The organism is Methylobacillus sp. MM3 (assembly GCF_001645185.1).
Taxonomy (GTDB): domain Bacteria; phylum Pseudomonadota; class Gammaproteobacteria; order Burkholderiales; family Methylophilaceae; genus MM2.
Window position 1 is genome coordinate 113290 of the sequence record NZ_LXTQ01000001.1, and the last position, 230153, is coordinate 343442.

General features: G+C 57.7%; 221 protein-coding genes, 4 tRNA genes and 2 pseudogenes (2 of these 227 only partly in view). 126 read left to right on the forward strand and 101 right to left on the reverse strand.

Going from position 1 to position 230153, the window contains the following annotated elements:
* From A7976_RS00560 to A7976_RS00595, 8 genes are all read left to right on the forward strand, one after another.
* Positions 1 to 890 carry the 3' portion of a DUF808 domain-containing protein gene (locus A7976_RS00560; protein WP_067105729.1) on the forward strand. It extends 46 nt beyond the left edge of the window, so 890 of the gene's 936 nt are visible here — the last part of the coding sequence; the start codon falls outside the window, past its left edge; it ends in the stop codon at positions 888 to 890.
* Positions 890 to 2014, forward strand: coding sequence for a class I SAM-dependent methyltransferase (locus tag A7976_RS00565; RefSeq protein ID WP_067105731.1), 1125 nt, complete (start codon positions 890 to 892; stop codon positions 2012 to 2014). The genes A7976_RS00560 and A7976_RS00565 overlap by 1 nt, the downstream gene beginning before the upstream one ends.
* 117 nt (positions 2015 to 2131) lie before the next feature.
* Positions 2132 to 2473: a helix-turn-helix domain-containing protein gene (locus A7976_RS00570; RefSeq protein ID WP_067105733.1), complete on the forward strand. Its 342-nt coding sequence runs from the start codon at positions 2132 to 2134 to the stop codon at positions 2471 to 2473.
* A gap of 1 nt (position 2474) precedes the next feature.
* Positions 2475 to 3818: a type II toxin-antitoxin system HipA family toxin gene (locus tag A7976_RS00575; RefSeq protein ID WP_067105735.1), complete on the forward strand. Its 1344-nt coding sequence runs from the start codon at positions 2475 to 2477 to the stop codon at positions 3816 to 3818.
* Between the two features lie 166 nt (positions 3819 to 3984).
* Entirely contained in the window at positions 3985 to 5100 is a 1116-nt protein-coding gene (ald, locus tag A7976_RS00580) for an alanine dehydrogenase (RefSeq protein WP_067105737.1), read from the forward strand.
* Between the two features lie 17 nt (positions 5101 to 5117).
* Positions 5118 to 5348 carry a hypothetical protein gene (locus A7976_RS00585; protein ID WP_067105739.1) on the forward strand — a complete coding sequence of 77 codons (231 nt, stop codon included), beginning with the start codon at positions 5118 to 5120 and terminating at the stop codon, positions 5346 to 5348.
* A gap of 730 nt (positions 5349 to 6078) precedes the next feature.
* The gene (locus A7976_RS00590) at positions 6079 to 7488 is read left to right on the forward strand and encodes a nodulation protein NfeD (RefSeq protein ID WP_067105741.1); all 1410 of its coding nucleotides are present in this window, start codon (positions 6079 to 6081) and stop codon (positions 7486 to 7488) included.
* Between the two features lie 2 nt (positions 7489 to 7490).
* Positions 7491 to 8255 (forward strand): slipin family protein, encoded by a 765-nt coding sequence (locus A7976_RS00595; protein ID WP_067105743.1) that lies wholly within the window; start codon positions 7491 to 7493, stop codon positions 8253 to 8255.
* Between the two features lie 23 nt (positions 8256 to 8278).
* On the opposite strand, the gene A7976_RS00600 is transcribed toward A7976_RS00595, so the two are convergent.
* The 7 genes from A7976_RS00600 to A7976_RS00630 all read right to left on the reverse strand — a co-directional run bounded on the left by A7976_RS00600 (position 8279) and on the right by A7976_RS00630 (position 18196).
* Positions 8279 to 10051 (reverse strand): ABC transporter ATP-binding protein, encoded by a 1773-nt coding sequence (locus tag A7976_RS00600; protein WP_082877903.1) that lies wholly within the window; start codon positions 10049 to 10051, stop codon positions 8279 to 8281.
* Positions 10048 to 11229, reverse strand: coding sequence for a beta-galactosidase (locus tag A7976_RS00605; protein WP_067105745.1), 1182 nt, complete (start codon positions 11227 to 11229; stop codon positions 10048 to 10050). The genes A7976_RS00600 and A7976_RS00605 overlap by 4 nt, the downstream gene beginning before the upstream one ends.
* 49 nt (positions 11230 to 11278) lie before the next feature.
* The gene (gene glf, locus A7976_RS15245; protein WP_067105747.1) at positions 11279 to 12436 is read right to left on the reverse strand and encodes a UDP-galactopyranose mutase; all 1158 of its coding nucleotides are present in this window, start codon (positions 12434 to 12436) and stop codon (positions 11279 to 11281) included.
* Positions 12437 to 12439: 3 nt separating this feature from the next.
* Entirely contained in the window at positions 12440 to 13708 is a 1269-nt protein-coding gene (locus A7976_RS15250; RefSeq protein WP_067105749.1) for a glycosyltransferase family 1 protein, read from the reverse strand.
* Between the two features lie 310 nt (positions 13709 to 14018).
* Positions 14019 to 14384 carry a DUF779 domain-containing protein gene (locus A7976_RS00620; protein ID WP_067105751.1) on the reverse strand — a complete coding sequence of 122 codons (366 nt, stop codon included), beginning with the start codon at positions 14382 to 14384 and terminating at the stop codon, positions 14019 to 14021.
* Positions 14385 to 14435: 51 nt separating this feature from the next.
* On the reverse strand, positions 14436 to 15956 hold the full coding sequence (gene adh, locus A7976_RS00625; RefSeq protein ID WP_067105753.1) for an aldehyde dehydrogenase: 1521 nt from the start codon (positions 15954 to 15956) through the stop codon (positions 14436 to 14438).
* Positions 15957 to 16177: 221 nt separating this feature from the next.
* A complete protein-coding gene (locus A7976_RS00630) occupies positions 16178 to 18196 on the reverse strand; it encodes a methyl-accepting chemotaxis protein (protein ID WP_067107190.1) in 2019 nt (672 codons plus the stop codon).
* Between the two features lie 183 nt (positions 18197 to 18379).
* Here A7976_RS00630 and A7976_RS00635 point away from each other — a divergent pair, with 183 nt between their 5' ends.
* Positions 18380 to 20314: a sigma-54-dependent Fis family transcriptional regulator gene (locus A7976_RS00635; protein WP_067105755.1), complete on the forward strand. Its 1935-nt coding sequence runs from the start codon at positions 18380 to 18382 to the stop codon at positions 20312 to 20314.
* A gap of 97 nt (positions 20315 to 20411) precedes the next feature.
* On the forward strand, positions 20412 to 21833 hold the full coding sequence (gene cls / locus A7976_RS00640; protein ID WP_082877904.1) for a cardiolipin synthase: 1422 nt from the start codon (positions 20412 to 20414) through the stop codon (positions 21831 to 21833).
* Between the two features lie 9 nt (positions 21834 to 21842).
* Here the strand turns inward: cls and A7976_RS00645 are convergent, their stop codons facing one another.
* Positions 21843 to 22772 (reverse strand): hypothetical protein, encoded by a 930-nt coding sequence (locus tag A7976_RS00645; protein WP_067105757.1) that lies wholly within the window; start codon positions 22770 to 22772, stop codon positions 21843 to 21845.
* Positions 22765 to 23919, reverse strand: a complete 1155-nt coding sequence (locus A7976_RS00650) for a fatty acid desaturase (protein WP_067105759.1) — start codon at positions 23917 to 23919, stop codon at positions 22765 to 22767. The genes A7976_RS00645 and A7976_RS00650 overlap by 8 nt, the downstream gene beginning before the upstream one ends.
* A 204-nt stretch (positions 23920 to 24123) precedes the next feature.
* On the opposite strand from A7976_RS00650, the gene A7976_RS00655 reads away from it, so the two are divergent.
* The 5 genes from A7976_RS00655 (at position 24124) to hxlA (ending at position 29523) form a co-directional block, all read left to right on the forward strand.
* Entirely contained in the window at positions 24124 to 25599 is a 1476-nt protein-coding gene (locus tag A7976_RS00655; RefSeq protein ID WP_067105761.1) for a TolC family protein, read from the forward strand.
* On the forward strand, positions 25596 to 26774 hold the full coding sequence (locus tag A7976_RS00660; RefSeq protein ID WP_067105763.1) for an efflux RND transporter periplasmic adaptor subunit: 1179 nt from the start codon (positions 25596 to 25598) through the stop codon (positions 26772 to 26774). Before A7976_RS00655 ends, A7976_RS00660 begins: the two co-directional genes overlap by 4 nt.
* Positions 26774 to 27481, forward strand: coding sequence for an ABC transporter ATP-binding protein (locus tag A7976_RS00665; RefSeq protein WP_067105765.1), 708 nt, complete (start codon positions 26774 to 26776; stop codon positions 27479 to 27481). Before A7976_RS00660 ends, A7976_RS00665 begins: the two co-directional genes overlap by 1 nt.
* A complete protein-coding gene (locus A7976_RS00670; RefSeq protein ID WP_067107196.1) occupies positions 27481 to 28701 on the forward strand; it encodes an ABC transporter permease in 1221 nt (406 codons plus the stop codon). Before A7976_RS00665 ends, A7976_RS00670 begins: the two co-directional genes overlap by 1 nt.
* Before the next feature lie 126 nt (positions 28702 to 28827).
* Positions 28828 to 29523: a 3-hexulose-6-phosphate synthase gene (hxlA, locus tag A7976_RS00675; protein ID WP_067105767.1), complete on the forward strand. Its 696-nt coding sequence runs from the start codon at positions 28828 to 28830 to the stop codon at positions 29521 to 29523.
* A 172-nt stretch (positions 29524 to 29695) separates the two neighbouring features.
* On the opposite strand, the gene gcvA is transcribed toward hxlA, so the two are convergent.
* Positions 29696 to 30610: a transcriptional regulator GcvA gene (gene gcvA / locus A7976_RS00680; RefSeq protein ID WP_067105769.1), complete on the reverse strand. Its 915-nt coding sequence runs from the start codon at positions 30608 to 30610 to the stop codon at positions 29696 to 29698.
* 354 nt (positions 30611 to 30964) lie between these two features.
* Between gcvA and A7976_RS15450 the strand changes: the two are divergent.
* The 8 genes and pseudogenes from A7976_RS15450 to A7976_RS00710 all read left to right on the forward strand — a co-directional run.
* Positions 30965 to 31285, forward strand: a pseudogene (locus A7976_RS15450) (cupin domain-containing protein); the annotation flags it as partial.
* Positions 31286 to 31381: 96 nt separating this feature from the next.
* Positions 31382 to 31633, forward strand: a complete 252-nt coding sequence (locus A7976_RS15290) for a hypothetical protein (RefSeq protein ID WP_240483753.1) — start codon at positions 31382 to 31384, stop codon at positions 31631 to 31633.
* Between the two features lie 4 nt (positions 31634 to 31637).
* Positions 31638 to 31898 (forward strand): annotated as a pseudogene (locus A7976_RS15455) (NAD(P)-binding protein); the annotation flags it as partial.
* Positions 31899 to 31970: 72 nt separating this feature from the next.
* Complete coding sequence (locus tag A7976_RS00690) at positions 31971 to 32768, forward strand: FAD-dependent oxidoreductase (RefSeq protein ID WP_240483781.1); 798 nt, start codon at positions 31971 to 31973, stop codon at positions 32766 to 32768.
* A gap of 49 nt (positions 32769 to 32817) precedes the next feature.
* Positions 32818 to 33897, forward strand: coding sequence for an alcohol dehydrogenase (locus A7976_RS00695; RefSeq protein ID WP_067105774.1), 1080 nt, complete (start codon positions 32818 to 32820; stop codon positions 33895 to 33897).
* Positions 33898 to 34120: 223 nt separating this feature from the next.
* On the forward strand, positions 34121 to 34486 hold the full coding sequence (locus A7976_RS00700; RefSeq protein WP_256365511.1) for a DUF2938 family protein: 366 nt from the start codon (positions 34121 to 34123) through the stop codon (positions 34484 to 34486).
* A gap of 180 nt (positions 34487 to 34666) precedes the next feature.
* Positions 34667 to 36490 carry a DNA mismatch repair endonuclease MutL gene (gene mutL / locus A7976_RS00705; RefSeq protein ID WP_067105776.1) on the forward strand — a complete coding sequence of 608 codons (1824 nt, stop codon included), beginning with the start codon at positions 34667 to 34669 and terminating at the stop codon, positions 36488 to 36490.
* An 8-nt stretch (positions 36491 to 36498) separates the two neighbouring features.
* A complete protein-coding gene (locus A7976_RS00710) occupies positions 36499 to 37767 on the forward strand; it encodes an MFS transporter (RefSeq protein ID WP_067105778.1) in 1269 nt (422 codons plus the stop codon).
* Positions 37768 to 37819: 52 nt separating this feature from the next.
* Here the strand turns inward: A7976_RS00710 and A7976_RS00715 are convergent, their stop codons facing one another.
* The 4 genes from A7976_RS00715 to A7976_RS00730 form a co-directional block, all read right to left on the reverse strand.
* Positions 37820 to 38533, reverse strand: a complete 714-nt coding sequence (locus tag A7976_RS00715) for an SAM-dependent methyltransferase (RefSeq protein WP_067105781.1) — start codon at positions 38531 to 38533, stop codon at positions 37820 to 37822.
* Positions 38530 to 39966, reverse strand: a complete 1437-nt coding sequence (locus tag A7976_RS00720; protein ID WP_067105783.1) for a DUF4139 domain-containing protein — start codon at positions 39964 to 39966, stop codon at positions 38530 to 38532. Before A7976_RS00720 ends, A7976_RS00715 begins: the two co-directional genes overlap by 4 nt.
* A gap of 104 nt (positions 39967 to 40070) precedes the next feature.
* Positions 40071 to 41414, reverse strand: a complete 1344-nt coding sequence (gene creD, locus A7976_RS00725; protein ID WP_067105785.1) for a cell envelope integrity protein CreD — start codon at positions 41412 to 41414, stop codon at positions 40071 to 40073.
* Positions 41415 to 41447: 33 nt separating this feature from the next.
* The gene (locus A7976_RS00730; protein WP_067105788.1) at positions 41448 to 41954 is read right to left on the reverse strand and encodes a hypothetical protein; all 507 of its coding nucleotides are present in this window, start codon (positions 41952 to 41954) and stop codon (positions 41448 to 41450) included.
* A 177-nt stretch (positions 41955 to 42131) separates the two neighbouring features.
* Here A7976_RS00730 and A7976_RS00735 point away from each other — a divergent pair, with 177 nt between their 5' ends.
* Genes A7976_RS00735 through A7976_RS00750 form a run of 4 tightly spaced genes read left to right on the forward strand, consistent with a single transcriptional unit; the run spans position 42132 to position 45728 of the window.
* Complete coding sequence (locus A7976_RS00735; RefSeq protein ID WP_131800975.1) at positions 42132 to 42647, forward strand: hypothetical protein; 516 nt, start codon at positions 42132 to 42134, stop codon at positions 42645 to 42647.
* Entirely contained in the window at positions 42640 to 43308 is a 669-nt protein-coding gene (locus tag A7976_RS00740; RefSeq protein ID WP_067105792.1) for a PspA/IM30 family protein, read from the forward strand. The genes A7976_RS00735 and A7976_RS00740 overlap by 8 nt, the downstream gene beginning before the upstream one ends.
* Positions 43309 to 43351: 43 nt before the next feature.
* Positions 43352 to 43978, forward strand: coding sequence for a YqiJ family protein (locus tag A7976_RS00745; protein ID WP_067105794.1), 627 nt, complete (start codon positions 43352 to 43354; stop codon positions 43976 to 43978).
* 22 nt (positions 43979 to 44000) lie between these two features.
* Entirely contained in the window at positions 44001 to 45728 is a 1728-nt protein-coding gene (locus A7976_RS00750; RefSeq protein ID WP_067105796.1) for a flotillin family protein, read from the forward strand.
* A 42-nt stretch (positions 45729 to 45770) separates the two neighbouring features.
* On the opposite strand, the gene creC is transcribed toward A7976_RS00750, so the two are convergent.
* From creC to A7976_RS00775, 5 genes are all read right to left on the reverse strand, one after another.
* Positions 45771 to 47198 (reverse strand): two-component system sensor histidine kinase CreC, encoded by a 1428-nt coding sequence (creC, locus tag A7976_RS00755; RefSeq protein ID WP_067105798.1) that lies wholly within the window; start codon positions 47196 to 47198, stop codon positions 45771 to 45773.
* Positions 47199 to 47277: 79 nt separating this feature from the next.
* Positions 47278 to 47952 (reverse strand): two-component system response regulator CreB, encoded by a 675-nt coding sequence (gene creB, locus A7976_RS00760; protein WP_067105800.1) that lies wholly within the window; start codon positions 47950 to 47952, stop codon positions 47278 to 47280.
* Between the two features lie 21 nt (positions 47953 to 47973).
* The gene (locus A7976_RS00765; protein WP_067105802.1) at positions 47974 to 48558 is read right to left on the reverse strand and encodes a Maf-like protein; all 585 of its coding nucleotides are present in this window, start codon (positions 48556 to 48558) and stop codon (positions 47974 to 47976) included.
* A gap of 37 nt (positions 48559 to 48595) precedes the next feature.
* Positions 48596 to 50440 (reverse strand): sodium-extruding oxaloacetate decarboxylase subunit alpha, encoded by a 1845-nt coding sequence (oadA, locus tag A7976_RS00770; RefSeq protein WP_067105804.1) that lies wholly within the window; start codon positions 50438 to 50440, stop codon positions 48596 to 48598.
* Positions 50441 to 50468: 28 nt separating this feature from the next.
* Positions 50469 to 51887: an acetyl-CoA carboxylase biotin carboxylase subunit gene (locus A7976_RS00775; RefSeq protein ID WP_067105806.1), complete on the reverse strand. Its 1419-nt coding sequence runs from the start codon at positions 51885 to 51887 to the stop codon at positions 50469 to 50471.
* 34 nt (positions 51888 to 51921) lie between these two features.
* Between A7976_RS00775 and A7976_RS00780 the strand changes: the two genes are divergently transcribed.
* From A7976_RS00780 to A7976_RS00885, 22 genes are all read left to right on the forward strand, one after another.
* Positions 51922 to 52440, forward strand: coding sequence for a DUF177 domain-containing protein (locus A7976_RS00780; RefSeq protein WP_131800977.1), 519 nt, complete (start codon positions 51922 to 51924; stop codon positions 52438 to 52440).
* 23 nt (positions 52441 to 52463) lie between these two features.
* The gene (gene rpmF / locus A7976_RS00785) at positions 52464 to 52643 is read left to right on the forward strand and encodes a 50S ribosomal protein L32 (protein ID WP_067105810.1); all 180 of its coding nucleotides are present in this window, start codon (positions 52464 to 52466) and stop codon (positions 52641 to 52643) included.
* 53 nt (positions 52644 to 52696) lie between these two features.
* Complete coding sequence (plsX, locus tag A7976_RS00790) at positions 52697 to 53734, forward strand: phosphate acyltransferase PlsX (protein WP_067105812.1); 1038 nt, start codon at positions 52697 to 52699, stop codon at positions 53732 to 53734.
* Positions 53731 to 54684 carry a beta-ketoacyl-ACP synthase III gene (locus tag A7976_RS00795; RefSeq protein WP_067105814.1) on the forward strand — a complete coding sequence of 318 codons (954 nt, stop codon included), beginning with the start codon at positions 53731 to 53733 and terminating at the stop codon, positions 54682 to 54684. The genes plsX and A7976_RS00795 overlap by 4 nt, the downstream gene beginning before the upstream one ends.
* A gap of 12 nt (positions 54685 to 54696) precedes the next feature.
* Entirely contained in the window at positions 54697 to 55626 is a 930-nt protein-coding gene (fabD, locus tag A7976_RS00800; RefSeq protein ID WP_067105817.1) for an ACP S-malonyltransferase, read from the forward strand.
* A gap of 7 nt (positions 55627 to 55633) precedes the next feature.
* A complete protein-coding gene (gene fabG / locus A7976_RS00805; protein ID WP_067107201.1) occupies positions 55634 to 56374 on the forward strand; it encodes a 3-oxoacyl-ACP reductase FabG in 741 nt (246 codons plus the stop codon).
* Positions 56375 to 56458: 84 nt separating this feature from the next.
* Positions 56459 to 56695 (forward strand): acyl carrier protein, encoded by a 237-nt coding sequence (acpP, locus tag A7976_RS00810; protein ID WP_067105819.1) that lies wholly within the window; start codon positions 56459 to 56461, stop codon positions 56693 to 56695.
* 36 nt (positions 56696 to 56731) lie between these two features.
* Positions 56732 to 57970 carry a beta-ketoacyl-ACP synthase II gene (gene fabF, locus A7976_RS00815; RefSeq protein ID WP_067105821.1) on the forward strand — a complete coding sequence of 413 codons (1239 nt, stop codon included), beginning with the start codon at positions 56732 to 56734 and terminating at the stop codon, positions 57968 to 57970.
* Between the two features lie 280 nt (positions 57971 to 58250).
* On the forward strand, positions 58251 to 59063 hold the full coding sequence (gene pabC / locus A7976_RS00820) for an aminodeoxychorismate lyase (protein ID WP_067105823.1): 813 nt from the start codon (positions 58251 to 58253) through the stop codon (positions 59061 to 59063).
* A gap of 3 nt (positions 59064 to 59066) precedes the next feature.
* Complete coding sequence (gene mltG / locus A7976_RS00825; protein WP_067105825.1) at positions 59067 to 60062, forward strand: endolytic transglycosylase MltG; 996 nt, start codon at positions 59067 to 59069, stop codon at positions 60060 to 60062.
* 2 nt (positions 60063 to 60064) lie between these two features.
* The gene (gene tmk / locus A7976_RS00830; RefSeq protein WP_067105827.1) at positions 60065 to 60673 is read left to right on the forward strand and encodes a dTMP kinase; all 609 of its coding nucleotides are present in this window, start codon (positions 60065 to 60067) and stop codon (positions 60671 to 60673) included.
* Between the two features lie 4 nt (positions 60674 to 60677).
* Entirely contained in the window at positions 60678 to 61694 is a 1017-nt protein-coding gene (gene holB, locus A7976_RS00835; RefSeq protein ID WP_067105829.1) for a DNA polymerase III subunit delta', read from the forward strand.
* Positions 61691 to 62068 (forward strand): PilZ domain-containing protein, encoded by a 378-nt coding sequence (locus A7976_RS00840; protein ID WP_067105831.1) that lies wholly within the window; start codon positions 61691 to 61693, stop codon positions 62066 to 62068. The genes holB and A7976_RS00840 overlap by 4 nt, the downstream gene beginning before the upstream one ends.
* A gap of 35 nt (positions 62069 to 62103) precedes the next feature.
* Positions 62104 to 62880 (forward strand): TatD family hydrolase, encoded by a 777-nt coding sequence (locus A7976_RS00845; RefSeq protein WP_067105833.1) that lies wholly within the window; start codon positions 62104 to 62106, stop codon positions 62878 to 62880.
* Positions 62871 to 63656 (forward strand): MBL fold metallo-hydrolase, encoded by a 786-nt coding sequence (locus A7976_RS00850; RefSeq protein WP_067105835.1) that lies wholly within the window; start codon positions 62871 to 62873, stop codon positions 63654 to 63656. Before A7976_RS00845 ends, A7976_RS00850 begins: the two co-directional genes overlap by 10 nt.
* Before the next feature lie 39 nt (positions 63657 to 63695).
* Positions 63696 to 64067: a hypothetical protein gene (locus A7976_RS00855; protein ID WP_067105837.1), complete on the forward strand. Its 372-nt coding sequence runs from the start codon at positions 63696 to 63698 to the stop codon at positions 64065 to 64067.
* Positions 64068 to 64235: 168 nt separating this feature from the next.
* The gene (gene treS, locus A7976_RS00860) at positions 64236 to 67523 is read left to right on the forward strand and encodes a maltose alpha-D-glucosyltransferase (RefSeq protein WP_067105839.1); all 3288 of its coding nucleotides are present in this window, start codon (positions 64236 to 64238) and stop codon (positions 67521 to 67523) included.
* Positions 67520 to 68209 carry a hypothetical protein gene (locus tag A7976_RS00865; RefSeq protein WP_067105841.1) on the forward strand — a complete coding sequence of 230 codons (690 nt, stop codon included), beginning with the start codon at positions 67520 to 67522 and terminating at the stop codon, positions 68207 to 68209. Before treS ends, A7976_RS00865 begins: the two co-directional genes overlap by 4 nt.
* 9 nt (positions 68210 to 68218) lie before the next feature.
* Entirely contained in the window at positions 68219 to 70048 is a 1830-nt protein-coding gene (gene treZ / locus A7976_RS00870; protein ID WP_240483755.1) for a malto-oligosyltrehalose trehalohydrolase, read from the forward strand.
* Positions 70041 to 75200 carry a malto-oligosyltrehalose synthase gene (locus tag A7976_RS00875; RefSeq protein WP_165601705.1) on the forward strand — a complete coding sequence of 1720 codons (5160 nt, stop codon included), beginning with the start codon at positions 70041 to 70043 and terminating at the stop codon, positions 75198 to 75200. Before treZ ends, A7976_RS00875 begins: the two co-directional genes overlap by 8 nt.
* 34 nt (positions 75201 to 75234) lie before the next feature.
* Complete coding sequence (locus A7976_RS00880; protein WP_067105845.1) at positions 75235 to 76653, forward strand: homospermidine synthase; 1419 nt, start codon at positions 75235 to 75237, stop codon at positions 76651 to 76653.
* A gap of 35 nt (positions 76654 to 76688) precedes the next feature.
* Complete coding sequence (locus tag A7976_RS00885; RefSeq protein WP_067105847.1) at positions 76689 to 77993, forward strand: FAD-binding oxidoreductase; 1305 nt, start codon at positions 76689 to 76691, stop codon at positions 77991 to 77993.
* A 30-nt stretch (positions 77994 to 78023) separates the two neighbouring features.
* Here A7976_RS00885 and A7976_RS00890 read toward each other — a convergent pair whose 3' ends face one another.
* Positions 78024 to 78659 carry a helix-turn-helix domain-containing protein gene (locus A7976_RS00890; protein WP_067105849.1) on the reverse strand — a complete coding sequence of 212 codons (636 nt, stop codon included), beginning with the start codon at positions 78657 to 78659 and terminating at the stop codon, positions 78024 to 78026.
* Positions 78660 to 78883: 224 nt separating this feature from the next.
* Between A7976_RS00890 and A7976_RS00895 the strand changes: the two genes are divergently transcribed.
* From A7976_RS00895 to sugE, 22 genes are all read left to right on the forward strand, one after another.
* Positions 78884 to 80125, forward strand: a complete 1242-nt coding sequence (locus A7976_RS00895) for an FAD-dependent oxidoreductase (RefSeq protein WP_067105851.1) — start codon at positions 78884 to 78886, stop codon at positions 80123 to 80125.
* 15 nt (positions 80126 to 80140) lie between these two features.
* Positions 80141 to 80404, forward strand: coding sequence for a sarcosine oxidase subunit delta (locus A7976_RS00900; RefSeq protein WP_067105853.1), 264 nt, complete (start codon positions 80141 to 80143; stop codon positions 80402 to 80404).
* Positions 80401 to 83307, forward strand: coding sequence for a 2Fe-2S iron-sulfur cluster-binding protein (locus A7976_RS00905; protein WP_067105855.1), 2907 nt, complete (start codon positions 80401 to 80403; stop codon positions 83305 to 83307). Before A7976_RS00900 ends, A7976_RS00905 begins: the two co-directional genes overlap by 4 nt.
* Positions 83304 to 83975, forward strand: coding sequence for a hypothetical protein (locus tag A7976_RS00910; protein ID WP_067105857.1), 672 nt, complete (start codon positions 83304 to 83306; stop codon positions 83973 to 83975). The genes A7976_RS00905 and A7976_RS00910 overlap by 4 nt, the downstream gene beginning before the upstream one ends.
* Before the next feature lie 30 nt (positions 83976 to 84005).
* A complete protein-coding gene (gene glnT, locus A7976_RS00915) occupies positions 84006 to 85340 on the forward strand; it encodes a type III glutamate--ammonia ligase (RefSeq protein WP_067105859.1) in 1335 nt (444 codons plus the stop codon).
* A gap of 35 nt (positions 85341 to 85375) precedes the next feature.
* Positions 85376 to 86272, forward strand: a complete 897-nt coding sequence (locus A7976_RS00920; protein WP_067105861.1) for a glutamine amidotransferase family protein — start codon at positions 85376 to 85378, stop codon at positions 86270 to 86272.
* Positions 86260 to 86946, forward strand: a complete 687-nt coding sequence (locus A7976_RS00925; protein WP_067105862.1) for a protein glxC — start codon at positions 86260 to 86262, stop codon at positions 86944 to 86946. The genes A7976_RS00920 and A7976_RS00925 overlap by 13 nt, the downstream gene beginning before the upstream one ends.
* Positions 86947 to 86962: 16 nt before the next feature.
* A complete protein-coding gene (locus tag A7976_RS00930; RefSeq protein WP_067105865.1) occupies positions 86963 to 88309 on the forward strand; it encodes an FMN-binding glutamate synthase family protein in 1347 nt (448 codons plus the stop codon).
* Between the two features lie 317 nt (positions 88310 to 88626).
* Complete coding sequence (locus A7976_RS00935) at positions 88627 to 88950, forward strand: hypothetical protein (protein WP_067105869.1); 324 nt, start codon at positions 88627 to 88629, stop codon at positions 88948 to 88950.
* A gap of 1 nt (position 88951) precedes the next feature.
* Positions 88952 to 89335, forward strand: a complete 384-nt coding sequence (locus A7976_RS00940) for a hypothetical protein (RefSeq protein ID WP_067105871.1) — start codon at positions 88952 to 88954, stop codon at positions 89333 to 89335.
* 34 nt (positions 89336 to 89369) lie between these two features.
* Positions 89370 to 89525 carry a hypothetical protein gene (locus tag A7976_RS15115; RefSeq protein ID WP_165601706.1) on the forward strand — a complete coding sequence of 52 codons (156 nt, stop codon included), beginning with the start codon at positions 89370 to 89372 and terminating at the stop codon, positions 89523 to 89525.
* Positions 89526 to 89549: 24 nt separating this feature from the next.
* Positions 89550 to 90944 carry an APC family permease gene (locus tag A7976_RS00945; protein WP_067105873.1) on the forward strand — a complete coding sequence of 465 codons (1395 nt, stop codon included), beginning with the start codon at positions 89550 to 89552 and terminating at the stop codon, positions 90942 to 90944.
* 21 nt (positions 90945 to 90965) lie between these two features.
* Positions 90966 to 91397 (forward strand): universal stress protein, encoded by a 432-nt coding sequence (locus A7976_RS00950; protein ID WP_067105875.1) that lies wholly within the window; start codon positions 90966 to 90968, stop codon positions 91395 to 91397.
* A gap of 64 nt (positions 91398 to 91461) precedes the next feature.
* On the forward strand, positions 91462 to 92124 hold the full coding sequence (locus tag A7976_RS00955) for a hypothetical protein (RefSeq protein ID WP_067105877.1): 663 nt from the start codon (positions 91462 to 91464) through the stop codon (positions 92122 to 92124).
* Positions 92121 to 92414, forward strand: coding sequence for a hypothetical protein (locus A7976_RS00960; protein WP_240483757.1), 294 nt, complete (start codon positions 92121 to 92123; stop codon positions 92412 to 92414). The genes A7976_RS00955 and A7976_RS00960 overlap by 4 nt, the downstream gene beginning before the upstream one ends.
* Complete coding sequence (locus tag A7976_RS00965) at positions 92411 to 93121, forward strand: type 1 glutamine amidotransferase (RefSeq protein ID WP_067105879.1); 711 nt, start codon at positions 92411 to 92413, stop codon at positions 93119 to 93121. The genes A7976_RS00960 and A7976_RS00965 overlap by 4 nt, the downstream gene beginning before the upstream one ends.
* A 7-nt stretch (positions 93122 to 93128) precedes the next feature.
* Complete coding sequence (locus A7976_RS00970; protein WP_067105882.1) at positions 93129 to 95138, forward strand: methyl-accepting chemotaxis protein; 2010 nt, start codon at positions 93129 to 93131, stop codon at positions 95136 to 95138.
* Positions 95139 to 95494: 356 nt separating this feature from the next.
* Positions 95495 to 96304: a GTP cyclohydrolase FolE2 gene (gene folE2 / locus A7976_RS00975; RefSeq protein WP_067105884.1), complete on the forward strand. Its 810-nt coding sequence runs from the start codon at positions 95495 to 95497 to the stop codon at positions 96302 to 96304.
* Positions 96301 to 97434, forward strand: a complete 1134-nt coding sequence (gene ribBA, locus A7976_RS00980) for a bifunctional 3,4-dihydroxy-2-butanone-4-phosphate synthase/GTP cyclohydrolase II (protein WP_067105885.1) — start codon at positions 96301 to 96303, stop codon at positions 97432 to 97434. Before folE2 ends, ribBA begins: the two co-directional genes overlap by 4 nt.
* A 35-nt stretch (positions 97435 to 97469) precedes the next feature.
* Positions 97470 to 98537 (forward strand): DMT family transporter, encoded by a 1068-nt coding sequence (locus A7976_RS00985; RefSeq protein ID WP_067105887.1) that lies wholly within the window; start codon positions 97470 to 97472, stop codon positions 98535 to 98537.
* Positions 98534 to 98827, forward strand: a complete 294-nt coding sequence (locus A7976_RS00990) for a hypothetical protein (RefSeq protein ID WP_067105889.1) — start codon at positions 98534 to 98536, stop codon at positions 98825 to 98827. The genes A7976_RS00985 and A7976_RS00990 overlap by 4 nt, the downstream gene beginning before the upstream one ends.
* 230 nt (positions 98828 to 99057) lie before the next feature.
* Positions 99058 to 99375 carry a quaternary ammonium compound efflux SMR transporter SugE gene (sugE, locus tag A7976_RS00995; RefSeq protein ID WP_067105891.1) on the forward strand — a complete coding sequence of 106 codons (318 nt, stop codon included), beginning with the start codon at positions 99058 to 99060 and terminating at the stop codon, positions 99373 to 99375.
* A 34-nt stretch (positions 99376 to 99409) separates the two neighbouring features.
* Here sugE and A7976_RS01000 read toward each other — a convergent pair whose 3' ends face one another.
* From A7976_RS01000 to A7976_RS01050, 12 genes are all read right to left on the reverse strand, one after another.
* On the reverse strand, positions 99410 to 99814 hold the full coding sequence (locus A7976_RS01000; protein ID WP_067105893.1) for a type II toxin-antitoxin system VapC family toxin: 405 nt from the start codon (positions 99812 to 99814) through the stop codon (positions 99410 to 99412).
* Entirely contained in the window at positions 99814 to 100053 is a 240-nt protein-coding gene (locus A7976_RS01005) for a type II toxin-antitoxin system Phd/YefM family antitoxin (RefSeq protein ID WP_067107217.1), read from the reverse strand. Before A7976_RS01005 ends, A7976_RS01000 begins: the two co-directional genes overlap by 1 nt.
* Before the next feature lie 106 nt (positions 100054 to 100159).
* Positions 100160 to 100711, reverse strand: a complete 552-nt coding sequence (locus A7976_RS01010) for a DUF4256 domain-containing protein (RefSeq protein WP_067105895.1) — start codon at positions 100709 to 100711, stop codon at positions 100160 to 100162.
* The gene (locus tag A7976_RS01015; protein ID WP_067105897.1) at positions 100701 to 101132 is read right to left on the reverse strand and encodes a GNAT family N-acetyltransferase; all 432 of its coding nucleotides are present in this window, start codon (positions 101130 to 101132) and stop codon (positions 100701 to 100703) included. The genes A7976_RS01010 and A7976_RS01015 overlap by 11 nt, the downstream gene beginning before the upstream one ends.
* A 60-nt stretch (positions 101133 to 101192) precedes the next feature.
* Positions 101193 to 101531 (reverse strand): hypothetical protein, encoded by a 339-nt coding sequence (locus A7976_RS01020; RefSeq protein WP_067105899.1) that lies wholly within the window; start codon positions 101529 to 101531, stop codon positions 101193 to 101195.
* Positions 101532 to 101671: 140 nt separating this feature from the next.
* Entirely contained in the window at positions 101672 to 102301 is a 630-nt protein-coding gene (locus A7976_RS01025) for a hypothetical protein (RefSeq protein ID WP_067105901.1), read from the reverse strand.
* A gap of 127 nt (positions 102302 to 102428) precedes the next feature.
* On the reverse strand, positions 102429 to 103106 hold the full coding sequence (locus A7976_RS01030; RefSeq protein WP_131800979.1) for a zinc ribbon domain-containing protein: 678 nt from the start codon (positions 103104 to 103106) through the stop codon (positions 102429 to 102431).
* 91 nt (positions 103107 to 103197) lie between these two features.
* Positions 103198 to 103491 carry a hypothetical protein gene (locus tag A7976_RS15035; RefSeq protein WP_131800980.1) on the reverse strand — a complete coding sequence of 98 codons (294 nt, stop codon included), beginning with the start codon at positions 103489 to 103491 and terminating at the stop codon, positions 103198 to 103200.
* Positions 103492 to 103722: 231 nt separating this feature from the next.
* The gene (locus A7976_RS01035; RefSeq protein WP_067105904.1) at positions 103723 to 104022 is read right to left on the reverse strand and encodes a HigA family addiction module antitoxin; all 300 of its coding nucleotides are present in this window, start codon (positions 104020 to 104022) and stop codon (positions 103723 to 103725) included.
* A 245-nt stretch (positions 104023 to 104267) separates the two neighbouring features.
* The gene (bluB, locus tag A7976_RS01040) at positions 104268 to 105008 is read right to left on the reverse strand and encodes a 5,6-dimethylbenzimidazole synthase (protein ID WP_067105906.1); all 741 of its coding nucleotides are present in this window, start codon (positions 105006 to 105008) and stop codon (positions 104268 to 104270) included.
* Positions 105009 to 105264: 256 nt separating this feature from the next.
* Positions 105265 to 107475, reverse strand: coding sequence for an FAD-dependent oxidoreductase (locus tag A7976_RS01045; RefSeq protein ID WP_067105908.1), 2211 nt, complete (start codon positions 107473 to 107475; stop codon positions 105265 to 105267).
* A gap of 163 nt (positions 107476 to 107638) precedes the next feature.
* Positions 107639 to 108637 (reverse strand): GlxA family transcriptional regulator, encoded by a 999-nt coding sequence (locus tag A7976_RS01050; RefSeq protein ID WP_067105911.1) that lies wholly within the window; start codon positions 108635 to 108637, stop codon positions 107639 to 107641.
* Positions 108638 to 108746: 109 nt separating this feature from the next.
* On the opposite strand from A7976_RS01050, the gene A7976_RS01055 reads away from it, so the two are divergent.
* The 18 genes from A7976_RS01055 to A7976_RS01150 all read left to right on the forward strand — a co-directional run bounded on the left by A7976_RS01055 (position 108747) and on the right by A7976_RS01150 (position 129677).
* Entirely contained in the window at positions 108747 to 109295 is a 549-nt protein-coding gene (locus tag A7976_RS01055; RefSeq protein ID WP_067105914.1) for a cysteine hydrolase family protein, read from the forward strand.
* A 257-nt stretch (positions 109296 to 109552) separates the two neighbouring features.
* A complete protein-coding gene (locus A7976_RS01060) occupies positions 109553 to 110302 on the forward strand; it encodes an FAD-binding oxidoreductase (RefSeq protein ID WP_067105916.1) in 750 nt (249 codons plus the stop codon).
* A 269-nt stretch (positions 110303 to 110571) separates the two neighbouring features.
* Complete coding sequence (locus A7976_RS01065; protein ID WP_067105918.1) at positions 110572 to 112266, forward strand: APC family permease; 1695 nt, start codon at positions 110572 to 110574, stop codon at positions 112264 to 112266.
* A 310-nt stretch (positions 112267 to 112576) separates the two neighbouring features.
* Positions 112577 to 114262, forward strand: a complete 1686-nt coding sequence (locus tag A7976_RS01075) for an APC family permease (RefSeq protein WP_067107218.1) — start codon at positions 112577 to 112579, stop codon at positions 114260 to 114262.
* A 210-nt stretch (positions 114263 to 114472) separates the two neighbouring features.
* Positions 114473 to 116665: an FAD-dependent oxidoreductase gene (locus A7976_RS01080; RefSeq protein WP_067105922.1), complete on the forward strand. Its 2193-nt coding sequence runs from the start codon at positions 114473 to 114475 to the stop codon at positions 116663 to 116665.
* Positions 116666 to 116727: 62 nt separating this feature from the next.
* A complete protein-coding gene (locus A7976_RS01085; RefSeq protein ID WP_067105924.1) occupies positions 116728 to 117156 on the forward strand; it encodes a globin domain-containing protein in 429 nt (142 codons plus the stop codon).
* Between the two features lie 325 nt (positions 117157 to 117481).
* Positions 117482 to 119611, forward strand: coding sequence for a heterodisulfide reductase-related iron-sulfur binding cluster (locus A7976_RS01095; RefSeq protein ID WP_067105928.1), 2130 nt, complete (start codon positions 117482 to 117484; stop codon positions 119609 to 119611).
* Positions 119612 to 119630: 19 nt separating this feature from the next.
* A complete protein-coding gene (locus A7976_RS01100; protein ID WP_240483758.1) occupies positions 119631 to 120977 on the forward strand; it encodes a DUF2336 domain-containing protein in 1347 nt (448 codons plus the stop codon).
* A gap of 29 nt (positions 120978 to 121006) precedes the next feature.
* Positions 121007 to 121801, forward strand: coding sequence for an electron transfer flavoprotein subunit beta/FixA family protein (locus tag A7976_RS01105; RefSeq protein WP_067105933.1), 795 nt, complete (start codon positions 121007 to 121009; stop codon positions 121799 to 121801).
* Between the two features lie 2 nt (positions 121802 to 121803).
* Entirely contained in the window at positions 121804 to 122766 is a 963-nt protein-coding gene (locus A7976_RS01110) for an electron transfer flavoprotein subunit alpha/FixB family protein (RefSeq protein ID WP_067107220.1), read from the forward strand.
* 104 nt (positions 122767 to 122870) lie between these two features.
* A complete protein-coding gene (gene ribH / locus A7976_RS01115) occupies positions 122871 to 123329 on the forward strand; it encodes a 6,7-dimethyl-8-ribityllumazine synthase (RefSeq protein ID WP_067105935.1) in 459 nt (152 codons plus the stop codon).
* A gap of 15 nt (positions 123330 to 123344) precedes the next feature.
* Positions 123345 to 124346 (forward strand): methyl-accepting chemotaxis protein, encoded by a 1002-nt coding sequence (locus tag A7976_RS15460; protein WP_082877909.1) that lies wholly within the window; start codon positions 123345 to 123347, stop codon positions 124344 to 124346.
* A 131-nt stretch (positions 124347 to 124477) separates the two neighbouring features.
* Positions 124478 to 125596, forward strand: a complete 1119-nt coding sequence (locus A7976_RS01125) for an aminomethyltransferase family protein (RefSeq protein WP_067105939.1) — start codon at positions 124478 to 124480, stop codon at positions 125594 to 125596.
* Between the two features lie 43 nt (positions 125597 to 125639).
* The gene (locus tag A7976_RS01130; RefSeq protein WP_067105941.1) at positions 125640 to 126242 is read left to right on the forward strand and encodes a dimethylamine monooxygenase subunit DmmA family protein; all 603 of its coding nucleotides are present in this window, start codon (positions 125640 to 125642) and stop codon (positions 126240 to 126242) included.
* On the forward strand, positions 126239 to 127192 hold the full coding sequence (locus A7976_RS01135; protein WP_067105943.1) for a PDR/VanB family oxidoreductase: 954 nt from the start codon (positions 126239 to 126241) through the stop codon (positions 127190 to 127192). The genes A7976_RS01130 and A7976_RS01135 overlap by 4 nt, the downstream gene beginning before the upstream one ends.
* Positions 127193 to 127202: 10 nt before the next feature.
* Entirely contained in the window at positions 127203 to 128246 is a 1044-nt protein-coding gene (locus A7976_RS01140) for a DUF3445 domain-containing protein (RefSeq protein ID WP_067105945.1), read from the forward strand.
* A gap of 41 nt (positions 128247 to 128287) precedes the next feature.
* Positions 128288 to 128704, forward strand: coding sequence for a group II truncated hemoglobin (locus tag A7976_RS01145; protein WP_067105947.1), 417 nt, complete (start codon positions 128288 to 128290; stop codon positions 128702 to 128704).
* A 142-nt stretch (positions 128705 to 128846) separates the two neighbouring features.
* A complete protein-coding gene (locus tag A7976_RS01150; protein WP_067105948.1) occupies positions 128847 to 129677 on the forward strand; it encodes a TorF family putative porin in 831 nt (276 codons plus the stop codon).
* A 47-nt stretch (positions 129678 to 129724) separates the two neighbouring features.
* On the opposite strand, the gene A7976_RS01155 is transcribed toward A7976_RS01150, so the two are convergent.
* Positions 129725 to 131239, reverse strand: coding sequence for a PAS domain-containing protein (locus A7976_RS01155; RefSeq protein WP_205633423.1), 1515 nt, complete (start codon positions 131237 to 131239; stop codon positions 129725 to 129727).
* Here A7976_RS01155 and A7976_RS01160 point away from each other — a divergent pair.
* Positions 131210 to 133024, forward strand: coding sequence for a histidine kinase (locus tag A7976_RS01160; RefSeq protein ID WP_082877910.1), 1815 nt, complete (start codon positions 131210 to 131212; stop codon positions 133022 to 133024). The two genes, A7976_RS01155 and A7976_RS01160, sit on opposite strands and share 30 nt — an antisense overlap.
* 8 nt (positions 133025 to 133032) lie before the next feature.
* On the forward strand, positions 133033 to 133686 hold the full coding sequence (gene narL / locus A7976_RS01165; protein ID WP_371440591.1) for a two-component system response regulator NarL: 654 nt from the start codon (positions 133033 to 133035) through the stop codon (positions 133684 to 133686).
* 74 nt (positions 133687 to 133760) lie between these two features.
* Here the strand turns inward: narL and A7976_RS01170 are convergent, their stop codons facing one another.
* On the reverse strand, positions 133761 to 134144 hold the full coding sequence (locus tag A7976_RS01170; RefSeq protein WP_067105950.1) for a cupin domain-containing protein: 384 nt from the start codon (positions 134142 to 134144) through the stop codon (positions 133761 to 133763).
* A gap of 109 nt (positions 134145 to 134253) precedes the next feature.
* Positions 134254 to 134610 (reverse strand): cupin domain-containing protein, encoded by a 357-nt coding sequence (locus A7976_RS01175; protein ID WP_067105952.1) that lies wholly within the window; start codon positions 134608 to 134610, stop codon positions 134254 to 134256.
* A gap of 224 nt (positions 134611 to 134834) precedes the next feature.
* On the opposite strand from A7976_RS01175, the gene fae reads away from it, so the two are divergent.
* The 4 genes from fae to A7976_RS01195 all read left to right on the forward strand — a co-directional run bounded on the left by fae (position 134835) and on the right by A7976_RS01195 (position 138121).
* Positions 134835 to 135383 (forward strand): formaldehyde-activating enzyme, encoded by a 549-nt coding sequence (gene fae / locus A7976_RS01180; protein WP_067105955.1) that lies wholly within the window; start codon positions 134835 to 134837, stop codon positions 135381 to 135383.
* Positions 135384 to 135401: 18 nt separating this feature from the next.
* Positions 135402 to 136217 (forward strand): N-formylglutamate deformylase, encoded by an 816-nt coding sequence (gene hutG, locus A7976_RS01185; protein ID WP_067105957.1) that lies wholly within the window; start codon positions 135402 to 135404, stop codon positions 136215 to 136217.
* A 17-nt stretch (positions 136218 to 136234) separates the two neighbouring features.
* Positions 136235 to 137416, forward strand: a complete 1182-nt coding sequence (locus A7976_RS01190; RefSeq protein WP_067105959.1) for a PLP-dependent aspartate aminotransferase family protein — start codon at positions 136235 to 136237, stop codon at positions 137414 to 137416.
* 138 nt (positions 137417 to 137554) lie between these two features.
* Positions 137555 to 138121, forward strand: a complete 567-nt coding sequence (locus tag A7976_RS01195; RefSeq protein WP_131800981.1) for a hypothetical protein — start codon at positions 137555 to 137557, stop codon at positions 138119 to 138121.
* 123 nt (positions 138122 to 138244) lie between these two features.
* Here A7976_RS01195 and A7976_RS01200 read toward each other — a convergent pair whose 3' ends face one another.
* Positions 138245 to 138853 carry a TetR/AcrR family transcriptional regulator gene (locus A7976_RS01200; RefSeq protein ID WP_067105963.1) on the reverse strand — a complete coding sequence of 203 codons (609 nt, stop codon included), beginning with the start codon at positions 138851 to 138853 and terminating at the stop codon, positions 138245 to 138247.
* 88 nt (positions 138854 to 138941) lie between these two features.
* Between A7976_RS01200 and A7976_RS01205 the strand changes: the two genes are divergently transcribed.
* A complete protein-coding gene (locus tag A7976_RS01205; protein ID WP_082877911.1) occupies positions 138942 to 139739 on the forward strand; it encodes a quinoprotein dehydrogenase-associated SoxYZ-like carrier in 798 nt (265 codons plus the stop codon).
* A gap of 80 nt (positions 139740 to 139819) precedes the next feature.
* Positions 139820 to 140158: a carboxymuconolactone decarboxylase family protein gene (locus tag A7976_RS01210; RefSeq protein WP_067105967.1), complete on the forward strand. Its 339-nt coding sequence runs from the start codon at positions 139820 to 139822 to the stop codon at positions 140156 to 140158.
* A gap of 163 nt (positions 140159 to 140321) precedes the next feature.
* On the opposite strand, the gene A7976_RS15120 is transcribed toward A7976_RS01210, so the two are convergent.
* The 11 genes from A7976_RS15120 to smc form a co-directional block, all read right to left on the reverse strand.
* The gene (locus A7976_RS15120; RefSeq protein WP_165601707.1) at positions 140322 to 140498 is read right to left on the reverse strand and encodes a hypothetical protein; all 177 of its coding nucleotides are present in this window, start codon (positions 140496 to 140498) and stop codon (positions 140322 to 140324) included.
* A 17-nt stretch (positions 140499 to 140515) separates the two neighbouring features.
* Entirely contained in the window at positions 140516 to 140965 is a 450-nt protein-coding gene (locus tag A7976_RS01215) for an SRPBCC family protein (RefSeq protein WP_067105969.1), read from the reverse strand.
* 96 nt (positions 140966 to 141061) lie between these two features.
* Complete coding sequence (locus A7976_RS01220) at positions 141062 to 142327, reverse strand: diguanylate cyclase domain-containing protein (protein ID WP_067105971.1); 1266 nt, start codon at positions 142325 to 142327, stop codon at positions 141062 to 141064.
* A 342-nt stretch (positions 142328 to 142669) separates the two neighbouring features.
* Complete coding sequence (locus tag A7976_RS01225) at positions 142670 to 143302, reverse strand: sulfite oxidase heme-binding subunit YedZ (RefSeq protein WP_067105973.1); 633 nt, start codon at positions 143300 to 143302, stop codon at positions 142670 to 142672.
* Between the two features lies 1 nt (position 143303).
* Complete coding sequence (msrP, locus tag A7976_RS01230) at positions 143304 to 144266, reverse strand: protein-methionine-sulfoxide reductase catalytic subunit MsrP (protein WP_067105975.1); 963 nt, start codon at positions 144264 to 144266, stop codon at positions 143304 to 143306.
* 72 nt (positions 144267 to 144338) lie between these two features.
* Positions 144339 to 145235 (reverse strand): hypothetical protein, encoded by an 897-nt coding sequence (locus A7976_RS01235; protein WP_131800982.1) that lies wholly within the window; start codon positions 145233 to 145235, stop codon positions 144339 to 144341.
* 17 nt (positions 145236 to 145252) lie between these two features.
* Positions 145253 to 146047: a 3'(2'),5'-bisphosphate nucleotidase CysQ gene (gene cysQ, locus A7976_RS01240; protein ID WP_067105979.1), complete on the reverse strand. Its 795-nt coding sequence runs from the start codon at positions 146045 to 146047 to the stop codon at positions 145253 to 145255.
* Positions 146044 to 147981, reverse strand: coding sequence for a diguanylate cyclase (locus tag A7976_RS01245; protein WP_067105981.1), 1938 nt, complete (start codon positions 147979 to 147981; stop codon positions 146044 to 146046). Before A7976_RS01245 ends, cysQ begins: the two co-directional genes overlap by 4 nt.
* 82 nt (positions 147982 to 148063) lie before the next feature.
* Positions 148064 to 150115 (reverse strand): NAD-dependent DNA ligase LigA, encoded by a 2052-nt coding sequence (gene ligA, locus A7976_RS01250; protein ID WP_067105983.1) that lies wholly within the window; start codon positions 150113 to 150115, stop codon positions 148064 to 148066.
* Between the two features lie 3 nt (positions 150116 to 150118).
* A complete protein-coding gene (locus tag A7976_RS01255) occupies positions 150119 to 151486 on the reverse strand; it encodes a cell division protein ZipA C-terminal FtsZ-binding domain-containing protein (RefSeq protein WP_067105985.1) in 1368 nt (455 codons plus the stop codon).
* 226 nt (positions 151487 to 151712) lie between these two features.
* Entirely contained in the window at positions 151713 to 155219 is a 3507-nt protein-coding gene (smc, locus tag A7976_RS01260) for a chromosome segregation protein SMC (RefSeq protein ID WP_067105988.1), read from the reverse strand.
* Between the two features lie 103 nt (positions 155220 to 155322).
* Here smc and queF point away from each other — a divergent pair, with 103 nt between their 5' ends.
* The 6 genes from queF (at position 155323) to A7976_RS01290 (ending at position 157894) form a co-directional block, all read left to right on the forward strand.
* A complete protein-coding gene (gene queF, locus A7976_RS01265) occupies positions 155323 to 155742 on the forward strand; it encodes a preQ(1) synthase (protein ID WP_067105990.1) in 420 nt (139 codons plus the stop codon).
* Positions 155714 to 157000 carry an FGGY-family carbohydrate kinase gene (locus A7976_RS01270; RefSeq protein ID WP_067105992.1) on the forward strand — a complete coding sequence of 429 codons (1287 nt, stop codon included), beginning with the start codon at positions 155714 to 155716 and terminating at the stop codon, positions 156998 to 157000. Before queF ends, A7976_RS01270 begins: the two co-directional genes overlap by 29 nt.
* A complete protein-coding gene (locus A7976_RS01275; protein ID WP_067105994.1) occupies positions 156987 to 157532 on the forward strand; it encodes a PilZ domain-containing protein in 546 nt (181 codons plus the stop codon). The genes A7976_RS01270 and A7976_RS01275 overlap by 14 nt, the downstream gene beginning before the upstream one ends.
* 83 nt (positions 157533 to 157615) lie before the next feature.
* A tRNA-Ala gene (locus tag A7976_RS01280) sits at positions 157616 to 157691 on the forward strand.
* Positions 157692 to 157705: 14 nt separating this feature from the next.
* Positions 157706 to 157781, forward strand: a tRNA-Glu gene (locus tag A7976_RS01285).
* A gap of 37 nt (positions 157782 to 157818) precedes the next feature.
* Positions 157819 to 157894: transfer RNA gene (locus A7976_RS01290), tRNA-Glu, on the forward strand.
* Positions 157895 to 157947: 53 nt separating this feature from the next.
* On the opposite strand, the gene A7976_RS01295 is transcribed toward A7976_RS01290, so the two are convergent.
* Genes A7976_RS01295 through A7976_RS01310 form a run of 4 tightly spaced genes read right to left on the reverse strand, consistent with a single transcriptional unit; the run spans position 157948 to position 161140 of the window.
* Positions 157948 to 158331, reverse strand: a complete 384-nt coding sequence (locus tag A7976_RS01295; RefSeq protein ID WP_067105996.1) for a Rap1a/Tai family immunity protein — start codon at positions 158329 to 158331, stop codon at positions 157948 to 157950.
* Entirely contained in the window at positions 158328 to 160118 is a 1791-nt protein-coding gene (locus A7976_RS01300) for a PQQ-binding-like beta-propeller repeat protein (protein WP_082877915.1), read from the reverse strand. Before A7976_RS01300 ends, A7976_RS01295 begins: the two co-directional genes overlap by 4 nt.
* A complete protein-coding gene (locus A7976_RS01305; RefSeq protein ID WP_067105998.1) occupies positions 160115 to 160582 on the reverse strand; it encodes a low affinity iron permease family protein in 468 nt (155 codons plus the stop codon). The genes A7976_RS01300 and A7976_RS01305 overlap by 4 nt, the downstream gene beginning before the upstream one ends.
* Positions 160583 to 160600: 18 nt before the next feature.
* On the reverse strand, positions 160601 to 161140 hold the full coding sequence (locus tag A7976_RS01310) for a bifunctional 2-polyprenyl-6-hydroxyphenol methylase/3-demethylubiquinol 3-O-methyltransferase UbiG (protein WP_067107248.1): 540 nt from the start codon (positions 161138 to 161140) through the stop codon (positions 160601 to 160603).
* Between the two features lie 38 nt (positions 161141 to 161178).
* Between A7976_RS01310 and mnmC the strand changes: the two genes are divergently transcribed.
* From mnmC to A7976_RS01325, 3 genes are all read left to right on the forward strand, one after another.
* Positions 161179 to 163140, forward strand: a complete 1962-nt coding sequence (gene mnmC, locus A7976_RS01315) for a bifunctional tRNA (5-methylaminomethyl-2-thiouridine)(34)-methyltransferase MnmD/FAD-dependent 5-carboxymethylaminomethyl-2-thiouridine(34) oxidoreductase MnmC (RefSeq protein WP_067106000.1) — start codon at positions 161179 to 161181, stop codon at positions 163138 to 163140.
* Positions 163141 to 163163: 23 nt separating this feature from the next.
* Positions 163164 to 165005 carry a tetratricopeptide repeat protein gene (locus A7976_RS01320; protein ID WP_067106002.1) on the forward strand — a complete coding sequence of 614 codons (1842 nt, stop codon included), beginning with the start codon at positions 163164 to 163166 and terminating at the stop codon, positions 165003 to 165005.
* An 88-nt stretch (positions 165006 to 165093) separates the two neighbouring features.
* Positions 165094 to 166185, forward strand: coding sequence for a PilT/PilU family type 4a pilus ATPase (locus A7976_RS01325; protein WP_067106004.1), 1092 nt, complete (start codon positions 165094 to 165096; stop codon positions 166183 to 166185).
* Positions 166186 to 166199: 14 nt separating this feature from the next.
* On the opposite strand, the gene A7976_RS01330 is transcribed toward A7976_RS01325, so the two are convergent.
* Positions 166200 to 167114, reverse strand: a complete 915-nt coding sequence (locus A7976_RS01330; protein ID WP_067106006.1) for a DMT family transporter — start codon at positions 167112 to 167114, stop codon at positions 166200 to 166202.
* On the opposite strand from A7976_RS01330, the gene dapC reads away from it, so the two are divergent.
* Positions 167113 to 168288: a succinyldiaminopimelate transaminase gene (gene dapC / locus A7976_RS01335; protein WP_067106008.1), complete on the forward strand. Its 1176-nt coding sequence runs from the start codon at positions 167113 to 167115 to the stop codon at positions 168286 to 168288. The two genes, A7976_RS01330 and dapC, sit on opposite strands and share 2 nt — an antisense overlap.
* Before the next feature lie 13 nt (positions 168289 to 168301).
* On the opposite strand, the gene A7976_RS01340 is transcribed toward dapC, so the two are convergent.
* The 7 genes from A7976_RS01340 to A7976_RS01370 form a co-directional block, all read right to left on the reverse strand.
* Positions 168302 to 170056 (reverse strand): diguanylate cyclase domain-containing protein, encoded by a 1755-nt coding sequence (locus A7976_RS01340; protein WP_067106009.1) that lies wholly within the window; start codon positions 170054 to 170056, stop codon positions 168302 to 168304.
* Between the two features lie 5 nt (positions 170057 to 170061).
* Entirely contained in the window at positions 170062 to 171102 is a 1041-nt protein-coding gene (locus A7976_RS01345; protein WP_067106011.1) for an extracellular solute-binding protein, read from the reverse strand.
* Between the two features lie 123 nt (positions 171103 to 171225).
* Complete coding sequence (locus A7976_RS01350) at positions 171226 to 172749, reverse strand: adenylate/guanylate cyclase domain-containing protein (protein ID WP_082877916.1); 1524 nt, start codon at positions 172747 to 172749, stop codon at positions 171226 to 171228.
* An 83-nt stretch (positions 172750 to 172832) separates the two neighbouring features.
* Complete coding sequence (miaA, locus tag A7976_RS01355) at positions 172833 to 173807, reverse strand: tRNA (adenosine(37)-N6)-dimethylallyltransferase MiaA (RefSeq protein ID WP_082877917.1); 975 nt, start codon at positions 173805 to 173807, stop codon at positions 172833 to 172835.
* 32 nt (positions 173808 to 173839) lie between these two features.
* On the reverse strand, positions 173840 to 175021 hold the full coding sequence (locus A7976_RS01360; protein ID WP_067106017.1) for a phospholipase A: 1182 nt from the start codon (positions 175019 to 175021) through the stop codon (positions 173840 to 173842).
* A 37-nt stretch (positions 175022 to 175058) separates the two neighbouring features.
* Positions 175059 to 177437, reverse strand: a complete 2379-nt coding sequence (ppsA, locus tag A7976_RS01365) for a phosphoenolpyruvate synthase (RefSeq protein ID WP_067106019.1) — start codon at positions 177435 to 177437, stop codon at positions 175059 to 175061.
* 28 nt (positions 177438 to 177465) lie between these two features.
* Complete coding sequence (locus A7976_RS01370; protein ID WP_067106021.1) at positions 177466 to 178278, reverse strand: pentapeptide repeat-containing protein; 813 nt, start codon at positions 178276 to 178278, stop codon at positions 177466 to 177468.
* A 207-nt stretch (positions 178279 to 178485) separates the two neighbouring features.
* Here A7976_RS01370 and motA point away from each other — a divergent pair, with 207 nt between their 5' ends.
* Together motA and motB are read left to right on the forward strand one after the other, a co-directional pair.
* The gene (motA, locus tag A7976_RS01375; protein WP_067106023.1) at positions 178486 to 179340 is read left to right on the forward strand and encodes a flagellar motor stator protein MotA; all 855 of its coding nucleotides are present in this window, start codon (positions 178486 to 178488) and stop codon (positions 179338 to 179340) included.
* 38 nt (positions 179341 to 179378) lie between these two features.
* Positions 179379 to 180455 (forward strand): flagellar motor protein MotB, encoded by a 1077-nt coding sequence (gene motB / locus A7976_RS01380; RefSeq protein WP_067106025.1) that lies wholly within the window; start codon positions 179379 to 179381, stop codon positions 180453 to 180455.
* On the opposite strand, the gene rnhB is transcribed toward motB, so the two are convergent.
* The 15 genes from rnhB to rpsB form a co-directional block, all read right to left on the reverse strand.
* Positions 180452 to 181030: a ribonuclease HII gene (gene rnhB / locus A7976_RS01385; RefSeq protein WP_067106027.1), complete on the reverse strand. Its 579-nt coding sequence runs from the start codon at positions 181028 to 181030 to the stop codon at positions 180452 to 180454. The genes motB and rnhB overlap by 4 nt on opposite strands.
* A complete protein-coding gene (gene lpxB, locus A7976_RS01390) occupies positions 181027 to 182166 on the reverse strand; it encodes a lipid-A-disaccharide synthase (RefSeq protein ID WP_067106029.1) in 1140 nt (379 codons plus the stop codon). Before lpxB ends, rnhB begins: the two co-directional genes overlap by 4 nt.
* A 6-nt stretch (positions 182167 to 182172) precedes the next feature.
* Positions 182173 to 182943 carry an acyl-ACP--UDP-N-acetylglucosamine O-acyltransferase gene (gene lpxA, locus A7976_RS01395; RefSeq protein WP_067106031.1) on the reverse strand — a complete coding sequence of 257 codons (771 nt, stop codon included), beginning with the start codon at positions 182941 to 182943 and terminating at the stop codon, positions 182173 to 182175.
* Entirely contained in the window at positions 182940 to 183386 is a 447-nt protein-coding gene (fabZ, locus tag A7976_RS01400; protein ID WP_067106033.1) for a 3-hydroxyacyl-ACP dehydratase FabZ, read from the reverse strand. The genes lpxA and fabZ overlap by 4 nt, the downstream gene beginning before the upstream one ends.
* Entirely contained in the window at positions 183383 to 184423 is a 1041-nt protein-coding gene (gene lpxD, locus A7976_RS01405) for a UDP-3-O-(3-hydroxymyristoyl)glucosamine N-acyltransferase (RefSeq protein WP_067106034.1), read from the reverse strand. The genes fabZ and lpxD overlap by 4 nt, the downstream gene beginning before the upstream one ends.
* 11 nt (positions 184424 to 184434) lie before the next feature.
* Positions 184435 to 184929, reverse strand: coding sequence for an OmpH family outer membrane protein (locus tag A7976_RS01410; protein WP_240483784.1), 495 nt, complete (start codon positions 184927 to 184929; stop codon positions 184435 to 184437).
* A gap of 39 nt (positions 184930 to 184968) precedes the next feature.
* Positions 184969 to 187293: an outer membrane protein assembly factor BamA gene (gene bamA / locus A7976_RS01415; protein ID WP_067106038.1), complete on the reverse strand. Its 2325-nt coding sequence runs from the start codon at positions 187291 to 187293 to the stop codon at positions 184969 to 184971.
* Between the two features lie 9 nt (positions 187294 to 187302).
* A complete protein-coding gene (rseP, locus tag A7976_RS01420) occupies positions 187303 to 188658 on the reverse strand; it encodes an RIP metalloprotease RseP (protein WP_067106040.1) in 1356 nt (451 codons plus the stop codon).
* Positions 188658 to 189845 carry a 1-deoxy-D-xylulose-5-phosphate reductoisomerase gene (gene ispC / locus A7976_RS01425; RefSeq protein ID WP_067106042.1) on the reverse strand — a complete coding sequence of 396 codons (1188 nt, stop codon included), beginning with the start codon at positions 189843 to 189845 and terminating at the stop codon, positions 188658 to 188660. Before ispC ends, rseP begins: the two co-directional genes overlap by 1 nt.
* Complete coding sequence (locus A7976_RS01430; RefSeq protein WP_067106045.1) at positions 189842 to 190660, reverse strand: phosphatidate cytidylyltransferase; 819 nt, start codon at positions 190658 to 190660, stop codon at positions 189842 to 189844. The genes ispC and A7976_RS01430 overlap by 4 nt, the downstream gene beginning before the upstream one ends.
* Complete coding sequence (locus A7976_RS01435) at positions 190653 to 191408, reverse strand: isoprenyl transferase (protein WP_067106047.1); 756 nt, start codon at positions 191406 to 191408, stop codon at positions 190653 to 190655. The genes A7976_RS01430 and A7976_RS01435 overlap by 8 nt, the downstream gene beginning before the upstream one ends.
* A 73-nt stretch (positions 191409 to 191481) precedes the next feature.
* On the reverse strand, positions 191482 to 192039 hold the full coding sequence (gene frr, locus A7976_RS01440) for a ribosome recycling factor (protein WP_067106049.1): 558 nt from the start codon (positions 192037 to 192039) through the stop codon (positions 191482 to 191484).
* Positions 192040 to 192056: 17 nt separating this feature from the next.
* Positions 192057 to 192773 carry a UMP kinase gene (gene pyrH, locus A7976_RS01445; RefSeq protein ID WP_067106051.1) on the reverse strand — a complete coding sequence of 239 codons (717 nt, stop codon included), beginning with the start codon at positions 192771 to 192773 and terminating at the stop codon, positions 192057 to 192059.
* Between the two features lie 7 nt (positions 192774 to 192780).
* The gene (gene tsf, locus A7976_RS01450) at positions 192781 to 193662 is read right to left on the reverse strand and encodes a translation elongation factor Ts (RefSeq protein WP_067106053.1); all 882 of its coding nucleotides are present in this window, start codon (positions 193660 to 193662) and stop codon (positions 192781 to 192783) included.
* A 104-nt stretch (positions 193663 to 193766) separates the two neighbouring features.
* On the reverse strand, positions 193767 to 194510 hold the full coding sequence (gene rpsB / locus A7976_RS01455) for a 30S ribosomal protein S2 (protein ID WP_067106055.1): 744 nt from the start codon (positions 194508 to 194510) through the stop codon (positions 193767 to 193769).
* 174 nt (positions 194511 to 194684) lie between these two features.
* Between rpsB and map the strand changes: the two genes are divergently transcribed.
* Together map and A7976_RS01465 are read left to right on the forward strand one after the other, a co-directional pair.
* Positions 194685 to 195488 (forward strand): type I methionyl aminopeptidase, encoded by an 804-nt coding sequence (gene map / locus A7976_RS01460; protein ID WP_067106057.1) that lies wholly within the window; start codon positions 194685 to 194687, stop codon positions 195486 to 195488.
* A gap of 4 nt (positions 195489 to 195492) precedes the next feature.
* The gene (locus A7976_RS01465) at positions 195493 to 198048 is read left to right on the forward strand and encodes a [protein-PII] uridylyltransferase (RefSeq protein ID WP_240483761.1); all 2556 of its coding nucleotides are present in this window, start codon (positions 195493 to 195495) and stop codon (positions 198046 to 198048) included.
* On the opposite strand, the gene A7976_RS01470 is transcribed toward A7976_RS01465, so the two are convergent.
* The 7 genes from A7976_RS01470 to A7976_RS01500 form a co-directional block, all read right to left on the reverse strand.
* Positions 198031 to 198339, reverse strand: a complete 309-nt coding sequence (locus tag A7976_RS01470) for an EscU/YscU/HrcU family type III secretion system export apparatus switch protein (RefSeq protein ID WP_067106061.1) — start codon at positions 198337 to 198339, stop codon at positions 198031 to 198033. The two genes, A7976_RS01465 and A7976_RS01470, sit on opposite strands and share 18 nt — an antisense overlap.
* Positions 198332 to 199393, reverse strand: a complete 1062-nt coding sequence (locus tag A7976_RS01475) for a flagellar hook-length control protein FliK (protein ID WP_067106063.1) — start codon at positions 199391 to 199393, stop codon at positions 198332 to 198334. Before A7976_RS01475 ends, A7976_RS01470 begins: the two co-directional genes overlap by 8 nt.
* Complete coding sequence (locus A7976_RS01480; RefSeq protein ID WP_067106065.1) at positions 199390 to 199776, reverse strand: DUF2802 domain-containing protein; 387 nt, start codon at positions 199774 to 199776, stop codon at positions 199390 to 199392. The genes A7976_RS01475 and A7976_RS01480 overlap by 4 nt, the downstream gene beginning before the upstream one ends.
* A gap of 88 nt (positions 199777 to 199864) precedes the next feature.
* The gene (locus tag A7976_RS01485) at positions 199865 to 200125 is read right to left on the reverse strand and encodes a hypothetical protein (RefSeq protein ID WP_131800983.1); all 261 of its coding nucleotides are present in this window, start codon (positions 200123 to 200125) and stop codon (positions 199865 to 199867) included.
* 106 nt (positions 200126 to 200231) lie between these two features.
* Positions 200232 to 200321, reverse strand: a tRNA-Ser gene (locus A7976_RS01490).
* A gap of 60 nt (positions 200322 to 200381) precedes the next feature.
* A complete protein-coding gene (def, locus tag A7976_RS01495; RefSeq protein WP_067106068.1) occupies positions 200382 to 200915 on the reverse strand; it encodes a peptide deformylase in 534 nt (177 codons plus the stop codon).
* A 33-nt stretch (positions 200916 to 200948) separates the two neighbouring features.
* On the reverse strand, positions 200949 to 201695 hold the full coding sequence (locus A7976_RS01500; protein WP_067106070.1) for an S-methyl-5'-thioinosine phosphorylase: 747 nt from the start codon (positions 201693 to 201695) through the stop codon (positions 200949 to 200951).
* A gap of 57 nt (positions 201696 to 201752) precedes the next feature.
* On the opposite strand from A7976_RS01500, the gene hpnC reads away from it, so the two are divergent.
* The 6 genes from hpnC to A7976_RS01530 are packed head-to-tail and all read left to right on the forward strand — an operon-like array spanning position 201753 to position 206331.
* A complete protein-coding gene (hpnC, locus tag A7976_RS01505; protein ID WP_088178359.1) occupies positions 201753 to 202622 on the forward strand; it encodes a squalene synthase HpnC in 870 nt (289 codons plus the stop codon).
* On the forward strand, positions 202622 to 203458 hold the full coding sequence (gene hpnD, locus A7976_RS01510; protein WP_067106072.1) for a presqualene diphosphate synthase HpnD: 837 nt from the start codon (positions 202622 to 202624) through the stop codon (positions 203456 to 203458). The genes hpnC and hpnD overlap by 1 nt, the downstream gene beginning before the upstream one ends.
* Before the next feature lie 22 nt (positions 203459 to 203480).
* Complete coding sequence (gene hpnE, locus A7976_RS01515; RefSeq protein ID WP_067106074.1) at positions 203481 to 204767, forward strand: hydroxysqualene dehydroxylase HpnE; 1287 nt, start codon at positions 203481 to 203483, stop codon at positions 204765 to 204767.
* A gap of 25 nt (positions 204768 to 204792) precedes the next feature.
* Positions 204793 to 205188, forward strand: a complete 396-nt coding sequence (locus A7976_RS01520) for a phage holin family protein (RefSeq protein ID WP_067106076.1) — start codon at positions 204793 to 204795, stop codon at positions 205186 to 205188.
* Positions 205189 to 205234: 46 nt separating this feature from the next.
* Positions 205235 to 205984, forward strand: a complete 750-nt coding sequence (locus A7976_RS01525; protein WP_067106078.1) for a YciK family oxidoreductase — start codon at positions 205235 to 205237, stop codon at positions 205982 to 205984.
* Positions 205981 to 206331 carry a DUF3147 family protein gene (locus A7976_RS01530; RefSeq protein ID WP_067106080.1) on the forward strand — a complete coding sequence of 117 codons (351 nt, stop codon included), beginning with the start codon at positions 205981 to 205983 and terminating at the stop codon, positions 206329 to 206331. Before A7976_RS01525 ends, A7976_RS01530 begins: the two co-directional genes overlap by 4 nt.
* On the opposite strand, the gene radA is transcribed toward A7976_RS01530, so the two are convergent.
* The 7 genes from radA to rpsF all read right to left on the reverse strand — a co-directional run bounded on the left by radA (position 206328) and on the right by rpsF (position 211688).
* The gene (gene radA / locus A7976_RS01535; protein ID WP_067106082.1) at positions 206328 to 207686 is read right to left on the reverse strand and encodes a DNA repair protein RadA; all 1359 of its coding nucleotides are present in this window, start codon (positions 207684 to 207686) and stop codon (positions 206328 to 206330) included. The two genes, A7976_RS01530 and radA, sit on opposite strands and share 4 nt — an antisense overlap.
* Positions 207687 to 208757 carry an alanine racemase gene (gene alr / locus A7976_RS01540; protein WP_067106084.1) on the reverse strand — a complete coding sequence of 357 codons (1071 nt, stop codon included), beginning with the start codon at positions 208755 to 208757 and terminating at the stop codon, positions 207687 to 207689.
* A gap of 18 nt (positions 208758 to 208775) precedes the next feature.
* Positions 208776 to 210155 carry a replicative DNA helicase gene (gene dnaB, locus A7976_RS01545; protein WP_067106086.1) on the reverse strand — a complete coding sequence of 460 codons (1380 nt, stop codon included), beginning with the start codon at positions 210153 to 210155 and terminating at the stop codon, positions 208776 to 208778.
* A gap of 153 nt (positions 210156 to 210308) precedes the next feature.
* Positions 210309 to 210758 carry a 50S ribosomal protein L9 gene (gene rplI, locus A7976_RS01550; protein WP_067106088.1) on the reverse strand — a complete coding sequence of 150 codons (450 nt, stop codon included), beginning with the start codon at positions 210756 to 210758 and terminating at the stop codon, positions 210309 to 210311.
* Between the two features lie 12 nt (positions 210759 to 210770).
* A complete protein-coding gene (gene rpsR, locus A7976_RS01555; RefSeq protein WP_067106090.1) occupies positions 210771 to 210998 on the reverse strand; it encodes a 30S ribosomal protein S18 in 228 nt (75 codons plus the stop codon).
* A 3-nt stretch (positions 210999 to 211001) separates the two neighbouring features.
* On the reverse strand, positions 211002 to 211307 hold the full coding sequence (gene priB, locus A7976_RS01560; RefSeq protein WP_067106092.1) for a primosomal replication protein N: 306 nt from the start codon (positions 211305 to 211307) through the stop codon (positions 211002 to 211004).
* The gene (rpsF, locus tag A7976_RS01565; RefSeq protein ID WP_067106094.1) at positions 211308 to 211688 is read right to left on the reverse strand and encodes a 30S ribosomal protein S6; all 381 of its coding nucleotides are present in this window, start codon (positions 211686 to 211688) and stop codon (positions 211308 to 211310) included.
* 171 nt (positions 211689 to 211859) lie between these two features.
* Here rpsF and A7976_RS15310 point away from each other — a divergent pair, with 171 nt between their 5' ends.
* Entirely contained in the window at positions 211860 to 212582 is a 723-nt protein-coding gene (locus A7976_RS15310) for an SPOR domain-containing protein (RefSeq protein ID WP_067106096.1), read from the forward strand.
* A gap of 2 nt (positions 212583 to 212584) precedes the next feature.
* On the opposite strand, the gene A7976_RS01575 is transcribed toward A7976_RS15310, so the two are convergent.
* Genes A7976_RS01575 through gnd form a run of 4 tightly spaced genes read right to left on the reverse strand, consistent with a single transcriptional unit; the run spans position 212585 to position 215863 of the window.
* Entirely contained in the window at positions 212585 to 212905 is a 321-nt protein-coding gene (locus tag A7976_RS01575) for a DUF190 domain-containing protein (RefSeq protein WP_067106098.1), read from the reverse strand.
* Position 212906: 1 nt separating this feature from the next.
* Positions 212907 to 213290 carry a fluoride efflux transporter CrcB gene (gene crcB, locus A7976_RS01580; protein ID WP_067106100.1) on the reverse strand — a complete coding sequence of 128 codons (384 nt, stop codon included), beginning with the start codon at positions 213288 to 213290 and terminating at the stop codon, positions 212907 to 212909.
* Positions 213291 to 213296: 6 nt separating this feature from the next.
* Positions 213297 to 214784 (reverse strand): glucose-6-phosphate dehydrogenase, encoded by a 1488-nt coding sequence (gene zwf / locus A7976_RS01585; protein WP_067106102.1) that lies wholly within the window; start codon positions 214782 to 214784, stop codon positions 213297 to 213299.
* Positions 214785 to 214798: 14 nt separating this feature from the next.
* Positions 214799 to 215863 carry a phosphogluconate dehydrogenase (NAD(+)-dependent, decarboxylating) gene (gnd, locus tag A7976_RS01590; protein ID WP_371440594.1) on the reverse strand — a complete coding sequence of 355 codons (1065 nt, stop codon included), beginning with the start codon at positions 215861 to 215863 and terminating at the stop codon, positions 214799 to 214801.
* Between gnd and glgA the strand changes: the two genes are divergently transcribed.
* The gene (gene glgA, locus A7976_RS01595) at positions 215856 to 217304 is read left to right on the forward strand and encodes a glycogen synthase GlgA (protein ID WP_067106106.1); all 1449 of its coding nucleotides are present in this window, start codon (positions 215856 to 215858) and stop codon (positions 217302 to 217304) included. The two genes, gnd and glgA, sit on opposite strands and share 8 nt — an antisense overlap.
* Positions 217305 to 217441: 137 nt before the next feature.
* On the opposite strand, the gene orn is transcribed toward glgA, so the two are convergent.
* Positions 217442 to 217990 (reverse strand): oligoribonuclease, encoded by a 549-nt coding sequence (gene orn / locus A7976_RS01600; RefSeq protein ID WP_067106107.1) that lies wholly within the window; start codon positions 217988 to 217990, stop codon positions 217442 to 217444.
* Positions 217991 to 218053: 63 nt separating this feature from the next.
* Between orn and A7976_RS01605 the strand changes: the two genes are divergently transcribed.
* Positions 218054 to 219292, forward strand: a complete 1239-nt coding sequence (locus tag A7976_RS01605; RefSeq protein ID WP_067106110.1) for a M48 family metallopeptidase — start codon at positions 218054 to 218056, stop codon at positions 219290 to 219292.
* Positions 219293 to 219303: 11 nt separating this feature from the next.
* On the forward strand, positions 219304 to 219621 hold the full coding sequence (locus A7976_RS01610; protein ID WP_067106111.1) for a cytochrome c: 318 nt from the start codon (positions 219304 to 219306) through the stop codon (positions 219619 to 219621).
* Between the two features lie 28 nt (positions 219622 to 219649).
* Here the strand turns inward: A7976_RS01610 and A7976_RS01615 are convergent, their stop codons facing one another.
* Positions 219650 to 220015: an EF-hand domain-containing protein gene (locus A7976_RS01615; protein WP_067106113.1), complete on the reverse strand. Its 366-nt coding sequence runs from the start codon at positions 220013 to 220015 to the stop codon at positions 219650 to 219652.
* 195 nt (positions 220016 to 220210) lie between these two features.
* On the opposite strand from A7976_RS01615, the gene rsgA reads away from it, so the two are divergent.
* A complete protein-coding gene (gene rsgA, locus A7976_RS01620; RefSeq protein WP_067107253.1) occupies positions 220211 to 221101 on the forward strand; it encodes a ribosome small subunit-dependent GTPase A in 891 nt (296 codons plus the stop codon).
* A complete protein-coding gene (locus A7976_RS01625; protein WP_067106115.1) occupies positions 221098 to 222024 on the forward strand; it encodes a histone deacetylase family protein in 927 nt (308 codons plus the stop codon). Before rsgA ends, A7976_RS01625 begins: the two co-directional genes overlap by 4 nt.
* Here the strand turns inward: A7976_RS01625 and A7976_RS01630 are convergent.
* Genes A7976_RS01630 through A7976_RS01645 form a run of 4 tightly spaced genes read right to left on the reverse strand, consistent with a single transcriptional unit; the run spans position 222019 to position 226223 of the window.
* On the reverse strand, positions 222019 to 223122 hold the full coding sequence (locus A7976_RS01630) for an ABC transporter ATP-binding protein (RefSeq protein WP_067106117.1): 1104 nt from the start codon (positions 223120 to 223122) through the stop codon (positions 222019 to 222021). The genes A7976_RS01625 and A7976_RS01630 overlap by 6 nt on opposite strands.
* Positions 223115 to 223795 (reverse strand): molybdate ABC transporter permease subunit, encoded by a 681-nt coding sequence (modB, locus tag A7976_RS01635; protein WP_067106119.1) that lies wholly within the window; start codon positions 223793 to 223795, stop codon positions 223115 to 223117. Before modB ends, A7976_RS01630 begins: the two co-directional genes overlap by 8 nt.
* A complete protein-coding gene (modA, locus tag A7976_RS01640; protein ID WP_067106121.1) occupies positions 223795 to 224565 on the reverse strand; it encodes a molybdate ABC transporter substrate-binding protein in 771 nt (256 codons plus the stop codon). The genes modB and modA overlap by 1 nt, the downstream gene beginning before the upstream one ends.
* Before the next feature lie 20 nt (positions 224566 to 224585).
* Entirely contained in the window at positions 224586 to 226223 is a 1638-nt protein-coding gene (locus A7976_RS01645; protein ID WP_067106123.1) for a SulP family inorganic anion transporter, read from the reverse strand.
* A 115-nt stretch (positions 226224 to 226338) separates the two neighbouring features.
* On the opposite strand from A7976_RS01645, the gene queD reads away from it, so the two are divergent.
* Positions 226339 to 226782, forward strand: a complete 444-nt coding sequence (gene queD, locus A7976_RS01650) for a 6-carboxytetrahydropterin synthase QueD (protein WP_067107257.1) — start codon at positions 226339 to 226341, stop codon at positions 226780 to 226782.
* Between the two features lies 1 nt (position 226783).
* Here the strand turns inward: queD and dnaQ are convergent, their stop codons facing one another.
* The 3 genes from dnaQ to A7976_RS01665 are packed head-to-tail and all read right to left on the reverse strand — an operon-like array spanning position 226784 to position 228682.
* Positions 226784 to 227497 carry a DNA polymerase III subunit epsilon gene (gene dnaQ / locus A7976_RS01655; protein ID WP_067106125.1) on the reverse strand — a complete coding sequence of 238 codons (714 nt, stop codon included), beginning with the start codon at positions 227495 to 227497 and terminating at the stop codon, positions 226784 to 226786.
* Positions 227497 to 227949 carry a ribonuclease HI gene (rnhA, locus tag A7976_RS01660; protein ID WP_067106127.1) on the reverse strand — a complete coding sequence of 151 codons (453 nt, stop codon included), beginning with the start codon at positions 227947 to 227949 and terminating at the stop codon, positions 227497 to 227499. The genes dnaQ and rnhA overlap by 1 nt, the downstream gene beginning before the upstream one ends.
* On the reverse strand, positions 227939 to 228682 hold the full coding sequence (locus tag A7976_RS01665) for a class I SAM-dependent methyltransferase (protein WP_067106129.1): 744 nt from the start codon (positions 228680 to 228682) through the stop codon (positions 227939 to 227941). The genes rnhA and A7976_RS01665 overlap by 11 nt, the downstream gene beginning before the upstream one ends.
* Here A7976_RS01665 and gloB point away from each other — a divergent pair.
* Both gloB and A7976_RS01675 read left to right on the forward strand, forming a co-directional pair.
* On the forward strand, positions 228657 to 229448 hold the full coding sequence (gene gloB / locus A7976_RS01670; RefSeq protein ID WP_240483763.1) for a hydroxyacylglutathione hydrolase: 792 nt from the start codon (positions 228657 to 228659) through the stop codon (positions 229446 to 229448). The two genes, A7976_RS01665 and gloB, sit on opposite strands and share 26 nt — an antisense overlap.
* A gap of 101 nt (positions 229449 to 229549) precedes the next feature.
* Positions 229550 to 230153, forward strand: the start of a protein-coding gene (locus A7976_RS01675; RefSeq protein ID WP_082877920.1) for a LysM peptidoglycan-binding domain-containing protein. Its footprint extends 1007 nt past the window's final position; the window shows 604 of its 1611 coding nt (coding positions 1-604); it begins with the start codon at positions 229550 to 229552; its stop codon lies off the right edge, out of view.

A 230153-nucleotide genomic window follows, 5' to 3' on the forward strand; every position in this document is an offset into this window, starting at 1 on the left:
TCCTCGACGACGTCGCGGCGATGAGCAAGGTCGCCGCCAAGAAAACCTCGGGCGTGCTGGGCGATGATCTCGCCCTCAATGCGCAGCAGGTCTCCGGTATCAAGGCCGAACGCGAGTTGCCAGTGGTATGGGCGGTCGCAAAGGGCTCCTTCATCAACAAGCTCATCCTGGTGCCGACGGCACTGGCAATCAGTGCCTTCATCCCGTGGGCGGTGATTCCACTCCTGATGCTGGGCGGGGCTTTCCTGTGTTTCGAGGGCTTCGAGAAACTGGCGCACCGTTTCCTGCACAGCAAAGCGGAAGACGCCGCGCACCATGCCGAAGAGATCAAGGCCGTGGCCGACCCGGCGGTCGATCTGGTGGCGTTCGAGAAGGAGAAAATCAAAGGCGCGGTACGTACTGACTTCATTCTCTCCGCCGAAATCATCGTCATCACGCTGGGCACTGTCGCTGCCGCGCCTTTCATGTCGCAGGTGAGCGTGCTGGCGGTGATCGCCGTGGTGATGACCATCGGCGTATACGGCCTCGTCGCCGGCATCGTCAAGCTGGACGACGGCGGCCTGTACCTCAGCAAGAAGGGCGGAGTGCTGGCCGCAATAGGCGGCGTTATCCTGCGCGCGGCACCCATATTGATGAAGACGCTCTCCGTTGCCGGCACCGTCGCGATGTTCATGGTCGGCGGCAGCATCCTGATGCACGGCATTCCCGGCTGGCACCATGTGACGGAAAGCCTGCAGCATAGCGTATCGGGCATTCCCGTGATGGGCGGGTTCCTGACGGTCATCGGGCCGATGTTGCTGGACGCCGTTGCCGGTGTGATCGCGGGCGCTCTGATCCTGCTGGTCGTGACGCTGGGCGCGCGCGCCTACAAGGCCGTCCGGGCGGCTTGATGACAGACGCACCCACCATCACCTGGGCCGAAGGCGGCGCGGAGCATACCGCCCGCTGGCGTTCCGAAGTGGGCATGCCGCCGCCAAAGCGCGTGCAGGTCGCCGACGACACGCTCAAGGCCGATGTTGCCTACCGGCTGGCCTGCGAAGGCACGGCGCTGCTATGGCGCGGCGATTACCAGAACGCCAGGCAATTGCTGCAAGCGATGGCGCGCCGTATCGACCGCAAGCCGCGCAAGCAGGGCGCTACACCCGCCGAAGCTTTTCACCTGCATCGTCAGGCGCAATCGCAACGCGCCCGCACGCTGGGGATGCTGCTGATTCCGCTCGATGCCGGCTACCACATCCCGCTGCGCCGCGCACCCGAGGTCCAAACGGCCTGCGAAGAAGCCTACGGCCCTGCCGCCGAGGCATCGATTGTCTCGCTGCGCGAACTGCTGGGCCTCGTCGGTGCGCATGAGTGGCGCAAGAAAGGCGTGGCTATCGCCGCGCTCGGCGAGCGCATCCATCCGCACTACGGCGTGTTCTCGCCAGTGCGCGGCGAATACGTTGCGCTGGTCGATCAGGCCCCCTTGCCGTCGCAGGTGCTGGCTTTCGATATCGGTACCGGTACCGGTGTGCTCGCCGCTGTGCTTGCGCGACGTGGCATCGAGCATGTGATTGGCACGGATCAGGATCCGCGCGCCCTGCAATGCGCCCGTGAGAATATTGCCCGGCTGGGGCTGGAAAATCAGGTCGAAATCAAGCAGGTCGATCTCTTCCCCGCGGGTCGCGCGCCGCTCGTCGTCTGCAATCCGCCCTGGATACCGGCTCGCCCCAGTTCGCCCATCGAGGGCGCGATCTACGACCCCGAAAGCCGCATGCTGCTCGGCTTTCTTGACGGATTGAAAGATCATCTGGAACCGGGCGGGGAAGGTTGGCTGATCCTCTCCGATATCGCCGAACACCTCGGCCTGAGAACGCGCGAAACGCTGCTGTCCGCCATCGAAAACGCAGGCCTCACGGTAATCGAGCGCCTCGATACGCGCCCGCATCATCCCAAGGCCGCTGACCCGGACGATCCGCTACATGCGGCGCGGGCGCAGGAAATTACCTCACTCTGGCGATTGGGGATTGAAAGGTAACAAACGTTTCTTTTAAATTTATAAAGAAAACAATTGTTAGCATTATTGACGATCTAAAAAGCTAGGGTTATGATAACAATGGTTTCTTTTATAAAGTTAAGGGAAATTATTGTTACTATGAAATGCAATGAATCAACTATCCTGACGCATGACCAACTGCAAGAGCTGAAGCTTTTCGGCGAGCGCATTTCCCGCCTGCGCAAGGCACGCGGTGTTTTGCAGGCGGATGCCGCGGTACGCGCCGGAATATCCAGACCAACTGCGACCCGTATCGAAGCGGGCGATCCCGGACGCAGCCTCGGGCAAGTACTTCGTTATGTGGATGCGATTGCGCCGGGCACCAGCCTGCTCGATCTCCTGCTGGAAAATGATCCGGCCCTGAAGGCGCTGCGTGAAAAAGAAACTGTGCGCCGCGTCAGACTGCCTTCCGAGGCACAGATGAAAAAGCTGGATTTCTGACATGGCGTTGCGCGAGCTCTATGTTTTTGCCCGCATGGAGGAGGGATTCGTCCCGGCCGGCCTGCTGGCACTGACCGAAACCGCGCAGCGCGTGGAAGCCTCTCGCTTTGCTTATGGCACACGCTACCTGGAGCGCAAGAAGAGGTTCGAAATTGATCCGGTGAGTTTGTCTTTGGCAGGGGATATCAAGGGTATACAGCTCGTTCCCGCCAACCGGCTGGCTCAATTCGGCGGTATCCGGGATGCCGCGCCGGATGCCTGGGGGCGCCGTCTTATCGAGGCTCGACATCGTGTGCCGGCGAATAGCCTCCCTGAATCCGTCTATTTGCTGGAGGCCGGCAGTAATCGCGTGGGCGCCCTCGATGTCCGCGCAGCGCTCGACACGCCGGAGAGCGTTGGGGGCGGCACGATACATTCCTTGGGGTATTTGCTCGAAGCTGCCGAGCGGGTTGAGCGCGGCGAAAATATTCCCGCACAACTGACCGCGTTACTGAGCGATACCGCCGGCGCGGGCGGCGCGCGCCCCAAAGCTACCGTCCGTGACGATCAAGGACTGCTGTGGCTCGCAAAATTTCCCAGTATCAGCGACACCTTCGACGTGCCGACGGCGGAGTACGCGACCTTGCAACTCGCGGCGCTCTGCGGCATTTCCGTGCCCGCCGTCCGGCTCGAAAATCTTGGCGGCAGGGCCGTATTGCTGGTGCGCAGATTCGACCGCTATTGGGGCAACGCGGAAGACTTGCCGCCCGCCACCGTTTTACACGAAACATTACCGGGCGAGATGCTGGCCGAGAACCGGCTGCCTTTCGTCAGCGGCCTTACCATGCTGGGCTGCGACGAATATGACTCGCCTGCGAAAAGCTACGCCGATCTTGCCCATGCCGTGCGCCGTTATGCGCATACCTCCGTTATCCGCCAGAATACCCGCGAACTCTTTGCACGCATGGTCTTCAATATCTTTGTCAGCAACGACGACGATCATCTGCGCAATCACGGATTTGTACGCGACCCGCGACTTTCCGGCTGGCGGCTGAGCCCGCTGTACGACGTCGTTCCCAGGCCCGGTGTTGCCTACGAGCGCTTTCTGCATCTCGATATCGGAACGCAAGGCAAACTTGCCACGCTGGACAATGCGCTCTCCCGTTACGCTGTCTTTACGCTGGATCGGCCGGATGCCATTGGCGTGATCCGCGAGGTTTGGAGCATCATCCGGCAATGGCGCATGCATTTTGAAGGTTGGCACATTACAGGGCGAGTAATCGACCAGGTCGCTCCCGCGATCCGCGAACTCGAAGACATCGCGAGCCCGGCCTTGATGCGTGAAATCCGAAAGGCGGAGGAATAGCGCTTGCGCCCGGCGCGCGTCTTGCGGACTAATAAGGTGAGATTTGTAGGCCTGTAAGGGCGGTCTTTATAACTTATCCAAAGTCCGATCCAGTCATTACCGCGCTGCGTCTTGCATCGGTGTCGCAATGCCCCAACAATAATGCTGTCCAACCGGCGGAGGGAATATGCGTATCGGCGTACCCAGGGAAATCAAGATCCACGAATACCGCGTCGGCATCGTGCCGGCCAATGTACGCGAGCTGACCGAGCGCAGGCATGAGGTCATCGTCGAGACCGGGGCCGGAGCGGGCATAGGCGCGTCGGATGACGATTATCTGGGCGCGGGTGCGACCATCGTTGCCACGGCGCGCGCAGTGTTCGATGCCGCCGAACTGATCGTCAAGGTCAAGGAGCCGCAGGCCATTGAGCGTGCCTGGCTGCGCCCGGGGCAAATCCTATTTACCTACCTCCATCTCGCGCCCGACCCTCAACAGGCACGCGAGCTCATTGCCTCCGGTGCCACCTGCATCGCCTACGAAACCGTCACGGCCGACGATGGCAGCCTGCCGCTGCTGGCGCCGATGTCTGAGGTGGCAGGGCGCTTGTCGGTGCAGGCCGGCGCGTATTTTCTGGAAAAAGCCCACGGCGGGCGCGGCATATTGCTCGGCGGCGTACCGGGCGTAGCGCCGGCCAAGGTGGTCGTGATCGGTGGCGGGGTGGTCGGCACGCACGCCATCGAAGTCGCGGTCGGCATGGGCGCCGAGGTATGGGTGCTGGATCGCAACCTGGAAACCCTGCGCCGCCTATGGGCGCGCTTCGGCCGCAGCCTCAATACGGTTTTCTCCACGCACGATGCGATTGCCCATCACTGTGCCGAGGCCGACCTCGTCATCGGCGCGGTACTGCTCGCCGGCGCCGCCGCACCCAAGCTCATCACCCGCGACATGGTGCGCAACATGAAGCCCGGCGCGGTGATCGTGGACGTTGCCATCGACCAGGGCGGCTGCTGCGAAACCTCGCGGCCGACCACACATGACGATCCGGTCTACGTGGAGGAGGGCGTCATCCACTACTGTGTCGCCAACATGCCCGGCGCGGTGCCCAACACTTCCGCCTATGCGCTCAACAACGCCACGCTGCCGTACATCATCGCGCTGGCGGATCAAGGCCTCGACGCCTTGCAACAGCATCGTCATCTGCTTAACGGCCTCAACGTGCATCGCGGCATGGTCACGCATGCGCCGGTCGCTGAAGCGTTGGGGTATGATTTCGTGACGCCTGAAGAGGCGCTGGGTTTCTAAGAGAAAGGTTCTTGAGGATGCAAACGTATTACCCCTTGTTGATTATCTATTTTGTTTCGCTGGGCATCTGCTCGCTCTCCACCATCTATAAAACCTCCTGTTTCAAGAACATGCTGTGCAAGCAGATTCTAGGAAATATTTTCTGGAGTCTGATTCCGGTGGTGAATACCTTCAAGGCTGGGTTGTGGATTGTCTCGATGATAGTTGAGGCGGTGCAGAAACGGAAAATGCCTGACGGATCAAATTAGGGAGGTCGGGTCTCGCCCCGACAGGCGGGATACTTTTCTTTTGAGAAGCTAGCAAATACCCGCCTCACATAACAGCTTTGAATTATCATTCTTTGGCACTACAGAGATTTAAGCACGCAGAAAAAAGTTCGGAAGTCTCACTGAAGCGACCTAACTCTTCCTCCTGTGGCTCGTGTCAAACATTGGGCTGCTAATTGATCCACTCCGATTCGGCATGCCGACTAATTATTAATACTCAGAAATCCTTGGTACTTCTATGACATCTAGCAAAAAGCAGTACTGGTTCCCTGCGAAAACGGGACTTGGTTGGGGATGGGGCTTGCCGACCGCATGGCAAGGTTGGGTTGTTTTGGCTATCTTTCTTTGCCTCGCTCTGGCTGGAGCCGTCACAATACTTCCTGGATACGGCCAGAATGTCTTCATGGTTTACACCGGGGCGCTTTGCGTTTTGTTCGCCGCAATCTGCTGGACTAAGGGCGAGCGCCCGAGGTGGCGTTGGGGTAAAGAGTAACAAGGGACGCCGAATAAACTCGTCGACGGGAAACCCAAATGCTGCGCTTCGGTACACCTGTTACGTCCAACGTTATGCCGGTACGGAATCGTCGCCACCGCAGCTCGCTCTAACCCCTTCCCCAAAACAGGCGTAGCATAACAACTGGAACTCATCCCAAAAGGATCGGTTCCACGCGAGGCATCGAATCAAGGTCAACCTGACACGGGGATTACCGCGATGCATGCAGATTCAACCCTGCGTAAGCTATCCCACTTCCATGTCGCAATAACGCGGCGACTGGCGCTAGCCCTGCTGTTGCTCATTTCTGGCTGGGTGCTGGCCGCAGCGCAGCCCGTCATAGTCATGAAAATCGAAGGGGCCATCGGCCCGGCAACAGCGGATTATGTCGTGCGCGGCCTGACGCATGCGGCTGAGAAGCAGGCGCAGCTTGCCGTGCTGCAAATGGATACGCCAGGCGGGCTCGATGTTTCGATGCGGCAGATCATCAAGGCGATGCTGGCCTCCAAGGTGCCGGTGGCGGTTTATGTTGCGCCGAGTGGGGCGCGTGCTGCCAGTGCCGGAACCTACATCCTCTATGCCAGCCATATCGCCGCGATGGCGCCGGGCACCAACCTGGGCGCGGCCACGCCGGTGCAGATCGGCGGGCTGCCCGATCCGGCCAAGCCTGGATCCAAACCTGAGAAATCCGACGATGCAAAGGAGAAGGAAGACATTCCGGGGCAGGCCATGACCAAAAAACAGGTCAGCGATGCCGCCGCTTATATCCGCAGCCTGGCGCAGATGCGCGGGCGCAATGTCGATTGGGCGGAGAAGGCGGTGCGTGAGGCGGTGAGCCTGCCGGCCGATGATGCATTGAAACTCAAGGTGATCGATTACGTCGCTGCTGACCTGCCGCGTTTGTTGCAGCAACTCGATGGCGTGGCGGTCACCGTAGCGGGGCAGAGCATTCGCCTGGCAACTGCAGCGTCGCCGGTGATCCATTACGAGCCTGATTGGCGCACCCGGCTGCTGCTGGTCATCACCGATCCCAGCATTGCCCTGATCCTGTTGCTGATCGGTGTTTACGGGCTGTTTTTCGAGTTCATGTCGCCCGGTTTTGCCGTGCCCGGCGTACTGGGCGGCATCTGCCTGCTGCTGGCGCTGTATGGCTTGCATATGCTGCCGGTGAATTACGCGGGGCTGGCGCTGATATTGCTGGGGATCGCTTTCATGGTGGCCGAGGTGTTCGTGGGCAGCTTCGGGGTGCTCGGCATGGGCGGTGTGGTTTCCTTTGTCATCGGCGCGGTGATCCTGATTGACACCGAGTCGCCGGGTTTCGGCATACCGCTGGGGCTGATCGTCCTTGTCGCTACGACGAGCGCCATCATGCTGGCGCTGATTGGGGGCATGGCGCTCAAGGCGCGTCGGCGGCAAGTGGTGAGCGGCGACGGCGCGCTGATCGGCAGCACCGGCCGGATGCTGGGCGACGCGGAAACCGAAGGTTGGGCGCTGGTGGGCGGCGAGAGCTGGCGCGTGCATGCCAACGGCCCGGTGCGAAGCGGGCAGAAGGTGCGTGTGCTGGCCCGCGACGGCCTGCTGCTGCGAGTCGAAGCTACGGAGTCGGAAGCAGATACGAAAGGAGAATAGTCATGTTCCAATTCGGATTCATTGGCGTTGTATTCCTGGTACTCGCATTGATCGCCTCGTCGTTTCGCATCCTGCGCGAATACGAGCGCGGCGTCGTGTTTTTGCTTGGCCGGTTCTGGAAGGTCAAAGGGCCGGGGCTGGTGCTGGTGATTCCCGGCATCCAGCAATTGGTGCGCGTCGATCTGCGCACCCGGGTGCTCGACGTGCCGACGCAGGACGTGATCTCGCGCGACAATGTTTCGGTCAAAGTGAATGCGGTGGTGTATTTCCGTGTGGTCGATCCGCAACGGGCGATCATTCAGGTCGAGCAATACCTGAATGCGACCAGCCAGCTTGCGCAGACCACGCTGCGGGCGGTGCTGGGCAAGCATGAGCTGGACGAGATGCTGGCCGAGCGCGAACGCCTCAACGTGGATATCCAGCAGGTGCTGGACGCGCAAACCGATGCGTGGGGAATCAAGGTGGCCAATGTCGAAATCAAGCATGTCGATATCGACGAATCGATGGTGCGCGCCATCGCCAAGCAGGCCGAAGCCGAGCGGGAACGCCGCGCCAAGGTGATCCATGCCGAAGGTGAGTTGCAGGCTTCGGAGAAACTACTGCAAGCCGCGCAGATGCTGGCGCGTCAGCCGGAGGCGATTCAGTTGCGCTATTTGCAGACGCTGGCTGCTATCACCGGGGACAAATCCTCGACCATCGTTTTTCCGGTGCCGATGGACCTGCTTTCAGCCCTGAAAGCCGTGGCGGGGAAAAATACCGAACGCTAGCGCTACAACTTGCATTCGCTGTCTTAATCGAAGCCCTCGACCTGCAAGCGCCACAAATCCTTGAACAGCCCGCCTTCCTTCCTGAGCAAGGCGGGCGGTCCATCCTCGTAAACCCGTCCATCCACCAGCACCAGCACCCTGTCGAACGACGCCACGGTCGATAGCCGGTGCGCGATCGCAACCACCGTGCGCCCGCGCATCAGATCGGCCAGCGCCATCTGGATATCGCGCTCCGACTGCATGTCCAGCGCGGATGTCGCTTCGTCCAGGATCAGGATGGGCGCATCCTTCAGAAACGCCCGCGCGATGCCCAACCGCTGCCGCTGGCCACCGGAAAGCCGGACGCCGCGCTCGCCGACGATGGTGTCGTAGCCTTGCGGCAGTTCGCGGATGAACTCGTCGCAATAGGCGTTGCGGGCGGCACCGTAGACTTCTTCGTCCGTTGCGTCGGGGCGGCCGTAGCGGATGTTTTCCAGCACCGAGCGATGGAATAGCGCGATGTCCTGCGGCACGACCGCGATGCGCGCGCGCAGGCTGTCCTGCGTGACTTCGGTGATCGGCTGGCCGTCGATGAGGATGCGGCCGCCCTGCACATCGTCCAGGCGCTGGATGAGGCTGATAAGGGTGGATTTGCCCGCGCCGGACGGGCCGACCAGGCCGACGCGCTGACCGGCGGGAATGTCGAGATCAAAGCCTTCGAATACCTCGCGGCCATCGGGGTAGGTATAGCTCACGTTTTCGAAACGGATGGCGCCGAGCACGGCGCGCAGTTTTGCGGCGTGGCCGGGGTCGCGCACTTCGTGCGGTTGGGCGATGACTTGCAGGGTTTCGTTGATGACGCCGAATTGCTGCGCGGTGCCGACCAGCGCCAGCGCAAGATCGCGCGAGCCATGCAGGATACGGAAGGTGAGCGCGCTGACGATGACGACGTCGCCGGTGGTGATGCTGCCGCCGCGCCACAGCGTAATCGCCCAGGCCAGCATGCCGCCTGCCATCAGCACCAGACAGACATCATGGATCAGGCGCGCTTTTTCGATGTACATCCAGCTTTTGCGCTGGGCGCGGGCTTCGACGCCGAGCTCGCCGGATAGCCGCTGCCGTTCGCGCGCACGGGCCGAGAAGGCTTTGACCGTCCACACGTTGCTGACCACGTCGACCAACTCGCCGCTCGCCTTGGAGGCGAGTTCGGCATAGGTGCGATGCACCTGGCGGCCGCGGATGCCGAAGACGATCAGCAGCCAGCCGACCAGCAGCACGCTGGCAATCAGCGCGAGCGCCATCGGCCAGCGGATCGTGCTGAGCACGATGACGGCGCCGAGGAAATCGGTAATCGGCGGCACGATATTCCAGATCAGCGTGCTGAACAGGCCACCGGTCGCGGCTGCGGCAGTGGTGACGCGGTTGCCCAGCGCTCCCGAGAAATGCTGGTTGAAGTAGCGCATCGGGTGGCCGGTAAGATGCTCGAAGAGATCGAGCCGCAGATCGACGCCGGTGGCAATGACAGCCTTGGAACCGATCACCCCGCCCAGCCGCCACAGCACGTTTTCCATCGCGATCAGTCCGATGAACAGCGCGAGCGGCGCCCAGACCAGCGCGGCCTGCCGGTTTTCGGCATCCATCGCGTCGATGAGCAGTTTCATCGCATATTGCACGCCCACCGCGCATGCGGCCGCGCCGACGATGACGGTGAACACCGTGCCGAACAGCCACGGCCGCATGCGCACGTAGCGCAACAAAAAGGGCAGGGCGCGCTCCGGAATCGGGCCGGGCGTGCCCGAGCCTGCGGGGCGAGTCATCGCGACAGGGCCGATGCGGAGTCCGTCGGGTCGTCAGCCGCAATGCGCATGCTGCTGACGCGGGTGTGCGGCTGCCAGCGGCGCAGCACGGAAGCCATCGGGGCATAGACCGGACGATGGCCGTTGATATCGGGCAAGCCGAGCAGGCCGGTGGGGCAATGGCGGTCGTTGTCCCAGCCGGGGTAATCCAGCACCGGATAGAGGCATACGCCCTCGATGGGGATATGTGCCGCCAGCGCCATGTCCACTTCATCGCAAACGGCTTCCAGCCACGGGCCGCGCTTGTCGCCTTCGGCCCCGGTTTCCGAAATCAGCATCGGTCGGCCGTAGCGCAGGTAAACCTCGCCCAGCAGATCGTGCAAGGGCCGGTAATGCGGCGAATCGGGATGGATGACTTCGGGGCCTTCACCGCCCAGATACCATTGGTTCTTCTCGTAGTAATTCAGGCCGACGATGTCGAGATATTCCGCACGGCCGCCCAGCCCCGGCCAGAGTTCGCCGGTGAGCATGTCGCAGGTCTGGAATTGCGCCCGGCGGTAGGCCTCGGCTTCATCCTTGTCGTGCGGGCGGTCCGGGTGCGCGACTACGTTGATCAAGGGCTCGGCAGTGATGAAGCGGCTGCGCGGCTCGATGTTGCGGATCAGCTCGATGGCGGCGATGGTGGCGCGTATCAGTTGGTGCTTGAGTTCCCAGCCCCGGCCGTAGGTCAGCGGGTGAATGTGTCCCTTGTCGCCGCCGGCCCAGGACCAGAAAGATACCTCATTGATCGGGCAGTAGATCGGGACTTCACCGGTTTCGTCGCGTATCAATCGTGCGACTTCGACGGCGTAGCGCGCAAAGCGATCCACGAATTCAGGCCGCCAGATGTCGATGTCGTCCGGCCAGCCATAGTGGCACAGATCCCAGATCACCTGTACTCCGGCATCGCGTGCGGCGTGCAGCATGGGCAGAAAGCTCGACCAGTCGTAACTGCCGGGGGTCGGCTCGACCAGATGCCAGCGGATGCCGTCGCGCATCGTGCGTATGCCGTGCGCGCGCAGTTGGGCATAGTCGCTCGCGGCCCAGCGGTCGTGCTGGGTGCCGGCGATCAGGTCGAGGCGGCGGCCATCTGCGCGCCGATGGGAGGAGCATTCGAAACCGCCCAGTACAAAACTCTGGAAGGCGTCCGATTTATTCATGATTAATCCTTTAAAACATTATCTTGGTAAATAAATTTAATGCTATTTGTTAATAACTGGATCCGGCTCTTGCCAGCTCGATAGGGGGCGCTACCCCGGTTTCGGCTTCGGCCAGCTTGTTGAAAATAGCCAATGCCTGGCCGACAACCTGATCCATGTTGTAGTAGCGATAGGTGGCTAGTCTTCCAACAAAGGTGACGTTTTGCCTCGCTTCGGCGAGCGCCTGGTATTTGCGATACAGCTCGGCGTTCTCCGCGCGAGGCACCGGGTAGTAGGGGTCGCCTTCCGCACTTGGAAACTCATAGGTCAGCGCTGTGCGAGCGTGGGTTTGTCCAGTCAGATGCTTGTACTCGGTGATGCGCGTGTACGCAATCGCCTCATCCGGATAGTTGACCACGCCGACGGGCTGAAATTGCGGCACATCCACGGTTTCATGCCGGAAAGCGAGCGAGCGGTAAGGCAGCTTGCCATAGCGGTAATCGAAAAACTCATCGATGGGTCCACTGTAGATCAAGTGGCGATAACTGATTTCCTTGCGTATCTCGGCGAAATCCGCGTTCAGCATGATCTTGATATTCGGATGGTCGAGCATGTTTTCGAACATCCGCGTATAACCATGCAGCGGCATTCGCTGGAATTCATCCTGGAAGTAGCGGTCGTCGGCATTCGTCCGCGTCGGCACGCGCGAGGTGACGGACTTATCGAGCTGCGACGGGTCCAGACCCCATTGCTTGCGCGTATAGCCGCGGAAGAATTTCTCGTACAGTTCGCGCCCGACCTGGTTGATGACGACATCCTCCGAGGTCCGGATATCCGCCACCGGCTCGGCACGCGCAGCAAGAAACTCTGCTGCCCCGGCCTCATCCAGGCCCAAGCCGTACAGCCGGTTGATCGTCGTGAGATTGATCGGAATCGGCACCAGGTTGTCGTCCACATGCGCCAGCACGCGATGCTCGTAAGGCCGCCACTGGGTAAAGCGCGACAGGTAATCCACGATGCGCTGCGCGTTGGTATGAAAGATATGCGGCCCGTAGCGATGAATGAGGATGCCTTCGTCGTTGTAATGATCGTAGGCGTTGCCGCCGATATGCGGCCGCCGGTCGATGATCAGCACGCGCTTGTTCAGCCCGGCGGCAAGCCGTTCCGCCAGTACGCTCCCGGCAAAGCCGGCGCCGACGATCAGATAGTCGAAACCTGCGTCTGCCATGACTCAGGCCCGTACGCGGCGAGCGGTTCGCCGCCCTGCGCCGAGTGCGGCCTGATAAGCCAGCGTTTCGGTGGTTGCTATGGCCTCGTCCATCAGCGCGTTCATGTTCTCCCAGGTGTTGTCCCAAGACATGTTGCGCAATTCGTGATCCGCGACTGCTGCGACCGCGGCGGGCGTTTGCATGTCATCCAGCGCATCCTCGATGGCGGAGACAAAGCCATTCACATCGCGGGCAATGCGCACGATAGCGCTTGTGCCATAGGCGCGCACCACGTCGCGGATGGGCGTTGAAACCACCGTGCGGCCGCCGGCCATGTACTCTGGCGTCTTGGTGGGGCTGATGAAACGGGTGGATTCGTTGATCGCAAATGGCATGATCGCCACGTCCCAGCCGCCCAGGTACTGCGGCAGTTCGTCGTACACCTTGGGGCCGAGATAATGGATGTTGGGGCGGCGCGGAAGCGTGGCCGGGTCGATCTTGACCACCGGGCCGACCAGCACGATATGCCAGTCCGGGCGGGCGGCGGCAACGGCGTCCACCAGTTCGATATCCAGCCGCTCGTCGATGACGCCATAGAAGCCCAGCCGGGGATGCGGGATGCGTGCTTGATCAACCGGCTCCTGCGCGATATTGCGGGCAGTGCGGAAATGATCCAGATCGACGCTGCTGGGGAAAGGGTGGGTGTTGGCGTGGTGGCGCTTCTTGGCTTCGTACAGGCTGACGCCGCCGGTGAATACGAGATCGGCGCGCTTCATCAGCCGCTGCTCGCGCTCGATCAGTTCCGGCGGGGCGCCGCGAAAGGCGGAAAGCTCATCCATGCAGTCGTAAACAATCAAGGTCGCGTCCAGATGGTCGGTAAACGCCAGGCTCATTGGCGTGTAGTACCACAACACGGGTTCGGCGCCTGAAATGGTGAGGTAGCGGTTCAGCAGCCTGCGCTGGTCGGCCTCGCCTTCGCGCGTGCCGATGTGCGAGGCCGGAATGCGCGGCACCAGCACGCGCACGCCGGGTTCCGGCATGCTGATATCCAGCCAGGGAGTGATCGCATCGGTCGCGATGGGCTCCTCAAAAAAAAGCACCTGGTAGGTGCGAGCAAAACGGCTCATCAAGTGCTGAGGTCGCTGGTAAACGAAGTTCCAGCGCAGGTGGGAAAGGCATAGCAACGTCGGCCGATTCGAATCGGGCAATGCGGCGAAGCCGCTCCCCGCCGATAACTTGCCTGTACTGCGTGTCTTGCCGATTTCAAACTGGAAAGGACCGGCCCAACTCATATTTTGCTCCTTGAAAGTAACGTACAAGAAATCCGCCGGACTCTGTATGCGAGGCCGTTTTTCTTGACCGACAGATGCAGGGGATACCTTCAGGTAGAGAAAAGCAAAAAGGTCGAGTTCCAGTGATTACACAGCTTCGGAATATTCCTACACAAGATTGGATGTAATTCCTACAAGAAACGGCGCTGCGTTTCAGGCCCGGTTTTGGGGTCCGCAGGCGTAATCGGATGTCCGGGAAACAGGCAAAAAAATGGCAAGTCCGCGCAATGCGCCGGCCTTGCCGAGGCCAACCTGCAACAGAGTCGGATGGTTAGGGGACTTCGGATGCGATCGAGACGAGTTCTTCGTCCGTGAAAAGTCGGGATCGGCCGATGAAGGTCGTACCATCCGGACCATCCAGCGCAAAGGTGCCGCCGCGCCCTTGCACTGCATCCACGATCAGATGCGTGTTCCGATAAAACTCGAATTCGCGGCCGCTCATGTAATACGGCGCGCCGCCGACCATGCCTAGGTAAACATCGTTGGGGCTGGTCTTGAATTCGCCCGCCGGATAACACAAAGGCACGCTGTTTTCGCAGCATCCGCCGGACTGGAAGAACATCACCGGGCCGTGCAGCCGGGTCAGGGTGGCGATCAGTTCCAGTGCTGCGGGCGTAGCCGAGACGCGTTCAACCATACAATCTTTCCGAAAGCCCCGCCCGGAGGCGGGGAAACGAAGGCCGGGAAATTAGAAGAAGCCCAGCTTCTTCGGGCTGTAGCTCACCAGCAGGTTCTTGGTTTGCTGGTAGTGGTCGAGCATCATCTTGTGGGTTTCGCGGCCGATGCCGGACTCCTTGTACCCGCCGAATGCAGCATGGGCCGGGTAGGCATGGTAGCAATTGGTCCAGACGCGTCCGGCCTTGATGCCGCGGCCCATGCGGTAGGCACGGTTGCCGTCGCGGCTCCACACACCGGCGCCGAGGCCGTAGGGCGTGTCGTTGGCAATCGCCAGCGCTTCGGCTTCGTCCTTGAATGTCGTCACGGCCAGCACCGGGCCGAAGATTTCTTCCTGGAAAATGCGCATCTTGTTGTGGCCCTTGAACAGGGTCGGGTTGATGTAGTAACCGCTGGAGAGATCGCCCCCCAGTTCGGCCTTGGTGCCGCCGGTCAGCACGGAAGCGCCTTCCTCCACACCCAGTTGCAGGTAGGACTGGATCTTTTCCATCTGCAGGTCGGAAGCCTGTGCGCCTAGCATGGTTTCGGTGTCGAGCGGGTTGCCCTGCTTGATCGCCTTGACACGCGGGATGACGCGCTCGATGAATTTGTCGTAGATAGATTCCTGGATCAGCGCGCGGGACGGGCAGGTACACACCTCGCCCTGATTGAAGGCGAACAGCACGAGACCTTCAATCGACTTGTCGAGGAAATCGTCGTCGGCCGCCATGATGTCTTCGAAGAAGATGTTCGGCGATTTGCCGCCCAGCTCCAACGTCGCGGGGATCAGCGAATTGGCTGCGGCCTGCGCGATGACACGTCCGGTCGCGGTCGAGCCGGTGAAGGCGATCTTGGCGATGCGCTTGCTGGTAGCCAGCGGCATGCCAACTTCGCGACCAAAACCGTTGACGATGTTGAGCACACCGGGTGGCAGCAGGTCGGCGATCAGTTCCGCCATGATCAGGATGCTGATCGGGGTGGATTCTGCGGGTTTCAGGATGACGCAATTGCCGGCGCCGATGGCGGGAGCGAGCTTCCATGCGGCCATCAGCAGCGGGAAGTTCCAGGGAATGATCTGGCCGACCACGCCCAGCGGCTCATGGTAGTGATAGGCCACGGTGTTTTCGTCGATTTCGCTGAGCGAACCTTCCTGCGAACGCAGGCAGCCGGCGAAATAACGGAAATGGTCAATGCTCAAGGGAACGTCGGCATTCAGGGTTTCGCGGATCGGCTTGCCGTTGTCCACTGTTTCCGCGTAGGCCAGCAGCTCCAGGTTGGCCTCGAGACGGTCTGCGATCTTGAGCAGGATGTTGGAGCGTTCGCCGGGCGCGGTCTTGCCCCATTTGTCGGCGATGGCGTGCGCGGCATCGAGTGCCAGCTCGACGTCTGCGGCGCCCGAACGCGCAGCTTGCGTGTAAGGCTTGCCGGTTACCGGAGTGATGACGTCGAAGTATTGTCCTTCGACAGGGGGAACCCATTTGCCGCCGATGAAATTATCGTATTTGGCTTTGTACTGGATTTTGGCCCCAGCTTGACCGGGAAATGCGTAAATCATGACTTCTCCTCAGAAAATTGTGCATGCAATTGCAGTTTGCCCTGTGCCGGCTAACTTGCATGACCATGAGCAGTTTCTGTGCCGGATATTGCATTCGATTCAAGCTATTGAATACAAATATTTTTATGGTTATTTTATTTTCATGGATACGGCATTCTGTCTCAAGTTGAGACGAAACTCCTGTCTCATTGCGAGACGGGAGTTTGCGTGAAGAACCAAACTCAGCTTTCGGCCGTCAGGCTTTGCAGCGTATCGGCCACGTCGCGCGTATGCCCAGCGGTAACGGCGGTCTGCGTACTGTAGCTTTCGATGGCGTCCAGCATGCCGGTCATGCCGGAAACCTCTTGCGATTGGCGTTCTATCATTTCCGCCACAAGAACGATCTCTCGCGCCAGCGCCGAGATGTCGCTGCCGATCTCATCGGCGCTGCCGCGCGATTTTTCCGCCAGGCGGCGCACTTCGTCGGCTACCACCGCGAAGCCGCGCCCCTGTTCGCCGGCACGCGCGGCTTCAATGGCGGCATTCAGCGCCAGCAGGTTGGTCTGATCAGAAATCTGCTGGATCACTTCCACGACGCCCTGGATGCGCTGGCTGGCCTCGGCCAGGTTGTGTGCGCTGCCGGCGACGTCACGGGCTTGGCCGGCCAGGGTTTCGATGGTTTTGCCGGCCTGGTGGATGGCGTCCTGCTGTTCCGAGAGCTTATGGGTCAGGGTATTGACCGAGCCGTAAAGATCGCTCGAGCAGGATTTCAGGTGTTCGGCGGTCGTTTCGCGCTGGGTCTGGGCATCCATCATGATCTCGCCAAGGCCGTTCAGGTCGCGCACCACCGAGATCAGGTTGGCGTCGATGTTGTCCGGATTGACGCGGCTGCCGAAGTTACCGACCTTGTAGTCGGAAATCTGCTGCATCATCACCCGCGACACGCCGGCCAGCTTGGCATGGCTGCGGCGCAGGAAGAAGGCCTTGAACTCGCCGTAATGTCCGACGAAATTGTCGACATAATCGTCGCGGAAGTTATCGCCCGGCCCCACACGGAAAAAGAACACGGCAGTCAATGTCTGGTTGAGGTTCAATCCGAGGATTTCGCCGAAGGTCGAGAATCCGGCTAATTGGCTATTGTTGAATACCTTGTCCAGCCCGGCCAGTTCGCGGCCGTTATACAGCCGCCGCAGGATGCAGTCGTTGAGCATGCCGGCAAGCGGCGCGCCCGGCTTGCCAGTCATGAAAGCGCGGAAATCCCGTTCGGTGGTGGCGACAAAAGGCGTGCGCTTGACCAGCACCAACTCCTCGCCGGCGCCGATATCGCAGTAGAAGTTCACCCGATCGTGCTCGAAGTCGAGCCTGGCTACCGAGCGCACGAACAGCTCGTCCTTGACCTTGATCGCGAAGGAGTAGCTGTCGAGCTTGCCCTGGAGCTGATTCCGGTTGCACGCCAGGGTTTCGCACAAGGCGTCGATCAGGGATACCACGCGTCCGCTGGCATTGATCACCTGCCGTACGTGGCGGCCTTCGACCGAGGCGCTGAATACCTGGTAGCTCGCACCGGCGGGCTCGAAGTTCTGGCTCTTGAACACGCCGAAGCGGATGCCGGGCGCCATTTTCAGGAAAGCGATCACCGCATGGTTGATCAGCTTGCGCTTGCCGTCGTGTATCCATGTCCCGCTGAAATCGAGCTTGCCGCCCGCGGAGGCGCCGACGAACAGGCAAGGGAAGCGGCCAGTGTCATACAGCGATTCCATGAAGAACGATTCGGAATTCGATAGCCCGTCGAACAGAATGTAGGCAAAGGTATCGTGGTAGTCGATATCCATGCCCACGCGCGCCTCCCGGATGTTCTGCCGGATGAGCGCCAGGCGCTGGTCGTAGTCCATGCTGGGTTGTCCCGCGCGCAGATCTTCGCTGGCGAGCGGCACCGCGACGATTTCGGCCTGGCCGATCAGCGAACGCTCGAACAATTGCAGTACTACCCGGTCGCGGTTGTCTCCGGCCTCGCAGTACAAATGCCCGTCGCCGTTGCCGCAGAGCTCGCCTGCCGTACTGGTCAACAGCATGGCAGCGCCGGGAAAGCGGCGGGCAATGGCGGCAGCGACTTCATCCAGATTGACTCCGGGCGCGGCATAACCGCTGATGAAGGCAGGTGAGCAATGCAGTTCCGCAATCTGGCCAGGCAGATCGCGGGAGTTGGTTTGCAGCGTATGCACGCCTTGGATAGCCGATTTTGAAAAGCCGGGGAAGCGCATGATGTGATCTTTCTTTCCGAAACGTATGCTCAATCGGCTTTCGCATCATTCGTGCCATGTGAGAATTTTTTGGATGTCATTGATTTATAAAAACATTACAAATGGTCAACGGCGTGGCGTATCATGCAAATCTCATATTGAGACGAACGATTGTCCTTAAACGAGACGCTGCGATCTGAACTCATGACACGCTCGACCTATCACGCGCGCATCCGCGATGCCCGCAATCAATTGCTGGATGGCGGCAGCGTCCCGCACGGCGTCCTGCCCGAACCGATCGAGCGCTCCTGGTCGCGCTGCGCCAACACCGGCCTTTCGGTCGAGCTCAATCCCAGTATCGAGCCGATGGTGAATCGGGCGCTCGAGGAAATCCGCGAGAAGAATTCCCGTCTGCTGCACCAGGCGCGGCCGGAGATGGAAAACCTGCACGCGCAGATTTTCGGTACGCAGAGCATGGTGATACTCACCGATGCCAGCGGCACTATCCTGCATGTGCTGGGCAATCCGGAATTCATCGGCAAGGCGCAGCGCGTGGCCTTGCAGCCGGGGGTGACATGGAGCGAGGGCAATACCGGCACCAATGCCATTGGCACTGCGCTGGTCGAGGAGGCGCCGGTATTCGTGATGGGCGCCGAGCACTACTTCAGCCAGAACGCCTTTCTCAACTGTTCCGCCGCGCCCATCATCGATCCATACGGCAAGGCCATAGGCGTGCTGGACGTCTCGGGTGACTACCGCCAGCCGCAGGCGCACACCATGGCCCTGGTGCGCATGTCGGCGCAGATGATCGAGAATCGGCTGTTCGGCGTCGAGTTCGCGCGCGATGTCACGCTGCATTTTCATTCCCGCCCGGAATTCATCGGCACCCTGTGGGAAGGCATCGCGGTTTTTTCGCCTTCGGGCCGTCTGCAGGCGATCAATCGCAGCGGCATGATGCAGCTTGGCGTGAACGGCGCCGATCATGCCGGACTGGAGTTCCGGAACCTGTTCGAGGGGACGCTGGAAGCTTTGCTCGACGCCGCGCGAACCGCGTTGCCGCACAGCACACCGCTGGCCATGCGCAGCGGACATCGCCTGCACACGAAGGTGGAACCGGGCGTCATGGCGATGGCAGCCGTCAGCAGCCCCGCCCGTGCGGCAAAAGTGGCCGCGAAGGGAGATCTGCCCAATCCGGGAATGCTGGAGGCGCTGGACACTGGCGATGCGCAAATGCACAAGGTTATCTCCAGCGTGAAAAAAGTCCTGGGACGAGAAATTCCCATCCTGATCGAGGGCGAGACCGGCACCGGCAAGGAGTTGCTGGCCAAGGCCATCCACGCCGCCGGCAAGCGCGGCAAAGGGCCGTTCGTGGCGATCAATTGCGCTTCGATTCCGGAAGGCCTGATTGAAGCCGAGCTGTTCGGGTACGAGGAGGGCGCTTTTACCGGCGCCAAGCGCAGCGGCGTGCCGGGCAAGATCATGCAAGCCAGTGGCGGCACGCTGTTTCTGGATGAGATCGGCGAAATGCCGATGCAACTCCAGGCGCGTCTGTTGCGCGTGCTGCAGGAACGTGAAATCGTGCCTCTGGGCGGCGCCAAGGGCATGCCGGTCGATATTGCCGTGGTCTCGGCTACTAATCGCAAGCTGCGAGAGCACGTCGAACAAGGCAATTTTCGCGAAGATCTCTATTACCGCCTCAACGGCCTGCGCGTGCCCTTGCCGCCGTTGCGGCAACGCAGCGACCTGCATGCATTGGTCGAGCGCATCCTGAGCGAAGAAAACGAAGAGCACGTCATACTCCATCCCGACACGCAGAGCATGTTCGCCCGCCACCCCTGGCGCGGCAATGTACGCCAGCTGCGCAACGTGCTGCGCGCGGCGCTGGCCTTCCTTGAAGGCGACCACGTTATCGCGCGTCATCATTTGCCCGAGGATTTCATTGAGGAACTCGAACACGTCAATCCGACTCCTACACGCAGGACGTCGCGCGCGGGTATCTTGAATATCGAAGCGGCCGAAATTGATTTGATCCGTCAGGCGCTGGCTGACGAGAATGGAAATGTTACTACCGCTGCCAGCAGACTGGGCATCAGCCGAGCTACTCTCTACCGCAAGGTGAAACGCCTTAACCTGGCCTGATTCCGGATCCAAAAGTAATTCTGACGTCCCTGATAATCGAAGCCGGACTTTAGTTCTGGCCACTTCGCCTGAAAAAGCGAATTCGAGGAGACGCCGGATGTTTCTGGGCAGCATCAATCATGCGTCATTCAACTTGCGCTCCTGGCTTGCCCGAAGCGCCACCTTGCTGTTTTTTTATTCCAGTCTTGTCGGGTGTGCGACCGTACCCGATGCCGATGCGGTCATCAATGGTACAAATTCGGATGCCAATCCGCGCGTGATGGGCGCAAAAGGGCCGTTGACGGCGAAGCAGAGCAAGGCGTTGTTTGAGCGCCTGGGTCTGAACGCCCAGAATAGCGATCTTTTCAAGCGCCATCTGGCCGTCGAGCAGGAGATCGCGGAAAGTCCGCTCGTCACCGGGAACTCCACGCGTTTACTGCGCGATGGCGAGCAGACCTTCGATGCGATTTTTGATGCGATTCGCTCCGCCAAACACCATGTGAACATGGAGTATTACATTCTGGAGAATGTCGAGCACAAGGGCACCAAGCTTGCCGATCTTCTGGTCGCCAAGCGGCAGGAGGGCGTACAAATCAATATCCTTTACGATAGTTTCGGCTCGATCTCCACGCCGCCCGAGTTCTTCGACCGCTTGCGCAAGGCGGGCGTAAAAGTGCTGGAATTCAATCCGATGAATCCGCTGGAACGCCGTCGCATCATCAAGTCGCCCAATGACCGCGATCATCGCAAGATCCTGGTCGTCGACGGGCATACGGCTATCGTCGGGGGCATCAATCTCAGCGTTAACTACCAAAGCAGGCCTTTCGACGCCACGGGCGATAAAAAGATGGAGCATTGGCGCGATACCGACTTGGAGGTGCGAGGGCCTGTCGTGGCAGAGCTGCAGAAGCTGTTCTTCGACCAATGGTATAAGCATCTGGGCGAGAAAATCGATGACAAAGGCTATTTTCCTCCTCTGAAACCGAATGGTATCGAGGTTGTACGCGTGATCGGCAGTGGGCCGGATCACGAGATTTCCAGGTTTTACGTCACTTTGCTGTCGGCGATCCGCAACGCTGAAAAAACCATCTGGATCACCAACAGCTATTTCTTGCCGACCAAGGGCATGAAGCAGGACTTGATGGATGCCGCCCGGCGCGGCGTCGATGTGCGGCTGCTGGTCCAGGGAAAAAGCGATGTACAGGCTACGCTTGCTGCGCAACGATCGCATTACAGTGATTTGCTCGAAGCCGGTGTGAAGGTCTACGAAAGCGACCATGCCATCCTGCATGCCAAGACGGTGGTGATTGACGGGGTGTGGTCGGTAGTCGGCTCTTCCAACCTGGATCACCGTAGCGTGCTATATAACGACGAAGTCGATGTGATCGTGCTCGGAGAAGTCACCGGTAAGGAAGTGGAGAGTATGTTCAAGGATGATATCGCCAAGGCGAAGTCGATCCAGTTGGCAGAATGGAAGCGTCGGCCGATGCTGCAAAGACTGAATGAGTTCTTCTCAAGATTCTTTCAGAATATTATGTAAGTTATTTATTTATAATGAATTGTTCATGCGCCTGTGTTCATTCCGTTTCATTTCAAGATAGGTTGTCCGATCCACTTCATGCAATTGCACCGCGTATTGCTCGAGGGTGTCGATGCATGCTTTCAGTCGTGTCTCGAACTGGTCCTTGGCAGGGGCGTTCAGGAACGAATCGATCGCCACGTAATAGCGCATCGCATTGCGTTCCACTACACCGCGTACGCCGCTGATATATTCAGGCTTGCCGTCCGCCCGCGTGCCGACCGGCGTAAAGCCCACCTTGCCGCGTCCCAGTGAGGCGAGGTATCCCTTCATGGCTATCTTTCCGGACATCCCGAATCCGTAGGCATAGGTCAAGTGGATGAATGTCAGGTGATTATCGGCGGGCATCGCTTCCAGGATGATGCGGTAATCGTGCGTGCTCAACGGGCCTCGGGGCGCACTCAGGCTGGTCGCGAAATAGGTTTTTCCGGAATCCAGTACGCTGTAGCGGAACTCCACCGGGTGGGTATCCTTGAGCGGCTGTTCCATCTTCCGCCCAAGGTGGACCGTAAGCGTACTACCCCTGGCATCCTGCCCGACACGGCAATATTTGACGTTGAGATGCAGTATCAGGACTTCGCACCAATTCACCGGCTTGCCGGAGGGATCGTTCAGCGCGCCATTCACAACGGGAAATGGCTGGGAGACCAGTGCATAAATGTCGCCCTTGAGCTCATTCGACGACTCATGGGATTCGATATAAAGCGAGCGGTTATAGGCGTTATTGTGCAGTTTTGGCGTGAGACGCTCATAGCTGGCACGTAAGGTAGTAGCGGAAGGTTTCATGTCGAGCCCCGCGTAGGCCTGATGGCCGTTAAACAGAAACAGGGCGACAGCCAGCAGCAGGAACGATAGCGTAATGCCATGTCCGCGCCCAGACTGACGGCGCACCTCAGGCATAGCTGCGCAATTGTCGCGAAAAATCGCTTAATGCCGCAATACCGCTTTCTTCCGCACGCCGGCACCAGTCTTCGAGCTGTTGCAGCAGCTGTTCCCGCGATGCATTGGTCCGGGCAATGAGCGCCGCCAGCTCCTGTCGCATCGAGTACACCGTCTGCAATACCGTGCTGGACATCAGTGCCTGGCGCAATACCGCATGATCCTTTTCAGGTAGGGATTCCGCATCCCGCTGCAGCCAGCGTCGCATCGTGGCCGGCAGGCGAGCCACTTTCAGGGCCGCCACTTCGTGTTTTACCGTACTTCTGAGCGACCGGGTAAATCCGGCCAGGACCGCATAGCGATGGGTCAGGATGGCCTGCAAGGTGTCCAGGTCGCACTTTGCCTTGGAAGTATCGAAACGTAACCGGGCCGCGACCCTGTTCACGTGTGCAAGCTTGAGCATGGCCAGCAGCCGGATGTACATCCAGCCGATGTCGAATTCCCACCAGCGGCTGGAGAGCCGCGCCGAGTTGCTGTAGGCGTGATGATTGTTATGCAGTTCCTCGCCGCCGATCAGCAAACCCCACGGCACGATATTCCTGGAAGCATCGCGCGTGACGAAACTGCGATAGCCGAGGTAATGTCCCACGCCGTTGATCACCCCGGCCGCGAAGACCGGAATCCATAGCATTTGCACCGCCCAGACGGTAAGGCCGATGACGCCGAATAGCACAATATCTATGATCAGCATCAGCGCGATGCCGAGTACGGTGTGAGGCGTATAAAGGTGACGTTCGATCCAGTCGTCGGGCGTGCCGCGACCGTAGATCGCAAGCGTTTCCCGATTGGCGGCTTCCTCACCATACAGTTCCGTGCCCTCCAGCAACACCTTGGCAATGCCGTAAATCTGCGGACTGTGCGGGTCATCGACGGTCTCGCACTTAGCGTGATGCTTGCGATGGATGGCGACCCATTCGCGCGTTACCATGCCGGTAGTGAGCCACAGCCAGAAGCGGAAGAAATGGCTGGCGACGGGATGCAGATCGAGTGCGCGGTGGGCCTGATGGCGATGGAGGAAAATGGTGACTGAAGCGATGGTGACATGAGTGAGTATCAAGGTCACCAGAACCAGGCCCCACCAGGGAAGTGCGAACAGACCGAAACCCATTGTGAACTCCTGCAAGCATGAAAAAGCGCGCCGTCGAGGATTTTGTAAGCCTTTGTAAGCGCGTGCGTAAATGTAGGTTAAAGTTATTGGTCAGGAATTGATCAGGCGAGTTCCCTTTGCTACATTCAATGGCCCTGAAATAATTTTTGTTGCGTGCGGTTTGCCGCTGCAGACCCCTCAACAGTGCCGGAACCTAGCTGCCACATGAAGCAATTTGCACTCATCTTTTGCCTGTTATCGAGCAGCCTGTCCTGTCAGGCGGTGGACTGGGAGGATCCCTTCGAAGCCGGCAAGCTGCCGAAGCCGGTCGTGAGCGGATCGATCGCCACCAGTGGCAACGATGTCTGCGGTGCCGAGCTGGCGCTGCCTGCGGCACTCTCGCTGGCCGATGTAGTCGACCGTGTGCTGTGCCGCAATCCAAAAAGCCATGAAGCCTGGGCCAATGCGCGCGTGCAGGCTGCAGAAGTCGGTGTGGCGCGGGCGGCTTTCCTGCCGAATGTCGACGCCACTGCCGGCGTCGAACATAACTGGAGCAACGGCGGAAGCCGCGGCGGCCTGGGTGGAACGAGCGGCACCACCGGAAGTACTTTCGGCAGTTCTTCCTCTGGCAACACCGATTACAACCAGCTTTCCGCTGGCGTCAGCCTGTCTTATCTTCTCTACGATTTCGGTGGCCGCGATGCCGCCCTCGAAAATGCCCGCCAATTGTTCGAGGCTGCCAGCGCGACGCAGGATAACGTCGTGCAGGGGCTTTTCTTCTCCGCAATCCAGGGCTATTACCAGCTGAATGCCGCGCAGGCGGCGCTGGAATCCGCGTTGGAGGCCGAGCGCAGCAGCAAGGCCAGCCTGGATGCAGCGACAGCGCGTTATCAGGTGGGTGTCGGCACGCCCGCCGACAGATTGCAGGCGCAAACAGCCTATTCGCAGGCGGTGCTGGATCGTATCCGCGCCGAGGGCGCGCTGCGCAATGCGCACGGCACGCTGGCCAATCTGATGGGCATGGATGCCAACCAGAACTACACCTTGCAGCCCGTCGCCGACGCACCGGCCACCGGGCAATTCCAGGCCAATGTCGGCGAGCTGATCGCGGAGGCGCGCAGGCGTCGCCCCGATCTTGCCGCGGCCGAGGCACAAATCGCTGCTGCCGAGGCCGGAATCGCCAGCGCGCGCGCCGCAGGCAAACCCAGCATTTCCGTCAGCACCGATCTGGCCTATCTCAATCGTGAATCCAGCGACTCCAGCCGTAGCGGCGGAATAGGGCTCAATGTCACGATTCCGCTATTTACCGGCTTTGCCAACACTTATCGCATCCGTTCCGCGACGGAGCAGGCGGAGGCCAGAAAGGCCGCGCGCGATCAGATTTCCTTGCAGATTGCGCTCGACGTCTGGCAGGCCTATCAGAATCTCCAGACTGAAACGCAATCGGTGCAGAGCAGCGCCGATCTCGTCGCCAGCGCCATCCAGAACGCCGATGTCGCGCTTGGCCGCTACAAGGCCGGCGTAGGCAATATCATCGACGTGATCACTGCGCAGTCCGCGCTTGCCAGTGCCCGGGCGCAGCGTATACAGGCCCGTTTCAACTGGGATATTGCACGGGCCAGCCTGGCGTACTCGATGGGTCGGCTGGACGACGTGGCGGCCGATACTCAACATCCTCTTTCCTCAGAAAGTCAGCAATGAAGTTTCTTTCCAGGCTATTCAGCGGCTGGGCGCTACTGCTGCTTGCGCTCGTTGCAGCAGGCGGCTATTACTATTACCGGAGCCAGCACCAGCCCGACGCGAGCGCGATCTATCGCACGGAAGAAGTAGACATCGGCGATATGGTGCAGACCGTATCCGCCAACGGCACGCTGAATCCCGTGACGTTGGTCAGCGTCGGTACCCAGGTTTCGGGCACGGTGCGCAAGCTCTACGCCGACTTCAACCAGAAAGTGGAAAAAGGACAAATCCTGCTTGAGCTGGACGACGCGATCTATTCCGCGCAAGTGCGGCAGAGCGAGGCCAGTATCCGCAACGTACAGGCCACCCTCGACCTGGCGCGCGCCAATGAAGCACGCATGCAGAATCTGTTCGGCCTGGAATACGTATCGCGGCTGGAGCTGGATCAGGCCATACAGGCGCGACGCTCCGCCGAGGCGCAGATTGCGCAGGCGCAGGCGCAGCTGGCGCGCGACCGGGCCAATCTCAATTACACCGTGATCCGCTCGCCGGTTTCCGGAGTGGTCGTGGCGCGGCAGGTGGATATCGGCCAGACCGTGGCCGCCAGCTTCCAGACGCCGGAGCTGTTCAAGATCGCGCAGGATCTTTCCAAGATGCAGATCCATTCGAATTTCGCCGAAGCCGACGTCGGGCAGATACGCGTCGGCCAGCAGGCGATCTTCAGTGTGGATGCCTACCAGGATCGTAAATTCAGTGCCGTGGTGCAGCAGGTACGGCTCAATCCGACCATACAGTCGAATGTCGTGACCTACGACGTGGTGCTGGGCGTGGATAACCCGGAACTGATCCTGCTGCCGGGCATGACTTCTTATGTCAGCATCACCGTTGCCGAACAACCGGCAACGTTACGGGTGCCGAATGCCGCGCTGCGTTACCGACCAGCACAAAACGAGTCCTCCAGGGATGGATCCAAAGCCAAATCCTCCCGCCGCCAGGATGGCCCGGCGCGCAAGGTTTACGTGCTGCGCCAGGGCAAGCCTGTTGCAGTTCCGGTAACGCTGGGCATTACCGATAACAAGTACACGGCCGTGCTTTCGGGCAATCTCAAGGCGGGAGATCAAGTCATCGTCGGCGATAATTCGCCGGAAGAAGACAAGCGCTCCGGCGGGCCGGGTATGCGCATGAGGCTATTCTGATGCAAGCGGCCCCGCTGATCCGCATCAGCCATCTCAAGAAACAATACGAAACCGATGCCGGTCCGGTGCCGGTACTGCACGACGTGTCGCTGGATATCCAGGAGGGCGAGTTCGTCGCCATCATGGGCCCTTCCGGCTCGGGCAAATCCACTTTCATGAACATTCTCGGATGTCTGGATATCCCCACCGGCGGCCGCTACGAGTTACAGGGCCACGACGTCGGCCAGATGGATAGCGACGAGCTGGCGCGGCTGCGCAATCACGTGATCGGCTTCGTCTTTCAGGGCTTCAACCTGCTGCCGCGCGCCAACCTCGAAACCAATGTCGCGCTGCCGCTGCTCTATGCCCGCATAGGCAAATCCGAAAGGCTGGAACGCGCACGCAATCTCCTGACCCAGACAGGGCTGGGCAAATATGCGGAATCGTTGCCCAACCAGATATCCGGCGGCCAGCAGCAGCGCGTCGCCATTGCCCGCGCACTGGCCGGCAAGCCGCGGCTGATTCTCGCCGATGAGCCGACCGGCAATCTCGACTCGCATACCAGCCAGGAAATCATGGATATCTTCACGCGCTTGAATGCCGAGGACGGCATTACCATTGTGCTGGTGACGCACGAGCCGGACATCGCGCAATACGCGAAACGGCTGGTACGCTTCGTAGACGGCCATATCGTGCACGATGGCGGCGTTCACGAGGCTGCCGCATGATGATAGGGGTGATGCTCGGCGAGGCCTGGCATGCGATGGGTGCCAACCGCATGCGTACCTTCCTCACCATGCTGGGGATGGTGATCGGCGTGGGCGCAGTCATCCTGATGATGGCGATCGGGCAGGGCGTGCAGTATTCCGTGAATCAATCGATTGCCTCGATGGGCAGCAATCTTTTCCTCGTGGTATCCGGTTCGACCACTTCCGGCGGCGTGCGCATGGGTGGCGGCGCTGCGCCGACATTGACATTGAGCGACGCAGAAGCGATTGCCGAGCTGCCCAATATCGCCGCGGCCGCTCCGGTCGCCTCCGGCACAGCGCAGGTCATCAACGGCCCCAACAACTGGAGTACCGGCATTTCCGGTGTGACGCCGGATTATCTCGAGGTCGCGAATTGGGAGCTCGCCGACGGTTACTGGATGGCCGATTCAGACGTGCGCTCGGCGACGCGTGTTGCCGTTCTGGGCAATACCGTGGCGCAGAATCTGTTCGGCGACGAAAACCCGGTCGGCAAGACCATACGCATCAAGCAGAGCCCCTTCATCGTCATCGGCGTTCTGGCGCCCAAGGGGCAGGCGCTGGACGGCCGCGATCAGGACGACACTGTCCTGGTGCCGGTGCGCACCGCGCAGCGCCAGCTGCTCGGCCAGCAGTTCCAGAATGCCGTTCGGCACATCATGGTGCAGGCCGTGTCGGCGGAAGCGATGCCGCAGGCCGAGCGCGACATGAATGATCTGCTGCGCCAGCGGCACCGTATCCGAGCCGGCGCGGATGATGACTTCACTGTGCGCAACATGACCGCGATGGCGAATACCGCCGCCGAAACCGCCAAACTGATGTCCCTGCTGCTGGGCGCGATTGCGTCGATCTCGCTGGTTGTCGGCGGGGTCGGCATCATGAACATCATGCTGGTGTCGGTGACCGAGCGCACGCGCGAGATCGGCATCCGCATGGCGATAGGGGCCAGAAAGCGCGATATCCTGACGCAATTCCTGCTGGAAGCGATCAGTATTTCGATTGCCGGCTGCACCATCGGCGTGGCCCTGGGAGTAGGCGGGGCGTTGCTTGTGAACCATTTGACGCAAACGCCGATAGTTATCACTTTTGCGTCAATTGCGCTTGGTTTTGCGGTTGCGACTGCAGTAGGCGTTTTTTTCGGGTATTATCCGGCCCACCAAGCAGCCAGACTAAGGCCAATCGAAGCCTTGAGATATCAATAAGCTACTGGTTCTTCAGGCAAAAAAACTCTTGCCTGAAAGGCCGGAAAAAATTGTATCATTGAGCCCGCGACGAAATCATAAATACGCAACAAATCATAACCCTGCAACCCATTCGGAGGATATATCGTGGCCAAGCCATTAATTCAAGTAGCACTGGATTCTTTAGATTACGAACAAACCCTGGCGCTGGCTCGTCAAGCCGCTCCCTACGTCGACATCATTGAAATCGGCACGCCCTGCTTGAAGGTGAATGGTATCGCGATTGTCAAGGCAATCCGCGCACAACATCCGGACAAGCTGATTTTTGCCGACCTGAAGACCATGGACGCCGGTTACTACGAAGCCGAGCCGTTCTTCAAGGCTGGCGCCGACATCACCACCGTTCTGGGTACTGCCGATATCGGCACCATCAAGGGCGTGGTCGATGTGGCCAACGCCTACGGCAAGCAAGCCCAGGTCGATCTGATCAACGTGACCGACAAGGCCGCACGTGCAGCCGAAGCCGCCAAGGTGGGTGCCCATATCATCGGCATCCACACCGGCATCGACCAGCAACTGGCCGGCCAAACCCCGTTTGCCGACCTGGCAGCCCTGGTTGGCCTGGGTCTCAACGTCAAGATCTCCGTTGCCGGCGGCATCAAGCAGGCTACGGTACAACAAGTCGTCAAGGCTGGCCCGAGCATCGTCGTTGTTGGCGGCGCGATCACCGGCTCCAAGGCTCCTGACGTTGCTGCTCGCGAAATCCGCGAACTGGCCGATGCAGCCAGCGGCGAAAGCGCCGGCGGCGGCCTCTTCGGCTGGGTAAAGAAGCTGTTCGCTTAATTGCTCATTGCTCCGTCCAACATGGATGGAGTGCGCAATAAAGCAGAATGCCGTCATTCGCAAGGATGACGGCATTTTTCATTTCAGGCATGCTTCAGCGGAAGCTTGCATATTTGAGCAATCGCCTTTGTCTCGTGCCATTAGAGAACCAAAGGAGTACTTCTGCTGATGTCTATCCTGCCGCCGCTTCGCTGATGAGCCAGTCGCGAAAAGCCGCCAACTTTGGCAGGCTGGCGCATTCCGCCCGGTATACTACGTAGTAGGCAAGCGCAGACGTGAACTCGATTTGCGGAAATAGCCTAACCAATCGGCCAGCTGCGAGATCGTCGCGCGCCATGACGCTGCGGGCCAATGCCACACCATGTCCATCGATCGCTGCTTGCAGCACCGCGGCGGAATTGTTGATCCGCAGTCCTCGTTTGGTCGTGATCGCCTTCACCTCCGCCTTTTCGAGCCATGCATCCCAGGACGCAAAGCCCTCATGGCTATCCATCGACAGATCGTGGATCAGCGTCTCCTTGCCAAGGTCGACTGGTTCGCGCAATCGCCGCTCCTGACGCAGCAACCCGGGAGAACAGACAGGGTAGACTTCCTCGTCCATGAGTTTTTCCGTCACCAGTCCAGGCCAGTCGCCTGCACCATAGCGTACGCCAATGTCGATTCCTTGAGCGACGAAGTCCAGCAGCTTGAGGCTGGTATCGAGCCGCACGTCGGTATCGGGCCACGTTGCCTGGAACCGATCAATGCGCGGCAATAGCCATTTGGCAGCAAAGGCGGGGCTGACCGTCACCGTCAGCACGCCGTTTGTCGATATCTCCTTGAGTCGTTCCAGACCGAGGCTCAATCGATCGAATCCCGCCCGTATGTCCGGCAGTGCTCGCTGCGCAGCTTCCGTAGCCACGAGCCGCGCACGTCCGCTGCTGCTTCGATGAAAGAGCGGTGCACCAAGCCATGTCTCCAAGCTTCGCACCAACTGTCCTACAGCCGCAGGTGTCACATGGAGCTCAGCTGCTGCTGCGGAAAAGCTTTGATGCCGGGCGCTGGATTCGAACGCGCGTAGCGCATTCAGGTGGATAGGAGTCTTCATAATGAGATAGTTTTTCTTTCAGTTGGAAAAAGAATAACTCATTTGCGGCAAGGCGTGCTCACGTGAACAATGGCGCCATAAATACATTGTGAGCTGACAACATGCTACCTCAATACTCTTCAATCGATATCTCAATAAGCACTGGTGAATATTTTTTCTTCTAGGGCCGTACTGTTGCGGGAGCTGGTTTCAGCGTTGGTGAAGACAATCCAGAACTGACGGATAAGGCTGGAGCCGAAAGGAGATAGATGATAGCCACTAGAGCCCCGAAAAAACTACCGAAACCCTGAATGGGCGAAACTCGCCATGAGATGGCTCAAGCGACAGAACATCGCTACGGTTGAAGAAACGGTCATGCCTATCAATACGGACTATTCACAATGCACGGTAGTCGCCCCCGATCAGTATCAATGGGTACCTTCGCCACAGCCTGGAGTGGAGCGAGTGATGCTCTACCGGCAAGGAGGAGAAAAGGGGCGTGCCACCAGCATCGTGCGGTATGCGCCAGGCTCGCACTTTCCACCACATCAGCATCCAGGCGGAGAAGAGATACTGGTGCTCTCTGGCACGTTCTCGGAGGATGACCAGCACTACCCCGCTGGCTGGTATCTACGCAACCCGCCTGGATCCTCTCACTGGCCATTCAGTGCCGAGGGGGCAGTGATCTTCGTCAAACTTTGGCAGATGCCGCCAGAGGAAGACTGCCGCGATCGCATCGATACACAAGATCCATCCCGGTGGATCCGCCGGCCTGGACGGGATGTTTGTCCATTGTATTCAGGTGCTACCGAACAGGTGACCCTTGAGCGCCTCGATCCGGACGAGCCTCTTTTCACCAGCCCTGTAGATAGCGCCGAGATGCTGGTACTAGCCGGCGAACTGCAGGCCGATGGGCAGCAATACACGCGTGGTTGCTGGATACGCCTGCCTGCTGGCGAGTATCCCGGAATCGTCGCCAGCAAGAGCGGCACTACCCTTTATCTCAAGACGGGTCACCCGACCGGCAAAACCACCAAGGTTTAGATCAATGCAGACTTATCGTATCGCCATCGTCGGAGGGGGCCTCAGTGGGCTGTATGCCGCGTACTTACTCGAGCAGCAAGGCATTACGAATTACGTGCTCCTTGAGGCACGCGACTCTCTCGGAGGACGCATCGCGTCTGCCTCCGCGTCGGGGCACCCGGCTCCCGGGATGGCGCCCGCAGTGGATGATATCGATCGCTTCGATCTGGGACCAACGTGGTTCTGGCCTGGCTTCCAGCCCCAGCTGGACCGGCTTGTTCACGATCTGGGCCTGGAGTGCTTCGGGCAGTATGAACAGGGCGACATGGTGGTGGAGCACTCGTCCAGTGTTCCACCCATGCGGAGACGTGGATTCAAGAACCTTCCAAGCTCGATGCGCCTGGTGGGCGGCATGGGCGCACTCATCGACGTCCTGCTTAGCCGTCTGGATTCGACGCGAATAATCACCGGTCAGCCAGTCCGGCGCTTGCGTTGCACCGACCATCATGTCGAACTGGACAGCGAGGACGCCTTCGGCCACATCACGACCTGGTGCGCCGAGCATGTATTGCTGGCGCTGCCTCCGCGTCTGGCCGAGGACAGCATCGAGTTCACGCCGGCCTTGCCGCAAGCCCTGGCACTGCAATGGCGCGCGACGGCCACCTGGATGGCGCCACATGCCAAGTACATCGCCATCTACGACAGCCCATTCTGGCGTGAGCAAGGACTGTCCGGCGAAGCCCGAAGCATGCTGGGCCCCTTGGGCGAGATCCACGATGCGTCCATGCCCGGTGGCAGCGCGGCCTTGTTCGGCTTCTTCGGGATGCCGGCCCGCTTCCGGAAGAATGTGCCCGAAGACGAATTACTGCCCCTCTGTCGCACGCAGTTCATGCGGATGTTTGGGCCACAGGCAGCGACACCCAAGGCCGAAATCATCAAGGATTGGGCGCTGGACCCCTACACGGCCACCGTTGCCGATCTGGACGGCGCCGGCCACTACGCCGAAGTCCCTGCCGCCACGGTCACCTCCGGCCCTTGGAGTAGCCGCCTGACCGGCATCGCCAGCGAGTGGTCGCGACAGTTTCCGGGCTACGTTGCCGGCGCCATCGAAGCTGCGAGTCTGGGCGTGCAAGCATTGCCAAAACCCAGCTCGTGAGAGTGCGACCTCACGACAAGTCGCATGTATGACTACTAAAGGACCGGACATGAAGACCACTTACCGTGCCATGCAAATTACCCAGCCCGGCATCCTCGAACTGGTGGAGCGCAAAACGCCCACGCCGAGCCCCGGGGAAGTGCTGATCGAGGTCGAGGCATGCGGTATCTGCGGCGCCGATGCCGCCGACATTGAAGGAGTCGATCCGACATTGCAGCCTCCGCGCGTGCCCGGCCATGAAGTCGTCGGCCGCATCGTCGCGCTCGGCACCAACACGCCTTCGATCTGGAAGCTCGGCCAGCGCGTGGGTGTGGGCCGTCTTGGTGGCCACTGCAACGAATGCGTGCAATGCCGTCGAGGCCAATTCCAGCTCTGCCAGAACCAGCCCTTCGTCGGCTCCACGTGCGACGGCGGCTACGCGGAAATGATGCTGGCTCGCAGCACTGGGCTGGTTTCGATTCCGGACGAACTGAGCTCCGAAGAAGCCGCACCCATCCTGTGCGCTGGCATCGCCACCTTCAACGCCCTCAAGAAGTCGGGGGCCGAGGCCGGCGACCTGGTGGCTGTACTCGGCATCGGTGGCCTGGGTCATATGGCACTGCAATATGCGCGCAAGATGGGCTTCAAGGTGGTCGCGATTGGACGTGGTATTGATATCGCCGAGGACGCAAAGACGCTGGGAGCACACGTCTATATCGACACCAATCAAGAGGATGCCACGGCCAAGCTGCAAAGCATGGGCGGCGCGCAAGCCATCGTCACCACCATCACCCATCCAGCCGCCGTATCCGCGCTGATGCCCGGCCTGACGCCACAGGGGCGCCTGGTCGTGCTGGGCGTCGGCAGGGACCCGCTTCCCGTATCCGTTGGTCATCTGGTCGTAGGCGAGCGTAGCGTGCAGGGGTCGATCACCGGCTCACCTTACGAGAACGAGAAGGTGCTGGATTTCAGCGTCCTCGCCGGTGTCCGCCCACGAATCGAGACCATGCCTTTGGAGCAAGCATACGACGCCTATCAGAGGATGAAATCCGGCAACGCCAGGTTCCGCATGGTGTTGACCATAGGCTACCAGCCAGCCCCTGGCGTGACTCAGCCCATGGAGCTTTCAATGCCGAGTAAATCCAAATGACACACAACAATACCGCCCTGATGGACGATTTTCTTCCGTGTTTCCGGAACGCGACCAGCGAGGGAACATATGGCGACTTACCATTGCACAAGCGTTGGCTGCGCCAATTCGGTGGTCATTTACGCCACGGGCGCGATCGTCGGCACCGACGGAACTCTTGTACTCGACCTCTACGCATGGATCCTGCAGCGCCTGTTCGGAATACCTGCAACCAATTGGGCAAATGGTTGGCCGCTGGATCGGGCTCATGCCTCGCGGCAGCTTCGTTCAACTGCAGCTCGGCAAGGCCAGCAAGGTACCAGGCGAGCTTGTCATAGGCTGGGCCTTCCATTACATCGTTGGTGCGGGCTACGGTCTACTGCTTGTTGCGATCCGGGGTGCTGATTGGTTGCGACAGCCTGTTATCGCTGCACCAATGACGCTTGCTCTCATGCTGCTTGTTTTGCCCTATTTTTTGATGATGCCAGGCATGGGGATGAGGATTGCCGCATCGCGCGCACCAAAACCGAACGTGGCGCGATTAATGAGCATTCTTGGTCATTCTGTATTTGGGGTCGGCATGTACCTCACGGCACTGCTGTCTCACTAGCAGCTTGAGCTCAGGGGCCTTGAATGACGTGCTGGACAGGCATTGAGGCCGTATCATCGCAGTGATATTAGCCCGCTGCCCTCCAGCACCTTGGTGCTTGCAGCGGACATTTTTCATTTACGCCGTCCGGCGCTGTGTGCGACACGTTAAAATGCTGTCATTTCCGCTTTCGGTATTCCCATGACGATACAACTCCTTCCCGACCACCTCATCAGCCAGATTGCGGCCGGGGAAGTCGTCGAGCGGCCGGCCTCGGCGCTTAAGGAGCTGCTGGAAAACAGCCTCGATGCCGGAGCCGACAACGTGTCGGTCATGCTGTTGCAGGGCGGCATCAAACAGCTCCGTGTAGCCGACAACGGTGGCGGTATCGCGCCGAACGAACTTCCGCTGGCGCTTGCGCGCCATGCCACCAGCAAGATCGCCAGCCTCGACGACCTCGAACGTGTCGCCAGCCTGGGTTTTCGCGGCGAGGCGCTTGCCAGTATCGCCTCGGTTTCGCGGACCAGCATCGTCAGTCGCTTGACTGGCGAACGCCACGCCTGGCGCATCGCTTCTGAAGGTGCAACGCTGATCCCTGCCGAGCCCGCAGCGCTGGATGAGGGAACGGTGGTCGAAGTAAACGACCTCTATTTCAACACGCCCGCCCGGCGCAAGTTTCTTAAAACCGAAAACACCGAGTTCGGCCATTGCGAAGAGGCCTTCAAGCGCATTGCCCTGTCGCGTCCGCAGGCCGGTTTCATGCTGCAGCATAATGGGCGTGCCCAATGGCGCATGACCGCCGGCGAGCCGCAGAAACGCTTTGCCGAGGTGCTGGGTTCGGAATTTTCGGAACATGCCCTGATGCTAGATGAATCCAGCGCCGGTTTGCGGCTGTGGGGCATGGCGGCGAAACCGGCATACTCCAAGCTTTCGCGCGATACGCAGTATTTCTACGTCAACGGCCGCTTCATACGCGACAAGCTGGTTTCGCATGCAATACGCCAGGCTTACCAGGATGTGTTGCATCATCAGCGCCATCCGGCTTTCGTGCTGTTCTTCGAGATCGATCCTACCCTGGTGGACGTGAACGTACACCCGACCAAAACCGAAGTGCGCTTCCGCGACAGCCAGGCTGTACATCGTTTCATTTTTCACGTGCTGCACAAGGCCTTGGCAGCACCCGTGGCTGCCGCGCCGGAGCAAAACAACCCGTTCGGGCTGAACCAGCCGCAACCCGGCAGCGGCGCACCGTCCAGTCCGGGGCAAGCGGCGTATTCAACGCAGCCGTACCAGCCGCAGATTCCGCTGCGTGCTGCAGAAAGTCTGGGGTTCTATGAAACGCTGTTCGGCAATTCGTCCAATGCCGCGGCGCCCGCTCAGGCGCCATTGCAGGTCAGCCCGCCATACGTCATCACGGAGGATTTGCCTGCTGAAGCCCAGGAGTTTCCTCTCGGTTTCGCCATCGCCCAGTTGCACGGTGTCTATGTCTTGGCGCAAAACCGGCATGGCCTGGTGGTGGTGGATATGCACGCCGCACACGAACGCATCATGTACGAGCGCCTCAAGAATGCGCTGGACACGCGCGCCATTGCCACGCAGCCGCTGCTGATCCCGGTGAGCTTTCATGCCGACCGGCTGGAGGTTGCCACGGTGGAAGAGCAAGAGACCGTACTGCACGACCTCGGCTTCGAGATCGCCGTGCTCTCGCCGACGACCCTGGCGGTTCGCGCGATTCCTGCAATGCTGGCGGATGCCGACGCTGTGGCGCTGGCACGTGCCGTAATCGCCGACATTCGCGAGTATGGCGGCAGCCGCGTGCTCACCGAGCGCCGCAATGAAATGCTCGCCACCATGGCCTGCCACGCCGCCGTGCGCGCCAACCGCAGTCTTACCGTTACCGAAATGAATGCGCTGCTGCGCGACATGGAGGCTACGGAACGTTCCGACCAGTGCAACCACGGCCGTCCGACCTGGTTCCAGATGACGATGAGCGAGCTGGACAAAATGTTCATGCGCGGCAAATAGCCATCTCCATGTCATCCGGCATCAGCACTGTCCGCATCGCCCTCGCCAGCTTTATCGGCACCGCCATCGAGTTCTACGATTTTTATATTTACGGCATGGCCGCCGCGCTGGTCATAGGCCCGGTGTTTTTTCCGCAGAGCGATCCTGCCGCACAGGCGCTGAATGCTTTCCTGACATTCGGCGTCGCTTTCCTGGCGCGTCCCTTGGGCGCAGCCTTGTTCGGCCATTTCGGCGACCGCATCGGGCGCAAGGCAACACTGGTTGCATCGTTATTGGTGATGGGAATTTCCACCATGCTGATCGGCGTGCTGCCGGGCTATGACATGATAGGCTGGCTTGCGCCTGCTTTGCTGTGCCTGCTGCGTTTCGGGCAAGGGATAGGCCTGGGCGGGGAGTGGGGCGGCGCGGCATTGCTGGCAACGGAACACGCGCCGGAAGGCAGGCGCGGCTGGTTCGGCATGTTTCCACAACTCGGACCGCCGGTCGGTTTCCTGTTTGCTACCGGCAGTTTTCTGCTGCTGGCGCATTTTCTGGATGAAGCGCAGTTCCGCGAGTGGGGCTGGCGCATTCCTTTCCTTGCCAGCGCGCTGCTGGTGATGGTTGGGCTGTATGTGCGGCTCAAGCTTTCGGAGACGCCGGTTTTTACACGCGCCCTGCAACAGCAAGCACGCGCAAGTCTGCCATTGCTGGAAATGCTGCGCCATCATGCGCTGCCTTTGCTGCTGGGAGCGCTGGCCATGGTGGTGTGCTATGCGCTGTTCTACATTTCCACGGTGTTTTCGCTGAGCTACGGCACTACGACGCTCAATATCCCGCGAGAGCAGTTCCTGGGCATGCTGTGCATCGCCATATTGTTCATGGCCGCGGCGACGCCTTTCGCAGCCTGGGCGGGTGACCACTATGGGCGGCGGCCGGTGCTGATCGCGGCAAGCTTCGGTGCGTTACTGTCCGGTTTTCTGCTGCAGCCGATGCTGGAGAGTGGTTCGGCGCTGCTGATTATGGCTTTTCTCGCGCTGGAGCTGTTTTTGATGGGGGCAGCTTTCGCCCCCATGGGTGCGCTGCTCCCCGAATTATTCCCGACTCGTGTGCGCTACACCGGCGCCGGGGCGGCGTACAACCTGGGCGGCATCCTCGGCGCCTCGTTCGCGCCGTATATCGCGCAAAAGCTCGTCGCTTACGGCGGATTGGCTTTTGTAGGCGGCTACATCACCGCTGCTGCCGGGATCAGTCTGGGCGCGGTGATTTTGATGCGCGAAACGCGACACGACTCCTTCTAGCGCTACTTCGCTCCCTCGTGCAAGGGGTATCTGGAGTAAGCAAGCGGTTGTGCTACGTTGCGAGCAACAGAAACACGGTCGGTTTTTTATGCAGATCCGGCAGCGGAGCATTTTTCCAATCCGCAATCCGTTTCGTGACGATCAGCTCCGACTCCAGGCTAATGTTGCATGCCACGCATAAGCGCGTGTCTCCATTGCAGTTCGCGAGCATGTCTTCCAGCAAATGCTGATTGCGGTAGGGCGTTTCGATGAAAATCTGCGTCTCGCGTTTCTTGCGCGAGACCTGTTCGATTTCACGCAGTGTTTGTACCCGAGCCGCTTTCTCGCTCGGCAAGTAACCAAGAAAGGTAAAACGCTGACCATCCAATCCTGAAGCCATCAAGCCCAGCAGGATGGAAGAAGGGCCGACCAGCGGCGCGACGCGTATACCCTTGCGGTGCGCCTGCGCCGCCAGCTGTGCGCCGGGGTCGGCAATCCCGGGGCAGCCAGCTTCCGACATCAGCCCGATATCCCGGCCTTCCAGCAATGGCGCGAGCAGCGCGGGCAACTCTTTATCGGTTGTGTGCTCGTTGAGTGTCAGCATCGTCAGTTCGCGCACCGGTTTATGCGTCTTGATCGCTCCCAGAAAGCGCCGCGCGGTTTTTTCATTTTCGACGATGAAGGTATCGAGTTTCTGTGCAATGCTCACCACGTCAGGCGGCAGCGCTTTGCCGATTGCGTCGTCACCCAGCGTGACCGGAATCAGGTACAGCGTGCCCAGGCTCAATATTTCACCTGTACGCGGTAAGTCAGCGTGGTCTTGCCTTCGGCAGGCACGTCGATGCGCCATACCGCCGTGTTGCTGGCAGCTTTTTCATGCGCATGGCTGGACTTGATGATTTTCCAGTCGGCCGGAATGGGTTCCTGCACGGTGACGGTGACGGCTTCTTTCTTGGCGTTCTTCAACACGACTTCATAGGCGCTTTCGAACATCGCCGTGCCCTTGGTCGGATTGGGCAGTTTCTTGAAATCGGTTTGTTTCTTGTCCGCCGTCACGTCGAAAGCTTCGCCCAGCTTGAGGCGTACTTTCTCATTTCTGGGCGTATGGTCGATGCGATCTTCGCCGACAAATTGCGCGTTGCCGGCGCCGTCCTTTTTATAGACGCGGATGATGCCTTTGGGCAGCGGCATGCCGAGACGTGCGTTTTCCTTGTTGTCGAATTCCACGAACACGCCGACCTTCATTTTTTGTCCCAGTTCGCCATAGCTGGAGCTGTAGTAATAATCCGCACCGCGCAGCAGCAGCTCCTTGCGTACCGGCACACCGGAGGCCGACAGTAGCGACACTTGTTTGGTCTGGTTCTCGGCGATAGTCGTCGAGCGATCCAGCGTGTAGAGGTGATACTCCAGCAGCGACTCCTCGGCCATCTGCTGCACATCGGCGGATGCGGCCATCTCCATTTTTGACATCGCCCGCACCAGGCGTCGTTCATCCTGGACGCGGTTTACGTCACCCGCCACCAGTTGCAATTTCGCGTTGCGGTAGGATGCGCCGCTGGTATTGGTAAGCGTCACCCAGCCGGAAAGGTCCAGCTTGTCGTCCGCAGCATTCAGTTCGGCTACGTAGTCCGCCTTCCAGCCCAGTCCTCCGGTGAGGTAGCTCAACTCGACATCCTGCTGGGCCGTGCCGCCGTTGTTAAGCGACATCACCAGCGTTGGCCGGTCGCGCAGATTGGCGGGCACGTCGCCGTAAACGATGCGCCCGGGCACGCCGGTTTCGATGCGATCGCCCATCTTCAGCACCACGCCGTTATTGGCCGCCAGCACCTGCGCCTGCTCCGTGGTTTCGGCACCCGTCGCGGGGTTGGTCTTGATGATGCCGACCGATTTTCCGACGAATTTTTCCAGCAGCTTCTGCGGCGTCAGCAGATCGAAATCGAAGTTCTGCTCAATCACCGACAACTTGCCAGGGCTGCTCAAGCTGCGTAACAGAGCCGTCTCCGGACGCATCTGCGCGCTGACATCGCGAAAAGCCAACGTGTTCTGCCCGCTGCCCAGCTGGATTTTCCGTTGATCCTTCACCAGCGCCAGATTTTCGTTATAGATGGTCACGGCGACGCTCTGCTGATCGGCAAGCGTGCTTCTGGTTTCCTCGGCTGCGGCAGATATCGTCACGGCAAGGCCGGCGGCGACCAGGAGGGGGATGGAGCGCTTATTCATGGGATTCCTTTCTTGTAGGCGCGAAGAGTGCACGGACTGCTCGCATATCGCTGCGACCATACGCTGCACGACCGGTTCGACCGTGCAGCGCAGTATCGCAAATCTCACACCGGATTAGAAGGGTCGTTCAGGCGATACCAGTCCATGCGGCGTGTCAGCGTCATCACGGTGGCAAGAGCGGCGAAGAGAATCAGCGAGCCCATCAGCAAGGCGTTGTCTTCCGATTGCAGCACGCCAAACAGTACTGCGTAGAGCAAGGTGATACCGCCTGAGAATACCAATGCAGATCGGGCACTGTGCAACACTCCTGCAAGGTAAAAGGCTATCAATAGCACGCAGGCACTGCCAGAGGCAATGTAGGCGGCAAGGAAAGGTATGTGTTCGGACAGGCTGATAATAAGCAGGAAAAATATCGCCATCGACAGACCGACCAGCAAATACTGCATGGGATGCATGCGCAGTCCGCGAAGAACCTCGAACATGAAGAATGCCGTGAAGACGAGCACAACGAACATCAAGCCATATTTCACCGCACGCTCTGACATCGAATAAATATTAACCGGATCGACGAAGTCGACCGTAAATGCTTCGGCCTCTGCTTGCTGGTTATTGCCGGATTGGACGATCGAATTCTTGGCCAGACTCGTGACCAGCCATTGAGCGCTGAAACCCTGATTCGAAATGTTGCGGCTACGTGGCAGAAAACTGCCCCCGAAGGAAGGATGCGGCCAGGAGGACTTGAACGCGACTTCGGTTGTGTCGCCTGAAGGCTGCACCGCCAGCGTACTCGTGCCTTGCAATTCGAGCGGAAAGCTGAAGTTGAAGGTACGCGGCTGATTAACGTCGGGCGCGGTCAAGGCAACGTGCATGCCATTGCCCGCTACCGAAACAATGCTGCCTGCTGCAGCCACTCCGGGCGAAAACTCATGTGTCGTCTCGTTGAGGGTCAATAGGGGCGTATTGCGTATCCCGCGCGAATCGCTAACGCGCATTACAACGTAGGCGGCTTCAGGGATGATGTTTTCGATCTTGTCGCTCAGACCGTATGCGCGCGGTAAGGTGAAGCTGCCTGAAATCTTGCTGTGTAAATTGTAGAGCTGCGCTTTGTAGATACCTCGGCTACGACTCTCGACATCGGCGCTTCCAGTGATTTTCAGCGTGTGCGGCGCTATGACGGTCTCGAACGGAAGCGACTCCACAATGCTGGTTCTTATGCGTCCTTTTTCATCTTTTTCCTTCTTTTGTTCGCGCAGTTTGTAGCGAATGACCAGATACGGTCCGGACAGAGTCTGCGGCCTGGCGGCGCTGCGCGCGATATCCTCCTGCACGCTATGCTGCAATGTCTTGCGCTCGGAAATCTTGGATTCGATCATGCCCAGCGGTATCAGCAGAATCAGCGCCAGCAGGCCGATCATCAAGGTCTTGGAAAGCAAGGGATAACGATTCATGACAACTCCTTGTTTATATGTTGGTGTATTTGGTCAAACAGCCCTGGGCTGCCATGCGGCGCGCGTCAATATCAAGGCCATTCCGGCCATGCCGGCCAGCACGCAGCCCAGATGCATGGGCAGTACCCATTCGTGCATCAAAAGCGGATTGGTATCCGTCAGTGGAGCAAACGGGCGCATGTCGGCATGCATGATCGCGTCCAGCAGCAGATGCGACCCGACCCCAAGCAGCGCTCCGCACCATGCCTGCACCCACGTCATACTAAAACTCTTCTCATTGCTGTCACCGAGTCGCGCATATAGCCGCCAGACGACTGTAATGGCCTTGCACCCAATCAAAGCCGAGCCCGCTGCGATCAGCAGCGCACCCGTCAACGTGTGCGAAAAGCCATGCAGCGGAAATTCAATGCGCCACATGCGATAGAGCGGTTCCACATCCATCGCCACATTGGCGAGGGTGAACATCGAAAAACTGAAGTGATTGGGAATCAGCCCCTTGATGGCAAGGCCTGGGCCGAGGTGCAGCGGTGTGAATGGCATGGAGATCTCCCGTATCGATTGGAGATGCCATGATGACTAAAGCTTATGTGCGGGCGATGGGGTGAATGTGTCGTGTGTGTGAAGAGACATAATTAATTGACAAGTCATTTCAGTTGCGCAATTATTTGTATGCAATTGCATGCTATTTGTATGCGTATTGATTATGCGAGGTGAATAATGGCTCAAATGCAAACCATCTCTGTCCGTATTTCGGACGAAGATTTTCAGTGGTTGCTATCTTTGCCTGATGCGGGAGCAAGGACTCCGAGCGAAAAGTTACGAGCGTTGGTCGCCAAAGCCCGTGAGCAGGATAGCGGCATGACGGATTACAAAAGGTGCGCCGCGTGGATGCGAAATCTGGCACAGCCTTTTGCCGAGGCCGTAGCGGATGTGGACCATCGTTACAACATGCATTCAGGCCTGATGGCTGCAGTATCCGAAACGATACCGCACATCATGGCAACGCTGATTACGGAGCGCCCGGAAGGTGCGCATGCGAACGAGAAGGCAATCGCGGCGGAAGCAGCAATCGCCCGCCAATGTTTCAGACTTTTTGCCGGCCTGCTGAGGGGATCAATCACCTCAACCCCGGCGACGTACGACAAGAGGGTGTTGGACGATTATTTGCCCGACATCCTCGAAATCGCGGAAATTATCTCAACCAGAAAAGAAAAGGAGACAACAAATGGCTGAAACGGTTGCAACGCGGGTTGCCAGAATCATTGCCGGAGGCACCCATGCCTTGCTGGATAAAGCGGAAAATCTCGCGCCGGACGCAGTCATGGCGCAGTCGATCCGCGAAATAGATCAGGTAGTCGCGGAAGTACGCGTCGACCTCGGCAAAACGGAGGCGGCAAAGCATCTGATCCTGTCGCAAATCTCCAAGCTGAACGGCGAGCATGAAAAACTCGCCGAGCAGATTGAGACAGCCGTCAAGCAAGAGCGCGACGATCTCGCTACTGCAGCCATTGGACGGCAATCCGATATTGAGGATTTTCTGCCGGTATTGCAGAAATCCCTGGATGAACAGTCTGAAAAGGCCAAGGAGTGCGAAAGCTATCTGCTCGCCTTGCAAGCCAAGAAACGCGAGCTGGAGCAAATGCTGACCGAGTATCTGGCGGCCACCGCGGATCGCGGCAGTGCCTCCGCGCAAGTCGATGGATCGAATCGGCATGGCCGGGTAGAGGAAGCGGAAGCATCCTTTGGACGGGTGCTGGCCCGGCAGACCGGGGTGGCTGGGCTTGGCATTGGTATTTCCCAGGATGCCGCCAAGCTCAAGGAACTTGCCGACATGCAGAGAAACAACCGGATCGCAGAGCGATTGGCTGCGCTCAAGGTCGCTAAGCAAAACTAAAAGGCTGGACGCTGCTTCAGCATCCTCTGCCGAAAGGACACCGATGGAATATTTCATTGCTGCGGAATCGCTGCCGTTTACCTTGGCGACGCTCTTTGTCGTGGTCATCGGGTGCGTAGAGTTCGTCGCACTCATGGCGGGATTCGACGTCTCCGGGCTGCTCGATCATATCTTGCCGGAAAACATCGATGGAGTCGCTGACTCCTGGCTGGGCTGGCTGCATGTGGGTAAGGTGCCGATACTGGTGCTGCTGGTCATATTGCTGACGGCTTTTGCAATGGTCGGCTTTACATTGAATGCCGTGGTGCATGGCCTGTTCGGATTTTATCCGTTCCCGCTTCTGTCCTCGTTTATCGCCTTCGTTTGCGCCTTGCCGGTGGTGCGCGTCATGGGGGCCGCCATAGGCCGCATTCTGCCCAAGGACGAGTCTTCCGCCGTGTCACTCGAAACTTTGGTTGGGCATGTTGCCGTCGTGCTGAGCGGTACGGCCAAAGCCGGCTACCCGGCCGAGGCGCGCGTCAGATCGAAGCACGGGCAGACGTTTTATGTGCGGGTCGAGCCGGAAGGAAATGTCATGGAGTTCGGCGCGGGAGAATCGGTGTTGCTGGTAAAACAAATCTCGGGATCGCGGTTCATGGCCATTGCCAATCCGCGTCCCGATATTCTCTAAACAAGAAAAAGGGGAGAGCTACATGGATCAGTTGATTGGAATAGGGGTTATCGCGGGAATCGCATTCGTTGGGCTGCTGGTTATCGGGATGATTTTTGCCCGCTTGTATCGCCGCTCATCCAAGGAACTGGCGTTCGTGCGCACCGGCCTCGGCGGGCAGAAAGTGGTCATGGATGGCGGCGCGATTGTGCTTCCCATCTTCCATGAGTGCGTCAGCATCAATATGAACACGCTTAAGCTGGAAGTCTCGCGATCCGGCTCGGACAGCTTGATTACTCTGGATCGTCTGCGAGTTGATGCAGTGGCTGCATTTTTCGTGCGTGTCATTCCCAGCACCGAGGGTGTTGCCAACGCTGCGCAGACGCTGGGTCAGCGAACCATGGATCCCGACTCGCTCAAGGAACTCGTGGAAGATAAATTCGTCGATGCCTTGCGCGCTGCCGCTGTCTCGATGAGCATGCATCAATTGCTCGACAAGCGTGCCGACTTCATTCAGGCCGTACAAAATGCCGTGTCCGAGGATTTACTCAAAAACGGCCTGGAGCTCGAATCTGTCAGTTTGACGCGGCTGGATCAAACATCAATCAAGTTCTTCGATGCGCAGAATGCGTTCGATGCGGAAGGTCTGACCAAGCTGACGCAGCAAACCCAACAGCGTGCCCGAGAACGCAATGAAATCGAACAGGACACTGCAGTTGCCATCGCTCAGAAAAATTATGAAGCGACTCAGCTCAAGCTGACCATCGAAAAGGAACAGACCTTCGCTACCTTGCAACAACAGCAAGAGGTGTCGACGCGCGAGGTACAGCAAAAGGCAGAAGTTGCCAGCATCACGGCCCAGCGCGAACGCGAAGCCCAGCAAGCCAAGATTGATGCTGAGCGTCTGGTGCAAGAAGCCGAAGTCGAGAAAAACCGGGCTATCCGGCAACGTCAAATCGAGGCTGACCGCGAAGTTCAGGTCGCCAAGATCGAACAAGAAAAGCAGACCACGCTAGCGGATCAGGACAAGCTGATTTCCATTGCGGAGAAATCAAAAGCGCAATCCGAAGCCGAGAAGCAGGCCAACGAGGCACGGGCGTTGGCAGCAAAAGCGGAGGAACAGGTGAAAACCGCCCGCGAAGTTGCGATTGCAGAAAGAGAAAAGCAAATTGCCCTGGTTGCTGCCGAACAGGAAGCCCAGGAGCAGGCTATCGGCATTCGGGTATCTGCCGAAGCTGAAAAAGATGCTGCGGAAAATCTCGCGGAAGCCATCAAGATCAAGGCGGATGCCCAGCAGGTGCAATACGAGGTGGATGCGAAAGGGGTAGAGATGCGCAATGCTGCGCTGAATACCCTGGCCGCTGAGCAGATCAGCATGCAGATCAAGATGAAACTGCTTGAGGTATTGCCGTCCATCATCGAAGCTTCCGTCAAACCTATCGAAAAGATCGACGGGATCAAGATCGTCCAGGTTGATGGCTTAAATCGCGGATTCTCGGGAGGGGGTTCCGGTTCGCTCGGGCTGAACGGGGGCGGAAGCCTGGCCGAACAAGCTGTCGCTGCCGCATTAACCTACCGCGCGCAACAGCCGATTCTCGATGCCGTCCTGAACGAGATCGGGATGAAAGGGAGCGATCTTAACTCCCTGATTGAGCCGGCGACTCGCGAGTTTTCTTCGCCTGTTTCCGTAGTTGCTCCGATAGCTGAAAATGCCGCTCCGGCAGTCACGGCGACATCAGATAATCTGACCAATACTGGTCAGATTATCTGATTTACTTCTATCCCGGGCACGTATTCTCAGGTGCCCGGAAAATCAGAGTGCCGGTAGCGTCAGGCGAGCGACTGCGCCGCCTTCGTCGCGGTTGGCAACTGCAACATTGCCGCCATGCAGCGCGGCCACCTCGCGAACAAAGGGCAATCCCAGCCCGGTACTTTTCAACTGCGTTCCCGGTCGAATTAAGGAATAAAAACGATCAAACACGCGAGGCAGCGCATAGTCCGGGATGCCTGAGCCCTGATCCTGAACGAGGAGGGTATGAGTATTCTGACCGGACTCCAGCAGCAGTGTGATCCGTCCACCGTCGGTAGAGAAATCGATGGCGTTATCGAGCAGGTTGGCAAGCGCCTGACGCAAAAGAAAAGGTTCGCCCAAGACATGCGCATCTTGCGAGATGAGATTGTGGCAGCTGATATTCCGTTGCTGCATGCGGGCGGCGTGATCGGCTATGACGGTCTCAGAGAGTTCATGCAGTCCGACCGGCACGTTTTCTTCCAGTCCCGTGCGGTGCTCCAGCTTCGCCAGTGCCAGCAGTTTGTCGAGCATATCCTTGAGGCGACGGCTCTGCTCGCGGATGTTTGCGGTAAAGATGGCTCGATCCTGCGGGAGCAGGTTCTCGTCCAGCAATTCGGCGGCGCCGATAAGTGCGGTCAATGGGCTTTTCATTTCATGCGCGAGGTGATGGACATAGTTTTCAATGTATTCGCGTCCGTCCAGCTTTTCCCGCATTTCCGCCAGCGCTTGCCCCAGCTCGGCCAGTTCGCCGCTGCCTAAGGATGGGAGTTGAGCTTTGTGCCCCGCGCCCACTTCCCGGGCATAGCGGCGTAACAGACCGATAGAGCGGCTGAACCACCAGGTGAACAGGAGGCCGATCAGCAATGCCCCACCCATCAGCCACCATCCGGCACGCTCGATGCGCTGACGGCTGCGGTCGATAAAAGGTTGCACGCTCATGGTGGGTTTCGCGACGGCGAGCACGCCTATAAGTTGCCCATCGCGCAAAATCGGGGCGGCGATGTGCATGACCGCAGAATTGTCGTTGCCTGGCTCTTGGCGCGTACTGCGCACGCCATAGCGACCTTGCAAGGTGAGATAAACATCGTTCCAGCGTGAGAAATCCTTGCCGACAGCGATGCCTTGGGAGTCATAGAGCACGATGCCCTTGGCATCGGTAATGTAGACGCGCAGATCAACGGAATCCTTCTTGAAACCCCAGATATCCGCATGAGGATCGCGTGCCTGATAACGTTTGAATGCTGCGGCAAAGCGGCCGCTATCGAGCTTATCAGATGCTATGTCTTCAGCGGCCAGTTCCGCCAGCAGGTGCGCGGTATCGACCAGAGTCTCTTCCATGGTCTGGCGCACGCCGGGTTTAACTTCCTGCATGAAGCTGTTAAGCACGAACCAGGCGGCAAGGCCGACAATGAGGAAGTAACCGAGCAGCAGGCGCAGGCTGATGCTCATCGGGCTGCCCATTGCGCAGGATGCTCGCTTGGAGCTGATACATGCAAGGGCGGCTGCGCTGAGGTTGAGCGTGTCGTCATTATGTCGACCCGTTAACGATGCTGTAACCCATGCCGCGATGGGTTGCGATGAGATTAAAATCTTCACGCACGGCTTTCAGTTTGGCTCGCAAGGTCTTGATATGCGTGTCAACGGTGCGATCGGAGGTGTCAAGCGCATCGCGCCAGATGCGATCCATCAGCTCGTCGCGGGCATGGATGCGTCCGGGATGGTCAAGCAGGGTCTTGAGCAGCAGGTATTCATAGCGCGTCAGGTCGAGCAGCTGACCGCAATAGCGAATGCGTGCCGCTGAGGTATCGACGTCAAAAGTCGGAGCGGATGAAGATTGTGTAGTTGTGCGACGTAACCGCGCCCGAACGCGGGCCACGACCTCACGAGGCGAGAAAGGCTTGGCAACATAGTCGTCCGCGCCTATTTCGAGGCCGACAATGCGGTCGATTTCTTCGGTACGCGCAGTCAGGAAAATAATGGGCAGGTCTGTGAAGGCGCGCGCCTGGCGGCAGACCTCGAAACCGCTCATATCCGGTAGCCCGATATCAAGTATCGCCAGTGCGTATCGTCCGCTGCGCAATTGGGCCAGCCCCTCACTGCCCAGCACGCAATGATGGGGCGCGTAACCTTCGCTCTTGAGAGCGTAGATCAGCGTATCCGCAATCGCGGATTCGTCTTCGATGACAAGTATGGATTGCGCCACGGCGTTTTCTCCCTGATGGGATTATATGACCGTAACGCCTTCGTTTTGCAGCATGCCGATCAGGGAAATCAGCGGCAGTCCGATCAGTGCGTTCGGATCATCGCCGCGCATGTATTCCATGAGCGCGATACCCAAGCCTTCGGACTTTGCGCTGCCGGCGCAGTGGTAGGGTTGCTCCAGGCGCAGGTAGTTCTCGATTTGCGCGTCGGTGAATTGGCGGAAACGGACTTCGTAAACCACATCTTCGGCCTGCATGTTGCCACTCGCGGCATTGAACAGGCACAGCGCGCTATGGAAAAACACCGTGCGGCCGCGCATCAAGGTCAGTTGCTTCACGGCGTTGTCATGCGTCAGCGGTTTGCCGAGCTGCAATCCGTCCAGCGTGGCAACCTGATCGCAGCCGATCACGAGCGCATCGGGATAATGGCTGCCGATCTTGCGGGCTTTGGCTTGGGCAAGGCGCAGAGCCGTTTCTTCGGGTTTTTCACCCTGTAGCGGAGATTCATCGACATCCGGTGTTTCGACGCTGAAAGGCAATTGCAGGCGCTCCAGCAATTCGCGGCGATAAATGGAGGAAGAGGCAAGTATCAGTTGTGGTTTCGGCATAAAGCAAAAGGCCGGCTTGCGCCGGCCTTTTTGGACGTTATTGAATTTCGATCAGAGTCTCGTCGGGCGTGACGCTATCGCTCTTTTTGACGTGTACGGCAACGATGATGCCGCTTTTGGGCGCCTGGATTTCGTTTTCCATTTTCATGGCTTCAATCACCAGGACGCCATCGCCGGCATTTACCTTGTCGCCAGTCTTGACCTTGACGTCAACGATGGTGCCGGGCATCGCGGTCGTCACGCAGCCTTCATGAGAAGGGCGCGGGCGATTGCCGTTGCCGGTCGCTGCTGCCGTGGTCTTCTTCTTGGAGCCGCCATTGCCGTTGCCGCCGGAGACCTCGATTTCACTCAGCGTTTCGACGATCACTTCTTCCGAAATACCATCGACCGAAACATAGAATGGACGTTGCTCTTCGCCAGCATGGCCGCTGCCAGTGAGCTTGATGTGGAAGGTTTCGCCGTGCAGGGTCACCTTGAACTCGTTCGGCGCGTAGCGTGCGGAAGAGGGCGTGCTGGCTTCTTTCGACAGCAACTGTTCGGGCTTGAGCGAGCCGGCGTTGCGTTCCTGCAGGAAGGTCTGTGCCAGGTCCGGGAACATGGCGTAGGTCAGCACGTCTTCATCGTTCTTGGCGAGGCTTTCGATCTGGACGCGCAGCTTGTCCATTTCGTCCTCCAGCAGATCGGCCGGGCGGCTGGTGATAACTTCGGCATTGCCGACGGCGATGCTCTTCACTTCGTCGTTGATCTTGCCAGGTGCCTTGCCGTAATGGCCGAGCAGGTAGTTCTTGACCTCGGTAGTCACGGACTTGTAGCGTGCGCCGGTCAGTACGTTCAACACGGCCTGCGTGCCGACGATTTGCGAAGTGGGGGTGACCAGCGGCGGAAAGCCGAGATCCTCGCGCACGCGCGGGATTTCGGCCAGCACTTCGTCCATGCGATTCAGAGCGCCTTGCTCCTTGAGCTGGTTGGACAGGTTGGAAATCATGCCGCCCGGCACCTGGTTGACCAGGACGCGGGTATCCACCCCGGTAAAATCGCTCTCGAACTGCCAGTACTTCTTGCGTACTTCGCGGAAGTAGGCATTGATTTCCTGAATCGCCACGAGGTCGAGGCCGGTGTCATATTCAGTGCCCTGCAGCGCGGCCACGATGCTCTCGGTAGAGGAGTGGCTGGCACCTTCGCCGAAGGCGGAAACGCAGGTATCCAGTATGGTTGCACCGGCTTCGACGGCCTTCAGGAAACTCATTGCAGACAGGCCGGACGTTGCGTGGCTGTGCAAGTGGATGGGAATATTGATTTCGGCACGCAGGGCCTTTACCAAGTCTGCCGTGGTGTAAGGCGTGAGCAGGCCAGCCATGTCCTTGATGGCGAGCGTATCGCAGCCCATGCCTTCGAGCTCCTTCGCCAAACGGACGAAGTGGGGGATGTCATGCACCGGGCTGGTCGTGTAGCTGATGCAGCCTTCGGCATGCTTGCCGACCTTTTTCACTTCTTCGATGGAGACGCGCAGGTTGCGCAGGTCGTTCATCGCGTCGAAAATACGGAATACGTCTACGCCGTTATTGGCTGATTTGCCGACGAAGGCGCGCACGACGTCGTCGGAATAATGACGATAGCCGAGCAGATTCTGACCGCGCAGCAGCATCTGGATGCGGCTATTGGGCAGTGCCTTGCGCAGTTTCTTGAGGCGCTCCCACGGGTCTTCTTTCAGATAGCGTACACAGGCGTCGAAGGTGGCGCCGCCCCAGGCTTCGAGCGACCAGAAGCCGATCGAATCCAGCTTGGAACATATCGGCAGCATGTCGTCCGTGCGCAAGCGCGTGGCGATCAAGGACTGATGCCCGTCGCGCAAAACTAATTCTGAAACATATACTTTCGCCATAATTTTAACTTACCACTTTAAGTATTAATCAAATGCCTTCGTGCGCAGCGATGGCAGCCGAAATTGCGGCCGCGATCAATTCGGGCGGCAACTCGGTTTCGTAGTTAATCAGTTCGGGATGTGCTTCGACAAAGCTAGTGTCGAAGTCGGCTCCCCTGAAATCCGGATGTTTAAGGATTTCCTGATAGTAAGGGATCGTGGTCTTGACGCCGTAAACCACCATGTCGCTCAATGCGCGGCGGCCACGTTCGACCACGCCTTCCCAGGTCAGCGCCCAGACAGTCAGCTTGGCGCACATGGAGTCGTAGTAGGGCGGGATTACGTAGCCGCTGTACATGGCGGCATCGACACGCACACCGGGTCCGCCCGGCGAGTAATAGCGCGTAATCTTGCCGAAACTGGGTAAAAATCCGTTCTTCGGATCTTCGGCATTGATACGGAACTCCATTGCATAGCCGCGGAATTTGACGTCTTCCTGCTGATATTGCAGTTTAAGGCCGTCCGCAATGCGGATTTGCTCCTGCACGATGTCGATGCCGGTAATGGTCTCCGTCACCGTGTGCTCGACCTGCAGGCGCGTATTCATTTCCATGAAATAGAAATTGTTGTCCTGATCCAGCAGGAATTCGACCGTACCGGCATTCTTGTAATCGACTGCTTTGGCCGCCTTGACTGCCAGTTTTCCGATGTATTCGCGCTGCGCCTGCGACAATTGCGGCGACGGGGCAATTTCGATCAGCTTCTGGTTGCGACGCTGGATGGAGCAGTCGCGCTCAAACAGATGGATCGCGTTGCCGTGTCCATCGGCGAGAATCTGGACCTCGATATGGCGCGGGTTAACCACGCACTTTTCGAGGAACACTTCGGGCTTGCCGAATGCTTTGCTCGCTTCGGAAATCACTCGTTCGTAATTACCGAGCAATTCCTTTTCGTTGTTGCAGCGGCGAATGCCGCGGCCGCCGCCGCCATTGGTGGCCTTGAGCATAATCGGATAGCCGATCTTCTTCGCCAGTGCGACTGCTTCTTCGACGTTTTCCAGGTTGCCATCACTACCCGGCACACAGGGAATGCCCGCGGCGATCATCGCATTACGGGCCTGGATCTTGTCGCCCATCTGGCGAATGACGTTGGCATTCGGTCCGATGAACTTGATTCCGCGTCGCGCACAGATTTCAGCCAGCTCGGGATTTTCAGAGAGGAATCCGTAACCAGGGTGCAGGGCGTCGCAACCGGACGCAACAGCCAGGTTAACGATATTATGCGCATTCAGATAGCCGACGACCGGGTCTGAGCCGATGTTATAGGCTTCGTCCGCTTTCTTGACGTGCAGGGCGTGACGATCCGCATCGGTATAAATAGCTACCGACTCGATGCCCATTTCCGAGCAGGCGCGGACAATGCGAACCGCGATTTCGCCACGATTGGCTACGAGGATTTTCTTGATCACTGGAGACCCGATTTTTGACACAAAAACCGGCTGATTGTACCATGCGCGGCTTATGACTGAACAGACCAGCATTGACGGACTAGACTTCGCTCGAAAATCCAGCGAGATTCGTGGTACAATCGCGGTCTTCGATTTTTCCAGATTGAAAGATCAGCTGTTTTCGCCCGAGGGCGAAGTGCATTACAAGTTGTCCGGCCGCCGCGATATGGAAGGCCAGCCTCAGCTTGAATTGCAAATAAACGGCCATTTCAATCTGGTTTGCCAACGCTGCCTCGGCGCGCTGGCTTTCGACCTCGATGCCGCCGCAGTGTTCATACTGGTGCCGGATGAAAGTCGAATGCCGCAGCCGGAAGACGAGCGTGATGACGTTGAATATATAGTGGCGGATGCTCCTATTGACGTGCGAGCACTGATCGAGGACGAAGTGCTGCTGAGCCTGCCGCTGGCGCCAGCGCACGAGAATGTGAATTGCAATGACGCTTTATCGGCGGCAAAAGAACAAAAAGAAAGTCCCTTCAAGGTATTGCAGGGACTCAAATTAAACAAAGACTGAAGTTTTTTATTAGGAGCAAGTAAATGGCCGTCCAACAAAATAAGAAGTCGCCGTCGAAGCGCGGTATGCATCGTTCGCACGACTTTCTGACCAATCCTCCGCTGGCAGTGGAACCGACCACCGGTGAAGTGCACCTGCGCCATCACGTGAGCCCGAACGGCTACTATCGTGGCCGCAAGGTGCTGCCTTCCAAGGGCGAATAAGTTTTAGACTGAAAACATACGCGCCGTCTCGTCATAGAGGCGGCGTTTTGTTTATGGATATTACCGTCGCAATTGACGCCATGGGTGGCGATCATGGCCCCCATGTTACCGTTCCTGCTGCGCTTCAGGCGCTCAAGCAGAATAACGAAATCAATATCGTCCTGGTCGGGCTCACCGACGCCATAGAATCCGAGTTGCGGGCTCATGGCGCCAAAGTCAGCCCTCGTCTGCGCATTCATCACGCCAGCGAGGTCGTCAACATGGACGAGCCCCCGCAAAGCGCGCTTCGCGGCAAGAAGGATTCGTCCATGCGCGTCGCCATCAACTTGGTGAAAAGCGGGGAGGCGAGCGCCTGTGTGAGTGCCGGAAATACCGGCGCGCTGATGGCAATCGCTCGTTTCGTGCTGAAAACCCTGCCGGGGATTGATCGCCCCGCTATCGCGTCGACACTGCCTACTCAAAAAGGGCAGGTGTACATGCTCGATCTCGGCGCAAATGCCGATTGCACGGCGGAGCACCTCCTGCAATTCGCAATCATGGGCGCGATGCTCGTGTCCTGCGTTGAGCACAAGGAACGTCCCACCGTCGGCCTGCTGAACATCGGCTCCGAAGACATCAAGGGCAATGAAGTGGTGAAGCAGGCGGGCGAATTGCTGCGGGCCAGCCATCTCAACTTCTATGGCAACGTGGAAGGCAACGATATTTACAAAGGAACGACCGATCTCATCGTCTGCGATGGCTTCGTCGGCAATGTGGCACTCAAGACCTCCGAAGGCCTTGCTCAAATGATGGGTCGCTTCCTGACGCTGGAGTTCAAGCGCAACGTTTTTACCAAGCTGACGGCACTGGTGGCGATGCCCGTGCTGCGCGCTTTCAAGCGACGTCTGGATCCACGGCGTTATAATGGCGCAAGCCTTCTCGGTCTGCGCGGCATCGTCGTGAAAAGTCACGGCGGTGCGGACAGCTTCGCTTTCCAGCACGCCATCGATACCGCTATCGAAGAAGCCCGTAGCGGCGTATTGCGCCGCATCAGCGAACAGTTGGCGATAGAACACATGCAACCCTCAACTCCTACAAAGATACCTGCATGACCTATTCCCGAATTGCAGGGACGGGCAGTTATCTGCCCGCTAAAATACTTACCAACGCCGACCTCGAACGCATGGTCGAGACAAGCGATGAGTGGATCGTCGCTCGAACCGGCATCCGCGAGCGGCATATTGCAGCCGACGGTGAATTCACGAGCGATCTTGCCGAAAAGGCTGCTCGCAATGCTATCGAGGCCGCGAGTATTGCACCTAGCGAGATCGATCTCGTCATTGTTGCCACGACAACGCCCGACCGTATTTTTCCTAGCGCGGCCTGTTTTCTTCAAAGCAAGCTTGGCATTGCCGGCTGCCCCGCATTCGATATCCAGGCGGTTTGCAGCGGCTTTGTTTATGCCCTGGCAACCGCCGACCAGTTCATCAAGAGCGGCGCCGCCAAATGCGCGCTTGTGGTGGGCGCCGAAACCATTTCACGCATCACCGACTGGAGCGATCGCAGCAATTGCATCCTGTGGGGCGATGGCGCGGGCGCGGTGATTCTCAAGGCAAGCGAAGAACCCGGCATTATTTCCAGCCATTTGCATGCGGATGGCACGCACGCCAATTTGTTGCATGTGACCGGTGGTCCTTTGCATCAGGGCGATAAGCCCTCCATTCAAATGGAGGGTAACGCGGTGTTCAAGGTGGCGGTGAATACGTTGGATGCCATCGTTGACGAAACACTGGGTGCCAATGGCATGGAAAAAGCCCATGTCGACTGGCTGGTTCCTCACCAGGCCAATATCCGTATTATCCAGGCAACTGCGAAAAAACTTGGCATGGGCATGGAGCGCGTGGTTGTTACCGTGGACACGCATGGCAATACTTCGGCTGCCTCCATCCCGCTGGCGCTGGATGTGGCGGTGCGCGACGGGCGTATAAAGCGTGGCGAAACTGTGTTGATGGAAGCCTTTGGCGGCGGTTTCACCTGGGGCTCCGTTTTACTCAAGTACTAGAGATCAAAATACATGAAATTCGCATTCCTTTTTCCCGGCCAGGGTTCTCAATCGGTCGGCATGATGCAGGGTTTCGGCGACCAGCCGGTCATCCGCGACACCTTCACCGAAGCTTCCGACGTGCTCGGCCAGGATTTGTGGCGCATGGTCACGGAGCCTAACGAAGAGCTTAATCAGACGGCCAATACCCAACCTTTGATGCTGACGGCAGGAGTCGCCGTGTGGCGTGCATGGCTGGAGGCTGGCGGAGCCCGGCCATCCGTGATGGCAGGCCATAGTCTGGGCGAATACACTGCGCTGGTAGCTGCCGGCGCGTTGGAGTTTTCCGCTGCGCTGCCTCTGGTGCGCTACCGCGCCGAGGTCATGCAGGGCGCAGTTGCCGAAGGTGTCGGTGCCATGGCGGCAATCCTGGGTCTGGATGACGAAGCAGTCCGCGCCGTATGTACCGAGTCGGCGCAAGGCGAAGTGCTGGAAGCCGTCAATTTCAATTCGCCCGGCCAGGTAGTGATCGCAGGTCATAAGACGGCTGTAGAACGGGGAATGGAAGCGGCGAAGGCGAAAGGTGCGAAGCGTGCCTTGATTCTGCCGGTGAGCGTGCCGTCGCATTGCGCGTTGATGAAGCCTGCCGCGGATAAGCTGGCGGTTTACCTGGAAAGCGTTGCGGTGAGTGCGCCGCAGATTCCCGTGCTGCATAACGCGGATGTTCAAGCGTATTCCGATGCTCAAAGTATCAAGAACGCTCTGGTGCGCCAGCTTTACAGCCCGGTGCGCTGGGTGGAGACCGTGCAGGCCATTTCGGCGCAAGGCATTGCCCACGCGGCGGAGTGCGGCCCCGGCAAGGTGCTGGCAGGCCTTAACAAACGTATCGTGGCAGATATGACCTGCTTCGCGCTGACCGGCATCGAGGCTGTCAGCGAAGCAAAAAACCAGTTGAATGCATAAAGAGGGAATCATGCAAGGTCAAGTAGCTCTCGTGACGGGCGCCAGCCGTGGTATCGGCGCTGCCATCGCACAATATTTGGGCAAGCAGGGTGCGGCCGTCATCGGCACTGCCACCACGCAAAACGGTGCGGATCAGATCGGTGCCGCGCTTCAGCAAACCGGTGTCAAGGGTGTTGGCATGGCGCTGGACGTCAATGATGCCGCGCAAGTCGAGGCCGTGCTGAAGCAGATCGCGGAACAGTTTGGCGATATCTCCATATTGGTGAACAATGCCGGTGTGACGCGCGATACATTACTGATGCGCATGAAGGAAGATGATTGGGACATGGTGCTTTCCACCAATCTCAAGTCGGTATTCCGCCTGTCGCAGGCAGTGTTGCGTCCGATGATGAAGGCGCGTTATGGCCGTATCATCAATATTTCTTCCGTTGTGGGTCATTCCGGCAATGCCGGTCAGACCAATTACGCTGCTGCCAAGGCCGGCATGACCGGTTTTACCAAATCGCTGGCACAGGAAGTCGGCAGCCGCGGCATTACCGTCAATTGCGTTGCGCCTGGATTTATCGATACCGACATGACGCGCGAGTTGGCGGAAGAGCAGCGCACTCGTCTGTTGCAACAGATTCCGCTGGGCCGCCTCGGCCAGGTAGAAGATATTGCGGCAGCCGTGGCGTTTCTCGCTTCACCTGCTGCCGGGTATGTTTCCGGTGAAACGCTGCACGTTAATGGCGGCATGTACATGGCGTAATACGCCGCTTTTTTGAATTCCTCGGGAGTTTTGCTAGAATAGCCCGAGATTTTTTGCTGTAATCATTAGACCAAGGGGAAACAAATGTCCGATATTGAACAACGCGTCAAAAAGATCGTTGCCGAACAACTGGGTGCCAACGAAGCCGATGTGAAGAACGCATCCTCCTTCGTGGACGACCTCGGCGCCGATTCGCTCGACACCGTCGAGCTGGTCATGGCGCTGGAAGAAGAGTTCGGCTGCGAAATTCCTGACGAAGACGCAGAAAAGATCACTACCGTCCAACAGGCGATCGACTACGTCAACACCAACGTCAAGTAATACCACACACTTCTCTTTTCTTTTCTCGGAGTTGCCTTGTCCAAACGTAAGGTAGTCGTTACCGGCCTTGGGATCATTTCACCGGTCGGTAGCAGCGTGGCGGAAGCCTGGTCCAGTATCCTTGCCGGTAAATCTGGTATTACCAACATTACTAAATTTGATGCTTCCGCATTTGCTTCGCAAGTCGCGGGCGAGGTCAAGGGTTTTGATGTGGATCAATATCTTTCGCCGAAAGAGTCGCGCCGGATGGATACATTCATCCAGTACGGCCTGGCGGCTGGGATACAGGCAGTTCGGGATGCAGGGTTGGAGGTTACCGATGAGAACGCCGAACGCATTGGCGTCAGCATCGGTTCCGGTATCGGCGGTCTGCAACTGATCGAAGATACCGATCAGGTCTACCGGGAATCAGGTCCGCGCAAAATTTCGCCGTTCTTCATTCCCGGGACCATTATCAACATGATCTCGGGCAACCTGTCGATCATGTACGGATTCAAAGGCCCGAACATTGCCATCGTGACGGCCTGCACCACTGCAACGCATGCCATCGGCGATGCGGCACGCCTGATCGAGTACGGCGATGCCGATGTCATGATCGCCGGCGGTGCCGAAGCGGCGATCACTCGGTTGGCGGTTGGCGGTTTTGCCTCTGCGCGTGCGTTGTCGACGCGTAACGACGATCCTGCTACGGCCAGCCGTCCATGGGACACAGACCGCGACGGGTTCGTGATCGGCGAAGGAGCAGGCGTGCTGGTTCTGGAAGAGTACGAACACGCCAAGCGTCGTGGTGCCAGGATTTATTGCGAACTTGCAGGGTTCGGCATGAGTGCCGATGCCTACCACATGACTTCTCCCAGCGAGAGCGGGGAGGGGGCGGCGCGCTGCATGCGCAATGCCATGAAAAACGCTGGCATCAATGCCGACGAAGTCGATTACGTGAACGCCCATGGCACCTCCACGCCGGCGGGCGATGTGGCTGAAACCCAGGCGGTCAAGGGCTATTTAGGCGACCATGCGAAGAAGGTTGCCGTCAGTTCCACCAAGTCGATGACTGGTCATTTGCTGGGAGCGGCGGGAGGAATCGAGGCGGTATTCTCTGCTCTGGCCATACGCGACCAGGTAGCGCCGCCGACCATCAATATCTTCAATCAGGATCCGAAATGCGATCTCGATTATGTGCCCAATGTTGCTCGCAATATGAAAATCGATGTGGCCATTTCCAATTCGTTCGGCTTTGGCGGAACGAATGGCACCCTGGTTTTCCGTAAGGTATAAAACGACAAGGCTATCCGCGATAGCCTTGTTTTATGCACATCTGCAAGCATGCGCGCCTGATTTCAGGGCTCATTTGGACAGAAATGGCCGGGAAATTGCAACATATTGAATTAAAAGGGATTTAATATGTGCGCAAATAATATCCAGCAGGAAAAATATCAATTGGAATGGGCAGTTAGCTGCTCTATCCGTATCCTATCCACAGAATTATCCACAGCTTTTGTGGAGTGCTCCGAAAGCCCGCTCCAGCGGCTTTTTTCGTGAGATGGCGGCTAACGAGATGCAGAATCGTTATCTGATCAACGGCAAATCCGAAGGATGCCTGACGCCGTTCGATCGCGGATTCGCATACGGGGACGGCGTCTTTCGTACGCTACGTGTCAAAGATGGCACGGCTATCGGTTGGAGCAGGCATTATCTGAAGCTTCGCGATGATTGCAACGCAATAGGCATCGTCTGCCCCTCCGAAGACATTCTGTTATCCGATATGGCACTCTTGTTCGAGGACGGAGGCAATGGCGTAATCAAGATCATCGTGACACGCGGCGAAAGCGCCCGCGGTTATGCAGTTCCTGCACTGGCACAGCCAAACCGGGCGATCCTGCGCTCTGACTTGCCATCCTATCCGGAAAAGAATTTTACCGAAGGGGTCAGCCTTCATTTATGCCGCTTGCGGCTGGCAGCCCAGCCGTTGCTGGCAGGCATCAAGCATCTCAACCGCCTGGAAAATGTTCTGGCACGCATGGAGTGGAATGATCCGGCCATTACGGACGGACTGCTGCTTGATCAGTCCGGGAATGTCATTGAGTGCACTATGAGCAACGTTTTCATGCGTCACGGAAATCGATTGTCTACGCCCGATCTCAGGCATTGCGGCGTATCGGGGCTCACGCGTGAGCGCATTCTTGAAATTGCGCCCGGCCTGGAATTCGAATGCGCAATCGCCACCTTCAACCTGGATACATTGCTTGGTGCGGATGAGGTTGTTATTTGCAACAGCCTTATTGGTGTCTGGCAGGTAAGGCAGTTGGACGAACACCGTTGGCAGGCGGGGATGCTGGCAAAACAATTACAAAACTTGCTGAATGAATAAACAATGCGGTTACTCAATAAATTTCTCATGCTTGTCCTGCTTGCCATTATTGCGATGGCAGGATGGGTCATCTATTTTGCAAAGCAACCCGTCAATCTGCCTACAGCTTCGTATGATTTGGTTCTGAAGCATGGCTCCAGTCTGCGCGGCATTGCACAGCAAATGGTGCGCGAAGGGATTCTGGCCGAGCCCTGGACCTTCATTTTCCTGATTCGCGCGCAAGGCCTTGCCGGCGACATCAAGGCCGGCAATTACGAACTGCGCGCAGGCATGACCAATTACGATCTGTTTCTGATGATTACCGATGGCATCACCAGCCAGCGCAGCATCGTATTCATCGAAGGCTGGACATTCGCACAAGTACGCGAAGCCCTGAATCGGCATGAGGATGTGCGCCATCTTTCCATGCCCATGACAAACGAGGAAATTCTCAGGCAAATCGGTGCAACGGAGAATGTGGCTGAAGGACTGTTTTTTCCGGATAGTTATTTCTTCGACAGCGGCATGAGCGATCTGGATATCCTGAAACGGGCGTATGAAACCATGCAGCGCAAGCTTGCCAAGGCATGGGAAGGCCGTGCGCCAGGATTGCCTTATCGCACGCCTTACGAGGCCTTGATCATGGCTTCCATCGTCGAAAAGGAGACCGGGCTCGCCAGCGAGCGGCCGATGATCGCCAGCGTCTTCCTGAATCGCCTCCGGATTGGGATGCGCCTGCAAACCGATCCCACAGTCATTTACGGACTGGGCGAGACTTTTGATGGCAATCTGCGCAAGCGCGATCTGCTGCAGGACAACGAATACAATACCTACACACGGAGCGGCCTGCCGCCGACGCCCATTGCGATGCCGGGAATGGCGGCTATCGAGGCCGCGTTGCATCCGGCGCAAAGCAAGGCGCTCTATTTCGTCGGCAAAGGCGACGGCAGTCATGCATTCTCGTCCTCACTGCATGAGCACAACAGGGCAGTAACCCGTTATCAACTGAGAAGAAACTGATCGTGACAGCTGGAAAATTCATTACCCTGGAGGGCGTGGATGGTGCGGGCAAAAGCACGCACATCCCCGCAATCGCCCGGCTGCTGCAAGCGCGCGGCAAGGAAGTGCTGCTGACCCGAGAGCCAGGAGGAACCCCTCTGGGCGAAAAGCTACGTGAATTGCTGCTGCACGAGAACATGCATCCTGAAACCGAGTCCATGCTGATGTTTGCCGCCCGGCGCGAGCACATCGAGCAGGTCATTCGTCCGGCGCTGGCGCGCGGTGTATATGTTGTTTCAGATCGATTTACCGATGCCAGTTTTGCCTATCAGTGCGGTGGGCGTGGCGTATCGACTGCCAAGATTGGGCAACTCGAACAATGGGTGCAAGGCGATTTTCAGCCGGATCTCACGTTGCTGTTCGATGTACCGGTGGCCGTGAGTACCCAGCGCTTGGCAGGAGCGCGTAACCCGGATCGTTTCGAGCAGGAAGGCGCAGATTTTTTCGAACGCATACGCAATGCCTACCTCGCACGGGCCGGGCAGTTTCCGCAAAGATTTCGCGTCATCGACTCCGGAAAGCCCATACCTGAAATTCATTATGAACTTGAAGAAATTCTTTCAATAGTATGATTTTATGATTATTTACCCATGGCATAACGAGCTCTGGCAGCAACTGATCGGCATGCGCAGCCGCATGCCGCATGCTGTGCTGCTGCAAGGTCGCATGGGTATCGGCAAGCTGGATTTTGCCCAGGCATTGGCAAGTGCCTTACTGTGCGACCGCCCATTGCCGGACGGTCATGCATGTGGCAATTGCGATAGCTGCAACTGGTACGCCCAGGGCAATCATCCGGATTTGCGAGTTCTCGAACCGGAAGAAAGTGCAACTAACGGCGCGGACGAAGAGGCGACTGAAGGCAAGTCTGCCAAAAAGTCGCAAATCATCTCGGTCGATCAGGTGCGCAATCTGGCGGAGTTTCTTGGTCTGTCCAGCCACCGCGCGGGTTTGCGCATCGTGCTGCTGCACCCAGCCGAAGCACTGAACGCAGCTTCGGCGAACGCCTTGCTCAAGATGCTGGAGGAGCCGCCGCCGGAGGTGCTTTTCGTGCTGGTAACGCATAATCCCCAGCGGCTCCTGCCGACGATACGCAGCCGCTGCAACAAGATCGACATGCCTTTTCCCGAGCGCAGACTGGCCGAAGAGTGGTTGGCCGGGCAGGGCATCCAGCATGCTGCGGAGCGGCTATCGTATGTCGGCGGAGCGCCATTGCTGGCCCTCAAGGTCGAAGAGGGCGCGGAGAAGAGGCTGGCGGACTTGCATCGGGAGCTGCATCGCGGCGGTCGCATGGACCCATTCGCATCCGTAGCGCTGTGTATCAAGGAAGGTATTACCTATACGGTCGAGGCGTTGCAGAAATGGACGCACGATCTCCTCAGCGCTCACCTGACCGGCGAAATCCGATATCACGCGCTACAGGCGGCATCTTTGCAAGAGTTGGCCAAAGGGGTAGACTTGCCCAAATTGCTGGATTTTCAGCGTCTTTTGAACGAGGCGCGCCGAAGCTCGCAGCATCCGCTCAACGCAGAGCTGCAAGTGGAAAGCCTGATGATTCAGTACACTCAATTGTTTGCGACACCCACTAAACCGTGAGCGAAGATATTTCCGACCAGAAACCTGCTGCAAGCGTCCCCAAGCCCGGGGTTCTTTCTCTTGCCATCAAGGAAAAAGCGGCGTTGTACGCTGCCTATATGCCGTTCATCAAGGGCGGCGGTCTGTTCATTCCAACCAACAAGACCTACAGGATGGGTGAGGAAGTCTTCATGCTGCTCAGCCTGCTCGATGATCCGAACAAGCTCAAGGTGGTGGGCAATGTGGCCTGGATTACCCCGGTTACACAGGGTGGACGCCCGCAGGGCATCGGTGTGCAATTCAACCCGCAGGACGGCGGTACCGAAGCGCGTAACAAGATCGAAGCTTTGCTGGGTGGGGTGCTCAAGTCGTCGCGCCCGACCCACACCACGTAGTTTCTCAACGTTTTTCTTTTAGTTCTTATCACATCATGCTGGTGGATTCGCACTGTCATCTTAATTTTCCCGATCTTGCCGCCAATTTGCCGGCAGTGCTGCAAGCCATGCGCGATAACGGAGTCGGCCATGCCATGTGCATCGGCGTGACGCTGGAAAAATTCCCGCAAGTGCTGGCAATCGCCGAGGCGCACGAAAACATTTACGCCACGGTTGGCATCCATCCCGATAACGAGGATGTGGAAGAAGCCGACGTGGATCGGCTGGTCGCGCTGGCCAATCATCCCAAAGTGGTCGGCATCGGCGAAACCGGACTGGATTATTTCCGCCTTACCGGCGATCTTGAATGGCAGCGCGAACGCTTTCGCACACATATTCGCGCCGCCATCGCCAGCGGAAAGCCATTGGTGATTCATACCCGCAACGCCGCCGAAGATACCTTGCGCATCATGCGCGAGGAGGGGGCCGAGCGCATCGGCGGCGTGATGCATTGCTTTACCGAAAGTCAGGAAGTGGCCGAGCAGGCGATGGGGCTGGGCTTCTATATTTCGCTTTCCGGCATCGTCACGTTCAAGAATGCCGGAGCGCTGAAGGAAGTGGCCCGGAACATTCCGCTGGACCGTATGCTGGTCGAGACCGATTCGCCTTATCTCGCGCCCATCCCTTATCGCGGCAAGACCAACCAGCCGGCTTACGTGCGTTATGTGGCCGAGCATGTCGCGGAGCTGCGCGGCATTACGCCGCAAGAAGTCGCTGAAGCAACTACCCGGAACTTTTTCCGTCTGTTCAAACAGGCAAAACCATGCAACTGACGGTGCTGGGCGTTGGTTCGAGCGCCGGTACGCCGGTCATCGGCTGCGACTGCAAGACCTGTGTATCGACTGACCCCCGCAACAAACGCACGCGCTGTTCCTCCGCCATTACCTTGACCAGTGGTGAAGTCATCCTGATCGATACCGGCCCTGACCTGCGGCAGCAGGCCTTGCGCGAGCAGCTGCGTCGTGTCGATGCGGTGCTTTATACCCATACGCATGCAGATCATTTGAATGGCATCGATGACCTGCGCAGCTTCTGTCAGTTGAACCGCCGCCAGATTCCGCTATATGGCAGCCTCGATCATATGGGTCATATCAGCGCGCGTTTCGGATATACCTTGCGCGAGCCGAGTGATTACTGGGATTTGCCGGTACTGAGCACCAATCAGGTCGATGCACCATTTGTGCTGTTCGGCCAGGAGATCATACCGGTTCCGGCCAGGCACGGTCGAGCCATCGTGTACGGGTATCGCATTGGTAACATGGCTTACCTCACCGACGTTTCGGAAATCCCGGAGTCTTCGCTCGAATTGCTGACCGGCCTGGACGTATTGCTGCTCGATTGCCTGCGCTACAAACCGCATCACACGCATATCAATCTGGAGCAGAGTCTGGTTTACGCTGAGCGTATCGGAGCCCGGCAAACCTATCTGATCCATATGACACATGAACTCGAATACAACGAAGTCAGCCAGACGCTACCCTCGAACGTTCATGTTGGGTACGACGGCTTGCAGCTGGACATCGCCGATGGCTGCAAGCTTGATGCATAAATGCGATAATCACCCGCTTAGAAACGCAAAGGAATCCCGATGACCATCAGTAAATTGATTGCCGCCTGCCTGACCGCCACCATGCTGCTCGCAGCGCCGGCCTGGGCGGAAACCAAGTCCAAGGCCAAAACCTATGATGAAGAAACCTTCATTCGCCTGCTCAGCAACAAATCCAAGAAGCAGGTCACGGATATCATCGGCGAGCCGGCCCGCAAGCAGCTCTCGATCAAGCCGACCAATGCCGAAGGTGTAATCGGCCGTCCGCTGGACAAGTCGAGCAAGCCGGTCAATATCGAAATGTGGTACTACACCAATATCGTTCGCTACGATAACAAGCGTACTTACAAGACGACCGAGTTGACCTTCGTCAACGGCCGGTGCAGCAATATGGCGTTCTTCAATAACCAGTAATACCGCCATACCAATCGCACATCAAAGGGGCTTCGGCCCCTTTTTATTTTTCTGCCTGGCACCCCCTGGAAAACTTTATTCCAGGCATGCGGTCTCGATATGTAGTCATCCTCGTCTGTCATACAAACAACCAATCAGATTGCGCACTGGTTTTTTCAGGGAGCACGCATGTTTGAAGACGACCCCCTCTGGTACAAAGATGCCATCATCTACGAATTGCACGTCAAGGCGTTTTACGACAGCAATAACGACGGTATAGGCGATTTTCGCGGACTGATCGACAAGCTCGATTACTTGCAGGATCTCGGCGTCAATACGCTGTGGCTGTTGCCGTTCTATCCTTCGCCGTTGCGCGATGACGGCTACGATATCTCCGACTACCGCAATATCCACCCCGATTACGGGAGCATGGCCGATTTCCGCCAGTTTGTGCGCGAAGCGCATCATCGCGGGCTCAAGGTGATCACGGAACTGGTGATCAACCATACTTCAGACCAGCATCCCTGGTTTCAGGCCGCGCGCAATGCGCCGCCGAAGTCGATGAAGCGCAATTACTACGTATGGAGCGACGACAACAAGAAATTTCCCGAAACCCGCATCATTTTCACCGACAGCGAGAAATCCAACTGGGCATGGGACGATGTCGCCAAGGCCTATTACTGGCACCGTTTTTTTTCGCACCAGCCCGACCTCAACCACAATAATCCGCATGTGATGCAGGCCATGATGCGCGTGATGCGCTTCTGGTTCGATGCCGGCGTGGACGGCGTGCGCCTGGATGCGGTGCCTTATCTGTGCGTACGCGAGGGCACCAATAACGAAAACCTGCCGGAGACGCATGAAGTCATCAAATACATGCGCGCCGAGCTCGACAAGCATTACAAGAACCGCATGTTTCTCGCCGAGGCCAACCAGTGGCCCGAGGATGTGCGCGATTATTTCGGCAACGGCGACGAATGCCATATGGCATACCACTTCCCGCTGATGCCGCGCATGTACATGGCCATCGCGCAGGAAGACCGCCACCCCATCGTCGAGATCATGCAGCAGACACCGGATATTCCCGACAATTGCCAGTGGGCGATCTTTCTGCGCAACCACGACGAGCTGACGCTGGAAATGGTCACCGATAAAGAGCGTGACTACATGTACCAGATGTATGTTACCGACATGCGCGCGCGGGTCAATGTCGGTATCCGGCGGCGGTTGGCGCCGCTGATGGATAATGATTACGACAAGATCCGGCTGATGAATAGCCTGCTTTTGTCGATGCCGGGCTCGCCCATCATTTATTACGGCGATGAGATCGGCATGGGGGATAACTATTATCTCGGCGACCGTAATGGCGTGCGCACACCGATGCAATGGAGCCCGGACCGCAACGCCGGTTTTTCCCGCGCCGATCCGCAGCGGCTGTATCTATCGCCGATCATGGACGCGGTATACGGCCTTCAGGCGATCAACGTCGAGGCGCAGGTGCGCAACCCCTCGTCGCTGCTCAACTGGATGCGGCGCATGCTGGCGATACGCAAGAGCCACCAGGCGTTCGGACGCGGCTCCCTGGTGTTTCTGCGGCCCGGCAACCGCAAGATCATCGCCTATCTGCGCATATATGGCGACGAGGTCGTCATGTGCGTTGCCAATCTGGCGCGGGCTCCGCAACCGCTTGAGCTCGATCTCGCGCTCTACAAGGGCCGCGTGCCGGTGGAAATGCTGGGCCGCACGGCATTTCCACCCATCGGCGAATTACCTTACATGCTGACTTTGCCCGGCCACGGTTTTTACTGGTTCCGTCTTGCCACGGACGAAGCCGGGCCGGATTGGTTGCAGGATCGCGTGGCGCAGGAGGAATTGCCCTTGCTCGTGCTGTTCGACGGCTGGCGAAGTTTCTTCCGCGACCGTGTCGTGCCGTGGCGAATTGCGATGTCGGAGCAATTGCGCGCCAAATTCGAGCAGGAAACGCTGCCTGAGTTCATCGTCTCCCAGCGCTGGAGCAACATCCCCGTCGAGCGCGCGACACTGATCGATTACACCGAATGGAGCCATGAGGAAAACCAGCGTCTGCTGGCGATTTTCCGGCTGGATGATTCAGGCGATAACGGCTTGTACTTTTTGCCGCTGGCTCTCAACTGGGAGCGCGGTGACGAAACCCTGCAGGCGATGCCGGCCACGACGATTGCACGCGTGCGCCATCAGGCGCGCGTTGGGGTCATCGCCGATGCTTTCTCCGATGCGTCGTTCTGCCGCGAGATCGTGCAGGCGCTAGGGCAGGGGCTGACGCTCTCCAGCGAACAGGGGAATATCCGCTTCATTCCATCCGAAGCTTTTGCGCGACTGGGCGAGCTCGATGTCTCAGCCTTGCCGGTGAAACCGCCGAAGGCACAAGGAGGCCATAGTACTGTCGCCATCGGCCAGACGCTTTTTCTGAAAGGCTATCGTCACCTGCATGCCGGGCTACGCCCGGCGATTGAACTGGGGCATTTCCTGACGCGGCGGGGCTTTCCGAATGTCGCACCTACGCTGGGTACCGTCGAATATGTCGACCATCAGGGCAGCCAGACGGCGCTGTGCCTGCTGCAGACCTACGTGGAAAACCAGGGAGATTTCTGGGGGTACACGCTGGATTACCTGGCGCACTTTTTCGACGAGTCGCGCGCTTCGAACAGTCTCAATACTGCGACGGAGATCGTCCATCACGCCTACTGGGTGTTGTTGCGCACGCTGGCCGAACGCACGGCCCAACTGCATCGCGCACTGATGGACGACAGCGATCAGGACTTTTCTCCGGAGCCCGTTTCGCAAGAGGATGTGGAACAGTGGAAAGCCTCCATCCTCGCGGAAGCCGCGCAGACGCTGGAACTTTTATCTGCGCGCCGCTCTAACCTGACGGGTACCGTACGCAAAGATGCGGATGCCTTGCTCGCGCATCGCAGGAAAATCGAAGACCGGATCGTAAGCCATGCGACGACTCCGAATGCGGTCACCAAGATTCGCTGCCACGGCGATTATCACTTGCGCCAGGCACTGATCAACCAGAACGACTTTGTGATCACCGATCTGGAGGATGAGCCGGTCCGGCCGTTTGACGAGCGTCGGCGCAAGCAGCCGCCGATTCGGGATGTCGCCCATATGCTGCAATCGCTGCATGCTGTCGGAAATACGGCACTCACGGCAGCCAGTATCGAACGCCCGGACAGCACTGCGCAGCTCGAATCGCTTGCAGGTCTGTGGGTTGATGAGGCAAAGCGTGTTTTCCTCGCCGAATATCATGAAAAAACCAGAGACATGAATCTCTTGGGCGCGCCGGAAGATCTGCGGGGCCTGCTTGAGCTTTTTCGGATCGAAAGAGCTTTTCGTGAGTTGCGCAGCGATATCGAGTTGCATTCCGATGTTACGGGGGCGTCGGCGCGCAGCATCATGCAGCTTACCAACACAATCACGGGAGGAGAGAAATGAACCAGATCGATATCATGCTGGAACCCGTCAGGGCGGTGCTGTTGCAGTTTGGCGCGTTTCTGCCTAGATTGCTGCTCGCTGCCATCATCCTGCTGATCGGCTGGATATTCGCCAAAGCGATCCGGCTGATCGTCATCAAGGCGCTGCGAGCCGTCAATTTCAATGTGTTGACCGAGCGTGCCGGTATCGACCGCTTCCTGCATCAAGGCGGCATCGGGACCGACATGGTCGGCATACTCGGAGCGCTGGTTTACTGGCTGGTGACGCTGGCCGTGTTGATGATCGCGTTCAACAGTCTGGGCCTGACGAATGTCACTGAATTGATCGGCCGCGTCGCGCTCTTTATCCCCAAGGTCATCGTCGCCGTACTGATACTGGCCTTCGGTGCGTATTTCGCCCGCTTTATCGACAACACCATCATCGCCTACGGCAAAAACGTGGGGCTGGAGGATGTCGAGTTTCTCGGGCGTTTTGCGCGCTATGCGGTGCTGATTTTCGTTGTGATGATCGCGCTGGAGCAGGTGGACGTTGCCTCCGAACTGGTGCGCCAAAGCTTTCTCATCATCCTCGCCGGCGTGGTATTCGCCCTGGCCCTGGCATTCGGCCTCGGCAGCCAGCATCGAATAGCCGAACTGCTGGAGAAATGGTGGCCTGCGCATCGGCCTGGACAGAAAAACAAGGAATGAATACACGACATGAGATACCAGCACGTCATGCCTTTCGGGACGCAAGTGCTCGACGATGGCCGGGTGCGTTTTCGCCTGTGGGCGCCCGGCTCTGAAAAAGTATCGCTCTGCATCGAGCAGGGCGCGGGCGAACTCAGCCTTCCCATGGAAGCCCAGCCGCAAGGCTGGTTCGAATGCATTACCGACCGGGCGGGTGCCGGCACGCGTTATCGCTATCGGGTGAGCGACGAAATGCGCGTCCCGGACCCAGCCTCGCGCTATAACCCCGGCGATGTTCATCAGGCCAGCGAGGTTGTCGTGCCGCAGTCGTTTACCTGGACCGACACGCACTGGAAAGGCAGGCCGTGGGAAGAAGTAGTGCTGTACGAATTGCATGTCGGCACGTTCAGCCCGGAAGGCACTTTCAAAGGTGTCAGGGACAGGCTGGATTACCTTGTCGAACTGGGCGTAACCGCCATCGAACTGATGCCTGTCGCCGATTTTCCCGGCGAGCGTAACTGGGGTTACGACGGCGTGCTGCTGTTTGCGCCCGATCACCGCTACGGACGCCCCGAAGACCTCAAGGAGCTGATCCAGAGCGCGCACGAAAAAGGGCTGATGGTGTTTCTCGACGTGGTCTACAACCATTTCGGGCCGGAAGGGAATTATCTTCATCTGTACGCTCCGCCATTTTTCAAGGACGAACATACGCCCTGGGGCGTTGCCATCAATTACGACGCGGTCCACAGCCGAACGGTACGCGATTTCTATATCCACAACGTGCTTTACTGGCTGGACGAGTATCGCTTCGATGGGCTGCGCCTGGATGCGGTGCATTCCATCCTGGACGACAGCAGCCCGGATATTCTCGACGAGATTGCCGAGGCCGTGCGAAACGGACCGGGGCAGGAGAGACATATTCATCTGGTGCTGGAAAACGACAACAATGAAGCGCGTTATCTCGGGCGCCCCGGCCGCTTTGACGCGCAATGGAACGACGACATCCATCATGCGCTGCATGTGCTGCTGACCGGCGAGAGTGGCGGATATTATCGGGATTACGCGGATAACCCCATGCGGCACCTGGTGCGCTGCCTGACGGAGGGGTTTGCCTATCAGGGCGAAACCTCCCTGCATCGCAATAACGAAAGGCGCGGCACCTCCAGTGTGCATCTGCCGGCCACGGCTTTTGTATCGATGATTCAGAACCACGACCAGGTTGGCAATCGCGCTTTCGGCGAACGCCTGTCGATGCTTGTCGATCCGCGCCCGTTGCGCGCCGCGATTTCGGTGATGCTGCTGGCGCCGGAGATACCCTTGCTTTTCATGGGAGAAGAGTTCGGCGCGCTCACGCCATTTCTTTTTTTCTGCGACTTTGGCCCGGAGCTCGCGCAAGCGGTTACCGAGGGCCGGCGGAAAGAGTTTGCAAGGTTTCCTGCATTCAGTGATCCTGCAGCGCGAAACAGCATTCCGGACCCCGGCCATCCCGACACTTTTCAGCGCTCGAAGCTGGATTGGCACAGTTGGGCGCAGCCCGAGCATCAATCCTGGTTCGAACTGTACAAAACGCTGCTCGGTATCCGCCGCGAGCATCTCGTGCCGCGCCTGCGTGGCCTGGAAGGCGGCAATTCGACCGTTCGGGTGCTGGGGGAGCGCAGCGTAGCCATCGAATGGCGCCTGGGTGACGGCAGCCGATGGACGCTGCTCGCCAACCTTGGAAAATCGGCCATCCTGGATATGGCCGTACCGGATGCCCCCTTGCTGTTCGCAAGCGAAGACGATATCGCCGCATCCCTCACTACAGGCACACTGCCGCCCTGGTCGGTCGCCTGGACTCTGGAGAATACAAAAAATGAATGATCAGCAAACCATGCTCAACCGCCTGTGCGTGCTTTCCGGCATCGGCCTCGATTACACCGACATCTGGGGCAATCCGCATCCCATCAGCGAGGAAACCCAATTAGCGCTGCTCGGCGCAATGGGTTTTGCCGTCGCTACCCCGGATGAAATCAGAAGTTCACTGGATGCATTGGAAAATCGTTGCTGGCGCAGCGCTTTGCCTCCGGTCAGGGTAGTGCGCGAGCAGAAAACGCCTTATGCGATTCCGGTAACGCTGCCCGAGCATCGCACGGATGAACTGACATGGTTATTGATATTGGAAAACGGCGAGCGGCATGAGGGACGTTTCCGGCCCACCGATCTGCAGCGCGAAGAGCAGTGTCAGCTCGGTGACACAACCTTCGTGCGCTATACCTTTCTGCTGCCTCGTCAGCCCGGATGGGGCTACCATCGACTCGAGCTCCATGGCATCGACGAACCTGCGGCGATGATGCTGATCGTTACGCCGGACACCTGCTTTCGCCCGGCAGCAATACAGGGCGAAAACCGCGTCTGGGGCACGGCTGCCCAGCTCTATAGCCTGCGCTCGCAGCGCAATTGGGGCGTGGGCGACTACAGCGACCTGAAGGCCGTGGTCGAGTTCTGCGCAGAGCAGGGCGCAGGTATCGTTGGCGTGAGTCCCATTCATGCGCTGTTTCCGGACAACCCCGAGCACGCCAGCCCATATGGGCCGTCGAGCCGCCTGTTTCTCAATGTGCTTTATCTCGATATCGAAGCCATTCCCGATTTTGCGGAATGCGACAACCTCGTCAGGCAGGTGCGGGCGGATGCCTTCCAGGCGCAATTGCGGGCCTTGCGAGCCGAGGAAATGGTGCAATATGCCGCCGTAGCGGCGCTCAAACTGCCGGCTCTCGAAAAGCTTTACGCACATTTCCGCAAGCATCATCTGGAGCGCGACACCGACCGCGGCCGCGCTTTCCGCGCTTTTCAGGCCGAACGCGGCATAGCCTTGCATCGCCAGGCGTTGTTCGAAGCCTTGCAGGCATACTTCAAAGCCAGGGACGCCTCGGTCTGGGGCTGGCCTGCATGGCCGGAAGCCTATCGCGATCCGGAATCTCCCGAAGTGGCGCGCTTCCTTGAAAAAAACCGCGAGAAGGTCGAGTTCTACGCCTATCTGCAATGGCAGGCGCACCTGCAACTGGCCGCCATCGGTCGGCGCTCGTGGGAGCTGGGGCTGGGCGTCGGCCTGCTGCTCGATCTTGCCGTCAGCATCAGCCGCGGAGGCGGGGAAGGCTGGGCCAACCAGAAGCTGTACGCCATCGGTGCCAGCGTCGGCGCGCCGCCGGACGACTTCAGCCTGACCGGCCAGGACTGGGGGCTGCCGCCTTTCATCCCGCACGCGCTGACCGAGGCGGCTTATGCGCCTTTCATCGACACCTTGCGCGCTGGCATGGTCGATGCCGGCGCACTGCGCATCGACCACGTGATGGGGCTATTCCGGCTGTTCTGGGTGCCGCCGGGCAAAAGCGCGGCAGATGGCGCATATGTCTATTATCCGTTTGCCGACATGCTGGGCATTTTGGCGCTCGAAAGCCAGCGCAACCATTGCCTGATCGTCGGCGAAGACTTGGGCACGGTGCCCAACGAGGTGCGCCATGAGCTGGAGAAGCTGGGTGTGCATTCCTACCGTCTGCAATATTTCGAGAAGGACTGGAATATCGGTTCCTTCAAGGCGCCCAACGAATACCCGGAGCAGGCGCTGGTAGCCGTGACCACGCATGACCTCGCCACTCTGGCCGGGTTCTGGCAGGGCCGCGACCTGGAAGTCCGCCACACGCTGGGGCTGTTTCCTTCGGAAGAAAGCCGGGAGACGCAAATCGTGGCGCGGGCGCAGGATTGCGCGCGGCTGCTCGTTGCGCTGGAAAGGGAAGGGCTGCTGCCGCAAGGCTCGCCGCCGCATCCAGTCTCGGTGCCTGAAATGTCGCCCGAATACGCCCAGGCAGTGCATGCCTATCTTGCGCGCACGCCATCCAGACTGATGCTGATGCAGCTCGAGGACATGCTGGGGCAAATCGATCAGGTCAATCTGCCCGGCACGAGCGAATCGCAATATCCCAACTGGCGTCGCAAGTTGTCGCTCAATATCGAGGAATGGCGCGGCGATCCGCGGGTGCAGGGACTGACCGAAACCCTGCGGCGCGAACGCGGAACTTCGGTGCAGCCGCAGCCTCCGCCGCGCAGCGAGGAAAACAGCACTGTCACTTTTTGGCGCATACCGCGCGCCACGTACCGCCTGCAATTCAATAGTCGTTTTACCTTTGCCGAAGCCGCGCTGATCGTCGATTATCTGGATCAGCTCGGCATCAGCCATTGCTATGCGTCGCCTTACCTCAAGGCGCGGCCCGGCAGCCCGCACGGCTACGACATCATCGATCACAATGCGCTCAACCCGGAAATCGGCAGCCAGGAGGAATTCGAGCATTTCGTTGCCGAGCTCAAGACGCACGACATGGGCCAGATTCTCGATATCGTGCCCAACCACATGGGCGTGATGGGTTCGGATAACAGTTGGTGGCTGGACGTGCTGGAAAACGGCCCGGCATCGGTTTATGCGCAATATTTCGATATCGACTGGTTTCCGGCGACCGAGCAGTTGCAGGGCAGGATACTGCTGCCGGTGCTGGGCGAACATTACGGCACGATACTCGAGAGCGGCGAGCTCAGGCTGGTGTTCGACGCCAATCGCGGCGAATTCAGCGTGTTTTATTACGAGCATCGTTTCCCGGTCGATCCGCGCGAATATGCATACATCCTGGGCTACGGCCTCGATAAGCTGGGCGCGCGGCTTGGAACCGATCATCCGCAGGTGCTCCAGTTCCAGAGCCTGGTGACCGCCTTCGGCCATCTGCCGGGGCGGCTGGAAACGGAACCCGAGAAAATCGCCGAGCGCAGCCGCGACAAGGAGATACTCAAACAGCACCTGGCCGCGCTCCATGCTTCCAGCGCCGACATCGTGCAATTCATCGACGATATGCTCGCGGAATTCAACGGCGGAGCGGGCGAGCTGGATCGCTATGAGCTGCTGCACAATCTGCTGAGTGCGCAGGCCTATCGGCTGGCCTACTGGCGTGTCGCGGCGGACGAGATCAATTACCGCCGGTTTTTCGATATCAATGACCTCGCCGCATTGCGCATGGAAAATGCAACGGTGTTCGAGGCCACGCATCGCCTGATCTTTCAGTTGCTGTCCGCGGGTAAAGTCGACGGCCTGCGGCTCGACCATACCGACGGCCTGTACGATCCTGTGCAATATTTTCATCGACTGCGCCAGATGGCGGCGGTCCTGCAGCCCCCCGGGGCGTCCGAAGAAACGGAAAGAATGCCGCTATACATAGTGGTCGAAAAGATACTCGCCGCACACGAGCATCTTCCCGAGCACTGGCCTATATCCGGCACCACCGGCTACGATTTCATGAACCTGTGCAACGGGCTGTTCATCGATTCCGCCGCCGCAGAAAAAATGGATCGCATCTATGCCGGATTCATCGAGCAAAAACTGAATTTCGATGAGCTGCGTTATGCCAGCAAGCGGCTGTTGATGCGCATCTCGATGACCGGCGAGCTTAACGTGCTGGCGCATCAGCTCGCGCTCATCGCACGGGCAGACCGAAGTACCTGCGATTACACGCTGAATAACCTGCGCTCGGCGCTGGCCGAAGTCGTTTCCTGTTTTCCGGTATACCGCACTTATATTTCCGCCGAACAGGTGTCGCCGGAAGATGTGCGCCACGTCGATTGGGCCATCGGTATCGCCAAAAAACGCAGCCAGGCCGCCGACCTCGGCGTATTCGACTTCATCCGCGACGTGCTGCTGAAAACACGCGCCGAAGGCAAGAACCAGACATATCAGGAAGCCGTAATCAGCTTTGCGATGAAATTCCAGCAATACACCAGCCCGGTGATGGCGAAAGGCATGGAAGATACATCGTTTTATCTTTATAACCGGCTGATTTCGTTGAATGAGGTTGGCGGGGATCCGAGCCGGTTCGGCGTGCCGGTCAATGCTTTCCACCGCATCATGCATGATCGCGCCAAGCGTTTCCCGCATGCGATGCTCGCTACCTCGACGCACGACAGCAAGCGATCCGAAGACGTTCGCGCCCGTATCAACGTGCTGTCGGAAATGCCCGACGAGTGGCAGGAGCTTGTGGCTCGCTGGAGCCGCATCAACCAGGGGCTGATCCGTACTGTCGACGACAAGCCCGCGCCCAGCCGAAATGACGAATACCTGCTATATCAGACGCTCATTGGCGTGTGGCCGCTTGAAGAACCGAATGTGGCTGGGCGCGCGGCACTATGCGAGCGCGTAGAGGCGTATATGCTTAAAGCCGTACGAGAGGCCAAGGCCTATAGCTCATGGATCAATCCCCGTACCGAGTATGAGGATGCCGTTACCGGCTTTGTACGCGACCTGATCGGTCGAACCGGCAACAAGCGTTTCCTGACGAGCTTTCTTACCTTCCAGAAGCGTATCGCCCGGCAGGGCATGTTGAATAGCCTGTCGCAGGTGTTGCTCAAACTGACCGCCCCCGGTGTGCCGGATATCTATCAGGGTACCGAAAGCTGGGATTTCAGTCTGGTCGACCCCGACAACCGGCGCAAAGTGGATTATCAAACCCGGCAGGCGATGCTGACCGCATTGCAGCAAGAATTTGAAGGGCCGCGTGAGGAAGTGGCCGCAAAGGCGCGCCATCTGCTCGATACTGCAAAAGACGGCCGCATCAAGCTTTATCTCCTCTGGAAAACGCTGATGCTGCGGAGACAGCACGAACTGCTGTTTCGCGACGGCGATTACCAGCCGCTCAAAGTCTCCGGGCGTCGCGCCGACCATGTCTGCGCATATCTGCGTCAACATGGCGGCCTGTCGATGATCGTGCTCACCCCGCGCCTGTTCCTGCCCTTGATCCGGCGCGAGTCGGGATTGCCGATAGGCCAGAATGTCTGGCGCCACACCTGGATCGAAATTCCCGGCACGTTGTCTGCATTTAAATGGCGTAATGTTTTTACCGAAGAGATTTTCGCTTCAGCCATGGCAGAAGATGGCGTAGTGATAGATCTTGCTTCTGTTTTCATGCGTTTTCCCTATGGGCTGCTGATATGCGGCGAGGAGTGACGAAACCGGTATTTCAAGGGTAGAAGGAGCAAACATGGCGCACTCAATCAAATACGCGTCTTTTCCAGGATCCGTTGTCATGCTCGGCTTCGGCAGTATCGGCCAGGCCATGCTTCCTCTGCTGTTCCGGCATATCGATATCGCGCCGCAACGCGTTACCATCGTATCCCGGAGTGAAGACAAAACCGGCATCGCCAAAAAGTACGGCGTGGCTTTTATCGCCCAGCCACTGCTGGAAGGCAATTACGAAACCGTATTGGAGCCGCTGGTAAAAAAGGGCGATTTCCTGCTCAACCTGTCGGTCGAGGTTGCCAGCCTTGCATTGATACGCTTTTGCCGACGGTGTGGCGCCCTCTACCTGGACACTTGCATCGAGCCCTGGCCGGGACGCTATACAGATCCCGCAGCATCGCCTTCACAACGTTCCAACTATGCCTTGCGCGAGGAAATCCTGGCTTACCGCCTGGACAAGCGCAACGATCCAACCGCCGTGATCACGCACGGTGCCAATCCCGGCCTTGCATCAATTTTCGTCAAGCAGGCCTTGCAGAATATTGCGGCAGATAATGGCCTGATTATTGAAAAACCTACCTGTTATGAAGAATGGGCCGAACTGGCCCGCAACCTCGATATCAAGGTTATTCATATTGCCGAACGCGATACGCAAATAACCGACAAGCGCAAGCAGCGCGATGAATTCGTGAATACATGGTCGGTGTCGGGCTTTTTGAGCGAGGGACTGCAGCCCGCCGAACTAGGGTGGGGGAGCCATGAAAAGCATTTTCCCGAGGATGGCGGCCGGCATGGGTTTGGGTCCGATGCAGCCATTTATCTGAATCGCCCGGGTGTGGGCACCCAGGTGCGCAGTTGGACACCGCTGGAAGGAAGTTACCATGGCTTTCTCGTTACGCATGGCGAATCGATTTCTATTGCCGATCATCTGACCTTGCGAGAAAACGGAGAGATTGTTTATCGCCCCACTGTGCACTATGCCTACCATCCCTGCGATGATGCCGTACTTTCGCTCCATGAGCTCGCGGGGAGAAACTGGCAACCTCAACGCGGCAAACGCATTCTGCGCGAGGAAATCATAGAGGGCGTGGACGAACTGGGAGTGCTGCTGATGGGCAACAGCAAAGGCGTCTATTGGTATGGCTCGCGCTTGAGTATCAAGCAAGCGCGCAAACTGGTGCCGCATAACACTGCGACCAGCTTGCAGGTGGTCGCGGGCGTGCTGGGCGGAATGGTGTGGGCGATCAAAAACCCGGATGCCGGAGCAGTCGAGCCCGACGATATCGATTACGAAGCAGTACTGGATATCGCAAAGCCTTATCTCGGCGAGATCGTCGGCGTATATGACGACTGGACGCCACTTTGCAACCGCAGCCCCTTATTCAGTGAACCCATGGATTCGGAAGACCCGTGGCAATTCGTCAATTTTCGGGTGGGCTAAAGCTAGATATCACTTTAAATATTTTATTTAACTAAATGTTACTTAAAAAAGAACTCGGTCTTATCGAGAATTCCTACTACGAGGCAAGCGTAGTTCGCCCGCCGCCTGCACCCGCGCTTTCCGAGCACGTGAATTGCGACGTCTGTGTCGTCGGGGCCGGCTATGCCGGAATATCGGCAGCATTGGAACTGGCTGAGCGCGGTTATTCGGTCGTGCTGCTCGAAGCCCAGCGGGCAGGTTGGGGCGCCTCGGGAAGAAACGGCGGGCAAGCAATCGTAGGCTTCGGCCATGCCGGAGAATGCGCCATCGAAAAACAGTTTTCGCCCGCAGAAGCCAGGCAAGCCTGGGATATCACGGTTGAAGGCCTGGCACTGCTGCGTCAGCGCATCGATCGTTATGCCATCGATTGCGACTACGCACCGGGCTACCTGAGCCTGTCCGTTCGCGAAAAAAAATCGCGCATGCTCGAAAAATGGGCGCGGCATGTCATGCAGGTTTATGAGTATCCATTGCAACTTATTGGTCCGGATGAGATTTCCAGCTGGATTGCCAGCGAACGGTTTCATTCCGGTGTGTACGATGCCAACTCCGGCCACCTGCATCCATTGAAGTATTGCCTCGGCCTAGCCGCCGCCGCGCGCAAAGCCGGCGTACTGGTTTTTGAAAACTCGCCTGTATACGTCATCCAGCGCGGGGAGAGGCCGGTCGTCAAAACGGCGCAGGGCGAAGTGACCTGCCGGTTTGTGGTGCTGGCCGGGAACGTCTACCTCGGCGAATACGGCGATGAAGTGGCGCCCGAGTTGACCGCAAGCATCGTGCCGATCGGTACCTACATGATTGCGACCACTCCCATGGGGAAAGCTCGTGCCGATGCATTGATGCCGCACCGTGCCGCCGTATCCGACACCAATTTCGTGCTCGATTATTTCCGGCTCAGCGCCGATCATCGATTGCTATTTGGTGCGGGCGATAGCTATAGCGGCAGCACTCCCCGCAATCTGATCGAACGTATCAGGAATCGCATGGTGGATGTATTCCCGCAACTCAAGGATTTATCCATCGAATATGCCTGGGGAGGATTTGTGGATTTAACCATGAACCAGGCTCCGGCTTTTGGCCGTCTGCAGCGAAATATCTATTATCTCCACGGTTTCTCGGGCCATGGGCTTGCATTGACCGGCATGGCAGGAAAACTGGTAGCGGAAACGATTGCGGGCCAGGCAGAACGCTTCGATCTTTTTACGCGCATCCGGCATTTGCCATTCCCCGGAGGAAAACTCATGCGCACGCCGGCACTCATGCTCGGTATGTGGTATTACCGCTTGCGAGACATGTTATGAAACGCAAGCGGCACATGCCTGCACGATGAATTATTCAGTGTCCACAGAATCCGGATTTCCGTAATGAATGATCGCCAGAAAGCGTATCGGCATCTGGATCAATTTTTCCGGACGGTGCGGCAGTTCTCCGCGAAAGGTCAGTGAGTCGCCGGGCTCCAGCACGAAGGATTCGCCTCCCACGCTGTATTCAACCACCCCTTCCAGCATGTAGATGAACTCGGTGCCGGGATGCTCGAAGGGCGGGAACTCCTCGTCCTGTTCCTCCAGCGACACCAGGAAAGGTTCGAAGACTTTCTGCGGCCCCTGGTCGTAGGCCAGTAACTGATAGGTATGTCCGCAACGGGTACCTCTGCGCACGACCTCCATTCCCTGGCCGTTCTTGACGAACTGCGCGCCGCCCGACGGTGCGTTGTAGTCGCGGAAGAGGCGTGAGAGGGTCACGCCGAGCGAGTTGGCCAACTGCTCCAGGGTATCGAGGCTGGTGGATGCCAGGCCATTTTCAATCTTGCTTAACATCCCGCGGCTGATACCTGCACGCTGCGAAATTTCGGCAATCGTCAGGCCGTGCTGTTGCCTGAGCTGGCGGATCGTATGTCCCAGATAGGCATCGAGCGTGTTGCCGGCAAGGGTGGCATTGGAGGGGACGGTCTGAAGCGAGGTTGTCATGGGCTACCTTAAAGTACGTAACGGTCTAATTCTACACAAAAAATTCACTTGCTCCCATCTTATGTTTCATTTTATTTAAAAATGTTTCACAAATTGTATTGACACCCGATTTTGGTTATGGATAAATAGCGCCTAATGTTTCATGTCATTAAATTAAGTTGATTGGTCGTGCGCTTGGTTTTATGGCAAATTGAAGAAAAAATACCTCAATATAGGAAACGGCAATGCCACTAAGACTGCTTAAATACGCAATGAGCCGGGAACACCCGGCGCCGCGTTTTTTCCGGGCCTGTGAAACGCCCAAGAAAAGTTACGATGCTGTGATTATTGGCGGGGGCGGTCATGGGTTAGCCGCAGCGTATTACCTCGCTCGTGATCACGGCATCACCAATGTCGCAGTGCTGGAGCGCGGTTACATCGGCGGCGGCAACACCGGCCGCAACACCACGATCGTTCGCTCCAACTACCTCACACCCGAAGGCGTGAATTTCTACAACGCCAGCGTCAAGCTTTTCGAAGATCTCTCGCAGGATCTCGACCTCAATCTCTTCTACTCGACCCGCGGTCACTTCACTCTCGCCCATACCGAATCCGCCATGCGCACCATGCGCTGGCGTGCAGAGGTAAACAAGCATGTCGGCGTGGAAAGCTATGTCGTCGGTCCGGATGAAATCTCCAAGGCCTGCCCGCAACTGGATATCAGCTGCAGCGGACAGGCGCCCATCCTCGGCGCGCTGTATCACGCACCGGGCTCGGTAGCGCGTCACGATGCGGTCGCCTGGGGTTACGCGCGCGGTGCTGACCATATGGGCGTGGAAATTTTCCAGAGTACCGAAGTCACCGGTATCGATGTGCAAGGCGGCAAGGTCAAGGGCGTGCAGACCAATCGCGGTTACATCTCCACTAATAAGGTATTGTCAGCCGTAGCCGGGTTCACTCCCCGCGTGTGCAAGATGGTGGACGTCCAGACGCCGATCATCATCCAGCCGCTTCAGGCATGCGTCAGCGAGCCAATGAAACCCTGGCTGGATACCATCCTGGTTTCAGGCAGCCTGCACGTGTATGTCAGCCAGTCCTCCCGCGGTGAACTGGTGATGGGCTCATCGCTCGATCCGTATGAAGTCCACTCGACGCGCTCGTCGCTGGATTTCGTCGAGGGACTGACGACGCATATCCTGGATATGTTCCCCTTCCTTTCCAACGTCAAGGTAGTGCGGCAGTGGGCCGGCATGGCCGATATCACGCCCGACTTCGCGCCCATCATGGGCAAGACGCCGGTGGAAGGTTTCTACCTCGATGCCGGCTGGGGAACCTGGGGCTTCAAGGCCACGCCGATCAGCGGCAAGACCATGGCCGAGACGATCGCCAATGATCGCGCGCCGGATCTGATCAATTCCTTCCGCCTGTCGCGTTTCGAAGAATACGAGCTGACCGGGGAAAAGGGTGCCGCTTCGGTCGGTCACTAAGCAAGGGATACAGCCATGAAATTACTGAAATGTCCGATGAATGGAGTCCGCCCGCTGAGCGAGTTCGTGTTCGGCGGCGAAGTTCGCGAAATGCCGGATCCGAACACCTGTAGCGACAAGGAGTGGGCAACTTACGTGCACCATCGCAACGGTGCGCCTGGAATGAAAAAAGAGTGGTGGTACCACGGCCCCAGCGGCACCTGGTTCATCGCCGAAAGAAACACAATGACCGACGAGGTGGCGCGTACCTACCTTTACGGCCAGGAGGACAAGCAATGAGCATGCGGTTACCGAAACAACCCGGCGAGTGGATCAATCGCAGCAAACCGGTCAAGTTCACCTTCGAAGGCAATACCTATGAAGGCTTCGAGGGCGACAGCATCAGCAGCGCGCTGTGGTCCAACAACGAGCGCGTGCTCGGCCGCAGCTTCAAGTATCACCGCCCGCGCGGCGTGCTGACTCTCGCCAACCATGACATCAACGTCATGGTTACCGACGGCGTGGATACCAATATGCGCGGCGACGTGGTGGCCCTGAAGAACAACATGCAGCTGATGGCGGTGAACACCGACGGCGGCGTGAAGCACGACAAGAACCGCTACATCGACAAGATGGCCAAGATTCTGCCGGTCGGCTTTTACTACAAGGCATTCCATACCCCGCGCAAGCTCTTTCCCTTCTGGGAGAACATCATCCGCAAGGCGGCGGGCCTGGGCGTGGTCAATTTCAATTACCCGCGCATCCTCAAGCGCAAGATCAATCGTCATTGCGACCTGCTGGTAATCGGTGCCGGGCCTGCCGGCCTGACGGCGGCAATTGTCGCCGCACGCTGCGGGCTTGAAGTCGTCATCGTCGATGAAAACGCGCAGCCGGGCGGCAGCCTGACATACGACCGCGCAGGCTCCACGGAAGCTGCGACGCAATTGCAGGAACTGATGCTGCAACTGCAGAAGCAGCCGAACATCACGCTGATCGCCGGCGCTTACGCGGCAGGCTACTACAACGATCATCTGATCCCCATTGTCGGCGCCGACGGCATTACCAAAGTGCGCGCCAAGGCTGTGATCGTCGCCAGCGGCGTGTTCGAGCAACCTCCGGTGTTCCGCAACAATGACTTGCCGGGCGTGATGATGGGCTCGGCCGCGCAGCGCCTGATCCATCGTTATGCGGTGAAGCCTTTCAACAACGGCGTTGTCGTTACTGCCAACAGCCACGGCTACCGCGTTGCGCTGGATCTGCTGCAGGCCGGCTGTAAAGTGGCCGCCCTTGTCGATATGCGCGCCAGCGGCGAGCCGGGCGCACTGGCCACCGAAGTGGCGCGCAAGGGGATTCCGGTACGCAAGGGCAGCTGCGTTTATGAAGTGCAGCCAGCCTCCGGCAACCTGGGCGTCAAAGGCGTGGTGATTTGCGCCTACAACGAAACCGCCAGCACTGCCGATCCTTCCACGGCGGAAACCATCGAGTGCGATGGCGTTGCGATGAGCGCCGGATGGGCGCCGGCTGCCGCGCTGCTGTATCAGGCCGGTACAGCCATGCGCTACGACGAAACCTTGCATCAATTCGTCCCGGCACGTCTGCCCAACGGTGTTTTCGCTGCAGGCAAGGTCAACGGGGTTTACGGACTCGAAGAACGCATGCATGACGGCGCCCGTGCCGTTTCAGACGTGCTGCGCCATCTCGGCAAGGATAGCCCGAGTGTCGATGTTGCATCGCACGACGGCCCTGCGCCCAGCCATCCTTATCCGATCGTGCCGCACCCGGATGCCAAGAACTTCGTCGATTTCGATGAAGACTTGCAGGTCAAGGACTTTATCAATGCCGCCAAGGAAGGCTTCGACAACATCGAGTTGATGAAGCGCTTTACCACCGTCGGCATGGGCCCCAGCCAGGGCAAGCATTCCAACATGAATGCCATCCGTATTCTGGCCAGGATCCGCAGCTTGCCGGTCGACAAGATCGGGACCACCACAGCGCGGCCGTTTTTCCATCCGACACCGATCGGTCACCTCGGCGGCCGCGGATTCCATCCGCATCGCCTGACCTCCATCCATGGCTGGCACAAGGCAGCGGGTGCGGTGTTCAGTGAAGGCGGTGTCTGGGTACGTCCGGCTTACTACGCCGTACCCGGCAAGGCAGCGAGCGAGGTCGTGCAGGATGAAGCGATGGCCGTGCGCCTCTCGGCGGGCATGATAGACGCCGGTACCCTGGGCAAGATCGAGGTCTGCGGACCGGACGCTTCGCAGTTCCTGGAGCGCTTCTACAGCGGAAGTTTCGCCAGCCAGAAGGTCGGTGACATGCGCTTCGCACTGCTGCTCGACGAATCCGGCGTGGTGGTCGACGACGGCGTGGCAGCACGGCTGGGCGACGAGAAATTCTATGTCTCCACCAACACCGCCAATGCGGCCACGGTGTACCGCGAAATGCAGCGCTGGCTGCAGCGCTGGCAACTGAATGTCGGCCTGATCAACGTAACCGGTGCCTTTGGCGCGATCAACCTGGCCGGGCCGAATTCTCGCAGCATTCTGGCGAAGCTGACGGCACTCGACATCTCGGACAAGGCTTTCCCGGCCTCTCAGGTTCGCGAGGCGGAAGTTGCAGGGGTTCCGGCACGCATCCTGCGCGTGAACTTCGTCTCCGATCTGGCATTCGAGATCCACATTCCGGCTGCGCAGGCCCGCCATGTGTGGGAAGCGCTGGTGGAAGCGGGGAAAGACGAAGGCTTGCGGCCGTTCGGCACAGATGCGCAGCGTCTGTTGCGTCTGGAGATGGGCAATCATCTGGTGAGCCACGATACCGACGGCCTCACGAATCCTTACGAGATCGGCGCCGAATGGGCACTCAAGATGGGCAAGGCCTTCTTCGTCGGTCAACGCAGTCTCAAGATCATCGCCAAGCGGCCGGTCACGAAGCGCCTGGTGCCTTTCGTACTGGATGCGAACTACAGCGGAGAAATGCCGCAGGAATGCAATCTGGTGATCGACGATGACGGCGAGATCAGGGGCCGCGCCACCAGCGTCGCCTTCAGCCGCTCGGTCGGTCGCGTCATCGGGTTCGCTTACGTCGATCCGGACAGCACTTCTCCGGGCTCCGAGTTCCGCATTCGCACCGATGGCGGCGCGATGGTCAAGGCAACGGTCGTGAAAACGCCGTTCATCAAGAGCCACAAAGGAGATCAGGAATGAGTACGGTAACCCGCCAAACACCGCTTGCTTATGCGCAGCAAAGGCTGGCGCCCAAGATGACGGTGCTGAACGGCATGGAAGTCGCTATCGAATACACCAGTGCCGAACTTGAGCACAAGCGCAAGGCCACTCTGGGCATTTGCGATGTGAGCTGCTTCCCGCGTTTTGGCGTGAAGGGGCTGAATGTGGTGCAGTGGCTGAAGGAAAAGAAAGTGGAGATTCCGCCGCAGGCAAACTCCTGGGTGAAGCAGGGCGACACCCTGGTGCTGCGATTGGGCCTCAACGAATTCCTGCTGGAAGACCAGCTCGATGGCCAGGCTTGCGCAGCGCTCTGCGACGCGACTCAGCCGAAGGCCTACGGTCTTTACAAGGTGCAGCGCAACGATACCGCGCTGATCCTCAGCGGCAGCCACGTGCAAGAACTCTTTTCGGAAGTGTGCGCGATCGATCTGCGTGACGCGGCGCTTCTTCCCAACACGGTTGTAATGACGCAGATGGCTGGCATTTCGGTCACCCTTCTGCGCCAGGAATTCAATGGCGAGAACGTTTATCGCCTGTGGTGCGACGGCACGTACGGACCTTATATCTGGGACACGCTGCTGGAAATTGCGGAGGAACTGGGCGGCGGCGCCGTCGGCCTCTCTTGCCACTACAAGGAAATGCTTTGACACGCTGTATCTAATTTTTAGGGAGATATGATGAAAACGTTGGCGGAAGCAAAGAAGTTCCTGAAAGAAAATAACGTCAAGTACGTGCTGGCCCAGTTTGTCGATATTCATGGCGTAGCCAAGGTCAAGTCGGTGCCGGCCGAACATTTTGAGGATATTCTCAAGAATGGTGCGGGTTTTGCCGGCGGCGCCATCTGCGGCATGGGCATTACCCCAAACGGCCCGGACTATATGGCCAAAGGCGATCTGTCGACGCTGAGCCTGATGCCCTGGCAGCCCGGTTATGCCAAGATCATCTGCGACGGTCATGTCCTCGGCAAGCCCTATGACTTCGACCCGCGCGTGGTACTGAAGAAGCAAGTGGAGCGCCTCAAGGAAAAGGGCTGGATCATGTACACCGGCCTCGAACCTGAGTTCTCCTTGCTGAAAAAGGACGAAAACGGTCACATCCACCCGTTCGACGAGTCCGATACCCTGCAAAAACCCTGCTATGACTACAAGGGCATCACCCGCCAGAGCGCTTTCCTGGAAAAGCTGACGGAATCCCTGATTGCTGTCGGTCTGGATGTATATCAGATCGACCACGAGGACGCCAACGGCCAGTTCGAGATCAACTACACCTACGCCGACTGCCTGAAGAGCGCCGACGACTACATCATGTTCAAGATGGCAGCGAGCGAGATTGCCAACGAGATGGGCATGATCTGTTCCTACATGCCCAAGCCATTCAGCAATCGCCCGGGCAACGGCATGCACCTGCATATTTCCATCGGTGACGGCAAACAGAGCCTGTTCCATGACGATAACGATCCGACCGGCCACGGCCTGACCAAGCTCGCCTACCACTTCATGGCTGGCTTGCTGGCACACGCCCCGGCGATCTGTGCCTTGGCCGCTCCGACCGTGAATTCCTACAAGCGCCTGGTGGTCGGCCGTTCGCTGACCGGCGCCACCTGGGCTCCGGCGTATATCACCTACGGCAACAACAACCGTTCCACCATGGTGCGGATTCCCTACGGCCGCATCGAAATGCGTCTGCCGGATGGTGCCTGCAACCCCTATCTAGCCACTGCCGCCATCATCGCCGCAGGACTGGATGGCGTGGAACGCAAACTGGATCCGGGCCAAGGCCATGAAACCAACCTGTACGACCTCAGCCCGGCCGAACTGGCAGAGAAGGGGATCGAGATCCTGCCGCAGAACCTGCACGAAGCCCTGAAGGCACTGGAAGCAGACCAGGTGGTACGCGATGCACTGGGCGAAGGCCTGACGGAAGAGTTCCTGAAGCTGAAGCACATGGAATGGGTGGAATACATGCGTCATGTATCCGATTGGGAAATTAATCGATATGTCGAATTTTATTGAGATCGCCTGATAACAGGTTTTAGAAGGAGTTAATCATGTGTGGAATTGTTGGTTTACTGGTGAAGAACCAGAAAATGCGTGCCGATATCGGCAAGCTGATGCTGCCGATGCTGATCGGCATGACCGAACGCGGCCCGGACTCGGCTGGCCTTGCGATCTTCGGCGCCCCGGTGGCGGACGACGAACGCAAGTTCTGCCTGTACACCCCGGATGTGGTCTTTGACTGGCAGAAACTGGAGCGCGATTTCGCCGCTCATTTCGGCACCAAGGACAAGGTCGAGCAGAACGCCAATCACGTCATCCTGAAAACGACGGTGGCATCCGACTCGGTCAAGGCTTGGCTGAAGGAAGCCTACCCGCGCCTGAGCCTGCTGTGCGTCGGCCAGCTGATGGACATGTACAAGGACACCGGAACGCCGGCGCAAGTGGCCGCACGTTACGGCTTCCAGAACCTGTCCGGCAGCCATCTGGTGGGCCATACCCGCATGGCGACCGAGTCTGCCGTGACCCCGGCACACGCCCACCCGTTTACCGCAGGTGAAGACTGGTGCCTGGTACACAACGGCTCCCTGTCCAACCCCAACAGCATCCGCCGCATGCTGGAACATGAAGGCATCGGCTTCGAGACCGACAACGACACCGAAGCGGCCTGCCGTTTCCTGGAATGGCGCATGCGCGAAGGCGACGACCTGAAGACCGCACTGAACAAGGGTTTCGACGAACTGGACGGCTTCTTCACACTGTTGATGGGCACCAAGGACCAGCTCGCGCTGGTACGCGATCCCTTCGCCTGCAAGCCGGCCATCGTGGCCGAGCACGACGACTACGTGGCGATTGCTTCCGAGTACCGCTCGCTGGCGCACCTGCCGGATGTGAAGAACGCCAATCTTTACGAACCGATGCCTGAGGAACTTTACATATGGAAAGTCTAGACCTTCACAAGATCTCCGTGCGGGAACTCAACCAGTACCTGCACAAGGAACTGCCGAACAAGAACGGCGTGAAAAAGCTGGAGATCCTCAATCCGGACGGCATGCACAGCATTGCCGCCGGGATGGATGCCCCGGTCGATATCGACATCAAGGGCCATGGCGGCTACTACGTCGGCGGGATGAACAAGCACGCCAATATCACGGTGCACGGCAACGTGGGCTGGGGTGTCGCGGAAAACATGATGTCCGGCACGGTGCGCGTCAAGGGCTTCGCGTCCTCTGCTGCCGGTGCCACCGGTCGCGGCGGCACGCTGATCATCGAGGGTGACACCAGCCTACGCTGCGGCATCTCGATGAAGGGCATCGACATCGTCGTCGGCGGCAGCATCGGCAACTTCTCCGGCTTCATGGCGCAAGCCGGCCGCATGGTGATCTGCGGCGATGCTGGCGATGGCCTGGGCGACTCCATGTACGAGGCAGTGTTCTACGTGCGCGGCAAGATCAAGTCGCTGGGCGCGGATGCGCAGGAAGAGCCGATGACGGACGCCGATTACGCGGCGGTCAAGGAGCTGCTGGGCCGCGCCGGTTTCAAGCACGACCCGAAGGAATTCAAGCGGGTGGCTGGCGCCAAGAAACTCTATAACTGGAACGCGGACGCGAACCAGGAATACTGATACAGGGATACGAATCATGACCAAAAAATTAGTACTGGAAGAAAGCGCTGGCTTTGACCAGAAAGTGATCGAGTACGTGCACCGCGCTTCGGCGACGGGGCTGTACGAGATTCGCGGCATGGGCGCCAAGCGCCACCTGCCGTCCTTCGACGACCTCGTGTTCCTGGCCGGTTCCGCCTCGCGCTACCCGCTGGAAGGCTACCGCGAAAAGTGCACCACCACCACCGTGCTGGGCACCCGTTTCGCGAAGAAGCCGATCGAACTGGCGATCCCGATCACCATTGCCGGCATGAGCTTCGGCGCACTGTCTGGCCGCGTCAAGGAAGCCCTGGGCCGCGCTGCGACCGAGATGGGCACCTCGACCACCACCGGCGACGGCGGCATGACGCCCGAAGAACGCCAGTCCTCCAAGACACTGGTGTACCAGTGCCTGCCTTCCCGTTACGGTTTCAACCCGGACGACCTGCGCAAGGCTGACGCGATCGAGCTGGTAATCGGCCAAGGCGCCAAGCCGGGCGGCGGCGGCATGTTGCTGGGCCAGAAGGTGACCAAGCGCGTTGCCGGCATGCGCACGCTGCCGATCGGCGTCGACCAGCGCTCCGCCTGTCGTCACCCCGACTGGACCGGCCCGGACGATCTCGCGATCAAGGTGGCAGAGCTGCGTGAAATCACCGACTGGGAAAAGCCGATCTACATCAAGGTGGGCGCCACCCGCACGTTCAATGACGTGAAGCTGGCCGTGCACGCCGGCGCCGACGTGATCGTGGTCGACGGCATGCAGGGCGGCACCGCCGCCACGCAGACCGTGTTTATCGAGCACATCGGCATCCCGACCCTGGCCGCATTGCGCCAGGCGGTGGACGCGCTGGAAGACATGAACATGCGCGGCAAGGTGCAACTGATCGTCTCCGGCGGCATCCGTACCGGTGCTGACGTGGCGAAGGCGCTGGCGATGGGTGCCGACGCCGTGGCCATCGGCCAGGGCATCCTGCTGTCGCTCGGTTGCAACAGCAGCAGCTATCTGCACGAAGGCGCGCACATCGACGCGACCGCCGACTACAACGCGCTGGGCACCGCGCCCGGCTATTGCCACCACTGCCAGACCGGCAAGTGCCCGGTGGGCGTGACCACGCAGGACGAGGAGCTTGAGCTGCGCCTGGAGCCGCTGACCGGTGCCAAGCGCGTCAAGAACTACCTCAAGACGCTCAACATGGAACTCACCACGGTTGCGCGTGCCTGCGGCAAGTCCAACGTGCATCACCTGGAACGCGAAGACCTGGTGGCACTGACGCTTGAAGCTGCAGCCATGGCCAGAATTCCGCTGGCCGGTACTGACTGGATTCCGGGAGTATCCCGGTTCTGATTTGCTACTATCTCCTGTAGCGATCCTCCCCGACGATGAGTCGGACTTTGAAGGGGGCTGTGACATGAACATTAAGCAATGTTTGGGGAAGAGAAGTGATACTCGCGGATTCTTCCCGACAGCCGATGGTTTTACCGGACAGCAATTTCGTCTGGATGGAGCAGCCTCCCTCTTTCTTTCCTTTTTGAGAGCGCGGCTGTTGACGCGTCTCTCTTGCAGGTTGCAAGTAGTTGTTTTAGAAGTAGCAAACCGGCGCCCGCACATGACTTCATGTGCGGGCGTTTTGTTTTTTAAAACATGACCAAGAGGAGAGGTAAATGAAACAAGATTTAAAGTCGCGAATACAACGCATGTTCATGCAGGACTGCGTGATGGCCTGGTTCGATGTGCTGTTGTTGTGGGCGGTTGCTGCGTTCGTGCTGTTCGATACGCTGGAATTCGTCCAGGACGACAATATTCGTACCGTTCTCTATATCGCCTGTGGTGTATTGGTACTTTTCAATACCGCATCCGTCGCCGCCATGACTTCGCATTATGCGGAGGACAAGGATTTCATTTACGGCCTCGATATCAAGCATCTTGATGCCAACCGCGAAGAAGCCGCACGTGTCGCGTTGCAAACCGCACAAGGGAGGGCATGACATGGCAAAACGATACACCCCCAAGAAACAGAGCGGCATCGGTCAATTCATCGACAGCATTTTCATTCTCATACTGGTGTATGTCAGCCTCTACATTCCTTTGCTTCTGAAGTCGGAAGGAACCGAAGAGGCCGCGGCCGGAGAAGCGGCGAAGCCCACCTGGGCATCGCTCGATGTGACGCCGGTTGTCCAGCAGCAATGGGAAAAGCTGGGCTATGACGCCGAAAAGGCGGCCGGGCTGATCGGCTCCAAGTTCGACTACACGATAGACCCGATGATGCTTCTGATCACCATCGCAGTGATCGTTGGCTACTTCGTGTTCATGGTCAAGATTTCCGACAGGCAGTATCGGGAAGTCATCGCAGAAAAGTTCGGCGAAAAATAATCTAACGCCGCCAATCAGATTGAGGGGACACAAAATGAATTTCTGGCAACTCTTTAGTTATGCCGCATGGGTAATTTCTGCCTTGCTGGTGGCGTGGATGCTGGCCGACATGATCAGCATTTCCAAGCAGTACGACGAAGACTTTCTCATGAGCTCGCGTGAAGGCGCGGATGAGCTTACCGATCAATAAAGCTGCGCGACTATGGAGAAGATAATGAGTTCAAGTGCTGCAAGCGCTGCCGGAGAGCAGCGCATATCGATGTTGAAAGTGTTGAATCCGTTCCACGTCTGGGCATTGGGCGTGGGTATCGTGCTGGTCGGCGAGTTCATGGGCTGGAATTTTTCCGTCGCAAAGGGCGGGGCCTACGGTGCGTTGATTGCCTGCTGGGTCATCGGGTTGCTGTATACCTGTGTTGCGATGATCGATTCCGAAGTGACATCTACCGTCGCCGCTGCCGGAGGTCAGTACACGCAGGCCAAGCATATCATCGGGCCGTTGATGGCATTCAATGTCGGCTTGTATCTGGTCATGGCTTACACCATGCTGGAAGCGGCGGATGCCTTGATCGTGGGCGACCTGATGAAGTCCGGTGCGGAGGCGTTGGGATATGCCGGATTGAACACGCAGCCGTTCGTGGTGCTGACCATCGCCTTCCTGGCGTGGCTGAACTACCGTGGCGTGTTCATGACGCTGACGCTTAACTTCGTCATCACGCTGGTCGCCTTCGCGGCGATTCTGGTGTTGTTCATCGGCGTCGATCCTCTGAACCCGGGTACCGTGCTGAAGCACAAGGAACTGCTGACCGATCTGCCTTACGGCTGGATAGGCGTGGTGGCTTCGCTGCAGTTCGGCATGTGGTATTACCTGGGCATCGAAGGCACCTGCCAGGCGGCGGAAGAAACACGTTCTGCCGCACGTTCGATCCCGCTCGGCACCATGGGCGGCATGATGACGCTGCTGGTCGCAGCCACGCTGACCTGGTACATCTGTACCGGCCTGATGCCGTGGCAATACCTGGGGCAGGCGTATACGCCGCTTTATGACGCGGCATCACTGCTCGGCAACCCGGTATTGCAGGTGCTGCTGTTCGTGGGCACGCTGTTTGCCGCTGTCGCTTCCGCCAACGGCTGCATCAACGACGCATCGCGCGCATGGTTCTCGCTCGGCCGCGACCGCTTCATGCCGGGCTGGTTCGGCGCCATCCACCCGCGTTACCGCACGCCATACCGCGCGATCATCTTCCTGATTCCGATTGCCGTTTCGTTTGCGTTTACCGGGCTGCTGGATCAGGTGATCACGTTCTCCATCCTGTCGGGCCTGCTGGGTTACACCTTCATGTCCATCAACATGGTGAAGTTCCGCAAGAAGTGGCCTCTCGACAGCATCAAGCGCGGGTACGTCCACCCGTTCCACCCGATTCCGGCGATTGTGCTGTTCGTTCTTTGCTCGGCCGTGTATTTCGCCACTTTCCTCGGATATGGCGCATCGCTGCTGGCGATCATGGCGTTCTATATTGCAGCCTCGGTCTGGTTCACGTTCCGCCGCTATCAGTTCGTCAAGCGCGCAGACCAGTTCACGATGCCGTGGCCGCGTCCCAAGGGCTACTAAATAAAAAAGGGAGAACACACCATGAATAGCAAGCTTCTCTGTGCGACAGATGGATCGCACAGCGCCGAAAAGGCGACGGACTATGCCATCGAACTGGCCCGCAAGACCGGGGCGTACCTGACTTTCCTGACGGTCAATCACGTGACCAGCGCGGATATCTCCCGGAGCGTTTTCTGGGATTCCGACATGCTGAACGCGGCGGATGCCCAGTTGCAGGCCGAACTGAAATCCGCCACCGTCAAGGCAAGGGCCGCAGGGCTCAGCAATGTCTCCTGCGCCACGGTGGAAGGGCACAACATCGCCGCCGCGATCATCGCTTTCGCCGAAAGCAACGGGTATGACCATGTCATTACCGGTTCGGTCGGACGCACCGGTGTCGCGCGGATGCTGCTGGGTTCGATTGCGCAGGATGTAATCGTCAAGGCGCACTGTCCGGTCACGGTCGTGCGCTGAAGTTGAAATGAAGCAGGAGAGGCGGGCCGCAAGGCTCGCTTCTCTTCAAACTGGTGATCAAAAAATGCCATTTGCACCTTACGCTCTCGCTGCATTATTCGCCGCCATCCTGTACTGGATGTATCGCTCGCATCATCTCAAGACCATGGCTGGACGTTCACGGCTGTTCGACGAATGCCTGCCCTTGCTGCAAAACCCGGCGCTGACGCATAGCGAAGCGGGGTACGCGCAGCTCGAAGGCACCTATGAAGGCTATCGTATCCGGCTGGCGCTGGAAGAAGACCATCTCACGATGCGCAAGATTCCTTCGCTGTGGCTGCACCTGATCGTGGAAAGCACCGGCGTTTCGACGGAAGGTACGCTGGGCATGCTGGTCAGGCCGCAAAACACCGAATTTTATAGCCCGCTCTGGAACTGGGCTGGCACGGTAGTGCCGCTTGCCGGCTGGCCGGAGTACGCGCTCTACCGTACGCAAGACACGCCGCCGGATCTGCAGCTGATCGATGCCCATGTGCAGAAGATATTCAGCGATGAAAAAGCGAAAGAACTGCTGCTGATGCCACGCGCAGTGCGCCTCACTTATCAGGCCAAGCAGGCCGATCGCGGCGAATACCTGCTTCTGCGGGCCACCGATTTCAATCACGAACCCCTGTCCTCCGCGACCGTGCTCGACTTGCTGCAGCGCAGCATCGGCATACGCCGGGATCTGGAAGGAGCCATCGCATGATGACAACGACTATCAACAAACCCCAACGCGCCCCCATGCACCCGCTCGTGGTGCTGCTCATCGCGCTCGTGCTGCCCGGCGTGGGGCAGGTGATCAACCATGCGCCGACGCGCGGGCTGATGATGCTGTTTTTCATGCTGATGCTGGGCGTCATCACCTACAACATGGCCGGCCCGGAAATTTCCATTGTCGGCAAGTTCGCCGGCGGAATTTTCGTCTACGCCGTTTCGGTCATGGACGCTTACTACTGGGCGCGTTATCGCGCTGAACGCTATCGGTTTTCCGCATGAAGGAAGTCGCGATCTTCCAGTTCTCGCCGACGGAAGGGCCGGGGCATCTGGCTGATTTCCTGGATCGCAAGGGCATCGCCCGGCGGCTGATCCGCATGGATGACGGTGGTGTCGTGCCGGCCAGCAGTACCGATCTTGCCGGGATCGTCATGATGGGCGGCCCCATGAGCGTCAACGACCCGCTACCGTGGATTCCGCCCTTGCTCGCGCTGATCCGGCACGCAGTGGATAACGACGTGCCGCTGCTGGGGCACTGTCTCGGCGGCCAGTTTATCGCCAAGGCCCTGGGCGGAGAGGTCACAAACAACAAGTGCAGGGAAATGGGCTGGCACGCGGTCGACGTGGTGGGTGGCGCGAGTGCCGTGCCGTGGTTCGGCGACGTGCAAGACTTCACGACCTTTCAATGGCATTACCAGACCTTCAGCATTCCGCCCGGCGCGGTTCGGGTGCTGCGCAACGAGTATTGCGAGAACCAGGCGTTCGCATTGGGGCCGCACATTGGTTTCCAGTGCCATATCGAAATGACCGCGGAAATGGTGAAAACCTGGTGTGCCAGCAGCGCGGAAGAAATCGCTGCTGCCGGCGGCACGCCTTCGGTGCAATCCGTTGCGGAGGTCCTGAACGATCTGGACGCGCGCGTGGGCCGCCTGAACCGGCTGGCTGACAACGTCTACACGCACTGGGTCAATGGATTAAAAAAGGATTAAAAAAATAATGCAGTTCCATATCAAAACATTTCGCATGAAAATCCTGCTCGCAGCCGCGGCGATCACCCTCGTCGGCTATGCCAGCCTGGTGGCCTTCACGACCAGCTCGCGTGCGACCGAGGCGCGGGAGAACGGGACCAGGATCGCGCAGCAGATTGCGAAGGAAGAAGCACAGAAAATCTCCAAGCGGCTTTCGTTGGCGATGTCGGTAGGCCAGGACACCGGCTATGCCATCCTCGGGCTCAAGCAGGGCGGGCTTGAAAATCGGGCGCAGATCAATCAGATGCTGGCCGGGACATTGCGCGAACACGGTGAAATACTGGGCCTTTACACGGGTTGGGAGGCCAATGCCTTCGACGGCAAGGACGCGGATTACGCCAACCGCACGGATCTCGGCGCGGATGCTTCCGGGCGCTTCACCCCCTATTGGCATTACGACGGCGACAAAGTGGTGATCGAACCGCTGGTCGATTATGACAAGGAGGGGGCGGGCGACTACTACCTGCTGCCGAAGAAAACCGGCAAGCCGGTATTGATCGACCCCTATGTCTACACCGTGTCCGGGGTGCCGACGCTGATGACGTCATTGGTCACGCCCATGATCGCAAACGGCAAATTCGTCGGGATCAGCGGCGTCGATATTGGCCTGAAAAATTTTCAGACCGAACTCGCCAAGATACGGCCGTTCGATGTCGGGTTTCTCAAGTTGTATTCCAGCTCCGGAACCTACATCGCATTGCCGGACAGCACCAGGATAGGCAAGGCGGCCACGTCTGCCGAACTGCCGGCGACGGCGCGCAAGGCGTTGGTGGCTGGTAATTCATTTCAGTATGTCGAGAATGGCATCGGCCATTTTCTTGAGCCGGTTTGGGTCGGCGGTGTGGACGTGCCGTGGATGCTGGAGGTGACGGTGCCGATTGCGACCTTGCTGCAGGGTTCGGTTATCGCGCGCAACCAGTCCCTGATGATCGGCTTCGTCAGCCTGGCACTGATGTTCGGCGTGATGTTTTTGCTGTTGAATGTGCTGACCAGGCCGATCCGTCACATGCGCGATGCGATGTGCAATCTGGCCGGCGGCAGCGGCGACCTGAGCAGCCAGCTCACGGTCGACAGCGCAGACGAGATCGGCGAAACGGCCCGGGCATTCAACGAGTTCATCGGCAAGCTGCGCCGCATGTTCTTGGACGTTCGCCAGGAAATCGAGCAACTGAGCAACGGAATCAACCAGTTGGCCGGCGTGACCCGCGGCCTGGCGGAGGATACCCGCCGGAATACCGACATTTCCAGCGAAAATGCGGCCACGCTCGAACAGCTGACGACGAGCATCGCGCATGTGGCGGACAGTGCCAGGAGCGCCGACGGCATGAGCCGTGAAGCCGGCGAACGTTCTACCGCCAGCGTGGCCACCGTGCTGCACGCGACCGACATGGTGGCCAAGGTGTCTGTCGACATGGAGGCATTGAGCACCACGATGCGAGGCCTGGCGCACCGTTCGGTCGAAATTCAGAGCATCGTGGGCGTGATCAAGGAAATTTCCGATCAGACCAATCTACTCGCGCTCAATGCGGCGATCGAAGCGGCGCGGGCGGGCGAGGTGGGCCGGGGGTTTGCCGTGGTTGCGGATGAAGTGCGCAAGCTGGCGGAACGAACCGCCAAGGCGACGGTACAGATCGGCGAAATGATCGAAGGCGTGCATCAGGATACCGAGCGCGCGGTGAGCAATATGCAGGCGGCCGGCGATGCCGTGAGCAGCAGCGTACAGCAGTCGGGCGAGGCGGCGGTCGAGATCCGCAAGATGCAGGAAATGCTGCAGAACGTGGTGGTCATGATGGCCGAGATCGCGAGTGCGACCACCGAACAGTCGGTCGCGGCGTCGCAGATGGCGCAATCCGTGGAAAGCGTCGATCACATGGCGCAGGCGACCAACCAGTCGATGCACGATGCCTCGCTGACGATCCAGCAGCTGGACCAGCGAGCCGCCCATTTACTGGCGATCGTGGGGCAGTTCAAGCTGTGAGCGCGCTGCTGCGCGGATCGGAAGCACGGGCAGCAGAATGAAAATGGGCTCCGGCGGCGGCGTGGCCGGAGTCTTCTAATCATTTGGGAGTAATCCCTAATTGGAATTGAGCGGCGTTACCCTGCGTTCGATAATGGCACCAAGTTTGATGATTGCTGCATGTAGTCATCTGGCTTATCTCCTCTCTCCCCCGAATGGCGGGATTTGGAAGGGGGTCGGGTCGAATTCTAGAAAGCCGGGCGCTATTGAATGTTGACAACTCTCGGCCTGCACGACCCCCTTCATTTTTTTGTGTGGAGAGTAGGCGAACGGTATGTCATGGGCAATGACCACAGTTTTACTGAAAGGCGAACTTTATGAATCTTCCCATCGATTTCCCCGTGACAGCGGTAGAAGACGTCCAGAACACGCCTGACTTGCGCAGGCTGGCCATCGATCAGGTCGGCATCAAGGGCATCCGCCACCCCATCCGCATCCCCGATCAGACGGGCGCCGAACAACACACCATCGCGACCATCAACATGTACGTATATCTGCCCGAGCATTTCAAGGGCACGCACATGTCGCGCTTCATCGAGATACTGAACCTGAACGAGCGCGCGCTCTCGATCGGAAACTTCCGGACAATACTGGAAGAAATGGCGGAGCGGCTTGAGACCAACTCCGGCCATATCGAGATGCAATTCCCGTTTTTCGTGAACAAGTCGGCGCCGGTGTCTGGCGTGCAGAGCCTGATGGATTACGAAGTCAGCCTCATCGGCGACATCCGTGACGGCGAATGCGCCATTACCCTGAAATTGCTCGTGCCGGTGACCAGCCTGTGCCCGTGCTCCAAGAAGATTTCACAGTACGGCGCGCATAACCAGCGCTCGCATGTCACGATTACCGCCCGCATCAATGAATCCATCACCCTCGAGGACCTGATCCGCGTGGTGGAGGAAGAGGCCTCGAGCGAGCTCTACGGGCTGCTGAAGCGCCCGGACGAGAAGTTCGTCACCGAATATGCCTACGACAATCCCAAGTTTGTCGAGGACATGGTGCGCGATGTGGCGGCCAAGCTGAGCGCCGATCCGCGCATCGACCGCTACTCGGTGGAGTGCGAGAACTTCGAGTCCATCCATAATCATTCCGCCTATGCGGTCATTCATGGCGGAAACCAATCATGAACGACCTCAATCATGCCTTTCTGGCGCAGGATCAGGAGCACCAGTTCGGGATCAGCCCCATTACCGACATCATCAATGACATCCGCACGGGCCGCATGGTGGTGCTCGTGGACGAGGAAGACCGCGAGAACGAAGGCGACCTGGTGATCGCCGCCGAATTCGTGACGCACGAGCATATCAACTTCATGGCCATGCACGGGCGCGGCCTGATCTGCCTGACGCTGACCGAGTCGCGCTGCAAGCAGCTCAATCTCTCGCGCATGGTAGAGCGCAACGGCACGCGCCTTGGCACCAATTTCACCGCTTCCATCGAGGCCGCGCGGGGGGTCACGACAGGCATTTCCGCCGCCGACCGGGCGGTCACGATACAGGCGGCAGTCAAGGCCGATGCGAAGGCGAGCGACATCGTGAGTCCGGGACATGTGTTCCCGCTGATCGCACAGAACGACGGCGTGCTTGTTCGTGCCGGGCACACCGAAGCCGGGTGCGACCTGGCGCGCATGGCCGGGTTGGAGCCTGCCTCCGTCATCTGCGAGATTCTCAATGAAGACGGCAGCATGGCGCGCTTGCCAGACCTGCGCCGGTTCGCGGCCGAGCACGGCCTGAAGATCGGCACCATCGCCGACTTGATCCGCTATCGCAGCCAGACCGAAACCCTGGTCGAACGTGCTGCCGAGCGCAGCATCCAGACGCCTTACGGCGAATTCCGCCTGGTGGCCTACCGCGACCGTACCGCCGACGAAACGCATCTGGCTTTGGTCAAGGGCGATCCCGCTATGACGCGCGACACCCTGGTGCGCGTGCACGAGCCGGTGTCGGTGCTGGATTTGCTGGACTGCGAGAACCGTTCGCACGCGTGGAGCGTGCCGCGCGCGATGGAAGCCATTCAGCAAGCCGAAGCAGGGGTGATCGTGCTGCTGCGGCGGCCGGAAGACGAAGCCAACCTGATCGAGCGCATCCGCATGCCGGAAGAGCCCTTCCGCAGCCGCCACACCCTGCGCGATTACGGCATCGGCGCACAGATACTGCGCGATCTCGGCGTGACCGGAATGCGCCTGTTGGCAGTGCCGAGAAAAATCCCCAGCATGGCGGGATTCGGCCTCGAAATACTCGAATTCATCGACTGCTGATACTCAACGCTGCATAACAAGAAGAGTTAACTCACATGGTTGACTATGCCCTGAATCAGGCGATTGCCCAGCACCACGAGCGAAACCAGCGCTGGGGCTTCACGTGGGCCATCTGGACGGCCATTCTCTGGGGCGCCTGGTATGTGCCGGGAACCGCGCTGTGGTACGAGCATCCCTATGTCGATATCGCAGCCGACAATCAGTCGCTGCGGCTCGCCGCAACGGCGGTGATGACGTGGGTCCACGCGATCACCGTGCTGCTCTTCCTGCTGCTGTGGAATGGCGTGCTGGGCAAGGTGCGCGATTACGGGCGCACCATGGTGCGCTTCCGCAAGATTTCCAAGTGGTACGCGCTCGCCTCGCTGTGCGGCGGCCCGATGGCGATTTTCGGCTCCTACATGGCGATGGGTTTCGTCGGGCCGGTGTTCGCCGCGATCACCTCGCTGTTCTACCCGGTGGTCGGCGCGGTCATCGCCACGCTCTGGTACAAGGAAAAAATCTCGCGCCGTGCCGCTATCGGCATGGCCATCATCATCATGGGCGGGGTCGTCATTTACGGGCCGGGACTGTTCGGCGAGATGGATATCACCCAAAACAACGCCTGGCTGGGTTATCTCGGCGGCATCCTGTCGGCGATCGGCTGGGGCGCGGAAGGCGCCGTGGCGGCACGGGCGATGGATGTGACCGACCCGGATGTCGGCATCCAGTGCCGTTTCAGCTTCGAAGTACTGTTCTGGGGCGTGTTGATCCTGCCGGTGCTGGCGCTTTTTACCGACCTGCCCATCGTGTCGCTGATCGTCAGCACCGTGACCGAAAGCAAGGCGATGCTGTGGATCGTGCTGGCGGCCGCATGTCATGCCTATTGCTACACGGCGTTCTACAAAAGCTTCAGTCTGATCGGCGTCGGACGCGGCGAAGCCGTCGGTAATCTGTATGCGGTGTTCGCGCTGATCTTCATCGCCGCCTTTACGCTGCAACTGCCGCAATGGTATTTCCTGGTAGGGCTGGTGCTCACGGTGCTGGGCAGCCTCGTGATGTTTGCCGAACCTGCGGAGTCGGTGGCCCAGTTGCGTAATATCGGTCCTGTGGAGGAGGGGGCATGAAACTGCATCAGAAGGGTTTTCTGCTGGTGGAAATCAGCAAGGTGAGAAGCATCTGGGACAGCGAACTGATCGCCAAGGCGCTGAAAGAATATGGGCTGACCGGCAGCTACTGGGTCAACAGCCTGTGCGTGGCGCTGGACGAGCTGGCCGCGGCCGGCCTTATCGTGCGCGTCGGCAGCAAGCTGGACGACGGCAAGCAACTCGCCCCCGGCCGTTTGCTGTTCAACTGGCGCCTGTCGGAGTTCGGCCGCTCGCGCATGCGCGACACCGGGTTGCTAAACTACCCATGAAAGGAACAAACGCATGAGTGAATTCTGGGGGTATCCTTATGCCGACATGCTGGCGGTAGTGGTGATCGGCGGATTCAGCGCGGCTTGCCTGTTTTGCGCAAGAGCGTTCGTCAAGAACTCCTGATGCCGGGCGAGGCCGGATGAACTAGAATCCCGCTTCCATCGCCAAATTTTGCTCCGCTCCCGCCGCTTGCGAGGGAGCATTTTTTTGTAACTGCCACAGGGACATCATGGACTGGATCATTCTCTTCATCGCCGGACTTTTCGAAACTGTCTGGGCCATCGGCCTCAAATATACCGACGGCTTCACCCGCCTGTGGCCCAGCGTGGGAACGCTGGTCGCCATGATCATCAGCGTGGTGCTGCTGGCCTATGCAATGAAGTCGCTGCCAGTCGGCACCGCCTACGCCGTGTGGACCGGCATCGGCGCGGTGGGCACGGTGATCCTCGGCATCGTCCTGTTCAGCGAGCCGGTGAATTTCGGGCGGGTGCTGTCGATTGCGCTGATTATTGCGGGAATTGTGGGGCTCAAGTTTGTGAGCCACTAATGTGGGCAAAGGCAAATGAGCCTGTTCGCTCCAGTTATTCCACCAGTCCAACGCCGGCACGCATAGCCGCTGATCGCAAGGCTTCGTCGTTGGCTGCAATTGGGAGCTTCATTCGAATGGCGAGTTCCAGGTACGCCGCGTCATAACTGCTCAATCCGAATCTGGTTGCAAGCTGCAAATTAGCGGCAGCATTGGCCGGTGCATAGTCTACTACCAGCGGTAATCCTTCAACCAATTCGATGATTTCTACGGTGCGTGCCTTGTCTATTTTCCCGGCCAGGGTAGCCTTGCGCAGAATGTTGGAGAACTCCAATACCCAGAGGCCAGGGACATGCGCTGTATCGTTGGCGAGCATGTCGAGTACGCGGTCGCTGTAGTCTGTGGCTTGGTTTTCAAAATACCAGCCCACTACGACTGAGTTATCTACCACAAAGGCCATTAATCCCTGCCTTCTTCGATCAATTCGCGCAGATTCAAACCTTCCAGGGTGGATTTATGCCTGGTGGATTTGATGCGGGCAATCAGCCCGGAAATGTCCGGCTTTACCTGAGGATGGTCGGGTACGATGCGAGCAATCGGCACGCCGCGCCGGGTGATGGTAATTTCCTCCCCGGCTTCTACCTGATCGAGCAGGGCGGAGAGGTTGGCTTTAACTTCATAGACTGCCAAGGTTTTCATGAGATTCCCCAGTTGGTTAACCAACTCAAAATCGAATGATACACCCCAGGGCCGGCGGCTGTCGAAAGTTACAAAAGGCTTCATCAAACAGGTTTAATTTCAAGGCCTAGACCTTGAGCAGGCCGCGAAACCCTCTGGCAGCGTAGTAGGATTCAGCGCCGTTGTGATAGACGAATACCTGGCCATAGCGACGGTCGCAGAAGAGGGCGCCCCCCAGCTTTCGTATGCTGGAAGGCGTTTGCACCCAGCTTGAAGTCTTCCTGTCGAATTCACCCAGCTTTTGCAATGTTCGATATTGTTCTTCAGTCAGCAGCTCAATCCCCATCGAAGCAGCCATTTCGACGGCACTACCGCCCGGTTTGTTTTCTTTTCGTGACGCCAGGGCATCCCCGTCATAACAAAGGCTGCGTCGGCCAATTGGACTTTCAGGCGAACAATCACAAAAAGTGAACTCGCCGGTCTGTTGATCATAACCAATGACATCCGGCTCGCCACCTGTACGTTCCATTTCATGGAGTGTCTGGAGCTTTTTTGCATCAGCTTCCAGTTTCGCTTGAACGGCGCTCCACTCAAGTCCTTTATGACGGCCCATGTTCTTCTCGAACCGGTTCTTGAGTGCTCTGATCATATCGGCATGTAACGTAGGGTTAGGTTTCATTTACATATCCTCTCTCCATGGCAACAGCTTGATTCTCGAAAATTGCCATTGCGGTACTCATGCGCTTGAATCCCATCTTCTTGTAGAACGCTTCTTTGCCGGGCACCGAGTAGAGAATGATCTTCTTGTGCCCGCTGGAGAGCTCCACAAGTTTGGCAACGATCTGCTTGCCGAGGCCAAGACCTTGATGGCTGGGAAGTAGCGCTACGTCGCAGATATATGAGCAGTCGACTCCATCAGCAAGTGCCCTCCCAACACCAACAAGCTTTCCGTCTTCGTAGACGAAACATTTGAACATGCTGTTCGTGAATGCGGTTTTCAGACTTCCCGGATTTTTATTTCCGAGAGGCGCGGCATCATAAAGGGCAGAGAGCTCATTCCAGTCGAGAGCGTCGATTGAATGCGACCAAACTAGCGGCACGGAGTACTCCTACGGAATAAATGGGTCGGGGCAATTTTCGATAGGTTTTTACAGCAGATTTTAAATGACTCTGACCCCCATTTGTTCCAGACGATGGGGCGCTTCTTTGTAATGTTCAAGACGAAAGAGCGACAAAGTTGCGACAGTGAAGTACCAAATGATGGTGGTCTTCAGTTGGCTAAGATCCCAAACTCCGACAATGAAAAGTACATAGATTATGAGTGCGACATATATGCTCATCAGGGTTGTCACTGAAAGGATATGTCGAGAAAGAAACGCCTTAATAAGCGATTTCAATGAACCCTTTATGGGCCTCCGCTTTGGAAGGGCTGTGAAGTAGCCAATGGCCAGAAGCAGCCAAATCAGGATGGCCCACTCGCGGCTATTTAGGATGTCCATGTTTGCTCAGGAAGGCTCTAACAGTGATTAACCAGAGAGTTAAATGGGGTCAAAGCCAATTTACAAAAAATAAATGGGGTCGGAGCCAATTTTTCGATAGGTTTCTACAGCAGATTTTAAATGACTCTGATCCCATTGTTTTACAAGAACGCCTGAATGTCTGGGGCATTTGCTAACGCCTGTCCAGCTGATAATAGTTCAAAGTAGATGGCAGGTTTTCCCAAAAGCGCAATTGTGCTGGCCTTATCCAGTAACTCATACATGGCACCTTCATCATTGCTTTCCCTGCGAGGATCAAAGTGAGCTCCCCCTAGCTTGTTTGCGACGTACTTGATAACAATGCGTCGTGGAATTGGTATGCCTTGGACTATAACCACCGGAGTGTTGGCGAATTCGCGCAAGCCCATAAGCTTTGTGGGTACACCGGTTTGTGCTCGGCGCTGCAACTCTTCTGGCGGAACGGCATAGTTCCTGATCAGGGCTCCCGCTAGATATTCTTTGCCAAAATGAGCGCCGCCAGCGGCGGCAAACAAAATCTTATTTAACGGAATCTCAGCAATAATGCCTTCAAGGGTTGGGGATTGTATTTGCGGCTCGCGAGGCTGACCGGCATCTTTCCAAGCGCGCTGGAGATCGTTATCAACAACGAGTCGGCGAAATATGGGGCTGGCACGTCGAAGTGAATCGTCATCAACGGTCTGGTCCCAGTGCTGTCGCAGATAGATGATATCTGCTTTTACGGTTCTTACGAGCTCAGAATGACTTGTCATGATAAAGCGCCGATCCAGGCCAAGGCCTTTGGTGTTAGGGTCTCACCGATGCCTATCTTTCTGCGGAACGTCTTTGATTTCACGAAGGTATTGGCATTTCGCTGAAATAAGAGATTAGGTGGTATCGCTATTTTTTTGGCTTGTATTTGCCTTGGTCAAAATTGCTAACGTCGAATTCAAATGCCGGAGTGCCTTCCTGGTAAATATTTGCGGCAATACGTACTCTCTTTGCCTTGAGCATTTTCTCCACAAATCCGCTGTAGTTTCGAATAAAAATCGTTTCGGTACTATTGTCTGCTGCACCTATCGCAGAGTAGTTTGTAGGTTTTTCGTCGTCGAACCTTACAAGTACACTGCAATCCTCGTAGGAATGGCAAAGAATCTGCCCTTTTTCAATACTGAATAATATGTCTTTACCATGGCGCGGATGGATTCTCAACGTGAGCGTTGCGCGCTGTGCCCCTGAGTACGGAAAATCGAAATTTACGGTATTTGAGCTTGAGACTTCAGCTTGATGTATAGCGCCTTTACCCATCGCATCGTCACTTAGGTTATAGAGCCACTGTGAGCCCAGAGATTTAGGTGTGGGATCGATCGCTTGGGTAGTCGAAGCAGTTGACTGTGACGCGGTATCACCTCCTGTGATACTCGAAAAGGCTGAGATAATTATCGCCCCGAGAAAAACGACCCCGATTAGCGTACCGCACCCCATTGGTTTGGCTGCAACCCGTGCGCCGCATTTAGGACATGTTTCCGCCTTAGAACTAACTTCAGTTCCGCATTCTTTGCACTTGATGAGTGCCATTATTTTTTCCCTTCTTGATGCTCGCGATTGACTGTCTATGTTTGACATAGGTGGGCGCTTTTAGAACGCCCCACTTGGTAGTCTGGGGTAATTATCTGCATGAGTTTGTTGATTGAGTAATAACCATTTTTCTGTCTGGCTTGCTACAAGTAACAATAACGCTACCATCAACAGTGCATAATTTTGTCATGGTCATGATGTTGGTATTAACCACAGGAATTATATTTTTTGGGTTTACACCAAGTTGGCTGATTACAGTCTCTTTTCTAGCCAGACATTCCTCGAAAGACAATGAAATTGTTTGGCTAGAGGCAGCAGCAAATGTTGTAGCTGGAAATGCAACTGATGAGATTAAAAGTAAAGCTACAGATTTATTTTGCAGCATATTGTTTTCCCTAACAGTTAGTATGCGGACTAGCATGTCCACATACTAATGTCGGGGATGGCGTAAACGCAAACACACCGTCTATCAAAATGATCTAGGTCATTATCAAATAAAGGCAAAAAATGGGGACGGCATCACTGCCATCCCCGTTGTTTTTCAGGCCTTCAAGGTTTGCTTGTCAGCCTACACACGCCATTCCAGATCCGGATTTCACCCGTAGTGCAAAGCTGCTTATGCAGCTGCAATCGGCCTTGCAACAGGCTTTACCATGATCTTGCTTGCTTTCTCGGCATGCCACAGATCATATTGCACCTGGGCGCGGAGCCAGGTTTCCGGATTGCCGCCTAGCCATTGAGCAAGGCGGATTGCCATATCTGCGCTAATAGCGGCCTGGCCGTTGATCATGCGCGACAGCGTGACGCGCGACACCCCAAGCTGGTCAGCTGCATCCGTGACCGACAAGCCTAACTCAGGCAGTACATCCTCTTTCAGGATCTCGCCGGGATGAGGCGTATTGTGCATGCGAAGCATTTCAAACACTCCTTAGTGATAGTTCTGGTAATCCACAATTTCAACGTCCTAACGCTTTGTCAGGCAACAAAAAAACAAGGATTGTTCATGTGTAAAAACGTTCATGTAACGTGAACCCAAAAATTATGAACCGCATAGGTTTCTTTGGGTGGACGGCTTTGCCAGAGACAGCCAAAAATTCGAAGTACGGTTAGTTTCTGGAGAGCTGGTAATTCCAAACGGGGAGGGCTATGCAGCCGTCCTGGCTAATTTTTTGCCTGCAAGATGGCCTGGTCGCGCATCAACTGGGTAATCAGGGGTTGCTGGTCGTCGCGACAGCCCCATTGATCAAAGTACACTAAATCCTCGATTGGCAGGCGTGGCAGCCAGCCCGCAGTTTCTAGCTCCGGCTTGGCATGGAAGTGGCTGACATAGCCGACGCAAAGGTAGGCAATGGGCGTGATGCCCTTGGGGATGCCCAAGGATTCCTGTAGCGCGGGTTGGTGAAAGATGCTTACCCAGCCTACGCCAAGGCCTTCGGCACGTGCGGCGAGCCAGAGGTTCTGCACGGCGCAGACGCTGCTGTAGAGATCCATAGTCTTCATATGGGTCCGTCCCACGACCACCGGGCCCGCGCGATTGCGGTCGCATGTGATGCAGATGCCCACTGGGGATTCCACGATGCCTTCGAGTTTGAGTGTCTGGTAGGTGGCGCGCTGGTCGCCTTCGAACATTTCCGCGGCTTCGGCATGCGCTTGGGTAAACGCGGCATGCACCACGCGCTTGACCGCGTCCGACCGCACGACGAGAAAGTTCCACGGCTGCATAAAGCCAACGGAAGGCGCGTAGTGGGCCGCGGTGATGATGCGGCTCAATACCTCGTCGGGCACGGCCTTGGGTAAAAACTGACCACGCACGTCACGGCGCGAAAAGATGGTTTGGTAAATCGCCTCGCGCGCGGCGGCGGTAAAGGCGTGGATGTCCTGGCTGGCTGGGTCCATGTTCATTGCATTTCTCTTGCGTTAGTAGCGGGTTATTCTGCCTGGCCTTGCCGCATGCAGTTTTTGCAGGCAGATTTTCTGAATAGAGCCGGTCATGGCCGGCACCTTCCCATTATTTATCGATGGTTTCTTATTAATCGAGTCTCCAGATCATGTTCCATGATAATACGAAAAGCGGACATTCTAATCCTGAATTTAATGAAAAACGGGGGCAGCATCGCTGCCGCCCCCGCTTTCAATGCTTCAGATTTAGCTTGTCAGCCTATACACGCCATTCCAGATCCGGATTTTCGCCCGGGTTGTAGGGCACGCCCCAGATCTTCTGCTCGCGCTTGTACGGCTTCTGGTGTTGCGGGTCGGCGTCCTCGATTTCACGCCCGAGACGGTGGCCGTCGAAGGTGGCGTCCGCAATAATCCGCGGGGCTTCGGCGTCGCCGATGACGAAGACTTCCTTGATGCCGTTCTTTTCCCACTCGTCCTTGCGCGCTTTCAGTTCGCGGTAGAGGCCGTCTTCCGAGCGGCGCGAGGTGACCAGGATCACGGTGTCGCATTCATGCCATTCGTGCGAATCGTTTTCCTTGCGCGGCAACTGGCCCGCGCCCTTGAACTCGCGCTTGTGACCTTCGCCCCAGATGTTGAACAGCTCGACGCGGCCGTTCTCCACTTTGGAACAGCCGGTTTCGGCGAGAACCTTGATGCCGAGACCATGGATCAGGCGCTGCATGTTGGCGCCTTCCAGCGTGAATTCCATATAGGCACCCAGCGGGCCAACCGTAGCGACCGTGACTTCATGGCCGGCGCGGGCGAATTTCTCGGCCAGGCTGGGAGCCATGTAGTACGGGTCGTAGTTGATGATCATCACGCGCTTGCCGACCGCTTTTTTGCCTTCGAACACCTGTTCCGGCGTCAGCACGTGGGGCAGGCTGGCATCGGCGCCGGGGATGGGCGCATGGGTGCGGTGGTTGACACCGTTGGTGCTCCACTTGGCGCCGGTGGCGATCACCACGCGCGAGGCGCCGTAGTTCAGCACGTCGTCGGCGGTCATCGGCTTGGCGCCCAAGGCCAGCTGGCAGCTCTTGTTCTTCTTGAGCAGTTTTTCCAGCTGCGTCTGGCGGTAATCGCGGTGGAAGCTCCACTCGGCGAGGCCGGGCAGGGTGGCGACTTCGTTGACATAGCCGCCGGTCTTTTCACGGGAATCGACCAGGTGCACGGTATAGCCGCGTTCCATTAGCACGCGCGCGCATTCGGAACCGGCCGGACCAGCGCCGACGATCAGCACGTCGTTGTCGGATTTGGCGGGTTCGAATTTCTCCGGGTGCCAACCGCGTCGGTATTCTTCGCCGGCGGTGGCGTTCTGGGTGCAGATGAAGGGAACGCCGCCCATTTCCCAGCGCGAGATGCAGACGTTGCAGCCGATGCAGGTGCGAATGTCTTCCACGCGGCCTTCATCGATCTTGCGCGGCAGCCACGGGTCGGCGATGGAGGGACGGGCGGCGCCGATGATATCGACGATGCCGGCGTTGATGACCTGCAGCATTTTTTCCGGATCGTAGTAGCGGCCGACGCCGACCACCGGCTTGTTGGTGGCTTGCTTGACGTACTTGATCCAGTCGTTTTCGTGGCCGATCTGATAGAAGCGCGAAGGGCCGGCATCCTCGCCCCATTCGGCGATGTCGCCTATATTGACATCCCACAGGTCGAGGTAGGGCGAGGCCATTTCGATGAACTTGAGGCCGTCCTCGCCCAGTTCCACGCCCTTGGTGCCGTACAGCGTATCGACGGCGCAGCGCGTGACCAGTGCTACATCGTCGCCGACGGCGCGGCGGATTTTTTCCAGGGTTTCAACCCAGAAGCGCGCGCGGTTTTCGAAGCTACCGCCGTATTGGTCGGTGCGGCGGTTGTAGTAGGGGTTGAGCCATTGCATCGGGCCGTAGGCGTGCGCGCCATAGACGTTGACGAGATCGAAACCGGTGTCGCGTGCGCGCAATGCGGCATCTACATATTGCTGCTGCAGGCGATGCAGTTCGTCGATGTCCGCCTCGTGGTTGTAGGTGAAACCGGCGCAGTTGGGCACGGTGCCGAACTCGGAGTTGTACTGGCTGGGGCCGCGCGAGATGGTGCGCGATTCCAGACCCGGTGCATGCGGGCCGCCGTAAAAGAGTTCGCAACCCGCGAGCGAGCCGTGGCTGTGTACATGGTCAACCATCGCGCTCAGGTTGCGCATGTCGCCCTGATCCCAGATGCGGGCGGTGATGCGCAGCGTGTCGTCGCATTCCGGGTGGATCGAGCATTGCTCGGTATTGACGGCGCCCCAGCCGCCTTCGGCCTTGACTCCACGGTGGGCCATGTTCATGCCCGGGTGGTTGGTGCCGGCGCCGTTGCAGTGCGGCACCTGATAAAAGCGGTTGCGTATGGTTTTGGAGCCTATCTTTAGCGGAGTGAAAAGGATGTCGTACCGTGGATCTCTTGCCATTGTTGTGCCCTCCAGGTCAGAAATTTTTAAAGATGTATTCGAGGATTAACTTATCCTGTTTTAGAATGTTAGCGGCTCGGGGAGGGCTGTCCATTATTCCTAATGGTTACTACTTACGGGGTAGCTGCCGGTTATGAGTGCTATTCCGGGATTGCGATACGCTTTACACAGGCAGCGCGGACTGTGTTGGCCCTGCGTGGAATTTGCGGCGGTATTCACTCGGCGATAAGCCGATGATCTGGGTGAAAACCTTGCGGAAGGCGCCTGGATCGCTGTAGCCCACATCCCAGGCGATCCGCTCGATGGAAAGTGTGCTGAACTGCAACAGCTCGCGGGCTTTCCCGACGCGCAAGCGCTGGCAGTATTCCGTTGTCGTCATGCCCGTGGCCTTCTGGAAGCGCCTCAAGAAAGTGCGTTCCTCCAATTGCGCCTGGGCTGCCAGCGTGGATAACGCAATATCCCTGGCGCCGCTCGCCTGAAGCCAGTGCTGTACCTTGAGCACGGCCGAATCGCCATGTGTCAGCAACGGTGAAAAAACGCTGTAATGGCGTTGCTCTCGTCCTGGGGGGTCGATCAACAGCATTTGTGCCGTTTTTATCATCATCGTGGGGCCGAGAAAGCGATCAACCAGCCGCAACCCCAGATCTGTCCAGGCCATCATTCCCCCCACGGTGATGATGTCGCCATCGTCAATGATGAGCCGGTCGCTATCCAGCCGAACCTGCGGGAAGCGATTTCGAAACTGTTCGACGTAAGTCCAGTGTGTGGTGGCGGGCCGCTGCGCCAGCAGGCCGGTTTCCCCCAACAGAAAGGCGCCGGCGCATACCGACCCAATGATGACACCATGGGCATGATGCGCTTTAAGCCAGCCGGTAAACGGTTGAGCGCCCTGGGCAGTGATAGGCTTGCTCAGTGTCGGCGGCACGATGAGTGCAGCCAGGGTTCCCGATACGTTCGGCGCGCTCTCAAAGACGGGTACAGGCAACGCGCCAGGAACTTCGCAGCGCCAGTGGCTGACCAGCAAAGGGCTCTCGGTCTGTCCCAGGTGCGATGCTGCGATTTTTCCGGCCACCGCGAACAAATCGGTCAAGCCAAGCACGGCTGCCTGCTGTACGTCTGGGTAGAGCACCAAGCCAATCTGTATGAGCGGCTTTTGATTCATTTGTCGATATTACCCTTGTTTATGTCGATACCGACACTGGTTGTTTAAACTTATAAATTGAACAATGCAGGCTCAAATCAACCCATTAGAAATACGAAAGGGAAATACCATGAGCAAACGTGCCATCATCGTTGTTGATCTCCAGAACGAATACCTGCCTACCGGCAAGCTGGCCCTGGTGGGCATCGAGCAGGCTGTGGCCAACGCCGCGCGTGTCGTCGCCGACGCGCGTGCCAAGGGCGACCTGGTCGTCAATGTCCGCCATGAATTCGCCAGCCCCGATGCTCCTTTCTTCGTGCCAGGATCAGATGGTGTCCAGATCATTCCCACGGTGGCTCCCAAGGAAGGTGAGGCGGTAATCCTGAAGAACTACCCCAATTCATTTCTCAAGACAGGATTGAAAGAACTGCTTGATGAGAACGGCATCGAAGAGACCGTCATCATTGGGGCGATGAGCCATATGTGTATCGACGCAACTACCCGCGCTGCCTCGGATTTCGGCTACAAGGCGGCCGTTGTCCACGATGCCTGCGCCACGCGCGATCTTGAGTTCCGTGGACAAACCGTGCCAGCAGCGCAAGTCCACGCCGCCCTGATGTCGGCTCTTTCGTTTGCCTATGCCAGGATCGTGACGACGGACGAGTACTTGGCGAACTAGGAGGCACAGTTCTTCAGCCAGGCTCGGTGCTTGCGAGCGGAGGCTTAGCCAAAATCGAGCAGTCTGGTCGGGCGTCTTGCACAACGGCCGATCAGCGCCTGCCGCGGTCGGCCATTTTCACAGACTCGCGATTGGGCGTGTGAGCGCGATACCACCATGGTAGTACTCCTTCAAAACAGTTATTTATTGTTGGGATTGGAGGTAACTTGTTCTCGACGCAGCGCGCTTTGCTTATCCGCTTAACAGGGCCTATAAAAATGGAAGTTTCCCAATCGCGGCATGACCGCTTCGAGGCGATCGTCCATCGCATCGAAAATCTGAATTCCGACACCGTGGCCGTGAGGCTGGGCTGCGCCGATATCACGCATTATCAGGCGGGGCAGTACTTGCAGATATTCATCGATGCCCAGACCACGCGCTACTATTCGCTGGCAAGCGCACCGGGGATAGACGCCGACCTGCAATTGCACGTGCGGCGCGGTTCCGCGGGGTCTGTCAGCCGCTGGTTTCATGAAGTTCTGGCGGTAGGCGATACCGTGCACATCGGCGCGCCGCGAGGCAAGTGCGGCTATCAGCCGGGGCAGCCGGATCAGCCGCTGCTGTTGGTATGTACCGGCTCGGGCCTGGCGCCGTATTACGGAATTGCGCGCGCGGCACTGCAGCACGGCCATCGCGCGCCCATCCATCTCTACCATGGCGTGCGCTACAGTCAGAATCTCTATCTCGTCGAGCAACTGCGGGCGCTGGCGCGGCTGCACCCCAACTTTCATTATGTTCCTTGTGTGTCCGGCGAAGAGCGGATCGAAGGCTGCCACGCGGGCCGCGCACTCGATGCTGCGTTACGAGCTACGCCGCTGTCATCTGCGTGGCGTGTGTATTTCAGCGGCCATCCCGACATGGTGGAAGACGGCTGGAAGGGTGCGCTACAGGCTGGCGTTCCATCGCAGTCGATTTTCTCCGACCAGGCTCCCAGCTCCGCCATTCTGCTCTCCGCGCTCGCGGCTTGACCGTCCTCCCGATCCTGCCGCTTCGGTGCCACATTGCGGAGTCCGGTATCCGGATACCCCCTTCGTAGTAATCCGTAATAGGAATTGTGGGATCGACCTGCTGTAAACAAAATTGACCACAATGCGGTATTGGACCCTGAGCAAGATTTATGTCATACGCATAAGGGCGATTTCAGCAGCGGAAGTTGAGTGGGCCCGACAAACCAGGCGGATGCATGCTACTTTCTGGCTGACGGGCCGAGCGTTGTTCTCATTAAAGGGGATGCAAATTGAAAAACACATCGGCAGGTGTAGATGCAATCACCGCAGATTTGTATGAAGATGTGGTGTCGCAAAACGCAAGCCTCCATCGGAAAATCGATTGGAGAGGGGCTTTCTGGGTAGCAAGTGGCGTTCCGGCATTGGTGTTGTTTTCGATGGGGGCGATTTCTGCCACCGTCGGCAAACCGGCCTGGATCGTGTGGATGGTTTCGATTGCCTTTGGTTTTATTCAGGCATTCACTTACGCGGAAATCGCAGGTCTCTTTCCGCATAAATCCGGCGGCGCTTCGGTTTACGGCGCTGTGGCATGGGTGCGGTACAGCAAGTTCATCGCTCCCGTTTCCGTATGGTGTAACTGGTTTGCCTGGTCTCCGGTGCTCGCCATCGGGTCGGGGCTCGCGGCAGGTTACATGTTGAGTGCGTTGTTTGCGCCTGACGCGGTAATCAATACCTGGCAAATCACATTGCTCGATCTCGGCAACCTCAAGGACGGTCTGGTGTTGCGCATCAATGCCACCTTCATTCTGGGCGCTGCGGTATTGCTGGGCGTGTTCGCGATCCAGCACGGAGGTATTCTGCGCTCGGCCAAGACGACAACCATCCTGGGGGTGACTGCGCTGATTCCGCTGATGCTGATCGGTCTCGTGCCCATCGTCACCGGCGACGTTCCGAGTGCAAACTTCCTGCCGTTGGCACCGCTGAGCTACGACGCAGCGGGGAATGTGATCGACGGCGCGTGGGATCTCAATGGCTGGACGCTGATGGCGGGTGGCTTGTTCATCGCAGCCTGGTCGACCTACGGTTTTGAGACAGCGGTTTGCTACACCCGCGAGTTCAAGAACCCCAAGACCGACACCTTCAAGGCGATTTTCTACTCCGGTCTGCTCTGTATAGCCGTGTTCACGCTGGTGCCGATTGCCTTCCAGGGCCATCTCGGTCTCGGTCAGCTGGTGACGGATGCTGCGGGCACAGTGACTTCGCCTGCTGTTTACAACGGCATGCTGGCGCCTGAAATCTACAGCGGCATGGGTGTTGCGGGTGCGTTATCCGGCATGCTGGGCGGCGGCGCGTTCATCGCCAATGTCCTGGTGATCATGCTGGTGCTGGCATTGCTGCTGTCGATCATGACCTCGATGGCGGGTTCGTCGCGCACGCTGTACCAGGCTTCGGTCGATGGCTGGCTGCCCAAGTACCTGTCGCACGTCAACGAGCACGGCGCGCCGACCAAGGCGATGTGGACGGATCTCTGCTTCAACCTGATCCTGCTGATGATGTCCGATTACGTGTTCATCCTGGCGGCTTCCAATGTCGGTTACATCATCTTCAACTTCCTCAACCTCAACTCCGGCTGGATCCACCGCATGGACCGTCCGAAGTGGGAACGCCCATACAAGGCTCCGACGATTCTGTTGTTACTGGGCGGCATGCTGGGATACGTGAACCTGGCACTGATGGGCATGGGCGCGAACATCTGGGGTTCCGGTACGCTGATGACGGGCCTGATCTTCGCTGCCTTGATCATCCCGGTGTTCATGTACCGCCATTTCGTTCAGGACAAGGGCGTGTTCCCCAAGAGCATGCTTGAGGACATGCATCTGGCGGGCAACGAACAAGGCGTGGCAAATCGCGCCGGCATACTGCCTTACGTAGCCTTGGTGGCGGGGGTCTGCGTGGTGTACTTCACACATAGCCTGGTTTCCTGAGCTCCTCCTGTTCTGAAAGCTGCTCTCATGTAGCGATCAGGATGTAAAAGGGCGACATTAGTCGCCCTTTTTTTTGTGCGTCGCCAGGCCATTTACTACCAAGGAGGTAAGACGTTTTGGGAATTGCGGGCAGGCCTCGATGCAAACATGATGATGCCCAATGCGGCTGCCGCTGAACAAGCGGACTGGTCGTATGACGAGGAGATGTCTTTTGTACTCTTCAGGCAGCCGAAACAATGGCACACAGGCAAATCGGGCCTGGAGATAATCATCACGAAGGGGAATTGAAGTGAAGAAAAATGCAGCAAAAATGGGCGCCATCACTGCAGATGCGTCCAGCGGTGCGGTATCGAGCGATGCCTCACTGCAACGCACGATCAACTGGACCGGTGCTTTCTGGGTAGCCAGCGGTGTTCCTGCGCTGGTGCTGTTTTCGATGGGGGCCATTGCGGCCACCGTCGGCAAGCCGGCCTGGCTGGTGTGGATGATTTCCATTGGTTTCGGTTTCGTTCAGGCGTTCACCTACGCGGAAATCGCGGGTCTTTTCCCCAACAAGACAGGTGGTGCTTCCGTTTACGGTGCCGTGGCCTGGGTCAAATACAGCAAGCTGGTCGCACCGCTGTCGATCTGGTGTAACTGGGTGGCCTGGTCGCCGGTGCTTTCCATCGGCGCCGGCCTGGCGGCGGGGTATATCCTGACCGCGATGTTCGCGCCGGATGCCGCCATCAATACCTGGCAACTGACGCTGCTCGATCTGGGCGCGCTCAAGGAAGGCCTGACGCTGCGCATCAACGCGACCTTCATCATCGGCGCCGCATTGCTGATGCTCGTGTATGGGATCCAGAACGGCGGTATCCTGCGCTCGGCCAAGACCACGATGATCCTCGGCCTTTCCGGCCTGGTGCCGCTGATGCTGATCGGCCTGGTGCCGCTGGTGACGGGCGACATGCCGGTCGATAACTTCTTCCCGCTGACGCCGCTGGCGTATGACGCGGTCGGCAATGTGGTGGACGGCCAATGGACTGTCGACGGCTGGGTGTTGATGGCGGGCGGGCTCTTTATTGCCGCGTGGTCGACTTACGGCTTTGAAACCGCCGTGTGCTACACGCGCGAATTCAAGGACCCGAAGAAAGACACCTTCAAGGCAATCTTCTACTCCGGTTTGCTGTGCGTGGCGGTGTTCACCCTGGTGCCGTTGGCATTCCAGGGCCATCTCGGCCTCGGCCAGATGGTGAGCCCGGCTGTGACGGATGCCTCCGGCGCGGTCACGACGGCCGCCACCTACGACGGCATGCTGGCCCCTGACATCTACAGCGGCATGGGAGTGGCCAGCGCGCTTGCCGGGATCCTCGGCGGCGGCGCATTTATCGCCAACCTGTTGATGACCATGCTGGTGATGGCGCTGCTGCTGGCGATCATGACCACGATGTCCGGTGCCTCGCGCACGCTGTACCAGGGAGCGGAAGACGGCCTGTTGCCCAAGTTCCTGTCCCGCGTCAACGAGCACGGCGCGCCGACGAGCGCGATGTGGACCAACATGGGGGTCAACATCGTGCTGCTGATGATGTCCGACTACATCTTCCTGCTGGCCGCGGCGAACGTCAGCTACATCATCTTCAACTTCCTCAACCTCAACTCCGGCTGGATCCATCGCATGGACCGCCCGGACTGGGAGCGCCCGTACAAGGCACCGACCATTTTGATCGTGCTGGGTACGCTGCTGGCCTTCGTCAACATCACGATGATGGGGCTGGGCGCCAACATCTGGGGCGCGGGTACGCTGATGAGCGGCCTGGTCATGGCGGCAGCCGTGATTCCGATTTTCATGTGGCGGCATTACGTCACGGACAAGGGGCAGTTCCCCAAGGCCATGATGGAAGACATGCACCTGACCGCCGACGAGAAGGGCGTCTCGACACGCGCCGGCGTACTTCCGTACCTCACGCTGGCTGCGGGCGCACTGATCGTGTACGTCACCAGTTCCATGGTTTCCTGACCCGGCTGGTTGCAGTAATCGCCTGCCGCGCTCGCGGCGGGCACCGAAAATGGGCGGCTTCGCGCTGCCCGTTTTTCATTGGTTTATTCCCCCTGCAGGCATATGTGTACTACCACCTTGGAGGTAAGTCGTAAGGAGAATTGTGGGCAAGGGGAGGGGTGCCGACAATGACACCACGTCACAACTCATCTAAATCTAATGGAGGAAAAAATGGCACGCGATCCCAAGCATGACATTCTGTTTGAACCGATCCAGATCGGCCCCAAGACATTGCGCAACCGTTTCTATCAGGTTCCGCACTGCATTGGCGCCGGTTCCGACAAGCCCGGCTTCCAGGCTGCGCACCGCTCGATGAAGGCGGAAGGCGGCTGGGGTGCGATGAACACCGAATACTGCTCCATCCACCCGGAATCCGATGACACGCATCGCCTCTCCGCCCGCCTGTGGGACGATGGCGACGTGCGCAACCTGCGCGCGATGACCGACGAGATCCACAAATACGGCGCGCTGGCCGGTGTTGAACTGTGGTACGGCGGTGCGCACGCTCCGTGTATGGAATCCCGCGCCACCCCGCGCGGCGCCAGCCAGATCGCGTCCGAATTCGAAACGCTGACCTACTGCAAGGAAATGGACCAGAGCGACATCAACATGGTCCAGGGATATTACGTCGATGCCGCCAAGCGCGCACGCGACGCCGGCATGGATATCGTCTATGTGTATGGCGCGCACTCCTACCTGCCGCTGCAGTTCCTGAATCCGTACTACAACAAGCGTACCGACAAGTACGGCGGCTCGCTGGAAAATCGCGCCCGTTTCTGGCTGGAAACGCTGGAAAAAGTGCGCAACGCCGTCGGCAGCGACTGCGCCATCGCCACCCGCTTCGCCGTGGATACCGTGTATGGCCCGGGCCAGATCGAAGTTGAAGTGGACGGCATGAAGTTCATCGAGATGGCTGACCCGCTGGTCGACCTGTGGGACGTGGACGTCGGCGACATCGCCGAATGGGGCGAAGACGCCGGTCCTTCCCGCTTCTATCAGCAAGGCCACCAGGTGCCCTGGACCAAGTTCGTCAAGCAGGTTTCCAAGAAGCCGGTGCTGGGCGTGGGCCGCTACACCGATCCGGAAAAGATGACCGAGATCGTGACCAAGGGTTATGCCGACATCATCGGCGCTGCCCGTCCGTCGATTGCCGATCCTTTCCTGCCGAAGAAGGTGGAAGAGGGCCGTTATGACGAAATCCGCGTCTGTATCGGATGTAACGTCTGTATTTCCCGCTGGGAAATCGGCGGACCTCCCATGATCTGTACGCAGAATGCGACCGCAGGCGAAGAATACCGCCGCGGCTGGCACCCGGAGAAGTTCCCGAAGAACGGTTCCAAGGATTCGGTGCTGGTAGTTGGCGCCGGCCCGGCCGGTTCCGAATGCGCCCGCGTGCTGATGGAACGCGGTTACACCACCCACCTGTACGACAGCGCCGAGAAGGTCGGCGGCCATCTGAACAGCGTGATCACCCTGCCTGGTCTGGGTGAGTGGGGTTATCACCGCGACTACCGCGAAACGCAGCTCAACCGTCTGGTCAAGAAGAACAAGGATTCCGTGATCGCACTGGGCCAGAAGCGTCTTACCGCTGACGACGTACTGGAATACGGCGCCGACAAGGTGGTGATCGCCACCGGCTCTTCCTGGAACACCGACGGCACCAACTGCCTGACGCACGATCCGATTCTGGGTGCCGACGCCTCGCTGCCGGACCAGCTTACCCCCGAGCAAGTCATGGAAGGCAAGAAGAAGATCGGCAAGCGTGTGGTGATCCTCAACGCCGATACCTACTTCATGGCGCCGAGCCTGGCCGAAAAGCTGGCAACAGCAGGCCACGAAGTGACCATCGTATCCGGCGTGCATCTGGCGAACTACATGCACTTCACGCTCGAGTATCCGAACATGATGCGCCGCCTGCACGAACTGGGCGTCGAGGAAATGGGCGACCACTTCTGCTCGAAGATCGAGAAGGGCCGTCTCGAGGTGTACAACATCTGGGGCGACGGTTCCAAGCGTACCTATCGCGGCCCGGGCGTGGCACCGCGCGATGCCAACAAGACCCATCGCTGGGTCGAGTTCGACTCCCTGATCCTCGTCACCGGCCGTCATTCCGAGAATGCACTGTGGAATGAGCTGAAGGCGCGCGAAGGCGAGTGGGAAGCCAACGGCATCAAGGGTGTGTATCTGATCGGCGATGCGGAAGCGCCGCGCCTGATCGCAGATGCGACCTTCACCGGCCACCGTGTGGCACGCGAGATCGAAGAAGCCAATCCGCAATATCCGCTGCCGTACAAGCGCGAAGTTGCGGTCTGGGGCGCCCCGCACATGCCGGGTGGCACCTTCAAGATCGAGTACAAGGTCTAGGCAGTAAGTCATGAATCCCGCCGCGCATGGGCGCGGCGGGTTCAAGCAAGAGGAATTGAATAATGACACCCCAACAGATTTCAGTCGTAAAGAAAACCTGGGCACTGGCCGAACCGCTGGGCGATACCGTTACCGTGCTGTTTTACGGCCGCCTGTTCGAGCTGGACCCGTCGCTACGCAGCCTGTTCAGGAAAGACATGCAGGAGCAGGGGCGCAGCCTGCGCACCATGATAGGCATGGTCGTGGGTGGGCTTGACGACCCCGACAAGCTGGCCGGCGCGCTGGCGGCTTCCGGTCGCAGGCACGTGACATATCGCGTCGAAAACCGGCACTACGACACCGTGCGCGAAGCGCTGTTGTGGACGCTGAACCAGGCGCTGCGCGAGATTTACACCGCCGAGGTACGCGATGCATGGATCGCCACCTACAACATGATGGCGGACACCATGAAAGCGGCTGCGGCCGAAGTGGCAACCCCTGAGGTTGCCTGAAACGGGACTGACGCCATCCGGCGCAGATTGCCCCGAGAAAGAGTAGGGCGTGTTTACATTAATTTCACGCCTGCGTTGCCTCAAGAAAGCGATGGATGCAAGGCGCGGAGCGCAGCGAATGGTTGTTCCATTCGCAAGGTTCGCAACGCCGCAGACGCGCTTTCTTGAGGCAACCCTTCGGGACGGGGGCGATTTGGGCGCCCTCCTTTGTCACAAGCCGCTTGTTGTGAGCGGCATAACGGCGCGTCTTGTTTCGCGGATGGCATCCCAAATTGCCCCCGTCGCAGACGCGAAATTAATGTAAACATGCCCTAGAGGTGCAGCAATGAGCGATCCAAGAGAAATTACCCGAATCCTGTTCGAAAACTTCCAGCCTCAGGCTATTTATCTGTTCTACGCCTTTGGCTATGCGGCGATCGCCGTGTTTCTCTATGGCGTCTATACCCAGATCCGCAAATACCGGCGCGGTCAGCCGGATCCGTCTTGGGGCGGCTTATGGTCGCGTTTCGTCGATATGGCGAAGACCATGCTCACTCACCGTACGCTGAAGCGCCGCGACCGTGCGGCAGGCAGCGCCCACGGCATGATCTTCTTCGGCTTCGTGCTGCTGTTCATCGGCACCTCGACCATCACGCTGGAATACGACATTCTCAAGCCGCTGACCGGGGTGACGTTCTGGTACGGCAATTTCTACCTGTGGTTCTCGCTGGTGCTGGACCTGGCCGGCCTGGGCGTCGTCGCCGGCCTCATCTACATGATGTATCGCCGCAAGTGGCTGAAGCTGCCCAAGCTGGACTACACCCGGCCCGACCGCCAGCCCGGCGACCCGGATTTTGATCGCAGCGGCTATCGGCGCGAGGACTGGGCATTCCTGTGGTCCTTCATCCTGATCGGCATTACCGGCTTCATCCTGGAAGCCGCGCGCCTGGTCTGGCTGAGCGATCGCCCGACCGTCTGGGATTACCGCATGTGGTCGCCGGTCGGCGCCACGCTGGCCCATGCAATGCAGGGCCTCGGCCTGACTCCGGAAGGCGCAAGCGCGATGCGCGGTGCCCTGTGGTGGTTCCACGGCCTGCTGGCGCTGACGTTCATCGCATGCATCCCTTACACCAAGATCAAGCACATTTTCACGGCGTCGGCTTCGCTGATGTTCCGCGACCCGCTGGCCGGCCGTCGCTTGCCCAAGGTGCCGGAAGAGCAGGAAAGCGCTGGCTTCAAGCAGATCACCGATCTCACCTGGAAACAGTTGCTGCATCTCGATGCCTGCACCAAGTGCGGCCGCTGCCACGAGGCTTGCCCGGCCAACGCTGTCGGTGCGCCGCTGTCGCCGCGCGACGTGATCCTGTCGTTGCGCGAGTTCGCCAACAAGGCACTGAACGCCAAGGAGCTGCCCGAAGCGGCCGAACTGGACATCCACGGCAAGGGCGTCGGCCAGGTGTTCATGGAAACACTGTGGTCCTGCCGCACCTGCCTGGCCTGCGTGGAAATCTGCCCGGTCGCGGTCGAGCATGTGCCCATCATCGTCCAGATGCGCCGCAAGCTCGTTGAAGACGGCGACATGGAACCCATCCTGCAGAAGACGTTGCAGAACATCCACAAAAGCGGCAATTCGTTCGGCGAATCCAAGCGCAAACGCGCCGCCTGGACCAAGGAGCTGCCGTTCGAGATCAAGGATGCACGCAAGGAGCCGGTCGACATGGTGTGGTTCGTGGGCGATTACGCGTCCTTCGATCCGCGCAACCAGAAGGTCAGTCAGGCGTTCGCCCGCATGCTGCACAACGCAGGCATGGATTTCGGCCTGCTGTTCGAAGGCGAGATGAATGCCGGCAACGATGTGCGCCGCGTCGGTGAAGAAGGCCTGTACGAACTGCTGGCTTCCTCCAATATCGGCACGCTGCAGTCTTGCGACTTCAAGACCATCGTGACGACCGACCCGCACTCGTACAACACGATCCGCAACGAGTATCCGGATTTCGGCGGCCAGTTCGAGATCCAGCACTACACCAGCGTGGTCAAGCAGATGATCGAGGACGGCCGGCTCAAGCTCAAGAAGAAGCTCGACTACCGCGTCACCTTCCACGACCCGTGCCATCTGGGCCGCTACAACAAGGGTTTCGATGCGCCGCGCGAAGTGCTGAAGATGCTGGGCTGTGAACTGGTCGAAATGGGCCGCAACCGCGACAACTCCTTCTGCTGCGGTGCCGGTGGCGGCCGCATCTGGATTCCCGATCCGGTGGGCGTCGAAAAGCCGTCGCAGAACCGTATGAAGGAAGCAGGCGCCATTGAGGGTCTTCAGGTCTTCGTCGTGTCGTGTCCCAAGGACCTGACGATGTTCGAGGACGCGCTCAAGACCTCCGGTTTCGAAGGCAAGTTTGTCGTGCGCGAGCTGATCGAGCTGATCGATGAGTGCATCGAATATGAAGTCTGGGAAGAGGCCGGTTCTGAAGCTGCCTGATATCACGGCGCAATCCCTGGTGACGGTCGCCCTCGTATCCGGCGACCTGCATCAGGCAGCCGCGGTCTATGGCATCGCCGAGCCGGGTGCGCGGCATGAACTGGAGTCCATCCTGTTCGGCGAGCGTCGCAACGCGTTGACGCTGGCGCGGTGGGAGCATACCCCGGCAGCCGTGCTGCAGGCGCTGGCAAGGCTGAGCGATAACGCTATCCGGCACCGGCTGGAAAAAAACGCCGGAACCTCGGGGCGCACGCTGTCGCAGCTGTATCAGAGCGAGAGCAACAGCGGGCTGGTCGGTTTGATCGCGCAGCATCGGCACACGCCGGCCACGGTGCTTGAAAGTATCGCCGCTGGGTCGCAGGACGAGGCCGTGCTCAAGGTGCTGGCTACCAATCCTTCCGCCAGTGCCAAAGCCCTGCGGACACTGGCGAGCCGGCGCCCGGGCGAGTTCGACGGCGCGCTGGCATCGCACCCGTCGGCGCCAGCCGACCTGCTGGAGTCGCTGTATGCGTCGGGAAGCGATTATGTGCGGGCGGCGGTCGTTGCACACCTTAATTGCCGCAAGCGGGTGTTGGCGCAGGCGGCGATAGGCGGCGACCCTCTGGTGCTGCGCCATCTTGCAAGCAATCCGCGCGCGCCGGCGGAGATATTGGCCAGGCTGGCAAGAAACCCTGACGCATCGGTCAGGCGAGCGGTTGCGGCCAACCCGACTCTGGACAAGGGCAGGCTGGCAGCACTGGCCGATGATGAATCGGAAATGGTTCGCCGAGCCGTGGCAGGGCGGGATGACCTGCCTCCCGCCATATTGGCCAGGCTGGCCAAGGACGCGGATCACTGGGTAAGGCAGCGCATCGCGCGGCAGCCGGGGACGCCGCTGGAGTTGTTGAATGCGCTGGCGAATGAAGATAACGCGGAAGTCCGCCGCGCCGTGGCGCGCAACCCGAAATGCCCGGCATCGCTGCTTGAAAAGCTGGCATGCGACACCCATGCGTGGGTGCGGGCGGCGGTGGCCTATCAGCCGAAGGCATCGCCCGGATTGATGAAGATTCTGTCGGTGGATAAATCCGTCGACGTGCTGAGCGGCGTGGCTGCGAATCCGCATAGTCCGCAAATGCTGATACGGCGGCTCACGCAATCTGCGGAGGCGGATGTGCGGCGCGGGGTCATTTTGAACCCAAGCGCTTCGCGCCAGACCTTGCGCCTGCTGCTACAGGATCCGTACTACCTGCACAGGGTGCTGCTGGCCGGCCACCCGGCGTTGCAGGATGAGGATAAATGGCCGTTGCACGATGACCCCGACCCTACGGTCAGGTTCGCAACGATGCGATGGTTTGCCGGAAAAGTCCCTGCAAAACGCAGGGCTTGATTATCGATAGAAGTTAGGAGAAGAGCATCATGAAAATACTGGTAGCAGTAAAGCAGGTAGCAGCGCTCGACGAGGATTTCGAGTTCCGCGACGACGAACTCGACGTGGACGAGGATTTCCTGTTGTACGACCTCAACGAGTGGGATGACTTTTCGCTCGAAGAGGCGATGCGCATCAAGGAAGCATCGGAGGGCGAAGTCGAAGTGGTCGTGGTATCGGTTGGCCCGGACCGCGTAGACGAAAGCCTGCGCAAGTGCCTGGCCAAGGGTGCTGACCGCGCAATCCGCGTGTGGGACGATGCCATGGAAGGTTCCGACTCGATCACGGTGGGACGCATTCTGGCTGCCGTGGCCAAGAAGGAAGCCCCGGACATGATTTTTGCCGGCGTGCAGTCGTCCGATCAGGCGAATGCCTCCACCGGCATCTCGACCGCTGCGCATCTCGATTGGCCGCACGCCGCCGTGGTGGCTGGCCTGGAATACAGCCCGGGCGCCAGCAAGGCCGTGGTCCGCCGCGAACTCGAAGGCGGCACCTTGCAGGAAGTGGAAGTCGCAACGCCGTCCGTGCTCACCATCCAGCTCGGCATCAACAAGCCGCGCTATGCATCCTTGCGCGGCATCAAGCAGGCCGCCGCCAAGCCGATCGAGGAAATGTCGCTGGGCGACATCGGCCTCACGCCCGCCGACGTGGGCGCGGACGTCGCACTCTCGCGCGTGCGCCGCATGTACGTGCCGCCCAAGGGCCGCGCGGCGATGATCGAGGGTACGGTCGCCGAGCAGGCCGCCAAGATCATTGCAATCATCAAGGAATACAAAGGGGAATGAACATGAAAACGATATTGGTTATCGCGGAACATCGCCGCAACGAACTCCGCCCGGTCTCTCTTGAAGTGATCGCCGCCGCGCAAAGCCTGCGCCAGTCCGCCGACGACAAGGTTCTCGTCGCCGTCATCGGCAGCGATGTGCAGGGCTTTGTGCCGGCATTGTCGGTCAAGGGTGTGGATGAAGTCGTCACGGTCAAGACGGCCAGCGCCGAATTCGATCCGGACATTTTCGAAGCTGCCGTCGCTTCGCTGATCGCTGCGAGAAATCCGGCCGTGGTACTGATGCCGCACTCGGTCGACTCGCTGGGCTTTGCCGCAACACTGGCGCGCAAGGGCAATTTCGGTTTCGCCACCGACGTGTTCAAGCTGGAATACGATGGCGCGGACCTCGTTGCCACGCGCGGCGGCTACAACCAGAAGGTCAACGTGGAAGTGGATTTCCCGGGTAAGGACTGCATCGTACTGGCCGTGCGCGGCAGCGTGTTCAAGGCGGTGGAAGAAACCGGCGCGCCCGCGGTTTCCGCCGTGGACATGACAGCCCAGGCTTCGCGCAGCAAGAACCTGCAGTTCGTCGAACAGGGCGGTGCGGACGACGTGGACATCACCGGCGTGGAATTCATCGTCTCCATCGGCCGCGGTATCGGCGAGGAAACCAACGTCGAGCAGTTCCGCGAACTGGCCGACATGACCGGCGCGACGCTGTGCTGCTCGCGCCCGATCGCGGACGCAGGCTGGCTGCCCAAATCACGCCAGGTCGGCCAATCCGGCAAGGTCGTCGGCGCCTGCAAGCTGTATCTCGCGATGGGTATTTCCGGCTCGATCCAGCACATGGCCGGCATGAAGCACGTGCCGACCATCGTGGCGGTCAATACCGATCCGGGCGCATCCATCTTCACCATCGCCAAGTACGGCGTCGTCGGCGATATCTTCGAGATCGAAGAAGAGCTGCGTAGCCAGATGGCCTGACGGCCAGCGGTGTCACCAGGGAGGTGACCCGGTGCGCAGCAGGGCGAGGGATGTCCTGCTGCGCTGCCTGGGCGCCGAAATGGAATGTTATTCCCAGGAATGCTATGACTCATATCATCAAGCCGAATCTCGAGGGCCGCGCGCTGCGGATCGGGATAGTGCAATCGCGTTTCAATCCGGAAGTCTGCGCAGGTTTGCTCAGCGCCTGCCTGGCGGAGCTGGATCGGCGAGGCGTATCGGAAAACGATATCACGCTGGCGACCGTTCCCGGAGCGCTTGAGATTCCCGTGGTGCTGGGCGCCATGGCTACGAGCCGGAAATACGACGGGCTGATTGCGCTGGGCGCGATCATACGCGGCGAGACTTATCACTTTGAAGTGGTATCCAACGAGTCCGCACGCGGCATCGGCCAGATATCGGTGCTGTATGACCTGCCGGTTGCCAATGCTGTCCTGACCACGGAAAACGATGCGCAGGCGGTGGCCAGAATGTATGTGAAAGGCGCAGAAGCCGCGCAAGTGGTCATTGAAATGATCCATTTGCTGAACGACCCCAATTTATAAAAAACAAGGGTAAAAATGATGGCCTGGAAACTGGTAAGCATGTCCCATGTGAAGTCGCTCGCGGGTGCAGTCGAGTCTCTCAAGAATGGCCAATCCCATACTGCACTGCAGCATCTGCCCAAGTGGATGGCGGATGCCTTGAGTACGCCATTGCAGGCCGTGGAAACCGCCATGCGCGAATTGCGCGACCGCCACCGGGAAGATCAGGCGGCAATCGAATCGCAACTGCACGTGCTCAGGCAAAAAAATGAAGAGCTGATCCTCACTACGGACAAGATGCAGGAATCTCTGGGCGATTCGGAGGAATTGCTGAGTGCGGCCAGGACCGAGTCGGAAATGCTGCGTTCGCAGCTCGAAGTCGTTCAGGCCGAGCTGGAGGATTACACCCTGGCCAAATCGGTGCTGACCGAAGGTTTCTGGGTGTTGCACATGGTGGGCGGCGATCCGGACCACCCGCAAAGCACCATCTGCTGGTCGCAGCAATTCCGCGAACTCTTGGGCTACCAGCGCGAGGAAGGCTTCCCCGACGGCTGGCAAAGCTGGACCAATGCGATACACCCGGAAGACATGGCGGCTACCTTGAAGGCGTTTTCCCGGCATATCGAAGACCGCACCGGAGGCACTCCTTACGTTGCCGAATACCGATTGAAAAACGCGCGCGGCGAATACGTCTGGTATCGCGAGCGCGCTGCGACAACGCGCAACGAGAACGGCACGCCCATCAAGTCTGCCGGAGCGATACGCGACATCAGCGACGAGCGGGCGGCGCGCGATTTGCACTCCATCGAAATGCAGCGCGCCGAAGCAAGCATGCGCGAGATCCTCTCCGTGGCGGATGTCATTTCCGAGATCACGCAGCAAACCAACCTGCTCGCATTGAATGCCGCGATCGAAGCGGCGAGGGCGGGCGAGGCCGGGCGCGGTTTTGCCGTGGTGGCCGACGAGGTGCGCAAGCTCGTAGACCGTACCGCGCTGGCCAACGATCAGATCCGCGACATGGCAAAACGCAGTTCCTGACGCATGCCCCGGCACAGGCCGTGCCGGGGCTTTCGACGCTACCTCTTAAGTAGTACCCCTTGAAGAGAATTTCAGGCGGTTCCCGGTTTGGCTATTGTTGCTCCAACAACAGCCACAATGGAGCAACAGAAATGCCGAGAAATTCCATTCTAAACGACCGTCATGTCGAGCTCGGTTCCAAGCTTGACGGCGACACCTGGAATGACATGCCTATTCCCTGGAGCTATCGCACCTGTCCGCATGACGAGGTCGTGGCTGTTCGAAGCCGGGCGGGGCTTTACGATGTAACTGCGCTGAACATTATCAACGTCAGCGGACCGGATGCGGAGAGCGTGCTCGACCGCCTGGTGGCGATCGATGTCACCGGCATCAAGCCAGGCACCTCGCGGCTCGCGGCTGAGCTGGATGAAAATGGCGCAATCTGCGACGACATCATGATCATCCGCGACAGCAAGACCGAGTTCCGCGTATCGCACGGCAGCGGCAAGACGCCGCAGCAGCTGGCAATGCTGGCCAAGGGCAAGGATGTCAAGATCGAGTCCGACCAGGATGTGCATATCCTTTCCCTGCAAGGCCCTAAATCGCTCGATATCCTGGCTCCGCACCTCGGCTTCAAACTGGCCGACCTTCCATACTTCAAGCATGAAAAAACCACCTTGTTCGGCTGCGACGTGTACGTGGCTCGCGGCGGCTATTCCGGCGAGCGCGGCTACGAAGTCTATTGCGCCGCCAAGGATGCCGTGCATCTGTGGGACAGCATCCTCGAAGCCGGCAAACCGTTCGGCGTCATTCCCGCTTCATGGAATTCGCTGGAGCTAACCCGCATGGAAGCCGGATTGCTGTTCTTCCCGTTTGAAATGCCGGAAGGCGATACCACCCCGTGGGAAGTCAACATGGGCTGGGGCGTCGATCTCGACAAGAAGGGCGATTACATCGGCAAGGACGCCGTACTGAAACTGCGCGGCCGCGAGCGTGTGAAACACACCGGCCTCGTTTGCGACAGCGCCGAAGCGCCCGCTTCCGGGGCCAAGATACTCAAGGACGGCAAGGAAATCGGCATCGTCACCAGCGGCAGCTTCAGCCGCAATCTGATGCTGTCGATCGGGATGGTGCATGTGAAGCCCGAGTTCTCGCAGGCGGGTACGCAAGTGGATGTGGTGAGCAACGGCAAGACCGTCAAGGGCCGCATCGCGCGTACGCCATTTTACGACCCGATGCGCCTGCGGACGCATCCGGAAGGCGCCAAGTAGGCTGCCACGATTCAAGTAACAGGGCGACAGGATCAGAAAGATTATGGAACGTGGTTACAGGATAAGAAGCAAGCCTAATTACGAAACGCTGATGTGGCGGGAAAAGGCATCGGCGCAGGTGGTGGTGGCGAAAGGAGCCGGTGGCTTGGCGGTGTTGCAGCTGTTTCAGCAAATGTACCCCACACAGCCGGTCACTGTGTTTTATGTACGAGGCAACGGGTCCGATACGGATCATTCGGCGACCCTGGCCAGGGTCGTCGGCGACGCGATCAAGCTGTTCGACAGCGAGACGGATGCACTCTATGCGTTTTACCGCAGCCTTCCGGACTTCCGCATGGGCACACGTTTCTACGTGTCGGGCACGGAAAGCTTCATGTGGTCTTTATGCAAGCTGGCAAAGCTGTTCGACATTCAGGAAAGCGAAATCATGATGGAGCTTTCCAACAGTCTGGCCAGGCCGGTGTACTGCGTGCATTGCAAGGGAACCACGCCGGATGTGACGACCAACATCGCGACCTGCAGCAAGTGTTCCAGAAAACTCTTCGTCCGGGATCATTTTTCCAGGCACCTGGGGGCCTACATGGGCCTGATGGTCGATGCCGAGAACCCGGGTGAAGTCCCCGAAATCGAGGAGATTTACCCATGAGCACGCTCAATGTCCGGGTGGCCGCCATCGAGCAGGTGACCCCCCTAGTCAAGCATTTCACGCTGATGCGGGAAGACGGCCAGCATTTTCCGACCTTTTCCGGTGGCAGCCACGTCGTGGTGGCGATGGACATCAACGGCCGCACGCACCGCAATGCCTACTCGCTGATGGGCTCGCCTGACGATACCGAGGCTTATCATATTTCGGTGCGGCGGCAGGAGCATTCGCGCGGCGGTTCCGTGTTCATGCACGACAACGTCGTCGAAGGTTCGCAGCTGCAGATCACGATGCCGGTCAACCTGTTCTCGCTGTCCAAAATGGGCCGCAAACATATCCTGATCGCTGGCGGCATCGGCATTACGCCCTTCATGTCGCAATTGCACGATATACAGCGCAACGGCTACAACTACGAACTGCACTACGCGTTCCGCTCGCTCGAGCATGGCGCGTTCAGCGATCAACTCAAGGCGCGCTGCGGCAACCATGCACATATCTACGTCGACCGGCTGGGGCAGAAACTGGATCTTCGCGAATTGCTGGGTTCGCAGCCGCTGGGAACGCACGTGTATGTCTGCGGGCCGTCCTCGATGGTGACGGCGGTGCTGGAAACCGCACGCGAGCTGGGCTGGCCGGAAAACCACATCCACAGCGAACAGTTCACCGCGCCGCCGATGGGTGATGCCTTCACGGTACAGCTGGCCAAATCCAAGACCGAGATCACAGTACCGAACGACATCACGCTGCTCGAGGCGCTGGAAACGGCCGGGGTCAATCCCGACTCGCTGTGCCGTGGCGGCGCCTGCGGCCGCTGCGAGCTCGACGTGCTGGAGCTGGATGGCGAAATCTTCCACCACGACCATTACCTGAGCGATGCCGAAAAAGCCTCGAACAGGAAAATCATGCCCTGCGTCTCCCGCGCGCGCTGCACGCATATGTTATTGGATATCTAAAGGAACCATCATGGGCTGCCTAGCATTCAAGAAAGAAACCTTCCGCGACGACTACACCTATCGCAATTCGCCGGAAGCGATCCACCGTTTCCCTTTTCCATTCCCGGAAGACAAGTACATGTACTCGGTCAACATCGAGCCGCATGTCAGCATCAAGCCCGGTTCGGTGTTCGAGTTTCCGTTCGACATCGACGAGCACTATGTCGCCGAGTGCCAGGACAAGGCGATCACGCTGGCCAAGGATCCGGGCCGCTATGCTGTGCTGCCGCACATGATGGACGCGCAGTGGGACGTGCTGGAGCTGATCATGGAATCCCTGTCGCGGGATTACCCCGACCAGTTCAAGCTGACTAAGGACGGCAACCGCTGGACCTGGCACAACCTGCCGCTGGGCATCCAGGATACCTTCACCTTCGGCGACCGCTCCACGATGGCGATGGACCCATTCGAATATATCGGCCGCCAGACCCAGGGCGACTTCGTGTTGCTGGACCAGCGCGAAGGCACGCTGTTCGCGGACGCCGGCTGCATCACCAGCCAGGCGGACTGGTCGCTGGCGTTCGATGTTGGCATGTCCTGGCACCAATGGCACGCACCGGTACCGCGCGCGACGGAAATCGGCGTGATGGATCGCGCGCTCAAGTTCATGATGAACCTGCAGTTGGGTAGCCCGGTCCGTCGCCTGAACTGGACCATGACCATCAACCCGCGACTGGACACCTCGCCGGAAAATTATCCGCAATGGGGGACCGACCGCAATACCGTCACCCCGGAAAACGCCGGCGACAAGATACATCTGCGGGTCGAGTTACAGACGCTGTTCCGGCTGCCGCGCAGCAACGGCATCGTCTTCAGCATCCGTTGCTACCTGATCAGCCTGAACGAATTGGCCACCTATCCGCGCTGGGCAAAGCGCTTTCACCGGATATTGCGCGAGCTGCATCCCGACCTGATCGAATACAAGGGACTGACAAAATTCCATCAAATCGCGGTCGACTGGCTGGCACGCTTTGACGACGGTGCGGCGCTGGAGATCGGGACGCAACCGGAATAGCCGCGGCTGCGCCGCTCAGGCAGTGGAAAGGAGTGCATGAAATGATACAGAGCAAACCGGTAGGTGCCCGTACGGTCCGCCAGTCGCTGTATAGCCAGATCGGTGGTGAAGCCGGTGTGAAACAGCTGGTGGAAACTTTTTATGATCTGATCGAGCAGCATCCGGAAGGGCATGCCGTCAACCTTCTACATCTTCGCGGGCATGGCGTGGCGCACTCGCGGGTCGAACAATTCAATTTCCTGTCCGGCTTCCTGGGCGGCCCTAACCTATATGCCGAGAAATACGGGCATTCGAACGTGCGCTTCATGCACGAGCACGTTGAAATCAATGCGGCGGCCAAGGACGCCTGGCTGACCTGCATGGATATGGCGATCGATGAAGTCGGTTACGCCCCGGAATTGAAAGAAGAATTGATGCGCAACTTTACCGTGGTAGCCGATTTGCTTGTGAACCGATGATCGGAAGTGCGGATTGTTGTTTTAATGCAACATTATTTCATTTTATTTAATTTTTTGTTACCCATTATTAATAATATGAAATTAAATTGCATTAAGATATACATGTTTTAAAAGCGGTTTCATTCACTTTAGGGAGATCACAATGAAGCAAGCAAGAAAATCGTTTGTACTCGCCAGCCTCATCGGTTGCACCATCGCTGTTGCCCAGCCGGTATACGCCGAAGAGGCGCCGGCTGCCGCGGCAGCTCCTGCTGCAGCGCCGGCGGAACCGGCATCGCCGCATACCCTGAGCGCCAACGTTGGCCTTTTCAGCCAGTACGTGTTCCGCGGTATTACCTATACCAACGAGCGCCCGGCATTGCAGGGCGGTTTCGACTACGCGCATGCCAGCGGCGCCTATCTCGGCATCTGGGGAACCAACGTGGATGACGCCGGCCTGTATGGCAATACGCTGGAAATCGACCTGTATGGCGGCTTCGCCAATACCATCGGCGATACCGGCATCGGCTACAACCTGGGTTTCCTCCAGTTCTATTACCCGGATAACGACAAGATTGCCGGCCAATCCCCGAATACGACCGAACTGAATGCCGCGCTGTCGTACAAGTGGTTCACGCTGAAGTACTCTCGCGCCGTGACCGATTTCTTCGGTTTGAACAGCGTCTCGCTGGGCGACGGCAAGGGCGATACCAAGGGCAGCGATTACTGGGAATTGAATTTCAATTACGTGCTCCCAAAGGACATCAACCTTGCGCTGCACGTCGGTCACCAGACCGTCGAGGATCGCTCGGACTTCGATTACACCGACTTCCTGATCGGCGTAAACAAGAACTTCTCCGTCGGATCCAGTACTGGCTGGAACGTTGGCGTCAACTACACCACGACGGACGCGGACGATGATATCTGGGTCGATGCCAAGGGCCATGAAACTGGCGACGATCACGTGATCCTGTTCCTGAAGCGCACGTTCTAAGGCAAGCAAGCAACAAGACAGAAGAAAAGGGCGCCTTGGCGCCCTTTTTAACGTTGGTTGAGACTGTTTTCGCTGAACAGGGCCTGAAATGCCATCATGCTGTCGACGTCGCCCTCATTGGCAAGGTCAGTAATGAACCCTTCCAGCGCGAGCAACTCGCCGGCACTGGAATAGACGCCCTTGCCTTGCTCCCAGACCCATTTGACCTGACCCGAGCGGGTGATAAGGCGGTAAACAAGCTGGAATTTCTTTTGGGAGGAAACGCATTGCTGCACACTCTCCCAGGCAAGTTGACGATCATCGGGATGAATGATCTGGACAAACGAAAAATTGGGTGCATTCACCATTTCATAGGGCTCGTAACCAGTCACTTCGAGGCATCCGTCGCTGGCGAATTCGAAACTCCAGTTCCTGTCGTTCTTGCATCGGTAGACCATGCCCGGAATGTTGCTCAGCAAGGTACTGAGAGAACGCCTGTTGGCGCGAAGGCTGGCCTCGGTGGTTTTCATGCGGTTGATGTCGGTCATGGTGCCGATGACACTGGTGCGTTCCCCCTTGTGGGAGGAGGTTGCCTTCGCACGCAGCTCGACCCAGAACGAATTGCCGTTTTTGGCGATCAGGCGGGTCTGGAGATGGCAGCTTGCCCGTTTGCCCAGTGTCAGCGAGCTGATGCGCGCCTCCACCATGGGTCTGTCTTCGGGATGAACGAATGAAATCAGCGGCTTGTTGAGGCTGTCCTTGATGGCGTGGTCGAGCAGATACTCCCAGGAGGGATTCAGGAAAATGAAATCCCCATTGGCGTTGACATGAAAAACGATCTGCTCGATGCGATCAATCAATAAATGATAATCGGATTGGTCGCCCAGATGGGTAGTCTGGGAAAGGGAGCTGGATGCTGATGAAAACTGCAGCAGGCTGTAGTTTGAGCTGCCATCCTCCCGCAAGGGCGAGAGCGCCATCTGAACAGGAAGAGTTGTGCCATCGTAGCAAAGAATACGCAGCGTAATGGTTTCGCTCTGCTGCTGGTGATGGGTATTGCCTGCAATGAATTTGGCAAGGTTGAGGTGATCCCCGGGATGCACGATATTTGTCAGCGGCATGCCGATAATCTGATCGCTCATGCCGGACATGCCCAATTCGTTAAGGAAGGCCTTGTTGGCAAATACGAGATTGTAGCCATCCAGTACTGCGGCCGGAGTGGCAAGGTTGGCGGAGACATCCCGCCCCCAGGTGATGTTGTCCAGTTCCTTTTTTTTCTGTCCGTTCGTAATGCGTGTGGTCAGGATCGGATAAACGGCTATCATAAGCATTGCCGACAGAAGAACAGCTAGGATGGCAAAGAGTGAGGCCACATGGATTTTGAAAGGGGCGCTGCCGTCCCACCATGTACCGAATACCAGCATGAATACGAGACTTAGCACGGCCATGCTGAAAATGTATAAACTCATCTTGAACAACCTTAAGCAATTAACTGAATTTAAACCATTAAGGAGCAGGCTCTGAGCCTCTGGACAAAACCGATCGAGTACTGGATGCACGAGGTCCATCAACTCAGAAAACATACGCTTTACCTGCGTTTGCTCATCTTGCTGCTGTGCGTCGCCATGGGCGTAGTGCTGATCATGGCGGGGTCGCTGTTTCTTGTCGATTATATTCCTGTGAGTCAGTCCGCGCTGAAAAAGATCAATCATCAGCAATTATTGTGGACAACAGGCATTGAAGCCGCAGAACGTGAAAATGCATCGAAAATGCAAGGAATCATCCAGAACCTCGATGCGTCCATGCTGGATGCTTCGGATGAGGATCTCACCTGGCTGTTCCATCAGGATAATCCTGATTTGATCGAGGCTTCACGACAGTTCCAGAAGGCCCAGAACGCGTTTGTTGCCTCGCGTGTCGCTCAAAATCCCCCCGCGATGAGGCTTGAGCTGGCTCGTCAAGTAAACAAGACATACGATGTCATGGCGCAAGCGATCGCGCAGGATCTGGAGATCAAGCAATCGGTCATTTCGCTATTGCAACTGGTGGCCTTGCTCCTGATCATGTGCTGCATTGCCGCCATTGCCCTGGGCGGGCGCAGGGTGATGGTGGATAGAATTGATCGGCTGCTTTCCTTCATTCCCGATAGCCTGATCGAAATTACTCCAACCGCCAGGGAGGACGAGCTTTCGCTGCTTGAGCAAAAGCTTTTCGGCATCATGACGCGTCTGGAGGGGCTCGTTGCAGGCAGAACATGGGCGGATCAGACCAGTGAACGGCTGAGACGCATGATGCGTGCCCAGGAATTCCTGCTCAGATTCGTCGAAACCGTGACGCATGAGGTGCTGAGCGAGATGAGCTTGCGCAAGCTTCTGCATGCGCTGGAAAAGGCGCTTAACGTCAACAATGCGGCTGTCATTTTTGCCGAGGGCAACACCCAGATTTCGTCGCATCAGGTGGTGTTTTCCCATCACAGGCCCATGCCTCTGAGCAAGGAAGTCCTGTATGAGCTATCCCAGTCCGGCCTGATGAATTTCGTGGAATTGAGCACCGACAGAGCTGAAGTGAGATACCTGGCCCTGGCATTTTCGAGTGCTACCGATGCCATGGACGTTCTCCTGATCGAGACCGAGCGAGACCGTTTCCTGGAGGAGGGCGAGATCCAGCTGCTGGAGTTGACGACCCAGCTTCTCTCCATGGTGATCGGCTATCAGGGACGAGACCAGGAGGGCCGCCGCATCGCCTTGCTGGAAGAACGGGCAGCCATCGCCAGGGAGTTGCATGACTCGCTCGCGCAATCGCTTTCATTCATGAAAATCCAGATTGCCCGTCTGCAATCGAGCTCCGGGCAACCCGACGCGGCAAATCAAAGCTCCGCGGTCATCGCCGAGCTTCGCGAAGGGCTGGACAACGCCTATCGCGAGTTGCGCGAATTGCTGGCGACGTTCAGGGTACATATGGATGTACGCGGCCTTGGCTTCGCCATTCAGTCGGCGATCGACGAGTTTTCCCAGCGGTCCAGCCTGTCCATCGCCCTCGATAACCGCTTGATCAATTGCCGCCTGACCGTCAACGAAGAATTCCATATCCTGCACGTCGTGCGCGAGGCACTCTCGAATATTGTCCGGCACTCGGGCGCGAGCAATGTTTCGATTGCGCTGGTCTATCAGTCGAATGGTACGGTCATGGTGACTATCGACGACGATGGAGTAGGATATAAACCAACGAATGATGGCCAGGATCATTATGGCCAGGCCATCATGAAGGAGCGGGCTTACAGCCTGGGGGGCGACATCGAGGTGATGCCCAGACGCAACGGGGGCACCCGCGTAAGGCTGGTCTTCACTCCCAAGCTGCCGCAAGGATAAAAAAGGATATGACCATGAGCGACATCATAAAAGTAATGCTGATAGACGATCACGCCCTGTTCCGCAAGGGCGTGGGGCAAATGATTTCTGCTGACCCGCATTTCGAGGTAGTAGGGGAGGCGGCCTCCGGCCAGGAAGGCTTGGACCTGGCGCAGAAATTATTGCCCGACATGGTCCTCATCGATCTCAACATGAAGGGTATGAACGGCCTCGAAACCCTGCGCCGGTTCAAGGCCACCACGCTCAATGCGCGCTACATCGTGCTGACGGTATCGGACGCCGAGGACGATCTGCTGGAAGCGCTGCGTGCCGGCGCCGATGGCTATCTCTTGAAGGACATGGAGCCGGAAGACCTGTGCGCCAACCTGCTCAAGGCGACCACCGGGGTCACTGTGCTGCAGGATAGCCTGACAGAAGTGCTGAAACATGCGCTGCTGGAACCCACCGTACGAAAAACCACCAGCGATGCGGCGCTCACCGAGCGCGAGCACGAAATCCTGGAGTGCCTGGCCGATGGCATGAACAACAAGACCATCGCCCGTAAACTGGGCATCAGCGATACCACCGTCAAGGTGCATATCAAGAACCTGCTGCGCAAACTGAATCTGACCAGCCGGCTGGAAGCGGCGGTATGGAAGCATCAGAACACGCCCAAGGGATAAATTACACCTCCGCTTGATGCCAAAATAAAAAAGCCACGTAGCTACGTGGCTTTTAGGCGCACTGCAGGGCGTACTCAGTCTCCGAAAAGCTTGGTCGCATCCTGGGGAACCTTGATCGCGAAAATCTTGCGGACGGTTTCTAGCGTTTTCCAGGTGACCTTGGAACCGGCTGGAACGAAGAAGCTGTCGCCGCCGACATAGGTTCTGGATTCGCCGCCCGCATCGGTCAGCGTGGCCTTGCCCTCGAACATGTGCACCATTTCATCAACGTTGTAAGTGACCTGGTAAGTACCTGGCGTGGCTTCCCAGAAACCATTGAGATACTTGCCGTCAGCCGTTGCATGTTCAATCCAGGTTTTCATGGTAGGAGAGCCTTCGACGGGCTTCCAGCCTTCCAGGTCTGCCGTGATCGGGGTTGAATTGCCTGCGCCTGCTTTGCCAAACGATACTATTGTCATTTCCTGCCTCCTGATTTCATTAGTGTAGAAACGGATAGGGCGCGCCCAACCCTGAAGAAAAAGCATTCAATGGGTGACGCGCCCCGATACAGTCAGGTATTACGGGTTATTACAGGGGTGCGCGCTGGCCGCAGAAGAAGCCGACGGCGCGGTTAGGCGTTTCGAAAATGATGCGATCGCCATCGCTGAAATAAAGTACGTCGCCGACCTTGGCATTGTATTTCTTGCCGGTGTTGGCTTCGGTAATGTTGAATTCGCCTTCCACGACGATTTTCATTTCTTCGTAGTCGTAGGTATAGTCCAGCGGCTTGCCTGCTTCCAGATGGAAAAAGCCGGCACACAGCGGCTTGTCCTTGTTGTTGGCGCTGGCAAGCGAGGACACGAATGTGTCGCCCAGCCAGGCGGCAACGCCTTCGACGTTCATGGAAGGCTGCTGGTCCTTGAAGGCCTGTTGTTTATATTTCATGTCTCTTCTCCTGAAAAGTTATTGAGCTGATTAATAAAGCGAGCCTCAATTTAATCGGAGCGTGGACCGCAAACAATTACACCTAAGTGGTACTCAATAAGAAGCAGCCAGCAAAAAATCAGGGGAAAGTTGGGAACAAGTCGATATTGTTGTATGTATAATAACAGTAATATTATTTAACCTATATTCACGTTACGTTTATTTTTTACCATGGAGGCTAGGACATGAGCGACAAGATTTACATGCGCGTAGGCGAGGCACTGGTGGCAGGCGGACCGGCAGGGACAGCAGCAGAGCCGGAGGTGGCAATCGGCGAAATGGATGGGCCGATGGGCGTGGCCTTCGGCACGCTATTGGGCGATCAGGTCAAGGGTCATACGCGGGTTCTGGCAATCCTGAATACCGATGTCATGGTGCGTCCGGCCACCATCATGGTCAGCAAGGTCACGGTTAGCGATAGCCGCTACACCAATATCCTGATGGGGACTGTCCAGGCCGCCGTTGCCAACGGCGTGCTGGATGCGGTCAGGAACGGCGACATTCCCAAGGATAAGGTCAACGATATCGGCATCATTGTCTCGGTATGGCTGAACCCCGCCGTCGTGGAGCAGAAGGATCTCGATCACAAGATTCTGTTCAATATCCACCGCGAAGCCACGGCCAAGGCGATACACAAGGCGATGGCCAACAAGCCGGACATCGACTGGCTGCTTGAGAATCAGGACAAAATCACGCACAAGTACTACCAGATGGGTCTCGACGGCAAGCTCTAACGTGAGGGATTGCCGCGCATGAATGCCGATATGCCCGTATTCCGGCTGCAACGGGGAAACAGCCCGCTGCTGGTTTCGATACCGCATGTCGGCACGCATTTGCCGTCCTGGCTGCTGCCGCGGCTGACACCGGCGGCATTAAGCCTCCGCGATACGGATTGGCATCTAGACCAACTGTATGGTTTTTTAAGCGATCTGGATGTAACCGTGCTGATGGCCACGCACTCGCGTTATGTCATCGACCTGAACCGGCCGTCTGACAACGTCAGCCTTTATCCCGGACAGAACACCACGGGATTGTGTCCGCTGGATAATTTCGACGAACAAGCACTTTACAATCCGGGAGAAGAGCCGGATTCCCGGGAAATTCATGATCGCGTAGCTACGTACTGGCAACCCTATCACGCCGCGCTGGCTTCCGAGTTGTCCAGGCTCAAGGCCATGCACGGCCGAATAATATTGTGGGACGCACATTCGATACATTCCCGCGTCCCGCGGTTTTTCGAAGGGGAGTTGCCCCATCTGAATCTCGGCACGGCCGACCAGCTTTCCTGCGATGCCGCGCTGGCCGAGCGCCTGCTCGACATCATGCAAAGCAAAGGCAACTTTACATCCGTGATGAATGGCCGTTTCAAGGGCGGATACATCACGCGTCATTACGGCCAGCCCGCAAGCGGAGTGCATGCCTTGCAGATGGAGATGGCAATACGCACCTACATGGCCGAAACAGATTTTCCGGAATTCGATGCGGCACGCGCAGAACCTGCCCAGACACTCTTGCGCGCCATGATGGCCTTCCTGCTGCAATGGTGCTCAGAAAATCAACATGAATAACCAAAGAGGAGAATGAGATGGACCCCAAGCCAGCTGCTTTTTCAACCCAATGCATACATGCCGGTGAAATCGACGATGCGCTGGGGTCGCCTCACTTACCTCTATACGACACCACGACATTCAAATTCGAAACGACGGCTGATCTGCTCGATGTCATCGAAGGCCGCAAGGATGGCTATCTTTACACCCGCTATGGAATGAATCCGAGCATCCGCAGTGTCGAAACGAAACTGGCCGCGCTGGACGGCGCCGAGTCCGCGATGGTTTTTTCCTCAGGCATGGCGGCATTGTCATCGCTTTTCCTGGCGCATGGCCGCCGAGGGATTGTGTGTATCGGTGACGCATATGGCGGAACGCTTGAGTTATTGGGCAGCCAGTTACCCGAACTAGGGATTCAGACCCACCAACTCCTGCTGAGCGAGCAGGGCCGTCTGGAAGAGCTGCTCGACAGGGGCGTCGGGCTGGTTTTTTTCGAAACCCCGACCAACCCCCGGCTTGAGCTGATCGATATCAGTGCAGTCGCCGACATCGCACATTCGTATGGCGCACTGGTCGCGGTGGATAACACATTCGCAACGACAGTCAACCAGTTGCCACTGGCGCTAGGCGCCGATATTGCCATGCAGAGTGCCACGAAGTACCTGGGCGGGCACAGCGATCTGACGGCAGGGGTGCTGTGCGCAAGCAAGGAGCTACTGGAGCCGGTACAACGGTGGCGCAAGAATCTCGGGCAAATGCTCGCCCCGGATACAGCACACCGGCTGGCACGCAGCCTGGGTACGCTGGCTATCCGGGTGGAGAGGCAGAACGCCAACGCCATGCAGATCGCGCGGTTCCTGCAACAGCACAAGGACGTGCGGCAAGTATATTACCCGGGCCTTTCGGAGTTTCCCGGCCATGCGCTAGCCCGCCAGCAGATGTCCGGCTTCGGCGGCATGGTCAGTTTCGATCTTCGCGGCTCCAGGGAACAAGCGATACGGTTCACCGAACGTTTGCGTGTCATCAGCCTGGCACCCAGTCTGGGCGGCATCGAAAGCCTGGTCACCATGCCGGTCACGACTTCGCACCACGATATGGCGGTGGAAGAAAGAAACAGTCGCGGCATTTCCGATACCATGATTCGGATGTCCATCGGCATTGAGGATGTGACTGATCTTATTGAAGATCTGGCACAAGCGCTGGCAACACTGTCAGTCTAAAAACCTCTCATCCGCATCCGCAAGGACCAGCCAGAGTTTCCCACTTTTTTTGTGGATAACCTTGTGAGCCCGCTGCGGGTGCGTGATGTAATGTCGTGATTATTAATCACAATTAAACTTGCGTAATGTTTAATCAAAATGACTATCTTTGGTTGGGCCTTCATGTCTGCCGTAAACAAGGAAAGTTCATTACATCTGAGAGCGCATATGTCCTCAAAATACTCCATCCGTAACGTGCTCAGTGCTGCCTGTTTAACATTCGGGCTTGCGGTGGCCAGCGCGCATGCGGCAGAGATCAGCACGCACAAGCATGAGCACGGTACTGCTTCAGTCGAGCTATCACTAAACAACGGTAAGAAATGGGTAACCGATGAGGCCCTGCGAAAGGGGATGCAGAATATTCGCGCAGTAATGCAACCCTCATTACATGACATTCATATTGGGAAGTTTTCCGGCACGCAATACACCGGATTAGCCGGGAAAATTAGCAATGAGATAAGCCATGTCGTCGCCAATTGCAAACTCGAGCCGCAAGCGGATGCACAACTGCACATTATCATCGCCGAGATAATGGATGGAGTGGACGCAATGGAAGGTAAGGTAAAAGAGGCCAACCGTCAGGCTGGGGCTATCAGGGTTATGAATGCATTGGATAATTATGCTGCCTATTTCAACCATCCAGGCTGGAAGCCACTAAGACACTGACTGAATCATCGAACTAAAAGCGCGGCCTGATTAAACCCGCCAAATCATTCCGATCCAAACAACGCATCTGTTGCCTTACAAACCCGTTTTGATCCACCATAATTTACGCATTAGGCCGCGATCTTATTTATCTGATGCGAGTGCCTGCAGGATCAATGATTTGTAGAGGGTCAAAGATCGTTTGATAGCGTCAGGGTCACTATTGGATTTTGATAGCAGGAGGGCGCCTTCAAGGGTGGTGATATATAAATCGCTCCATGCTCTAGCATCGATTTTTTGGCCGGCATAGTTGGACGCGCGTTCGAACATTTCAAGCAGCGTTGCCTGCCAGTCAGCAAAATACTTCGAGGCAGCCTTAAACAGTTGCTCATTACTCTCGGCAAGTTCGATCGTAAAGATAGCCAGCATGCACCCCTTGCGCAGCTCAGGGTCCTGATAGGCTTCGATGGCAAAATCCAGATAGCCTTCCAGGAACTGGATCGGGTCAGGAGCATTGTTGAACGGCGCTTTTGATTGTCGTTCTTCGGCATCGCTCCAGAATTTGCTTAGAGCAGCCTCGCCAAGCGCATCTTTGCTGTCGAAATGATAGAAAAATCCACCCTTTGTAATCCCGGCCGACTCGCATACGGCATCGACCGTCATGGCCGAATAGCCGCGGGCCAAAATCAGATCGCGGGCACCGACCAGGATTCGCTCTCGCGACATGGCCGATTTGGACTTGCCTATCGCCATTCGAAAACCTCATTTATAAAACTGTTGACAAACAATACCACAAGAATAAGATACCAACCAGTTGGTATTTTTTATGAGAGGGTCGAGAATGAACAAGAAGCTGATTATTTGGTGCTTGATGTCGTCTCTTTTTGTAGGGACTGTTCAGTTGGCACATGCAGAAGCTGTAGATAAGTACTGGCAGGGGATGCAGAAGACATACTTCCCGAATGCCTCCCTCGAAGAAAGCGATGCGGTTAAGATTACTGCGCCCCAGCGTGCAGAAAATGGCGCACAGGTGCCGTTTGCATTCAGCATTGATTACCCGATGACCGATGGGCGCTATATCAAGGCGGTATCTGTCATCGCAGACGCTAATCCGGTGCCCTTGGTCGCTGTTTACCGGTTTTCCCCCAACTCAGTTAAGGCAGAAGTCTCAACCAGGATCAGGCTTGAAATGGATTCTTATGTGCATGTAGTGGCAGAGACCAGCGACGGTAAATTCCTGATGAACAAAGTACCAATTCGCGCTGCCGGTGGCTGTGGCGGCACGATTGGTGGTGACGAAGCTCTCGCTCGCCAGGTGGCGGGCAAGATGAAGCTGTCGGTCAAATCGGAGGATGCCACTCCTGTCAGGAAAGCCCATCTTTTGATCAAGCACCCCATGAACACGGGCCTGCAGCGGGATTTGGTTTCCCAGGGATTCAGGCCTGCCTTTTTCATCAGTAAAGTTGTAGCGAAGTTTAACGATCAGGTTGTTTTCGATGCAGATACCTATATCGGCGTAAGCGAAGATCCGAATATTCAGTTTCCGTTCAAGGCGGATAAACCGGGAACACTCACGGTGCTGATCCAGGACAACGAAGGCAAGGAGTTCACCACCGTCAGTGACGTTCTCGTGAATTGACAGCATGAAAGCACTATTAGCAGGCCTTGAGTCATCAATAGGGCAGCTAGACTTTTATTACCAACTGGAGGAGTTTGAAAATGATGGATTGGAACGGTTATCGAGACGAGTTGATGGGCCGTATCGGCGACTTGGCAAAGCTGAGTCCCGATACAGTGAATGGCTATATGACGGCAAGTGCCGCCGGGTCAAAAACCAATCATCTTGATGCAAAGACGCGTCAGCTGATCTCTTTAGCGGTTGCTGTCACAACCCGATGTGATGGTTGTATTACCGTTCATGCGAAGGAAGCCGTCAAAGAAGGGGCTACGGAAGCCGAAATCTCCGAGGCTCTAGGCGTCGCAGTCGCCATGAATGCTGGCGCAGCTCTTGTCTATTCTGCGCGTGCACTTGATGCAGTTAAAAGCGTCGAGCTCTAGTAATAAAAAGTGGTTGGCCGGCTGAGGCAGATCTAGCTGAGGCAGATTTATATTAGGGGCCTCAGCTATTCGCTGGAGAATCGCGAAAACAGGGCCGTCTTTTTGATGGCCTTCTTAATTGTGCCGACGATTTAACATAATATACATTATGCGAAGTATTAAATTATTTCAGACGGTCAAAAGGCAGGCTCTGCTGCTGCTCTCGAGATCGAAAAATTGCCTCGGCCTTCTGGTTCCCTGGGTTTTCCATCCAACGGCATAAAAGCCGCACCAGTTCTGCATCAACGCCTGAATCTATCAGGCGTTTTTTTCGGCTGCGATCTGACGATAAATTTTTCATGAAATCGTCAGCCGCCACTATTCGGCCGGAATCTCAGCCTCGACGAGTTGCGCCAGCAACGTGAGTGAATCCTGCCAGCCGAGATAGCACATTTCCGGCGGGATGGCCTCAGGGATGCCTTCCTGCACGATGTTCAATTCGGTACCACCTGAGACCGGTTTCAGGGAAACCGTAGTCTGCATGATTCCGGGCAAATTCGGATCGTCGAACTTGTCCGTGTAGCGAATGCGCTCATGAGGCACCAATTCGAGATATTCGCCGCCGAAAGAATGGCTTTGACCGTTGCTGAAGTTTGTAAACGACATTTTGCAGGTGCCGCCGACCTTGGCATCGATATGATGCACCTTCCCAGTGAAGCCGTTGGGAGGCAGCCATTTTGCCATCGCATCGGGATCAAGGAAGGCGCGGTAGATTCTTTCAGCCGGCGCACGAAACACACGATGCAACCGGATTGTGTTGGTGGACATGGCAATAACTCCTTTTGCTGTGAAGTAGTTTTTGATTTCAGCGCATGAAGTTCAAATGCGCCCATATCGGCCTAAGCTGCTCCACCGGCACAGTAATTACTCTTCTACTGGCAGGCAAAACCGATACGTATTCTTTCCACTCTTCTTCGCCACATACATTGCCTCATCTGCCTTCCTGAGCAATGCCTCATGGTCTACCGCATCATTAGGATGAATGGCAATCCCGATACTCCCACCGATCTGGCTTTCGTGGCCTTTGAGATTGAATTTTTCCGAGAGCGTTTCGATGATTTTCTCGGCGACGGCGGCGGCGTTTTCGTGTGTCCCGATATCGTTGAGGACAAAGGTGAACTCGTCGCCGCCCATACGTGCGGCGACGTCAGATTCGCGGATAACGGTCTTGAGGCGGATGGCGACTTCTTTTAGCAGCTCGTCACCGGCGTCGTGGCCTAGGGTGTCATTGATCTGCTTGAAGCCATCGAGATCGAGGAACAGGACGGCAGTTTTTTGTTGGCGACGTTTTGCCAGTTTGATGGCGTGTTCGAGCTGGTCTAGAAACAGACTGCGGTTGGGCAGCCCGGTAAGATGATCGTGGTGCGCCAAGTGCTTGATTTTGCGTTCGATGAGCTTGCGTTCTGTTACATCGCGCACAATGGCGACGAAGAAGCATTGCTCCTTGATTTTCATTTCCGAGGCAGAGAGTTCCATGGGGAACTGCTCGCCGTTCTTGCGGATGGCAACGACTTCCTGACCGCGAATGCCGGCCGAGCCATGATGGCTGGATTCCAAGTAACGCTGGAGCTCCGCACGGTATTGGGCTAACAAGTCCGGTGACAGCAGCAGCGTGACAGGTTTGCCGGCCACCTCCTCCTGCGCGTAGCCGAATATCTCTTCGGCGGCGGGATTGAAGCCTTCAATCTCACCGGATTCGCTGATGGTGACGATGCCATCCATCGCGTGGCGGATGATGGCGTTCAATTGGTTCTGGCTGTTTTCCAGCTCGGTCTTGATGCGCTTGAGATCGGTGACGATCTGCCAGAACAGCTTGGCCTCGAGGCCGCTGGTCACTTTCTTGTTGTCCAGGGCGCGGCTGACCTCTTCGGCAACGGCATCGTCGTGGGTCAGGTTGTACACGATGCAGTCGGGATACTCCTTGCAGACAGGCAAGGCCTGACTGACATTGCCATAGGCCGGGATATTCCTGGCTATTGCGAGCTGGATACCGGGTGCCTCCTCGTCGGGATCGACAATGCCAAGGACTTCGACATGCTCGTCCTCGATGAACATTTCGAGCAGCGCCGCCCCTCCTCTTCCCGCGCCAAGAATCAGAACCGGGTAACCATGAATTTTTCTTATCGCCATGCGTATGCCCTAACGTAAGTTCTTCAAGCCGTTGCTGAAATGGCCTGAATCAATTCTTCGGGAGTATAGCTTATTGAAATAACATGGGATCTCATTCCGTAGCGCTCGCATGTCGCTTTGCTACGCAACAATCGTCACCAGGCTTTACGACAACCGTTAAAAACAAACATTCCGGTTAAATTCAATGCGCCAACAAAAAACTTCTGCCGGATCAGGCAGCAACCATGTTTTTAGGCGCGTACGGATCAGCGTGAATCGTGATGGAAGCTATCTCGTAAGCGAGAAGAATATTGACTATTTTTCAAATGCTTGAATATTATACTTAAAGACGATCCTATAGGCTCAAGCGCCGGTTGCCGCTTTATCCGGGCGCCAAAACGTGCCCAATAACCTCGGTCGTTTGTAATACACCCGCACCGCCAGCAGGATAAACAGCACCACCGCATAGATAAAAGGCTCGCTCACATCTTTTTTGACCAGCCACCAATAATGCGTCACGCCGAGGATGGCGATGAGATACACCAGCCGGTGCAGCATCTTCCAGCGCTGACGCAGGCGGCGGATCATCGCCTGGTTGGAAGTGACAGCCAGCGGGATCATCAGCACGAAGGCGGAAAAACCGACCAGCACGTAAGGATGCTTGGCGATATCGTGCACGATGGCCTGCCAATCGAACCATTGATCCAATCCGGCATAGGCCAGCAGATGGAGGCAGACATAGAAAAACGTGAATAGCCCCATCATCCTTCGCAATTGCACCAGCCAGTTGATGCCGAAGATCAGACGAATGGGCGTGACGCTAAGCGTGACCAGCAGGCACACCAGCGTCCAGGTGCCGAGCGAACGAATCACGAATTCCACCGGATTCGCGCCCAAGCCATCGGTCAAACCCAGCCAGACCAGACGCGCAAGAGGCAATAGCGCTATAACAAAAAACGCTATCTTTGCATTTATAATCAAATTATTGCGTTGCATATCAAAAGTACTTTTTAAGATCCATGCCGGCGTACATCTGGCCGACCTGCTCGGCGTAGCCGTTAAACATCAGCGTCTTGCGGCGGCGTGCGAACAGCCCTTCGCCGATACGCCGTTCGGTCGCCTGCGACCAGCGCGGATGATCGACATTCGGATTCACATTGGAATAGAAACCGTATTCGCTCGGCCCAGCCTTCATCCAGCTGCTGACCGGCATTTTTTCGGTAAAGCGAATTTTGACGATGGACTTGATGCCCTTGAAGCCGTATTTCCATGGCACCACCAGGCGTAGCGGCGCGCCGTTCTGGTTAGGCAGCACCTCGCCGTATAGCCCGACGGCCAATATCGTCAGCGGATGCATTGCCTCGTCCAGGCGCAAGCCCTCGTTGTAAGGCCAGTCCAGCACGCCTGATCGCTGCCCTGGCATCATCTGCTGGTTGTCCAGCGTGATAAATTCGATGTATTTGGCATTGCCGGTCGGCTCGGCCCACTTGATCAGATCGGCCAGCGGAAACCCGACCCATGGAATCACCATCGACCAGCCTTCGACGCAGCGCATGCGGTAAATCCGCTCTTCCAGCGGCGCAAGCTTGAAGATGTCATCAATGGCAATGCTTTTGGGGCGCTTCACCTCGCCCTCGATGTTTACCGTCCACGGGCGCGTCACCAACGACCCGGCATATTGGGAGGGGTCGGATTTGTTCGTGCCGAATTCGTAAAAATTGTTATAGGTAGTGATGTCCTCGTACGGCGTCAGCTTTTCGTCGCTGCCGTAAGGCGTCTTGACGAATTTTCCGATTTTCCTGCGCGGGGACTGCGCCGCCGCTGCGTCGAACGACATGCCGCTAAGCATTGCCGCGCCTGCAATAGCGCCCAGCCCGGCAACCTTGATGAACTCGCGCCGCCCTTGGTAGATTTCGCGAGGGGTGATCTCCGAGGCGGGAATGATGGGTACATGTTTCATGACGGGTCTCCTTCCATGCGCATGAGTCGCATGAGACCGCAGAACCTTACAAGATATTTGCCACCCGTTTTGCTAGGGCGGACCGCCCTGCTGCGTAGTGCTCGGAACCGATTCAGCCGCAATGATTTCCTTCAGCAACTGCTCTGCACCCAGCTTGCTCGCCATGTTTCTGGCCAGCGTAAACTGCTCCTTCGCCTCATTGCCGGCACCCTTGGCCGACTTTACGCGCGCCAGCATGTAGCGGGCTTTTGCCTGCCAATAGGAGTCGCCGGCCTCGGTGATGGTTCCCAGAAATTTCCCCAGCCATTTTTCAGCATCGGCATACCGCTGCGCGACCAGGCAAACGCGGCCGAGCTCGATATTGGCATGGGCATAATGATTGAAGTCGCCGGCCCTTTCTTCGAACAGCATTGCCTTGAGCTGATGCTCGATGGCCTTGTCGTGCTGTCCCAGCAGGCTGTTGGCAGCGGCAATGCGGCCATGGCTGTCAGCGCGTTCATTGTCGTTGGCGGCCAGCTTGAGCCCCAGCTGATACTGCTCCAATGCGCCGGCGGCATCGCCGCTTTCTTCCAGCGCGGATCCGATCTGGTTGAGATTGATCAATTCGAAACCTGGATTTTTCTCGGCTCGGGCAATCTCCAGGCTGTTGCGATAATACACAATGGCTTGTGAGGTATTTTTTGCTTCGCGGTATTGATTGCCAATCAACGTCAGCGCAACGATGCGCTCCACCGGCTGCGTGGAAAGTTTCTCCGCAGCCTGCAAGGCCGTCAGCGCTTCCTCATGCTGGTTAAGCTCGCCTGCCGCACGGCCCAGGCAAAGATAGGCATCGCGCTTGTTGGGCGCAGCACGAACTGCCTCACGGGCCTGCACGACGGCTTTTCCGGCATCGCCGGCTTCCAGTGCGCGGCTGCAGCCATCCACGCCATCGGCTAATGCGGAGTTGGCAGCAATGGCAAGAACGATCAATAAACAATGCTTGAATTTCATCTGAGATATTGCGACCAGTCGTGGCTGGAGGCTCCTGTGGCAAAAAAGTCGGGATTGAGCAGCGAATCCTTGGTGTTGTAGCGAAACGGCCGATTATCGGTGCCCACCAGGCGGCCGCCCGCCTCTTCCAGCACGCACTGAGCGGCAGCGGTATCCCATTCCGAAGTCGGGCCCAGGCGCGGGTAGACATCCGCACGGCCTTCCGCCACCAGGCATATCTTGAGCGAACTCCCCATGCTGATCAGCATATGGGGGCCCATGTTGGACAGAAACCGGATCAATCGCTCTCCGGCATGCGAGCGACTGCCGGCCACCGTCACCTGCGTTGCATCAAAAGCGCGTGCCCGGATAGGCTGCGGCGGCTTGCTGCCGAGCTTGCGGAAGGCGCCCTCGCCTTTGGCGGCGTAGAACAGCAGATTGAGGGCCGGCGCAAAAACCACGCCCAACACCGGTTCGTGATTTTCAATGAGTGCAATATTGACCGTGAATTCGCCGTTGCGCTTGATGAATTCGCGCGTGCCATCCAGCGGATCGACCAACCAGTAGGTATCCCAGGCCTTGCGCTCGGCATATGGCAAGGCCTCGGACTCTTCGGAAAGGATAGGCAGCCCAGGCGTCAGTTGCGACAGGCCTTGCTCGATAATGTGATGCGCGGCGAGATCGGCCTGCGTCAGCGGCGAATCGTCATCCTTGCGGCTGACGGCAATTTCGCCGTCGTAAACTTCCATGATTGCGCGTCCTGCCTCGAGGGCGATGGCCGCAATCGGCTCCATCAAATCGTGCTTGTTCATTGGGCGGGTGCGGCGATGACGCGATTGCGTCCTTCTCGTTTGGCTTGATAAAGCGCCTCATCGGCGATCTTGAGCAGTTCTTCCGGCGAGGCCATGCCTGCGCATTTTTGCGCTACGCCCACACTCACCGTCAGGGGCAAATCGATGCCTTCGACATTGATCGGCTTCCCCTCGAAAGCCTCGCGCAGCCGCTCGGCCTGGCGTATCGCACCGGGAAGCGCGGTTTCGGGGACCAGGATGATAAATTCTTCGCCGCCGATGCGGCAGGCGATATCGGGGCGCCGGGAATGCTCACTCAGCATTTCGGCAAGACGTTTCAGGGCGATATCGCCAATGTTATGGCCGTAGTTGTCGTTGACTCTCTTGAAATGGTCGATGTCCACCAGAAGGATGCTGAGCGGCCGGCGATTGCGTTCGGAAGCCACCCATTCGCGCGCCAGCCTGTCCATTGCGTAACGCCGGTTGTAGAGGCCGGTCAGTGCGTCGGTCAGCGCTGCCTCCTCGGCACGCTGATTGGCAATAGTGAGTTGCAAGGCATTGCGGCGCAACAGGTCGCATTCCTTGATGACCTCGCGCTGTACGGACACGATACGCATACCAGCCTTGAGGTGCGCCAGCAACTCGGCACGGTCGATGGGTTTGACGAGATAATCGTCTGCCCCGGCATTCAGGGCTTCGACCATTTTTTCCTTGTCACTCAAGGCGGTCAGCACCATGATGTAAAGATAACGGCCGATTTCGGTTTCGCGCAGCGTACGCACCAGTTGCAGCCCGTCGAAACCGGGCATCATCCAGTCCGTGATCATGATCTGCGGCTGATGTTCCAGCACCATGCGCAAGGCATCGCGACCGCCAGACGCCGTGTGCACCTGATGCCCGGCCGTGACCAATATCGTTTTCAGCAATTCCACTGCAACCGGATCGTTATCGACAATCAGGATATCCATTGGAGCATGCGCTTCGGATTCGAGATTCACCTTGAATTCGCTTGTCACCACCATGTTGTCCATATCGCTCCGGAATTGCGCATCCTGTTGCGCATCGGGAAAGGCCGCCACGTCAGGCACCTGGATTTCCAGCAAGGCGCTCCACTCTTTCCATTCAATGATCATCTGATTGACCAGGCTGATCAGCATCTCGGCATCGAGATCCAGCTTTCTCGCAATCGGAAAAAGCTTGTCCATGACAGCGGATCGGTCCTTGTCGCCCGCGAAACACAAGTCTGCCAGCCGCCATGCCAGATGGAAACACCAGATGAGGCGCACGCGCCGGCTGGTATCCGAAAAACCGGCCATGCCCGGCAGTTCCTGATATAGAACCGCCTCATTGAAAAATTTTGGTATGCCCCAATCCGCCATCATGGCCGCCGATATCTCGGCATGGTTGAGACCGAATCGCTCCTCTTCCAGCGTCAACACGCGATCCGGATCGCCACCGGCTTCGGCAAGCACCTTGCCGTATTCCTCGCGATGAATGGCGGCCAGAGCAAGCTTGCCTATCTGCGACAGGAGTCCGCAGGTAAACATCTCGATGGGCGGAGCAACCCGCACTTCGGCGCCGAGTAGCTCCGAGGCAACGCCGATAGCGATGGAGCGCGACCAGAACCCCTGGTAATCGAATCCCTGGGCCTGCCCGCTGCGGTGTGCCGAAACCAGCGAAAACGCCAGCACGACCTGCCGCAAGGACTGAATGCCGATGGTCATCAGCACATCCGGCGAGAGCGAAACAACCGGACGGAGCCGGCCGTACACGGGTGAATTCGCCATTTTCAGGACACGCCCGACCAGTCCGGGGTCCGCTTGCATCGCATGGATGATTTCGGGCAGTGCAACATTGCTTTGCTGGCAAAGCTCGATGAGCTTCATCGCCGTCCCCTTGGGGGATGGCAGGCTCCCGCTGGCTTTCAGTTCGATGTATTTTTCGTTATACGTCATTGCCGCCAGTGTGAGCTATTCGCCCTGTTGCCGCAACAACCCATTATGCATAATACGATCGGCACGGCATGCCGTAGCGAGCTTATTCCAACAGCTGCAGCAAGGCCGTTTCGTCGATGACGGCAACACCCAGTTCCTGCGCTTTCGCGAGCTTGCTGCCAGCCTCTTCGCCCGCGACGACATAGTCGGTTTTACTGGAAACGCTGCCGCTCACCTTGCCGCCGGCAGCCTCGATCATTTCCTTCGCTTCTTCGCGCTTCAGTGTTGGCAAGGTGCCCGTCAGCACAAAGATCTGGCCGCTCAGCCGCCCGGCGCTCGCCGAACGGCTGCCCTGCCCTTCCTGTATCTCAATACCGCCGATTTCCGGATCGCGCAGTTGCGCGATGATCTCGCGGTTGTGGGATTCCGAGAAAAACTGCGCAATGGACTCCGCTACCACCGGCCCGACGTCCGGCACCTCTTGCAAGGCCGCGGCATCGGCAGCCGCGATGTTACCCAGCGCGCCGAAATAGCGCGCGAGATCCTTGGCAGTGGCTTCGCCGACATTGCGGATGCCTAACGCATAGACAAAACGCGCCAGCGTCGGCCGCTTGCTCTTTTCGAGCGCTTTCACGATGTTCTGCGCCGACTTTTCCGCCATGCGCTCCAGCGCCGACAACCTGGGTACGTCGAGACGGTAGAGATCGGCCAGGGTATGCACGATATTGCCATCGACCAGCTGATCGACCAGTTTTTCACCCAGGCCTTCGATATCCATCGCCCGGCGCGAGGCGAAATGGAGAATAGCCTGCTTGCGCTGGGCCGGGCATACCAGCTCGCCGGTGCAACGTACTGCCGCTTCTTCCGGCAGGCGTACCGCGTGCGAACCGCACACCGGACAAACATGATGGATCGCTTCGAGCAGAGAGTAAGGCCTGGAACTCTCAGGGCGGCGATTCAATATCACCGACACCACTTCGGGGATCACATCGCCCGCGCGGCGCACGATCACGGTGTCGCCGATGCGCACATCCTTGCGGTCGATTTCGTCCTGGTTGTGCAGGGTTGCATTGGTCACCGTGACACCGCCGACGAATACCGGTTTCAGGCGCGCCACCGGGGTAATCGCGCCGGTGCGGCCAACCTGTACTTCGATGTTCTCGACGACGGTCATTTCCTCCTGCGCCGGAAATTTGTGCGCCACGGCCCAGTGCGGCTCGCGCGTGCGAAAGCCCAGCTCGCGCTGCAAATCGAGGCTATTGACCTTGTAAACCACGCCGTCGATGTCGTAAGGCAGGCTGTCTCGTTTAGCGGAAACAGCTTGGTGAAACGCGATCAAAGAGTCTGCTCCGAGTCCGACTGTGCGCTCTGCACAAACCGGAAAACCGAACTCTTTCAACGCATCGAGCAACTTGCCATGCGTGGCCGGCACATTCCAGCCTTTCGTTTCACCCAACCCGTATACAAAGAAAGACAGTGGCCGCTGCGCCGCCAGACGTGAATCGAGCTGGCGGATGCTGCCCGCCGCACCGTTGCGCGGATTGACCAGCGTTGCCTTGCCAAGCTCGCGCTGGCGTGCGTTGTAGCGCTCGAAATCGGGACGGCTCATGTAAACCTCGCCGCGCACCTCCAGCACCTCGGGGGTACTGCCTTTCAGGCGCAAAGGAATCTGGCGTATGGTGCGGATGTTCTGCGTCACGTCCTCGCCCACTTCGCCATCACCGCGCGTGGCAGCCTGCACCAGCAGGCCATTTTCATAGCGCAGACTGATCGCGAGGCCGTCGAATTTCAGTTCCGCGGCATATTCGATGGGCGGGTCGCTGGCGTCCAGCCCCAGTTTTTTGCGCGTACGCGCATCGAAAGCCCATGCGCCATTGGGGGTGATGTCGGTTTCCGTCTCGATGGACAGCATGGGCATTCGATGCCGCACCGGCGCAAGTACGGAAACCGGCATGCCGCCCACGCGCTGCGTCGGCGACTCGGGTGTCAGCAGTTCCGGATGCTGCGCTTCCAGCGTTTGCAGTTCGCGGAACAGCCGGTCGTATTCGCTATCCGGGATTTCCGGCGTATCGAGAACGTAATACTGATAATCGTGATGAAGAATTTCTTCGCGCAGCTGGCGTACACGCTGCGCTGTTTGCTCGGAAACTGTCATGCGTCAGGAGAAAAGTCGGAGTGCGGAAGGTGTACCAGGCAGAATGAAACGCGCCACCATCCTGGTATGTATCATCTTGAGTTGCTGGCGGATTTTTTCGATTTCGATATCGCCCAATGCGCGCTGATTGTCGTCCACCAGAACTCCATCCAGCGCGGCCTCCAGCTGGCGCGCAAATGTCACCATGCGATTGAATGCATCCGAGCTGCTTTCCACCTTGGGTACATCCAGCTGGAAACTGACGCCGCGATAGAACACCGTGCGCAGAGTTTCGGGCTTGAATGGACGCTGATCCTGGCTGACCAGCGTAAACAGGGTTTTACCCTCGGCATCTTCATAATGGAATGCGCCATCCTCATGCAGCTTCAACCCGGCCGATTCGGCCAAACCGCGCAGCTTGGTACCGGCGAAAGGCCCACTGGCACCTTGCAGGATATGGAAACCGACCATCACGTCGACATCGATGCAAAACTGGTCTAGCTCGACAGAATATTGCAGAGGATCGTGCGCGCCATGCCAGTCAAGCTTGGCGCCCAGCATGGAGGCGAGGTTCTGCACCTGCTCCTGGAAAGCCATCAGCGCTCCCTGCGAGACCGGTCCGGCCCGGTCGGCCAATTGCAACGCGGCAACCAGTTGCGGATATCGGCCGGACGGAAGCTCCAGTGACAGGGCACGCCAGAAGCCGGCGTCATCCTGAAGAAACCATTGCACTGGCTTGTCGAATTTCGGCATCTGGCGGATAGCCATGATGAATGCGTCCATGTCCAGCGCGGACGGCAACGCCGCTTTGCCAATCAAGTCGATCTGCTCGTCCACTTCGGCCGGCATGGTACTGACCATGGGCTCCGCTGGCGCTTCGGCAGGATATTCTTCAGCAGCAAGCTGCTCTTCAAGAACCGGATATTCCTCGGCGGCAATCTCTTCGGCCACCGTTTGAACCGGCTCTTCCTCGGGTGCGGCGGCCTGGAGCGGCTCTTCGATAAAAGGAGTAGCCTCCAGCGCCGGCTCTTCCGGAAACACTTCAGTATAACTCTCGCGGACGGAGGGCTTTGCTGCGGGAGCCTCCTGCGTGGCAGCAGGCTCGGGCTTTTCCCTGGCGGGTATTTTCTGCGGGTGCAAATCTTCAAGCAGAACGTCTTCGGGAATCAGCGCTTCGCTGTAGCGATCCTCGACGCGAATGCTATCCGTCTCGAACGCGACCACGCGCTCCGGATCGATCTGGAAGTCGTCCATGAGGATGTCGTCCGAAGGCTCTTCGAAACGGCGGAGGTTCTCCTGCATGAAACGCCGCTCCTGCCACCAGTTGAAGAGGATGACGGCGGCGATGATTACCGCGCCGAGCGCGAGCAGAGACAATTGCAAGTCCGACATGCTATCGAGTTCCCGTTTTCTTCATCAATTTTCAGATTATAGACAACTTAGAGCCTATTTCAGTAGTATTCATCCCCCGCGTTGAGTCGGGGCGCGGATGGATGCAAGGCGCGGCGCGCAGCCAAGGGCTATTCCCTTGGCAAGCGGCGCAACGCCGCAGACGCCGGACCCGGACTCAACCCACAGGGCCGGCGCGCGGGATGAATACTACTGAAATAGGTTCTTATTACACCGGCAGCTCTGTTTGCATGCGCATCGCGGCCTCAATATCCACCTCGACAATACGCGAAACACCGGATTCCTGCATGGTAACGCCTATCAGCTGCTGCGCCATTTCCATCGTGATCTTGTTGTGGCTGACGAACATGAACTGCGTGCGTTCCGACATTTTGCGTACCAGATTGCAGAAGCGCTCGGTATTGCTGTCATCAAGCGGCGCATCCACTTCGTCCATCAGGCAGAACGGCGCCGGATTGAGACGAAATAGCGCGAACACCAGCGCCATTGCCGTCAGCGCCTTCTCGCCGCCGGAAAGCAAATGGATGCTGCTGTTCTTCTTGCCCGGCGGCTGCGCGAATACCTGAATGCCGGTATCGAGGATTTCATCGCCCAATAATTGCAGTTGCGCCTGCCCGCCGCCGAACAACGTCATGAACAGTTCGCCGAAATGGCGATTGGCTTCGTCGTAGGTCTGCTGCAGGCGGCTGCGCGTTTCGCGGTCGATGCGGTGAATCGCCTCTTCCAGCATGGTGATGGCCTGCTCCAGATCCAGCGCCTGGCTATCGAGGTAAGCCTTGCGCTCGCGTTCGCTCTCCAGCTCCTGAATCGCGGCCAGATTCACCGCGCCCAAGGCGAGGATCAACTCATCAAGACGCTTGACCTCGCGATCCAGTTCCTCGGCCTTTGCATTTTTTGCCAGCCCATCTTCGAGAGCCGCTGCATCGAACTGCGTCGCCGCCAGTTGCTCCGCGCAGCTTTCGAAATGCAGGCGTGCCTGCTGCTCCTGCAGACGGCTTTGCTCCAGCTTGTCGCGCATCGGATGCAGCTGCTGCTCGGTTTGCAGGCGGCTGCGTTCCATTTCCTGCAAACGCTGTTCGATACCGGAAAGGGCATTGCGGGCTTCTGCCAGCCCCTGTTCACCTTGCCGCCGGATTTCCAGCGCTTGTTCCAAAGCCACTTTCAAGGCATCGGACGAAGACTGCGCCAGCTGCGATTCTGCCTCGGCACGACGTATCGAAAGTGAAGATAAAATCTCATCCAAAGATTTAAATTTATCTTCCATATCATTGATATTATTCAATATCAATTTCTCAGAGAAGGTCTGCTGCTGCGCCAGCCGCTCCGCTTCCATCAAACGGTCACGCGCCTCTTTCAAAGCCGCTTCGGCATCCTGGCGCACCCGCCCTGCCCGGTCGCGCTCCTGACGGAAATCGCCCAACCCCGACTGCAAATCCTCGATGGCTTTTTCACGCCCGGCGAATTGCGTTTCGAGCTCGGACTGCTGCTGCACCAGGCGTTCGCGTTCCGAGACCAGTTGCTGCTGGCGATCCCGCGCGTGTTGCCGCTGTTGCTCCAGCCGCTGCATCTCCATGCGCAGCGCATGCAGGGCCGATGTTTTCTGGCGTTGCGCATGCTGCGATCCGGAAATCTGCCCGCGCAATTCATGTAACTGTCGTTCGGCAGTCTGTACCGCGCCTTCCTGTTGCTGCTGGGTTTCTTTCAGCGCGGGCAATTCCGCCGCGATCTGCCCCAGCTCGCGCTGCCGCTCCAGCACGCCATGCAAGCCTGATTGGGGGGCATAAAGCGCAGCGCTATGCCGGGTATAGACATCGCCCTGGCGCGTGACCAGCCATTCGCCGGGATTAAGTTGCGCACGCGCGCTCGCCACATCCTCGTTATCGGGAGCGAGCCAGGCATGCGACAGCCAGTCGTCCAATACACCCTTAACCTGCGCATCCGCAACGCCGACGCAATCGCTCAAGGACCGCCAACCGGCCGGGTGCTCGCGAGCACTGGATATCGACTCGCCTTCGTGGAACAGCACTACCGCAGCCGGTGGCCTCTCGTTACCATTTATGGCACCAGGCATCGCATTCAGGCGGCTCCCCAACAAGCCCTCAAGCGCGGTTTCGCAGCCGGGCTCGACCTCCAGGAATTGCCATAACCGTTTTTTGCTGTCGATGCCCAGCCTGGACAGCCAGCTATCCAGCTTGCCTTCATGCCCCAGCGCCTGTTGAAGCTTTTGCAACGCGGCGAGTTGTGCCTCGGCCTGCGCAATCCGGTGCGCTTGCCGGTGGCTTTCCTGTTGCAATGTCTTGAGTTGATCCGCTTGCCGCTGCTCGTCGGCGCCAGACTGCGCCAGCACGGCCTCCAACTCGGCCAGTTGCGTCTGGAGAATGCCGCATTCGGCCTCCTTACCGGCGAGTATGGCGGGATCGGGCAATACCAGCCGTTTTTCGTCCTCGATCAGCCGCTGCAAACGCTGGTTAAGCTCGCCCAATGACTTACGGGCATGTTCAAGATGCGTGCGTTCAAGCTGGATTTTCTGTTCGGCCTGGAGAATCGCGGTCTGAATCTGGCTGAATGCGGCCTGCGCATCGCGCCCGTCCTGTTCCGCGGCCGGCAAGGCCGCACGCGCGGTTTGCAATAGCTGCTGCGCACGCTCGGCGTCGCGTGCCGCCTGCTGCTGTTGCTCACGCAAAGCGGCAAGCTGGCCTGTGTGGTCCTGGCGTTGGGATGTTGCTTTCTCCTGTTCGGCGGTGATCTGGCTGAGCTGATTGATCAGCCGTTCGCGGTTTTCCTGCACATGGCGCAGTTGCTGCTCCAGCGCAGACACCTGTGCGTTGGCTTCGTAATAACAACCTTGCGCGACCTGCACCGCCTCGCCGCCGCCATGGTGTTCCAGCCGCAGTTGCTCGAGCTCGTTTTCAATCTTGCGCAGCTGCGCCGTCTGGGCTTCGAGATCGACCGCCAGACGCTCCACCTGGCGCCGCGAACGCTCCCACGCCTGCGCGGCATCGCGTTTCTTCAGCAACCAGAACTGGCCCTGTGCCCGCGCCTGCGATTGACGCAACTGGTGATACTCCTGTGCTACCAGCGCCTGCGATTCCAGCCGCGCGATCTGCTTGTCCATCTCGCGCCTGACGTCTTCCACCCTCGTCAGATTTTCGCGCGTATCGCGTAGCCGCAACTCGGTCTCGCGGCGACGTTCCTTGTATTTGGATATGCCGGCGGCTTCTTCCAGGAATACGCGCAGCTCTTCGGGTTTGGCTTCGACGATGCGCGAAATGGTGTTCTGGCCGATGATGGCATAAGCGCGACCGCCAAGGCCGGTGCCGAGAAAAAGGTCGGCAACGTCGCGCCGCCTGACGGGCGTATTGTTGATGTAGTAGGTCGAACCGCTATCGCGATGCAGCACGCGCTTGACGGAGATTTCGGCGTATTGCGACCATTCGCCGCCGGCCCCGCCTAGGCTGTTGTCGAAGAGGAGTTCAACACTGGCGCGCGACACCGGCTTGCGGTTGCCGGAGCCGTTGAAGATCACGTCCGACATCGACTCGCCGCGCATTTCCTTCGCGCTGGATTCGCCCAACACCCAGCGGATGGATTCCATCACATTGGATTTGCCACAGCCGTTGGGGCCCACCACGCCCACGCGCTGGCCGTGGATATGCAGCGTGGTCGGGTCGACAAAGGATTTGAATCCGGCGAGCTTGAGATGGGTCAGGCGCAATTGGGCGGCGCTTCTTTATCCAGACTGAAAACATGCAGCGCGTCCGAATGCCGGCGTCTGCATACCCTTGTATAATTGTCGTTTGATTTATACGGAACTCACCATGTCTAGTCAACCCAGCAAAACTCTGGAAACGTTCGATAATCCGCAGCCGGAACGCGATTTCCACATCCATATGGAAATCCCTGAATTCACCTGCCTGTGCCCCAAGACCGGCCAGCCCGATTTCGCAACGCTGTATCTGGATTACATCCCCGACCAGAAGTGCGTGGAGCTGAAGAGCCTGAAGCTCTACATGTGGTCCTTCCGCAACGAAGGCGCGTTTCACGAAGCCGTCACCAACAGCATCCTGGACGACCTCGTCGCTGCAACCCAGCCGCGTTTCATGCGCCTGACTGCGAAGTTCTATGTGCGCGGCGGCATCTTCACCAACGTGGTGGCGGAACACCGCAAACCCGGCTGGCAACCCGCGCCGCGCGTCGAACTGACCCAGTTTGAACACCAGTCCAACACCCGCGGCTAATTCCCATTTGTATCTCGGGCTGGATTTCGGCACCAGCGGTGCGCGAGCCAGCCTGATCGACGATGCCGGGGCGGAAGCCTTTCAGACCGGCGTCGCCTTCCATGACAATATCTGGCAGGAATGGCTTGCGGCCTTGCGGCAGCTGCTTGCGGCGATCCCCGCCGGACTGCGTTGCCGTATCCGCGCCATCGCCTTTTGCGGCACCTCCGGTACCTCCCTGCTTTGCGACGAGTACGGGCAGCCTTTGCTCCCCGCCATTCTCTATAACGATCATCGCGCACATCGCCAAGCCGCGCGAATTTCTTCCAGCAGCATCGCGGCCAGTGCCACATCGAGCCTCGCCAAGCTGCTATGGCTCCTCGACAGACCTGAAGGTGGAAACGCGCATTTCTTCATGCACCAGGCCGATTGGCTCGCCTTCCAGTTGCATGGCATACCCGGCATCAGCGATTACCACAACAGCCTGAAACTGGGCTATGACGCCGGCATGCTGGCCTATCCCGCCTGGATGAATCAAGCCGAGTACGCACGGCTATTGCCGCAAGTACTGGAACCGGGAGCCGTTATCGGTGCGATCAACCAATCCGCCGCTCAAACTTACGACTTGCCTCCCGATTGCGTCGTCCGCGCCGGTACGACAGATAGCATTGCCGCTTTTCTCGCCAGCGGAGCCTCCGACCCCGGCCAGGCCGTGTCTTCCCTAGGCTCGACCATTGTGTTGAAACTGTTGAGCCGCACGCGTGTCGAATCCGCTGAGCATGGCATATACAGCCATCGCTGCGGCGACCTGTGGCTGGCCGGAGGTGCCTCGAATTGCGGTGGGCAGGTGTTGAAGCAGCTATTCGGTCGAGAGCGATTGCAGGAGTTGAGCAAGAACATGCATCCCGAACAGCCAACCGGACTGGATTACTACCCCTTGCCCGCACCGGGAGAACGCTTTCCCGTCAACGATCCGGCCCTGGTTCCACGCCTGACACCGCGGCCGGATGACGACGCGCTCTATCTGCAAGGCCTGCTGGAAAGTCTTGCTCGTATCGAAGCCCAAGGCTACCGCCTGCTTGAACAGCTCGGCGCTTCGGCATTGCATGAAGTATTCACGGCAGGCGGCGGCGCCGGCAATGCTCCCTGGACGACAATACGCAGGCAGCAGCTTGGCGTACCGGTATGCGCTGCAACTCATACCGAAGCTGCCTATGGCGCGGCACGCTTGGCGAAGTCAGGCGAGAAATTGTTATACTCAACCCATGACAAACGATAGCCCGGAATCGCCCGGAATCACTTATCAGGCCAGCCTTCCGCTGAGTTGGCGGAAAGAACCTGCGCCATCGGTTTCCATGCTGACGGCCTGGCGTTATTCGAATATTTCGCTCCTGCGAGGATTGGCGACACTTGAAGCCGCCCCCATGGATCGCGACCATGAAGCCGACACACATCTGGCCAAAGCTCTGGAACGGCTGGAAAACAAACTGGATATCGCCCTGACCATGCTGGCGCACGTGACGATGCGTAACATTGAGATGCCCGCACCCCAACCCGTCAGCCTGGGCGCACGCAACGTAGGATGGCTGAGCGACCAGTCTTTGCCTGCCAGCGGCGATCACGTCCTGATTTCGCTCTATCTCAGCCCGCGCTTGCCGGAGCCCTTGCAGTTACACGCACGAATCATTTCTTCCGCAGGCGGCCGCTGTGTTGCGGCATTGATGGACGAAGATCCGGAGTTCGAGGAATGGATGACACGTACGCTATTCCGCTATCACCGGCGCGGCCTGCAGGCACGTCATCAGGAATAGAGTCAACTAAATTTTCTTAGGGTCCCGAGCGCAAAAATCGTTGACAAGGTTTCGGTCCGCCATTAAGATGCCGCTTCTTTTTCGGGGGTATAGCTCAGCTGGGAGAGCGCTTGCATGGCATGCAAGAGGTCAGCGGTTCGATCCCGCTTACCTCCACCAAAAGATCAGGTCGGGTCCCCATCGTCTAGAGGCCTAGGACATTACCCTTTCACGGTAAGTACCGGGGTTCGAATCCCCGTGGGGACGCCAATCCACCGACCGAAATAAATGTAGTAACTGCCTCGCAGTCCCCATCGTCTAGAGGCCTAGGACATTACCCTTTCACGGTAAGTACCGGGGTTCGAATCCCCGTGGGGACGCCAAAACATAAAAGGCCGATTCTTGCGAATCGGCCTTTTTCATTCCTGCCGGCTTCTCACTTGCATGGATAGGCGCTCGCCAGCGCCAGCAACGCGCCGCGTCGTCCGCTTTTCGGTAATGCATCGGGATGCTCGCGCAACCAGTTATTGACGATCTTCATTGCCTGCGTACGTGTCAGCCCTTCTTCCGGAGCACACATCACCTTGGCGTCGCCGACCTTGTAATCACCTACGCTGAACCCGTCGAGCAAGCCCGACATATAGCCCATGCACCACATCGCGTCGAGCATTTCCTCGCCGGTCAGCTTTTCCGTGCCATCCACTGATTTTTCGGACGCCGTACACCGGTTAAGCAGCTCCTGACCGGTCATGGCGGCACTCGCCGGCAATGCCGACCACAGCAGGATAATCAATGTACAACACTTCAGCACTTGCTTCATTGCGCTACCTTCTTGTTCAGTTTGAAAACCAGCACGAAATCACCTTGCTTGTAGCCCCATATCTGGTTTCCGCCCGCGACGACGGCCACGTATTGTTCTCCATCGAGCGCATAAGTAATCGGGGGTGCATTTACGCCGGCCTCAGCCTGGTATTTCCACAGCAACTTGCCGCTGGCGCTATCGAAAGCATCGAAACTGCCATTGCCCTCGCCCGTAAACAGCAGGCTGCCGGAAGTCGCCAGCACGCCGCCCACCAAGGGCTCGGGCGTCTTATGCTGCCAGCGTATCCTGCCGGTCTGGAGGTCGATGGAAGACAGCAGCCCCCATGTCGGCTCGTCCATGGGTTCGGAAACGGTATAGCGGATCGCCGGCCTGCCATCGATAGCCGGGGTTTCGTGCAAGGTGTAACGCACCGGCATATGCATCGCGGCGACAAAAGCCTGTTGCGCGGGTTCGTCCACCGCGCTTGGCGACCAGTTGACCCCACCGAATACGCCAGGATGAACGCGCGTGCCTTCGTGTGTAGCGTGAATAAACAGGTTGGATTGCGGCACGAAAGGTTCGGATTTCAGCAGCAATTCGCCCGTCGCCCGGTCATGCACATAGAACCAGCCGGTCTTGCTGGCATGGCCGACGGCGGGAATCTTCTTCCCGTCGCGTTTCAGGTCGAAAAGCACTGGCGGGCTGGCGAGATCGTAGCCCCATACGTCATGCGGCACCTGCTGGTAATGCCAGCGCAGCTTGCCGGTCGCGATTTCCAGCGCAACCAGCGACACCGTGTAAAGGTTGTCACCGGGGCGCGAAACATCGTCCATTTGTGGCGAAGGATTGCCGGTGCCGAAATATAGTAGCCCGAGCTTGCTGTCGATTGCAGGCGTGGTCCAAGCAGAACCGCCACCATAACGCCAGGATTCCGAATACTGAGCGAATGTCGCTTTTTCCTTCGCGATATTACGATTCAGCGGTACGCCGTCCGGCGTGGTCGGGCTGAATTTGCCTTCCCATCCTTCGGAAGGAATCGTGTCGAATTGCCATACACGCTTGCCCGTTTCAGCATCGAACGCTGCCAGAAAGCCGGGGCGGCCATAACGGCCTGCGACACCGATCACAGCACCCAAGGGCGCGTCCTCGCGCGGCGAGTCGATATGCAGGCCGTAGCCAACACCGGTAATGCCGATAATGACCTTGCCGCCGTATACAACCGGCGCCATCGCGATGCCGATGCCGGTGCCGCCGGAAACCTTCTCGCGACTGAACGGATCGTCCGCATGCAAGGCATCAACGCCTTCGGTGCGCACGTTTTCGCTGACTGCATCGATATCCCAGATCACTTTGCCGGTTTTGGCATCCAGCGCCACCACGCGTGCATCGACGGTGCCGATGTAGACCTTGCCGCCGCTCACCGCAACCCCGCGGTTGCCCGGGCCGCAGCACATCTTCCAGCCCGCGCGGCGCTTGTGTTCGTAGCGCCACAATTCCTTGCCCGTTCTGGCATCCAGCGCGACGACATGATTGAACGGCAACGCGAGATACATCACCCCGCCGGTCACAATGGGCGTGGCCTGAAAAGTCGCTTTTATGCCGCTGCGATACGTCCAGGCCGGCGCGAGCTGCATTACGTTATCCCGATTGATCTGTGCGAGCGGGGAAAAACGCTGGTTGCTAAGATCGCGTCCGTAGCTCGGCCACTCATTCGCGGCTTGCGCCGCATTGGTGCCCGGTTGCTGCGCGCAGCCCTGCAGAACGAGGAAACAGATCGACAACAGGGTAAGACAGGTTTTCTTCATGGATGGAGTTCGGTACCTTGGTTTTTGATTTCGGGAGTATCTACATCGACACCGCCATTTTTGATCGCGCGTCTTGAATGCAACGCGAGCTTTTCATACTCGGCGCGGAATTTGTCCAGCATATCCTCATCCAGCTCTTCCAGATCCAGCAGTGCATTATGCGCACCCTGCGTCGAGCGTATCAATTCGTCGAGCTTGATCTGGATCGCTTCGGTATCGCGATTCTGCGTGTTCTGGATCACGAATACCATCAGGAACGTGACGATGGTTGTAGCGGTATTGATGATAAGCTGCCAGGTATCGCTGAAATTGAATATGAAGCCGGTCAGCATCCAAATCACGATCCCTGCCGAAGCCAGAGCAAAACTCAGTGGCCGGGCAGTTTGGCGCGCCGACCATTTGGCGAAGCGGGAAAACCATGAGGCACCATTTTTTCGCTTTGCTTTTCTAGCACGATGTTGCATCGCTCGCTCCTTGAAATATCATGGCATCAATCTGCCGGGCTTGCCTCGTATCGCGCATATGCGCTGAATAACCATGGGCTTGGGTATTTCGACAACGCCTTGCTCGAAAGCGTTGATCGCCAGCCTGCCGGCATATACATCCAGCAATTCGTTAGCGTTAAGCAGGAAGTCCGGATTTTGCGGGCGCCCGAACTCTTCCTGTCCCAGCATGAAGGTTTCATAAATGAGCACGCCATTGGTCGCCAGGCATTCGACAAGCAATGGCAGCAATGGGCGATGCAGGTAGCGGCAAACGACGACGCCATCGAATGTACGGCCGGCAAATGGCCAGCGGCCGTTTTCCACATCGGCCTGAAATGCATGCAGGCCGGAAATCTGCTGCAGCCCGGCCACGGCAGCCTCATTGCGATCCACGGCTTCGACCTGCCATCCCTGCTCCGCCAGCCAGCGCGCGTTGCGGCCCGATCCGCAAGCGAGATCGAGCACAATGCCGCCGCGACGTATCAACGGAGCGTGACGGATAAGCCAGGAGGAAGGAGGTTCGTGAAGAGCATGCATCTCATGCGAAAATATGCCCGAACCATGGCGTAAAAACAATGACAAATCCTCATTACACCGAACTGGAATGGCGCGACGGGCAACCTTGGTCCGCCCATTATGGTGACGTCTACTTCTCGCGCGAATCGGGCATCGCAGAAACGCGTTACGTGTTTCTGGAGCAGAACCGTTTGCGTGAGCGCTGGCATAGCCTCGCGGACAAGGTATTCACTATCGCCGAAACCGGCTTCGGCACCGGCCTCAACTTCCTCTGCGCGTGGCAATTATGGATGGAAACCGCGCCGCCGAATGCACGCTTGCATTTCGTCAGCACCGAGAAATTTCCCTTGTCGCACGCGGATCTTGAGCGAGCATTGGCGCTCTGGCCTGAACTGGCCTCGCTGAGTACCGCGTTACTGGAGCAATACCGCCGCATCGTACCGGGTTGGCAGCAATTGAGCTTCGACGATGGTCGCATCACGCTGACCTTGCTCATCGGCGACGCACGGGAAACCCTGCCGCAACTTCGCGCCAGTGTGAACGCCTGGTTTCTCGATGGATTCGCCCCGGCCAAGAATCCGGAAATGTGGCAACAGGAACTGCTGCGAGAAATAGCCCGCCTGTCAGCTCCGGGCTGCACGATTTCCACATTCACCAGCGTCGGCGCCGTCCGGCGCGGCCTGGAGGCCGTCGGATTCCGCATGGAAAAAATCGCCGGATTCGGCAACAAGTGGGCCATGCTGCGCGGGGAATATCCGCACGGAAACGCATCCAGACAACCCTTGCAACGGCACGCCATCATCATCGGCGGGGGCATCGCCGGGACTTCCAGCGCATACAGCCTGGCGCTTCGAGGCTGGCAAGTCACCTTGATCGAGCGTCACGCAGACCTGGCCCAGGAAGCCTCGGGCAACCCGCAGGGCGTGCTCTACCCTCGCCTTTCCGGCCATGATATTCCCTTGAGTCGAGTGGCTCAGAACGGTTACTTGTACACGCTGCGGCTGGCGGAGCGCTGGCTGGAGAAAGGCCGTGACTGGGATAATTGCGGCCTGCTGCAGCAGGCCTTTAATGCGCGCGAGGCCAAGCGCTGCGAAGAGGTGCTGGCGCGCGACTTGCAGCCAACGCTGGTATGCGCCGTCGATACCGAAGAAGCCAGCCGTCTTGCCGGATTGCCAATGCCGCATGGCGGGTTATGGTTCGCCGACGGCGGCTGGATGCATCCGCCAGCCTTGTGCCGGGAGTTGGCCGCGCTGCCGGGTATCACAAGATTGCTGTCCAGCGTAGCCTTGGAATTGCACCGGGTTGCCGATAAATGGCAGGTGTTACAGGGCGAACAAATGCTTGCCGAAGCACCGGTCGTCGTTATCTGCACGGCGAATGACAGCATCCGTTTCGCGCAGACGGCACACCTGCCCCTGGAGCCTGTTCGTGGACAAATCACGCAACTACCTGCAACGCTGGAAAGCCAGGCACTCAAGGCCGTGGTCTGTACCGAAGGCTATATCAGCCCAGCCAGAAACGGCATGCATTGCGCCGGAGCCACTTTCGCGCCGGAAGATAGCAACCTGGAGATGCGCGTCGCGGACCACGAGGAAAACCTGGCAATGCTGGGGGAGCTTTCACCGGCTCTGTTCGACGCATTGGGCGGCCCATCGTTAGACGCGGTGCAACTGGAGGGCCGTGTGGCGCTGCGCTGCGTTGCTCCGGACTACCTGCCCATGGCGGGTCCGCTGCTCGATCCCGCATTACTGAAGGAGCGTTACGAGGTTGGCAGTCGCCTTCCCACCGATCACCTTCCCTGGCTGAACGGGCTTTACGTCAACACGGCACACGGTTCCAAGGGCTTGCTGACGGCACCCTTGTGCGCGGAGATTATTGCCTCCCTGCTGGAAAATGAACCCTTGCCGGTTGATGTCGCCCTGGCGCGGGCGCTGGATCCCAATCGCTTCCTGCTACGGCAGCATGGCTTGAAACGGCTGGTCGGCGCCGCTGTCATGCATCGGGATTCCTCGCTCACGTAACGCCTGCGCTACAATTCCCCGCCATGCAAACACAACGCCTCCAGGAACTTCAACACGCCATCCGGCGCGATCCGCAAAACCCCGCCCTGCACTACGAACTGGGCAATCTGTATTTGCGGACGCAGCCCAATGAAGCGCTGGCGTGCTTTAAAACCGCACTCAAGTTCGCGCCTGGCCATCCACAAATCCTGCTGCAAATCGGCAATGCCTACTCGTCAATGGCACGTTACGAAGAGGCTGCGTCGCACTTCCGCGCCTCCATAAAAAGCGACCCTGCGCAGCCGGCGGCGCACTACAACCTCGGCAATGCGCTGCGCGAGCTGGGCAAACCGGAACAGGCGGCAGCGAGCTACCAAGTCGCCCTCAGGCTGGACCCGAACGATGCGGACAGCCACAACAACCTCGGCAACGTGCAGCGCGAACTGGGCAAACTGGATCAGTCCATTGCGTGCTATCGCACCGCGTTGCAGCTCAACCCGCGGTTGCACCACGCCCGCATGCACTTGATGCACCAGCGCCAGCACATTTGCGATTGGGAAAACTGGGAGAGCGAGATCACGGAAATTCGACGGCTGGTGCGCGAGGAGCCCACGGCGCAGATTTCGCCGTTTGCTTTCGTGTCGCTGCCGGGCACGACAGCTGCCGAACAACGGCAATGTGCCAAAAACTGGGCGGCTAATCGCTTCGCCGGACTGGTACCGGATAGTACACATCTCGAAACCTTCAAAGCCCGGCCGGCGCATAATCGGCTGCGTATCGGCTATCTCTCGGCCGACTTCCGCCAGCATCCCTTGACCTCGCTTGCCGCCGAGTTGATGGAGTTGCATGATCGACAGGGTTTCGAAATTTTCGGCTATTCCTACGGCCCGAACGACAAGTCCGCAGAGCGCAAACGCTGGGAAAGCGCGTTCGACCACTTCCGCGACATCCGTCTGCTATCACTGCAACAAGCCGCGCAAATGATATTCGACGATCGCATCGATATCCTCGTCGACCTGACCGGCTATACGCAAAGCAGCCGTACGGGCATTCTTGCGCTACGGCCCGCGCCATTGCAGGTCAACTGGCTCGGTTTTCCCGGCACGTTCGGTGCGCCGTTTGCCGATTACCTGATCACTGACCGTTACATCACTCCGCCTTCCGATGCGGCGCATTACAGCGAACAGCTGGTTTATATGCCGCACAGTTACCAGCCCAATGACAGAAAACGATACGCCGCTGCGCCCCCCAGCCGTAGCGAATGCGGGTTGCCGGAGACGGGAGTCGTCTTCTGCTGCTTCAACCAGACATTCAAGATTACGCCGCAGGTATTTGATAGTTTTATGAAAATACTATCAAAAACGGATGGAAGCGTACTCTGGTTGCTGGAATGCAATCGTTGGGCGAAAGAAAACCTGCAACGCGAAGCGCAAGCGCGCGGCATCGACCCTCAGCGCCTGGCATTCGCACCGCGCGCCGCCCAAGCGGACCATCTGGCGCGGCATCGATGTGCCGATCTGTTTCTCGACACGCAACCCTATAACGCCCATACCTCCACCAGCGACGCGCTGTGGATGGGCCTGCCGGTACTGACCTGTACCGGCGAGACCTTTGCGTCGCGCGTGGCATGCAGCCTGCTGCATGCCGCCGACCTGCCTGAGCTGATCACCGATACGTTGGAAAATTATGAACGGCTGGCAGTGGAACTGGCCGCCGATCCTGCACGGCTGGCAGCACTGCGGCAACGCCTGATTGCAAGCCGCGATGCGCTGCCGCTATTCGATACTCCGGCGTTCGCCCGGGATATCGAACAAGCCTATCGCACGATGTGGCAAGGGCATGAGCAGGGCCTCCCGCCCCAGAGTTTCAGCGTGCTGCGTCCATAGCGTTGGCATCCCCGGCGTATGCGCCTGCACGCTCAGCGATGCAACGGGGAATATGCTAAAGTTGCCCCAAAACTAGGAAGGAAAAAACATGGCTGCTCTCGATATCACCCCCATCCTCAAATTCATGGTCGAAAAAGGCGGTTCCGACCTGTTCTTCAGCACGGGGGCACCGATCAATATCAATATCGAGGGCCGCACCATGCCCGTCAATAGCCAGACCATGACCCCCGGCATGGTCAAGGAAATCGCCTGGTCATTGATGAGCGAAAAACAGATTCATGAGTTCGAAGAAGCTTTCGAGATGAATTTCGCCATGGGGGTGAAAGGCGTGGGCCGCTTCCGCGTCAATGTGTTCAAGCAGCGCGGCGAGATCTCCATGGTGATCCGCCACATCATCACCAATATCCCTACCCTGGAATCGCTGGGCCTGCCGCCCGTGCTGAAGGACCTGATCACGCGCCGCCGCGGCCTGATCCTGGTCGTAGGCGCCACGGGGTCCGGCAAATCCACGACACTGGCCGCGATGATCGATCATCGCAATGAAACCGAGGCTGGCCATATCCTGACGCTGGAAGACCCGATCGAATTCATCCACAACCACAAGAAATCGATTGTTGACCAGCGCGAAATCGGCATTGACACCAAGTCTTTCGACAACGGATTGAAAAACGCGATGCGTCAGGCACCCGACGTGATCCTGATCGGTGAAATCCGCGATATGGATACCATGAAACATGCCGTGACCTACGCTGAAACCGGTCACCTGTGTCTGGCGACGCTGCATGCCAATAACGCCAACCAGGCCATCGAGCGTATCCTGTCGTTTTTTCCGCCGGACGGCAAACAGTCCATCATGCTGGGGCTGGCGCTCAATTTGATCGGCATCATCTCCCAACGTCTGGTGCCCGGAACACAAACGAAACGCGTGGCCGCGATGGAAGTGCTGATCAATATCCCTTACATCGCCGACCTGATCCAGAAGGGCAAGACGGAAGAAATCAAGGAAGTCATGGCCGACAACAACGACATCGGCATGGGCACTTTCGACCAATCGCTGTTCAGGCTTTACAGCGCAGGAAAAATCACCGACGACGACGCGCTGCGCAATGCGGATTCCCGCAACGATCTCTCGCTCAAGATACGCCTGACGGCAGAAGGCGCGCGGTCCGGCTTCGAGTAAGAGCTAGCGTTTCCTCAGTCATTGCGAGGAGGCGCAGATTCACCGCCAGACGGCGCGAAAAACGTCGCAGCGACGATCATCGCGCCGCCTATCATTTCCCGCACGCTCAGCGCCTCGTTCGCGACCAGATAAGAAAATACCGCCGCCACGACCAGTTCGAACAGGAAAATCACCGCTGCACGCGTCGCCAGCGTATGCGTGACGCCGTACTGCACCAGCAAGGTGGTCACGGCAAGCGCGATTGCCAGCCCCAGCATGAGCATCCAGTAGGCGAGTGGAATTTCCATGGCACCGGGCAGCGGCGCACTCGTGAACGGTAAAAACAGCAAAGCCAGCAAGGTGACGCCGCCCCAGACCGCGATGGACTTCTCAGGCAGGGACAAATGGGTTGCGCGCCGCGTGAGTACATTGGTCAGCGAAAAACCCATACCGGATGAAAGCGCCAGCCATTCGGGAATGTCGCGCGGCAAGGGAAAGCCCTGCGCCGGATCCCACAGCATGGTAAATGCACCGCTCAACGAAAAACCGATCACCAGCAGGCCACGCCTGCCGGCGTGTTCATGCAGCAGCACGCGCGCCAATAGCAGTGTCCACAACGGCGAGAGATAGAACAACAACATTACCCGCATCACTTCGCCATCGATCACCGCCAGCACATAGCTCAAATTGGTCCAGCCGGCAGCCAGCGACAGCAGCAGCAACGTACCCGGCGAACGGAACAGGTCGCGCCAGCGGGAGGCGAACAACAGGCCGCCCAGCAGCAATGCGGCGGCATAGGTCAGCAGGCTGGCGTAAGCGCCGGAAACGCCGGCCTCTTCCAGCAAACGGTATGGATACCAGATGACGCCCCAGATGGTCGCACCGAATAGCAGGCCGAAGGTTGCTAACGCCGGATGTTTTGTTGCGGAATCTTTTATAATGCCCACCATGAATTCCAATCTCGAAAAACTCCATCCCTACCCGTTCCAGAAACTGCGCGACCTGTTTGTGGGCGTCCAGCCGAATCCGAACCTCGGCGCGATCAACCTTTCCATCGGAGAGCCAAAACATGCGACACCGGCCCTGATCAAGACCGCGCTGACGGATAACCTCGCCGGGCTGGCGAATTATCCCACGACTTTGGGCAGTGCCGAATTGCGCGGAGCGATTTCGGATTGGCTAACGCGCCGCTACGGTATTCCCGCCCTGCATATCGACAAGGAAATCGTTCCGGTCAACGGCAGCCGCGAAGCGCTGTTCGCCTTCGCGCAGGCGGTGGTCGATGCACGCACCAACCCGGTCGTCGTCAGCCCGAATCCGTTTTACCAGATTTACGAAGGCGCGGCCCTGCTGGCCGGAGCCGAGCCGTATTACCTTAACACCCTGCCGGAAAGCGGTTTCCGCATGGATTATGACTCCGTTCCCGAAGCAGTGTGGCAACGCACGCAATTGCTCTACGTGTGCTCGCCCGGCAACCCAACAGGCAAAGTGATGAGTCTTGACGACTGGCGCGAAGTCTTTGCGCTGGCCGACAAGTACGGTTTTGTCATTGCTTCCGACGAATGCTATTCGGAAATCTATTTCGATGAAGCCAACCCGCCGCTGGGCGCCTTGCAGGCCGCGCACAAACTGGGGCGCGACTATACCAACCTGGTGATGTTCAGCAGCCTGTCCAAGCGCTCCAATGTGCCGGGCATGCGCTCGGGCTTCGTTGCCGGTGATGCCACCATTCTCGAAAAATTCCTGCTCTATCGCACCTACCATGGCTGCGCGATGAACCCTGCCGTGCAGGCCGCGAGCGCGGCCGCATGGAAGGACGAAGTCCACGTGCAGGAAAACCGCCGTCTCTATCGCGAGAAATTTGATGCAGTGCTGCCGCTGCTGAAGAATGTGCTGGAAGTAGACATGCCGGATGCCGCGTTTTATTTCTGGGCGCGCACGAAGGAATCGGATACCGAGTTTGCGGTGCGCCTCCATCACGAATGCAATGTCACCGTGCTGCCGGGAAGTTTTCTTGCACGCGAAGCGCATGGCGCCAACCCCGGTTCAGGATTCGTGCGTATTGCGCTGGTCGCGTCATTGAATGAATGCCTGGAGGCGGCAAAGCGCATGCAAGCGCTTTAAGGCGGGACTATTTCTAAGACCTTCCCTGACGGCTTTCGGCTGTATTGTCCGAATAAAACCGGAAGTCGTTCCGCCCCTGCTCCTTGGCCTCATACATTGCAGCATCGGCACTGCTCAACAAGGTATCCACATCCTTCCCATCCTGGGGATAGATGCTGATTCCAATGCTGCATGTCATGAACAGTTCTCGTTCTTCGACGACAAACGGCTGCTCGAAATAAGCAATGATTTTTTGCGCAATTCGCGCCGGGTCGGAAGGCGAATTGAGGTCTTCGAGCAGGATCGTGAATTCGTCCCCGGCCAGGCGCGCCAGCGTGTCCGCATGGCGAATGCAGTCCTGCATGCGCAATGCCGCGATCTTGAGCACCTCATCCCCTACGGCATGGCCGTGCGTATCGTTGATCTCCTTGAATTTATCCAGATCGATGAACATGACGGCGAAGCGGGTGCGGTTACGCTGGGCCTTGATAAACGTCTGTTTCAGGCGGTCCAGGAACAGCAATCGGTTAGGGAGGCCCGTCAGATGATCGTGATATGCGAGATTACCGAGAAATTGCTGCTTGCTCTTCAATTCGTCCACGCGCGCACTCAGCCTGGAGGCCATGCTTTCAAAGCTGTTGGCGAGATAGCCGATTTCGTCATTGCGATCGACAGGAAGTCCGGTCATGGGTTCGCCCGCGGCAAATCTCTGCACGGCCTTGGCCATGGAGTTCAGCGGTCGCGAAAGATAGCGTGCCAACACGAACGAAATGCCAAGCGCCAGCAGAATGAAAAGCAGGGTAATGCGGATAATGTTCATGCCCAGCGCCCGGCTTTCTTCCAGCACCTTCTGCAAGGGTGTCAGCAAGCCGATGACAACGAAACGATGTTCCGCATGCGAAACAAATGGCACTTTCACGAAAGCGGCCACGGATGCGCTGGCGGGCGATACGACGTTAGCGGTATTCAACACCATGGAGTCCTGGTTATCGCGCTCCAGCATGGGCGATAGCTCGGCAATATCCTCCTGGATGCGGTAACGCACCCCCTTGTCGAAGCCGAAGTTCTTGGCGGCAACCGGGTGGACCATATAATCGCCCTCCTGATTGGTCAGCACCACATTGATATCGGCAGGAATATCCTTGCGAATGAAACTGAACAGACTGTTCAGATCAACATTGACGACAACGACGCCGAAAATCGAACCGTCCGCAGTTTGCACGGGCGTGGCGATCCTCAACGTCGGCTGGCCCTGCCCCGCATGCGAGCCCTGCTCCTTGTTGAGGTTGATTCTGGAAATATAAAACTCGCCCGGTGATAGTTTTATCGTCTTGAAAAAATAAGGGAAATGCCCTTTTTCCTGCAAATCGCTTTCAGGGACGACGATGACGCCATTCTCAACCTTGTCGACGCGTACAAGCTCCCGGCCGTAATCGGCGGCACCGATCAACCGAACCTGGAAATACTCGGGATGCGCCTCCAGCACGCTGGTCATGACATCTTCCAACTGCTTCCGATAGATGGCCGAGAGTTTCGGATCGGAACGATTGGCAGTCAGTTGCTTGAGCGCGGACAAGGATGAAAGAAAGCGTACGTCGCTGGCCACGGCATTCACCGAGTGACTGAAGCGCAAGGCCAACACCCTGGTGGCGGTGAGCAATTTGTCCTGGGACGATGCAATCAGCATCTCACGACTTTGCGTATACGCGTAAAAACCCATCAGGCCAGTCGCGAATGTTCCCAGCAGCGCCAGCCAGAACCCGATCTTGAAGCCTACGCTCAGTCGCATCCGATTTACTCCAGGAAACTATCGCCGGACAGAATGCGATCCCATAGCTGTTTGCGCTTGGAGGAATCCTCCACCGGCTCCAGCCAGATAATCTTGTCCTCACCATGACCGGGGAATCGCGTAATCGTGTTGGCGAGCCCATGAACTCTGGAAAGGCGTTCACTGACGCTTTTTTCCAGCGTGTAATTGACCCAAGCCTCTGCAAGCTTGCGATTACGGCTGCCACGTGTCATGGCCCAGCAATCCAGCCAAGCCAGCGCGCCCTCCTGTGGGATCGCGTAGCCGACATCGGCACCTTCATCGCGCAAGGCTTTTAATTGCTGCGATCCGTAATTGGCATAGACCAGCACAATATCGTTTTCGGTAAACAGCTTCACGACCTCTTGCGGGGAGGAATAAAACGTCAGGACATTCCGGCGCAAGGCAATCAGTTTTCTGGTGGCGAGCGCGAACCCGTTCTTGTCCAGACTGAATGGATCGGGTGCGCCGGTCTGCATCGCGGCAATCGTAAAATTGTGACTGCTGCCGTTATACGCCAGGACGCGGCCGCGGTATGCCGGATCCCAGAGTGTAGATATCGAGCGCGGTATTTCCTTGACCTTCTTTCGATCGTAAATCAGCCCCATGTCGGAATAGGTATACGGAATCGCGTAAACTTTTCCCTGGTGCATCACGCCCGGTATGGCGGAAAGATTCTTGAAACGTTCCAGCTGATGTGCGCGATTCGGAAGATTTTCCAGATTGAAGGGTACGCTCAGACCGCGATCGATATAACGCTGCAGCTCTGCCGTATTGACGGCAAACACATCATAGTCGGCAGCGTTGTTCCTATTGATTTTTTCCCACAGATCATCGTCGGAATTGACCAGGATGACATCCACATCGACCTGGTAGCGCTTTTCGAAAGCCTCTACTATCTCCGGGTCCGCGTAACCGTCCCAGGCTATGACACGCAGTTTCTCGCGCGCACCAGCCAGCGATGGATACATGCAACCAATGGAAATAAACAGCACGCAGATAAGCCGCCAATGAAGCTGAAAGTTCATCACCACCTTTACCGGTATGCGGAACGCAAGAAGTGACAATAACAGATTTTTTTGCGACGCCGATAGCGGAATGGCGCGCTGTCAGGCCAAAAGACTGGCAATAATATGAACGATTACGAGATCTTACGAAGCAAGATCGATGATTTCGGTAATCGCCATCGCAGCAACATCATGCAGTTTTTCGTTATGCGGCATGCTGAGATCGATCAGTTCCATGATGCGCGAATAGCTGGAATCGACCATCACTTCGAAACCGTCCTCGTTCTTGCGGCGGATGCCAAACTTGACACGTTTGCGTTGTTCCGCGGATAGCTTGCCCAGCAGGTTCTTGGTCGCCCATATCGCGCCGCTGCGCGCAAAATCGCTGAGGCGCGCGGTATGGTTGATGGTATCTCCCAGCACCGTGAATTCGACCTTGGTATCAACATGGAACACGCCCAGCCATTCCAGCCCCTCGTTGATGCCTGTGTTCAGGTAAAGCTCGTGCGTCCAGTTCTTGCGCAATTGCCATTCCTTGCTGATGCGACGCATGGCCTCCTTGATTTCCTGAGCGCAGGTCAACGCATTGAGAATGTAGTTGCAATCGGGCTGCGGGAGGAAGTAATACACCATGCCGTCGCCGACGTGCTTGCCGTGAGTACCGTAATACTTGCGAAAAATCGGCTCCATGGTCGCCCAGATTTCGTTGATCAGCTCGAAATACTCGTCCGCTGGCAACTCGGTACAGATACGCACGGAATTCTGCAGGTCCGCCACCAGCACCGCGACATCGGTCAGTACCGGCAGACGCCTTTTCAGCAGATTGCGGATGACTTCGTCACGGCGCTCGAGCAGGCCAAGCAAGTTGTCGTCTCCCAGCGCGGGGGCATACACGAAGAGTATCCCTTCGCGGTAATACGATGCATGGACGGAATATTCGACGCGCTCGCCGGAGGGGGCTTGCAGCGACAAGGGCAGTTTGACCAGCGAGCCGGTCGGATAAACGTCCGCCTGCGATTGGGAAGAAGATGCCAGCGTTTGTGCCTGCTGCGTCAAGAACCCCATCAAATCATTGCGCGTCAGCCGCCCGCGCCCCAGCATCAGGTGGATCTGTACCAACGCCTCGCGATTGGCCGCCGCGCTCCCGTACATGCCCTTCAGCAAATAAACCAGCGCGTTGCGCTCCTTGATATCGCTGGGAAGCCGCTCAAAGCCGCCCAGCAATTCATTGCGCGCATCATCGTTGTACCAGGTGATTTCAAAGTTGTAGTTCACCATGTAGGCCGGAAAAGGAATCTGATCGATGGTGAATCGCTGGTTTCCGGCCATGCCCGGCACGCTGCGCATCGGCTCCGGCGCGGATTCACGCCTTTCGCCTGATGACTGTGCCGCAAGATCCTCGGGTGCCGCCATCGCGGACTGCGGATTTTCGGCCTGCAGGCGACGTGCAATCTCCGTCATTTGCAGGCCCTGTTTTTTGAGTTTCTGGATTTGAGCGATGCGTGAAACCGCATCGTCGGGGAAATAGCCGATTTGCCGCGCCCGAGTCATGGCCTCCGCGCCAGGATTCTTCACTACCGGCCTGGGTAACAGGCCCAGGGAGATGTAGTTATTAAGCGTTGCCCGGGATATCCCGGCAGCTTCTAGCAATTCCAGACTGGTCAGCATTATTAGACTGTCCAATTAACAAAGACAGTTCAAATCATATCTGAACAGATTTAAAAATCAATAGCTATTTATAAATTAATAGTCTATTTCTTGCGAGCCAGAAACTGCCCGACCAAATCCGACGCGCGGCCTGTTAAATCCTTAGATATACAGTCCAAATAATTAACCTCCCTCATGCTTCTTAACCAAGTCATCTGGCGTTTGGCTAGCTGCCTAGTGGCGGCAATGCCTTTCTCTCTTAGCTCTGTACTGTCTAAATTACCTTCAGTAAACTCCCAGACTTGCCGATAACCGACACAGCGCATGGAAGGCATGGACAGACTTAAGGAATATGTTTTGCGCAAGTGCCTGACTTCATCTACCAGCCCTTGCTTCAGCATGGCTTCGAACCGATCCGCGATACGCGCATGCAGGACTGCGCGATCCGATGGCAACAGCGCCAGCTTCATCAAGCGATATGGAAGCGACGGTTGCCCGATAGTTTTGGAAAAGTGCTGCGACATCGGCACGCCGGTCAATTTGTACACTTCAAGAGCGCGCTGTATGCGCTGTGCGTCAGCAGGCTCAAGGCGAGCCGCTGCTTCAGGGTCAATTTTGGACAGTTCAAAATGGAGCGCAGGCCATCCGTGTATTTCCGCTTGCTCTTCCAACTGTTTACGCAGTTCAGGATCGGCCTGAGGCAAGTCGCTCAGCCCTCCTTCCAGCGCCTTGAAATACAGCATCGTCCCGCCTACCAGCAGAGGGACTTTGCCGCGCGCGGTAATATCCGCCATCAAGCGCAGCGCGTCATTGCAAAATTGAGCTGCGGAATAAGCCTCGGTCGGAGAAATAATGTCGATGAGATGGTGCGGCGCACGCGCAAGAGTTGCGGCGTCCGGCTTGGCGGTGCCGATATTCATGTCCCGATACACCAGCGCCGAATCGACACTGATCAGTTCAACAGGAAAGCGTTGGGCAAGCTCTACCGCCAAGCCCGTTTTACCGCTGGCGGTCGGGCCCATCAGGAAAATCGCAGGCGGTAACTGATCGGGGCTAACTATAGGGGTGGCGGAGCTCATCGATGCAAACGCGTTTATGAAAACGCGAAAGTTTAACGCACGATGGAAATTCCGATACGAAATTGATCGCTTTTACGGTCGTTGTAATTCAGCAGCGTTTCTCCATATCCGGAAAAGTACTGGAAGTGGATGAAGCTGCCGATATTGGAGAACACCTCCGTGCCCAGCGGGTAGGAGGCATCGATCTGTGCCGTCGCGTAGCCTGCCGTACCCTGCAGATAATTTGCGGTGAATTTCCAGCCATCATCCCGGCCGTATTGAGCAGCCCAATTCACGAAGCCGCGATAACGCTGGATGTCGGGGTTCTCTTCCTTGTCGAGATAGGCCCGGATGCGTGGATTGAAGCTCAGCACACTGCCATCGGCAAACTTCTTCTGCCATCTCGGTTCGAAAAACAGGGTGTCGATGCTGCGCGAGTCCTCATCTTCCCGGCCGTTGGATTCGTGTTCATATCCCGCCTTCCAGGTTTGCGGCATCCACTCCCGGCCTTCGAGTTTTCCCTGCCAGAACAGCGAAGGGCGATAGCTAGTATCGCGAAATGGCTTGGAGTCTTCCCCCAGATCCCAGAACGAATTCTGGGTATAGCCGAAATACATGCCCTTCAGAAATGGCGCCAGTTTGACGATCGCACCGTCGGGCGAAAAGAGGCGATAGTTGAAGCTGAGCTGAAAGCGCGCGTCGCCCTCTCCTCCCATCAGAAAATACATGGGCTCGTTGACGGACAACGCGGGCAATTCGGCATCCTCCAACACCACGGTCTGCTGTGCGGTTGCCTCACCCTCCGACTCGCCAAGCCTGGGTGCCAGATTGATCGGCTGAGTCGCTGTCAGCGGTTCCAGCGTGACTGTGGATTCGGAGGTTACCAGCGCAAGCCGGTTTGATTCAACATCCACAAGCTCCACCCGCACGATGCCCGTAACCTCCGCATCCAGCTTGCCGCTATATAGCCGCCGCAAACTGCCCGCCGGCGCATCGGCCGCGGCTGCCAGAGGAAATCGGACCTCCGACCCGTTGGCGGTAATCAGCCGTAGATGCAGCACAGCTGGCCATATTGATTTCTCCGAAGGCCGAATCACCTGCAACTCGACTGTCTGGCCCGTCCTGATCGATTCGGACTGGCTGGCAATGAGCCATCCTCCCGAATCCGCCGCCAGAACCGGCAACGGTATGGCATACAACAGAAACACAAGCGACACCCTGACGAGGTTTTTCATGTAAAGCTCCTTTTATCTCTTAGGGTGTCTTTTTGCGCTAGAGTTTTTCCAGATGCAGCATGGTCTTGATCACGCTGTCCGGATTGAGGGAAATACTGTCGATGCCCTCCCTGACCAGAAACTCCGCGAACTCCGGGTAATCGCTCGGCGCCTGGCCGCAAATCCCGATCTTGCGGCCTTTCTTCCTGGCCGCGCGTATCACCTGCGAAATCAATGCCTTCACCGCCGGATTACGCTCGTCGAAAATCGGCGCGACGATTTCGGAATCGCGATCAAGGCCTAGCGTCAGTTGCGTAAGGTCGTTGGAGCCGATGGAGAATCCGTCGAAAATCTCGGCGAACTCCTCAGCAAGAATCACGTTGCTGGGGATCTCGCACATCACGTACACCTCCAACCCGTTCTCTCCGCGCTTGAGGCCGAATTCCGCCATGGTCTCCAACACCTTTTCCCCTTCTGCAATCGTGCGGCAGAAAGGAATCATCATCTTGACGTTGGTCAGCCCCATGCCGTCGCGCACGCGCTTGATGGCTGCGCATTCGAGACCGAAAGCCGGCTTGTACCGCGGATGCGAATAGCGGGAAGCACCGCGAAAGCCCAGCATCGGGTTTTCTTCGCTGGGCTCATAGTGTTGCCCACCCAGGAGATTGGCATATTCGTTGGTTTTGAAATCGCTCATGCGCACGATCACGTCATTCGGATAAAACGCCGCGCCGATGGTGGCAATGCCGCGTGACAGCTTGTCGATAAAGTACTCGCGCTTGTCCTGGTAGCCGTGCGTCTGCTCTTCGATGGCATGCTTGAGACGGTGGTCGCGCAGGTGCTCGTAATCGACCAGCGCCATCGGGTGAATGGCGATGTCGTGGTTGATGATGAACTCCATGCGCGCGAGACCTACGCCCTGGTTGGGAATCTTGGCCAGTGCCAGCGCCTGCGCGGGGTCGGCCACATTCATCATGACCTTAACCGGCGGCTGCGGCAGTTTGTCCAGATTGAAGGTTTGCACCTCGAACGGCAACGCGCCTTCGTACACGATGCCCTGCTCGCCCTCGGCGCAGTTCATCGTGATGGGCATGCCGTCCGCCAAGCGGTGCGAACCATCGCCGGTGCCGACGATGGCCGGCACGCCGAGCTCACGCGAAACGATGGCCGCGTGGCAGGTGCGCCCGCCCTGGTCGGTGATGATGCCCTTGGACTTGCGCATGATCGGTTCCCAGTCCGGATCAGTGCGCTCGGTGACAAGAATGTCGCCAGCCACGAATTGGTTGATGTCCGCGACCGACCGTATGACCCTGGTGCGCCCGGAAGAAATCTTTTCGCCAACGGCGGTGCCGGTCAGCAGAATCTTGCCGCGCTTCTCGAGCCTGTACTCCGTGTATGTCAGGCCATTGTTTTGCCCGTGGATCGTCTCCGGCCGCGCCTGCACAATGAACAGCTCACCGGTCTCGCCATCCTTGGCCCACTCCATGTCCATCGGCGTCCAGCCGCCATGCAGCTGGGAGTAATGCTCTTCGATAATGATCGCGTAACGCGCCAATTGGAGCACCTCTTCATCACTGATGCTGAACCGGTCGCGCAAGGCAGGATCGACAGACACCGTCGCCGTCTTGCCGCCGTGTTCGTAGATCATGCGCGTGGCTTTTTCGCCCAGCTTCTTTTTCAGGATGGGATGAAAGCCATTGGTCAGCGTTGGCTTGAATACCAGGAATTCGTCAGGCGTCACACTGCCCTGCACGAGGGGTTCGCCCAGACCATAGGCGGCGTTGATGAGCACCACGTCCTTGAATCCGCTTTCGGTATCGATGGAGAACATCACACCGGAAGTTGCCAGATCGGAGCGCACCATTTTCTGCACACCAATGGACAGCGCCACATCCATGTGGTCAAAGCCGTTGGCATTGCGGTAGGAAATCGCACGATCGGTAAAGAGCGAGGCATAGCACTCCTTCACTGCATGCAGCAGTTGGGCCTCGCCATTGATATTAAGAAAGGTTTCCTGCTGACCGGCGAAACTGGCGTTAGGCAAGTCTTCCGCTGTCGCCGAGCTGCGCACGGCAACGTCGACATCCTTGCGCCCGTAATCGGCGCTCAGCCTGGCATAAGCCGCGAGAACCGCCTTTTCGAGGTCTTCGGGCAAAGGGGCCCCCAGCAGCAATTCGCGCAGGCTTTCGCCGGTTTCCTGCAAAGTACGCACATCGCTCTGGCTATTGACCCGCGATAACAGCATACGCATCCGGTCGCGCAGGTTGCTCTTGTCGATGAAATGCCAATAAGCCTCGGCGGTCAGCGCAAATCCGTTGGGAATCTTGACGCCGCGTCCGGTCAGCGTTTGATACATCTCCCCCAGCGATGCATTCTTGCCGCCCACGCGCGGCAAATCGTCGAGACGTATCTGCTCGAACCAAAGGACGTGCTCCATGTAACTGCTCCTTACAAAAAAGTTTGTATTATTTGCATCGGCCTATCGAATCCGCCGCGCACATCCTGCCATCCGTCCATACCGCTTCGCCAAGCTGCGCCCCCGTCAAATCCGCACCCTCGAGTCTGGCCTGTGTCAGGTTGGCCCGCCGCAAATCAGCATGGCTCAGGTTTGTTCCCTTGAAACTGGTGCCGACGAGCTCTGCACCGTTCAGATCGGCACCGACCAGCAGCGTATCGTCTTTCATGCACCCGCTCCAGTTGACGCCCTTGCTTGCGGGCGCCTCGCAATCGCTGGCTTTTATCTGCAGCCCGACCTTGATCGGAGTAACCGGCTGGTAAAACAGCAGAAACAATATGGCAATCCCGATAAATATGCCGATGGACAGCCAGACGAAACCATAGCGCTGCCCATGCTGGCGCAGCCAGGTATCGAATTCGCCGCGCCATTCGCGATACGCATGCTGCTCCATGGTTTCGGGGGCCTGCCGACGATCATGGCCGGCACGGTTATCCTGGCCCTCCGGCAAGACGATAACGGGCTTGGCGGCGCGAGGGTCGGGCGACTTGCGATCATCCAGCCAGCGCAACACAGCCTTGGCTCTTTCCTCGGTCCACTCGGGGTCCGCTTCCTTGGCACCACCCTTCAATTGCAGCATGTTCCGCACCCCGGCGGCCAGCTCAGGAACGTCGTCGGCCAATTGCCAATAGCGGCCATCCTGGCTCACCTCATCCTGCTCGCTGATACGGCCCAGAATGATGAAACGGCAAATCAGCGACTCAGGAAATGGCCCGCTAACTTTATCGCCTTGTTTTAAATACCAAAGACGGTATATTTCCATCGGAATGACATCATAATGTTGGCATACTCAAGAAGATTTCCTAGCCTCATGGGACAAGCTTGCCTAATGGTATCAACTTTTATACCTAATGTAGGGACATGCCTACCCCAAATGAAAATAAGGGATTAGGGTTGCAGTAGTGGGCAATTCATTGGAGAATCCAGCCATTCTTACGTTCTATGCCAATAACCAGCAAGGGCCCCATAAATGAATTTGATCGTCGGCATTATCATCCTGTTTGGTTGCGTTCTGGGTGGTTATGTAATGCACCACGGTCAACTGGGAGCCCTGTATCAGCCCACTGAACTTCTTATTATCGGCGGCGGCGCGTTTGGAGCATTTTTTATTGCTCACCCCCTCCCCATCATCAAAAAGGCCTTTGCTTCGGTTCTCAGCTTGCTGAAAGGTTCCTCGTACAACAAGACCAAGTACATGGAGCTGCTGGCACTGATGTACGCTTTATTCACAAAAATTCGCAAGGACGGCCTCATCGCGCTGGAAGCCGACATCGAAAACCCCGATTCCAGCCCCATTTTCAGCCAGTATCCGGGCGTTACCTCGAATCATCACGTGCTCGACTTCATCTGCGATTATTTCCGGCTGATGGTCGGCGGCAGCATGAACGCCTTCGAAATCGAAAATCTGATGGATGTCGAAATGGAAACCCATCATGAAGACGTGCACAAGCCTATCGGCGCCGTACAAGGTGCGGCAGACGCGTTGCCGGCCTTCGGTATTATCGCGGCGGTGTTGGGGGTGGTGATCACCATGGGCGCCATCGGCGGCCCGCCGGAAGAACTCGGTCGCAATGTCGGCGCGGCTCTGGTAGGGACCATGCTGGGTATTCTTCTGGCTTACGGGATGGTTGGACCGATTGGAACCGCACTTAACCATCGAGCGGAAGAGGAAGCCAAGTACTACAGTTGCATCAAGACCTGCATCATTGCTTACCTTAACGGCTACGCACCGCAGGTTGCCGTCGAGTTCGGCCGGAAAGTCCTGCCTTCCGGAGTACGCCCCGGCTTCCTTGAGCTTGAAGAACACGTCAAGCAGAAGAAATAACACTTCCTTATACTTTTCACAGGTAAGTTGCCGCCGCCATGGCTGAAGACACCAAGCCGATTATCGTTAAAAAAATCAAGAAAGGCGGCCACGGCCATCATGGCGGTGCGTGGAAGATCGCTTACGCCGACTTCGTGACCGCGATGATGGCGTTCTTCCTGCTGATGTGGCTGCTGGGCAGTACTACCAAGGAAGAAAAGCAGGCAATTTCCGATTATTTCCAGAACCCCAGTCCCATCTCGGGCCCGGGTGGCGCCAGCACCAGCATGATCAAGATCGGTGGCGGCAAGGATGTGACCTACTCCGAAGGCGATACCAAGCGCGGATCCAATCCCGAAGACAAGGCGGGAAAAACGGAAGAGACAAAACCGGAAGTCGGACAAATCACGCAAACCGACAAGGAGCGTTTGATCCAGTTGAAGAAAGAGCTGGAAGAGGCGATCGACGCCAGCGAAGCGCTCAAGCCTTTCAAGGAGCAACTGCTGCTGGAGCTCACCAAGGAAGGGCTGCGCATCCAGATCGTCGACAAGGAAAACCGTCCGATGTTCTCCAGCGGCAGTTCGACTCTACAGCCCTATGCCGCGCAAATCCTGCGCGAAATCGGCCAGGTTATCAATCATGTACCGAACCGCATCAGCCTTTCCGGCCATACTGACGCCACACCTTACGGCGGCTCATCGCAGTTCTACAGTAACTGGGAACTCTCGGCCGACCGGGCCAACGCGTCTCGCCGTGCATTGAACAGCGGCGGCATGAGTGAGGAAAAAGTCGCGCGTGTGGTCGGCCTTTCCTCGGCGGTATTGTTCGACAAGGCGAATCCGCTGAATCCGATCAATCGCCGCATCAGCATCATCGTACTCAACAAGGAAACCGAGGACGCTATCCTGCACGACGAAGGAAAGCTCGACCAGACCACAATCGAGGCTCAGAAGCTGTCGGAAGCGGCAAAACCGGAACCTGTTGCACAGACACCGGCTGCCGCTCCCGCTGGCGTATCCGATATCCGCCCCAATATTCAGCCGATTCAACCCGGCAATAAACCCGCGCCCTCGTCCTCCGCTACAGCCGCCGCATCAGCTGCCTCCGCAGCGGCTGAGGCAGCAGCCAGACGCTAATCCGTCAACAATCGTTTGACCGGCGCGTAACTTTTGCGATGCACCGGCGATACGCCGTGCAGTTCAAGCAATGCAAGATGTTCGGCAGTGGAATAGCCTTTGTGACGGGAAAATCCGTATTGAGGGTGTTCCAGATCGAGGCGGCACATTTCCGCATCCCGCGCCGTCTTGGCAAGTATGGATGCAGCCCCGATGGATAAAACGGTGCTATCGCCATTGACCACCGCAGTTGCCGGATAAGCAATGCTGGGACACTGCAAACCATCGACCAGCACCTGATGCGGTGCATGGGACAAGCCTTCAACCGCTCGTTTCATTGCCAGCAAGGTGGCTTGCAGGATATTGATCCTGTCGATTTCCTCTACCGTGGCAAAGGCAACACACCATGCGATCGCATTCAATTTGATGGCTGCCGCCAGCACATCGCGCTTCTTCTCGGTAAGCGTTTTCGAGTCGGCGATCCCATCAATGGGCTTCGCCGGATCGAGAATGACCGCTGCCGCGTACACAGGCCCCGCCAGCGGCCCCCTGCCCGCTTCATCCACGCCACAGATATGAAGAAGCTGTTGTTTCATCGGCGCAGCATGCCCAGGATCGCCTGCGCCGCTTTCTCTTCGGTATTCTGGCGCAGGGTATGATGTATTTTCAGGAATTCGCTATGGATTTCTTCGCGCTTGGCCTTGTCGCTGACGAGCTTAAGCACAACCTCCGTCAGTTTTTCCGGAGTCGCATCGTTTTGCAGCAATTCCGGCACCACTGATTTTTCGGCAAGTATGTTGGGCAAGCCGACATACGGCAGATAGTTCATGTGCCGCAATATCTGCCAGCTCAACGGCGACATGCGATAGGTAATCACCATGGGGCGCTTCAGCAACGCAGCCTCCAGCGTTGCGGTGCCAGAAGCCACGATCACCGCATCCGCCGCCTCCATCGCCAAGTGAGAATGGCCGAACAAGATCGAAATCGGCAAGACATCGGCTTCATGCCTGGAAATGGCTGCCTGGAATTTCCAGCGCGTCTCTTTTGAAACCACGGGAACCAGGAAATGTGCGTTTGGCATTTGCTTGTGGATGCGCAATGCCGTTCGCACGAAAAGATCGGCCATGTATTCCAGCTCGCTCTGCCTGCTTCCTGGCAGCAAAGCGATTACCAGCCTATCCCTGGGCAATTTGAGTTCTTGCTGCGCAGCAGCCTGGTCAGGTTCCAGCGGAAGTACGTCCGCCAGCGGGTGGCCGACATAGGTAACGGGCACACCCGCTTTTTCGTATAAAGGCACTTCGAATGGGAACAGCGCCAGAATCCGCGATGCCGCGCGTTTGATCTTGCCCATGCGGCCCTTGCGCCAGGCCCAGATAGAGGGGCTGACGTAATGCACCGTCTGAATACCCAGCATTTTTAATTGGCGTTCCAGCCCAAGATTGAAATCCGGAGCATCGATACCGATGAACAGGTCCGGCGGATTCTTCTTGAAGTGGGCCAGTAGTTGGCGACGAATACGCAGCAGCCCGACCAGATGCTTCAGCACCTCGAAATAGCCTCGTACTGCCAGCCTTTCCATGGGAAACAATGCAACCGCGCCTTCGGCCTGCATCTTCGGTCCGGCTATGCCAACAAACTCGATATCCGGGCGCTGTTTTTTAAGCGCTCGAATCAGGTGACTGCCGAGCAGATCGCCGGATGCTTCGCCGGCCACGATTCCAATGACTGCCATGAGAGGTTAACGGACAATGCCGCGAGTAGAGGTATCGAGAAACTCCAGCAGGATACCGATTTCAGGGCATTCCTTAAGCTGTTCGGCAAGCTGCGCCTTGGCTTCTTCGAGGGTAAAACCGGACTTGTACAGCGTCTTGTAAGCTCGCTTGAGCTGCAGCATTGCTTCTGGAGTAAAGCCGCGCCGCTTCAGGCCTTCGGAATTGATGCCGTGCGGCTTGGCATCGTAACCTGCAGCGGTGACATAAGGCGGAACATCCTTGAAGATGACCGAGCCCACGGCGGTAATGACATGCGAGCCGATCTTGCAGAACTGATGAATAAGCGTAAAACCGCCCAGGATGGCGTAATCATGCACAATCACATGGCCAGCCAATGACGAATTGTTCGCGAAAATCGTATTGTTGCCGATCTGGCAGTCGTGAGCGATATGGACATAAGCCATCACCCAATTATTGTTGCCGAGGCGTGTCGCCCCGGCATCCTGTATCGTCCCGCGATTGAACGTGCAGTACTCGCGGATGGTGTTGCCGTCGCCGATCTCGAGCGTCGTCGGCTCGCCTGCGTATTTCTTGTCCTGTGGCTCCTCGCCCAGCGAACAGAAATGAAAAATACGGTTATCGCGCCCGATTGTGGTCGGTCCCTGAATCACTACGTGGTTACCGATGCGCGTGCCGCTGCCGATGCGCACATCTGCGCCAATGACCGAATAAGCGCCGATTTCCACATCGGGGGCAATCTCGGCCTTGGGGTCGATAATTGCGGTGGAATGAATCACTTGATGACCTTTAGCGTGCAAAGCAACTCTGCCTCGGCCACGACTTCATCGTTGACCAGCGCCTGTCCGGAATATTTCCAGATACCGCGCATGATGCGGTCGATCTTGACCTTGAGGATCAGCTGATCGCCGGGAGAAACAGGCTTCTTGAAGCGCACATTGTCGATGCCGGCAAAATAATACACCGAGTCGTCGGAAGGCTTGCGGCCCATGGTCTTGAACGACAGCACCGCTGCCGCCTGGGCCATGGCTTCGACGATCAGGACTCCCGGCATGACGGGATGATAAGGGAAATGCCCCGGGAAAAACGGCTCGTTTATGGTCACGTTCTTGATCGCGACAATTTCTTTTTCCAGCTCAAGCGAAACCACACGATCCAGCAGCAGGAACGGGTAACGGTGAGGCAGATGTTCGAGTATCTCGTGGATTTCCATGCTGCTCATTTCTTTTCCTTCTTTAAGGCCTCAAGTTCATTTTCCATCTGAGCGAGACGCGTCCACATATCGTCCAGATGGCGCAGGTGCGCCGCCGTTTTCAGCCATTTATCGTGCGACTGAAAAGGCATGAGCGCAGTATAAGTATCCGCCTTGGCAAGCGAACGCGTAATCATGCTGCCGGGCGAAATGGTCACCCCGTCGGCAATTTCAAGATGTCCCAGGATCATTGCCGCCCCACCGATACGGCAGTGGCGACCAATGCGGGCGCTACCGGCAATGCCCACGCAACCGGCAATCACGCTATGCGCGCCAATGCGGCAATTGTGGCCGATCTGGATCAGGTTATCCAGCTTGACACCCTCTTCGATGACGGTGTCATCCAAAGCCCCGCGGTCGATGGCCGTATTGACGCCGATCTCGACATCATCGGCAATTATCACACGTCCGACCTGGGGGATTTTTACCCATTTTCCGTCCGCCTCGGCATATCCGAAACCATCGGCACCGATGACCACGCCCGAGCTCAATACGCAGTTTTTCCCCAGTTCGCATCCGGCATAAATGGTCACGTTGGCATGCAGGCAGGAGTTATCCCCTATGTGCACATAATCGCCAATGACCGAGCCGGGGCCGATCACCACGTTTTCGCCGATGCGCGCATGGCGGCCGACATAACAATGTGCAGCAATCGAAACCGATTCGGGAACGCTTGCCGTAGGGTCGATCACCGCAGTCGCATGTACGCCACGCTCCGCAGCCATGACCGGGTTAAGCAGGGATGAAACGCGGGCAAAATAGGCGTATGGATTTTCGGTAACGATACGCGGCAAGGAGGTAGCATCGCGTGCCTCGTTGCCGACGATAATCGCCGATGCCCCGGTTGTAGCAAGCAGGGAGCGATACTTGGAATCGGAAAGAAAGCTGAGATCGCCCGCTTTTGCACTCGCCAGCGAAGCCATGCGAGAGACGGTTACCTCGCCGTCGCCCAATACCTCTCCACCCAGCTGCGCCGCGATTTCCCGCAGGGAATAGCTGACACGCATGTTAAAAAGAATTACTTCTTGCCGAGCGACTTGAGGACCTTGTCGGTAATATCGACCTTCTTGCTGGCAAACGCGACGCCGCTATAAACCACAAGATCGTACCCTTCGGCTTCAGCTACCGAGGTAACCGCCTTGTTGATGCGATCCTGCAATACGGAAAGCTCTTCGTTCTTGCGCAGGTTGATGTCTTCACGGAGTTCGCGTTGCTTGCGCTGGAATTCGAGCTTGTTGTTCGCAACATCACGCTCCTTGTTACGGCGTTCGGTTTCGGACATGGTGAGACCGTCCTTGTCCAGAGATGCCTCCTGGTCGCGAATCTGCTTTTGCATGCGCTCAAGCTCCTGCGTGCGCGGACTGAACTCGCGCTCCAGCTTCTTTCCGCTTTCGGAGGTCTGCGGTGCTTCCTGCAAAATCTTGTCCACTTGCACGTAACCCACTTTCAACTCGGCTGCCGACACTGCAACTGCAGATAGCGACAAACTGGCAACCAATAAGAATTTCATCATTTTATTCAATTGACTTCTCCTGACTTTCATCCTGTTTCGTTAAAACTGCGAGCCCAACTGGAATTGCAGCACTTCTGTCTTGTCGCCTTCCTGCTCGTTCAATGGCTTGGCCAATACCAGCTTGATCGGACCGAACGGGGAATACCAGCTTACGCCGACGCCGGTGGAGTAGCGAAGACAATCGCTTGCGCCATCGCAATTTCCCTCAATATTGGTGCCGCCGCTCTGCCCCCAGACCGAGCCCGCATCGAGAAACGCGCTCAAACGGAACTGCTTGGAGTCCTTGATAAACGGAACCGGGAAAAACAGCTCCGCATTGGCAACAACCCGCTTGGTACCACCGACGGCGAAATCGTCGCCTGTAGAGGAATCGATGTCGCGCGGGCCAATTGCACTGGTTTCATAACCGCGCACCGAGTTCACGCCGCCGGCATAAAAACTCTTGAAGAACGGAAAATCCTGGCTGCCATAGCTGGCACCATAACCTAATTCGCCATTCAGCATCAGCGTCACATTTTTCGTGACATCCTTGTACCAGGTGTGTTGGTAGTTGATCTTGTAGTACTCCTGGTCCAGCCCTGGCAATCCGACTTCTCCAGACAGCTTTTGCAGAACGCCTTTATTCGGGAAGAGAATATTATCGCGTGTGTCGTGCGTCCAGCCGGAATCGAGACGAAGTGTAGTATTGTCGCATCCCGATGTACTGTCGCAATAATCCTTGTAACGATCCGGGCTGTCCGATTCAAGATCGATACTGGTGTAGTCGAGCGTCAGGCCCATGCTGAACGTATCACGCTCGTTCAACGGAATACCAAAGCGGACACCCGCACCGTAAGATGCCGTGCTGTAGCTACCGACATCCAGCGAACTGGAGTCTACGTCCTTGCGATAAAGATCAAACCCGCGACTCACACCATCGGGAGTGAAATAAGGGTCGGTATAGGAAAGCGAGTATGTCGTATTCACCTTGCCGGTGTTCACCTGCGCACTGACCCGATTACCGGTACCGAGGAAGTTGGCCTGGTTCACGGTCACGCCGAACACCACACCTTCGGAACTGGATAAACCCGCACCGAACATCACGCTACCGGTGGATTTTTCCGTCACGTCGAGATTGACGTCTACTTGGTCGGCCGTACCGGGAACGGCAGGCGTTTCGATATTCACTTCTTCAAAATAATTCAGGCGTTCCAGGCGTTGCTTGGAGCGATTGATCTTGTCGGCGGCATACCAGCCGGATTCCAGCTGACGCATTTCGCGGCGCAACACTTCGTCGCGGGTACGGGTATTGCCCGTGAGGTTGATGCGACGCACATAGACGCGACGACCCGGATCGACAAAGAAGGTAAAGGCAACCGTATGCTTTTCCTTATCCACTTCGGGGACGGCATTGACGTTGGCAAATGCGTAACCGTCATTTCCCAGACGATCGCCAATGGCCTTGCTGGATGAAGTCAGCTTCTCGCGATTGAAAATCTCGCCAGGCTGCAGAGTGATCAACGTCCGCAGCTCGTCCTCAGGCACCAGCATTTCGCCTGCCATCTTGACATCGGTAACGGTGTATTTCTCACCTTCGCTGATGTTGACCGTAATATAGATATCGCGTTTATCCGGCGTAATGGAGACCTGTGTCGACTCGACATTGAACTCAAGGTAACCCTGGTTCATATAAAAAGAACGCAAGGCCTCCAGATCGGCCGTCAGGCGCTGCTTGGAGTATTGGTCGTCCTTGGTCCACCAGCTCATCCAATTGGGCGTGGTCAGCGTGAATTGTTCCAGCAGGTCGCTGTCCTCAAATACCTGATTCCCAACGATGTTGATGGAACGAATCTTGGAAACCGCACCTTCTTCGATATCGAAGCGCACCGCAACGCGGTTTCGTTCCAGCGGATTCACCACGGCCTTGACTGTCGCGCCGTATTTACCCTGGCTCAGGTATTGGCGTTTAATTTCCTGCTCTGCCTTGTCCAGCATGGAGCGGTCGAAAATCATGCCCTCCGACAAGCCGATCTGTTTCAGGCCCTCTTTCATCTTGTCGCTGGGAAAAGCCTTGTTGCCGGTGAACTCGATCTGGGCAATGGCCGGGCGCTCCTGCACTGTCACAACCAGCACACCGCCTTCCTGCTCCAGCCGCACATCCTTAAAGAACCCCGTGCCATACAAAGCCTTGATGGCTTGCGCAGCACGCTGATCATCTATGGTTTCACCGACTTTCACCGGCAGATAGTTGAATACCGTACCGGCTTCGGTACGCTGGATGCCTTCAACCCGGATATCCTTGACTACAAATGGTTCCATTGCGGAAGAGGATGTTGCGTACAACCCGAGAACCAGTAACGGGATATGCCGGAGCTTGAGCTTCATTATTTGGGTTCAGCCTGTGATGAGTCGGTTGATATCGTTATATAAGGCGCATGCCATCAGTAATCCCAGCAGCGCAAATCCTATTTTCTGCCCGATTTCCATGGCACGTTCTGAAACGGGGCTACCCTTCAGAAATTCGACCATATAATACATTAAATGCCCGCCGTCCAAAACCGGAATGGGAAGCAAATTCAGCACTCCCAGGCTGATGCTGACCAACGCCAGAAAGGTCAGAAATGCTTTCCATCCGACCTGGGCACTCTGCCCTGCATAACTCGCAATAGTGACCGGGCCGCTGACACCTTTCCATGAAATCGCGCCGGTCAGCATATTGCCCAACATCTTGAGGCTGAATATGGAGGTATCCCATGTTTTGCCGATGGCTTGCGACAATGCCGGCAAAGGAGCATAGCGGATTTCGACCAGCAGTTGGTCGAGCTCGTGCTGCTCCATGCGATAAGCCGCGCCAATACGGCCGATCGTCCTGCCGCCTTCCTTGACCGCATCGGGCGTAACTGACAGCATGACTTCCTGGTTGGCACGCTTCGCTTTCAGACTCAACGCACGGCCCGGATTCTCACGCACCATGCTGACAAAGGATTCCCAATCGAAAATTGGAGCACCATTCACCGAAACAATTTGATCACCAACCTGGAGCCCGCCCCGTTGTGCGGCTCCGTCTTCGATAATCTCCCCCACTCGCGCAGGCATTGCCGGCTGATATGGCGTCAGCCCCAATTGATCGAGAACGTCGCGCTCGGGATCATCGTGTGCAAGGCCGGAAAGATCGAGACGATGGAGATGGGTTTCGCTGGTGCCGCTGGTAGCTTCGATTTCAACGCTTGATGATTTCATCGACTGCTGCAGTATCAGCCAACGCACATCCTGCCAGGATCCAACCGGATCGTCGCCGATCTTGCGCACGACTTCGCCGGGTTTCATGCTCGCATGCGCCGCCGCACTGCCTGCGGGAACATCGCCGACAATCGGTTTCAGCCCCGTTACTCCGCTCATGAAGAGTATCCAGTACAGCGCAACCGCCAATAGAAGATTCGCCAGCGGCCCGGCCACGACGATAGCCATTCGCCTCCAGACCGGTTGACGATTGAACGCACGCGGCAGATCCTCTTCTGCCACAGGAGCTTCGCGTTCATCCAGCATGCGCACATAGCCGCCCAGGGGAAACGCAGCCAGAATGAATTCAGTGCCATCCCGCCCGAACGATCTTTTATAGAGCGCGCGGCCGAACCCGATGGAAAATTGCAGAACCTTGACGCCGCAAAGCCTGGCGACCAGATAATGACCGTACTCATGTATGGTGATCAGCACACCCAGCGTAAACAGGAATGCAAATAGCGTCAGCATCAGACGCAGGCCTCGATCCAGGACATTGCAACCTGACGCGCCTCTTGATCAACGGCAATCAGATCTTCCAGTTGCAGCACCTCGCCCACGGATACCGAACAAAGCGTATCCTCGATCAGACGGGGAATATCCATGAAAGCGATCTTGTCAGCCAAAAACGCTTGAACGGCGACTTCGTTGGCCGCATTCAGGATAGCCGGTGCCGTATCGCCGCGTTGCAGCGCTTCGAACGCCAGCCGCAAGCAAGGGAATCGGACAGTATCCGGCGCCTCGAAATCCAACCTGGCGATCTTGAAAAGGTCCAGTGCCCCTACCCCACTGGAAATACGTTCCGGATATCCGAGCGCATAGGCGATGGGAGTACGCATATCCGGATTGCCAAGCTGGGCGAGCACGGAGCCGTCCATGTATTCCACCATGGAATGAATCACACTTTGCGGATGAATCACCACTTCGATTTTCGAAGGCGTCGCCGCAAACAGCCAGTGCGCCTCGATGACCTCCAGGCCTTTATTCATCAGTGTGGCCGAGTCGATGGTAATCTTGGGCCCCATCACCCAGTTCGGGTGATTCAGTGCCTGCGCCGGAGTGACTTGCGACAGCTCATCCATCGTCGCCTTGCGGAAAGGTCCGCCGGAAGCGGTCAGTAAGATCTTGCTGACGCCTGCGGCCTCCAGCCCATCGGGTGCATTCGCGGGCATGACCTGGAAAATCGCGTTGTGCTCGCTGTCGATCGGAAGCAAGGTTGCGCCGCCGGTTCGCACGGCATCCATGAATAGCCGGCCGGACATCACCAGCGTTTCCTTGTTTGCCAGCAGCACCCTCTTGCCGGCACGCGCTGCGGCAAGCGCCGGACGCAAGCCGGCTGCCCCGACTATCGCCGCCATCACGGCATCGACTTCGGGCAAGGAGGAAACAAGCTCAAGGGCATCCGGACCGCATAAAACCTCAGTCGCCAGGCCTTCCCTCCGCAACTGTCCCCGCAGGGTTTCCGCGGCATCGGCATTCAGGACAACCGCATAAACGGGATTGAATTGTCGGCATTGCTCCAACAATGGTTCGATACGCGAATTCGCCGTCAGGGCATAAGCGCGAAAACGCTGGGGGTGGCGCGCGATCACATCCAGTGTGTTGACACCAATGGTGCCGGTCGAGCCGAGAATGGTGATGTTCTGTATCTTGGTCATGCCTGGCTCAGTATGGCGTGATAAACGGGAAAATAGAAGAGCGCCAAAGGCAGCGTGGAAGTCAAACCGTCAATCCGGTCAAGCACGCCGCCATGGCCCGGCAGCAGGTTTCCGCTATCCTTGAGGCCGGCCTGACGCTTCAGCAAGGATTCGAACAAGTCGCCAACGATGCTCAGTATTGTCAGCATCAACAGGCCCGCAACCAGCCAATAACTCAAATCGAAAGCCGCGCTCAATCCCACGCCATAAAGCGCAACGCCCAGCAATGCACCCGCCACGCCTTCCCATGTTTTTCCGGGACTAATGGCCGGGGCAAGCTTGCGCCGGCCGAATTTTTTTCCGGCGAAATATGCCGCGGTATCTGCAACCCAAACCGTCATCATCACAGCAAGCAGCAATAAAGGACTCACACGCCGCAAGCCATCCAGCGCAATCCAGGTAGGCAGCAACACGAGCAATCCGACAACAGCCATGAATATCTGGCTTTTTATCTGATGGCGAACGACCAGCCAGCCAGGCACCATCACCACCCAGAAGAGTGTCAGGATGCCGACCAGCCATAAATCCAGCTGCCCATCGCCGAGCATGCCGAAATTGGTATATTTCCACAGCAGAAACGCGCCAAGCATGATCGTTATGCCGATAAAAGTACGGGTGGCGGCAGGTTTCAGGCGAATCAGCACAGCCCATTCCCACGCCCCCATGCAGATGACCGCCAGCATCAGCAGCGACCATTGAAAATCGGACAGATAGAACAAGGCAGCCAGGAAAAGCACGAACAGCACCAGAGCCGTTCCGATTCGCTGCTTAAGCATTGCTGGCTACCTGTTCGCTGGTGCGACCGAAACGGCGTTCGCGCTGACGATAGGATTGCAATGAGTGGCTGAATGCGTGCTCGTCGAAGTCGGGCCAGAGCGTATCCGTGAAATAGAGCTCGGTATACGCCAATTGCCATAACAGGAAATTGCTGATGCGTTTTTCTCCGCCGGTGCGTATGAACAAATCCGGTTCGGGAGCGTAATGCATGGAAAGGTAATCCGCCAAATCGCTTTCCGAAAAGCCATTCACCAGTTCTGGCCTGGCGTGAATCATGCGCTGGACAGCTTGATGAATATCCCAGCGTCCGCCGTAATTGGCGGCAATGGTCAAGGTCAGACGCGTATTGTGCTGGGTAAGTTTTTCAGCCTCGTGAATTTCCTTGAGCAATTGCGGATCGAAACGTGAGCGATCGCCTATCAACACCAGTCGGATGTGATTCTGGTGCAATTTAACGACTTCGCGCTTGAGGGCCTCCATGAAAAGCCCCATCAGGAACTTGACTTCATCGGGCGGCCTGCGCCAATTCTCGCTACTGAAGGCAAACAGGGTCAGGTATTCAACCCCAAGATTGACGCATTGCTTGACCACATCCCGCACCGTTTCGACACCGCGCTTGTGGCCCATGACGCGAGGGAGAAAGCGTTTCTTGGCCCAACGCCCGTTACCGTCCATGATGATGGCGATATGGCGCGGTACCTCGGGCGACTCGGGAATATCTTGTGTGGAACTGGCGAAGAGAGCCAAGGCTACCCTTTCAACAGAATAATTGTAGTGCAGTCAGACAAGGGAAAATCAAGCAGATTCACCCGAGTCTGACCTAGATTGCCATCAGATCCGCTTCTTTGGCCTGAAGTGCCTTGTCCACTTCTGCGACATATTTGTCGGTCAGCTTCTGGATTTCATCCTGTGCGCGGCGCTCATCATCCTCGCTGATTTCCTTGTCCTTGAGCAGCTTCTTGAGCTGGTCGTTGGCATCGCGGCGCACATTGCGCACCGAAACCTTGGCATCTTCGCCTTCGCCACGCACCACCTTGATCAGATCGCGCCGGCGCTCTTCGGTCAGTGCGGGCATGGGCACGCGTATCATGTCGCCACTGTTGGACGGATTGAGGCCGAGGTCGGAATCGCGAATGGCTTTTTCAATCTTGGCCAGCATCGGCTTTTCCCACACCTGCACGGTAATCGTGCGGGCATCCGCGAGCCCAACGCTGCCCACCTGTCCGATAGGCACCATGCTGCCGTAATACTCGACCATCACGTGATCGAGCAAACCCGTGTGAGCGCGGCCGGTGCGTACCTTGCCAAGATCGCCCTTCAGCACTTCAAGAGCGCGTTGCATCTTTTGTTCTGCGGTTTTCTTGATGTCATTCAGCATGTCGGTCTCCTCAAAAACTAGGGTAGCACATGCGTGCCTTCATCTTCGCCCATCACCACACGCTTCAGCGCGCCCTGCTTGAAGATGCTGAACACGCAAATCGGCAGCTTCTGGTCGCGGCACAATGTCAGCGCGGTAGCATCCATCACCTTGAGATTCTTGATAATGGCTTCGTCGAACGTCAATGTCTTGTAACGCATCGCATCCGGATGTGTTTTTGGATCATCGGTATAGACACCGTCCACCTTGGTTGCCTTCAATACGATGTCGGCATTCATTTCCATGCCGCGCAGCGCGGCGGCAGTGTCGGTGGTAAAGAATGGATTGCCGGTACCTGCACCGAAAATGACCACGCGGCCTTCTTCCAGATAGCGGATAGCCTTGCCGCGAATATAAGGTTCGGCCACCTGCTCGATGGTCAGCGCGGATTGAACCCGGCTCACCAGACCGATCTGACGCATCGCGTCTTGCAACGCCAATGCATTCATGACGGTAGCCATCATGCCCATGTAATCGGCCGTGGCGCGATCCATGCCGGCAGCTGCCGGCGCAACGCCACGAAAAATATTGCCCCCGCCAATCACCACCCCGACTTCGACGCCGAGATCGACCACTTCCTTGATTTCGGCAACGATGCGCTCGATGGTGGCGCGGTTGATACCATAGCTGTCGTCGCCCATCAGGGCTTCGCCAGACAGCTTGAGCAGAATGCGTTTGAAGGCGGGGGTCGTCATGCGCGGATTATACCTTGGCAGCAGCAGCTACTTCGGCAGCGAAATCCGTTACTTTCTTCTCGATGCCTTCGCCTACGACGTACATCGTGAAGCCTGCAACGCTGGCTCCCTTGGATTTCAGCAATTGCTCGATGGTTTGCTTGCCATCTTCGGCTTTGACGAACACCTGGTTCAGCAGGGTCACGTCCTTCAGGAACTTCTGCACGGTACCTTCGGCGATCTTTTCCAGCATCGTTTCCGGCTTGCCGGCTTCCTTGGCCTTCTCGATTGCTACGCGGCGCTCGGACTCGATCAGCGCGGCATCAACGCCGGATGCATCCAGCGATTTCGGCTTGGCTGCGGCGATGTGCATCGCGATATCCTTGGCCAGCACTTCATCACCGCCCACCAGGTCCACCAGTACGCCGATCTTGCCGCCGTGCACGTAGCTGGACAGCTTGCCTTGCGCCGGAACGCGCACGAAACGGCGCACGGTCATGTTTTCGCCGATCTTGCCGACCAGCTGCGCACGCACTTCGTCAGCAGTCGCGTCACCGATCTTCAGCGCGGACAGCGCTTCGACGTCAGCGGGATTATTGTTGGCGACCAGATCAGCCAGGTTGCGGGTCAGCGCCAGGAAGTCGTCGTTCTTGGCAACGAAATCGGTTTCGCAATTGACTTCAACCATGGAACCCAGCTTGCCGTCGGCGCTGATATAGATGCCGACGGTGCCTTCTGCGGCAACACGACCGGCGGCCTTGCTGGCCTTGTTGCCGAAACGCACGCGCAGGATTTCTTCCGCGCGGGTCATGTCGCCTTCGGCTTCGGTCAGTGCTTTCTTGCAATCCATCATGGGAGCATCGGTGCGCTCGCGCAGCTCTTTCACCATGCCTGCGGTAATTTCCGCCATAATCTTCTCCTTACAAAATTCGGATCCCCGGTCACCCGGGAAAATCTAAAAAGTCCCGCAACTCGCGGGTACAAAAAAGGGGCTTAACGCCCCTTTTTCAGGGTTTACTCTGCTGCCGGCTCTTCGACGAATTCTTCTTCAACACCCGCCTTGACGATTTCGTTCAAGGACTGGCTGCGGCCTTCCAGCACTGCATCGGCAATGCCGCGGGCATACAGGCGGATTGCACGGCTGGAGTCGTCGTTACCGGGGATGACGTAAGCCACGCCTTCCGGAGAATTGTTGGTATCGACAATGCCGATCACCGGAATGCCGAGCTTGCCGGCTTCGGTCACGGCACCGGACTCATGGCCGACGTCGATGATGAAGATGGCATCGGGCAGGCCGCCCATTTCCTTGATGCCGCCGATGGAGCGTTCGAGCTTTTCGATTTCGCGCTTGTAGCCGAGGATTTCCTTCTTGCCGAGGCGTTCGAAGCTGCCGTCTTCCATCATGGCCTGATAGTCGGACAGGCGCTTGATGGATTGCTTGACTGTCTTGAAGTTGGTCAGCATGCCGCCTAGCCAGCGATGGTTGACGTATGCGCAACCGGCGCGAGCAGCTTCTTCCTTGACGATGTCGCGCGCCTGGCGCTTGGTGCCGACGAACAGGATGCGGCCCTTGTTAGCGGCCAGCTGACGCACGTACTTGAGCGCGTCTTCGAACATCGGCAGGGTTTTTTCGAGGTTGACGATATGGATCTTGTTACGGTCGCCGAAAATAAACGGCGCCATACGAGGGTTCCAGTAACGGGTCTGGTGGCCGAAGTGCACACCAGCTTCCAGCATTTGACGCATGGTCACGGACATTTTTACTCTCCTGTATAAGGTTAAGCCTCCACACGCCCCCAGAAACCCGATATGGGCACCCTATACGTGAGCGTGTGTGGGAATTTCCCGTTCAAATTAAACGGGCGGCGTATGCTACCATAAACGCCTTATTCCATTCAAGGCAAAACCCCAGGAAACCAGCGGCAATCACTCATGTCCATTACCATTAAAAACGACACTGATATCGAAAAAATGCGCATCGCGGGAAAACTCGCTTCCGAGGTGCTCGATTATATTACTCCATTCGTCAAGCCGGGCGTGACCACCGGCGAACTGGACAAGCTCTGCCACGACTACATGGTCAGTGTTCAGGGCACGATCCCCGCTCCGCTCAACTATGCCCCGCCAGGCCACATCCCTTATCCGAAATCGATCTGCACTTCGGTCAACCAGCAGGTCTGCCACGGTGTGCCGGGCGAGAAAATCCTGAAGAGCGGCGACATCGTCAATCTGGATATCACCGTGATCAAGGACGGATATCACGGCGACACCAGCCGCATGTTCTGCGTCGGTACGCCTTCGATTCAGGCCAAGCGCTTGTGCGACATCACCTACGAATGCATGTGGCTGGGCATCGCTCAGGTCCGCCCCGGCGCCACGCTGGGCGATATCGGCCACGTCATCCAGAAGCATGCCGAAGACAGCGGCTATTCCGTGGTGCGCGAATTCTGCGGTCACGGCATCGGCAAGAAGTTCCATGAAGACCCGCAAGTGCTGCACTACGGCAGGCCCGGCACCGGGCTCAAGCTGCAGCAGGGCATGATGTTCACCATCGAGCCCATGATCAACGCCGGCAAGCGCGATATCCGCCAGCTGGGCGACGGGTGGAGCATTGTTACCAAGGACCGCAGCCTGTCGGCGCAATGGGAACATACCATCCTGGTCACTGCCGACGGCTATGAGGTCATGACATTATCGGCCGGATCGCCGCCCCCGCCCGCTTTCATCCGCACCTAAAATCTTGAGCAAGGGCATCGATTACTGGCGCCAACGGCTTCAATCCCGCCAGTCCGAATTGCGCAATGCATTCACCGGCGTGGCCGATACGGCGCGCCTGTTGAAACAGCACTCCCGTCTGGTCGATGATCTATTGCGCGATTTGTGGCAGCAAACGGCAATACCACACAACCTTTGCTTGTGCGCAGTGGGTGGCTATGGACGGGGCGAGTTGTTTCCCTACTCCGACGTCGATTTGCTGATCCTGCTGCCCAACGATCACGACGCGGCGTTCGACAAACAACTCGAACCGTTGATCGGGATGTTCTGGGATATCGGCCTCGCAGTCGGCCACAGCGTCCGTTCGCTGGAAGAATGTCTGGATGAAGCCGCGCGCGACGTCACGGTACGCACCAACCTGCTCGAAGCGCGGCACATTGTCGGCGACAAGACGCTGTTCCATGGCATGCAATCGCAACTCTTCTCGCAGCTCAAGCCTGAAGAGTTCCTGCATGACAAGATGCTGGAGCAAAAGCAGCGCCATGCCCGCTTTAACGACACCGCTTACAACCTCGAACCCAACGTCAAGGAAAGCCCCGGCGGGCTGCGCGACCTGCAAAACATTCTGTGGATCAGCCATGCCGCAGGTTTGGGGAACAACTGGGGCGCGCTCGCCGAAAATGGCCTGATCACGCACAAGGAAGCTCGCCAGATTCGCCGCCAGGAGCTCTTCATGCAGATGCTGCGCACGCGGCTGCATTATCTGGCGCGACGCCGCGAAGATCGCCTGCTCTTTGATTTCCAGAACGAACTCGCGCAGCAGCTCGATCTGGTAGCCACCCCCAAAAAGCGTGCGAGCGAGCAAATGATGCAGCGCTTCTATCGCAGCGCCAAATTCATTCGCTTGATGAATGAAATATTGTTGCAGGCATTGCAAGAGCGCATCCTGCCGCATCAACCCATGCCCGTTCTCATCAACCCCCGCTTCCATGCGCATAACGGCTTGCTGGAAACGCGCCTTCCCACTTTGCTGCAGCAAGAGCCGAGCGCCATTCTTGAAAGCTTCCTGCTTTTACAGCAGCATCCCGAACTCCAAGGTTTCAGCGCTGGCATGCTGCGCAACCTTTGGCGGGTGAAAAACCTGGTCAATCGCGATTTCCGCATGGATGTGCGCAACCGTCGGCTTTTCATGGAAATACTGCGCCAGCCGCGCGGATTGACTGCCGTACTGCGCCAGATGAATCGCTACGGCATCCTGGGCCGCTACATTCCTGCTTTCGGACGCATCGAGGGGCAGATGCAGCATGATCTGTTCCATGTCTATACCGTAGACGAGCATATTCTCAATGTATTGCGCAATCTGCGTCGCTTCCTGCTTCCCGAGCACGCACATGAGTTCCCTTTATGCAGCCGCTTGATGGCGTCCTTCGACAAGCCGGAACTGCTTTATCTCGCTGCACTTTTCCATGATATTGCCAAGGGGCGCGGCGGTGACCACTCGACGCTGGGGACCGTCGACGCGCGACGTTTTTGCAAGCATCATGGATTACCCAAGGAAGATGCGACCTTGGTCGCATGGCTGGTCGAGCAACACCTGGTGATGTCCAGAACCGCACAAAAATCGGACTTGAGCGATCCCTCGGTGATCGAGAACTTTGCCGGCATCGTAGGAACCGAGTACCGGCTCACAGCGCTATACCTGCTGACCGTCGCCGACATCCGCGGCACCAGCCCGGCAGTGTGGAATGCGTGGAAGGCCAAGCTGCTGGAAAATCTCTTTCTTTCCACGCGCCGTCTCATACAAGGCAGTTCGTCCAATCCGGATGCAGAAGTAGCGGCACGCCAGCAGCAAGCGGCCGAGCGCTTGAGCCATTACGCCGTCATGCCCGGTTCATACAAGGAGCTTTGGGAAAAATTCGGCCGTAATTATTTCTTGCGCCACGAAAGCCACGAAATAGGCTGGCATACACGACTTCTGCTTGCTCACATGAACACCGAGAAACCGATTGTGCGCGCCCGGCTCAGCCCGGCGGGCGACGGCATCCAGGTGATGATTTATACGCATGACCGCGACGATCTGTTTGCGCGCATTTGCGGCTTTTTCGAGCGTGCCGGCTATAACATCGTCGAAGCGCGAATCTATACCACGCTGCACGGTTATGCGCTGGACAGCTTTCTGGTGCTCGACGAAAGCAGCAATGCCGTACGCTATCGCGATCTATTGAGTTACATCGAATACGAACTGGCACAGCAACTGGAAAGTGAAAAAGGTCCGCTGGAGCCGCTGGAAGGTCGCGTCAGTCGACAGCTGAAGCACTTTCCGATCAAACCCATCGTCACGCTTGAAGCGGAAAAAGCCGGAAACAATCACCAATTGTCCATCGTGGCAGGCGATCGTCCCGGCCTGCTGTCGCGTATCGCTCAATGCCTGCTGCGCAATAAGATCCAGTTGCATACGGCCAAGATCATCACGCTAGGAAATCGTGCCGAAGATACTTTCCTGATTTCCGGCCAGCATGGCGAACGCTTGCCGAGTGATGTCGTTGAAGTACTGGAAGCCGAGTTAACCAGGCAGCTTTGAACCGGGATCTGGAGGCATTAACGCGGCGTCGATGCCGTGCTCCAGCCGATAAATCCATGCCAGCAACTCGGCAACCGCCATATAGAGCTCCGGTGGAATATGCTGATCGAGATCGATCTGCATCAGCATCGACACCAGCTCCGGAGATTCGTGTACGTAAACACCGGCATCCTTCGCCCGCTCGATAATCACCTGCGCCAGCAAGCCTCGCCCCTTAGCCACGACCTTGGGAGCTGCCTGCCCGGACTGGTAGGCCAATGCAACAGCCAACTGCCGAGAGTCCTTACTCATGGCGGATATTAACCCCGGCCAATGAAATCCCCGACGCTTCATAACGCTCCGCCAGGTTCGCTTGTGCGCTGCGCATGCGCTCAACACTGGCGTCGTTATCCGCCGCGATATCGATCTGGATCGAGCCATTGACGAACGCGAGCTTGGCGCTGACACCGCCCAGCAAAGGCAGCTGCAGATTCAGCCGTGTATGCCAATGCGCAGTTTCCTGCTCGCCTTCCTGCCGGCGCGCAGCATCCTCCTCGATTTCCCATTTCATTTCCTGGCCGGGCCATACCTGGCCTTGCCAGACGATCTGACGGCTATCCAGGGTCTGTAATTGCTGCTGCACGATCTGCATGGATTGCGGGTGTACCGGCTCCGATTTTGCCGCTTCGGCACTCAACGCTCCGGCTGCAAGAGCTCCGGCCTCGGCGGCCTTGCTCGACAAAATCTGCCTGGCATCCAGAGCCAACCCGCCTTTTTGCGCATCGGCCTGATCAAGCAACGGCGACAGCCGGCCCTGAGGCTCCTGCAGTAGTGAATCAATATTTCGCTCCCCGCTCAGCCATTGCACCTGATGCGATTCATAGAACAACCCACTCTGCGAAACCGCCTGACGCAGCGACTGGGCCAACACCGCCGTATCGGAGGGCGGCATAGTCATCACCGGCGCCGCTTTTCCGGCTTGCGCCGCCTGCCCGGCCTCTCCGCCCTTTTGCAGCAGCGACCCGATGAACTTGGCCGTATCGCTGAGCGAGACAGGCGTATTGGCCGGCAGCGTATTCGCCAGATCGCGCGTCAAGGCAAAGGTCATGCGCGGGCTGGACGACAAATACGTCAATTCAAGCGTATCGCCGGCCTGGGTATTGCGTGGAAGATTGAGGTCCAGAACCTGATCGCCGACTCTTACTTCAAAACGGCCATTCGGCAGGCTTGCCAGCACGTGCGCAGGCAAGCGCTGCCCCGGCGTCCACTCCGGCGTCTCCATGGCGTTTTGCGCCACTTCGATCAAAGGTGGCGCCGAAGTCTTGATCAGCAGTTGCAGCTGATTCTGGATATCGTTATGTATCATTCATGCGGCCCATGCATGGAAACGATCAACTCCGCCTCTCCGCGCGAAATGCCGCAGCTTTCCGAAATTGTGTTCACGTTGCGGCCTTGGCGGGCCATCTGAATGGCTCGGGTATATGGAGTAATTTCCGGAGTATTTTTCACAGCGTTTTCTGCCTGCAATTGCCGGATGAGTTGCTCCAGCGCGGCAACGCGGCTTTCCAGGTTTTCGATTTCGCGACGCCACTCGGCCTCGGAGCCATGTTTGACGGGCTCCGGCTGCCGGCGCTTGCGCAAAATGCCCCCGCCGGTGCGCATCAGCAACAGCATCTCGGCGATATAAACCGCAAGAATCAGCGCGACCACAATAAGTAGCTCGCGCCAGGTAATGATTATGCTTTCCACTATGTTTTCTCAACCCAACCATGCGCCGTATCCGAACACGCTCCGGACATGGAAAATCGCCTGTAAATTCAACAGCCAGCTTATCACATCATGCGTAATCGTCGACATGCCCGCGATCAAGGACATCCGGCTTGGGCTGGACGGATTCCGGCTGCCGCGGCTTGCGCCGACGCGGCGCCTGCCGGAAATCGTCTTTGGCGGGAGGATGTTTGAAAGGCGGGATGGGAAGATGGTAATCGTGAATGGAATCTACCGGATCCGTCGCCGCCTGCCGCAGGAGCTCCGCCGACGTGAATTGCTCCGCGTTAGAGACCGCGACACCCATCACTATCACTGTATGAGAGATCATTACTCCCCTCCTCGTGCCTATTACTGTCAAATTGCGGGATCATTGCCATCGCTGGCTTCTAGAACGGGAATAGACAGGAAAACTTGAGGGGATATTGCGAAATTTTTGGCGGAAGCGGTGAGATTCGAACTCACGGTAGGCTCGCACCTACGGCGGTTTTCAAGACCGCTGCCTTAAACCACTCGGCCACGCTTCCAGTTGACTGTTGTCGTTAACATAATGGCATCGACAACGGCCGGCATTTTAGCACAGCCGATCAATCGTCCTGTATAGCCTGCCCCGGAAATAATACGTCCGTGTAACCGAAACTGCGCAAATCCTCGATCCGCATCGGATAAAGAACACCATCCAGGTGATCGCATTCATGCTGGACAACACGTGCATGAAATCCGCTGGCGATACGGTCGATGGGTTGGCCGTACTGATCGACGCCGGTGTAATGCACGCGGGCATGACGCGGCACGATGCCGCGTAAACCGGGAACGGACAGGCAGCCTTCCCAGCCATCTTCCATTTCACTTCCCAAAGGCGTGACTTTCGGATTGATAAGCACGGTGTAAGGTACCTGCTCGGCATCTGGATAACGCGGATTCTTGCCGATGCCGAAAATCACCACGCGCAGGCTCTCGCCAATCTGCGGAGCAGCGATGCCGGCACCGTCCATGGCTTCCATCGTGTCGTGCATGTCCCGGATCAATGCATGCAGCTCCGGCACATCGAAGCGCTCCACTTCCGCCGCGCGTTGCCACAACAGGGGATCACCCATCTTTAATACGGTTCTGACAGCCATCTGTGTTCCTATGCCAAAAAGATGTTTCCACCCCTATTCGGCATGGATCTCGACCATTTGTTCCAATATTCTGCGCACGCGATGCATGGTTTCATGCAGCACATTGCCTATGGCTTCGTAATGAATTCCTTGTGCACTCGTACCTCGCCCCGCAGCATGGTTAGCCACCACGCCCAAGGCGGCATAACTGATTTCAAGCTCGCGCGCGAGTGCAGCTTCCGGCATGCCGGTCATGCCCACCATGGTCGCGCCGTCGCGCTCGAGGCGGTTGATTTCAGCGGCCGTTTCCAGCCGAGGCCCTTGTACCGCGGCATACACGCCGCCATCGATAAAGCCTTCGCCCGCCGCCTGTGCGGCTTGCATGCACAGTTCGCGCATCCTGGGGCAATAGGGATCGGTAAAGTCGATATGCGTCACCGGCTTGTCGACCATGTCATGGAAGGTCGTTTTGCGTCCATGCGTGTAATCGATGATCTGATTGGGAATCACGATGGAGCCGGGTATCAGATCGGGATGAATACCGCCAACGGTTGCAACCGAGACTACATCCTTCACTCCTTCGGAATACAGCGCCCATAAATTGGCACGATAGTTCACAAGATGCGGCGGGATGGTATGGCCATAGCCGTGACGGGCCAGAAACACAACCTGATGGTTATTGATATTGCCGTAAGTCAGGGGGCCGGAAGGCTCGCCGTAAGGAGTACGAATCACCTGCCTGTGTGTAATTTCAAGACTTGTCAGTTGTGTAAGGCCGGTGCCGCCGATGATGCCGAGCATAAAATTCCCAAGAGTCAGTTTTCACCGGATTGTAACGCAAAGCCCTGCGGAGTGAAGATGGGTTATGGCATACTGCCGCCTATGAATCATGCCGTTACCCGCGACAGTCTCAAGCTCGCCAATACTCATTACGAAAACTTCCCGGTTGCCTCGGTCTTGCTGCCGATGCGCCTGCGCAAACCCATCGGCCTGATTTACGCTTTTGCGCGTCAGGCGGACGATTTCGCCGACGAGGGCGATCTCGTGCCGGAGGCGCGCCTGGCTTTGCTGGACGGCTTTCGCAAGGAGTTGGATCGCATTGCCGCCGGCAACACGCCCGATACCGAGCTTTTCCGCACGCTGGCCGCAATGATCGCCGAACGCAATCTGCCCTTGCAGCCGTTCTACGATCTTCTTGATGCATTCAGCCAGGATGTCGTCAAAACGCGCTATGAGAATTTCGGCGAAGTCATCGACTACTGCCGCCGCTCGGCGAATCCCATCGGCCGCCTGCTGCTGCACCTGTACGGTGAGGCCACCCCGCGCAATCTCGGCTATTCGGACGCTATCTGCTCCGCGTTGCAGATCATCAATTTCCTGCAGGATGTCGAAATCGACTATCGCAAGGATCGCATCTATTTTCCGCTCGACGAAATGCGCAAATACCGTATCAAGGAAGCCCAGATCGCCAGCCATGATGCGGGCGGCATGTGGTGGAACTTCATGCAGTTCGAGATTGAGCGCGCACGCAAGCTGCTGCAATCCGGCGCGCCGCTCGGACTGGTGCTCAAGGGCCGCATCGGCATGGAAATGCGCACGATTATCGCCGGCGGCGAACGCATCCTGAGCAAACTGCACAAACACAGGGGCGACATGTTCAACCATCGCCCCGCACTCACTCCCCGCGACTGGGGGTACATGCTCTATCGCGCAGTCAGGGCCAAATAATGAATCCGCACGACTACTGCCAGCAGAAAGCCGCTGCCAGCGGCTCCAGCTTTTATTACAGCTTTCTTTTTCTGCCCAAGCCAAAACGCCAGGCAATTACAGCGCTCTACGCTTTTTGCCGCGAGGTGGACGACGTGGCCGATGAATGCACGGATGCGGGCATCGCCCGCACCAAGCTGGCCTGGTGGCGCACGGAAATCGCCAATCTTTACGCGGACAAGCCGCAGCACCCGGTAACGCAGGCATTGACCGATGCCGTGCGCGACTACAATCTGGCCGAAGAGCATTTTGTAGAAATCATTGACGGCATGGAGATGGATCTCGACCAGAACCGTTACCGCGACTTCAAGGAATTGCACCTTTACTGCTATCGCGTCGCCAGCGTTGTCGGATTGCTCTCCGCGTCTATCTTCGGCTACAGCGACCGCAAAACCCTCAAATATGCGCACGATCTCGGCCTGGCTTTCCAGTTGACCAACATCGTGCGCGACGTTGGCGAAGACGCGCGCCGCGGCCGCATTTATCTGCCTCTCGATGAAATGGCGCAACACGGCGTCAGCGAAGCCGAAATCCTGCAGGGACAGGAAAGCGACAATGTACGACGTTTGCTCGAATTCCAGATCGAACGTGCCGAAGACTATTACCGCCGCGCTTTCGAAGAACTCCCCAAGGCCGATCGTCGCGACCAGCGTACCGGCCTCATCATGGCTGCCATTTATCGTGCCCTTCTCGACGAAATCCGGCTGGGCGGTTGCGAGAAGGTGCTAAACCATCGCGTGTCGCTAACCCCGCTGCGCAAGTTGTGGCTGGCCTGGAAAACATGGCTCAAGAGCTAATCTACCCAGAGGCGATGCAGCCTTGCGTGTAGCCGTCATTGGCGGCGGTTGCGCCGGACTTGCCGCCGCAGTGGCGCTGGCCGAGCGCGGCGTCTTCGTCACCGTATTTGAAGCCGCCAAACAGTTGGGCGGCCGTGCGCGCGGACTCAACTGGAAGGGAAAGCGGCTGGATAACGGCCAGCATATTCTGATCGGCGCCTACCGCGATACGCTACGCCTGATGCAGATGGCCGGTATCGACGCCGATGCCGCGTTCATGCGCCTGCCGCTGCAATTGATACAGCACCGGCAATTCAGGCTGCGTGCTTCTGCCCGGCTGCCCGCACCCCTGCATATTCTTTGCGGCTTATTACGTGCCGAAGGGCTAAGCCATCGGGAACGACTGGCGGCGCTACGCCTGATGATCGCACTTCGGCTTTCCGGTTTCCGCCTGAAACAGGATGAAGCACTGGGCGCATTTCTCGCACGCTATCGGCAACCCGAGCGCGTCACCCGTTGCTTATGGGAACCGTTATGTCTCGCTGCGTTGAATACGCCCGTAGCTCAAGCCAGCGCACAGGTCTTTCTGAATGTTTTGCGCGACAGTTTTTCAAAAACCAAAAGCGACAGCCATTTACTGCTGCCGCGCATCGATTTGTCCGGGCTGCTCATCGAACCGCTCGGGCGATATATCCGGACGCATGGAGGCGAAATCCGGCTTGGCGCAACGGTGACCGCGATCCGCCGACAAGATGAGGGCTTTAGCGTGGAATACGCTGAAGAAACCCAGCATTTCAGTCATGTCGTCGCCGCCGTTTCGCCGTTTCGCCTGCCCGACCTGCTCGCACAATTGCCGCAACAGGCACAGAGCACTCGCCAATGCGAAAGCTACGATTACCAGCCCATCTATTCGGTTTACGTCCAGTATCCGGATTCCGTGCACCTGCCCTTCCCAATGATCGGCCTTACCGGCGGTCACGTGCAATGGGTACTGGATCGCGGCGGTCTTGACGGCCAAGCCGGTCTGCTGGCGGTGGTTATCAGCGCCGAAGGCCCGCATCAGAAACTAACCCAGGAAGCACTTGCGGAAGAGATCATACGCGAGCTGGCCCTAGCCTTTCCCGAGTTGCCGCAACCGCGCTGGCACAAGGTCATCGCCGAGAAGCGCGCAACCTTCGCCTGCACTCCAAACCTGGAGCGCCCAACCCAGAAGACCGATATAGCCAACTTTTATCTCGCAGGCGATTACACAGCCGGAGACTACCCCGCCACCATCGAAGGCGCCGTCAGAAGCGGTATCACGTGCGCCAAGCTGATTCTGGCGTCCTGAGCGGCATTTCTGCTATGCTGAATCCATGACCGCACATCTTTACGATTTCCTGCTCCATTGGGGCGTCATGAGCCTGTCGCTCTGGGTCGCCAGTTATGTCTTCAATGGTCTGACGTTTTCCAGCAAATCCTCGCTGCTGGTCTCGGCGCTGATGCTGGGTTTTGCCAATGCCATTGTGCGCCCCATCCTGGTATTCCTGACTTTTCCGCTTACCCTGCTGACGTTCGGGCTGTTTCTGCTGGTGATCAATGCCTTGGTGATCATGCTGGTCGCGGCAGTAGTCAAAGGTTTCAAGGTATCAGGCTTCTGGACGGCGTTTTTTGCCAGCATTTTCATTGCCGCGTTCAGTTTTTTCATCGAATGGTTGCTGCCTGGCAGTCACCCGGTGGTATTCACAACGGGCAATACGCTCAGCATCTGACGGCCGCTTCCGCTAAAATGCGCGCTTTATCTTTTCGGATCGCGCAATGAACTACCAGCCGCCTCAGAACCATCTCCAGGATCGCGTGATCCTCGTCACCGGCGCCGGCCAGGGTATCGGCAAGACTGCCGCGCTCGCGTTTGCCACGCAAGGTGCCACGGTGATCCTGCTCGGGCGCAAGGTGAAAAAGCTGGAAGCCGTGTATGACGCCATAGTCGCCGCCGGCGGACCCCTGCCCCTGATCTTTCCGATGAACCTGGAAAAGGCCGGCGAAGAGGATTTCAAGGGATTGGCAGAAGGCATCTACCAGCAGCTCGGCCGACTGGATGGCATCCTGCATAACGCCAGCCGCTTCGATAACCTCAGTCCGCTGGAGATTCAAACGACTGAACAATTCACCGGCATGCTCCAAACCAATCTTATCGCGCCTTTCGCGCTGACAAAGGCTTGCCTGCCCTTGCTGAAACGCGCTCCCGATGCTTCTGTCATCATCACATCCACCACTGCGGCTCATCACCCGACTGCCTACTGGGGAATGCATGCAATCTCCAACAGTGCAGCAGAAACTTTGGTCAGGATTTGGGCACAGGAATTGGAAACCTTCCCCAACATGCGCATCAACGCGGTGATTCCCGGACCGGTGCAATGCCCGCAACGCAAGCTTTCGCATCCGGGGGAACTCCATGCAAATCTGCCGAAACCCGAAGCGATCATGCCGCTTTATCTCTACCTGATGGGACACGACAGCGCAGGCATCAGCGGGCAGACATTCGAGGCGCAAAAGCCCGCGCAATGAGCTGGCTCATCACCAAATACCTGCTGACAGCCGGGGTCGTGGTTCTGGTCTCGGAAATCGCCAAGCGCAGCGACAAGCTGGGCGGATTGGTGGCAGCACTGCCGCTGGTGACGATATTGGCGCTGATCTGGCTATATGTAGAAGACCAGCCGACTGCGAAGATTGCGAACCACGCCTGGTACACCTTCTGGTATGTCGTACCGACGCTGCCGATGTTTCTGGTTTTCCCCGTATTGCTGCCGCGTATCGGATTCTGGCCCTCCCTGCTTGCTTGCGTGATCCTGACGCTCATCTGCTTTGGGATATGGGCGCTGGTGCTACGCCGAGTTGGAATCGAACTGCTTTAACTGTCGCGCAGACGGGCCAATGCTTGCTCCAGGCGATCGACTCCATAGACCTCGATATCCTTGACTGCTTGCTTGGGCTGATTGGCCTTGGGAACGATGGCATGGGTGAATCCCAGCTTGGCAGCCTCTTTCAGGCGTTCCTGACCGCGCTGCACCGGGCGCACCTCTCCGGCTAAACCAACCTCACCAAAAACAATAAGTTTCTGCGGCAAGGGTCTGTTTTTCAAGGATGAAACAATTGCAAGAAGTACTGCCAAATCCGCAGCCGGCTCGCCGATCCGCACCCCGCCTACGGCGTTGACGAAAACGTCCTGATCGAAACATGCAACCCCGGCATGGCGGTGCAGAACAGCCAGCAGCATCGCCAAACGGTTTTGCTCAAGCCCTACGCACAGGCGCTTGGGATTGGGCGCATGCGCCTCATCGACCAAGGCTTGCACTTCCACAAGCAAAGGCCGCGTGCCCTCCTGCGTCACGGTAATGCACGAGCCCGCTACCTGCTCGGCATGATGCGACAGAAACAACGCAGACGGATTGCTGACCTCGCGCAAGCCCTTCTCGGTCATCGCGAATACGCCGAGCTCATTGACTGCGCCAAAGCGGTTCTTGAAAGCACGCACCAGGCGGAAGCTGGAGTTGGGATCACCCTCGAAATACAACACCGTATCGACGATATGCTCCAACACGCGCGGCCCGGCCAGCGAACCTTCCTTGGTCACATGCCCAACCAGAATGACGGTGATTCCCAGTTGCTTTGCCAGACGCGTCAGCTGTGCCGAACACTCGCGAACCTGCGCCACCGAGCCAGGCGCGGATTGCAGAGCTTCGGAGTACACGGTCTGGATGGAATCGATGACTGCAACATCGGGTTTGTGCGTCTGCAGGATCGCAACGATTTTTTCCAGATTGATCTCAGCCAACAGTTCCACCGGGCTGGCATCCAGGCTGAGGCGCTTGGCGCGCATGGCAATCTGCTGGGCAGACTCTTCACCGCTAACGTAAACCACGCGTTGACGCCCGCCGATGTGACACAAGGTCTGCAGCAACAGCGTGGATTTTCCGATGCCGGGATCGCCGCCAATCAGCACTACGCCACCGGGCACAAGGCCGCCGCCGAGTACGCGATCGAATTCGACGATACCCGTAGGATGACGCGGCACCTCGGCTGCTTCGACATCTGCCAGCTTCTGCAATCCGGCGGTTTGCGCCAGCGACGCGAAGCGGCTGGCCGAAGGTGCTTCGGCGATAGTCTCGACCAACGTATTCCATGCGTTGCAACTCGGGCATTGTCCTTGCCACTTTGGCGTCTGCCCGCCGCATTCCGTGCAGGTATAGACGGTTTTCGCCTTTGCCATCTAGTTTTCCTCAACCGGCACGCGCGGTGCCAATGCGCATAACAATTCATACCCTACCGTGCCCGACGCTTGCGCGACGGCATCCACCGACACCTGCGCGCCCCACAATTCCACCGGGCTGCCGAGGTCAGCTTCCGGAATACCGGTCAGGTCGGCATACAGCATATCCATGGAAACACGACCTATCGTGCGCGTAAGCTTGCCCGCGACCGCTATCGGCGTGCCGTTGGGCGCATGTCGCGGATAACCGTCGGCATAGCCGCAGGCTACGACACCGACCCGCGTCGGCTTCTCGGCGATGAAACGCCGGCCATAACCGACGGCATCACCCGGCTGCATGGCCTGTATTGCGATGATTTCACTGCCAAGCGTCATCGCAGGGTGCAAATCGAGATCGGCAAAGGACAGATCGGAATATGGGCTGGCACCGTAGAGCATGATGCCGGGGCGCACCCATTCGGTGTGCGTTTGCGGGTAACGCAGGATGGCTGCAGAATTTGCCATGGTACGCGGGGCCGGAATTTGACTGGTCAGTCCATCGAACAATTCGAATTGCTTCTCGATGCCCGGCGGTTCGTCAGCCGTGGCGAAATGTGTCATCAAGGTCAGCTGCCCGACCGATGCACAGGCCCGCAGACGATCATAAAAACTCCAGAAACGCCCCAAGGGCACGCCCAGCCGGTTCATGCCGGTATTCACCTTGAGAAATACGTCGATGGCGGGCAATCCCTTCGCGCGTTCCAGCATGAGCAATTGCGGCTCGGAGTGCACAACGATTGCCAGCCTGTGTCTGGCGGCAACAGCAAGTTCGTCCGCGCTGAACAAGCCCTCCAGCAACAGGATCGTCTGCTGCGCATACCCGGCTTCGCGTAGCGCGACGCCTTCGGAAACGTTAAGCACGGCAAAGCCATCGGCGTCACGTAACGCCGATGCAACGCGCAACAGACCGTGGCCGTAGCCGTTGGCCTTGATGACGGCCATCATTCTGGAATTTGGAGCATGCCGTCGTGCAACGGTGAGATTGTGACGCAGCGCGTCGGTATGGATGGTAGCGAGTATCGGGCGCGTCATGCCTAAGCGTGGGTCTTGTTAATATTCGTCGCTGCCGAAAGCATTGCCACCGGCGAAATTTTCAAAGCGAGTGTGCTCACCCAGGAAGGTCAGGCGCACAGTACCGATCGGACCGTTACGCTGCTTGCCGATAATGATTTCCGCCGTGCCCTTGTCCGGGCTATCCGGGTTGTAAACCTGATCGCGATAGATGAACAGAATCACGTCGGCGTCCTGTTCGATGGCGCCGGATTCGCGCAAGTCGGACATGACCGGACGCTTGTTCGGGCGTTGTTCAAGACCGCGATTCAGCTGGGAAAGCGCGACAACAGGCACATCAAGTTCCTTCGCCAAGGCTTTGAGTGCACGGGAAATTTCAGAAATTTCCGTAGCGCGATTTTCGCCCTGCCGCGTCGCAGCCATCAATTGTAAGTAGTCGATGACAATCAAGCCTAGCTTGCCACACTGACGATGCAAACGCCGCGCACGGGCACGGACTTCCAGCGCATTGAGGCCGGCACTTTCGTCGATGAACATCGGGGCATCGTTCAGTTTGCCCAGGGCGGTCGTCAAGCGCACCCAGTCCTCGTCCTCCAGACGCCCGGTACGCATGCGATGCTGGTCCAGCCGGCCTACCGAACCGATCATCCGCATCGCGAGCTGGGTCGCGCCCATTTCCATGGAAAATACTGCCACCGGCAAGCCGGTATCGAGCGCCACGTTTTCGGCAATGTTGAGGGAGAACGCGGTTTTACCCATGGACGGACGGCCGGCCACAATCACGAGATCGCCCGGCTGCAAGCCCGAAGTCATTGAATCCAGGTCGGCAAACCCGGTCGGAATGCCGGTCACATCGCTGGCATTGTCGCGCTGGAAGAGCTGATCGATGCGGTCGGCGACTTGCGGCAGCAAGGTCTTGATATCGATAAAACCCTGCGTGCTGCGCTTGCCGCCCTCGGCAATCTCGAAAATCCTGGCTTCGGCCTCGTCCAGCAGTTGCGCGGCATCCTTTCCCTGCGGGCTGAATGCGCTCTCGGCAATGCTGGAACCCACCTCCACCAGGCTGCGCATGACTGCGCGCTCGCGCACGATTTCGGCATAGCGGCGAATATTCGCGGCAGAGGGAGTGTTCTGCGCCAGCGCGCCGAGATAGGAAATTCCACCCACGCCGGAGAGCTGTGCGGTACTTTCCAGCGACTCGGCCACGGTAACGATATCCGCCGGCTTGTTATGCTCGATCAGGCGGCTGATATGTTCGTAAATGACGCGATGGTCATGGCGATAGAAATCGCCGGAAGCAATCAGGTCGGCGATCTTGTCGAGCGCCTCGTTTTCGAGCAGCAATCCGCCCAACACTGACTGCTCGGCTTCAACCGAATGGGGAGGGAGTTTTAGTGATGCGAGGGAGTCGTCGGCCATGCCGGATTATATCATCGGCCTGTCAGTAAATTTGGAGGGTTTATGCATGCCGGAGACATGGCGCGAAGCCCATGCGAACAGTTTTACATCCCGAACAGGCAAATAAAAAGGGCTGCCGAGGCAGCCCTTTTTCAGTAACGCGAGCTTGACGACTTAGTGTTCGCCGAGCACGGAAACGGTAATGTCGACAACGACGTCGGCATGCGGAGCCACGCTGATCGCGTGGTCGCCGATGGTCTTCAGCGGGCCGTTCGGCATGCGGATTTCAGACTTGGTCACCTCAAAGCCTTGCGCGGTCAGCGCTTCGGCGATGTCGTGATTGGTCACGGAACCGAACAGACGACCGTCAACACCGGCCTTTTGCGAGATTTGCAGCATGAAACCAGCCAGCTTCTCGGCGCGTACTTGAGCCACTGCCAGGATTTCGGCTTGCTTCTGTTCCAGCTCGGCGCGCTTGGCGGCGAACTCAGCCTTGTTGGCTTCGGTCGCACGCTTGGCCTTGCCTTGCGGGATCAGGAAGTTGCGGCCGTAACCGTCCTTGACCTTGACGATATCGCCCAGGGTGCCCAGGTTGGTAACTTTTTCCAGAAGGATAACTTGCATTGCTGTCTCTCCTTAGTGCTTGTCGCAGTAAGGCATCAGGGCCAGGAAACGGGCGCGCTTGATAGCCGTGGTGAGCTGACGCTGATAACGAGCCTTGGTGCCCGTGATGCGTGCAGGGATGATCTTGCCGTTTTCGTTGATGAAGTCCTTCAGCAGGTCCACATCCTTGTAATCGACTTCCTTGATGCCTTCTGCCGAAAAGCGGCAGTAACGGCGGCGGCGGAACATATCGCGTGCCATGATTCAACCTTTCTCAATAATCTCTAATTCGTTTATGTGCAGGACCAGCTGGCGGCTGTTAAGGCTTCTTTTCGCAAGAAACCCGGCAACTCTGGCATGACATCCGAGCTTGAGTCCCTTGGCCTGCTCGGCCATTTTCGCCATCGCAACGGCGGGAACTTCACATTCAACCTGGCGATTCATGCCTGCTTCGTTTTGTTGCGAAGCATGCTTGAGGGTAAATGCCAGGAGCGGGATGCCTGCCGGGGTGTAGCGCAACTCGGCGACTTCCGTCACCTCACCGCTCAGCACCAGCCGGTTGCTAATCACTTAAGCCGCGGCAGCTTCCGCAGCAGCCGGCGCTTCTTCCTTGTTCAGGACGGACTTGGCCTTTTCTTCCTTCATCATCGGGGAAGGAGCGGTAACGGCATCCTTCATCGCGACGGTCAGGTGGCGCAGCACGGCATCGTTGAACTTGAATGCGTGTTCCAGCTCGCCCAGGGCTTCCTGGCCGCATTCGATGTTCATCAGCACGTAGTGTGCCTTGTGGATTTTCTGGATCGGGTAAGCCAGTTGGCGGCGGCCCCAGTCTTCCAGGCGGTGGATTGCGCCGCCGCTGGTGGTGACGAGCGCGCGATAGCGCTCGATCATGGCAGGCACTTGCTCGCTCTGGTCCGGATGGACGATAAATACAACTTCGTAATGTCGCATTGATACTCCTTTTGGTTTAACAGCTGCCCGCATGCGAATAACGGTGCAGCAAGGTTGAAGAGCGCAAGATTCTAATGGAATTCGTTAAATAAATCAAACGGTTTCATCGACTGATTACGCCGTTTCAAGGGCATGCTAATATTCCGCGCAAACACTCCTAGAAAAACAGTCATGGCCCCTCCTCCGATCATTGAAGAACGCAACCAGGACAGTCACCGTGCAAAAGTCCGGATAGGCGTTGCTGTCGCGCTTCTGGTGACCGCCATCGGCATACTGGCCATTCTCAATCAACGCCGAACAGAACCTGCGGCCGAAGAACCTCAAACGGAGCAGGCCATCGAACAAACCAGCCTTTCCAGCGCAGACATGGAGGCACCGGCAGCCATGCCGGAAGATGCCGCGCCCACGATTGCCTCCGTACCCGAAGCCACGGCGGAGGCTGTACCGCCGCCGCCTATTCCGGGAAAACTTCCTGATATTTCAACCGTCCCAGGCGCAATGCCGGCAACCGGCTCGGCGCTGGAAGAAGAAAGCTCGGGCGCTGACCCAGCCACACCCTACATCGCAAGCGCGGCAAAAACCCTAGGCAAACCGGGAGCGTCTGTGGTTGCCGTTCAATCTCCGGCCGTGAACCCGGCATCCGCGGCACAGCCCTCCGGCGCGCGCGCATCGATACCGGCCGCCCCTGCACCGAAAGCCTTCGAAGTACAACTGGGTGTTTTTACCGATATCGACAATGCCAAGCAACTTCAAGCAAAACTGGCACAGCAAGGGATACCTTCCCATACGGAAACGCGCGTGCAGATCGGCCCGTTCAAGTCGCGCGCCGAAGCGGATCGTGCAAGGGAAAAATTGAAAGCACTGGGAGTGACCGCCGTAATCCTCGGCAAATAAAATCAGTCCGGCGCGGTCGTACCCGCCGTTGCCGCAAAGCGGACATAAAACAGGGAAATCTTTTCTGCCTGAAGCCTTGCCACCAGCAAGTTGATGGCGGCCTCTTCGGCAAAGAACTCCACCATCATCGGCAAATCGCCGGCCAGCTCGAAAAAGTGTTCCTCGTGCATTTTTCCATGCCGTCCGTAACCCGCCACGGCACGAAAAGCGGATCCGCCTGGAATGCCTAGCGTCCGCGCCTCTTCCAGCAACCATTCGTAAAGCAATTTACCGTCATGCTTGGCCGTTTGCGGAACATAGAGCTTAAGGAAATTTCCGGTCATGTCAGCTCCTGATGAGATTGACGGTCAGGATGCCGAGCCCCGTCATGGCAAGCGATCCCAGCAAATGCAGGGCAATATGCGCCGCAACCCAGCCGTATTGCTGTCGCGACAGCAAGGTGACCGCTTCCGCTGAAAAGGTGGAAAACGTAGTAAGGCCGCCCAGGAACCCGGTCATGATAAACAGCCTGGCTTCGGCAGGCAGGCTGGCATATTGTGCCAGCAGGCCCATGGCAATACCCATCAGGTAGCCGCCGACAAGATTGGCGGCGAGCGTTCCCAATGGCAAGGTAGGCACCAGAGGGTTGAGGATCAGCCCCAGCCACCAACGGAGCCAGGCGCCGCTCGCAGCGCCTATGCCTACCGCCAATAACCCTCCGGCGTTCATGCGATGTTACAGCTCGTTACGCCACTCCTGGTCTTCGCAATCGAACAGACGGCTGGTCTCTTGCGGCCCCCAGGTTCCGGCCGGATAGGTATGGATGAAATCCCGCTCCTGTTGCCAGTGTTTCAGGATAGGATCGACCACGCGCCACGCCCACTCCACTTCGTCGAAGCGGATGAACAGCGTCTTGTCGCCTTCGATCACATCCAAGATCAGCGCCTCATAAGCCTCAAGCGGCTTCTCATCCGGTTTGCGATAGGAAGCGTTGAGTTGCACGGTACGCGTTTCCATACCCAGGCCAGGCGCCTTGATATGCAGTTCCATATGCATGGATTCATTGGGCTGCAGCGACAGCAGAATCCAGTTCGGCTCGATTTCCTCGACCGGGGTGTCATGGAACAGGTGCTGTGGAGGGTGACGCAGGCGAATTGCAATCGTGGATTGCGTCTTCTCCATACGCTTGCCGGTGCGCAGGTAGAACGGCACACCGCGCCAGCGCCAGTTGTCGATATAGAACTTGGCGGCGGCAAAGGTTTCGGTCGCGGTGTTCGGCTCGACACCCTGCTCTTCCTGATAACCTTGCACCGGCTGCCCCTTGGCGGTTCCGGCCGCATATTGCGCACGGAACGCATAGGCATTGACCGCATCCTTGGGAATCGAACGCATGGACTTCAGCACCTTCACCTTTTCGTCGCGCACGGCATCGGCTTCGAGCGAGGGCGGCGGTTCCATCGCGACCACGGTCAGCAACTGCATCAGGTGATTTTGCAGCATGTCGCGCAACGCGCCGGATTTGTCGTAGTAATCGGCACGAGTACCGATGCCGAGATCTTCGGCCACGGTGATTTGCACATGATTGATGAAATTGCGGTTCCAGATCGGCTCGATCAGTGTATTGGCGAAACGGAATACCAGCAGGTTCTGCACGGTTTCCTTGCCCAGATAGTGGTCGATGCGGTAGATCTGTTCTTCGTCGAAGTGCTTGTGTAGCGAACGATTGAGTTGCTGCGCGGTTTCCAGATCGGTACCGAACGGCTTCTCGACGACGATGCGATGCAGGCCGCGCGGCTTGGAAAAGCCGAATTCGTCGAGATAATTGATGACGGTGTTGAAATCCTTCGGAATGATGGAAAGATAGAACACGATGTTGCTGCATATGCCTTCGCGCGGCTTGGCAAGTTCCTCCCGCAGCTTCTTGTAGAACTCCGGCTCGCGCAGGTCGCCCGAAAGATAGGCAAAACGCTTGGCAAAACGCGCGGCGATTTGCGGATCGACCTTATCACCGAATTTATCGTGCAGCACCTTATCCAGATGTTCCAGCCACGCTTCCTGCGTATATTCCTGGCGACCGAGCGCGAGGATGCTCATATCGCCCGGAATGCGACCTGCAACTTCCAGGTTATACAGCGAAGGCAGCAGCTTGATGGTGGCCAGGTTTCCGGTCGCGCCGAAAATAACGAAATGGCATGGCCCCGGAATGGTTTCTTGATTGCTCATTTTAGGTTAGTCCCTTACTTTACTTTTATCGCGTGGCCGCCAAAGCCTTTACGCATCATGGCCAGCATCTTGTTTCCAAACTCATCCTTGCCCTGGCTGGCGAAGCGCGTCATCAGCGCAACCGTTATCGCCGGCGCGGGCACTCCCTGCGCGATGGCCTCGTTAACCGTCCATCGCCCTTCCCCTGAATCGGCAACATAGGGCTCGATTCCATTCAACTGCTGGTCTTGCGCCAAAAACTGTACGGTTAATTCCAGCAGCCAGCTCCGTATCACGCTTCCGTCCTGCCACATTCCGGATATGGCTGCGAGATCAAAACCAAATTCAGTCTTGCCTTTCAACAGCGAAAAACCTTCCGCATAGACCTGCATGATGCCGTACTCGATGCCGTTATGGACCATCTTGACGAAATGGCCGGCACCGCTCGGGCCGCAATGCAACCAACCCTTATCGGGCATCGGAGCCAGAGCTTGCATCAGCGGCTCCACGCGCTTCACGGCGGAAGCATCGCCGCCTACCATCAGTGCATAACCGTTCTGCAGCCCCCAGATACCCCCGGCCGTCCCGACATCCAGGTAATCAATGCCCAGCTCTTTCATTTCAGCCGCACGCGACTGCGATTCCTGATAATTGGAATTACCGCCTTCAATCACGATATCGCCCGGCGAGAGCAGGCCGCGCAACTCATCGAGCGTTTGCTCCGTCGGTTCGCCCGCGGGCAGCATCAACCAGATCGCACGCGGCGCAGGCATTTTCGCGACCGCATCGGCAAGCGAAACTGCAACTTCGAGGCCGCATTCGTCGGCAAGCTCCTGGGTGACGTCCTGGTCAAGGTTGTAACCTACGACCTCGTGGCCTGCACGACGCAACCGACGCGCCATATTGGCACCCATTTTGCCCAAACCAATCATTGCTACTTGCAAGAAAATTCTCCTTTTCCATTCCGCGGGTGTTATCTTGCCCGCGACAGATTGATCAATTATTCTAACAGGTTTGACTCCTTGACGATAACTGCCAAGGTCTGGCCGCGCTGCAATGCGGCTCAGACTGTCCCGAAAGAAAGATATTCCGTTGCGCATTCTCTACGTTACTTCAGAAGCCTTTCCACTCATCAAGACCGGGGGGCTCGCCGATGTCAGCGGCTCGCTGCCGGCAGCATTCAGACACCTTGGCGAAGATGTACGCCTGCTGATTCCGGGTTATCCCCAAGTATTATCCAAATTACGCAATACACGCCCCCTGCTGGATCTCAAATGGCTCCCGATGGTAGGCAACGTCAGGCTGGTTCTCGGCGAGATGCCCGAAACAGGTGTGCCGGTAATCGCTGTGGACCTTCCGCAACTCTATGTTCGCGACGGCGGTCCCTACCTCGACCCTCAAGGTCACGAATGGGCGGATAATCCGCTACGCTTCGGCACTCTTTCGCGCATTGCGGCCATACTGGCCAGCAAAGCCAGCCCATTGTCCGACTGGATTCCGGATGTCGTGCATTGCAACGACTGGCAATGCGGGTTGACCCCGGCCTATATGCACTATTCAGGCTCGCCATGCGCCAAATCGGTGCTGGGAGTCCACAATCTCGCCTTCCAGGGAAATTTCCCGGCTGAATGGGTGGACAGACTCGGTCTGCCGCACGAAGGTTTCAGCATCAATGGTTTTGAATACTACGGACAGCTCTCCTTTCTGAAGGCCGGCGTGTTTTACTCGGACAGTATTGCGACAGTTAGCCCGACCTATGCACATGAAATCCAGACGGCGGAATACGGATTCGGCTTGCAAGGGCTGCTGGCAACACGCAGCAAGGATATTCACGGCATTCTGAATGGCATCGACACCGACGAATGGGATCCGGCTCAGGATGCGCATCTGCCGCAAACATACGACAGCAGGAGCCTGAACAAGAAAGAGGCAGTCAAATTGGCCCTGCAGCAGCGGCTAAGCCTGAACCAGGACGCTGACGTACCCTTGCTGGGCGTAGTCAGCCGCCTTACCAGCCAGAAGGGCCTCGACCTGTTCCTCAAGTGCGCAGTGCCCTTGCTGGATCAAGGCTGCCAGATCGCCGTCCTTGGCGGCGGCGATCCCGCACTGGAGCAAGGTTTTCTGCAACTGGCTCATGCGCACCCGCAGCAGGTCAGCGTCACCATCGGCTACAACGAACCGCTATCGCACCTGATCATGGCCGGGACGGATATCTTCATCATGCCTTCGCGCTTCGAACCGTGCGGCCTGAACCAGATGTACGGTTTGCGCTATGGCACGCCTCCGGTCGTGCGCCGCACGGGAGGGCTGGCCGACTCGGTGCACAATACGACAGCCACATCGCTGGCAAACAATAGTGCAAACGGTTTTGTCTTCGATCTGCCGAATACCAAGGAGCTATTAACGACCATCCAACGCGCCTTGAGCAGTTATGGCAACAAGGTCGAATGGCGCCAGATTCAGCAAAACGGAATGGCTGTGGATTTGAGTTGGGATCACAGCGCCCAGGAATACCTGAATATTTATCGCTCACTCATGTGAGGAAAATCAGCTTTGGCATAAGTGTTGCTTGAAGATTAAGCAAGCTTTTCTCCAAAGCTTAAATCTCCTCCTTGAGGGTGCGCTTCGCACCCTTCTTTTTTGCAATCAAAGATCTGTCCAAAAACTGCAAACGGCGCTCAGTCCAGCTTGATGAAGTGCTCGCGGTAATATTTCAGCTCTTCGATCGACTCGTGAATGTCCGCCAGCGCAGTATGCTTGCTAGCCTTCTTGAAGCCATCGTAGACCTTGGGTTTCCAGCGGCGCGCCAACTCCTTGAACACGCTGACATCCAGGTTGCGGTAGTGAAAATAGTCTTCCAGATTGGGCATGTAGCGCGCCATGAAGCGGCGATCCTGGCAGATGGAATTGCCGCACATCGGCGATTTGTTGGCGGGAACCCACTCCTTGAGGAATTCGATCATTTGCGCTTCTGCGGCGGCTTCGTTCAGCGTCGAAGCCTTCACCTTGTCGATCAGGCCGGATTTGCCATGTGTGCCCTTGTTCCATGCATCCATGCCGTCCAGCACTGCGTCGGACTGATGCACGACCAAGACAGGGGATTCAGCGAGAATTTCCAGATTGGCATCCGTGATAACGACCGCGAGCTCCAGAATGACATCGCTGTCGGGGAGCAGCCCGCTCATCTCCATATCGATCCAGATTAGATTATTGTTATCTTGTGCCATAATGAACCTTAATGCCTTTCAACGCTTCCAAATAGTGTCGAGTTTAACCGAAAATAAATCACGATGACCGCTTTTACCGCCCTGTTCCTGAGTTTGCTCGTTCTGACCACACTGATTCGTTTCTGGCTTGGGCGGCGACATATTGCCTATATCCAGTCGCACCGAAATACCGTTCCTCCGGCCTTCGCGAGCAATATCAGCCTCGATGCGCATCGGAAAGCGGCCGATTACTCGTCCGCCAAGACACGGCTGGTCATCACCGAAAGCCTGGTGCAGGCTGTTCTGTTATTTGTCTTCACTCTGGGGGGTGGCCTGCAGTGGATAGATGAAGCCTGGCGCGGGATTTTGCCGGATGCCGAGATTTTTCGGGGTGCCCTGGTCATCCTTTCGGCTTTCGTCATCAGCAGCCTGATCGAGATACCGCTGGATTACTACAAGGCCTTCGTCGTGGACGAGCGCTTCGGTTTCAACAAGATGACACGCAGCATGTTCTTCACCGATCTGATCAAGCATGCAGTGGTCGGCCTGGCTCTCGGCGCACCCTTGCTCTTTGCAGCACTGTGGCTGATGCAGGGAGCCGGCAGCTGGTGGTGGCTGTATCTGTGGGTGCTGTGGTCAGGCTTCAATCTGTTGATGCTGGCGGTTTATCCGACCGTGATCGCGCCCTTGTTCAACAAGTTCTCGCCGTTGACTGACGAAGCGCTGAAAACGCGCATCGAAACCTTGCTGACGCGCTGCGGCTTCAAATCGCAAGGCTTGTATGTCATGGATGGCTCGCGCCGCAGCAGCCATGGCAACGCCTATTTCACCGGCTTCGGCGCCGCCAAGCGCGTGGTGTTTTTCGATACCCTGCTCGACCGGCTGGATGCTGACGAAATCGAAGCCGTATTGGCGCACGAGCTCGGCCACTTCAAGCACAAGCACGTCATCAAGCGTATTGCGCTGATGTTCATTGTCAGCTTCTTTGGCCTGGCCCTGCTCGGCTGGCTGGTCAATCAGCCGTGGTTCTACGCCGATCTGGGCGTCGCCAATCCCAGCAACTACATGGCGCTGCTGCTGTTCATCCTCGTCAGCCCGGTCTTCACTTTCCTGTTCAGGCCGCTGCTGGCAGGTTATTCCCGTAAAAACGAATTTGAGGCCGACGAATATGCGGCCACGCATTCCAACGCGAAACACCTGGTCGAAGCCCTGGTCAAACTTTACCGCGACAACGCTTCGACCCTGACGCCGGATCCGTTGCACTCGGCATTTTACGACTCACACCCGCCGGCAAGCATACGGATCGCCAAGCTCGAATCCTGAAGGAGCATTCCATGCGCAGCGCAGCCATCATCGGTTTGATAATCATTGGAATGTTTTCCCCGATGGCACACGCCGATCCTTTCGAGCGCGGCGATGCCGCCATCGGCAAAGCGCTGGTGGAAAAGCATTGCATTTCCTGCCATGCCAGCAGCTACGGGGGTGACGGCTCCGGTATCTATACGCGAGAGGATCGCAAGGTCAGGGATGGCAGTTCACTGGTGCAGCAAATCCGGAGTTGCAATACCAATCTCGGACTGCAATGGTTTGAAGATGAAGAAATTCACGTCGCCCGCTATCTGAATAATACCTACTACCACTTCGATCGCTAACGGCAGAGCTCTGCCGCTTTCGTCAGCTTTACTTCGGCCCCGGAGCGCTAGCGGCCGGATCAGTTGTTCCGGAATACGCCGGCCATGCCGACTTGAACTCCTTGAGCGATAGCTTACCGTCATGGTTGCTGTCGGAACTCTGGAAAACGCGATCAAACCCCGGCAACACTGTCACGTCAGCCAAAGATATGTAACCTTTCTTGCCATTATCCAGCTTGGCAAACACCGATTCGGCGGTTTCCTGCTTGCTCGGCACGACAGTCGGCATTTCCTGCGCGCCCGGTGTCGTTTCCATCTCGCCGGTTTCGCCTGCGCCAGCAAGATTTGCAAATGCAAGTACACCGGCAATCAATAGTGCTCGTAGTGCATGGACGAACATTACCATCCAATTCATGACTTTCTCCTTTTGATTTTGCGGTCGATGCCGCAAAGTCACTCAACCCCATCGAGATAATTGATTGTATTTATTTAAGTTATGATCGACAGCCTGCGCTGGCGCGGCTTCACGCATTTATTAAAAGGACGCCCTACCGCAAAGGAAAGTTCCTCCCAACGTCAGGCTCGGCGAAAATTAGGCAATAATGACGCCATGCAAAAACAAAACGCTCCCAAGTCGCAACTCCTATCCGCGCTCGTCGTCGCTTCGTTCGGCAAGCGCTACGATGTCGAACTCGAAAATGGCACGCAAATCAGCTGCGTAACGCGCGGGAAGAAAAGCGATCTTGCTTGCGGCGACCGGGTGGAAATACACATGACCTCCGTTAATGAAGGCGTTGTCGAAGATATCTTGCCGCGCAGCAGCCTGCTCTATCGCAGCAATGAGTATCGCAAAAAGCTGTTGGCTGCGAATGTCACGCAGATCATTATCGTCATCGCCGCCGAACCCAGCTTTTACGAAGATCTCGTCAACCGATGCCTGATCGCGGCAGAAGCTGCCGGCATCCGGGCGCTAATCCTGCTGAATAAAAGCGATCTACCCGAAACGTCCGCAGCCTTGAAACGCCTGGAGTTGTACCAGTCTCTCGGATATCCGGTGCAAGCGTTATCTGCCAAACAGGACGCCTCGCAGCTTCGGTCGTGGCTGCAAGGGCAGACCAGCGTGTTGGTCGGCCAGTCGGGGATGGGAAAGTCCACGCTAGTCAATGCCTTGCTACCCGAGGCGAAGTCCCGCACGCAGGAAATTTCGGCCGTGCTGGATAGCGGCAAGCACACCACGACCTCGGCGCGTCTCTACCATCTGGACAGCGCAAGCAGCCTGATCGACTCGCCCGGCTTGCAGGAATTCGGCCTGAATCACCTTACTTCGGACGAAATGGAGCATGCTTTCATCGAGTTCCGCCCTTATCTGGGCAAATGCCGCTTCAACAATTGCCGCCATCACAAGGAGCCGGACTGCGCCATTCTTAACGCGGTCAGGGATGGAAAAATCAGTCAAATCCGATTAGAGTCCTATCAAAAGCTGCTTTCCGAACTTGCATGACGAAGACTGCCTTCATCAGCCACCCGGACACCTTGCTGCATGTCATGGATGGCCACCATCCGGAATCGCCGGCACGCATTTCGGCGATCAAGGAGCAGCTTGCGCGCACAAAAACCCTGGAGCATCTGCAAATCCATGAGGCGCCGCTTGCAACGGACGAGCAACTCACCCGCGTTCATTCGCCTGCCTATGTGAAACGTATCCGCGAAATCGCGCCGCCGGCCGGCATCGTACGCCTCGACCCGGACACCGCGATGGGGCCGATGACGCTTTCGGCAGCGCTGCATGCGGCGGGTGCAACCGTGCTGGCGACAGATCTCGTCACGGCGGGCAAGGCGCAGAATGCCTTCTGCTGTATCCGTCCGCCCGGACATCATGCGGGCGTCGCCAATGCTGCCGGGTTCTGCATTTTCAATAACGTCGCGGTTGGCGTCGCGCATGCCATTGCAAAACATGGCATCGAGCGCGTCGCGATTATCGACTTCGATGTGCACCATGGCGACGGCACGGAGAACATTTTTCGCGACAACCCGCATGTGATGCTGTGCTCGACCTTTCAACACCCCTTCTACCCTTATCGCGGTGCCGACACGCGCACCGAACGCATGGTCAATATGCCATTGCCAGCGATGACGGACGGCAAGGGTTTCCGCGCAACGGTGGAGAATGAGTTCGCACCGGCATTGGAAAAATTCAAACCGCAAATGGTATTTGTTTCTGCAGGTTTCGATGCGCATGCATTGGATCCGCTCGCCGAATTGAGGCTGGTGCGCGAGGACTACATCTGGATAACGGACTTCATCAAGGATATTGCGCAAAAACATGCCCAGGGGCGCATCGTCTCATCGCTCGAAGGCGGCTACGACTTGCCTTCGCTGGCCGATAGCGCAAATGCGCATGTCAGGACGCTGGCCGGGCTATGACGTGCTGTCGATAATGTGAATCGCGGCGACAGTCAACGACACGGTCGCGGTCACGCCTTCCGCTATTTCGTTGCGCCGCGCAAGATGACTGGGAACATCGAGCCATAGCAGCGAACGATCTTCGTCTTCCATGCGTACCGCCAGCCGGGTGATTTCCCCTAACTTGTGCACTGTATCAACGATGCCTTGCAATTGATTTTCGCGTTCGGTGTGCGATGGGCGGTCACGGCGATGGAACACAACGCCGTCGGAAGGAATCACCCATTGCACCCGACTGCCCGGCACGAGCTCGGGACGATAGGGAGTCTTCAGCACAATAGACCCAAAACGTAATTGGGTGCACTCATGTTCCGGCGCGTGCCCGGCGATTTCCCCGTGATAAATATTGCGTATGCCCACCAGCCGTGCCACATCCGCACTCACCGGCCTCGCCACCAGCTCAAGCGGTTTATCCGTCTGTAGCGTCCTGCCGCGATGCAGCACGCACATCTCGTCCGCCAGCAGCATCGCCTCGCGCAGATCGTGCGTCACCATCACCAAGGGCATGGACAGGCTTTGCTTCAGCATCGCCAGTTCACCATAAAGCCGCTCGCGGGTGGCGTGATCGACCGCAGAAAAGGGTTCGTCCAGCAACAGCACCTGCGGTTCGCGCGCCAATGCCCGGGCTACAGCCACGCGTTGCTGCTGGCCGCCTGACAGCTGCCCCGGCTTTCGCGACTCCAGCCCCGCCAGATTCACCCGTTCGAGCAGGTCATGCGCCGCGGCTACGCGCGTTTCCGGCGCGCGGTGCAGCATGCCGGACATCACGTTATGCAACACATCGAGGTGCGGAAACAATGCAAAATGCTGCGGTACATAGCCGACACGGCGCTTGCGTGCGGGCAGATAATGCCCGGCTGCGCTGTCGAACCAGGTTTCTCCGCTGCAACTTATATATCCATGCCTGGGCTGCACCAGCCCAGCCAGTGCCCGCAGCAGCGTCGTCTTTCCGCTGCCCGAGGGGCCCACCAAGGCCAGCAACTGCCCGCCCGTGCAGCGCAGTTCGGCATCCATGGGAATAGGCGATTCCTGCTGCAAACGTACGATCAGTTCAGACATTGCGATAGGCATGGAGACGGCCGGCATAACGGCCGAGAACATTGGCGAAAACCAGCAAGCCCAGCGAAATCAGCAGCAACAGCAGCGACATGCTGCCCGCCCCTTCAAAATTAAGCGACTGCACCTGGTCATAGATGGCGATGGAAACAGTTTTGGTTTCACCGGGAATCGCGCCGCCGACCATCAGGACCACGCCGAATTCTCCCAGCGTATGTGCAAATGACAGCGTCAGCCCCGTGAGCACGCCTGGCCACGCCAACGGCAGATCAATCGCCCACAGCGAACGCCAGAAGGTCATCCCGCAGCATTGCGCGGCATCGCGTACATCCTGGGGAATCGATTCGAAAGCGCGCTGCGCGGGCTGGATGGCGAATGGCAGATTGACCAGGACGGAAGCAATCAGCAATCCGCTGAAACTGAATACCAGCGAGCGCCCGAATAACTCGGTAAACCACACGCCGACCGGCGAATGAGCCCCCATGCCGACCAGCAGGTAATAACCGATGACAGTAGGCGGCAGCACCAGCGGCGTGGCGATAGCAGCTTCAAGAAGTATCTTGCCGCGAAAATTGCTTTCCGCCATCCAGCGTCCGGCAAAAACACCTACCGGCAGCAACAGCACAGTCGTCGCGACAGCCAGCAGCAAGGAGAGCCGGAGCGCCTGCCAATCCATTACGGGGTTTCCTGCGGCATCGCGAAGCCATTGCGCGCAAGAATCGCACGCGCTTTATCCTGCTGCAGAAACGCATAGAACGCTTCCGCACCTGGCCCTGCCTTTCTGGTCAGCGCCATGCGCTGGCGCAACGGTGCATACCAGTCCTGTCGAATCAATGCATACTGCCCGGCTTCTTTCATGGCGGGCGTCAATGCCAGCGAATAGGCGACAATGCCACCGCTGGCATTTGCGCTGGTCGCAAATTGTGCAGCCTGGGAAACATTCTCACCCAGGATCAGCCTGGGTTGCAGCGACTCCCAAAGCTGCGCTTTCTGCAAAGCCTCGCGCGCCGCTCTTCCATAGGGCGCATGGGAAGGATTGGCGATTGCGAAACGCTCGATCTGGCCGTTTTTCAGTGCGTTGCGCAAACCGGCAAGCTGCTCGTCAGCCTTCAACGATGAGTGATGCGGTACGAACAATGCGATGCGGCCGAGAGCGTAAAGCCGCCCATCATCACGCGTAAATCCGCCCTTCGCCAGGTCGAGCACGTATTTTTCATCCGCCGAAAGAAACATCTGGAATGGCGCGCCTTGCCGAATCTGGGCGGCCATGTTGCCGCTGGAGCCGAAGACGATTTCGACTTTTTGCCCGGTATCGGACTGGAATGCCTGCGCGACCTCGCGCAAGGCTGTTTGAAGATCGGATGCGGCGGCAATGAGCGGAACATCGTTCGCGCCGTGCGCCAGCATGCTCCAGCAGATCGTCAATATGGCTGCAAATAGACGCATGAATCTTACCCAGACAAGAATCAGGGCTGAGATTGTACCTGTTGGCCCAATTGCCGGATATGGCCGAAAACATTCTCCTTGCCGATCTGCCCGAGCAAGCCGGTGCGCTTCAGTTTCTCAAGCACATTGGGACGTGCTTCACTCAGCACCAGACGGGTGCCGTTTTTCTTGCAGACATCGAGCAAATCCCACAACGACTGCATGCCGGTCGCGTCAATGAAAGGCACCTGGCCCAGACGCAGTACCAGCGTATCCGCATGACTGTGCACACGCTCCAGCGTGCTCTCGAGGCGTTCGGCGGCACCGAAGAAAAAAGGCCCCTCCATCGTGTAGACCACCGTACCAGGATGCAATGAGAAATTGCCGTCGGCAACCTCCTCCCGCAATGACTCATGCGACTGTACTTCTATGCTGACCGCCTCCGACATGCGCTTCATGAAGAGCAATGCCGCCAGCAAAACACCGATATTGACCGCAATCACCAGATCGCCGAAAACTGTCAGCGCAAATGTAATCAGCAGCACGGCGACATCCGGTTTTGGTGCTGTACGCACCATGTGCGTGAAACGATGCATCTCGCTCATGTTGTAGGCCACCACGAACAGGATCGCCGCCAATCCGCATAACGGGATATGCACGGCCAAAGGCGCCAGCAGGAGAACGATGACTACCAGCGTCACTACATGCGCAATGCCGGCCAGCGGGCCGGTAGCGCCATTGCGTATGCTGGTCGCGGTGCGCGCGATGGCTCCGGTAGAGGCAAACCCGCCGAACAGTGGAGAAAAAATATTGGCGATGCCCTGCCCGACCAGTTCCTGGTTGGAGTCGTGTCGGGTGCCGGCCATGCCGTCAGCAACGACGGCGGACAGCAATGATTCGATGGCGCCCAGCAAAGCGATCGTGAATGCCGGGCCGATCAGATTCAGCATGTCAGACAAGGTCAGCGAAGGCGGCGCGAAATGCGGCAGGCTTTGCGGAATGCCGCCGAAAGCACTGCCTATCGTCGCAACACCTTCAAACTTGAAAAATCCTTGCACCACGGCGGCAAAGATCATGGCGACCAGCGGCGCCGGAATGCGCTTGAAATATCGCGGCGAGAGCAGCAACACCGCAAGCGTCGCGCATCCCAGCAAGGCCGTTTCGAGATGCAGGTGCGGGAAAGCCAGCACCATCTGCCAGAGTTTTTCATGAAAATGGTCAGCACTCTCCATCGGCTGCAAGCCGAGAAAATCCTTCCATTGCCCGACGAAAATGATGACGGCAATACCGCTGGTAAAACCGACGATGACCGGATCGGGAATGAATCGTATGACGCCGCCGAGGCGGGCCAGCCCCATCAATAACAGCATGACGCCGGCCATCAGCGTAGCTACTTGCAGGCCTTCGATGCCGTACTGGGTGGTGATGCCGGAGAGAATCACGATAAACGCGCCGGTCGGTCCGGCAATTTGCAGCCGGCTGCCGCCGAATAGCGAAGTCAGCAATCCTGCCACGATAGCGGTGTAGAGGCCCTGCTCCGGCTTGGCGCCCGAGGCAATCGCGAATGCCATGGCCAGCGGCAAGGCTACGATGCCGACAATGACCCCGGCAATCAGATTGCCCAGCCAGTGCTCCCGCGACAGCAGCCCTGCTTTATGAGCTTCGAGTATGGCAATCATGAGCGCCCCGGATTCCCCCTATATAAGAAATGTTTTATCTTAGCATCCCGGCTAGTCCGGACGCATGCGTTCCGCCGTGAGCCACGCTGAGTGGCTCGCCTGTTATAATTCCGCCATGCAAATCACAACTCGCCTAGAATTCGATGCCGGTCATCGCATCCCTTGTCACAAAAGCCAGTGCCGCAACCTGCACGGCCATCGCTACGCTATCGAAATCACGCTTTCCGGCGACGTGATCCAGCAAGAGGGCAGCTCCGAGCAAGGCATGGTGATGGACTTCTCGGACGTCAAGGCCATCGCCCGCAAGGCGGTGGTGGATGTGTGGGATCACGCATTTCTGGTTTATCAGGGCGATACCGCGGTGCGCGAATTCCTGGAAACCCTGCCGGATCACAAGACTGTGATCATGCAAAGCGTACCCACTGCGGAAAACATGGCGGCGGAGGCTTTCCGCATCCTGGACGCGCTCTACCGCGACACATACGGCAATCATTTGCGCCTTGAGCGCGTCAGGCTATTTGAAACGCCCAATAGTTGGGCGGACGCATTAAGCCGCTAAACTATTCTGCTGGCGCAGCCTCGACCTGCGTCCAGAGGCTTGCTCCACCTGCGGCTTTGTCCAGTCCGGCCAGATAGCTGCGATGGGCTTCGAGTTCTGATTCATCCGCTTTAATCACCAGCAAGGGCTGTGTCCTGACCACTACAGTTTCCTCGCCCGCACCGCGGGGCTGTTCGGCGATATCCATCATCAGGCTTTCCTGACCGCGCGTCATCGCCAGATAGACGTCCGCCAACAATTCCGCATCAAGCAAAGCGCCGTGCAAGGTGCGCGAGGAGTTGTCGATGCCGTAGTGACGGCAAAGCGCGTCAAGATTATTACGCTGGCCGGGGCGCAGTTCCTTCGCCATCTTGAGCGTGTCGACGATATTGACGCAGGCGTCCTGCAAGCGTCCTTTGCTGATCATCCCCAATTCGGTATTGAGAAAACCGACGTCGAAGGGTGCGTTATGGATAATTAACTCGCCGCCATCGATGAATGTCAGGAATTCGGCAACCACATCCGGAAAACGCGGCTTGTCCTGCAGAAATTCGAGCGAGATACCGTGCACTTGCTGCGCGCCAAGATCGATTTCCCGGTCCGGGTTGAGGTACACATGGAAATGATTTCGCGTCAGGCGGCGGTTGATGACTTCAACAGCGGCGATTTCAATGATGCGATGCCCTTGCGCGGGATCGAGGCCGGTGGTTTCGGTATCGAGGAAAATCTGGCGCATTATGCAACTGCCTTCGCCAGCAGTTGCTCCACACCGCGATTGGCCAGCATGTCTGCTCGCTCGTTGCCGACATCGCCGGCATGGCCGCGCACCCATACCCATTCCACGCGATGCTGCTGGGCTAACTCGTCAAGCCGACGCCAGAGATCGTCGTTTTTGACCGGCTTCTTGTCCGCAGTTTTCCAGCCGCGCTTTTTCCAGCCGTGTATCCATTCGCTGATGCCTTTCTGTACGTATTGCGAATCCGTGTGCACGCGCACCTCGCAATTGCGCGTCAGGGCTTCCAGAGCCCGGATCACCGCAAGCAACTCCATGCGATTGTTGGTTGTCAGCATTTCGCCGCCGCAAAGTTCCTTTTCCTTGCCGCCGAAGCTTAACCAGGCGCCCCAGCCGCCAGGCCCCGGGTTACCTTTGCATGCGCCGTCGGCATAAATTTCAACTTTAGTTTCCATATTCGCTTTTCTGATATTCCGATTTTTGTGTTGGTTTGGGTATGAGTACCCGAGTGACGCGCGCACCATTCCAGTTCGGACGAATCATGCGTACCCCCATGACGCGTTTTTTCGCCACCAGAAAATACACGCCGCCCAGCATTGGCCACCAGCGATCTCCCGCACCATCCATGAAGCGGCAGCGTTGCAGCCATGATTGTTTGCGCAAAGGCGGCGCATAGCACCCCATGCGCCCTGCCACCACTTCAAAGCCCAGTAGTGCCAGCCAATCCTTGATGCGTTGCAGGGAGACATACCTGCCCTGCCACGGAAACGACTCGTCCTTGTTGAACAAACGCCGCGCGCCCCAAAGGCTGATGGGATTGAAGCCGCTGATCACCAGATGCCCCTCGGGCACCAGGACGCGCTCGGCCTCGCGCAGCGTATCGTGCGGGTTAGGTGAGAATTCCAGCACATGCGGTAGCAGCATCAGATCGGCACTGGAAGTCGCAAAGGGAAATTGCACCGCGTCGCACCGCAGCATGACGTTGCCTTGCGCCGCGGCCCGCAGCCGGAAAGGAATGCGGCAATTACGCAGAAAATCGACCTCCGGCAACCCGACCTGCACGGCATTGAAGCCAAAAAGATCGCTTACCGTACCATCGAACAAGGATTGCTCCTGTTCCAGCAGGTACTCGCCAAGCGGGGTTTGCAGCCAGGATTGTTCGGTGTATGTTGGCAAAATGTCGCCCATGTTCGAGGTTAATCCAATCCCGGCTTTCCGGGACAACTATATCTGGCTCATCCGTCGCGGCAGCCATGCCGTCGTGGTGGATCCTGGCGATGCCGCTCCCGTCATATCCACGCTGCAAACTGAAAAACTGACACTCGATGCCATCCTGGTGACACATCACCACGACGATCATATCGGCGGCATTACAGAACTGATTCAGTTATATCCCACTGTAAAAATTTATGCGCCGCATCGTGAGCAATATCTTTTCAGGCATGAACCCGTCGGCGAGGACGATATCGTCGAGCTGGATACCCTGGGCCTCAGCCTGAACGTCATGGAAACGCCGGGGCACACGCTGGGACACGTGGTTTATTATGGCGCAAATTCACTGTTCTGTGGCGACACGCTATTCAGCTGCGGCTGCGGTAGGCTGTTCGAGGGCAGCTGCGAACAGCTCTACTATTCCTTGCAGCGGCTGGCTTCGCTGCCACCGCAAACACGGGTTTATTGCACGCATGAATATACTCGTCACAACATCAAATTCGCACGCATGATCGATCCGGAAAACCCCAAGCTTCAATTGCGCGAGCATGAGGTCGATCGCCTTTTGGCGGCCAACCGCCCCACGCTTCCAACCACCATCGGCCTGGAACTCGCCACGAATCCTTTCCTGCGATGCGATAGCGACGCCATCAAGACGGCCGTTGCGCGGCAAGCGGCATTAATCAAGCCGGATGCAATCTCGGTATTCTGTGCCATCAGGAAGTTAAGAAACGCATTTTAAATCATTGATTCTTAATTGGAATAAAACGAAAAAATTGCTTGACGCTAGCCGGGCTGTGCGGATAGGATTGCAAGAATTTTTGGCTTCCCAAGACACGTTACATGCTCGCTAAATCTCTGCTGAAGCTATCCATTCTCGCTCTCTTCCTTGCTCCGGGCGCGCACGCCGAAACAAACATCGCCGGAGAAGAAATCATCACCCTCGACGATGCCGTCGTCGCCCCATCGGAAAATCTGCAACTTGCACCGGCACAGGACCACCTGTCTCTCGAAGGTTATACACAGGACACAGACCCCGCCGAAACGGCGATGAAGAGCGCCGACCTGTGGCAGCGCATCAAGAGCGGCTACGCGATGCCCGAGCTTGAATCGCCCATCACCGCCAAGCACGAATCGTGGTATGCCTCGCGTCCGGACTATGTGAACCGCATGATCGGACGTAGCCAGAAATATCTCTACCACATCGTGGAAGAAGTGCAGAAGCGCGGCATGCCGACTGAAATCGCCTTGCTGCCCATGGTGGAAAGCGCGTTCAATCCTACTGCGATGTCAACCAGCAAGGCTGCCGGCATCTGGCAATTCATTCCTTCTACCGGCAAGAATTTTGGCCTGAAACAGACCTGGTGGGTGGATAACCGCCGAGATGTCACCGCCGCGACCGATGCGGCACTTAATTATCTGCAAAAGCTGCACGTGATGTTCGGCA

Bases quoted from the DNA above. Each gene is read 5' to 3' on its own strand.
- A7976_RS00565 (WP_067105731.1), top strand. From the start codon at position 890: ATGACAGACGCACCCACCATCACCTGGGCCGAAGGCGGCGCGGAGCAT.
- A7976_RS00570 (WP_067105733.1), top strand. From the start codon at position 2,132: ATGAAATGCAATGAATCAACTATCCTGACGCATGACCAACTGCAAGAG.
- A7976_RS00575 (WP_067105735.1), top strand. From the start codon at position 2,475: ATGGCGTTGCGCGAGCTCTATGTTTTTGCCCGCATGGAGGAGGGATTC.
- ald (WP_067105737.1), top strand. From the start codon at position 3,985: ATGCGTATCGGCGTACCCAGGGAAATCAAGATCCACGAATACCGCGTC.
- A7976_RS00585 (WP_067105739.1), top strand. From the start codon at position 5,118: ATGCAAACGTATTACCCCTTGTTGATTATCTATTTTGTTTCGCTGGGC.
- A7976_RS00590 (WP_067105741.1), top strand. From the start codon at position 6,079: ATGCATGCAGATTCAACCCTGCGTAAGCTATCCCACTTCCATGTCGCA.
- A7976_RS00595 (WP_067105743.1), top strand. From the start codon at position 7,491: ATGTTCCAATTCGGATTCATTGGCGTTGTATTCCTGGTACTCGCATTG.
- A7976_RS00600 (WP_082877903.1), bottom strand. From the start codon at position 10,051: ATGACTCGCCCCGCAGGCTCGGGCACGCCCGGCCCGATTCCGGAGCGC.
- A7976_RS00605 (WP_067105745.1), bottom strand. From the start codon at position 11,229: ATGAATAAATCGGACGCCTTCCAGAGTTTTGTACTGGGCGGTTTCGAA.
- glf (WP_067105747.1), bottom strand. From the start codon at position 12,436: ATGGCAGACGCAGGTTTCGACTATCTGATCGTCGGCGCCGGCTTTGCC.
- A7976_RS15250 (WP_067105749.1), bottom strand. From the start codon at position 13,708: ATGAGTTGGGCCGGTCCTTTCCAGTTTGAAATCGGCAAGACACGCAGT.
- A7976_RS00620 (WP_067105751.1), bottom strand. From the start codon at position 14,384: ATGGTTGAACGCGTCTCGGCTACGCCCGCAGCACTGGAACTGATCGCC.
- adh (WP_067105753.1), bottom strand. From the start codon at position 15,956: ATGATTTACGCATTTCCCGGTCAAGCTGGGGCCAAAATCCAGTACAAA.
- A7976_RS00630 (WP_067107190.1), bottom strand. From the start codon at position 18,196: ATGCGCTTCCCCGGCTTTTCAAAATCGGCTATCCAAGGCGTGCATACG.
- A7976_RS00635 (WP_067105755.1), top strand. From the start codon at position 18,380: ATGACACGCTCGACCTATCACGCGCGCATCCGCGATGCCCGCAATCAA.
- cls (WP_082877904.1), top strand. From the start codon at position 20,412: ATGTTTCTGGGCAGCATCAATCATGCGTCATTCAACTTGCGCTCCTGG.
- A7976_RS00645 (WP_067105757.1), bottom strand. From the start codon at position 22,772: ATGCCTGAGGTGCGCCGTCAGTCTGGGCGCGGACATGGCATTACGCTA.
- A7976_RS00650 (WP_067105759.1), bottom strand. From the start codon at position 23,919: ATGGGTTTCGGTCTGTTCGCACTTCCCTGGTGGGGCCTGGTTCTGGTG.
- A7976_RS00655 (WP_067105761.1), top strand. From the start codon at position 24,124: ATGAAGCAATTTGCACTCATCTTTTGCCTGTTATCGAGCAGCCTGTCC.
- A7976_RS00660 (WP_067105763.1), top strand. From the start codon at position 25,596: ATGAAGTTTCTTTCCAGGCTATTCAGCGGCTGGGCGCTACTGCTGCTT.
- A7976_RS00665 (WP_067105765.1), top strand. From the start codon at position 26,774: ATGCAAGCGGCCCCGCTGATCCGCATCAGCCATCTCAAGAAACAATAC.
- A7976_RS00670 (WP_067107196.1), top strand. From the start codon at position 27,481: ATGATAGGGGTGATGCTCGGCGAGGCCTGGCATGCGATGGGTGCCAAC.
- gcvA (WP_067105769.1), bottom strand. From the start codon at position 30,610: ATGAAGACTCCTATCCACCTGAATGCGCTACGCGCGTTCGAATCCAGC.
- A7976_RS00690 (WP_240483781.1), top strand. From the start codon at position 31,971: ATGCGGAGACGTGGATTCAAGAACCTTCCAAGCTCGATGCGCCTGGTG.
- A7976_RS00695 (WP_067105774.1), top strand. From the start codon at position 32,818: ATGAAGACCACTTACCGTGCCATGCAAATTACCCAGCCCGGCATCCTC.
- A7976_RS00700 (WP_256365511.1), top strand. From the start codon at position 34,121: ATGGTTGGCCGCTGGATCGGGCTCATGCCTCGCGGCAGCTTCGTTCAA.
- mutL (WP_067105776.1), top strand. From the start codon at position 34,667: ATGACGATACAACTCCTTCCCGACCACCTCATCAGCCAGATTGCGGCC.
- A7976_RS00710 (WP_067105778.1), top strand. From the start codon at position 36,499: ATGTCATCCGGCATCAGCACTGTCCGCATCGCCCTCGCCAGCTTTATC.
- A7976_RS00720 (WP_067105783.1), bottom strand. From the start codon at position 39,966: ATGAATAAGCGCTCCATCCCCCTCCTGGTCGCCGCCGGCCTTGCCGTG.
- creD (WP_067105785.1), bottom strand. From the start codon at position 41,414: ATGAATCGTTATCCCTTGCTTTCCAAGACCTTGATGATCGGCCTGCTG.
- A7976_RS00730 (WP_067105788.1), bottom strand. From the start codon at position 41,954: ATGCCATTCACACCGCTGCACCTCGGCCCAGGCCTTGCCATCAAGGGG.
- A7976_RS00735 (WP_131800975.1), top strand. From the start codon at position 42,132: ATGGCTCAAATGCAAACCATCTCTGTCCGTATTTCGGACGAAGATTTT.
- A7976_RS00740 (WP_067105792.1), top strand. From the start codon at position 42,640: ATGGCTGAAACGGTTGCAACGCGGGTTGCCAGAATCATTGCCGGAGGC.
- A7976_RS00745 (WP_067105794.1), top strand. From the start codon at position 43,352: ATGGAATATTTCATTGCTGCGGAATCGCTGCCGTTTACCTTGGCGACG.
- A7976_RS00750 (WP_067105796.1), top strand. From the start codon at position 44,001: ATGGATCAGTTGATTGGAATAGGGGTTATCGCGGGAATCGCATTCGTT.
- creC (WP_067105798.1), bottom strand. From the start codon at position 47,198: ATGAGCATCAGCCTGCGCCTGCTGCTCGGTTACTTCCTCATTGTCGGC.
- A7976_RS00765 (WP_067105802.1), bottom strand. From the start codon at position 48,558: ATGCCGAAACCACAACTGATACTTGCCTCTTCCTCCATTTATCGCCGC.
- oadA (WP_067105804.1), bottom strand. From the start codon at position 50,440: ATGGCGAAAGTATATGTTTCAGAATTAGTTTTGCGCGACGGGCATCAG.
- rpmF (WP_067105810.1), top strand. From the start codon at position 52,464: ATGGCCGTCCAACAAAATAAGAAGTCGCCGTCGAAGCGCGGTATGCAT.
- plsX (WP_067105812.1), top strand. From the start codon at position 52,697: ATGGATATTACCGTCGCAATTGACGCCATGGGTGGCGATCATGGCCCC.
- A7976_RS00795 (WP_067105814.1), top strand. From the start codon at position 53,731: ATGACCTATTCCCGAATTGCAGGGACGGGCAGTTATCTGCCCGCTAAA.
- fabD (WP_067105817.1), top strand. From the start codon at position 54,697: ATGAAATTCGCATTCCTTTTTCCCGGCCAGGGTTCTCAATCGGTCGGC.
- acpP (WP_067105819.1), top strand. From the start codon at position 56,459: ATGTCCGATATTGAACAACGCGTCAAAAAGATCGTTGCCGAACAACTG.
- pabC (WP_067105823.1), top strand. From the start codon at position 58,251: ATGCAGAATCGTTATCTGATCAACGGCAAATCCGAAGGATGCCTGACG.
- mltG (WP_067105825.1), top strand. From the start codon at position 59,067: ATGCGGTTACTCAATAAATTTCTCATGCTTGTCCTGCTTGCCATTATT.
- holB (WP_067105829.1), top strand. From the start codon at position 60,678: ATGATTATTTACCCATGGCATAACGAGCTCTGGCAGCAACTGATCGGC.
- A7976_RS00845 (WP_067105833.1), top strand. From the start codon at position 62,104: ATGCTGGTGGATTCGCACTGTCATCTTAATTTTCCCGATCTTGCCGCC.
- A7976_RS00850 (WP_067105835.1), top strand. From the start codon at position 62,871: ATGCAACTGACGGTGCTGGGCGTTGGTTCGAGCGCCGGTACGCCGGTC.
- A7976_RS00855 (WP_067105837.1), top strand. From the start codon at position 63,696: ATGACCATCAGTAAATTGATTGCCGCCTGCCTGACCGCCACCATGCTG.
- treS (WP_067105839.1), top strand. From the start codon at position 64,236: ATGTTTGAAGACGACCCCCTCTGGTACAAAGATGCCATCATCTACGAA.
- A7976_RS00865 (WP_067105841.1), top strand. From the start codon at position 67,520: ATGAACCAGATCGATATCATGCTGGAACCCGTCAGGGCGGTGCTGTTG.
- treZ (WP_240483755.1), top strand. From the start codon at position 68,219: ATGAGATACCAGCACGTCATGCCTTTCGGGACGCAAGTGCTCGACGAT.
- A7976_RS00875 (WP_165601705.1), top strand. From the start codon at position 70,041: ATGAATGATCAGCAAACCATGCTCAACCGCCTGTGCGTGCTTTCCGGC.
- A7976_RS00880 (WP_067105845.1), top strand. From the start codon at position 75,235: ATGGCGCACTCAATCAAATACGCGTCTTTTCCAGGATCCGTTGTCATG.
- A7976_RS00885 (WP_067105847.1), top strand. From the start codon at position 76,689: ATGTTACTTAAAAAAGAACTCGGTCTTATCGAGAATTCCTACTACGAG.
- A7976_RS00890 (WP_067105849.1), bottom strand. From the start codon at position 78,659: ATGACAACCTCGCTTCAGACCGTCCCCTCCAATGCCACCCTTGCCGGC.
- A7976_RS00895 (WP_067105851.1), top strand. From the start codon at position 78,884: ATGCCACTAAGACTGCTTAAATACGCAATGAGCCGGGAACACCCGGCG.
- A7976_RS00900 (WP_067105853.1), top strand. From the start codon at position 80,141: ATGAAATTACTGAAATGTCCGATGAATGGAGTCCGCCCGCTGAGCGAG.
- A7976_RS00905 (WP_067105855.1), top strand. From the start codon at position 80,401: ATGAGCATGCGGTTACCGAAACAACCCGGCGAGTGGATCAATCGCAGC.
- A7976_RS00910 (WP_067105857.1), top strand. From the start codon at position 83,304: ATGAGTACGGTAACCCGCCAAACACCGCTTGCTTATGCGCAGCAAAGG.
- glnT (WP_067105859.1), top strand. From the start codon at position 84,006: ATGAAAACGTTGGCGGAAGCAAAGAAGTTCCTGAAAGAAAATAACGTC.
- A7976_RS00920 (WP_067105861.1), top strand. From the start codon at position 85,376: ATGTGTGGAATTGTTGGTTTACTGGTGAAGAACCAGAAAATGCGTGCC.
- A7976_RS00925 (WP_067105862.1), top strand. From the start codon at position 86,260: ATGGAAAGTCTAGACCTTCACAAGATCTCCGTGCGGGAACTCAACCAG.
- A7976_RS00930 (WP_067105865.1), top strand. From the start codon at position 86,963: ATGACCAAAAAATTAGTACTGGAAGAAAGCGCTGGCTTTGACCAGAAA.
- A7976_RS00935 (WP_067105869.1), top strand. From the start codon at position 88,627: ATGAAACAAGATTTAAAGTCGCGAATACAACGCATGTTCATGCAGGAC.
- A7976_RS00940 (WP_067105871.1), top strand. From the start codon at position 88,952: ATGGCAAAACGATACACCCCCAAGAAACAGAGCGGCATCGGTCAATTC.
- A7976_RS15115 (WP_165601706.1), top strand. From the start codon at position 89,370: ATGAATTTCTGGCAACTCTTTAGTTATGCCGCATGGGTAATTTCTGCC.
- A7976_RS00945 (WP_067105873.1), top strand. From the start codon at position 89,550: ATGAGTTCAAGTGCTGCAAGCGCTGCCGGAGAGCAGCGCATATCGATG.
- A7976_RS00950 (WP_067105875.1), top strand. From the start codon at position 90,966: ATGAATAGCAAGCTTCTCTGTGCGACAGATGGATCGCACAGCGCCGAA.
- A7976_RS00955 (WP_067105877.1), top strand. From the start codon at position 91,462: ATGCCATTTGCACCTTACGCTCTCGCTGCATTATTCGCCGCCATCCTG.
- A7976_RS00960 (WP_240483757.1), top strand. From the start codon at position 92,121: ATGATGACAACGACTATCAACAAACCCCAACGCGCCCCCATGCACCCG.
- A7976_RS00965 (WP_067105879.1), top strand. From the start codon at position 92,411: ATGAAGGAAGTCGCGATCTTCCAGTTCTCGCCGACGGAAGGGCCGGGG.
- A7976_RS00970 (WP_067105882.1), top strand. From the start codon at position 93,129: ATGCAGTTCCATATCAAAACATTTCGCATGAAAATCCTGCTCGCAGCC.
- folE2 (WP_067105884.1), top strand. From the start codon at position 95,495: ATGAATCTTCCCATCGATTTCCCCGTGACAGCGGTAGAAGACGTCCAG.
- ribBA (WP_067105885.1), top strand. From the start codon at position 96,301: ATGAACGACCTCAATCATGCCTTTCTGGCGCAGGATCAGGAGCACCAG.
- A7976_RS00985 (WP_067105887.1), top strand. From the start codon at position 97,470: ATGGTTGACTATGCCCTGAATCAGGCGATTGCCCAGCACCACGAGCGA.
- A7976_RS00990 (WP_067105889.1), top strand. From the start codon at position 98,534: ATGAAACTGCATCAGAAGGGTTTTCTGCTGGTGGAAATCAGCAAGGTG.
- sugE (WP_067105891.1), top strand. From the start codon at position 99,058: ATGGACTGGATCATTCTCTTCATCGCCGGACTTTTCGAAACTGTCTGG.
- A7976_RS01000 (WP_067105893.1), bottom strand. From the start codon at position 99,814: ATGGCCTTTGTGGTAGATAACTCAGTCGTAGTGGGCTGGTATTTTGAA.
- A7976_RS01005 (WP_067107217.1), bottom strand. From the start codon at position 100,053: ATGAAAACCTTGGCAGTCTATGAAGTTAAAGCCAACCTCTCCGCCCTG.
- A7976_RS01010 (WP_067105895.1), bottom strand. From the start codon at position 100,711: ATGAAACCTAACCCTACGTTACATGCCGATATGATCAGAGCACTCAAG.
- A7976_RS01020 (WP_067105899.1), bottom strand. From the start codon at position 101,531: ATGGACATCCTAAATAGCCGCGAGTGGGCCATCCTGATTTGGCTGCTT.
- A7976_RS01025 (WP_067105901.1), bottom strand. From the start codon at position 102,301: ATGACAAGTCATTCTGAGCTCGTAAGAACCGTAAAAGCAGATATCATC.
- A7976_RS01030 (WP_131800979.1), bottom strand. From the start codon at position 103,106: ATGGCACTCATCAAGTGCAAAGAATGCGGAACTGAAGTTAGTTCTAAG.
- A7976_RS15035 (WP_131800980.1), bottom strand. From the start codon at position 103,491: ATGCTGCAAAATAAATCTGTAGCTTTACTTTTAATCTCATCAGTTGCA.
- A7976_RS01035 (WP_067105904.1), bottom strand. From the start codon at position 104,022: ATGCTTCGCATGCACAATACGCCTCATCCCGGCGAGATCCTGAAAGAG.
- bluB (WP_067105906.1), bottom strand. From the start codon at position 105,008: ATGAACATGGACCCAGCCAGCCAGGACATCCACGCCTTTACCGCCGCC.
- A7976_RS01045 (WP_067105908.1), bottom strand. From the start codon at position 107,475: ATGGCAAGAGATCCACGGTACGACATCCTTTTCACTCCGCTAAAGATA.
- A7976_RS01050 (WP_067105911.1), bottom strand. From the start codon at position 108,637: ATGAATCAAAAGCCGCTCATACAGATTGGCTTGGTGCTCTACCCAGAC.
- A7976_RS01055 (WP_067105914.1), top strand. From the start codon at position 108,747: ATGAGCAAACGTGCCATCATCGTTGTTGATCTCCAGAACGAATACCTG.
- A7976_RS01060 (WP_067105916.1), top strand. From the start codon at position 109,553: ATGGAAGTTTCCCAATCGCGGCATGACCGCTTCGAGGCGATCGTCCAT.
- A7976_RS01075 (WP_067107218.1), top strand. From the start codon at position 112,577: ATGGGCGCCATCACTGCAGATGCGTCCAGCGGTGCGGTATCGAGCGAT.
- A7976_RS01080 (WP_067105922.1), top strand. From the start codon at position 114,473: ATGGCACGCGATCCCAAGCATGACATTCTGTTTGAACCGATCCAGATC.
- A7976_RS01085 (WP_067105924.1), top strand. From the start codon at position 116,728: ATGACACCCCAACAGATTTCAGTCGTAAAGAAAACCTGGGCACTGGCC.
- A7976_RS01095 (WP_067105928.1), top strand. From the start codon at position 117,482: ATGAGCGATCCAAGAGAAATTACCCGAATCCTGTTCGAAAACTTCCAG.
- A7976_RS01105 (WP_067105933.1), top strand. From the start codon at position 121,007: ATGAAAATACTGGTAGCAGTAAAGCAGGTAGCAGCGCTCGACGAGGAT.
- A7976_RS01110 (WP_067107220.1), top strand. From the start codon at position 121,804: ATGAAAACGATATTGGTTATCGCGGAACATCGCCGCAACGAACTCCGC.
- ribH (WP_067105935.1), top strand. From the start codon at position 122,871: ATGACTCATATCATCAAGCCGAATCTCGAGGGCCGCGCGCTGCGGATC.
- A7976_RS15460 (WP_082877909.1), top strand. From the start codon at position 123,345: ATGATGGCCTGGAAACTGGTAAGCATGTCCCATGTGAAGTCGCTCGCG.
- A7976_RS01125 (WP_067105939.1), top strand. From the start codon at position 124,478: ATGCCGAGAAATTCCATTCTAAACGACCGTCATGTCGAGCTCGGTTCC.
- A7976_RS01130 (WP_067105941.1), top strand. From the start codon at position 125,640: ATGGAACGTGGTTACAGGATAAGAAGCAAGCCTAATTACGAAACGCTG.
- A7976_RS01135 (WP_067105943.1), top strand. From the start codon at position 126,239: ATGAGCACGCTCAATGTCCGGGTGGCCGCCATCGAGCAGGTGACCCCC.
- A7976_RS01140 (WP_067105945.1), top strand. From the start codon at position 127,203: ATGGGCTGCCTAGCATTCAAGAAAGAAACCTTCCGCGACGACTACACC.
- A7976_RS01145 (WP_067105947.1), top strand. From the start codon at position 128,288: ATGATACAGAGCAAACCGGTAGGTGCCCGTACGGTCCGCCAGTCGCTG.
- A7976_RS01150 (WP_067105948.1), top strand. From the start codon at position 128,847: ATGAAGCAAGCAAGAAAATCGTTTGTACTCGCCAGCCTCATCGGTTGC.
- A7976_RS01160 (WP_082877910.1), top strand. From the start codon at position 131,210: ATGCACGAGGTCCATCAACTCAGAAAACATACGCTTTACCTGCGTTTG.
- A7976_RS01155 (WP_205633423.1), bottom strand. From the start codon at position 131,239: ATGTTTTCTGAGTTGATGGACCTCGTGCATCCAGTACTCGATCGGTTT.
- narL (WP_371440591.1), top strand. From the start codon at position 133,033: ATGACCATGAGCGACATCATAAAAGTAATGCTGATAGACGATCACGCC.
- A7976_RS01170 (WP_067105950.1), bottom strand. From the start codon at position 134,144: ATGACAATAGTATCGTTTGGCAAAGCAGGCGCAGGCAATTCAACCCCG.
- A7976_RS01175 (WP_067105952.1), bottom strand. From the start codon at position 134,610: ATGAAATATAAACAACAGGCCTTCAAGGACCAGCAGCCTTCCATGAAC.
- fae (WP_067105955.1), top strand. From the start codon at position 134,835: ATGAGCGACAAGATTTACATGCGCGTAGGCGAGGCACTGGTGGCAGGC.
- hutG (WP_067105957.1), top strand. From the start codon at position 135,402: ATGAATGCCGATATGCCCGTATTCCGGCTGCAACGGGGAAACAGCCCG.
- A7976_RS01190 (WP_067105959.1), top strand. From the start codon at position 136,235: ATGGACCCCAAGCCAGCTGCTTTTTCAACCCAATGCATACATGCCGGT.
- A7976_RS01195 (WP_131800981.1), top strand. From the start codon at position 137,555: ATGACTATCTTTGGTTGGGCCTTCATGTCTGCCGTAAACAAGGAAAGT.
- A7976_RS01200 (WP_067105963.1), bottom strand. From the start codon at position 138,853: ATGGCGATAGGCAAGTCCAAATCGGCCATGTCGCGAGAGCGAATCCTG.
- A7976_RS01205 (WP_082877911.1), top strand. From the start codon at position 138,942: ATGAACAAGAAGCTGATTATTTGGTGCTTGATGTCGTCTCTTTTTGTA.
- A7976_RS01210 (WP_067105967.1), top strand. From the start codon at position 139,820: ATGATGGATTGGAACGGTTATCGAGACGAGTTGATGGGCCGTATCGGC.
- A7976_RS15120 (WP_165601707.1), bottom strand. From the start codon at position 140,498: ATGAAAAATTTATCGTCAGATCGCAGCCGAAAAAAACGCCTGATAGAT.
- A7976_RS01215 (WP_067105969.1), bottom strand. From the start codon at position 140,965: ATGTCCACCAACACAATCCGGTTGCATCGTGTGTTTCGTGCGCCGGCT.
- A7976_RS01220 (WP_067105971.1), bottom strand. From the start codon at position 142,327: ATGGCGATAAGAAAAATTCATGGTTACCCGGTTCTGATTCTTGGCGCG.
- A7976_RS01225 (WP_067105973.1), bottom strand. From the start codon at position 143,302: ATGCAACGCAATAATTTGATTATAAATGCAAAGATAGCGTTTTTTGTT.
- msrP (WP_067105975.1), bottom strand. From the start codon at position 144,266: ATGAAACATGTACCCATCATTCCCGCCTCGGAGATCACCCCTCGCGAA.
- cysQ (WP_067105979.1), bottom strand. From the start codon at position 146,047: ATGAACAAGCACGATTTGATGGAGCCGATTGCGGCCATCGCCCTCGAG.
- A7976_RS01245 (WP_067105981.1), bottom strand. From the start codon at position 147,981: ATGACGTATAACGAAAAATACATCGAACTGAAAGCCAGCGGGAGCCTG.
- ligA (WP_067105983.1), bottom strand. From the start codon at position 150,115: ATGACAGTTTCCGAGCAAACAGCGCAGCGTGTACGCCAGCTGCGCGAA.
- A7976_RS01255 (WP_067105985.1), bottom strand. From the start codon at position 151,486: ATGTCGGACTTGCAATTGTCTCTGCTCGCGCTCGGCGCGGTAATCATC.
- queF (WP_067105990.1), top strand. From the start codon at position 155,323: ATGTCTAGTCAACCCAGCAAAACTCTGGAAACGTTCGATAATCCGCAG.
- A7976_RS01275 (WP_067105994.1), top strand. From the start codon at position 156,987: ATGACAAACGATAGCCCGGAATCGCCCGGAATCACTTATCAGGCCAGC.
- A7976_RS01295 (WP_067105996.1), bottom strand. From the start codon at position 158,331: ATGAAGCAAGTGCTGAAGTGTTGTACATTGATTATCCTGCTGTGGTCG.
- A7976_RS01300 (WP_082877915.1), bottom strand. From the start codon at position 160,118: ATGAAGAAAACCTGTCTTACCCTGTTGTCGATCTGTTTCCTCGTTCTG.
- A7976_RS01305 (WP_067105998.1), bottom strand. From the start codon at position 160,582: ATGCAACATCGTGCTAGAAAAGCAAAGCGAAAAAATGGTGCCTCATGG.
- A7976_RS01310 (WP_067107248.1), bottom strand. From the start codon at position 161,140: ATGCATGCTCTTCACGAACCTCCTTCCTCCTGGCTTATCCGTCACGCT.
- mnmC (WP_067106000.1), top strand. From the start codon at position 161,179: ATGACAAATCCTCATTACACCGAACTGGAATGGCGCGACGGGCAACCT.
- A7976_RS01320 (WP_067106002.1), top strand. From the start codon at position 163,164: ATGCAAACACAACGCCTCCAGGAACTTCAACACGCCATCCGGCGCGAT.
- A7976_RS01325 (WP_067106004.1), top strand. From the start codon at position 165,094: ATGGCTGCTCTCGATATCACCCCCATCCTCAAATTCATGGTCGAAAAA.
- dapC (WP_067106008.1), top strand. From the start codon at position 167,113: ATGAATTCCAATCTCGAAAAACTCCATCCCTACCCGTTCCAGAAACTG.
- A7976_RS01330 (WP_067106006.1), bottom strand. From the start codon at position 167,114: ATGGTGGGCATTATAAAAGATTCCGCAACAAAACATCCGGCGTTAGCA.
- A7976_RS01340 (WP_067106009.1), bottom strand. From the start codon at position 170,056: ATGCGACTGAGCGTAGGCTTCAAGATCGGGTTCTGGCTGGCGCTGCTG.
- A7976_RS01345 (WP_067106011.1), bottom strand. From the start codon at position 171,102: ATGAACTTTCAGCTTCATTGGCGGCTTATCTGCGTGCTGTTTATTTCC.
- A7976_RS01350 (WP_082877916.1), bottom strand. From the start codon at position 172,749: ATGCTGACCAGTCTGGAATTGCTAGAAGCTGCCGGGATATCCCGGGCA.
- miaA (WP_082877917.1), bottom strand. From the start codon at position 173,807: ATGAGCTCCGCCACCCCTATAGTTAGCCCCGATCAGTTACCGCCTGCG.
- A7976_RS01360 (WP_067106017.1), bottom strand. From the start codon at position 175,021: ATGAAAAACCTCGTCAGGGTGTCGCTTGTGTTTCTGTTGTATGCCATA.
- ppsA (WP_067106019.1), bottom strand. From the start codon at position 177,437: ATGGAGCACGTCCTTTGGTTCGAGCAGATACGTCTCGACGATTTGCCG.
- A7976_RS01370 (WP_067106021.1), bottom strand. From the start codon at position 178,278: ATGGAAATATACCGTCTTTGGTATTTAAAACAAGGCGATAAAGTTAGC.
- motA (WP_067106023.1), top strand. From the start codon at position 178,486: ATGAATTTGATCGTCGGCATTATCATCCTGTTTGGTTGCGTTCTGGGT.
- motB (WP_067106025.1), top strand. From the start codon at position 179,379: ATGGCTGAAGACACCAAGCCGATTATCGTTAAAAAAATCAAGAAAGGC.
- rnhB (WP_067106027.1), bottom strand. From the start codon at position 181,030: ATGAAACAACAGCTTCTTCATATCTGTGGCGTGGATGAAGCGGGCAGG.
- lpxB (WP_067106029.1), bottom strand. From the start codon at position 182,166: ATGGCAGTCATTGGAATCGTGGCCGGCGAAGCATCCGGCGATCTGCTC.
- fabZ (WP_067106033.1), bottom strand. From the start codon at position 183,386: ATGAGCAGCATGGAAATCCACGAGATACTCGAACATCTGCCTCACCGT.
- lpxD (WP_067106034.1), bottom strand. From the start codon at position 184,423: ATGCGTGTCAGCTATTCCCTGCGGGAAATCGCGGCGCAGCTGGGTGGA.
- A7976_RS01410 (WP_240483784.1), bottom strand. From the start codon at position 184,929: ATGATGAAATTCTTATTGGTTGCCAGTTTGTCGCTATCTGCAGTTGCA.
- bamA (WP_067106038.1), bottom strand. From the start codon at position 187,293: ATGAAGCTCAAGCTCCGGCATATCCCGTTACTGGTTCTCGGGTTGTAC.
- rseP (WP_067106040.1), bottom strand. From the start codon at position 188,658: ATGCTGACGCTATTTGCATTCCTGTTTACGCTGGGTGTGCTGATCACC.
- ispC (WP_067106042.1), bottom strand. From the start codon at position 189,845: ATGACCAAGATACAGAACATCACCATTCTCGGCTCGACCGGCACCATT.
- A7976_RS01430 (WP_067106045.1), bottom strand. From the start codon at position 190,660: ATGCTTAAGCAGCGAATCGGAACGGCTCTGGTGCTGTTCGTGCTTTTC.
- frr (WP_067106049.1), bottom strand. From the start codon at position 192,039: ATGCTGAATGACATCAAGAAAACCGCAGAACAAAAGATGCAACGCGCT.
- pyrH (WP_067106051.1), bottom strand. From the start codon at position 192,773: ATGACGACCCCCGCCTTCAAACGCATTCTGCTCAAGCTGTCTGGCGAA.
- tsf (WP_067106053.1), bottom strand. From the start codon at position 193,662: ATGGCGGAAATTACCGCAGGCATGGTGAAAGAGCTGCGCGAGCGCACC.
- rpsB (WP_067106055.1), bottom strand. From the start codon at position 194,510: ATGTCCGTGACCATGCGTCAAATGCTGGAAGCTGGTGTGCACTTCGGC.
- map (WP_067106057.1), top strand. From the start codon at position 194,685: ATGTCCATTACCATTAAAAACGACACTGATATCGAAAAAATGCGCATC.
- A7976_RS01470 (WP_067106061.1), bottom strand. From the start codon at position 198,339: ATGAGTAAGGACTCTCGGCAGTTGGCTGTTGCATTGGCCTACCAGTCC.
- A7976_RS01475 (WP_067106063.1), bottom strand. From the start codon at position 199,393: ATGATACATAACGATATCCAGAATCAGCTGCAACTGCTGATCAAGACT.
- A7976_RS01485 (WP_131800983.1), bottom strand. From the start codon at position 200,125: ATGATCTCTCATACAGTGATAGTGATGGGTGTCGCGGTCTCTAACGCG.
- def (WP_067106068.1), bottom strand. From the start codon at position 200,915: ATGGCTGTCAGAACCGTATTAAAGATGGGTGATCCCCTGTTGTGGCAA.
- A7976_RS01500 (WP_067106070.1), bottom strand. From the start codon at position 201,695: ATGCTCGGCATCATCGGCGGCACCGGCCTTACACAACTGACAAGTCTT.
- hpnC (WP_088178359.1), top strand. From the start codon at position 201,753: ATGGGTTATGGCATACTGCCGCCTATGAATCATGCCGTTACCCGCGAC.
- hpnD (WP_067106072.1), top strand. From the start codon at position 202,622: ATGAATCCGCACGACTACTGCCAGCAGAAAGCCGCTGCCAGCGGCTCC.
- A7976_RS01520 (WP_067106076.1), top strand. From the start codon at position 204,793: ATGACCGCACATCTTTACGATTTCCTGCTCCATTGGGGCGTCATGAGC.
- A7976_RS01525 (WP_067106078.1), top strand. From the start codon at position 205,235: ATGAACTACCAGCCGCCTCAGAACCATCTCCAGGATCGCGTGATCCTC.
- A7976_RS01530 (WP_067106080.1), top strand. From the start codon at position 205,981: ATGAGCTGGCTCATCACCAAATACCTGCTGACAGCCGGGGTCGTGGTT.
- radA (WP_067106082.1), bottom strand. From the start codon at position 207,686: ATGGCAAAGGCGAAAACCGTCTATACCTGCACGGAATGCGGCGGGCAG.
- alr (WP_067106084.1), bottom strand. From the start codon at position 208,757: ATGACGCGCCCGATACTCGCTACCATCCATACCGACGCGCTGCGTCAC.
- dnaB (WP_067106086.1), bottom strand. From the start codon at position 210,155: ATGGCCGACGACTCCCTCGCATCACTAAAACTCCCTCCCCATTCGGTT.
- rplI (WP_067106088.1), bottom strand. From the start codon at position 210,758: ATGCAAGTTATCCTTCTGGAAAAAGTTACCAACCTGGGCACCCTGGGC.
- rpsR (WP_067106090.1), bottom strand. From the start codon at position 210,998: ATGGCACGCGATATGTTCCGCCGCCGCCGTTACTGCCGCTTTTCGGCA.
- rpsF (WP_067106094.1), bottom strand. From the start codon at position 211,688: ATGCGACATTACGAAGTTGTATTTATCGTCCATCCGGACCAGAGCGAG.
- A7976_RS15310 (WP_067106096.1), top strand. From the start codon at position 211,860: ATGGCCCCTCCTCCGATCATTGAAGAACGCAACCAGGACAGTCACCGT.
- A7976_RS01575 (WP_067106098.1), bottom strand. From the start codon at position 212,905: ATGACCGGAAATTTCCTTAAGCTCTATGTTCCGCAAACGGCCAAGCAT.
- crcB (WP_067106100.1), bottom strand. From the start codon at position 213,290: ATGAACGCCGGAGGGTTATTGGCGGTAGGCATAGGCGCTGCGAGCGGC.
- zwf (WP_067106102.1), bottom strand. From the start codon at position 214,784: ATGAGCAATCAAGAAACCATTCCGGGGCCATGCCATTTCGTTATTTTC.
- gnd (WP_371440594.1), bottom strand. From the start codon at position 215,863: ATGCGCAACGGAATATCTTTCTTTCGGGACAGTCTGAGCCGCATTGCA.
- orn (WP_067106107.1), bottom strand. From the start codon at position 217,990: ATGGCACAAGATAACAATAATCTAATCTGGATCGATATGGAGATGAGC.
- A7976_RS01605 (WP_067106110.1), top strand. From the start codon at position 218,054: ATGACCGCTTTTACCGCCCTGTTCCTGAGTTTGCTCGTTCTGACCACA.
- A7976_RS01610 (WP_067106111.1), top strand. From the start codon at position 219,304: ATGCGCAGCGCAGCCATCATCGGTTTGATAATCATTGGAATGTTTTCC.
- A7976_RS01615 (WP_067106113.1), bottom strand. From the start codon at position 220,015: ATGAATTGGATGGTAATGTTCGTCCATGCACTACGAGCACTATTGATT.
- rsgA (WP_067107253.1), top strand. From the start codon at position 220,211: ATGCAAAAACAAAACGCTCCCAAGTCGCAACTCCTATCCGCGCTCGTC.
- A7976_RS01625 (WP_067106115.1), top strand. From the start codon at position 221,098: ATGACGAAGACTGCCTTCATCAGCCACCCGGACACCTTGCTGCATGTC.
- A7976_RS01630 (WP_067106117.1), bottom strand. From the start codon at position 223,122: ATGTCTGAACTGATCGTACGTTTGCAGCAGGAATCGCCTATTCCCATG.
- modB (WP_067106119.1), bottom strand. From the start codon at position 223,795: ATGGATTGGCAGGCGCTCCGGCTCTCCTTGCTGCTGGCTGTCGCGACG.
- modA (WP_067106121.1), bottom strand. From the start codon at position 224,565: ATGCGTCTATTTGCAGCCATATTGACGATCTGCTGGAGCATGCTGGCG.
- A7976_RS01645 (WP_067106123.1), bottom strand. From the start codon at position 226,223: ATGATTGCCATACTCGAAGCTCATAAAGCAGGGCTGCTGTCGCGGGAG.
- queD (WP_067107257.1), top strand. From the start codon at position 226,339: ATGCAAATCACAACTCGCCTAGAATTCGATGCCGGTCATCGCATCCCT.
- dnaQ (WP_067106125.1), bottom strand. From the start codon at position 227,497: ATGCGCCAGATTTTCCTCGATACCGAAACCACCGGCCTCGATCCCGCG.
- rnhA (WP_067106127.1), bottom strand. From the start codon at position 227,949: ATGGAAACTAAAGTTGAAATTTATGCCGACGGCGCATGCAAAGGTAAC.
- A7976_RS01665 (WP_067106129.1), bottom strand. From the start codon at position 228,682: ATGGGCGACATTTTGCCAACATACACCGAACAATCCTGGCTGCAAACC.